The organism is Stenotrophomonas sp. ZAC14D1_NAIMI4_1, assembly GCF_003086775.1.
Taxonomy (GTDB): Bacteria; Pseudomonadota; Gammaproteobacteria; order Xanthomonadales; family Xanthomonadaceae; genus Stenotrophomonas.
This window is the reverse complement of the sequence record NZ_CP026001.1, coordinates 1-230686: the sequence shown is the minus strand read 5'-3', so window position 1 is coordinate 230686 and position 230686 is coordinate 1. Positions and strand designations below refer to the sequence as shown.

At 67.8% G+C, this 230686-nt stretch carries 198 protein-coding genes and 1 riboswitch (1 of these 199 cut by a window edge); of the genes, 73 read left to right on the top strand and 125 right to left on the bottom strand.

Annotation, left to right across the window (positions count from 1 at the left end; all coding sequences use genetic code 11):
- Positions 1-3182, bottom strand: the 5' portion of a protein-coding gene (locus C1927_RS00995; RefSeq protein ID WP_108745700.1) for a transporter substrate-binding domain-containing protein. The gene continues 433 nt to the left of window position 1, outside the view; the window shows 3182 of its 3615 coding nt (coding positions 1-3182); its start codon is at positions 3180-3182; its stop codon lies off the left edge, out of view.
- 16 nt (positions 3183-3198) lie between these two features.
- On the opposite strand from C1927_RS00995, the gene C1927_RS00990 reads away from it, so the two are divergent.
- The 5 genes from C1927_RS00990 to pnuC all read left to right on the top strand — a co-directional run bounded on the left by C1927_RS00990 (position 3199) and on the right by pnuC (position 8639).
- Positions 3199-3831: a response regulator transcription factor gene (locus C1927_RS00990; protein WP_254051523.1), complete on the top strand. Its 633-nt coding sequence runs from the start codon at positions 3199-3201 to the stop codon at positions 3829-3831.
- A 189-nt stretch (positions 3832-4020) separates the two neighbouring features.
- Complete coding sequence (locus C1927_RS00985; RefSeq protein WP_079224772.1) at positions 4021-4392, top strand: glycine zipper 2TM domain-containing protein; 372 nt, start codon at positions 4021-4023, stop codon at positions 4390-4392.
- A 140-nt stretch (positions 4393-4532) separates the two neighbouring features.
- Entirely contained in the window at positions 4533-5660 is a 1128-nt protein-coding gene (locus tag C1927_RS00980) for a phosphotransferase (protein ID WP_108747741.1), read from the top strand.
- Between the two features lie 52 nt (positions 5661-5712).
- A riboswitch (TPP riboswitch) is annotated at positions 5713-5807 on the top strand.
- A gap of 70 nt (positions 5808-5877) precedes the next feature.
- On the top strand, positions 5878-8067 hold the full coding sequence (locus C1927_RS00975) for a TonB-dependent siderophore receptor (RefSeq protein WP_108745698.1): 2190 nt from the start codon (positions 5878-5880) through the stop codon (positions 8065-8067).
- Positions 8068-8075: 8 nt separating this feature from the next.
- The gene (pnuC, locus tag C1927_RS00970) at positions 8076-8639 is read left to right on the top strand and encodes a nicotinamide riboside transporter PnuC (protein WP_108747740.1); all 564 of its coding nucleotides are present in this window, start codon (positions 8076-8078) and stop codon (positions 8637-8639) included.
- Between the two features lie 110 nt (positions 8640-8749).
- On the opposite strand, the gene C1927_RS00965 is transcribed toward pnuC, so the two are convergent.
- Both C1927_RS00965 and C1927_RS00960 read right to left on the bottom strand, forming a co-directional pair.
- Positions 8750-9724, bottom strand: coding sequence for a Dyp-type peroxidase (locus C1927_RS00965; RefSeq protein ID WP_108745697.1), 975 nt, complete (start codon positions 9722-9724; stop codon positions 8750-8752).
- Between the two features lie 141 nt (positions 9725-9865).
- On the bottom strand, positions 9866-10189 hold the full coding sequence (locus C1927_RS00960; RefSeq protein WP_159095268.1) for a hypothetical protein: 324 nt from the start codon (positions 10187-10189) through the stop codon (positions 9866-9868).
- 120 nt (positions 10190-10309) lie between these two features.
- On the opposite strand from C1927_RS00960, the gene C1927_RS00955 reads away from it, so the two are divergent.
- Complete coding sequence (locus tag C1927_RS00955) at positions 10310-11227, top strand: DUF6624 domain-containing protein (protein WP_254051522.1); 918 nt, start codon at positions 10310-10312, stop codon at positions 11225-11227.
- 2 nt (positions 11228-11229) lie between these two features.
- Here C1927_RS00955 and C1927_RS00950 read toward each other — a convergent pair whose 3' ends face one another.
- Positions 11230-11841, bottom strand: coding sequence for a TetR/AcrR family transcriptional regulator (locus C1927_RS00950; protein ID WP_079224762.1), 612 nt, complete (start codon positions 11839-11841; stop codon positions 11230-11232).
- A 125-nt stretch (positions 11842-11966) separates the two neighbouring features.
- On the opposite strand from C1927_RS00950, the gene C1927_RS00945 reads away from it, so the two are divergent.
- Entirely contained in the window at positions 11967-12998 is a 1032-nt protein-coding gene (locus tag C1927_RS00945; protein ID WP_108745694.1) for an aldehyde reductase, read from the top strand.
- Between the two features lie 99 nt (positions 12999-13097).
- Here the strand turns inward: C1927_RS00945 and C1927_RS00940 are convergent, their stop codons facing one another.
- The 4 genes from C1927_RS00940 to C1927_RS00920 form a co-directional block, all read right to left on the bottom strand.
- Positions 13098-13673 carry an Ax21 family protein gene (locus C1927_RS00940; protein WP_079224758.1) on the bottom strand — a complete coding sequence of 192 codons (576 nt, stop codon included), beginning with the start codon at positions 13671-13673 and terminating at the stop codon, positions 13098-13100.
- 1050 nt (positions 13674-14723) lie between these two features.
- Positions 14724-15512, bottom strand: coding sequence for a histidinol-phosphatase (gene hisN / locus C1927_RS00930; protein WP_108745692.1), 789 nt, complete (start codon positions 15510-15512; stop codon positions 14724-14726).
- A 10-nt stretch (positions 15513-15522) separates the two neighbouring features.
- The gene (locus C1927_RS00925; protein ID WP_108745691.1) at positions 15523-16662 is read right to left on the bottom strand and encodes an MFS transporter; all 1140 of its coding nucleotides are present in this window, start codon (positions 16660-16662) and stop codon (positions 15523-15525) included.
- 30 nt (positions 16663-16692) lie between these two features.
- Positions 16693-17469: a DeoR/GlpR family DNA-binding transcription regulator gene (locus tag C1927_RS00920; protein ID WP_108747739.1), complete on the bottom strand. Its 777-nt coding sequence runs from the start codon at positions 17467-17469 to the stop codon at positions 16693-16695.
- A 201-nt stretch (positions 17470-17670) separates the two neighbouring features.
- Between C1927_RS00920 and C1927_RS00915 the strand changes: the two genes are divergently transcribed.
- Both C1927_RS00915 and C1927_RS00910 read left to right on the top strand, forming a co-directional pair.
- Complete coding sequence (locus tag C1927_RS00915; protein WP_159095267.1) at positions 17671-18687, top strand: substrate-binding domain-containing protein; 1017 nt, start codon at positions 17671-17673, stop codon at positions 18685-18687.
- Positions 18688-18760: 73 nt separating this feature from the next.
- Positions 18761-20923 carry a glycoside hydrolase family 3 N-terminal domain-containing protein gene (locus tag C1927_RS00910; RefSeq protein ID WP_108745689.1) on the top strand — a complete coding sequence of 721 codons (2163 nt, stop codon included), beginning with the start codon at positions 18761-18763 and terminating at the stop codon, positions 20921-20923.
- Between the two features lie 45 nt (positions 20924-20968).
- On the opposite strand, the gene C1927_RS00905 is transcribed toward C1927_RS00910, so the two are convergent.
- Complete coding sequence (locus C1927_RS00905; RefSeq protein WP_108745688.1) at positions 20969-23134, bottom strand: glycoside hydrolase family 3 C-terminal domain-containing protein; 2166 nt, start codon at positions 23132-23134, stop codon at positions 20969-20971.
- A gap of 1036 nt (positions 23135-24170) precedes the next feature.
- Here C1927_RS00905 and C1927_RS00900 point away from each other — a divergent pair.
- Positions 24171-24485, top strand: a complete 315-nt coding sequence (locus tag C1927_RS00900) for a hypothetical protein (RefSeq protein ID WP_108745687.1) — start codon at positions 24171-24173, stop codon at positions 24483-24485.
- Between the two features lie 10 nt (positions 24486-24495).
- Here the strand turns inward: C1927_RS00900 and C1927_RS00895 are convergent, their stop codons facing one another.
- From C1927_RS00895 to C1927_RS00885, 3 genes are all read right to left on the bottom strand, one after another.
- On the bottom strand, positions 24496-25065 hold the full coding sequence (locus C1927_RS00895; RefSeq protein ID WP_108745686.1) for a DUF4291 domain-containing protein: 570 nt from the start codon (positions 25063-25065) through the stop codon (positions 24496-24498).
- A 57-nt stretch (positions 25066-25122) separates the two neighbouring features.
- On the bottom strand, positions 25123-26319 hold the full coding sequence (locus C1927_RS00890) for an MFS transporter (RefSeq protein WP_079224750.1): 1197 nt from the start codon (positions 26317-26319) through the stop codon (positions 25123-25125).
- 255 nt (positions 26320-26574) lie between these two features.
- A complete protein-coding gene (locus tag C1927_RS00885) occupies positions 26575-27324 on the bottom strand; it encodes a pentapeptide repeat-containing protein (protein WP_159095264.1) in 750 nt (249 codons plus the stop codon).
- A 212-nt stretch (positions 27325-27536) separates the two neighbouring features.
- On the opposite strand from C1927_RS00885, the gene C1927_RS00880 reads away from it, so the two are divergent.
- The 4 genes from C1927_RS00880 to C1927_RS00865 all read left to right on the top strand — a co-directional run bounded on the left by C1927_RS00880 (position 27537) and on the right by C1927_RS00865 (position 30128).
- Complete coding sequence (locus C1927_RS00880) at positions 27537-27893, top strand: hypothetical protein (protein ID WP_108745684.1); 357 nt, start codon at positions 27537-27539, stop codon at positions 27891-27893.
- A gap of 314 nt (positions 27894-28207) precedes the next feature.
- Entirely contained in the window at positions 28208-28474 is a 267-nt protein-coding gene (locus C1927_RS00875; protein WP_079224744.1) for a hypothetical protein, read from the top strand.
- Between the two features lie 120 nt (positions 28475-28594).
- Positions 28595-29290: a L,D-transpeptidase gene (locus tag C1927_RS00870; protein ID WP_079225457.1), complete on the top strand. Its 696-nt coding sequence runs from the start codon at positions 28595-28597 to the stop codon at positions 29288-29290.
- 208 nt (positions 29291-29498) lie between these two features.
- The gene (locus tag C1927_RS00865; RefSeq protein ID WP_079224742.1) at positions 29499-30128 is read left to right on the top strand and encodes a CPBP family intramembrane glutamic endopeptidase; all 630 of its coding nucleotides are present in this window, start codon (positions 29499-29501) and stop codon (positions 30126-30128) included.
- A 24-nt stretch (positions 30129-30152) separates the two neighbouring features.
- Here C1927_RS00865 and C1927_RS00860 read toward each other — a convergent pair whose 3' ends face one another.
- Together C1927_RS00860 and C1927_RS00855 are read right to left on the bottom strand one after the other, a co-directional pair.
- Positions 30153-31022, bottom strand: coding sequence for a methylenetetrahydrofolate reductase (locus C1927_RS00860; protein ID WP_108745683.1), 870 nt, complete (start codon positions 31020-31022; stop codon positions 30153-30155).
- Positions 31022-31933, bottom strand: a complete 912-nt coding sequence (locus tag C1927_RS00855; protein ID WP_108745682.1) for a LysR family transcriptional regulator — start codon at positions 31931-31933, stop codon at positions 31022-31024. Before C1927_RS00855 ends, C1927_RS00860 begins: the two co-directional genes overlap by 1 nt.
- A 75-nt stretch (positions 31934-32008) precedes the next feature.
- Here C1927_RS00855 and msuE point away from each other — a divergent pair, with 75 nt between their 5' ends.
- The 3 genes from msuE to C1927_RS00840 are packed head-to-tail and all read left to right on the top strand — an operon-like array spanning position 32009 to position 34669.
- A complete protein-coding gene (gene msuE, locus C1927_RS00850) occupies positions 32009-32599 on the top strand; it encodes an FMN reductase (RefSeq protein WP_079224737.1) in 591 nt (196 codons plus the stop codon).
- 18 nt (positions 32600-32617) lie between these two features.
- The gene (locus C1927_RS00845; protein ID WP_079224735.1) at positions 32618-33595 is read left to right on the top strand and encodes a DUF1852 domain-containing protein; all 978 of its coding nucleotides are present in this window, start codon (positions 32618-32620) and stop codon (positions 33593-33595) included.
- A gap of 42 nt (positions 33596-33637) precedes the next feature.
- A complete protein-coding gene (locus C1927_RS00840; protein WP_108745681.1) occupies positions 33638-34669 on the top strand; it encodes a methionine synthase in 1032 nt (343 codons plus the stop codon).
- 59 nt (positions 34670-34728) lie between these two features.
- On the opposite strand, the gene C1927_RS00835 is transcribed toward C1927_RS00840, so the two are convergent.
- From C1927_RS00835 to C1927_RS00805, 7 genes are all read right to left on the bottom strand, one after another.
- Positions 34729-35406 carry a hypothetical protein gene (locus C1927_RS00835; protein ID WP_216821166.1) on the bottom strand — a complete coding sequence of 226 codons (678 nt, stop codon included), beginning with the start codon at positions 35404-35406 and terminating at the stop codon, positions 34729-34731.
- Positions 35378-35707 carry a hypothetical protein gene (locus C1927_RS00830; RefSeq protein WP_108745679.1) on the bottom strand — a complete coding sequence of 110 codons (330 nt, stop codon included), beginning with the start codon at positions 35705-35707 and terminating at the stop codon, positions 35378-35380. The genes C1927_RS00835 and C1927_RS00830 overlap by 29 nt, the downstream gene beginning before the upstream one ends.
- Before the next feature lie 165 nt (positions 35708-35872).
- Positions 35873-38866: a TonB-dependent receptor gene (locus C1927_RS00825; protein WP_108745678.1), complete on the bottom strand. Its 2994-nt coding sequence runs from the start codon at positions 38864-38866 to the stop codon at positions 35873-35875.
- Positions 38867-39044: 178 nt separating this feature from the next.
- Positions 39045-41618 (bottom strand): excinuclease ABC subunit UvrA, encoded by a 2574-nt coding sequence (locus tag C1927_RS00820; RefSeq protein ID WP_108745677.1) that lies wholly within the window; start codon positions 41616-41618, stop codon positions 39045-39047.
- 104 nt (positions 41619-41722) lie between these two features.
- A complete protein-coding gene (locus tag C1927_RS00815) occupies positions 41723-42091 on the bottom strand; it encodes a hypothetical protein (RefSeq protein WP_108745676.1) in 369 nt (122 codons plus the stop codon).
- A gap of 3 nt (positions 42092-42094) precedes the next feature.
- Complete coding sequence (locus C1927_RS00810) at positions 42095-42586, bottom strand: hypothetical protein (protein ID WP_254051521.1); 492 nt, start codon at positions 42584-42586, stop codon at positions 42095-42097.
- Positions 42587-42690: 104 nt separating this feature from the next.
- A complete protein-coding gene (locus C1927_RS00805) occupies positions 42691-43608 on the bottom strand; it encodes a LysR substrate-binding domain-containing protein (RefSeq protein ID WP_108745674.1) in 918 nt (305 codons plus the stop codon).
- 245 nt (positions 43609-43853) lie between these two features.
- Between C1927_RS00805 and C1927_RS00800 the strand changes: the two genes are divergently transcribed.
- Positions 43854-44489 carry a glutathione S-transferase family protein gene (locus C1927_RS00800; RefSeq protein WP_079224718.1) on the top strand — a complete coding sequence of 212 codons (636 nt, stop codon included), beginning with the start codon at positions 43854-43856 and terminating at the stop codon, positions 44487-44489.
- A 10-nt stretch (positions 44490-44499) separates the two neighbouring features.
- A complete protein-coding gene (locus C1927_RS00795; RefSeq protein ID WP_079224716.1) occupies positions 44500-45525 on the top strand; it encodes an LLM class oxidoreductase in 1026 nt (341 codons plus the stop codon).
- Positions 45526-45567: 42 nt separating this feature from the next.
- Here C1927_RS00795 and C1927_RS00790 read toward each other — a convergent pair whose 3' ends face one another.
- Positions 45568-46026: a hypothetical protein gene (locus tag C1927_RS00790; protein ID WP_152027156.1), complete on the bottom strand. Its 459-nt coding sequence runs from the start codon at positions 46024-46026 to the stop codon at positions 45568-45570.
- 128 nt (positions 46027-46154) lie between these two features.
- Here C1927_RS00790 and C1927_RS21570 point away from each other — a divergent pair, with 128 nt between their 5' ends.
- Complete coding sequence (locus C1927_RS21570) at positions 46155-46604, top strand: hypothetical protein (RefSeq protein ID WP_216821165.1); 450 nt, start codon at positions 46155-46157, stop codon at positions 46602-46604.
- Between the two features lie 80 nt (positions 46605-46684).
- Here C1927_RS21570 and C1927_RS00780 read toward each other — a convergent pair whose 3' ends face one another.
- On the bottom strand, positions 46685-47404 hold the full coding sequence (locus C1927_RS00780; protein ID WP_108745673.1) for a GNAT family N-acetyltransferase: 720 nt from the start codon (positions 47402-47404) through the stop codon (positions 46685-46687).
- Between the two features lie 294 nt (positions 47405-47698).
- On the opposite strand from C1927_RS00780, the gene C1927_RS00775 reads away from it, so the two are divergent.
- Genes C1927_RS00775 through C1927_RS00765 form a run of 3 tightly spaced genes read left to right on the top strand, consistent with a single transcriptional unit; the run spans position 47699 to position 49187 of the window.
- Entirely contained in the window at positions 47699-48361 is a 663-nt protein-coding gene (locus C1927_RS00775; protein ID WP_159095263.1) for a hypothetical protein, read from the top strand.
- A gap of 20 nt (positions 48362-48381) precedes the next feature.
- A complete protein-coding gene (locus tag C1927_RS00770) occupies positions 48382-48882 on the top strand; it encodes a hypothetical protein (RefSeq protein ID WP_108745671.1) in 501 nt (166 codons plus the stop codon).
- A gap of 26 nt (positions 48883-48908) precedes the next feature.
- On the top strand, positions 48909-49187 hold the full coding sequence (locus tag C1927_RS00765; protein ID WP_108745670.1) for a hypothetical protein: 279 nt from the start codon (positions 48909-48911) through the stop codon (positions 49185-49187).
- A gap of 43 nt (positions 49188-49230) precedes the next feature.
- Here the strand turns inward: C1927_RS00765 and C1927_RS00760 are convergent, their stop codons facing one another.
- The 6 genes from C1927_RS00760 to C1927_RS00735 form a co-directional block, all read right to left on the bottom strand.
- Complete coding sequence (locus C1927_RS00760; protein ID WP_108745669.1) at positions 49231-49905, bottom strand: Ivy family c-type lysozyme inhibitor; 675 nt, start codon at positions 49903-49905, stop codon at positions 49231-49233.
- A 109-nt stretch (positions 49906-50014) separates the two neighbouring features.
- Positions 50015-51040 (bottom strand): NAD(P)H-dependent glycerol-3-phosphate dehydrogenase, encoded by a 1026-nt coding sequence (locus C1927_RS00755; protein WP_079224703.1) that lies wholly within the window; start codon positions 51038-51040, stop codon positions 50015-50017.
- Between the two features lie 20 nt (positions 51041-51060).
- Positions 51061-51579, bottom strand: a complete 519-nt coding sequence (gene secB, locus C1927_RS00750) for a protein-export chaperone SecB (protein WP_079224701.1) — start codon at positions 51577-51579, stop codon at positions 51061-51063.
- Between the two features lie 99 nt (positions 51580-51678).
- Positions 51679-52116 (bottom strand): rhodanese-like domain-containing protein, encoded by a 438-nt coding sequence (locus C1927_RS00745; RefSeq protein ID WP_079224699.1) that lies wholly within the window; start codon positions 52114-52116, stop codon positions 51679-51681.
- Positions 52117-52173: 57 nt separating this feature from the next.
- Positions 52174-52605, bottom strand: a complete 432-nt coding sequence (locus tag C1927_RS00740; RefSeq protein WP_079224697.1) for a hypothetical protein — start codon at positions 52603-52605, stop codon at positions 52174-52176.
- A 32-nt stretch (positions 52606-52637) separates the two neighbouring features.
- On the bottom strand, positions 52638-53105 hold the full coding sequence (locus tag C1927_RS00735) for a YiiD C-terminal domain-containing protein (RefSeq protein WP_079224696.1): 468 nt from the start codon (positions 53103-53105) through the stop codon (positions 52638-52640).
- Positions 53106-53139: 34 nt separating this feature from the next.
- Here C1927_RS00735 and C1927_RS00730 point away from each other — a divergent pair, with 34 nt between their 5' ends.
- The 3 genes from C1927_RS00730 (at position 53140) to C1927_RS00720 (ending at position 56312) form a co-directional block, all read left to right on the top strand.
- Positions 53140-53928 carry a uroporphyrinogen-III synthase gene (locus tag C1927_RS00730; protein WP_108745668.1) on the top strand — a complete coding sequence of 263 codons (789 nt, stop codon included), beginning with the start codon at positions 53140-53142 and terminating at the stop codon, positions 53926-53928.
- Between the two features lie 104 nt (positions 53929-54032).
- The gene (locus C1927_RS00725; RefSeq protein ID WP_108745667.1) at positions 54033-55010 is read left to right on the top strand and encodes a uroporphyrinogen-III C-methyltransferase; all 978 of its coding nucleotides are present in this window, start codon (positions 54033-54035) and stop codon (positions 55008-55010) included.
- A gap of 6 nt (positions 55011-55016) precedes the next feature.
- Positions 55017-56312 carry a heme biosynthesis HemY N-terminal domain-containing protein gene (locus tag C1927_RS00720; protein WP_108745666.1) on the top strand — a complete coding sequence of 432 codons (1296 nt, stop codon included), beginning with the start codon at positions 55017-55019 and terminating at the stop codon, positions 56310-56312.
- An 89-nt stretch (positions 56313-56401) separates the two neighbouring features.
- Here the strand turns inward: C1927_RS00720 and C1927_RS00715 are convergent, their stop codons facing one another.
- Positions 56402-57697, bottom strand: a complete 1296-nt coding sequence (locus C1927_RS00715; RefSeq protein WP_108745665.1) for an acetyl-CoA C-acetyltransferase — start codon at positions 57695-57697, stop codon at positions 56402-56404.
- Positions 57698-57790: 93 nt separating this feature from the next.
- Between C1927_RS00715 and C1927_RS00710 the strand changes: the two genes are divergently transcribed.
- Positions 57791-58678 (top strand): hypothetical protein, encoded by an 888-nt coding sequence (locus C1927_RS00710; protein WP_108745664.1) that lies wholly within the window; start codon positions 57791-57793, stop codon positions 58676-58678.
- Between the two features lie 115 nt (positions 58679-58793).
- On the opposite strand, the gene C1927_RS00705 is transcribed toward C1927_RS00710, so the two are convergent.
- The 11 genes from C1927_RS00705 to glnA all read right to left on the bottom strand — a co-directional run bounded on the left by C1927_RS00705 (position 58794) and on the right by glnA (position 71010).
- Positions 58794-59426 (bottom strand): superoxide dismutase family protein, encoded by a 633-nt coding sequence (locus tag C1927_RS00705; protein ID WP_108745663.1) that lies wholly within the window; start codon positions 59424-59426, stop codon positions 58794-58796.
- 31 nt (positions 59427-59457) lie between these two features.
- A complete protein-coding gene (locus C1927_RS00700; protein WP_079224683.1) occupies positions 59458-60027 on the bottom strand; it encodes a superoxide dismutase family protein in 570 nt (189 codons plus the stop codon).
- A 93-nt stretch (positions 60028-60120) separates the two neighbouring features.
- Positions 60121-61569, bottom strand: a complete 1449-nt coding sequence (gene ntrC, locus C1927_RS00695; RefSeq protein WP_079224681.1) for a nitrogen regulation protein NR(I) — start codon at positions 61567-61569, stop codon at positions 60121-60123.
- Positions 61562-62623 (bottom strand): ATP-binding protein, encoded by a 1062-nt coding sequence (locus C1927_RS00690; protein WP_079224679.1) that lies wholly within the window; start codon positions 62621-62623, stop codon positions 61562-61564. The genes ntrC and C1927_RS00690 overlap by 8 nt, the downstream gene beginning before the upstream one ends.
- Positions 62624-62699: 76 nt before the next feature.
- The gene (locus C1927_RS00685; protein ID WP_108745662.1) at positions 62700-64745 is read right to left on the bottom strand and encodes a TonB-dependent receptor; all 2046 of its coding nucleotides are present in this window, start codon (positions 64743-64745) and stop codon (positions 62700-62702) included.
- A 174-nt stretch (positions 64746-64919) separates the two neighbouring features.
- The gene (locus C1927_RS00680; RefSeq protein ID WP_108745661.1) at positions 64920-65213 is read right to left on the bottom strand and encodes a hypothetical protein; all 294 of its coding nucleotides are present in this window, start codon (positions 65211-65213) and stop codon (positions 64920-64922) included.
- Between the two features lie 108 nt (positions 65214-65321).
- Positions 65322-66479, bottom strand: a complete 1158-nt coding sequence (locus C1927_RS00675) for an MltA domain-containing protein (RefSeq protein ID WP_108745660.1) — start codon at positions 66477-66479, stop codon at positions 65322-65324.
- 79 nt (positions 66480-66558) lie between these two features.
- Complete coding sequence (locus C1927_RS00670) at positions 66559-67305, bottom strand: N-acetylmuramoyl-L-alanine amidase (RefSeq protein WP_079224672.1); 747 nt, start codon at positions 67303-67305, stop codon at positions 66559-66561.
- Positions 67306-67494: 189 nt separating this feature from the next.
- A complete protein-coding gene (gene amt / locus C1927_RS00665; protein ID WP_108745659.1) occupies positions 67495-68922 on the bottom strand; it encodes an ammonium transporter in 1428 nt (475 codons plus the stop codon).
- 21 nt (positions 68923-68943) lie between these two features.
- Positions 68944-69282: a P-II family nitrogen regulator gene (locus C1927_RS00660; protein ID WP_004134334.1), complete on the bottom strand. Its 339-nt coding sequence runs from the start codon at positions 69280-69282 to the stop codon at positions 68944-68946.
- Positions 69283-69600: 318 nt separating this feature from the next.
- Positions 69601-71010 carry a type I glutamate--ammonia ligase gene (gene glnA / locus C1927_RS00655; RefSeq protein WP_079224668.1) on the bottom strand — a complete coding sequence of 470 codons (1410 nt, stop codon included), beginning with the start codon at positions 71008-71010 and terminating at the stop codon, positions 69601-69603.
- A gap of 223 nt (positions 71011-71233) precedes the next feature.
- On the opposite strand from glnA, the gene C1927_RS00650 reads away from it, so the two are divergent.
- Both C1927_RS00650 and C1927_RS00645 read left to right on the top strand, forming a co-directional pair.
- Positions 71234-72028, top strand: coding sequence for an undecaprenyl-diphosphate phosphatase (locus tag C1927_RS00650; RefSeq protein WP_108745658.1), 795 nt, complete (start codon positions 71234-71236; stop codon positions 72026-72028).
- Positions 72029-72102: 74 nt separating this feature from the next.
- Positions 72103-72930 (top strand): META and DUF4377 domain-containing protein, encoded by an 828-nt coding sequence (locus C1927_RS00645; protein ID WP_108745657.1) that lies wholly within the window; start codon positions 72103-72105, stop codon positions 72928-72930.
- Between the two features lie 563 nt (positions 72931-73493).
- Here the strand turns inward: C1927_RS00645 and C1927_RS00640 are convergent.
- The 12 genes from C1927_RS00640 to C1927_RS00585 form a co-directional block, all read right to left on the bottom strand.
- Positions 73494-74102, bottom strand: a complete 609-nt coding sequence (locus C1927_RS00640; RefSeq protein ID WP_108745656.1) for a YbhB/YbcL family Raf kinase inhibitor-like protein — start codon at positions 74100-74102, stop codon at positions 73494-73496.
- Between the two features lie 11 nt (positions 74103-74113).
- Positions 74114-76186: a tetratricopeptide repeat protein gene (locus C1927_RS00635; RefSeq protein WP_108745655.1), complete on the bottom strand. Its 2073-nt coding sequence runs from the start codon at positions 76184-76186 to the stop codon at positions 74114-74116.
- A gap of 56 nt (positions 76187-76242) precedes the next feature.
- Positions 76243-77277: an alpha/beta fold hydrolase gene (locus tag C1927_RS00630; RefSeq protein ID WP_108745654.1), complete on the bottom strand. Its 1035-nt coding sequence runs from the start codon at positions 77275-77277 to the stop codon at positions 76243-76245.
- A 7-nt stretch (positions 77278-77284) separates the two neighbouring features.
- Entirely contained in the window at positions 77285-78076 is a 792-nt protein-coding gene (locus tag C1927_RS00625) for a lysophospholipid acyltransferase family protein (RefSeq protein ID WP_079224657.1), read from the bottom strand.
- A gap of 141 nt (positions 78077-78217) precedes the next feature.
- Positions 78218-79051: an MBL fold metallo-hydrolase gene (locus tag C1927_RS00620; RefSeq protein WP_108745653.1), complete on the bottom strand. Its 834-nt coding sequence runs from the start codon at positions 79049-79051 to the stop codon at positions 78218-78220.
- Positions 79038-80060 carry an NAD-dependent epimerase/dehydratase family protein gene (locus tag C1927_RS00615; RefSeq protein WP_108745652.1) on the bottom strand — a complete coding sequence of 341 codons (1023 nt, stop codon included), beginning with the start codon at positions 80058-80060 and terminating at the stop codon, positions 79038-79040. The genes C1927_RS00620 and C1927_RS00615 overlap by 14 nt, the downstream gene beginning before the upstream one ends.
- Positions 80060-81079, bottom strand: a complete 1020-nt coding sequence (locus tag C1927_RS00610) for a 3-oxoacyl-[acyl-carrier-protein] synthase III C-terminal domain-containing protein (RefSeq protein ID WP_108745651.1) — start codon at positions 81077-81079, stop codon at positions 80060-80062. Before C1927_RS00610 ends, C1927_RS00615 begins: the two co-directional genes overlap by 1 nt.
- Before the next feature lie 5 nt (positions 81080-81084).
- Positions 81085-81519 (bottom strand): hotdog fold thioesterase, encoded by a 435-nt coding sequence (locus C1927_RS00605; RefSeq protein ID WP_108745650.1) that lies wholly within the window; start codon positions 81517-81519, stop codon positions 81085-81087.
- Between the two features lie 10 nt (positions 81520-81529).
- Positions 81530-83617, bottom strand: coding sequence for a phospholipase D family protein (locus tag C1927_RS00600; RefSeq protein ID WP_108745649.1), 2088 nt, complete (start codon positions 83615-83617; stop codon positions 81530-81532).
- A complete protein-coding gene (locus tag C1927_RS00595; RefSeq protein WP_079224645.1) occupies positions 83614-84243 on the bottom strand; it encodes a YceI family protein in 630 nt (209 codons plus the stop codon). The genes C1927_RS00600 and C1927_RS00595 overlap by 4 nt, the downstream gene beginning before the upstream one ends.
- Positions 84244-84247: 4 nt before the next feature.
- Complete coding sequence (locus C1927_RS00590; protein WP_079224644.1) at positions 84248-84724, bottom strand: histidine phosphatase family protein; 477 nt, start codon at positions 84722-84724, stop codon at positions 84248-84250.
- Positions 84725-84773: 49 nt separating this feature from the next.
- Positions 84774-85403: a ParA family protein gene (locus C1927_RS00585; RefSeq protein WP_108745648.1), complete on the bottom strand. Its 630-nt coding sequence runs from the start codon at positions 85401-85403 to the stop codon at positions 84774-84776.
- Between the two features lie 123 nt (positions 85404-85526).
- Here C1927_RS00585 and C1927_RS00580 point away from each other — a divergent pair, with 123 nt between their 5' ends.
- Positions 85527-87011 carry an AAA family ATPase gene (locus tag C1927_RS00580; protein ID WP_079224640.1) on the top strand — a complete coding sequence of 495 codons (1485 nt, stop codon included), beginning with the start codon at positions 85527-85529 and terminating at the stop codon, positions 87009-87011.
- Between the two features lie 517 nt (positions 87012-87528).
- Here the strand turns inward: C1927_RS00580 and C1927_RS00570 are convergent.
- Together C1927_RS00570 and C1927_RS00565 are read right to left on the bottom strand one after the other, a co-directional pair.
- Entirely contained in the window at positions 87529-88434 is a 906-nt protein-coding gene (locus C1927_RS00570; protein WP_079225455.1) for an AEC family transporter, read from the bottom strand.
- An 85-nt stretch (positions 88435-88519) separates the two neighbouring features.
- The gene (locus C1927_RS00565; RefSeq protein ID WP_108745647.1) at positions 88520-89155 is read right to left on the bottom strand and encodes a hypothetical protein; all 636 of its coding nucleotides are present in this window, start codon (positions 89153-89155) and stop codon (positions 88520-88522) included.
- A 168-nt stretch (positions 89156-89323) separates the two neighbouring features.
- Here C1927_RS00565 and C1927_RS00560 point away from each other — a divergent pair, with 168 nt between their 5' ends.
- A complete protein-coding gene (locus tag C1927_RS00560) occupies positions 89324-93010 on the top strand; it encodes an indolepyruvate ferredoxin oxidoreductase family protein (protein ID WP_079224636.1) in 3687 nt (1228 codons plus the stop codon).
- A 36-nt stretch (positions 93011-93046) separates the two neighbouring features.
- Here the strand turns inward: C1927_RS00560 and C1927_RS00555 are convergent, their stop codons facing one another.
- A complete protein-coding gene (locus tag C1927_RS00555) occupies positions 93047-93661 on the bottom strand; it encodes a DUF938 domain-containing protein (protein ID WP_108745646.1) in 615 nt (204 codons plus the stop codon).
- Positions 93662-94671: 1010 nt separating this feature from the next.
- Here C1927_RS00555 and C1927_RS00550 point away from each other — a divergent pair.
- The 9 genes from C1927_RS00550 to C1927_RS00510 are packed head-to-tail and all read left to right on the top strand — an operon-like array spanning position 94672 to position 107018.
- Positions 94672-96303, top strand: a complete 1632-nt coding sequence (locus C1927_RS00550; protein ID WP_174208660.1) for a TldD/PmbA family protein — start codon at positions 94672-94674, stop codon at positions 96301-96303.
- Positions 96304-96334: 31 nt separating this feature from the next.
- Complete coding sequence (locus C1927_RS00545; RefSeq protein ID WP_079224631.1) at positions 96335-97969, top strand: TldD/PmbA family protein; 1635 nt, start codon at positions 96335-96337, stop codon at positions 97967-97969.
- A gap of 21 nt (positions 97970-97990) precedes the next feature.
- Positions 97991-99325, top strand: a complete 1335-nt coding sequence (locus C1927_RS00540; RefSeq protein WP_108745645.1) for a TldD/PmbA family protein — start codon at positions 97991-97993, stop codon at positions 99323-99325.
- Positions 99325-100032, top strand: a complete 708-nt coding sequence (locus C1927_RS00535) for a DUF4159 domain-containing protein (protein WP_108745644.1) — start codon at positions 99325-99327, stop codon at positions 100030-100032. Before C1927_RS00540 ends, C1927_RS00535 begins: the two co-directional genes overlap by 1 nt.
- Before the next feature lie 16 nt (positions 100033-100048).
- The gene (locus C1927_RS00530) at positions 100049-101032 is read left to right on the top strand and encodes a MoxR family ATPase (protein WP_108745643.1); all 984 of its coding nucleotides are present in this window, start codon (positions 100049-100051) and stop codon (positions 101030-101032) included.
- A gap of 7 nt (positions 101033-101039) precedes the next feature.
- A complete protein-coding gene (locus C1927_RS00525; protein ID WP_108745642.1) occupies positions 101040-101936 on the top strand; it encodes a DUF58 domain-containing protein in 897 nt (298 codons plus the stop codon).
- Positions 101933-103051: a BatA domain-containing protein gene (locus C1927_RS00520; protein ID WP_108745641.1), complete on the top strand. Its 1119-nt coding sequence runs from the start codon at positions 101933-101935 to the stop codon at positions 103049-103051. The genes C1927_RS00525 and C1927_RS00520 overlap by 4 nt, the downstream gene beginning before the upstream one ends.
- Positions 103048-105213, top strand: a complete 2166-nt coding sequence (locus tag C1927_RS00515) for a hypothetical protein (RefSeq protein WP_108745640.1) — start codon at positions 103048-103050, stop codon at positions 105211-105213. The genes C1927_RS00520 and C1927_RS00515 overlap by 4 nt, the downstream gene beginning before the upstream one ends.
- Positions 105210-107018: a hypothetical protein gene (locus C1927_RS00510; protein WP_108745639.1), complete on the top strand. Its 1809-nt coding sequence runs from the start codon at positions 105210-105212 to the stop codon at positions 107016-107018. The genes C1927_RS00515 and C1927_RS00510 overlap by 4 nt, the downstream gene beginning before the upstream one ends.
- A gap of 51 nt (positions 107019-107069) precedes the next feature.
- Here C1927_RS00510 and C1927_RS00505 read toward each other — a convergent pair whose 3' ends face one another.
- Together C1927_RS00505 and C1927_RS00500 are read right to left on the bottom strand one after the other, a co-directional pair.
- Positions 107070-107744: a hypothetical protein gene (locus C1927_RS00505; RefSeq protein ID WP_108745638.1), complete on the bottom strand. Its 675-nt coding sequence runs from the start codon at positions 107742-107744 to the stop codon at positions 107070-107072.
- A gap of 37 nt (positions 107745-107781) precedes the next feature.
- On the bottom strand, positions 107782-108264 hold the full coding sequence (locus C1927_RS00500) for a hypothetical protein (protein ID WP_108745637.1): 483 nt from the start codon (positions 108262-108264) through the stop codon (positions 107782-107784).
- Between the two features lie 197 nt (positions 108265-108461).
- On the opposite strand from C1927_RS00500, the gene C1927_RS00495 reads away from it, so the two are divergent.
- From C1927_RS00495 to C1927_RS00485, 3 genes are all read left to right on the top strand, one after another.
- Positions 108462-110951, top strand: coding sequence for a DEAD/DEAH box helicase (locus C1927_RS00495; protein WP_108745636.1), 2490 nt, complete (start codon positions 108462-108464; stop codon positions 110949-110951).
- Entirely contained in the window at positions 110948-111976 is a 1029-nt protein-coding gene (locus C1927_RS00490) for a ribonuclease H-like domain-containing protein (RefSeq protein ID WP_108745635.1), read from the top strand. Before C1927_RS00495 ends, C1927_RS00490 begins: the two co-directional genes overlap by 4 nt.
- 84 nt (positions 111977-112060) lie before the next feature.
- Positions 112061-112384 (top strand): I78 family peptidase inhibitor, encoded by a 324-nt coding sequence (locus C1927_RS00485; RefSeq protein WP_079224609.1) that lies wholly within the window; start codon positions 112061-112063, stop codon positions 112382-112384.
- Between the two features lie 103 nt (positions 112385-112487).
- Here the strand turns inward: C1927_RS00485 and C1927_RS00480 are convergent, their stop codons facing one another.
- Both C1927_RS00480 and C1927_RS00475 read right to left on the bottom strand, forming a co-directional pair.
- Positions 112488-114431 carry a M56 family metallopeptidase gene (locus C1927_RS00480; RefSeq protein ID WP_108745634.1) on the bottom strand — a complete coding sequence of 648 codons (1944 nt, stop codon included), beginning with the start codon at positions 114429-114431 and terminating at the stop codon, positions 112488-112490.
- A 3-nt stretch (positions 114432-114434) separates the two neighbouring features.
- Positions 114435-114821 carry a BlaI/MecI/CopY family transcriptional regulator gene (locus C1927_RS00475; RefSeq protein WP_079224605.1) on the bottom strand — a complete coding sequence of 129 codons (387 nt, stop codon included), beginning with the start codon at positions 114819-114821 and terminating at the stop codon, positions 114435-114437.
- Positions 114822-115013: 192 nt separating this feature from the next.
- Here C1927_RS00475 and C1927_RS00470 point away from each other — a divergent pair, with 192 nt between their 5' ends.
- Positions 115014-116081, top strand: coding sequence for a serine hydrolase domain-containing protein (locus C1927_RS00470; protein ID WP_108747737.1), 1068 nt, complete (start codon positions 115014-115016; stop codon positions 116079-116081).
- Here the strand turns inward: C1927_RS00470 and C1927_RS00465 are convergent.
- Positions 116054-116467 (bottom strand): hypothetical protein, encoded by a 414-nt coding sequence (locus tag C1927_RS00465; RefSeq protein ID WP_108745633.1) that lies wholly within the window; start codon positions 116465-116467, stop codon positions 116054-116056. The two genes, C1927_RS00470 and C1927_RS00465, sit on opposite strands and share 28 nt — an antisense overlap.
- 68 nt (positions 116468-116535) lie before the next feature.
- Positions 116536-117642, bottom strand: coding sequence for an SDR family oxidoreductase (locus C1927_RS00460; protein WP_108745632.1), 1107 nt, complete (start codon positions 117640-117642; stop codon positions 116536-116538).
- A gap of 196 nt (positions 117643-117838) precedes the next feature.
- Here C1927_RS00460 and C1927_RS00455 point away from each other — a divergent pair, with 196 nt between their 5' ends.
- On the top strand, positions 117839-118183 hold the full coding sequence (locus C1927_RS00455; RefSeq protein ID WP_079224598.1) for a hypothetical protein: 345 nt from the start codon (positions 117839-117841) through the stop codon (positions 118181-118183).
- A 33-nt stretch (positions 118184-118216) separates the two neighbouring features.
- Here the strand turns inward: C1927_RS00455 and C1927_RS00450 are convergent, their stop codons facing one another.
- Positions 118217-119269: a DNA topoisomerase IB gene (locus C1927_RS00450; protein ID WP_108745631.1), complete on the bottom strand. Its 1053-nt coding sequence runs from the start codon at positions 119267-119269 to the stop codon at positions 118217-118219.
- Positions 119270-119385: 116 nt separating this feature from the next.
- On the opposite strand from C1927_RS00450, the gene C1927_RS00445 reads away from it, so the two are divergent.
- From C1927_RS00445 to C1927_RS00435, 3 genes are all read left to right on the top strand, one after another.
- The gene (locus C1927_RS00445; protein ID WP_079225454.1) at positions 119386-119775 is read left to right on the top strand and encodes an I78 family peptidase inhibitor; all 390 of its coding nucleotides are present in this window, start codon (positions 119386-119388) and stop codon (positions 119773-119775) included.
- A gap of 173 nt (positions 119776-119948) precedes the next feature.
- Positions 119949-124403, top strand: a complete 4455-nt coding sequence (gene gltB, locus C1927_RS00440) for a glutamate synthase large subunit (RefSeq protein ID WP_108745630.1) — start codon at positions 119949-119951, stop codon at positions 124401-124403.
- A 61-nt stretch (positions 124404-124464) separates the two neighbouring features.
- Positions 124465-125910 carry an FAD-dependent oxidoreductase gene (locus C1927_RS00435; protein WP_079224592.1) on the top strand — a complete coding sequence of 482 codons (1446 nt, stop codon included), beginning with the start codon at positions 124465-124467 and terminating at the stop codon, positions 125908-125910.
- Here the strand turns inward: C1927_RS00435 and C1927_RS00430 are convergent.
- Positions 125896-127302, bottom strand: a complete 1407-nt coding sequence (locus C1927_RS00430) for an ATP-binding protein (protein WP_343125696.1) — start codon at positions 127300-127302, stop codon at positions 125896-125898. The two genes, C1927_RS00435 and C1927_RS00430, sit on opposite strands and share 15 nt — an antisense overlap.
- A 163-nt stretch (positions 127303-127465) precedes the next feature.
- Here C1927_RS00430 and C1927_RS00425 point away from each other — a divergent pair, with 163 nt between their 5' ends.
- Positions 127466-128338 (top strand): methylglyoxal synthase, encoded by an 873-nt coding sequence (locus C1927_RS00425; RefSeq protein WP_108747736.1) that lies wholly within the window; start codon positions 127466-127468, stop codon positions 128336-128338.
- A 136-nt stretch (positions 128339-128474) separates the two neighbouring features.
- Here the strand turns inward: C1927_RS00425 and C1927_RS00420 are convergent, their stop codons facing one another.
- From C1927_RS00420 to ttcA, 3 genes are read right to left on the bottom strand one after another with little or no spacing between them, the layout of a single operon-like run.
- On the bottom strand, positions 128475-129254 hold the full coding sequence (locus tag C1927_RS00420; protein ID WP_108745628.1) for a SprT family zinc-dependent metalloprotease: 780 nt from the start codon (positions 129252-129254) through the stop codon (positions 128475-128477).
- A gap of 59 nt (positions 129255-129313) precedes the next feature.
- Positions 129314-130219, bottom strand: coding sequence for a recombination-associated protein RdgC (locus tag C1927_RS00415; protein WP_005411825.1), 906 nt, complete (start codon positions 130217-130219; stop codon positions 129314-129316).
- 36 nt (positions 130220-130255) lie between these two features.
- Positions 130256-131185, bottom strand: coding sequence for a tRNA 2-thiocytidine(32) synthetase TtcA (ttcA, locus tag C1927_RS00410; protein ID WP_108745627.1), 930 nt, complete (start codon positions 131183-131185; stop codon positions 130256-130258).
- An 83-nt stretch (positions 131186-131268) separates the two neighbouring features.
- Here ttcA and C1927_RS00405 point away from each other — a divergent pair, with 83 nt between their 5' ends.
- Positions 131269-131472 carry a YdcH family protein gene (locus C1927_RS00405; RefSeq protein WP_079224582.1) on the top strand — a complete coding sequence of 68 codons (204 nt, stop codon included), beginning with the start codon at positions 131269-131271 and terminating at the stop codon, positions 131470-131472.
- 24 nt (positions 131473-131496) lie between these two features.
- Here C1927_RS00405 and C1927_RS00400 read toward each other — a convergent pair whose 3' ends face one another.
- The 6 genes from C1927_RS00400 to C1927_RS00375 form a co-directional block, all read right to left on the bottom strand.
- A complete protein-coding gene (locus C1927_RS00400; RefSeq protein WP_108745626.1) occupies positions 131497-131859 on the bottom strand; it encodes a hypothetical protein in 363 nt (120 codons plus the stop codon).
- A complete protein-coding gene (gene plsB, locus C1927_RS00395) occupies positions 131856-134492 on the bottom strand; it encodes a glycerol-3-phosphate 1-O-acyltransferase PlsB (protein ID WP_079224579.1) in 2637 nt (878 codons plus the stop codon). Before plsB ends, C1927_RS00400 begins: the two co-directional genes overlap by 4 nt.
- A complete protein-coding gene (locus C1927_RS00390; protein ID WP_108745625.1) occupies positions 134492-135445 on the bottom strand; it encodes a hypothetical protein in 954 nt (317 codons plus the stop codon). The genes plsB and C1927_RS00390 overlap by 1 nt, the downstream gene beginning before the upstream one ends.
- A gap of 260 nt (positions 135446-135705) precedes the next feature.
- Positions 135706-136530, bottom strand: a complete 825-nt coding sequence (locus tag C1927_RS00385) for a serine protease (protein ID WP_108745624.1) — start codon at positions 136528-136530, stop codon at positions 135706-135708.
- Positions 136531-136749: 219 nt separating this feature from the next.
- Positions 136750-137475 (bottom strand): orotidine-5'-phosphate decarboxylase, encoded by a 726-nt coding sequence (gene pyrF / locus C1927_RS00380; protein WP_108745623.1) that lies wholly within the window; start codon positions 137473-137475, stop codon positions 136750-136752.
- A complete protein-coding gene (locus tag C1927_RS00375) occupies positions 137472-138395 on the bottom strand; it encodes a 5'-nucleotidase, lipoprotein e(P4) family (protein ID WP_079224572.1) in 924 nt (307 codons plus the stop codon). The genes pyrF and C1927_RS00375 overlap by 4 nt, the downstream gene beginning before the upstream one ends.
- A gap of 102 nt (positions 138396-138497) precedes the next feature.
- Between C1927_RS00375 and C1927_RS00370 the strand changes: the two genes are divergently transcribed.
- On the top strand, positions 138498-139154 hold the full coding sequence (locus tag C1927_RS00370) for a DUF480 domain-containing protein (RefSeq protein WP_108745622.1): 657 nt from the start codon (positions 138498-138500) through the stop codon (positions 139152-139154).
- 71 nt (positions 139155-139225) lie between these two features.
- On the opposite strand, the gene C1927_RS00365 is transcribed toward C1927_RS00370, so the two are convergent.
- Positions 139226-139750: a GNAT family N-acetyltransferase gene (locus C1927_RS00365; protein ID WP_079224568.1), complete on the bottom strand. Its 525-nt coding sequence runs from the start codon at positions 139748-139750 to the stop codon at positions 139226-139228.
- Between the two features lie 261 nt (positions 139751-140011).
- Entirely contained in the window at positions 140012-141988 is a 1977-nt protein-coding gene (locus C1927_RS00360) for a UvrD-helicase domain-containing protein (RefSeq protein WP_108745621.1), read from the bottom strand.
- A 101-nt stretch (positions 141989-142089) separates the two neighbouring features.
- On the opposite strand from C1927_RS00360, the gene C1927_RS00355 reads away from it, so the two are divergent.
- Together C1927_RS00355 and C1927_RS00350 are read left to right on the top strand one after the other, a co-directional pair.
- Positions 142090-142710, top strand: a complete 621-nt coding sequence (locus C1927_RS00355) for a thymidine kinase (protein ID WP_108745620.1) — start codon at positions 142090-142092, stop codon at positions 142708-142710.
- Positions 142711-142793: 83 nt separating this feature from the next.
- Positions 142794-143525 carry a sel1 repeat family protein gene (locus C1927_RS00350; protein WP_108745619.1) on the top strand — a complete coding sequence of 244 codons (732 nt, stop codon included), beginning with the start codon at positions 142794-142796 and terminating at the stop codon, positions 143523-143525.
- 47 nt (positions 143526-143572) lie between these two features.
- On the opposite strand, the gene C1927_RS00345 is transcribed toward C1927_RS00350, so the two are convergent.
- The 6 genes from C1927_RS00345 to C1927_RS00320 form a co-directional block, all read right to left on the bottom strand.
- Positions 143573-145177: a glucan biosynthesis protein D gene (locus tag C1927_RS00345; RefSeq protein ID WP_079224561.1), complete on the bottom strand. Its 1605-nt coding sequence runs from the start codon at positions 145175-145177 to the stop codon at positions 143573-143575.
- A 48-nt stretch (positions 145178-145225) separates the two neighbouring features.
- Positions 145226-147691 carry a serine/threonine-protein kinase gene (locus C1927_RS00340; RefSeq protein ID WP_108745618.1) on the bottom strand — a complete coding sequence of 822 codons (2466 nt, stop codon included), beginning with the start codon at positions 147689-147691 and terminating at the stop codon, positions 145226-145228.
- A 16-nt stretch (positions 147692-147707) separates the two neighbouring features.
- Entirely contained in the window at positions 147708-148274 is a 567-nt protein-coding gene (locus C1927_RS00335) for an ECF-type sigma factor (protein WP_079224557.1), read from the bottom strand.
- Positions 148275-148341: 67 nt separating this feature from the next.
- Complete coding sequence (gene mutM, locus C1927_RS00330; protein ID WP_108745617.1) at positions 148342-149154, bottom strand: bifunctional DNA-formamidopyrimidine glycosylase/DNA-(apurinic or apyrimidinic site) lyase; 813 nt, start codon at positions 149152-149154, stop codon at positions 148342-148344.
- 125 nt (positions 149155-149279) lie between these two features.
- Entirely contained in the window at positions 149280-149609 is a 330-nt protein-coding gene (locus C1927_RS00325) for an EF-hand domain-containing protein (RefSeq protein ID WP_108745616.1), read from the bottom strand.
- Entirely contained in the window at positions 149606-150808 is a 1203-nt protein-coding gene (locus C1927_RS00320; RefSeq protein ID WP_108745615.1) for a fatty acid desaturase, read from the bottom strand. The genes C1927_RS00325 and C1927_RS00320 overlap by 4 nt, the downstream gene beginning before the upstream one ends.
- Positions 150809-150960: 152 nt before the next feature.
- Between C1927_RS00320 and C1927_RS00315 the strand changes: the two genes are divergently transcribed.
- Positions 150961-151782 (top strand): ATP-binding cassette domain-containing protein, encoded by an 822-nt coding sequence (locus C1927_RS00315; RefSeq protein ID WP_174208711.1) that lies wholly within the window; start codon positions 150961-150963, stop codon positions 151780-151782.
- Positions 151783-151950: 168 nt separating this feature from the next.
- Here C1927_RS00315 and C1927_RS00310 read toward each other — a convergent pair whose 3' ends face one another.
- Together C1927_RS00310 and C1927_RS00305 are read right to left on the bottom strand one after the other, a co-directional pair.
- Positions 151951-153153 carry a DUF4785 domain-containing protein gene (locus tag C1927_RS00310; RefSeq protein WP_108747735.1) on the bottom strand — a complete coding sequence of 401 codons (1203 nt, stop codon included), beginning with the start codon at positions 153151-153153 and terminating at the stop codon, positions 151951-151953.
- A gap of 11 nt (positions 153154-153164) precedes the next feature.
- On the bottom strand, positions 153165-154043 hold the full coding sequence (locus C1927_RS00305) for a hypothetical protein (protein WP_108745614.1): 879 nt from the start codon (positions 154041-154043) through the stop codon (positions 153165-153167).
- A gap of 243 nt (positions 154044-154286) precedes the next feature.
- On the opposite strand from C1927_RS00305, the gene C1927_RS00300 reads away from it, so the two are divergent.
- Positions 154287-155126, top strand: a complete 840-nt coding sequence (locus C1927_RS00300) for a phosphatase PAP2 family protein (RefSeq protein ID WP_079225447.1) — start codon at positions 154287-154289, stop codon at positions 155124-155126.
- Between the two features lie 102 nt (positions 155127-155228).
- Here C1927_RS00300 and C1927_RS00295 read toward each other — a convergent pair whose 3' ends face one another.
- Positions 155229-157496 carry a TonB-dependent receptor gene (locus C1927_RS00295; RefSeq protein WP_079224549.1) on the bottom strand — a complete coding sequence of 756 codons (2268 nt, stop codon included), beginning with the start codon at positions 157494-157496 and terminating at the stop codon, positions 155229-155231.
- Positions 157497-157656: 160 nt separating this feature from the next.
- Here C1927_RS00295 and C1927_RS00290 point away from each other — a divergent pair, with 160 nt between their 5' ends.
- Positions 157657-158703 (top strand): TIGR00266 family protein, encoded by a 1047-nt coding sequence (locus tag C1927_RS00290; RefSeq protein ID WP_079224547.1) that lies wholly within the window; start codon positions 157657-157659, stop codon positions 158701-158703.
- Positions 158704-158848: 145 nt separating this feature from the next.
- Positions 158849-159841 (top strand): patatin-like phospholipase family protein, encoded by a 993-nt coding sequence (locus C1927_RS00285; RefSeq protein ID WP_079224545.1) that lies wholly within the window; start codon positions 158849-158851, stop codon positions 159839-159841.
- 41 nt (positions 159842-159882) lie between these two features.
- On the opposite strand, the gene C1927_RS00280 is transcribed toward C1927_RS00285, so the two are convergent.
- Positions 159883-161880, bottom strand: coding sequence for a hypothetical protein (locus C1927_RS00280; protein ID WP_079224544.1), 1998 nt, complete (start codon positions 161878-161880; stop codon positions 159883-159885).
- Positions 161881-161967: 87 nt separating this feature from the next.
- Positions 161968-162450, bottom strand: a complete 483-nt coding sequence (locus C1927_RS00275; RefSeq protein WP_079224542.1) for an Lrp/AsnC family transcriptional regulator — start codon at positions 162448-162450, stop codon at positions 161968-161970.
- Between the two features lie 125 nt (positions 162451-162575).
- On the opposite strand from C1927_RS00275, the gene phhA reads away from it, so the two are divergent.
- Positions 162576-163469: a phenylalanine 4-monooxygenase gene (gene phhA, locus C1927_RS00270; protein ID WP_108745613.1), complete on the top strand. Its 894-nt coding sequence runs from the start codon at positions 162576-162578 to the stop codon at positions 163467-163469.
- Positions 163470-163478: 9 nt separating this feature from the next.
- Here the strand turns inward: phhA and C1927_RS00265 are convergent, their stop codons facing one another.
- Entirely contained in the window at positions 163479-164579 is a 1101-nt protein-coding gene (locus C1927_RS00265) for a Fic/DOC family N-terminal domain-containing protein (protein WP_159095262.1), read from the bottom strand.
- Positions 164580-164726: 147 nt separating this feature from the next.
- On the opposite strand from C1927_RS00265, the gene C1927_RS00260 reads away from it, so the two are divergent.
- Positions 164727-165395 (top strand): DUF4375 domain-containing protein, encoded by a 669-nt coding sequence (locus tag C1927_RS00260; protein ID WP_108745611.1) that lies wholly within the window; start codon positions 164727-164729, stop codon positions 165393-165395.
- Between the two features lie 46 nt (positions 165396-165441).
- Here the strand turns inward: C1927_RS00260 and C1927_RS00255 are convergent, their stop codons facing one another.
- The 10 genes from C1927_RS00255 to C1927_RS00210 all read right to left on the bottom strand — a co-directional run bounded on the left by C1927_RS00255 (position 165442) and on the right by C1927_RS00210 (position 176070).
- Entirely contained in the window at positions 165442-166539 is a 1098-nt protein-coding gene (locus C1927_RS00255) for a GDSL-type esterase/lipase family protein (RefSeq protein WP_108745610.1), read from the bottom strand.
- 103 nt (positions 166540-166642) lie between these two features.
- Positions 166643-167398, bottom strand: coding sequence for a 2-dehydro-3-deoxy-D-gluconate 5-dehydrogenase KduD (gene kduD, locus C1927_RS00250; RefSeq protein WP_108745609.1), 756 nt, complete (start codon positions 167396-167398; stop codon positions 166643-166645).
- A gap of 81 nt (positions 167399-167479) precedes the next feature.
- Entirely contained in the window at positions 167480-168328 is an 849-nt protein-coding gene (kduI, locus tag C1927_RS00245; RefSeq protein ID WP_108745608.1) for a 5-dehydro-4-deoxy-D-glucuronate isomerase, read from the bottom strand.
- Between the two features lie 169 nt (positions 168329-168497).
- Positions 168498-169556 (bottom strand): LacI family DNA-binding transcriptional regulator, encoded by a 1059-nt coding sequence (locus tag C1927_RS00240; protein ID WP_079224534.1) that lies wholly within the window; start codon positions 169554-169556, stop codon positions 168498-168500.
- A 38-nt stretch (positions 169557-169594) separates the two neighbouring features.
- A complete protein-coding gene (locus C1927_RS00235) occupies positions 169595-171187 on the bottom strand; it encodes a family 43 glycosylhydrolase (protein WP_108745607.1) in 1593 nt (530 codons plus the stop codon).
- Positions 171188-171227: 40 nt separating this feature from the next.
- Positions 171228-172376 (bottom strand): pectate lyase, encoded by a 1149-nt coding sequence (pelA, locus tag C1927_RS00230; protein WP_254051518.1) that lies wholly within the window; start codon positions 172374-172376, stop codon positions 171228-171230.
- Entirely contained in the window at positions 172373-173656 is a 1284-nt protein-coding gene (locus C1927_RS00225; RefSeq protein ID WP_079224528.1) for a TRAP transporter large permease, read from the bottom strand. Before C1927_RS00225 ends, pelA begins: the two co-directional genes overlap by 4 nt.
- 3 nt (positions 173657-173659) lie before the next feature.
- A complete protein-coding gene (locus tag C1927_RS00220; RefSeq protein WP_079224526.1) occupies positions 173660-174190 on the bottom strand; it encodes a TRAP transporter small permease in 531 nt (176 codons plus the stop codon).
- A gap of 10 nt (positions 174191-174200) precedes the next feature.
- Positions 174201-175202 carry a TRAP transporter substrate-binding protein gene (locus C1927_RS00215; RefSeq protein ID WP_108745605.1) on the bottom strand — a complete coding sequence of 334 codons (1002 nt, stop codon included), beginning with the start codon at positions 175200-175202 and terminating at the stop codon, positions 174201-174203.
- Between the two features lie 40 nt (positions 175203-175242).
- Complete coding sequence (locus C1927_RS00210; protein WP_079224522.1) at positions 175243-176070, bottom strand: 2-keto-4-pentenoate hydratase; 828 nt, start codon at positions 176068-176070, stop codon at positions 175243-175245.
- A gap of 156 nt (positions 176071-176226) precedes the next feature.
- On the opposite strand from C1927_RS00210, the gene C1927_RS00205 reads away from it, so the two are divergent.
- The 4 genes from C1927_RS00205 to C1927_RS00190 all read left to right on the top strand — a co-directional run bounded on the left by C1927_RS00205 (position 176227) and on the right by C1927_RS00190 (position 180455).
- Positions 176227-177267 (top strand): alpha/beta hydrolase, encoded by a 1041-nt coding sequence (locus C1927_RS00205; RefSeq protein ID WP_108745604.1) that lies wholly within the window; start codon positions 176227-176229, stop codon positions 177265-177267.
- Positions 177264-178889, top strand: coding sequence for a carboxylesterase family protein (locus C1927_RS00200; RefSeq protein ID WP_108745603.1), 1626 nt, complete (start codon positions 177264-177266; stop codon positions 178887-178889). Before C1927_RS00205 ends, C1927_RS00200 begins: the two co-directional genes overlap by 4 nt.
- 1 nt (position 178890) lies before the next feature.
- Entirely contained in the window at positions 178891-179748 is an 858-nt protein-coding gene (locus C1927_RS00195; RefSeq protein ID WP_108745602.1) for a rhamnogalacturonan acetylesterase, read from the top strand.
- A 119-nt stretch (positions 179749-179867) separates the two neighbouring features.
- Positions 179868-180455: a cysteine dioxygenase family protein gene (locus C1927_RS00190; protein WP_108745601.1), complete on the top strand. Its 588-nt coding sequence runs from the start codon at positions 179868-179870 to the stop codon at positions 180453-180455.
- Positions 180456-180546: 91 nt separating this feature from the next.
- Here the strand turns inward: C1927_RS00190 and C1927_RS00185 are convergent, their stop codons facing one another.
- The 3 genes from C1927_RS00185 to C1927_RS00175 all read right to left on the bottom strand — a co-directional run bounded on the left by C1927_RS00185 (position 180547) and on the right by C1927_RS00175 (position 190632).
- Positions 180547-184374: a LamG-like jellyroll fold domain-containing protein gene (locus C1927_RS00185; RefSeq protein WP_108745600.1), complete on the bottom strand. Its 3828-nt coding sequence runs from the start codon at positions 184372-184374 to the stop codon at positions 180547-180549.
- A gap of 75 nt (positions 184375-184449) precedes the next feature.
- A complete protein-coding gene (locus C1927_RS00180; RefSeq protein ID WP_108745599.1) occupies positions 184450-187626 on the bottom strand; it encodes a TonB-dependent receptor in 3177 nt (1058 codons plus the stop codon).
- 225 nt (positions 187627-187851) lie between these two features.
- A complete protein-coding gene (locus C1927_RS00175; RefSeq protein WP_079224511.1) occupies positions 187852-190632 on the bottom strand; it encodes a TonB-dependent receptor in 2781 nt (926 codons plus the stop codon).
- Positions 190633-190917: 285 nt separating this feature from the next.
- On the opposite strand from C1927_RS00175, the gene C1927_RS00170 reads away from it, so the two are divergent.
- The 4 genes from C1927_RS00170 (at position 190918) to C1927_RS00155 (ending at position 196272) form a co-directional block, all read left to right on the top strand.
- A complete protein-coding gene (locus C1927_RS00170; protein WP_079224509.1) occupies positions 190918-191937 on the top strand; it encodes a sugar kinase in 1020 nt (339 codons plus the stop codon).
- Positions 191924-192562, top strand: a complete 639-nt coding sequence (gene eda / locus C1927_RS00165; protein ID WP_079224507.1) for a bifunctional 4-hydroxy-2-oxoglutarate aldolase/2-dehydro-3-deoxy-phosphogluconate aldolase — start codon at positions 191924-191926, stop codon at positions 192560-192562. The genes C1927_RS00170 and eda overlap by 14 nt, the downstream gene beginning before the upstream one ends.
- A gap of 508 nt (positions 192563-193070) precedes the next feature.
- Positions 193071-193466 (top strand): hypothetical protein, encoded by a 396-nt coding sequence (locus C1927_RS00160; protein WP_108747734.1) that lies wholly within the window; start codon positions 193071-193073, stop codon positions 193464-193466.
- A 169-nt stretch (positions 193467-193635) separates the two neighbouring features.
- Positions 193636-196272 carry a TonB-dependent receptor gene (locus C1927_RS00155; protein WP_216821164.1) on the top strand — a complete coding sequence of 879 codons (2637 nt, stop codon included), beginning with the start codon at positions 193636-193638 and terminating at the stop codon, positions 196270-196272.
- A gap of 202 nt (positions 196273-196474) precedes the next feature.
- On the opposite strand, the gene ligD is transcribed toward C1927_RS00155, so the two are convergent.
- The 3 genes from ligD to C1927_RS00140 all read right to left on the bottom strand — a co-directional run bounded on the left by ligD (position 196475) and on the right by C1927_RS00140 (position 200368).
- Complete coding sequence (gene ligD, locus C1927_RS00150) at positions 196475-198937, bottom strand: DNA ligase D (RefSeq protein ID WP_108745598.1); 2463 nt, start codon at positions 198935-198937, stop codon at positions 196475-196477.
- Positions 198938-198940: 3 nt separating this feature from the next.
- Entirely contained in the window at positions 198941-199870 is a 930-nt protein-coding gene (locus C1927_RS00145; RefSeq protein WP_079225442.1) for a Ku protein, read from the bottom strand.
- Between the two features lie 99 nt (positions 199871-199969).
- A complete protein-coding gene (locus C1927_RS00140) occupies positions 199970-200368 on the bottom strand; it encodes a hypothetical protein (RefSeq protein ID WP_108745597.1) in 399 nt (132 codons plus the stop codon).
- 148 nt (positions 200369-200516) lie between these two features.
- Between C1927_RS00140 and C1927_RS00135 the strand changes: the two genes are divergently transcribed.
- Positions 200517-200840: a hypothetical protein gene (locus tag C1927_RS00135; protein WP_108745596.1), complete on the top strand. Its 324-nt coding sequence runs from the start codon at positions 200517-200519 to the stop codon at positions 200838-200840.
- A gap of 46 nt (positions 200841-200886) precedes the next feature.
- Here the strand turns inward: C1927_RS00135 and C1927_RS00130 are convergent, their stop codons facing one another.
- From C1927_RS00130 to C1927_RS00115, 4 genes are all read right to left on the bottom strand, one after another.
- Positions 200887-202293: an ATP-binding protein gene (locus C1927_RS00130; protein ID WP_108745595.1), complete on the bottom strand. Its 1407-nt coding sequence runs from the start codon at positions 202291-202293 to the stop codon at positions 200887-200889.
- Entirely contained in the window at positions 202286-203023 is a 738-nt protein-coding gene (locus C1927_RS00125) for a response regulator (RefSeq protein WP_108745594.1), read from the bottom strand. The genes C1927_RS00130 and C1927_RS00125 overlap by 8 nt, the downstream gene beginning before the upstream one ends.
- 62 nt (positions 203024-203085) lie before the next feature.
- Entirely contained in the window at positions 203086-205401 is a 2316-nt protein-coding gene (locus C1927_RS00120; protein WP_216821163.1) for a TonB-dependent siderophore receptor, read from the bottom strand.
- A gap of 123 nt (positions 205402-205524) precedes the next feature.
- The gene (locus C1927_RS00115) at positions 205525-207645 is read right to left on the bottom strand and encodes a TonB-dependent receptor (RefSeq protein WP_108745593.1); all 2121 of its coding nucleotides are present in this window, start codon (positions 207643-207645) and stop codon (positions 205525-205527) included.
- Positions 207646-207813: 168 nt separating this feature from the next.
- On the opposite strand from C1927_RS00115, the gene C1927_RS00110 reads away from it, so the two are divergent.
- From C1927_RS00110 to C1927_RS00100, 3 genes are all read left to right on the top strand, one after another.
- Positions 207814-209016: an amino acid aminotransferase gene (locus tag C1927_RS00110; protein ID WP_079224493.1), complete on the top strand. Its 1203-nt coding sequence runs from the start codon at positions 207814-207816 to the stop codon at positions 209014-209016.
- A gap of 339 nt (positions 209017-209355) precedes the next feature.
- On the top strand, positions 209356-210372 hold the full coding sequence (locus C1927_RS00105; RefSeq protein WP_079224491.1) for a class 1 fructose-bisphosphatase: 1017 nt from the start codon (positions 209356-209358) through the stop codon (positions 210370-210372).
- A gap of 108 nt (positions 210373-210480) precedes the next feature.
- The gene (locus C1927_RS00100; protein ID WP_079224489.1) at positions 210481-211188 is read left to right on the top strand and encodes a 2OG-Fe(II) oxygenase; all 708 of its coding nucleotides are present in this window, start codon (positions 210481-210483) and stop codon (positions 211186-211188) included.
- 62 nt (positions 211189-211250) lie between these two features.
- Here C1927_RS00100 and C1927_RS00095 read toward each other — a convergent pair whose 3' ends face one another.
- Positions 211251-211613, bottom strand: coding sequence for a hypothetical protein (locus C1927_RS00095; protein WP_159095261.1), 363 nt, complete (start codon positions 211611-211613; stop codon positions 211251-211253).
- Positions 211614-211714: 101 nt separating this feature from the next.
- Between C1927_RS00095 and C1927_RS21565 the strand changes: the two genes are divergently transcribed.
- Positions 211715-212224 carry a hypothetical protein gene (locus C1927_RS21565; protein WP_216821162.1) on the top strand — a complete coding sequence of 170 codons (510 nt, stop codon included), beginning with the start codon at positions 211715-211717 and terminating at the stop codon, positions 212222-212224.
- Between the two features lie 33 nt (positions 212225-212257).
- Positions 212258-212581 carry a hypothetical protein gene (locus C1927_RS21275; RefSeq protein ID WP_152027152.1) on the top strand — a complete coding sequence of 108 codons (324 nt, stop codon included), beginning with the start codon at positions 212258-212260 and terminating at the stop codon, positions 212579-212581.
- Positions 212582-212986: 405 nt separating this feature from the next.
- On the opposite strand, the gene C1927_RS21270 is transcribed toward C1927_RS21275, so the two are convergent.
- From C1927_RS21270 to dnaA, 17 genes are all read right to left on the bottom strand, one after another.
- The gene (locus tag C1927_RS21270; protein WP_152027151.1) at positions 212987-213190 is read right to left on the bottom strand and encodes a hypothetical protein; all 204 of its coding nucleotides are present in this window, start codon (positions 213188-213190) and stop codon (positions 212987-212989) included.
- Positions 213191-213230: 40 nt separating this feature from the next.
- Complete coding sequence (locus C1927_RS00080; RefSeq protein WP_152027150.1) at positions 213231-213593, bottom strand: hypothetical protein; 363 nt, start codon at positions 213591-213593, stop codon at positions 213231-213233.
- 160 nt (positions 213594-213753) lie between these two features.
- On the bottom strand, positions 213754-214866 hold the full coding sequence (locus C1927_RS00075; protein WP_079224471.1) for a PA0069 family radical SAM protein: 1113 nt from the start codon (positions 214864-214866) through the stop codon (positions 213754-213756).
- A gap of 247 nt (positions 214867-215113) precedes the next feature.
- Entirely contained in the window at positions 215114-215857 is a 744-nt protein-coding gene (locus C1927_RS00070; protein ID WP_079224469.1) for a pyridoxine 5'-phosphate synthase, read from the bottom strand.
- A 9-nt stretch (positions 215858-215866) separates the two neighbouring features.
- The gene (locus C1927_RS00065; protein ID WP_108745590.1) at positions 215867-216127 is read right to left on the bottom strand and encodes a hypothetical protein; all 261 of its coding nucleotides are present in this window, start codon (positions 216125-216127) and stop codon (positions 215867-215869) included.
- A gap of 41 nt (positions 216128-216168) precedes the next feature.
- Complete coding sequence (gene cls, locus C1927_RS00060; RefSeq protein WP_108745589.1) at positions 216169-217629, bottom strand: cardiolipin synthase; 1461 nt, start codon at positions 217627-217629, stop codon at positions 216169-216171.
- A 121-nt stretch (positions 217630-217750) separates the two neighbouring features.
- Positions 217751-218164 carry a biopolymer transporter ExbD gene (locus C1927_RS00055; protein WP_079224464.1) on the bottom strand — a complete coding sequence of 138 codons (414 nt, stop codon included), beginning with the start codon at positions 218162-218164 and terminating at the stop codon, positions 217751-217753.
- A 3-nt stretch (positions 218165-218167) separates the two neighbouring features.
- Entirely contained in the window at positions 218168-218593 is a 426-nt protein-coding gene (locus tag C1927_RS00050) for a biopolymer transporter ExbD (RefSeq protein ID WP_079224462.1), read from the bottom strand.
- 59 nt (positions 218594-218652) lie between these two features.
- Positions 218653-219414, bottom strand: a complete 762-nt coding sequence (exbB, locus tag C1927_RS00045; protein ID WP_079224460.1) for a TonB-system energizer ExbB — start codon at positions 219412-219414, stop codon at positions 218653-218655.
- A 92-nt stretch (positions 219415-219506) separates the two neighbouring features.
- Positions 219507-220064, bottom strand: a complete 558-nt coding sequence (locus C1927_RS00040) for an energy transducer TonB (protein ID WP_174208710.1) — start codon at positions 220062-220064, stop codon at positions 219507-219509.
- Between the two features lie 254 nt (positions 220065-220318).
- Positions 220319-221506 carry a tetratricopeptide repeat protein gene (locus C1927_RS00035; protein WP_079224456.1) on the bottom strand — a complete coding sequence of 396 codons (1188 nt, stop codon included), beginning with the start codon at positions 221504-221506 and terminating at the stop codon, positions 220319-220321.
- A 131-nt stretch (positions 221507-221637) separates the two neighbouring features.
- Positions 221638-222444 carry a M48 family metallopeptidase gene (locus tag C1927_RS00030; RefSeq protein WP_079224454.1) on the bottom strand — a complete coding sequence of 269 codons (807 nt, stop codon included), beginning with the start codon at positions 222442-222444 and terminating at the stop codon, positions 221638-221640.
- A gap of 69 nt (positions 222445-222513) precedes the next feature.
- Entirely contained in the window at positions 222514-223359 is an 846-nt protein-coding gene (locus tag C1927_RS00025) for a CPBP family intramembrane glutamic endopeptidase (RefSeq protein ID WP_079224453.1), read from the bottom strand.
- 65 nt (positions 223360-223424) lie between these two features.
- Positions 223425-225884 carry a DNA topoisomerase (ATP-hydrolyzing) subunit B gene (gyrB, locus tag C1927_RS00020; protein WP_108745588.1) on the bottom strand — a complete coding sequence of 820 codons (2460 nt, stop codon included), beginning with the start codon at positions 225882-225884 and terminating at the stop codon, positions 223425-223427.
- Positions 225885-225995: 111 nt separating this feature from the next.
- Positions 225996-227090 (bottom strand): DNA replication/repair protein RecF, encoded by a 1095-nt coding sequence (gene recF, locus C1927_RS00015; RefSeq protein ID WP_079224449.1) that lies wholly within the window; start codon positions 227088-227090, stop codon positions 225996-225998.
- An 888-nt stretch (positions 227091-227978) separates the two neighbouring features.
- Positions 227979-229079, bottom strand: coding sequence for a DNA polymerase III subunit beta (dnaN, locus tag C1927_RS00010; protein ID WP_005411731.1), 1101 nt, complete (start codon positions 229077-229079; stop codon positions 227979-227981).
- Positions 229080-229354: 275 nt separating this feature from the next.
- A complete protein-coding gene (gene dnaA / locus C1927_RS00005) occupies positions 229355-230686 on the bottom strand; it encodes a chromosomal replication initiator protein DnaA (protein ID WP_079224448.1) in 1332 nt (443 codons plus the stop codon).

Below are 230686 nucleotides of genomic sequence, written 5' to 3'. Positions count from 1 at the left end.
CGCAGCGTGGCCAGCGACAGCGGCTTGGCCAGCACGTCGTCCATGCCGGACTCACGGCAGCGCCGTGCATCATCGCTGACCACGCTGGCGGTCAATGCCAGGATCGGCAGGCGCGGCTGGCCGTTGCGGCTTTCGCGCTCGCGCAGCAGGCGGGCGAAGGCAAAGCCATCCAGCACCGGCATGCGGCAATCGGTGATGACCAGGTCGAAGGGCTCGGCCGACAGGCGGTCCAGCGCCTGCTGGCCGTCGTCCACCAGCGCATGCGGTACGCCCAGCTGCTGCAGGCGCCAGGCCATCATCGCCTGGTTGGTGGGGTGGTCCTCCACCACCAGCACGCGCGCCTCGCGCAGCGCCTGTGGCAGCAGCGCGGTCTGTTCCTGTTCGGACAGCAGCGCCTGCACGTCATCGGCACGCGCCTCCACCAGCGACAGCAGCACGTCCACCCGCGTGCCCTGGCCCAGCACGCTCTGCAGGGAAATGTCGCCGCCCATCTTCTGCACCAGCCGGTGGCAGATGCTCAGGCCAAGGCCGGTACCGCCGTGTTCGCGCTGGATGTGCGCGCCGGCCTGGGCAAACGGCGCGAACAGATGCGGGATCTGCTCCTCGGCGATGCCGATGCCGGTGTCCGACACGCTCAGCCGCAGCGGCTGGCCGCCCTCTGCGGTGGTGGCCCCGAGGACATCCACCTGCAGGCGCACGCTGCCCTGCGCGGTGAACTTGATGGCGTTGCTGAGCAGGTTGAAGATGATCTGGCGCAGGCGCACGCCATCGACCTCGTGCGCCTGTGCCAGCCGCGGATCGATCTCCACCTGCAGGTCCAGGCCGCGCGCGGTGGCCTGCGCCGACAGCAGGCTGCACACGCTTTCCAGCAGCGGCCGCAGCGGCGTCGGTACCGGCGCCAGCGGCAGCGCATCGGCCTCCATGCGCGAGTAGTCGAGGATGTCATCGAGGATCTGCCGCAGCATCTGCGCCGAATCCTCGATCACCCCGATGATGCGCTTCTGTTCCTGGTCCAGCGGCGAATGCGAGAGCACTTCCAGCATGCCCAGCACGCCGCTCATCGGTGTGCGGATCTCGTGGCTCATGGTGGCCAGGAAGCGCGACTTGGCTTCCACCGCCTGTTCCGCCTCGCGGGTGGCCGCGGCCAGCGCATCGGCCTGCGCGCGTGCCTCGCTCACATCCACCCAGTAGCCGCTCCAGGTCACCGCGCCGGCCTCGGCCGAATAGGGGTGGGCTTCGGTGCGCACCCAGCAGGGTGGCAGGCCAACGGGCTGCACGCGGAATTCCAGCGCGAGCGGGGCGAAGTTGCGCTTGGCGACCTCGATCGTGCGCATCAGGTGCTCGCGGTCCGCTTCATCGATGCAGGCCAGCAACGCGCCGGCATCGGCCATCGCCATGTCGCCGGTGATGCCGAACAGGGGCTGCATGTCGCCCGCGATGAACGGAAAACTGAGCCGGCCCTGGGCGTCATGGCGGGCCTGGTAGACCACCGCCGGCAGGTTGTCACTCACCTCCGCCAGGCGCTGCTCGACGTCACGGCGGACGGCCACTTCACGGCGCAGGCGCACGTAGCCGATCGCATGCACCAGTGCACCGGTCAGCAGCACCAGCAGGATGGGCAGGCTCCAGCCCATGCCACCATGCAGTGCGAAGCCGTGCCGGGCATCGGTGGCAAGCAGCTGATCGCGCAGCGCCTGCTTCTCGCCCTCCTCCATCTGCAACAGCAGGCGGTCGAAGACCGTGGCCAGGGCGGCATGGTCGCGATCCACCGCCAGCGCCATCTGGTCGTTGAAGCCGGCCGGCGCCGCAATCTGCAGGTGCCCGCTGAAGCGGCTGCGCAGCAGGTGATCGACCAGCGAAAGATTGCCGACATAGACGTCAGCATCGCCGGCCTCCAGGCGCTGCAGGGCCTGTTCGGTGCTGCGCGCAGCGATGATCCTGGCATCGGGGGCTTCCTGCAGCACCCGCGCCCGCAGCCTGTCCGGGTCGGACAACAGCACGCGCTTGCCGCGCAGATCCCCCAGGCCCAGCACCGGCGGCCCGTTGATGGCTGACACGATCACATTGGGAACCGTGAGATAGGGCTGGCTGAAGATCCAGTCCGGCCCCAGGTAATGCGAGTCGTTGGGAATGCCCATCACCGCATTGAGCTCGCCGCGACGGGCCTTCTCGCGGGCGTCGTACCAATCGTGGCTGTCCTCGATGTCCAGCGTGGCACCCGCCGCCTCAAGGCGCTGCAGGAACTGGCCTGCCAGCCCGCCCGGCTTCCGGTACCGGTCGGCGAACGACAGCGGCGGCGCATTGGGCGGGTAGGCGATCTTCACCCGCTGCTGGAGGACCAGCTTCTCGGCCTGGCTAAGGGCCAGCTGCGCCGACGCGGACCATTGCGGCGTGGGCAGCCAGTGCCGTGCAAAGGCATCGCGCTGCGCCTGGCTGGTACCGGCCAGGGCCACATCCAGTGCGTCGGCCAAGGGCTGCTTCACCGCGGGGACGGCGAAGTGCAGCCGCTCCGGCGGCAGATCGCTGGGGCGCAGCAGCACCACGCCCTGCAGCGACGAGCGCGCAATCAACGCCGTCGCGACGTAGGCATTGCCGATGAAGACATCGGCCTTGTCGTCTTTGACCATCTGGAGGGCCGCAGATGTATCGTCCGCGACGATCTGCCGCGCCCGCGGGTACCGGGCGCGGATCTGCGGCCCGGTGAGGAAATCGCGCTCGATCACCACGCGCAGATCGTCCAGGTCGGGGTTGCTCGACGAACGCAGATCCCCCGCGCGGCCTACCAGCGCCAAGGGTGCTTCGGCATAGGCGGCGGTCGAGACCAGGCAGTTCGCGCGGTCGGCGTTGAGGGCGACGTTCATCACCACGTCGATTTCGCCGCGACAGGCCGCGTCCAGCACGGCACTCCAGTCCGGGTACTGGCGCGCTTCAACCTTCACGCCTAGTTGACGTGCGAAAAGCGACAGATAATCTGGGCCCAGTCCTACCTGTTGACCGTCCTTGAGTGATTCGAACGGGGGCCAGCCACTGTCATACTGGCCGACGACGATGACCGGATGTGCGGCAAGGTAGGCGCGATCCTGCGGACTGAGCAGCAATGCCCCGGGTGCCGCCTGCGCCAGCGCGCACAGGCCCAGCAGCCCCAGCAGGAAGGCCCATCCACGTACTGCCCGGTTCCGCATCTGTGATGTTCTCCCCTTGCGCATCATCATCGCAGACGACCACCCGGTAGTACGCATCGGCACCCGTGCCGTGATCGAATCCAGCGGCGTGGGCCGGGTCGTCGGCGAAGCGGAAAGCGTGCAGGCCCTGATGGCCGTGCTGGCCAGCCAGCCCTGCGACATGCTGGTGACCGACTACTCGATGCCCGGCAGCGCGCAGGCCGATGGCTTCGCGATGATCGGCATGATCCGCCGGCGCTACCCCGACCTGCCGGTGCTGATGCTGAGCGTGTCCAACAACCTGGCCATCCTGCGCATGGTGCTGGACAGCGGCGTGCTCGGCCTGGTCGACAAGGGCTCGTCGATGGACGAACTGCCGCAGGCCATCCAGACGGTGTATCGCGGCCAGCCCTACATCAGCCGCAGCCTGCGCGAGCGGGTGGAGGAAGCGGGCAGCTGGCGCATGCGCGAGGGCGATGGCAAGCCGCTGTCGCCACGTGAAGTGGAAGTGCTGCGCCTGCTGGGCACCGGGATGACGGTGAAGGAAATTTCCGTGCAGCTGCACAAGAGCGTCAGCACCATCAGCCGGCAGAAGGGCGATGCGATGCTCAAGCTGGGGCTGAAGGGCGACGCCGAGCTGTTCGACTACCTGCGTGACGGCAAAATCTGAATCCTTCCCCTCTGGCGATTGAACTTTCAGGCAGGCTTCATGCCGTTTGACGCTAGATGAATGCGCACGCCGCACGGTGTCCACGCGCAATGTTCCGACAATGTTGGAAGCCCAGCGTGGACATCACGGCAGCCGGGGCGCCCCCGCCCTCCCTGCCCACCGTGGCATGCCCAGACAGGAGAACCGAACATGATCAGTACGTCCGCAATCAGCTTCCGTGGCCTGGCGATGGCGCTTGCCCTGCTGGCCGGCGTGGCCGTGGTCAGCGATGCCAGCGCGATGTCGAGGAAGGACAAGCGCACCGTGGTCGGTGCGGTGGTGGGCGGCGTGGCCGGCCATCTGATCTCCAACGGCGACCCGACCGCGACCGTCGGCGGCGCCGTGGCCGGTGGTGCGATCGGTAACCTGACCACCAAGGACCACCACGACCGCCGCTACGACCGTCGCTATGACAACCGTCGTTACGACCGCGGCTACAACCGTGGTTACAGCCGCGGCTACCACGACCGTGGCCATGACCGCCGCCATTACCACGACCGTGGCCGTCATCGCGGCTGGTAAGCGCAGCATTCCCTGGTGATCCAGGCAACGGGCAGGTCGCTGACCTGCCCGTTTTCGTTCCCGCCCGCCGGTTGCGTCCGCCGCGCCCATGGCGTTGAATGCGCAGCCTTGGTGATTCCTTTCCGGGCAGCGGCTGCGGCATGACTTCTTCCCCCCATCGCGTGCAGGGCCTCAACAACGACGAGGTCGCTGCCGACTGGCCGGCGATCAGCGCCGACGAAGTCGCGTGGCTGCGCACGCGGTACCCGGCGCTGGCAGCGGACAGCACGCTGCACTGGCACAGCCCGCGCCCGCTGTCGGCAGCGGCGATCATCGAAGGCGCAATGGGCCGGGTATTCATCAAGCGCCACCACCACAGCGTGCGCAGCGCCGCCTGCCTGCAGGAAGAACACCATTTCATCGCCCACCTGGCCGCACACGGCGTGCCGGTGGTGCAGGTCCTGGCCGCCGCCGACGGTGCCACGGCGGTCGAACACGGGTCGTGGACCTATGAACTGCATGCGGCCGGTGCCGGCGCGGACCTGTACCGCGACGCGGTGTCGTGGTCGCTGCTGACCGACAGCGCGCAGGCGCGGCAGGCCGGGCGCATGCTGGCACGCCTGCACCAGGCGTCGGCCAGCTACGCGGCGCCGCAGCGCAGCACCCACATCCTGGTGGCGCGCGATGACCTGATCCGCGCCGATGACCCCATTGCCGCGCTGCAGGCCGACCTGCCAAACCGGCCTGGGCTGGCCCGCTACCTGGCGTGCATTCCCTGGCAGGCGCAGCTGCGCGCCGACGTGCTGCCCTGGCATGCGGGCCTGGCGGCGCGCCTGCGTGATGAGCCACGGCTGTGGGCCCACAACGACTGGCACGTCTCCAACCTGCTGTGGGATGCCGACGGCGCGGTGGCCACCGTGCTGGATTTCGGCCTGGCCTCGCCCACCAGCGCGCTGTTCGACCTGGCTACGGCCATCGAGCGCAATGCGGTGGCCTGGCTGGAACTGGAGCGTGGTGCCGACGCCGTGCGCATCGACATCGCCCTGGCCCTGCTGCAGGGCTACCGCGAGGTGCTGCCGCTGTCGGCCGCGCGCGTGCAGCTGCTGGCCGACCTGCTGCCGATGGTCCATTTCGACTTCGCACTGTCCGAAGTGGAGTATTTCGAAGGCATCACCGGCTCCACCGCCAATGCCGACGTGGCGTGGCAGCCGTTCATGCTGGGGCATCCGGCATGGTTCCATAGCGAGGCAGGGCAAGGGCTGCTGCAGGCACTGCGCGCGGCGGCGTGAGGGCATCGGGGGCCCCTGGCTCGCAAATCGCCGGCATTTGTAGTGAAATGGTCACCTGAAGCGGGGGTGCCTGGATTGCCAGGCTGAGAGAGTCCCTTGGAACCTGATCCGGTTTGCACCGGCGTAGGGAGCTTTGAGCAGCAGTCGCACCCCCGGTCCGGGCAGGTGCGTCCGTGCGCCGTCGCTTCGTCTCCCTTGCTGTCAGAAGACGAACCGAATGAACCGCTGCCTGCGCCCCACCCTGCTCGCCCTTGCCCTCTGCGCCGCCCTGCCGCTGCACGCCAGCGCAGCCGAGGCGTCGCCCGACGTGGCCGCCCCCGGCGCCGAACGCACGCCGACCGAACTGGCCGCCGTGCGCGTGCAGGCCGGCAAACCCGCCGGCGATACCTCGCGCGCCAATGCCTTCGGTGGCGGCAGCTGGCAGGACACGCCGGCCTCGGTGAACGTGCTGGACCGCGACTATCTCGACCGCCGCCAGGTGCGCTCGCTGTCCGAGCTGGCCAGCAACGATGCGTCGCTGGGCGATGCCTACGCGCCGGTCGGCTACTACCAGAACATCGCCATCCGCGGCTTCGCCCTGGATGCCGCCACCGGCTACCGCTTCAACGGCCTGGCCATCGCCGGCGAACAGCGCCTGGCGCTGGAGAACGTGCAGGAAGTGCAGATCCTCAAGGGTGAAGCGGGCCTCGCCGCCGGCGTGATGGCTCCGGGCGGCATCATCAACTACGTGGGCAAGCGCCCGGCCGAAGTGCGCACCGTCACGCTGGGCACCGATTCGGAAGGCTCGCGCTATGTCGCCGCCGATATCGGCCATTGGATCACGCCGCGTTTTGGCGTGCGCCTCAATGCCGCCTGGGATGCCAGCAATTCCTACGTCGAGCACGCCGATGGCAACCGCAATTTCTACTCGCTGGCGGCGGACTGGCTGATCGGCGAACGCGGCAAGCTGGAAGTGGATGCCAACTACCAGACCAGCACGCAGCGCTCGGTGTCCGGCTACCAGCTGCTGGGCGCCAGCGAACTGCCGCGCGGCGTCGACCGCAAGCACCTGCTGGGCTACCAGCCGTGGCAGCGGCCGGTGGATATCGCCAGCACCAACATCACCGCGCTGCACACCTACGATTTCAACGAGCGCTGGCAGTCGCGCGTGTCGGTGGGCTACAGCCGCTCGGTCATCGATGACAACGTGGCCTTCGCTTATGGCTGCTACTACACCGCGCAGTGCGCCGATGGCAGCACGCCGGGCAATTACTTCGCGCCCAATGGCGACTACGACATCTACGACTACCGCAGCCCGGACGACACCCGCCGCAACCAGCAGGCGCGCGCCGAACTGCGCGGCCGCTTCGATACCGACAGCATCAGCAACGAACTGACCATCGGCGCCGACCATTTCCGCCGCACCGTCGACCGCCGCCCCAGCGTCAACGAGTACGTGGGCAGCGCCAACATCCACGATGCACAGGTGCCGGTCTACGCGCCCTCGCCGCTGCAGCCCGGCCCGTCCGCGCGCCGCCTCGACAGCCGCCAGACGTCCGTGTTCGCGCTGGACCGCATCAGCCTCGGCGATGACTGGCAGTGGCTGGCCGGTGGTCGCTTCGTGCGCCTGGACGAGCGTGCCTATGACAAGCGCGGCACCCCGCAGCGGCAGAGCCGCCTGTCGCGCTTCCTGCCGCAGACCGCGCTGGTGTGGAAGGCCAACGACCAGCTCAACGTCTACGGCAGCTATGTGCGCGGCATCTCGCTGGGCCAGGAGGCCCCGTTCTGGACCTCCAATGCCGATGAATTCCTGCCGTCGGTGCAGTCGCGGCAGCTGGAAGTGGGCGTGAAGTACGTGCCGGCCGACACACTGACCGTGGGCGCGGCACTGTTCCGCATCTCCCAGCCGTACCAGTTCGCCCAGCCGGACGACAGCGAGGCCGGTTACACCTTCGTGCAGCAGGGCACGCAGACCCACACCGGCCTGGAGCTGACCGCCAACGGCCAGCTGACCGATGCCCTGCAGATCGTGGCCAGTGCCAGCGTGCTGCAGGCGCGTGCGCGCGATACCGGCACGCCGGCCTATGAAGGCCACCAGCTGGTGAACGTGCCCAAGGTGCGCGCCAGCGTGCACCTGGCCTATGCGCTGCCCTTCGTGCAGGGCCTGGACGTGACCGGCGGCTGGCGCTATGCCTCCTCCAACGTCGCCCGCGCCGATGGTGGCGTGCGCGCGCCGGACTACTCGGTGTTCGACGCCGGCCTGCGCTTCCAGCACCGCCTGCACGAACGTGCGGTGACCTGGAACCTGTCGGTGGACAACGTCTTCAACCGCTTCTACTGGCGCGATACCGGCAGCAGCGGTGGTGATTACTACCTGTTCCCCGGCGCACCGCGGCAGGCCCGCCTGTCGGTGACGTTCGCACTGTGAGCGGCGTCCTGCTCGAGTGGACCGCAGCGCTGTGCAGCGTGCTCGGCGTCTGGCTGATGGCCCGGCGCCGGCTGGTGGCGTGGCCGGTGGGCCTGCTGTCGGTGGCGCTGTATGGCCTGGTGTTCGCCGAGGCCAAGCTGTACTCGGACACGCTGCTGCAGGTCGCCTTCGGTGGCTTCCTGGTCTATGGCTGGATCAACTGGCGCCAGCATGCCGCCGACGAGGGCAGCATCCGCATCGTGCCGCTGGCGCGCGGCAAGGCGCTGCGCGACCTGGCCCTCGGCCTGTGCGGTGGCATCGCCCTGGGCACCGCCATGCACACCTTCACCGATGCGGCGCTGCCGTGGCTGGATGCGATGCTGACCGCGCTCAGCCTGGTCGGCCAGTGGTGGCAGGCGCGCCGCCATGTGGCGTGCTGGTGGGTGTGGATCGCGGTGGACGTGGTCTATGTGGGCGCGTACCTGTTCAAGTCGTTGCACGTGACCGCGGCGCTGTACGTGTTCTTCCTGGGCCTGGCCGCGTTCGGCCTGCGCGCGTGGAGCGCTGCGGCGCGCGAGCAGGAGCTTCGGTAGCCGCCAACCTGGGTTGGCGTGCTTCTGCCAACCAAGGTTGGCATCTACCGGGCGGCCATCCACGCATGGCGTGGCTCTACTGGACATGGCCTTCACGCGTGGCGTGAGGGTCAGTCGCCCAGGTCGGCCAGCACCTTGCGCGAGGGTGCGAAGAAGGTGACACCGGTGGTGGCGGTGGAGAAATCGAGGATGCGGTCGTGCAGCGGCGCGGGGTTGCCGATGAACATGCGCTCGAGCATCTGCTCGATCACCCACAGGCGGCGCGTGTAACCGATGAAGTAGGTGCCGTACTCGCCGCGGCCCGGGTTGGCGAAGGGCATGTTGTCGCGCAGGATCTCGTGTTCGCCGTCGGCATCCTCGATGGTGCAGAGCGTCTTGTGCGATTTCTGCGCGTCGGCCGGGGCATCGTCCAGTTCGATGTTGTCGTGCTTGGTGCGGCCGATGATGGCCTCCTGCGCCTCGGTCTTCTGGGCGCGCCAGGCATCGAGGTTGTGCAGGTACTTCTGCACCACCACGTAACTGCCGCCGGCGTGCTCGGGATCTTCGTCGCCGACGATCGTGGCTTCGGGCAGCGACAGCCCTTCCGGGTTGGCCGTGCCATCGACGAAGTCCAGCAGGTCACGGCCATCGAAGTAGCGGAAGCCGGCCACGTCATCGACCGTTTCCACGGCATCACCGAACGCCATCAGCAGGTTGCGCTCGAAGGCCACGATCAGGTCCATCGTGCGCGCACGCACGTGGTACAGCAGGTCACCCGGGGTGGACACGGCGGTATGCGTGGCGCCCTTGATCTCGCGGAACGGCTTCAGCTCGCGCGGCGGCGCGGTGCCCACCAACGGCTCCCACACGCGGTGGCCGATGGCCACGTTGCAGGTGAAGGTGCGCTCGATATCGCGGATGGCGGTGTTCTTGATCAGGTCATCGCTGCTGCCCAGCACCTCGCGCACCCTGGCGATGGAACCGGCATCGTCCTTCACCTTCAGCACCAGGAACGCGGCCGAGTGGGTCAACGGCGCGGTGATCTGCTGCGGCTCGTTGTCGAGGGTGTGGTTGAGGGCGGTGATCGGTGCGGGCTGGGAATTCACGGTACATCCTGCTGGCGTGGGGCGGGCGCATCGCGCGCGGCGAAGTGCGGGCGATTCTAGCGGAACACCCCTGCCAGCGACGGAGCGGTTCTCAGTTCGCCACTGCATGGATGCGGCCTCGCGCGCGCAGGTGCCGCGCGACTATCCGCGGGTGATCTCGAACCGGTCCGGCCCCTGCCACGCGATACGCAGGAAAGCGCCTGCCAACAAGCCGCGCTCGCGCAGCCAGGCAAAGACTTCGGCCGGGCACCATTCGCGGCCGTCCGAAAAGGCGATGCCGCAGTCACGCAGTGCGATGAACAGCCGTGCCTTCTCGTCATCGTCGCCAACCCCGCGCTGCAGCGTCCCGCCCTGCCCACGGAAGCCCAGTGCCAGCAGCGCGGCGCGCGGGGTTTCATCCAGCAGGCTGACCTGCACGGCGTTGCCATCGGCGCGTTGCACATAAGCGGATACAGGCGGTTCCATGTGGGCGTCTCCCGGGCTCCGCGCCAGTATGCCGCCCGCCACTAGGCGCGAACACTGGCACACTGCAGGCTCCGGCGGCATGGCCTTGCCCGTGCAACGCCCTTCATGGAGGAAGACCCGATGGCATCCATCCACGCATTCCGCCTGGCACCGGCACTGCTTGCACTGCTGGCTGCGGCCGGCAGCGCCCACGCGGCCGAAGCCGGTTCGTTCTTCGAGGCTCTGCAGCGCTATCAGGACGACGACGTGAAAGGCTGCGCCGATACGCTCGGCGCGATGTACCACAAGGGCGAACGCTTCCCGGACGGCGGCGAATTGTTGCTGGTCGAATGCACTGCCGCCGCCGGCGACCACGCCGCAGCGATGGCCTACGTCGTCGCGCTGCTGGGCCAGGACCGTCTGCCCCTCGACGACCTGCTGCACAAGGATCGCCCCGGCCTGAATGCCCTGCGTGCCGAACCGGCGTGGCCACAGATGCTGGCGCGTGCCGAAGCGATGCAGAAGCAGCGTGCCGCACAGATGGACGAACCGTTGCGCAAGGAACTGCTCGACCGCGAAGCGCGTGACCAGGCCGCGCAGCATGCGGCAATTGCGGCTGGCGGCGGCGAGGCCTTCAAGAGCACCCTGCCCGTGGCCAAGGCCAATGCGGAGTGGCTGAAGACCGTGATCGCCGAGAAGGGCTGGCCAACCCGTTCAAAGGTCGGCCGCGATGGCGCCAAGGCAGCCTGGCTGCTGGTGCAGCACGCCGACCAGGACCCTGGATTCCAGGCCCAGGTGCTGCCATTGATCGAACACGCCGCCAAGGCAGATGAGGCCGACCGTGCCGACGTGGCCCTGCTCACCGACCGCGTGCTGGTGGCGCAGGGCAAGCCGCAGCGCTACGGCAGCCAGTTCGTGCAGGGCGACGACGGCGCGATGCAGTTGCGCCCTACCGAGGACATGCCCGGCCTGGACGCGCGGCGCAGCGCCATGGGCCTGCCGTCACTGGCCGAGTACAAGGCCATCCTCGCCGAAAGTTACGGCAAGCCGGTGAACTGATCCTACGGCCCGGATGCGGGCCGCTGGATCAGGCGCTCGAACACCGTGCCCAGCAGCTCGGCCAGCTCGTCCTCGTCGGCATGGGCGAGGGCCGGCAACGCGATCATCTGCCGCATCACCTGGAAGCCGGAAATCATCGCCAGGATGAGCGCGGCGCGCTCGGCCCGCTGCGTGCCCTGCAGCGAGGCGGCCACCGTCTTCAGGTGGTGCGCGGCGATCTTGTCGCGGCCGATCTCCGCTGCCAGCGGGCTCGATGCGGAATGGAAAGTGATCAGGAAGCCATCCATGGGCGTGGCGTCGGCGCGGGTCATCTTCACCAGCGCGCGCGCCAGCGCCTTGCCCGGTTCCGGCTGGTCCATGATGCCGCCGGCAATCAGGCTGCCCTGGGTCATGGTGTCCTCCACCACCTCCGCGAACAGCTGCTCCTTTGAGCCGAAGTAGCGGTTGACCATCATCGCCGTCACCCCGGCCCCGGCGGCGATTTCACGCACGCCGGCGCCGTCATAGCCGGACTGGGCGAAGGCGCGGCGGGCGGACGCCAGGATCGCCTCACGGGTGGCTTCGGCATCACGTTGGCGGGGCTTGCTGGCAGACGGTGCGGCGGGCGTGTTCATGCGTTAAGTATACAGTTGTAGACAATGGCGGGCAACGCATGTATACAGCTGTAGACATAGCCGCCCTGCCGCCGGATCCGCGCCGGGGTGGTCCGCCAATCCCCCCACGTATCTGGAGAGTTCCCATGAAAACGACCGTCCTGGTGACCGGTGGTACCGGCTTCATCGCCCAGCACTGCATCCTGGCCCTGCTCGCGGCCGGCTATGACGTCCGCACCACGGTGCGCTCACTGTCGCGCGAGGCGGAGGTGCGCCAGCAGCTGAAGGTCGGCGGCGCCGAGCCGGGCGATCGCCTCTGCTTCGTGGTGGCCGACCTCGGCCGCGACGAGGGCTGGGCCGAAGCCGTTGCGGGTTGCAGCCATGTGATGCATGGCGCCTCGCCCACGCCCACCGGCGAACAGACCCGCGAGGAGCAATGGGTGCGCCCGGCCGTGGACGGCAACCTGCGCGTGCTGCGTGCCGCGCGCGATGCCGGCATGCAGCGGGTGGTGCTGACCTCGGCCTTCGGTGCCATCTGCGCCGGCCACGGCGACATCGGCCGGCCCTTCAATGAAACCGACTGGAGCGATCTGTCCGGCGATGTCTGGCTGTACCAGAAGTCCAAGACCCTGTCCGAGCGCGCTGCGTGGGACTTCATTGCACGTGAGGGCAATGGCCTGCAGCTGTCGGTGGTCAATCCCACCGCCGTGCTCGGCCCGGTGCTGGGCGGCGACTACTCACATTCCATCCGCCTGGTGCGCAACCTGCTGCAGGGCCAGAAGGGGTCGCCGAAGATCAACTGCGGCTTCGTCGATGTCCGCGACGTAGCCGACCTGCACCTGCGCGCAATGACCCACCCGGCCGCCAATGGCGAGCGCTTCATCGCCATCGCCGGCGACAGCCTGTGGCTGGGTGAAGTCGCGCAGGTCCTGAAGCAGCGCCTGGGCGCGGCCGCCGACAAGGTCAGCACGCGGGTCATCCCCAACTGGGTGGTACGCCTGGGTGCGCTGAAGGACCCGGCGCTGCGTGGTTCGGTGCCGCTGCTGGGCCGCACGATGAACGCCACCAGCGAAAAGGCGCAGCGCCTGCTGGGCTGGGCACCGCGTTCGCGCGAGGACGCCATCGTGGCCACCGCCGAGAGCCTGCTGCGGCTGGGCCTGGTGGAAGCCCAACCGTAATCCACAAAAAAAGAAGCCCGGCGCAAGGCCGGGCTTCGGTGGCGTGTGGGAGAGAGAGAGAGCACACGCCGGTAACACGCTTTTACTGCATTGCTGTTCTTACCAGGTGAAGCGCGGGCCCACGAACCACTCGCGGTCGCCGGCCTTGGCCAGCTTCACTTCGCCACTCAGGCCCCAGTTCGGGGTGAACTTGGCGGTGGCGCCGACGCGGCCGTAGAACTCGCCTTCCGGGTTGATGCCGTGCTTCTTGCTGTAATCCTCGTAGCCGGCCAGCGCGTAGCCTTCCAGGTTCGGGGTAAAGGCAGTGCGCAGGCCCACTTCGGTGGAGTAGCCGTTGAAGTCCAGGCCGTGCTTCATGTCGAACTTCTGGTACGCAACACGAGCCACCAGGTCGGTGTTCGGTGCGATGCCGTAGTTGTAGCCGGCGCCGATGCGCCACTGGTCGACGTCGTTCTTGAAGGTGTCGGTTTCCTGCTTGCTGTAATCAGCGAAGACCGAGAAGTTCGGGTGCACGGCAACCGAGCCCTTGACGCCCCAGCCATCGGCGTCGCCGCCCTTGGCATCGGTGTTCACGTAACCGCCTTCAACGTAGTTGTACGACAGGCCATCGGCAGCCGATGCAGCGAACGGCAGGGCAGCCAGCAGACCCAGGGCAAGCAGCGAATTCTTGTTCATCGGGACACACCTTTAATTATTTTTGGTTTCGCCGGCCGCCTCCCCGGGAGAGGGAGAGAGAAGAGGCGGTCGACAGGTGTGAATTATCCGTTTGCTGATGAAATCGACCCTGAATATTGAACTGACCAGTACATGAATGAAGTTGCTGTTCAGGGAACTCTGTCTAGGCCGTGTAGCCATGTCCCCAGAGTTCCTGCCGATTGCCCAAACTATGGGAACAATCATCTACACAAACTATCGGGACAAATGCGAGCTGGATTGGAGTCGCTGCTCACTCCTCCACCGCTTGCCTGACTTGGCAGGCTGACTAGCGAGGCCTAATGGTAACGCGCCGTGCGCACGACATCGCTGATCGGCTGACCGAGTCACCAGAGCTATCTGAAAAGTGGGTCCCTCAACAGGGTTAAGCTCGATCCATAACGTCAAACTGAGGATGCCAGCAATGCAGCTACGCTGCCCGCAGATTGCATCTATAGCGCCCGCAGAAGCCCTCCGGTTGCACCTCAAACACATCATTTGAAGTGCACATTTCTGCCCGCCCAAGAGCTAAGCTTGAGCTGATGATATTGCGGAATCGGCCGAAGTGGAGGCCTTTTCTACTTGAGCGCTACCTCTTGATCAGGATGCCGCGATGGACCCCTTCGATCGAGCGCAATGACTACTCGATCGCTGCGCTCAGGCAGGGCGACGTTTGCAATGTATTCCGCACTTGGCTGCTCGTCGAGCACATGCAGAGAGGCTTGGTTTTGCTCATCCGACGAGGAGCACTGAACAAGCTCTCTCAGTGAGGACTCTGCGGTAGCAGCCTTCCGCTGGAGCGCATTTGCTGCATAGCGCAGGCCTAGAGCGTTTGATGCCGAGTACACGGCTAGAACCGGACGTGGACGGACGAGCAGGATGCGCGCTTTTGCGCGATATGCCAGGGCGTTGGCCACCTCACTCCGGAGCAAGTCCCAATACTTGGCGGGATCGTCTACACAGATGAGCAGGTTCCTAAATAGACTGGTCACAGGAAGATACCCAGCTGTGCGTTGGACTGCTTGGCATCGCTCATCGCAGGATCTCCAGCGCGTGCTCGTGCAGCACGGCGCTACCGGAGATCAGGACAGGCCCGCCGATCTCGGGGCGCCCGCCATCAAGGCGAGTGACAACCCCACCGGCCTTCTCAATGATGGGAATCAGCGCCACGATGTCGTAAGGCTGCAGAGAGGGCTCAAGGGCGAGATCGATATGGCCGGCTGCGACCATGACCATGGCGTAGCACTCTCCACCATAGCGGGTCATTCGAACCTGGTCCTTCAAGCGGGCGAAGCCCTCTGCGAGAGCGCCTTGGTATCCCTGCGGGCTGGTCGTATGCAGGATTGCCTCGGACAGATCGACACGACGAGTGTGCATACGTTCCACGGATGAACCACGCTGATGCCAGGCGCCATCCGCGTCAGCCCAAAAGCGCTCACCCGTGAATGGCTGACTCATCATGCCGCGCGTGGCCACGCCTTTGTGCGTCAGACCGATGAGCGTTCCCCATACCGGGATCCCACAGATGAAGGGCTTGGTACCGTCGACCGGATCGAGCACCCAGCAGAAGTCACCGTCGCCCTCAGAACCGAACTCTTCGCCCAGGATTGCATGCTCAGGGAAACGCTCTCTGATGAGCGCGCGCATGGCAACTTCAGCTTGGCGATCGGCATCAGTAACCGGGTCGAACTTGTCGCCTTCCTTGTACTTGGCATCTACATCAATCGGCGTGCGGAAACGGGACAGCGTCTGCGCGTCAGCGAGATCGGCAAGCTGATGAAGAAACGAGATGTCGATCGCTCCACTGATATTGCTGCTCATGGAGGCTTCCTCAGACCTTGAGCCAACGGGTGGAGAGAGCCACGCCGACCAGCAGGATCGCCACACCCATGAAGGCGCCCACCAGACCGATGCCGTGTGCAGCGAACCCGATCAGCGCAGGGCCGGCGAGTACACCGGAGTAGCCAAGTGTGGTCACGGCCGTGATGGCAATGCTCTCGGGCATGCGCTTCTGATTGCCGGCCAAGGAAAAGACTGCCGGCACGATGTTTGCGCAGCCCAGGCCCAACAGCACGTAGCCGGCCAGAGAGGCCTGCCACGGCGTTACCCAAGTCAGAACCAGGAAGCCAACGCTTGCGAGCAGCGCACCCACCACGATGGACCGAATACGGCCCAGCCGTTCGACCACCGAGTCACCGAACAGGCGAGTTACCGTCATGGTCAAGGCGAAGGTGACATAGCCAAGGCCGGCCATGGCCGGCTTTACTTCGCGGACATCAGCCAAGAAGACTGCGCTCCAGTCCAGCATCGAGCCTTCGGCCAAGAACACCACGAACGCGAGAATGCCCAGGAACAGAACAATACCCTTGGGCCAGGCCAGAAGAGGGCCATCCTGATGCAGAGCTTCGCCACGCCAGTGCTTGAGGGATACGACGGCGATCAGCGCCATGGCGACAATGCCTGCCAGTGCCGCGGTTACCGGCCCAACGTGCGAGGACAGCAATGCAGTCATTGCTGCAGCGCCAATGAAGCCACCGATGCTGAAGAACGCATGGAAGCCCGACATCATCGCCCGGTCAGCCTCCCGCTCCACGACCACGGCCTGCATGTTCATCGTGCAGTCCATCGCGCCAACGCCCGCGCCGAAGACGAACAATGCGCCGCCCAGAAGCCACGCATTGGATGCTATGGCCAGCAACGGCAGGCTGATACAGATGATGGCGGTCGTAGCGATCATCACGTTGCGACAGCCAAACCTGGCGGCCAGTGCGCCGGAAGCCGGCATGGCCAGAAGCGAGCCTGCACCCAAGCAAAGCAGAATCAGGCCAAGAACGCCGTCATCGACTCCGGTTCGGTTCTTGGCGAACGGAACGAGCACGGCCCAGATGGCCGTGGCAAATCCCGGAATGAAGAATGCAGCGCGGGTGGCGTACTGCTGCGCGCGGGCGCTGGATGTAATGGATGTGGACATTCGGGCAACCGTCTAGGGAGTGTCGAAGTGTTAATGGGGCAGCTGATGAACGCGGATGCCAGCGTTGGCGAACGCCTGCAGATGGCCCGCAGACGTACCGGCGTTGATCACCAGGTCATCGACATCCGATAGCTCCGCGACGTGATAGCTACCTTCGGTGCCGAGCTTCTCCGGAGATGCCGCGACGATGACGCGCGAGCTGCTTGCAACCACTTGGCGCTTCAGGGCAGCCTCTTCAGCATTGGTGGCCCATACGCCAGTCAGCGAGTCCAAGGCGCAGGCACCTGGAACGCAGACATCCATGCGCAGACGCTGCAATTGCGCCAGAGCTTCGGCGCCGAGGATGCCGCCCGTCTCCGGGAAGAAGAGGCCGCCGATCAGCTGGACCTGGATGCCGCTGCGCTGGCTGGCAGCAATGGCAATCTGGGGAGAGTTGGTGATGATCCTCAGGTCGCTGTGCTCCGGCAGGATCTGAGCAACAGCCAGGTTGGTGGTTCCCGCATCGAGAAAAACGGTTTGCCCCGGCTGCAACAGAGCACAAACGCCAAACGCCAGGCCCGCCTTGTTCGCCGAGCCTTGCTGTGCGCGCTCATCGAAGCTCGGCACATCCACGCCGGACCGGACGGCTCCGCCATAGACGCGCTTACACAGCCCTTGGCTGGCCAGCTCTCGCAGGTCACGGCGAATCGAGTCCTCTGAAACCCCAAAGCGAACAGCCAGGTCGCCAGAGGAGACTCGACCGTGCTCGCGGAGAAGCTCCAAGACCACTTGAGCGCGCTCTGCGGGGAATCGGTTGTCATCGGACACGGCGAAGTACCTCGGATCAGAGTACGACAATCATGCATTATCAGGCGCAATCGTGCATGAACGTGCATTCGCAGAAGTGATGGGCCCAAGTATGTAACCGATTACATTCAGGGCGAATTGGCGTACATTTGGCCGCATTTAGCGCTAAAGCTCATCCGCCCAAGGCCCAAGATGCCGGTTCGCCCTAGCAGTAGAGTCCGCATGCCAGTGACGCTCCAGACCGTGGCTGAGCGGGTCGGCGTGTCCACGATGACCGTGTCCAATGTCATCAACGGACGCGGGAAGGTCAGTGCGGAAACCCGTGCACGGGTCAAAGAAGCCATCAGGCTCACCGGCTACGTGCCAAACGTTGCGGCTCGGCGCTTGGCCGGCGCCGCAGGCACTCGGCTCGGACTTCTCTATCCGGACGTGCGCTCTCCCTTTCTGACGGATGTGCTGCTCACCGCACTGGCCAGTGCCAATGCGGTGGGGGCCCAGTTGGTCGTCAGAGAAGGTCGCTTACCCAACGCCGACCATGCCGAGCAACTGGTCATGGAGGCAATCGAAGCCGGTGCCGAGGGGCTGCTGCTCGTCCCTCCGTATGCGGAGTTGCTGTCAGGGTCGGAGTACTTCCAGCGGCTTGGAATTCCGGCCGCCGCCATTGCGGGTGCTGAGCCCTTGGCGGGCATGCAGACCGTACGGATCGACAATCGGTTGGCCGCCGATCAGCTCACTAGCCACCTGATCCAATCAGGCCACCGGCAGATCGCCTTCATCGCCGGCCCCATGGATCATGGGGACAGCCATGAGCGCCTTCTTGGCTTCCAGGATGCTATGGCCAGGCACGGTCTGGTGGTGGAACGAGCCTTCATTCGCAATGGGCGCTTCTCTTTCCAGTCCGGATGCGAGGCAACTGAGGCACTACTGGCTCTGCAGGCGCAGCCAACCGCTGTGCTGGCGAGCAACGATGACATGGCGCTGGGGGTGCTGTGGGTCGCACAACGAGCGGGGCTTCGCGTTCCTGAAGATCTCTCCGTAGCCGCATTCGACGATACAGCCGCTTCCCGCAGGGCTTGGCCCCCACTTACCGTCGCGGCCCAGCCTATGGCGAAGATGGCAGATGCTGCTGTGGCCTCGATTGTGAGTTGCCTGGTTGGAAAGGGTGACTTGCCAGAGGGGGAGATGGTGCTTCCCCACGAACTTCTCATCCGCACCTCATCTGGCCCACCCCGACCCTGACTATCGTCAGGGTGGAGGTTTAGCGCTACACCCGCTCTCATTGCCCGAATGTAATCGTTTACACGAGGATGCAATGAGTAATCGGATTGACGCGCTAATGGCGCAGATGACGTTGGAAGAGAAGGTCGGACAGCTCAACGTCACCGCTGACATGGTTCGCCCGTTCGCACCGGACATCAACCCTGTAGCCAACGAGCAGAACGCGGACCAAGTCCTGCAGCAGATTCGCCAAGGCAAGGTTGGCTCCCTGTTCAATGGCAAAGGCAAGGAAGGCGCTGTCGAGCTGCAGCGTGTGGCGTTGGAAGAAAGTCGCCTCGGTATCCCGGTGATCCTGGCTGCCGACGTCATTCATGGCATGAGCACGGTGTTTCCGATTCCGTTGGGCGAGACCGCCAGCTTTGAACCTGACCTCGCGCGTCGCACTGCACGTGCCACCGCCATCGAAGCGACTGCGGCAGCCATCCACTGGACCTATGCGCCGGCGATCGACGTCACTCGCGATCAGCGCTGGAGCCGTGGCGCCGAAGGTACGGGCGAAGACACCCTGATGGCTTGCCGATTTGGCGCTGCCCGAGTGGAGGGTTTCCAGGGGCCCGACCTGACAGCTGAGAACGCCATGCTGGCAACGGCGAAGCACTATGTTGCTTATGGCGCCAGCCTGGCCGGCTTGGACTACAACACCGTCGATATTGCACCGCAGACACTGCGCGACGTCCATTTGCCTCCGTTCAAGGCGGCAGTGGATGCCGGCGTGGCCAGCCTGATGAGCTCGTTCAACGACATCAACGGCGTTCCGGCCAGCGCTAACAAGCCGCTGCTGGTCGACGTCCTCCGCGGGGAATGGAAGTTCAATGGGATAACCATCTCTGACTACACCTCTGAGATGGAGCTGGTGGCGCACGGCTACGCGGAGGACATGAAGGATGCCGTCCTGAAGGCCTTCATGGCCGGTCTGGATCTGAGCCTGCAGAGTGGCTTGTATCTCGAGCACCTCCCCGACCTGGTCAGGGAGGGCGCCGTTCCAATGTGGCGCCTGGACCAGGCAGTCCGCCGGATGCTGGAGCTCAAGGAGCGAATTGGCCTGCTGGACGACCCCTATCGCTCGCTTCGCATGGACGACATCTCTGCTGAGCAGGTTGCAGAGCATGAAGCCTTGGCCCGCGAATCGGCCAAGCGTTCGATTGTCATGCTGAAGAATGAAGGCGACGTTCTGCCCCTGAAGAAGTCCGGTCAGCGCATCGCCGTCATCGGCCCATTTGGTCGGGATCGTGAAAACATCGAAGGCTGCTGGACGCTGTTCGGTGACGCCAATCGCTACGTCTCCCTTGAGGATGGCCTGCGTGATGCGGTGGACAATGCAGACAACCTGCAGTTCGTTGATGGCTGCGGTCTTGAAGAGGATCTTGCAGGTGGCATTGAGGCCGCGATTGAGGCGGCCAAGGCAGCGGACGTCGTTATCTTGGCTCTGGGCGAACCGCAGCGTTACTCGGGCGAGGCCCAGTCCCGCATCGAGATCACCCTGCCCGTCGCACAGCAGAAGCTCGCTGATGCAATCAGCGCGGTTGGCAAGCCCGTTGTTGCACTGATTCGCAATGGTCGTGCCTTGGCGCTCCATGGCGGAGTCCGCAACGCCGACGCTCTGCTTATCACCTGGTTCCTGGGTTCGCAGACGGGCCATGCGACTGCCGATGTCCTGTTCGGCGACTACAGCCCGTCGGGTCGTCTGCCCATCTCCTTCCCCCAGGAGTCCGGACAGCAGCCGTACTACTACAACCATCCGCGGACAGGACGCCCGGAACTCCCTGACATGAAGGAGTTCAAGACACGCTGGCGCGAGATCACTCACGAAGCGCTCTATCCCTTCGGTCACGGCCTGACCTACGGCAAGGTCCGCTACGCCGAAACGGAGGTCAGTTCCAGCGTTCTGGAACACGGTAGTTCGATTCGGGTCAGTGCCAACGTAAGCAACGAAGGTGAGCGGCTGATCGAGGAAGTCGTGCAGCTGTACATCCATGATCGCGTGGCCAGCCGAGTGCGCCCTGTTCGCGAGCTCAAAGGCTTTGACAAGATCGCCATCAAACCTGGTGAGACCGTTGAAGTGGCCTTCCTGATCAATGAATCGATGCTCGAGTTCACCGATGTTGATGGGGTCCGCCGCGCTGAGCCTGGCGCATTCGATGTATGGATTGCGCCGTCCTGCACGACCGGGACACCGGCTCGATTCGTGTTGTCCTAACCGAATGAAAGAGGGGCGCAACTGCGCCCCTCTCCATTTGCATCATCAGTCCAGAGTGGACTGCTTCAAAACAACCTTGGCCTTCTGAGTAACAGCCGTTGCCGAGTCTGCAAGCTCAACGGTGTACTCGCCTGCGGGGACGATCCACTTCCTGGTTGCCACGTCGTAGTCGGCGAGGGTCAGCGGTTCGGCCTTCACCGTTACAGTAGATGCCTCACCGGCGGCGAGCTTTACCTTGGACCAGCCTGCCAGGCGAACCGGCGTCGCGTGACCATTCGGCATCCGCACGTAGATCTGCGGCACTGCTGCACCCTCACGCTTACCGGTATTCCGCACGCGGAACGTCGCCGTTACCTGGGCGCCATCAGACGACACCTTCAGGGCGTCATAGGCGAAGGTCGTGTAACTCAAGCCGTAGCCAAAGGGATACAGCGGCTTCATGCCCTTAACCTCGAACCACTTGTAGCCCACGTTGGCGCCCTCGATGCGGTAGTCGAAGACGTCGTCTGAGGGCACTGCCGGCTTGAAGCCGAGGCCCGGAACATTCGGGCGAGGCAACTGGTCCAGACCCGTTGGCCAGGTGATCGGCAGGCGGCCGGAAGGAGAGACCTCACCGGTGATCAGACGCGCGATACCCACACCGCCGCCAATGCCCGGGTACCAGGCCTGAAGCACTGCACCCACGTCGTTCAACCAGGGCATCCGGACCGCGGAGTTGGTTTCAAGCACCACCACGGTCTTGGCGTTGGCCTTCGCTACGGCCGTGATCAACTGGTCCTGCCCATCGGGCAGATCCATGTCCGGCAAATCCACTGACTCCGCCGCCCACTGGGTTGCAAAGACGATGGCCACATCGGCCTTAGCTGCCATGTCTGCAGCCTTCTTCGGATCGGTGCCGTCTACGTACTCGATCTGTGCCTGGGGCATTGCCTGCTTCAAGCCAGCCAATGGGGCTGAGGCCAGATAGACAACCGGACCCGGCCAAGACGTCGGGGTCAGGCCAGGCACCGCGTTGCCACCGAACATCGTGAAATCGATGCGCGAAGATCCGCCGCCGGACAGAACGCCCTTGTCGGCGTACCCACCAATCACGACTACGCGCTTGGGCTTCTGCAGCGGAAGCAATGCGCGGTCGTTTTTCAGCAGAACCGCACCTTCCTCAATGATGCGCTGTGCTGTGGCAATGCCTGCAGGACCATCAATAGCCTGGCGCTGCGGAGGATGATCCAAAGCTCCCACCGCGATGAAGCTGCGCAGGATGCGCTTGACCATGTCATCCAGCTGGGACATCGGTACACGCCCGGCCTTCAGATCAGCACGCAGCGGCTTGTCGAAGAAGACATCGGGATCGAACACTTCACCTGCTGACTGCTGGTCCAGGCCAGCCATGGCCGCTTTGGCGGAACTGTGCCCACCACCCCAGTCGGTCATGACATAGCCGGGATATGACCACTCCTTCTTCAGAACGTCGCCCAACAGGTACTCGTGCTCGCAGCCGTACGTACCATTGGTCTTCTGGTAAGAGCACATGACAGAGCCGGGCTGGCCAGTCTGGATCGCGATCTTGAATGCAAGCAGATCCGACTCGTGCAGTTCCTTCTCACCCAGCAGGGCGTCATGGAAGTTGCGACGGGTCTCCATGTCATTCAGGGCAAAGTGCTTGAGGGTGGAAATGACCTTCTCGCTCTGCACGCCCTTGATGACGTTGCCAGCCATGATGCCGGCCAGCAGCGGATCTTCACCGGCGTACTCAAAGTTGCGGCCGTTACGCGGGTCCCGATGCAGATTCGCGCCGCCTCCCAGCAGCACGTTGAAGCCTTGCTGCCAAGCCTCGCGGCCCATGGTGGCACCGTTGGCGAATGCCAGTTCCGGGTTCCAGGTCGACGCGTTGGCAGGGCCTGAGGGCATGGCCGTCGCGAAATCACCCTTACGAATGCCACCTGGGTTGGTCACGCCCATGCCGGCGTCAACGAGCTGCTGTGCAGGGATCCCCAGTCGCTTGATGGGAGCGATGTACCCAGCTGACCCCAGTGCTCCCTTCGGCTGCTTGAGCTTCTCGCTGTCCATACCGAAGTAGCTGTGGACCATCTGGATCTTCTCGTCCAGGGTCATCCGCGAGACCAGCTCATGTGCCCGGCTGTCAGCCGAGGCACCATCAGTCGTCGCTGGCTCTGCCGCAACAGCCAGCGGCAGTCCCAGAGCAATAGCCATCGAGAGTCCCAGCACGCGCTTGCTCAGCGAACGGGACGCTCCAATCTGAAATCTCTTCAAAACCACTCCCTCACCTTGGTTGTCCGCCCAACCCTCGCAAATGGCGGATGGTTGAGTCCGACTGTGATATGAGCGATTTAGGGCTAAAGCTCCAGTCGCTTGCTCGATGGGATCCAGAGATGAAATCCCGGTCATCTCATTGCATGAGCCTTGGACCGATGACCGCTTCTGGCCGAAAGCGGACGTCGATTGCGAGTAGCGCATTACGTCTGGGGGCGAATCATCTTGATCCGGACGCATCCAGCTGGTCTAGGGCCCCTCAATGGCGATTGTTGGCTATTGCAGTAGCACCAGGCGAGCCCTTAACACGTTCGTGCGCGGAGCTGTAACAGATAGATTTGACCGTAACCGGCACGTGTTACGGCTAAATATCGATGTTGCGGTCGCTTGTATGAGCGACCTCGACGCCGCTGCTCGATACCTCCAAGAACTACTGCCCTACTGGTCGGTGAGCTCGAACACTGGCCCGGTCCCACTGCGCGCACCCTGCCCCACTTCATAGCCAGCCTGTTCGACCTGGCCGAGATTGATCTGCTGGGCCCCGAGTGCTGCTGGCCAACGTCCCGACGGAGGCGGAGCCGATGCCACCTTCTCGGCTGATTGGGCAGGTAGCAGACTCTAACGGGAAACCCTTCGCAGTTGGACAAGCTTGAAGGGAGTCGTGTGCGCGATCTCCTTGGGTGCCAGTCGTTCTCCTTGACCAATGCAACCAAAGGTTCTCTGCCCTCGCGCAACCATAGGTGCAGCAAAAGTGAAAACCTATGGTTGCGCAGCTACGACGCCATGCCCCCATGCCCTCGGGAAAAGCACCGGTCGCGCTGCTAGCATCCACTGCTGGTCCGTCTCCCGCCCGGTTCGATCCATGACAGAAGCTGATATCCACTCCCCTTCCTCGCGGGAACAGGCACTTCGCAACATCCTCCCGGAGGATGCGAAGCAGCATCAGCCACTTCTGCAGGAGATCTTTCGCCGGGAGATGGAGTACAGGAAAAGCGAAGGCGACCAGGCGTACTTCGAGAACCTCTACTGGTGCGCCTATCTGCTGTTCCATGTTGCGGACCTGCGCGACGTCGAGTCGATGTGGGTCGCCAAGCATCTGAACATGGATACCGGCTGCGGCTTCGATGTCGAGAACATGGTGGGTGCCGGTGCCGGGCAGACCATCGAGTACCTGCGACAGCAAGGCGCCGACGAAGCCGCTGACTACATCGAAGAGTGCCTGCCCGAGGATTCACAGGCGGAGATCGAGCAGTGGTCGCGTGATCGCCGCCGTTACTTCTACGAAGGCTGAGCGGCTGCGCCTAACCCCAGGGATAGGCCCGCTCGCGAGGCAGCGCAGACTGCGCTTCCTCCATCCTTCCCGCCTCCACCAGCGCATGGATGGCGTGTGCCTGCGCCGTCACATCGGTGATGCCTTGAATCCATTCATCGACATAGGCACGCACCGCCTCCCTGCCGAGACCTATCTGGATCGCGCGGTGGGGCAACGGCCGCAGCAGCAGATCGCGTTCGGGATCCCATTGGATGCGCACCGGGGAGCGAGCCTTGAGCTGCTCCCACGCCGCCGCATCCATCCCGGGCTCGGCACGGCTGTCGCAGCCATGGCTCAGCGCCCACTCGAAGCCTTCGCGACGGATGTCGATTGCCAGGATCCGCTTCTGGCCTTCCTCTTTCCCGCCCCATCCGGCGCGATACATCATCCAGAGGAAGGACGGCTTTATCCACGTCATCCGCTCCATCTTGAACGGCGGAGAGACAAAGGTCTGCCGCTCCAGCGCGCTGTCGGCGATGGCATCGGAGTAGGCCTGGTACACGCGGATCACGCGGTCATCGTAGTGCGCGCGGATCTGCCGCGCCGGCATCCCATCCATTGATTCACCTTCCCTGGCAGCGGGTGGCCAGACGCCACGCCGCTGCATCATGCACGATCAACGCGCGTCAAAGCGCTCCGCACTGGCCGGGGTTGCCCGTGCCGCCAGCACCAGCGCCGCGGCCGTCACGCAGGCCATCGCCACCCACGCCACGCTGAGGTCGCCCACGGTGTCGCGGATCGAACCGGCCACGAAGGGCAGCACGCCGCCGACCAGATAGCCCACGCCCTGCACGAACGACACCAGAATGCCCGCCTTGGCCGGCTGGCTGCAGTGGTCCATCACCAGGATCAGGGTCATCGGGAACAGGCCGCCGATCGACAGGCCGAGCAGGCACATCATCAGCCACGGCGCATACATCGGCGCCACGCCGATCAGCACGTAGGTCAGTGCGGTGGCCGCCAGGAACAGCGCCAGCAGCACGCGGCGGTCGCGGAAGCGCGGCGCCAGCCAGGAGACGAGGAAGCCACCGGCCACCTCGGACAGGCTCAACGCCGCCAGCATGAAGCCGGCCTCGTTCGCGCGCACGCCCGCTTCCATCATGTACGGCGCGATCCACGCCAGGCACAGCGTGTAGCAGCTGCTGGACACGCAGAACAGGGCGACCAGCAACCAGGTGCGTCCATGCTGCCAGGGCCGGAAGGCGGCGGGCTTGCCGGCGGTGGCAGACGCGCTGGCGGCCGGTGCGTCGGCATGCCCGCTGTTGGGCAGCCACAGCGCGATGCCGGCGATGGCCAGCACCGCCCAGAACGCCATCGTGCCCTGCCAGTCCAGCCAGTGCAGCAGGGCCGACGCGCTGGCGGCCGCCAACGCCGCGCCGCCCATGATCATGCTCACGTACAGGCCCATCAGCAGGTCGACGCGGTGCGGGAAGCGGGTCTTGATGTAGCCGGGAATGAGCGACTGCACGATGCCGATGCCCAGGCCTGCGGCCACGCTGGAGCCCATCAGCCACAGCGGTTCATGCGAGGCCAGCTTGGCCAGTGCCGAAGCCGCAGTGAGCGCCAGGCCAATGGCCACGCCGCGCCGATAACCCAGCCGATAGACCAGGCCACCGGCCATGGCGATCAGGCCCATGGCCATCATCGGCAGGCTGGTGAGCCAGCCGATCTGTTCGAAACTCATGCCGTTGCTGGCACGGATGGAATCGGTGAGCAGGCTGACCACGGCCAGCACCGGGCGCAGGTTGAGGCCGACCAGCAGAAGGGCCAGCACCGGGATCAACCCGGGACGCGAAGTTGCAGGTGATTTCATGTATTACGGCCGCAGGCATGCGGCCGGCCTTCCTTATTCGATCAGTACGGGGGCCCGGGTGGCAGGCGGCGCCTGGCCGGGCAAGGTTTCGCTGTGAATGGCCGCAGATGCGTCCCCTTTCGAGGAAGGAGGATGCGCAGGCGCACGATCAGCATCGGGCGGGCGGCCATTGGCGCGCATGATAGCAAACGTGGGCCGTGGCCCTGGAACGCCCGCGTGCCAACGGCCCGGGCAGCGATGTCCAGGACGTGATGCCTAGGATTGGCCCGCCGGCCGCTGCGCAAGCCGGTCCCACGCCTCGATCACCGGATCTTCCGCTGCCGGTGGCCTCTCCACGCTTACCTGCCGGCCACTGTCATCCTCGAAGCGGATGCCCCCGTTCTCGTAGCAGGCGGCCAGCTGCTCCTCGCTGGGCCGGCACCCGACGAACACCGCCTTGTGCAGGTCGCACCCCTTGAAGCTGGCGCCATCGAAAGTGCAGCGCACGAAGCGCGCTCGCGAGAAATCCGTGCCTGACAGGTTGGCATCGCGGAAATCGCAATCAGTGAACGTGGCCGTTGAACCACACTTGCGCAGCTTTGCCTGCACGAAGCTGCATCCATCGAACGCACCGCCGAGTGTGACCTGGATGAACTCGCACAGATTGAAGCAGCAACGGATGAGCGTTTCCGAAACGTTCCCCAGCGCTGCACCGGTGAAATCGCAGTCCTGCATGACGGCGTAGGTCAGGAAGGTCGCCCCGCCGCCCTCCTGGGCATGGGAAAGATCAACGGACTGCAGGTTCTGGTAGTGCGGAACCGGATAAGGAAACCCGCGATAGTCCAGCCGGCCATCGGCCGTTGTGCCGAACGGCGACGGTTCCCAGTGGCGGTTGCTGATGGTCTTGTCGCGCCAGTCATGCTTGCGCCGTGGATGGGACAGGTTCGGCACGAGGTCCGGGGTCCAGCGCGCGCGCAACGCAGCAATGTCCTTCTTCGGCAGGGGCTTGAGGCGCTGGACAGCCATGCATCCATCCATGAGGCAGGGGGCGGACAGTCTAGCAGGCGAGTGGAAGCGGGCCGGCTGCTGTACCGCCGCCAGCCTCCACGCTACGCTGCGCCTTCTGTCGGGACGGCCGCTGCCTGAGGATTTCCCTGGCGACTACCGGCTTGAAGCCACTGTCGCCTGCCCCGTCGCACCGCCACCCCGCTGATCGGTCACACCACCTGGGAGCAGGCATGCCGCACATCCTCGCCTTTGCCGGTGTGCTGCTGCTCTGGGCAGCACTCGCTTCACCGTTTGCGCTTGCGCTCCATATCGCGCTTCGCGCCCTGCGTCGCAGGGGCATCCGCTCGGCCGCTGTCGTCGTGCTGCTCGCCTTCGTGTTCGCCCTGCTGGCAGCGCCGGTGCCTACGCCGATCATCACCGTGTTGCTGCCGCATGGATTCGTGCTGTTCGACGCCTCGTACTACGATCGCATCCTGCACGGACCGGCACTGTTCCGGCAGCTGTCAACGTGGATTGCGTGGTCGCTGCCGATGACATTCCTGATCGCACTGGCAGTGTGCTGGCGATACGTTCGACGCGTTGATTGATGCAGCAACATCACGTGCAGTTGATCAGGCTATCAGCGGCCTCTGCTCGCCACAAATGCACAACGGCTGTGCAGCACGCACGTGGCGATGCACCTGCGCCATGCGATCGCATCGCGCAGCGAACACTCCACTCATTCAGGCGTCATCGGCGTTAGCACATGTGCATCGCAGACAGCTGAATTCGCGGCAAATCGAACATGACTGCGCGCTCTTCACAGTGTCTGCACGTCCGCGAACTGCAGCTGAAAAGGCATTCATGGAACTAACAAAAAGCCCGCTATATTCCAGACTCCCCAGACGAAGGAGGGAATGCAATGACCCTTTCCACGCAGCACCTGAAGATCGCTCGTCCCCTCGGCGTGGCAATCCTTGCCCTCAGCCTCGGCGCGTGCGCCAGCTACAAAGAAGACTTCGCGAAGGTCAACACGCGCCTCGACGCGCTTGACGTGAAGGTCCAGGGCGCGGCGCAGAGCGCCGAGTCCGCCAACCAGTCCGCCCAGCAGGCCAACCAGCGCCTGGACCAGATCGAAGGTCGCGTGCAGCAGCTCGAATCCGCTCCCCGCCGCACCCCGCGCGGCTAAGCTGAACCGGGAACCAGTGGTCTCCCCCGGCCACTGGTTCCCTTGAATCACCGTATTCATCCGAGGAACCGCGCCATCCGTACGTACACATCCCCCGCAATCCGCACCGCCTGCGTCGCGCTGACCCTTGCGCTGGCACTGGCCGGTACCGGCGTGGCCAGCGCCAAGGGCGCCAAGGATGCCGCTACGCAACCCACGGCCGCCGTCGATGAGCTGCCGGAAGGACAGGAGGTGTCCGAGACGGTGATCGAACTCGCCGGCTGGGTGGTCGCCAGCAAGGACAGCCAGGGCTATCCGTTCGCGATCATGGACAAGGCCGCCGCACAGGTGCTGGTCTTTGGCAGCGACGGCAAGCTGCGCGGCGCTGCACCCGCACTGTTTGGTTCGGCCAAGGGCGATCACTCCGCCCCGAACGTGGCCAAGGTCGCGCTGAGCGCGATTCCCGGCCACGACCGCACGACCCCTGCAGGCCGCTTCATTGGTGGCTACGGCCCGTCCGACGACGCCGGCCGCGTGCTGTGGGTGGACTACGATTCCGCCGTCTCGATGCACCCGCTGCCGCCGGGCACCCCGAAGGAAAAGCGCGCCGAGCGGCTGGCAACGCCGACGCCGGACGACAACCGCGTGACCCATGGCTGCATCAATGTCAGCCCCGGTTTCTATGAGCAGGTGGTGCAGTCGACGTTCGATAAGGGCGGCGTGTTCTACGTGCTGCCGGACAAGGATTCGATCGAGAAGACGTTCCCTGCGTTTGCGCAGAGCCGTGGTGCGGAGAAGGGCGCTGAAATGACCCAAGCCCAGCACGCAGGCAAGTAGGTTCGCGGACAGGGCAAGCGATGAAACGCTTGCTCTTGATGTATCGGTGGTCGATCTGGCGGGAAGCGGCTCAAGCAGCCATTTCTGGATTTCCCGGGGTGGTTTTCGTGTTGCTCGTTTATCACCGTGCAGCCGCCAAGCGTCCAGCTTAGGCAGGCACGGTGAGCGTTGGCACATCATGGGTCAACGTCTTCAACGAGAAATCGGCATGACCTTCCTCCAAGCCTTGTCATGGAGACCCGCAGATAAGCCTGAGAACAGGGTTTTCGCCGCGGGGATGGCGACCCTTGCAGTGGGCCTGGGCCATTTCGTCCTCGAGGCGCTCGACGTATTCGGCTCAAAAGCACTGACGGAATTGGCTGCTTTTCTCGTGTGCTTATGGATGTTCCCGAACGAGCCAAGGGCACGCTGGACCGCAAGGACGTCAGCACTTGTCGTGCTGCTTGGCCTGCTCGGTGGCGCGCTATGGATTGCTTTTATCGGGTACCCCAGCCGCAATACTTCGCAGTTCCTGACCTGGGATCAGATCCCACTCGCTTACTACCTGCTGGGCGTGTTTACGAGCTGTGTTGCGGCTCCGCTGTTCGAAGAGAAAGTGGTACGACACCTCCTTCTCACCGGCGCTGCGCACTACCTTGGCAGGATCGTTGCGTCGGTTGCTGTCAGCCTTCTCTTCGCATGGGTCCACCCCGATGCGAGGATTTTGGCCTTCCTGTTCTCAATCATCATCTGCGCGTGCATCTACACATTTTCGCTGGACACGTGGCAACGGGCGGTTGTGCACGGTCTGATCAACCTGAGCATCATCCAGTGGACAGTGATCTATCCCAACCTGTAGCTGATGAGCGAGGCGGTCCAAAGGTCAACGCCGCCCAGCACCCACGCGCAGGCGGTACTGCGCCACCCAGTCCAGCGACGGCGCGATGCCACCGAACGGGAACAGGTGCGGGCTGACCTGCCCATGCGCTTCGGTCAGGCCTCCCACCAGGCGATCCACGAACACATCCGGCCCGGCGGTACCCAGCAACCGGCCGATCGAGATGCCATACCGCGCCAGCATCGATGCGCTGGCACCCACGCCGCACATCGCCGCATAGCGCAGAAAGCGGCTGACGCTGGCCGGCCCGGGCACACCCACCAGCACCGGGTGGCCGATGCCACGGGCGCGCAGTGCATCCAGCCAGGCCAGCACGATGTCGGCATCGAAGGCGAACTGGGTGATGATCTTCGGCGCCATGCCACGCGCCTGGATGGCATGGCACTTGCGCTCCAGCACCTGCCAGCGCTCGTCAGCGCCCATCACCGGATGGCCTTCCGGGTGCCCGCCGACGGCAACCACCTTGATGCCTGCGCGTTCCAGCAGGCCGGTGTCGATGAGGGACGCGCTGTCGGCAAACGGGCCGGCGGGCGTGGCCAGATCACCGGCAACCAGCAGGCACTGCTCGACACCGGCCTCGCCCACCGCGCGCGCGATGAACCGCTCGAGCGCTGCCAGCGACCCGATGCGGCGTGCCGACAGGTGCGGCATCGGCTGCAGCCCCAGCTCGCGCACGCGGCGCGCGGCAGCAATCCGCGCGTCGTCGTCCTCGCTGGCCAGGTAAGGAATGGAAATGGTCGTGCCGGGTGCGATGCGGGCCGCTTCGGCGTGCAACGCGGGCATGGCCTTTGCACTCACCTCCAGCGAACAGGCATCGATGAAGGCGCGAGCGGCGTGCGTGGGTGCCGCAGGCATCACGTGGCCCCGCGCAGCGTGCCGGCGATCGAGCTGCCCCGCGCCAGTTCAACGAAGGCCTGCAGGTAGTCGATGCCGGTGTCCGCCTCGCGCGCACCCAGGTAGATCTGCTTGGGGATGCCTTTGGCACCCAGGCGCACCGGCACCACGTCCATGCGCGCCGCGTACTCCTCCACCAGCCAGCGCGGCATGGCGGCCACGCCGCGGCCGCTGGCGACCATCTGCATCATGATGTCGGTGGTTTCGATGGCCTTGTGGCGGCGCGGGGTGACCCCGGCCGGCAGCAGGAACTGGTTGTAGATGTCCAGGCGTTCGAACGGCACCGGGTAGCTGATCAGCACTTCCTGGGTCAGCTGCCGTGGCTTCACGTACTCCACCTTGGCCAGCGCGTGGTCCTTGGCCACCACCAGCACCTGCTCGTAATCGAACACGGGAACGAACTTCAGGCCCGGCTTCAACAGCGGGTCGGGGGTTACCAGCAGGTCGATCTCGTAGCCGAACAGGGCACCGATGCCACCGAACTGGAACTTCTGCTTCACGTCCACATCCACGTCCGGCCACGATGCCAGGTACGGCGAGACGATCTTCAGCAGCCACTGGTAGCAGGGGTGGCATTCCATGCCGATGCGCAGTGAACCGCGTTCGCCCTGTGCGAACTGGCCCAGCCGTTCCTCGGCCAGGTCCAGCTGCGGCAGCACCCGGTTGGCCACCGCCAGCAGGTACTGGCCGGCCTGGGTCAGGCGCAGGCTGCGGCCCTCGCGCAGCCAGACATCGGTGCCCAGCTGCTGCTCCAGCTTCTTCATGCTGTGGCTCAGCGCCGACTGGGTCAGGTTCAGCACGCCGGCGGCGGCGGTCAGCGAGCCCTGCAGTTCGACCTGCTGGACGATGCTCAGGTGGATTCGTTCCAGCATGTCGATGAATCCCACTCATGGATGTGTGAAGTAAAACCATTTTACGTCATGGGAAGGGCTGACTAGCATCGGGACATGCTTTCTCCCCACCGCCCCCTCCGTATCGTCGCCGTCTCCGGTGGCCTGCAGCGCCCCTCGCGCGCCGCCACCCTGTGCGAGCACCTGCTGGACCTGATCGGCGAGCACGTGCCCAGCGAACCGCACCTGGTCGAACTGGGTGATTTGGCCCCGCAGCTGGCCGGTGCCCTGTGGCGCTCGCAGCTTCCCGCCGCCGCCGAGCAGGCCCTGGCCACGGTCGAGCAGGCCGACGTGCTGGTGGTCGCCACGCCGGTCTATCGCGGTTCGTACACCGGCCTGTTCAAGCACTTCTTCGATTTCATCCACCAGGACGCGCTGGTCGACACCCCCACCCTGCTGGCCGCCACCGGCGGCAGCGAGCGCCACGCGCTGATGATCGACCACCAGCTGCGGCCGCTCTTCAGCTTCTTCCAGGCACGCACCCTGCCGCTGGGCGTCTACGCCACCGACAAGGATTTCGCCGACGGCCGCGTGCACGACGAGGCCCTGCTGCAGCGGGCGCACCTGGCCGTGCAGCGGGCCCTGCCCCTGCTGGCGCTGTCCCACCGCCCAGCGCCCGTGCCCGCCGAAACCGCTGACGCCCTCTAAGCAACCGGAACGCCGCCCATGACCACCGACGCCTTCACCTTCCGCATCACCCGCATCCCCTTCAACGAGGATTACCAGCCGGCCGACGGCACGCGCATCACCACCAACTTCGCCAACCTGGCCCGCGGCGCCTCGCGGCAGGAAAACCTGCGCAACACGATCGGCATGATCAACAACCGCTTCAACGATCTGGCGCACTGGGACAACCCCAGCGCGGATCGCTACGCGGTCGAGCTGGACATCATCTCGGTGGAGATGCACGTCGATGGCGATGAAGGCAGCGATCCGTTCCCGCTGATCGAAGTGCTGCGCCCGACCATCGTCGACACGCACACCGGCACGCGCATCGACGGCATCGTCGGCAACAATTTCTCGTCCTACGTGCGCGACTACGATTTCAGCGTCGTGCTGCCGGCCAGCAACGAGGGCAAGGCGACGTTCGGCATCCCCGAAGGCTTCGGCGATCTGCACGGCAAGCTGTTCAAGCACTTCCTGGAGTCCGACGCCTACCGCGCCAACTTCAGCAAGGCACCGGTGATCTGCATCAGCGTGTCCAGCAGCAAGACCTACCACCGCACCGAGAACCACCATCCCATCCTGGGCGTGGAGTACCGCCAGGGCGAGTTCTCGCCCACCGACCAGTACTTCGACAAGATGGGCCTGCAGGTGCGCTACTTCATGCCGCCGGGCAGCGTCGCGCCGCTGGCGTTCTATTTCCAGGGCGACCTGCTGGGCGATTACTCGAACCTGGAACTGATCGGCACCATCAGCACCATGGAAGCGTTCCAGAAGATCTACCGCCCGGAGATCTACAACGCCAATTCGGTGGCCGGCAAGGTCTACCAGCCCAGCCTGAAGCACCAGGACTATTCGTCCACCCGCATCGTCTACGACCGCGAAGAGCGCAGCCAGCTGGCGGTCAAGCAGGGCAGGTTCACCGAAGAGCACTTCATCAAGCCCTACCGCGCCGTGCTCGAGCAGTGGGCTGCCCGCTGATCCATCGCATCTCCCTCCCCCAGGACAAAGACCCCATACACGATGAAGAAACTACTGCCCACCTCCACCGCCGGCAGCCTGCCCAAGCCCTCCTGGCTCGCCGAGCCCGAAAAGCTCTGGTCGCCCTGGAAGCTGCAGGATGAAGCACTGACCGAAGGCAAGCACGACGCGCTGCGCCTGTCCCTGCAGGAACAGCAGCACGCCGGCATCGACATCGTCAGCGACGGCGAGCAGACACGGCAGCATTTCGTCACCACCTTCATCGAACACCTCGACGGCGTCGACTTCGACAAGCGCGAGACCGTGCGCATCCGCAACCGCTACGACGCCAGCGTGCCGACCGTGGTCGGTGCGGTCAGCCGTCCGAAATCCGTATTCGTCGAGGATGCAAAGTTCCTGCGGCGGCAGACCGCACAGCCGATCAAGTGGGCGCTGCCCGGCCCGATGACCATGATCGACACGCTGTACGACGCGCACTACAAGAGCCGCGAAAAGCTGGCCTGTGAATTCGCGAAGATCCTCAACGAGGAAGCGAAGGAGCTGGAAGCCGCAGGCGTGGACATCATCCAGTTCGACGAACCCGCCTTCAACGTGTTCTTCGACGAGGTGAACGACTGGGGCGTGGCGACCCTGGAGCGCGCGATCGAAGGGCTGAAGTGCGAAACCGCCGTGCACATCTGCTACGGCTATGGCATCAAGGCCAACACCGACTGGAAGCAGACGCTGGGCTCGGAGTGGCGCCAGTACGAAGAGTCCTTCCCCAAGCTGCAGCAGTCCAGCATCGACCTCATCTCGCTGGAATGCCACAACTCGCACGTGCCCATCGACCTGATCGAGCTGGTGCGCGGCAAGAAGGTGATGGTGGGTGCCATCGACGTGGCGTCCAGCACGGTGGAAACACCGGAAGAAGTGGCCAACACCCTGCGCAAGGCGCTGCAGTTCGTCGATGCCGACAAGCTCTACCCCTGCACCAACTGCGGCATGGCGCCGCTGTCGCGTGAGGTGGCGCGCGGCAAGCTGCGGGCGCTCAGTGCCGGCGCACAGATCGTGCGCGAGGAGCTGGCCGGGCGGTGATGCATCGCTTCCAACCACGGTAGCGCCGGGCCACGCCCGGCGGCTGCATCACCGCTGGGCTACTCGACAACCTGCCACTGCGTGCCATTTCGCTGCAGCCTCGCCACCCACGTGTTCCCACTTCGATCACAGTAGGTCGGCACCACAAGCGCCAGTGCCATCCCCTGTGAGGCCTGCACGGCCGCCCTGCTGATCCTCACCAGCATCGGCCCCCTCGGCCCGTCACAGGCATGGGGCGTGCCCAGCGGCGGCAGGAGTGTGGGGTCGCTCACATAGATGATGCCCGGCAATGCCGGGTCTGCGTTCACTGCTGAGCGCTGCACCAGCCGCTGCAGCAGTTCCCGCAGGGGTGGCGGCAGTGATGCATCCCCGGTATCGACCAGGGACCTCATCGGTAGCGCAGATCGCACCTCGTACGCCGTCCATGGCCCGGCGCCGCTGAGCGGGCGAAGCGTTGCCGTATTCCGGTCAAAGTGGATGACCGGCGCAGGACAGGCCACTGACGGTGCACAGGGCACCACCATGGCAAGCTCCCGGATCAGCAGCGCCCTCACGATGGCCTGCTGGTCGAGGTCATCCGCAGCGACGAATTCGCGCTCCTGGGCACGTCGGGACTGCAGGTCCTGCCAGCTGTCCCGGGCGAACGGATACGCGACCACGCCGGCCAGAAGGATGGCGCCTGCAATGCTCAGGCGGAGTACGGTCGATTTACGGATGCTGGGCATCGGCGACGTCATTCGCAGCGTCCACCGCCCGATCCAGTGCACTCCGCAGCGCCGCTCCCAGTTTGGGGGCCTGCTCACAGGCTGCGACGATCTGCTCGAGCAGGACAGCCAGCTTTCCCTCGCCAGGGCAGGAATACGCACCCCAGACGCGGTGCTGGATCTCATTCACCCATTTCAGGCCGTTGAGCTGCGTTGCCGGGGAGAGGTCTGGGTCCGACCAGAGACTTCGGCCTGCCACGGTCAGCTCAAGCCACAACCGGGTACAGAATCGTTTCGCCTGGGCTTCATTGAAGCGGATGACTCTCTCGCGCACCGGGGTTCCTTCCACTCGAAGATGGGCAGATGGCTGCGTTCACCACGCACCAGGATCGTGCCTGCCGTTCTTCGGATACTGCCATGCCCGCACAGGGCCTGCACCGGGTCTCTTGCTTCCCGTGCGGGCAGGGGATCCTTCCCCTACCCGCTCCGCATTTCTCCCTCAGTAGTCGTAGCTCACGCTCACCCGCAGCGAGCGCGGCGCCTGCCGCACCGTCGCCGCCCCGTACAGCGGGTCGGGCTGCCCTGGGTCCAGCTCGGAGTACGGCGATTTCCACAGCGCCACCTGGCTGTTGAACACGTTGAACACATCCAGGTTGAAGCCCAGCCGGCCATCGGCCGCGGCCGGGCGGTAGGACACGCCCAGGTCCAGCTGCTTCAGCCACGGCAGCCGTCCCTGGCTGCCCGGAGGCGCCGGCTGGCCGTTGTAGAAGTGGTAGGCGATGCCATAGCCGGAAGGATCTTCGAAATCCGGGCCATAGGAACCCAGCGCGCTGAACGGCGCACCCGAAATCACCCGCACGTTGGCCGAGAGCAGCCATTCCGGCGTCAGCTGGTAGTAGCCATGCAGCTTGAACTGGTGGGTGTGGTCATTGCTCTGCGGTCCGTTGGTGTGCTCCATCAGCTGGGCATAATCCCAGGCCTGCGTGGTCGACACCGCGGTCTGGCCGATGCCCGACAGCAGCTGGCCTTCGGTGGTGCCGTAGCTGCGCGACCAGGTGTAGTCGGCGCGGCCATACCAGCGGCCATCGAACGGGTGTTCCAGCGACAGGTTCACCGCGTAGTAGTTGCGCTTGAACTTCGGGAAGCCCATCTCGGCATTGGTCAGCGGCACGCTCACGTAATTGCCGCTGGTGTCGACCAGGTTGAAGGTGTTGGCACGGCCCGGGTTGATCAGCCAGCAGCTGACCGGATTGCTGTCCTTGGTGACGTTGTAGCCAAGGCTGCTGGCCTTGCCGAGTACCGCATCGATATCGCAGTAGTCGTCCACGCCACTGCGCAGCACGCGGTACGTCGCCTTCGCGCCGTACACCCAGTCCTGCCCCAGTGCCTTGGTGAAGCCGAGGATGAACTCATCCTGGAAGGAGGGCTTGATGCCGGAGGTGGCCACCGTCTTCGCGTCCGGCAGCAGACCGTAGTTGTTGTTGGACGACACCGCATCGGAGAACGCGGTGAGGTCGGTCGGGTAGCCGTTGCTGTCGATGCCGCCGTAGGTGTAGTAGGTGGACGTCGCCAGCGTTGCACCGGCTGCGTTGAACGCAGGGTTCAGCGGCAGTGCGAGGTAGTAGCGGCCCACGTTGCCGAACACCTTGAAGCGGCCGTCGCCGCCGACATCCCAGCTGAAGCCCAGCCGCGGCGCCCACTGCCCGCTGGTCTGCTTGATGTACGCATCGCCGTCGCGGTTGTAGTTGGTGAACTGGTCCAGGCGCAGGCCAAGGTTCAGCAGCAGGCGGTCACTCACCTGCCAGTTGTCCTCGATGTACTGTGCCCGCTGCGAAGCACGAACCGAGGCCAGCGCACTGTAGATGTACTGGCGCACGTAGTAGCCGTCTGCACCATTGCGGATGCCACCGGTGGCCGGCACGCCCAGGCCGGTGTTGATCGGCACGTTCGGGTTGGACTGGCCATAGATCCAGTAGTAGCCATCGGCCGAGGCCACCGAGCCACGGTTGAGCGCGCGTGCGTTCTGGTTGTCGATGCCCACCGTGATGCTGTGGTCGCCCAGGACATAGTTCGCATCCAGGCGCAGGTTGTTGCTGCGGTTGCCACGCGCAGGATCGACCAGCAGCGAGGTGGTCTGCGCGTTGGTGATCGGCGTGCCACCATTGAGTGCCGGATTCTGCAGGTTGGCGCTGTTGATGTAGGTCAGGCTGCCATCGTAGGCCGGGTTGCCGATGTAATCATCGGTCTTCATCTCGCCGTACTGCGCACTCACCGTCAGCCGGTCGGTCAGGTAGCCGGTGTACTTGGCCGTCCACAGGTCGCCGCCGGTCTTGGTGGTGTCTTCCTTGCCGCGCTGCGCGCCACGGGTGAGCGTGTCGTAGTCGTAGGCGAAGATGTCGCCACGGAAGACATTGCGGCTGGACGCACCGGTCAGTTCCAGCAGGTGATTGTCGGTGATGTTCCAGTCCAGCTTGGCGTACCAGCGTGGACGGTTGTACTCATACTTCGAGTAGGCATTGGTCGCCTCGACGTTCTTGACGTCGGTGCCTTCGCGGCGTTCCAGCTCGTAGGAGCCGAAGAAGAACAGCTTGTCTTCGATCAGCGGGCCGCCGGCGTAGATGCTCTGGGTGGTCACCCACTCGCGGTCCTTGCTCTCCGGCGAGTACAGCGCGCCGTCGCCCGGGTAGCGCACATCATCCTTGTCCGAGCGCGTGGACGCCGGCTCCCAGGTGAACTGGCCGCCGAAGTGCCAGTCGTTCGTGCCGCGCTTGCCCACGGCATTGATGACACCGCCATCGGAACGGCCGTACTTGGCGCTGTAGCCGCCGGTGTAGATTTCCTGCTGGTCGATGCTGCCATAGGGCAGCGTCAGGCCGCCCAGGCCGCGCAGCGGATCGGTGCTGTTGAAGCCGTTGATGTAGTACGCGTTCTCGGCCGCCGACGAACCGCCGAAGCTGACCAGCTGCGCGCCGGTCGGGCCGGCGTAGCTGCCGTTGCCACCGTTGCCGACCACGCCCGGCGCAAGCTGGGCGATGGCCTCGGCCGAGCGGCCCAGCGGCAGGCGCTGCAGCTGCTCGGCGGTGATCACCGTGCGCGAATCCACGCTGCTGACGTCGATTGCGGCGGCCGCGCGGTCGGCGCTGACCTGCACGCCATCCAGGCGGGTCACCTCGCCGAACGACACTTCAGTGCTGGTGCCCACCGTCAGCGCAACGCCCTCGCGGGTCTGCAGCACCTTGCCGTCGGCATCGCGCGCCTCCACGGAATAGCGGCCCAGCGGCAGCTGGCCGATGGTGTAGCGGCCGCGCGCATCCACCGTCACCTCACGGGTGAGGCCGGTATCGCTGCGGACGAAGATGCGCTGCGCGGAGGGAGGGGCCAGGCCGGCGATCGCGCCGGTGGTGGACTGCGCATGAAGTGCGGGGGACGCGGTGGCAAGCAACACCGCCAACGCCAGCAATCGCGGGCGCAGTGAGGAACGAGCTGTCGTCATCGTGGGGCGTACGGGTAGTGGGGGAAGCGCTGCCTGCGCGCCACGACGGGCGCGCCAGACACTGCACATTCATTAACCCCGCTCGCGCCCCAATGCTGAAATGCCCAGTGGTTATGTACTGTTGGCCGATGGCCATACCGCTGTGGAGATGTGCGCCGTCCAGCGCGCGGACCTCGCCTCAGCCGCTTCGCTTCAGCGCGCTCGCAAGGAAGGGTGCCGTCCTGCTGCCCTCGGCCCGAGCGACCTGGTGCGGCGTGCCTTTCGCCACGATGGTGCCGCCCGCCCCGCCCGCACCCGGGCCGACGTCGATCACCCAGTCCGCCTGCGCGACCGCGCGCATGTCGTGCTCGATCATCACCACCGTGTTTCCCGCATCCACCAGGCGCTGCAGCTGGACCATCAGCCGGTCCGCGTCCGATGCGTGCAGGCCCGTGGTGGGCTCATCCAGCACGTACAGGCTGCGGCCACGCTGGCTGCGCTGCAGTTCGGTGGCCAGCTTGATGCGTTGTGCCTCGCCACCCGAGAGCTCGGTGGCGGGCTGGCCCAGCCGCAGGTAGCCCAGGCCGATGTCCCGCAGCAGGTGCAGCGGGCGCGCAATGGCCTCTTCCTCGCTGAAGAACGCATGCGCCTCGTCCACCGTCATCTGCAGCACCTCGGCGATGTTGCGGTCCTTCCACAGCACCTTCAGCGTGGCCTCGTTGTAGCGCGCCCCATGGCAGGTAGGGCACGGCGCATAGACGCTGGGCATGAACAGCAGTTCGACGCTGACAAAGCCCTCGCCTTCGCAGGTTGCGCAGCGGCCCTTGGCCACGTTGAACGAGAAGCGACCGGCGTCGAACCGGCGTCGGCGCGCGGTGGGCGTCGCGGCGAACAGCTTGCGCACGTGGTCGAACAGCCCGGTGTAGGTCGCCAGGTTGGATCGCGGCGTACGGCCGATGGGCTTCTGGTCCACCTGCACGACGCGTTGCAGGGCATCCACATCACCGGCCAGCCGGCCGCGTGTTGCCTCGATCACCGTGGGGCCATCGGTCGGCGGCGCATCTGCAGTGTCTTCCGCAGGCTCGTGGCCCAGGTGCAGCAGCACCAGCTCAGGCAAGGCCTGCGCCATCAGGCTCGACTTGCCCGAACCGGAGATCCCGGTCACTGCGGTCAGCACGCCCAGCGGCACCTGCGCGTCCACGCCCTTCAGGTTGTGCCGGTGGATGTCCTTCAGCTCCAGCCAGCTCGAGGCACTGCGCTGCCGGCTGGCAGGCGCCGCCACCCGATCGAACAGATACAGCGCCGTCCGGGAATCCTCGACCTGGCGCAGTCCATCCGGCTCACCGCTGTAGAGGACGCGCCCGCCGTGCTCACCCGCCTCCGGCCCCACATCCACCAGCCATTGCGCGCGGCGCATCAGCTCCAGATCGTGTTCGACCACGAACACCGAGTTGCCACCGTCACGCAGCCGCTCCAGCGCGTCGTACAGTGCCTGGCTGTCGGCCGGGTGCAGGCCCGCCGATGGCTCATCGAGCACGTACAGCACACCAAACAGCAGCGAGCTCAACTGCGTGGCCAGCCGCAGGCGCTGCAGTTCGCCGGCCGACAGCGTCGGCGTCGCGCGATCCAGTGACAGGTAGCACAGGCCCAGGCCACGCAGCTGGCGCACGCGCGCCATCACCCCGCCCGCGAGGCGCTGCGCCGCAAGCTGTTTCTCTTCCGACAGCGCTGCCTTCCGGCCCGCGCGGGCACGCGTGCCGTAGCCGCTGAAATCACCTTCGGCAACCGGCTGCAGCAGCTCCGCCAGTTGGTCCAGTGGCAGGCGCATGAACTCGCCGATGTCCACGCCCGCGAAGGTGACCGAGAGTGCCTCGGGTTTCAGCCGCTTGCCCTCGCAGGCCGGGCACAGCCTGCCCTCCATGTAGCGGGACACGCGCTTGCGCATCAGTGCGCTCTGGGTATTGGCAAACGTGTGCAGCACGTAGCGGCGCGCGCCGGTGTAGGTGCCCATGTAGCTGGGCTCCTGCTTGCGCTTGAGCGCGGCACGGGTCTCTGCGGGGGTGAAGCCCGCATAGACCGGCACGCTCGGCGCCTCCTCGGTGAACAGGATCCAGTCGCGGGCTTTCTTCGGCAGCGTCTTCCACGGCACGTCGATGTCGTAGCCCAGCGTGACCAGGATGTCGCGCAGGTTCTGGCCGTGCCAGGCCGGTGGCCAGGAGGCGATGGCGCGCTCACGGATGCTGAGGGAAGGATCGGGCACCATCAGCGCCTCGGTCACCTCATACACATGGCCAAGGCCGTGGCAGGTGCTGCAGGCGCCCTGCGGCGTATTGGGTGAAAAGTCCTCGGCGTACAGCATGGGCTGGTTGGCCGGGTAGGACCCGGCGCGCGAATACATCATGCGTACCAGGCTGGACAGCGTGGTCACGCTGCCCACCGATGAGCGCGCATTGCTGGCACCACGCTGCTGCTGCAGTGCTACCGCCGGCGGCAGCCCGTCGATGGCATCCACGTCGGGCACGCCCGCCTGGTCGATCAGGCGCCGCGCGTAAGGCGCGACGGACTCGAAGTAGCGTCGCTGCGCTTCCGCATACACGGTTCCGAAGGCCAGCGATGACTTGCCGGAGCCGGAGACGCCGGAGAACACCACCAGCGCGTTTCGCGGAATGGAGACATCAATGTTCTTGAGATTGTGCTCGCGCGCACCGCGAACGTCGACGCAGCCACTGGCGGTGGCAGCGCATGACGATTCGCCAAAGGGAGTGTTGGACATCTTCGCGACCTGCGGGCAGTGAGTGGCACGCATCAACGCGTGCCCGATGATGCATTCTCGCCGCTGCGGGGTGAATGTGGGTGAGCGCGCGCCCGGTGCGTGGATCACCGCTTGAAAATGGACAACAGATCCTTGTCTTCATGCGGCGCTTCCCACGTGGAGAGCCAGCAGAAGCCCACCCCGCTGCGCACGGCAGCGAGCTGGAACGCTGCAAGTTCCTGCTTGGTCACCGGGTACGCGATGGGGTCAAAGTGCAGCAGCGCCCACGGCTTGAGAAGTGAGAATCCGGACTTCATCTCCGAAAACGCTGCCTTGAGATGACGTCGGATGGCGGAGAAGTCTCTCGGCGCACCCGCACGACTACCCAGTGCATGGCACTGCCGGCGAATGGTTCTGCCTTCACCCACAACGCGAACCAGGAAGTGGTCCTGGTGTACTTGAACGTAGATCAGCCGACGGCGAAAAATGCCCATGCCCTACCTGGCGTCCATGCCAGGCCGGACCTGCCTGGCGCACTCTGCTGCAACAGGTGCAAGCGAAGCGCCCTTCACCGCGGCGAGCGCTTTGAGCGTCTCCCGCTCATACGCTTCGGCAACGCCCGGTTCCGGCTCGATGAAAGGCGATGTGCAGATGTCATCGATCTTGAAGCCCTGCTGGATCAAAGCCAACACGTTCTCCGGCGCTTTCGGCAGCGCGCGCGCCACCGCGTAGGTGAGGGACAGCGAGGCGCCGGCATCCGAGTATGGCCTGAGCGCAGCCGCAACCTTGAGCCACGAAGGATCACCTGACTCGATGCCGGACATGACCTGGTCGAATTGCCGCGGATGGTCCCAGAGATCCCACAGCACCTTGCGCCCGCCTTCGCTGGCGATGCGCTTGAGCAGCACCGGTGCCGAAGGGCCTCCAGCAGCGGCAGCCACCGGCGCCACCGGCGCCACAAGCGCCAGAGCGAGCAGCATCAGGGACATTCTTCTCATGGCATTCGGCTACCTGGTATCCGGCCCTTGGCGCCGGCGATGCGATTGGCGGGCTTCCCCTTGATGCAGCGTGATCTTAGGGTGGCCCGGCCCGGCTAACAAGCTGGCGCATGACCGGTGCCAGCCGTCCGCAGTTCGCCGCGCATCCAGTCCATGAACGCCGTTACCCCTTCCACCCGCTCCGCAGGCACGTCCTCGCGGGTCACCGCGTAGTAGGCAAACGCCTGCGGCCACGGCGCCTGTACGACCACCTGCAGGCGCCCGTCCGCCAGCTCATCCACCGCGTGGATGTCACGCACCAGGGCAACGCCCTGGCCTGCCACAGCGGCGCGTACCAGCAGCAGGTCATCGTCGAAGGCAGGGCCGCGTTCCAGCTGGTCGTCGGCCGCCAGGCCCAGTGCCTGGAACCACAGCCGCCAGTCACTGCGCTCGCTGTCCTGCAGCAGGGGCAGGCGCAGGCAGTCCTGCGGCGTGGTGGCGGGTGCCACCGTCGCCAGCAACGCAGGGCTGGCCACCGGCAGCAGCACCGGTGCCAGCAGGTGCTCGCTCTGCAGCCCGGGGTAGACGCCCAGCCCATGCCGGATGGCGACGTCCACGCCATCGGCACGCAGATCCATCAGCCGCGGGCTGGCATCCAGCCGTACATCGATGGAAGGATGGGCGGCACTGAAACCGGCCAAGCGCGGCGCCAGCCACTGCGCGGCAAAACTGGGCGCCGCGCTGATGCGCAGCGTCGTGCGTGCGCGGCTGCTTTCCAGCACCTGCAGGCTGCTGCTGATCTGGTCGAAGGCCTGCAGCAGCTGTGGATGCACGCGCGCGCCTGCGGCGCTCAACACCACGCCATGGCGCGTGCGATCGAACAAGGAGACCCCCAGTCGATCCTGCAGTTGCTTGAGCTGCAGGCTCACCGCCCCCGGGGTTACGCCCATGGCTTTGGCGGCCGCGGTCAAGCTGCCATGCCTGCCGGTTTCCACGAAGGCCCGCAAGGCCAGCAAGGGCAGGACTGCGCCCACGAACGTTCTCCTCGATCTGGCCATGCATGGGCCACGCGCCGGCAGCATAGCGAGCGCAGCGCGTGTTGTCGTGGCATGCCCGCAGTGTTCAGCGCAGCTCACTTCCACGCGCAGTACAACTCGTTTCCACTGCCTGCGCATGCTTCCTAGACTGTTGGTCCGGTTGCTGCAGCACCGTCCCCACGCGTCACCTGACCAACGGTGGCGCACCTGCATCGTGCCTGCGCCCATCACCGGAAACCCACGTGTCCGCACCTTCCCTGCATCTGTACACCGACAGCTCGCCGAACGGCTTCAAGGCCAGCATCGCGCTTGAAGAACTTGGCCTGCCCTACCAGGTGAGCCATGTCCGCATCGACCAGGGCGAGCATCGCAGCCCCGGGTTCCTTGCCCTCAACCCGCACGGCCGCATCCCGGTCCTGGTGGACCACGCACGCGGCCAGGTGGTGTTCGAGTCGGCAGCCATCCTGCTGTACCTGGCCGAGCACGGGCAGGGACTGCTGCCGCGTGCGCCCACCGCACGCTGGGATGCCATCACCTGGCTGATGTTCCATGCCGCCAGCGTCGGGCCCATCCTGGGCCAGCGCGTGCACTTCGAGCACTTCGCCGAAGAGCGCTACCTGCCCGCCGTGCAGCGCTACCAGCGACTTTGCGAGGATGCGTTCAGCGTGCTGGACGCTCGCCTTGCCGACCACGCCTATCTTGCCGGCGCGGAGTACTCGATCGCCGATATCGCCCACTTCGCCTGGCTGCACATCGCCGAGCTCATCGACATCGACTTCCGTCGCCATCGCAACCTGTGGCGCTGGTACCAGCAGGTAGGCGAGCGGCCGGCCGTGCAACGCGGCGTGCGCATTCCCGAACCTGCAACCGGCCCCTGAAGGACACGCCATGACATCGACGATCTCTACCACGGGCGCATCTGCGCCTGCGTTCACCAACCACGCTGGCTACCAGCGCATGTTCCGCGCGGGTGAACTGACCCTGGGCATGTTCCTGCCGCTGCGCTTCTACGAAGGCGACATGCGCGCCCTGGAAGGGCAAGGCCGCCTGGTCGAGGCCATCGACCGCCACGGCTTCGCTGCCGTGTGGGTGCGCGATGTGCCCCTGTTCGATCCGATGTTCGGCGATGCCGGCCAGGTCTTCGATCCCTTCACCTATCTGGCGTGGCTCGCCGCGCGTACTCAGCGGGTGGCACTGGCCACCGGCAGCGTCGTGCTGCCGCTACGCAACCCCGTTGACCTGGCCAAAGCGGCGGCATCGCTGGACGTGCTGTCGGGCGGGCGGCTGGTGCTGGGCACGGCGTCAGGCGACCGCGCGGTGGAGTTCCCCGCGTACGGCATCGAGCACGCCACCCGTGGTGAGCGCTTTGCCGAGGCGTTGCCGGCGATGCGCCGATGGTGGCAACCCGCCGACGGCAGCCGCGCCGGCCATGCGTGGACGGACCAGGGCCTGCAGCTGCTGCCCCCGCCCACCGCGCGCATTCCCCTGATCGTAACCGGCGGCGCCCGCCAGCCATTGCCATGGATTGCCGAGCACGCCGATGGATGGCTGACTTACCCGGATAGCACGCATGACGCGCACGGGCCCGCACGGCTGGCGGCGAAGATCCGGGCGTGGCGATCGCTGATTCCCGACGGCGGCTTCCGGCCGCACATCACCAACGAATGGTTGGATCTGGTGGACGACGCCGACCACCCGCGTGTTCCCCTTCAGGGCGGCCACACGTTGCGTACCGGCCGGAAGGGCTTGATTGCCCTGCTGGACGCCTGGCGTGCGGCAGGCGTGAATCACGCCGCGCTCGGCATCCAGTACTCACGCCGGCCTGCCGCCGAGGTCATCCAGGAGATTGCCGAAGAGGTGCTGCCCCTGTTTCCGGCGTTTGCCGGAATGCCGGGTCAGTCGCCGGACTGGTAGAACGCGGCTCGGGACCGTCCTGATCCTGGGGGTGTCATGGCGTCAGCTGTCATGTTGAACGTCCACCGCCGCCCCATCCTGGAAGTAGACAGTGAACAACGCATAGCGACCGCTGAGTGTCTCGAACTGGAGCATCCATGGACGGGTTGGGTTGCCATCCAACGGGACCTCGATGCCAGACAACTGGAACTTTTCGCGCAGGGACGTCGTCAGCGGCCCATGGATTTCCTCGTACGCAGGTGCAAGGACGCTGGCAGCCTTCTGAAACGCCGCCTCCACGTCGCGTGTCGTGTCCTGCAGGAACCCGATCTGGGCCTCCGAGGGCAGCTGCGAACCGGAGGTTCTGAAGTACACGGCGACTGTCCGGTCTCCAACGGGAACGGACTCCGCCTCCCATGTCTCCTCGCCACGAATCCTGGTGAGTTCCATGGGGCCAAAGAGTGGATGTTCCGCTGTTGCGACAACGGGACCTTCCCAGATTCGCTTCAGCCAATCGAGCATGACATCCGACTCCCTGTCAGACGGACCCACGGGCCCCGGTTGCACGGATTATCCACGAACCACAGTGCGGGGGCTTTGCCCATGGCGACCTGTTTCGCTATAACCGGAGTTTTCCAAGGTCATGTCCCATGACGCTGAAGGATCTTCTCGCCTCTGCTGTCTATCGCGACTACGTGCTCGCACTGGACGCGCATCTCGAGCACCAGCGCTTCGACCACGACGCTGCCGTGGAGCCGTTGATCGTAGCCCTGCATGAAGGCTGGCTGGAGCACGCCGGTACCACGCCCATCGCATTGCGTGAGCTGATCACAACCGAACGCCTCCAGACGTTCAACTACATCGCGCAGAAGCTCGTTGCCTTCTCTGAAGCAGATGGCGGTGCGGACAATATCGTCAATGAAGCGGCCAACCTGCATATGCCCATCGGCCACCTGGTCGAATACCTGGTCCTGCGTGACGAATCGTCTGACATCACCGCCTACCTGAGGAAGATTCGAATGCCCAGTGCACGTGCTTACGCGGCGCGCGTTTCGAAAATGTTCCGCGCGGCCAGCATTGACCTGCCCGGGCCTGGTTGAAGCCGGGCAGTTCGCTCGCGCCTGCAGTGCGCCGTTCCCGCGACGAACGGACAGTTGGCCGCGCTGTGATCGCGGCAGCCCTATGGCGAGCGGGCGACTTCCCACATCCCATACGCCGTCAGCCCGAGGGACTCTGCAAGGCCATTCGAAGCCACGTTGTCGAACTGGCAGCGGTACTGCGCTTCATGTCCGCGCTCGCTGGCGTAATCAATCATCGCGCGCACCAGCGACCGTGCCAGGCCCTTGCCGCGCGCGCTCGGCATGGTCAGCACGCCCATATCGGCGATTGCCACGCCGCCCCAGGGGTAGAGGCTGGAGACCGCCAGCAACTCCGATTCGACGAACGCGCCAAAGGTCGCCCAGTGCCCCAGTTCCACGGACGCATCGTCCTGGTCGTCTGCCGGCACCTGTGCCATGAAGCCATCAAACAGCGCTGCATCGTCAGGCCTCAGCACGCGCACCTCGGGCGACGTGTCGGCTTGCGTCGTGGATGCGCCCGCAGTTTCCGCGTAGTAGATGACATCGGGCGCGTGCATCTCGACGCCGGCAGCACCGAGGGCCTCGCGCAGACCTTGCAATGAGACCGGCAGACTGTCCGGCGCGATTCCCAGGGCCGAAGCAATGGAGGGAGACAGTGCCGCACGCGTGCTGCCATGCGGATTCACCATCACCATTGCGCGGCGCTCGACGGTGAGATGCGGGTTGATCACCAGACTGAAGTCGCCTGCAGTCGGCACACGGATGCCGGCATCGAACAGCCCATCCCAATGGGAGACAACGGCAGGGCTCCACTGGCACATCGTTGCGCTCCTTCTTTGCGGTCGTCCGAAACGCTGGAATCAAGCTGCGCCGCAAAGCGACATCGGCTTGAATGAGATGCCGACAGTTGGGCGCAGCATTCGCCGAGTATGCCGGACTCCAGACGGAGCGGTGCGCTGCACAGCGGGCAGACCTCACAGTGGAAGCCGGTCTTGCCGTGGCCGCGAGCCTGACATGCTAGATTCAACAACACAGCCAAAGCATTTGCGACGAAGCTCACAAATCCCTGGTCGCCTGCGGCGGGAAAATGGAATTTCGCAAGGAGAGACTGCGCCATGAGGCACCCTGTTCGCCGCACCATGATGCGCACTGCGTGCGCTGCGATGTTGCCGCTCGTACTGGCCGCGTGCGGTACCCGCGATGACGCGGCATCCATCACCGCTGATCTGCGCGCCCAGATGGACGGCTCGAAGGTATGCGCGGTGCTGGTGGCACCCGAGTGGCCGATCGAGCAAAGCGCGGAACATCTCGCCAGCCCCGGCATTGAGGCCCTGATCGCCGCCGACCTCATTCGACGCGAACCGGTGGTGAACCGTGCCAACGTGACGCCGCAAGCGCGCATTTCCATTACCGAAACGGGCAAGCCCTATCTGCAGCTGGAAGCGATCGGTCCTGGCAGCCCGCCGTCGCCCTACCTCTGTTTTGGCCGGAAGCAGATCACCAGCATCAGCCGCGGCGAAGACGGCGTGGTGCGCTACCGCTATCGCATCGTGGATCCTCCCGCGTGGGCCCTGCGCAGTGACATGCGCGCGGTGTTTCCCTTCCTTGCCCGGCTGATCGACCACGAACAGCACGCCGAGCTTGGCGCGGTCAAGGAAGATGGCCGATGGCAGGTGCCCGGCGGCCCCATGCAGACCAATCTTGCCGAGCTGGGCAACATCGGCTTCCTTCCCTGCCCTTACCCCAACGCTTCGCCCGATGAAGACCCCTGCCGCTGAATGTCGAAAGGAGATCTGACATGAAACCTGCCCTCCTCAGCGCACTGTTCGCGCTGGCCTTTACCTCTACGGTCGCCAGCCAGGAAATGCCGGATGCGGGCTGGGCGAAGGACCCCGCGAGCGGATGCAGCTTCAAGGCGCCCCGCTCCCTGCCCTCGGGGCCGACCTATTGGATCGGCGACTGTACCGGCGGCAAAGCGACCGGCCTGGGCGTATTGCGCCGTCGCGATGGAACGGTCGCGGGCGAGGCGTTCTACGGCGAACTGAAAAACGGGGTGCCGGTCATCGGCGTGATCGATACCCGCCGGGACGATCAGGGCGGCTTTGTGCTGGGCCGCTGGAAAGACGGCGATCTGGTATCCAACGATGACAACCCCTGGCAGGATCGCGCCGATGCCTTCACCACCGCTGCCAGCACCGCTCGCGCAGCGAGTGCGGTGTTCAGATCGCAGAAGAACGAAGTATCAGCCCGCTTCTACGCGCAGCAGGCTGAAATGCTTGCTGAGCAGCTTGACGGTTGAGCGACATATACGTGGAAAACGCGACGATGGAATGGACATTCGATCAGGCCCCGAACGTAGCGTGCATCACCTGCCAGGCCGTGCTGGACGGCAGTCCCGTCCTGGTCGTGACGCACTATGCCGATGATCACTCCTGGGCGTTCCTCGATGGCACCGAAGCCGATCCATCCCAGGCGCGCGTCGTTTCCATGCAAAGGGTCGTGCACCAGCATCCTGAACTTTCCGGGATCTCGGACCTGCTGCCGGGCATGACCGCCATGCGGCCTGCGCCCGGCATGGCGTGGCGCACGGAACCGCACGACTGAACCACCCGCGATGCGCCGGGCGTGACCCGGCGCCACCGCTGCGTCACTCGCAGAGCGCGCTGTCTTCCGTCAACGCAGCATCGTCCAGCGGCCGCCGCTGCTCGATCAGCTCACGCTGTGCGGCAGTGGGCTCGCCCAGCCACCACACGCGGCAGCGCGCGGTCAGGCGGCCGACCATCTTCGACTGCCCGGGCGAATACAGCATCGCCAGCGCGGTCCCTGGGCAATCGTGGGCCTGGCAGGCGGTGTAGAACCACCACGGCTCACCCTGCAGCGTCTCCAGCTCACCGGGGCCGCTGGGGCCGCTCAGCAGGCGTTCGCGCAGCGAGGGAATCTCCTTGTTGCTGGCCTCGGCGGCGGCAGTGTTCTGCATCAGCGCGTTGAATGCGGCCAGCACCTTCGGGTCCTTGCGCCCGCAGTCATCCACGGTGTTGCCGCCCACCAGGGTGAAGAACTGGGTGGCCAGCGGATTGTCCTTGCAGGTGAGTTCCGCGCCGGGGCTTTCCTGTTCCGGCTCACCCTCGTTGTCCCACACCGACGGGTCGACGCCGTCTTCAACGGAGGGTTCGGGTTCGACCGCCGTGGCGGTGGCGGCGGCTGCATCGGTTGCGGCTTCAGCGGCGGGCGTGGGCTCGCCACCGGCCTGCGGTGCCGGCGCCTGCGAACACGCGGCGAGCAGCGCGATCATCCATGAGAGGCTAATGTTGCGGGATTGCATTCCCTGTCCTTGGGTGTGTGGGCTGCGACGGAGGGATTCTACGCGGTGCCGGCATTCCGCCGGGTTGAACCCGTAAAAAAACCCCGGCGCGTGGCCGGGGCTTTTCGATTCACTTGAACAGCGTGTCCGGGTATTCCGGCTTCTGTTCCCGCGCCAGCAGGGCGCGCAGGCCTTCTGCAGGCGTCTGTTCGCCGTGCAGCACGGCACGCACGCGGTCGGAGATCGGCAGGTCGATGCCATGGCGGCGCGCCTGTCGCATCACTTCGTCGGCGGTCTGTACCGATTCCACCACCTGGCCGATTTCGCGCACGGCATCCTGCAGCGTCTGCCCGCGGCCCAGGGCCAGGCCCAGGCGACGGTTACGCGACAGGTCGCCGGTGCAGGTCAGCACCAGGTCGCCCAGGCCAGCCAGGCCCATCAGGGTTTCCGGCTTGGCACCGATCGCCGCGGCAAGCCGCAGCATCTCGTTCAGGCCACGGGTGATGAGGCCGGCGCGGGCATTCAGGCCCAGCTGCATGCCATCGGCCACGCCGGTGGCCACGGCCAGCACGTTCTTCATCGCGCCGCCCAGCTCGGCACCGACCATGTCATCGCCCGTGTAGGCGCGGAACGCCGGGCCATGCATGGCTTCGGCCACGGTCTGCGCGAACTCCGGCACGTCGCCGTGCACGGTGATGGCGGTGGGCAGGCCCAGGGTCACTTCCTTGGCGAACGAGGGCCCGGTGACCACGGCCAGCGGCACGTCGTCACCCAGGATCTCGCGCGCCACTTCATGCAGGAAGCGGCCCGAACCGGGTTCAAAGCCCTTGGTGGCCCAGGCCACGCCGGCACCGGCCGGACGCAGCGGTGCCAGCGCACGCACGGTTTCGTTGAACGCGTGCGACGGCGTCACCACCAGCACCCAGGCGGCATCCTGCAGGGCGGCCGCCATGTCGGTGGTCGCACGCAGGCTGTCCGGCAACGGGATGCCCGGCAGGTAACGCGGGTTCTCGTGGCGCTGGTCGATGGCTTCGACCACGGCGGCATCGCGCCCCCACAGCACGGTCGGATGACCGTGCCGGGCAAGCAGGGTGGCCAGCGCGGTTCCCCAGGAACCAGCGCCCAGCACGGCGATCTTGTCAGCGGTAGTGCTCATCCGTGACGTCGCGGCGGTGATCAGGCGTTGCCGACCGGCTCGGAGTCAGCCAGCGACGGTGCGTCGCCCTGCTCCTGGCGCTGGCGCAGGGTTTCTGCGTACAGGCCTTCGAAGTTGATCGGCTGCAGGAAGAACGGCGGGAAGCCGCCGGCCTGGATCAGGTCGCTGACCAGCTGGCGCACGTACGGGAACAGGATGTTCGGGCACTGGGTGCCGAGCAGCACGTCGATCGACTGCGGGTCCAGGCCGACCAGGCCGAACACGCCGGCCTGCTTCACTTCGGCCACGTAGGCGGTGCGCTCACCGGCCTGGCAGGTCAGGGTGACGGCCAGCACGACTTCGAAGGCGTTCTCGCCCAGGCGCTGCACCTGCTGGTTCAGGTTGAGCTGCAGTTCCGGCTGGACCTGGTCATTGAAGATGGTCGGAGCATTCGGCGATTCGAAGGAAACGTCCTTGACGTAGATCTTCTCGACGGTGAACGCGGGGCCGGTGGCGGCATCGACCGGCGCAACGGCGCCGTTGGTGGTCTCTTCGGACATTTCCAGTAACTCCAATGAATGCGATTAAAACGATGGTCGAACTACAGCGATGGGGGCGGCGGCGGGCCCATACAAGGCCAGTTCCGCCATCCCCTGCAATCAGTTGCGGCCCTTGACCAGCGGCAATTCGGCCTGCTGCCAGGCGGGAATGCCGCCTTCCAGCACGAAGACCTTTTCAAAGCCGGCCTTCTTCAGCGCCTTGGCGGCGGTTTCCGAAGCGTTGCCGCTGCGGCACACCAGGACCACCGGGCTCTGCTTGGCGTTGGCCACCAGCTTGTGCTCGGCGCCGAAGGCGCTGGCCTGGGCGTTGCGGCTGCCGGCGATGTGGCCCTTTTCGAAGTCACCGCTGGGCGACAGATCAACCACGACCGCGCCACCGGCATTCATCAGGTGGGTCAGCTCGGCCGGCTTGATGCCCTTGTAGCCCCGGAACAGGCGGCGGATTTCGGTGACGATGAGGGCCACGGTCAGGCCGACCAGGGCCGCGGACAGCATCGGGTTTCGGCCAGCGAAGGCCAGCAACTCTTCGTAATTCACTCAGGTCACGGGTCGATTAAGCGGGCGCCGATTGTCGCACAAGCCACAGCGGGCCGGTCACTGCCCCTGCCACAGGTCCGGCAGGCCGGCGGCCTGCCACCAGCGCTTGGCGTCCGGATCCCAGCGCCAGCGCTCGACCACCACCACGGTGCGCTCGGCCTGGGTGTTCTGGTTGATCACCCCGATTTCGACCCGGCGCTCGACCTGGCCGCCGTCCAGCGAGGCGCTGCTGCGCTCGCGGTAGGAGGACACGCGCAGCTGGGCGTAGCGGTTGAGCTCGAACTCGGTGGGCGGCTTTTCCTTGCGCAGCTCCGGGTCCAGGTAGGCAATGGCATCGTCCATGCTGCCCCAGCGGATGGTTGCGCCGTAGGCGATCTGGGTCTCTTCCAGCAGCTTGCGCTGCTTGCGGGTGAGGTCGTCGGCAGCGGCACTGGCCACGGCGCTGACCAGCAGCAGGGAGCACAACAGGATCTGGATCAGGCGGCGCATCGGTGGTTTCCCCAGGACGTCAGCCTGCCATCCTACCCTTTGGCGAAGGCAACGAAGCGACCGCTCAGCTCGGCGGCAGAGCGGCCATCGGCCCCCGGCTGGCGGGCGACGATGCTGATGCGGGCCTTGCCGCGCTGGCGGAAGGTGGCCAGGAAGGTGTCCCAGCTGCTGGCTTCGGCGGTTTCGGCGTGGGCGTGCAGGTCTTCGTAGACCGGCGCCAGGTAGCGCAGGTTGCTGTCGGCCACGTAGACCTCGGCGTCGTGCCCGGCCAGGCGCAGGCGCAGGCTGACCAGCGCCCAGCCGGACAGGGTGAGCACCGAGGCCAGGCTGCCACCAAAGGCGTTGCCCTTGTCGTTGACGTTGGCCACCAGCGGCGCGGTGATGCGCAGCACGCCGTCGGCATAGCCGTCCAGGCGGATCTGCATCGCACGGACCGCCGGCATGCAGTCAAGCACGTCCTGCAGGGCGGCCAGCGAGGAGGTCAGGGCATCAGCGGACATCGAGCAGCAACCACGACAACGAAGGGCCCGCATAATGACGTCAATGGCCGACCATACGATACCCACTGGCTGGACCCTGATCTCGCTGCGTCCGCAGGGGCAGCATGCCGGGCTGAGGCGGGCTGCGGCCAAGCTGGGCGGGGCGACCGTGGCGTTGTCGCCGTGGCGGCTGCAGCGGTTGCAGGGCCCGGCGGTCGAACAGCGGCTGAACCGCGCACTGGCCTGCGCACGGGTGGTATTCACCAGTCCGGCGGCGGTCGAAGCCGCTGCGGCGCTGCAGCACCTGCCTGCGGCCCAGCACAGCCCGTGGCTGACCGTGGGCGAAGGCACCGCGCGCGCCCTGCACGCACAGGGCATCAGCGAAGTGCACGCACCGCAGCGGATGGACAGCGAAGGCCTGCTGGGCCTGCCGGTGCTGGCCGAGGTGCGCGGCATGGACATCGGCCTGGTGACCGCACCGGGCGGCCGTGGCCTGATTGCCGCGCAGCTGGAGGCGGCCGGCGCGCGGATCCTTCGCGCCGATGTCTACCAGCGCCTGCCGCTGGCGGTACCGCGGCGAACACTGGCACGGCTGGCGCACTCGGCCACGCCGTGGCTGCTGGCCGTCAGCAGCGGCGAGGCGCTGCAGCGCTTCTGGCAGCAGTTGTCCCCCGGTTGGCAGCAGCGCCTGCGCACCGAGGCCATCGTGCTGGCCGCCAGCGCGCGCCTGGCCGAGCAGGCGCAGGCGCTGGGACTGGCCCGCGTGGTGCGCAGCGAAGGGCCCACCATGGCCCAGATGGCGGCGGCCGCACACGCCGCGCTCACTGCCCCGGCAGCGACCTGAACAGGCACCCGGCGCACGCTTGCCGGGGTCATCGCCAACAGTGATGCTGTGTGCAACGCTGCCTGCCGGTTCCCCGCCGGCGACGCCGCCGACAAGGAAGCCCGATGAACGACACCCCGCCACCTGCCCCCTCCCGCCGCACCCTGCGCTGGCTGCTGCCGCTTGCCGGGCTGGTGGTGCTGGGCGCCGGTGGCTATGCCGGCTGGCACTACTGGCAGCAACAGCAGAGTGACCGGGCAGCGCAGGCGCAGACCACGGCCGTGCAGCTGACCGGGCTGCAGGCCACCGTCGAGGCACTGCGCCGCGACCAGCGCGCGACCAGCCAGCGGCTGCAGGATGCGGCGGCCACCAACCGCGTGCTGCGCGATGAAATGCTGGGCCTGTCCCAGCGCAGCGCACTGCTGGAAGAGAACCTGGGCCGGCTGGCCGAGAGCGCCAACCAGGGCCGCCAGGCCGTGCAGCGCGACGAGGCCGAGCTGCTGCTGACCCAGGCCGCGCAACGGCTGGCCTTTGCCGATGATGTGGAAGGCGCGCGCCGCCTGTATGCGCAGGCCGCCACCGCGCTGGCCGACCTGCCCGACAACGAAGGCCTGAACCTGCGCCAGGCGCTGGTGCAGGAACGCGACGCGCTGGATGCGCTGGGCCGTGGCCCGCGCGTGCAGGCGCTGCACCGGCTGGATGCGGTCGCACAGGCGCTGCAGGGGCTGCCCTCCGAACTGCCGCCCTCGCCGGCCGAGGCGGCTGCCAAGCCGTGGTGGCAATCCGCGCTGGCGCCCTTCGTGGATATCACCCCCAGCCGCTTGAACGGCCCGCTGACCCAGGCCGAGCGCGCCGCTGCCGATGACGCGCTGCAGTTGGAACTGACCCTGGCCCGTGCGGCCATCGAGCGTGGCGACCGCAGCGGCCGTGATGCCGCGCTGAACCGCGTGGCCCACTGGGCGCAGCGCCGCTGGCCGGATTCACCGGGCCTGCGCGCGCAACATGCTGAACTTCAGGCCTTGCGCAAGGCCCCGCTGCAGGCCGAAAGCAGCGTGCTTGGCAGCACCCTGCAACAACTGCGCTCCCAGACCGACCGGAGGTAACGCCCGATGAAACCCCTGCAATCCCTGGTCGTACTGCTGCTGGCCGTGGCCATCGGCGTGGTGGCCGCGCAATGGCTTGGCACCGATGACCTGAACCGCTACGGCGAAGTGACCCTGCGCTACGGCGGCTACGACTACCACAGCAACCTGCCCAAGGTGGCCCTGCTGTCGGTGATCGGCGTGCTGGTGCTGTGGCTGCTGTGGAGCCTGGTGGCGGCACCGTTCCGCGCCTGGGGCCGCTACCGCCGCAAGCAGGGCCGCGTGCGCCTGATCGACGGCCTGCAGGCTTACGAACACGGCCAGTGGCAGCGTGCGGAAAAGCTGCTGGATGGCGCGGCTGCCGACCCGGAAGTGAGCGCGGTGGCGCTGGCCAATGCGGTGCGCAGCGCGCAGTCGCGTGCCGATGCCGCATCCGGCGAGGCGCTGCTGCAGCGCCTGGGTGAGAGCGATGCCACGCTGCATGCACTGCTGCGCGCCGAACAGCTGTTGGCCCGCGACCTGCCGGTGGATGCGATCAACGTGCTGGACGTGGCGGCGATCCAGCCGCTGCCGCCGCGTGGCCTGTGGCTGCGCACCGAAGCGCTGGCGCAGGCCGGGCGCGCGCACGAGGCCTACGGCCAGCTGGGCGCGCTGCGGCAGAGCAAGGTGCTGCCGACCGACGCCAGCAGCGAACTGGAAGCCCGCTTGGCCGCGCAGGCCCTGCTGGAGGCCGGCGATGTGAACGCGCTGGCCGCGCAGTGGGAAGCCACGCCGAAGGCGCTGCGGCCGACCCCGGACGTGGTGGCGGCCTATGCCACCCGCGCGGTGGCGCTGGATTGGGATGAGCCGGCGCTGCTGGCGCTGGAACAGGCGCTGGACCATCGCTGGGACGACGAACTGGTGGCGCTGTATGGCCGCCTGCCTGCCGAGCGGCTGGCCACCCGCCAGTCCAACCTGGCGCGCTGGCGCAACGTGCATGACGATTCAGCCGCGCTGCGCCTGGCGCAGGGCCGCATCGCCCTGGCCCAGCAGCAATGGGATGCAGCGGATGCGTTCCTGCACGAAGCCATTGCCGCCGGTGCCGGTGCGCCGGCGTGGGAGGCCCTGGGTGAAGCGTTTGCCCAGCGTGGCGAACACGCGCTGGCCGCGCAGTGCCTGGCCAATGCGCTGCGCCTGCAGCGTGGCGAGGACAGCGTGGCGCTGGTGCACGGCACCGACGCACCGCTGCGCGCCACGGTGGAAGAGCAGCCGCTCACGGTGCAGCCGCCGGTGTACGACGCCAACGAGGTCCGCGACGAGTTCGGCAACCCGCGGGTGCCGTGACCATGGCTGAGGTGTGCCGACCAACGGTCGGCACCCACCAACAAAGAACGCCGCCCGATGGGCGGCGTTTTTTTGTTCAATGGATGCAATCAGCGTTCGACGATCGCCACCACGCCCATGCCGCCGGCGGTGCAGATCGACACCAGCGCGCGGCCACCGCCGCGTTCTGCCAGCTGCTTGGCCGCCGTGGCGATCACGCGTGCGCCGGTGGCGGCGAACGGGTGGCCGGTGGCCAGCGACGAACCCAGCAGGTTGATCTTGTCCGGGTCGATGCGGCCCATCGGTGCATCCAGGCCCAGGCGGTTGCGGCAGTAATCCTCGCTCTCCCATGCACGCAGGGTGCACAGCACCTGCGCGGCGAAGGCCTCGTGGATCTCGTAGATGTCGAAGTCCTGCAGGGTCAGGCCGTTGCGCTTGAGCATCTCCGGCACGGCCACGGTCGGCGCCATCAGCAGGCCTTCGCCATGCACAAAATCCACCGCCGAAACGTGGGCATCGCGCAGGTAGGCCTGCGGTTCGTGGCCGTGCGCGCGGGCCCATTCCTCGCTGGCCAGCAGCACCGCCGCGGCACCATCGGTGAGCGGGGTGGAATTGGCGGCGGTGAGGGTGCCACGGCCGGAGACCTTGTCGAAGGCCGGCTTCAGCGTGGCCAGCTTTTCCAGCGAGGTGTCCGCGCGCAGGATGTTGTCACGCTCGACGCCACGGAACGGGGCGATCAGGTCGTTGAAGAAGCCGCGCTCGTAGGCGGCGGCCAGCTTCTTGTGCGAGGACACCGCCCATTCGTCCTGCGAATCGCGCGAGATGTTCCATTCCTTGGCCATGTCCTCGCAATGGTCGCCCATGCTCTTGCCGGTGCGCGGCTCGGCCACGCCGGGGAACTCGGGCTTGAGTTCGGAGAGCTTGAAACCGGAGGTCAGCGCGCGGATTTTGTCGCCGGTGCTCTTGGCACGGTTGGCGGCCAGCAGGCGCGCGCGCAGCTTCTTGCCGTAGACGATCGGCACGTCGGACGTGGTGTCCGAACCACCACCGATGCCCGATTCGATCTGCCCCAGGGCGATCTTGTTGGCCACGGTGATGATGCTGTCCAGCGAGGTGCCGCAGGCGCGCTGCAGGGTGATGCCGGGGGTCAACGGCGACAGGCCGGAGGACAGCGTGGCTTCACGGCCCAGGTTCCAGTCGCTGGAATGCTTGATGACCGCACCCATCGCCACTTCACCCAGCTGCTGGCCGTGCAGGCCGAAGCGTTCGACCAGCGCGCCCAGTGTCCGCACCGACATGCCGAGGTTGCCGACATCCGAATACGCGGTGTTCTGGCGGCAGAACGGAATGCGGACGCCACCGAGGATGGCGACGGGACGAGCGTTGGGCATGGAGATACCTGGCATGGATGAGGGTGTCTGCAACATGGCCTGCACGGCAGAGCAGGCATAATGGAGCCAAGTGTAGCTGCCGCCCTGTGATGGGCCAACCGTGGAACCATGAGCAAACCCGACCCCGCGATGAATGCCCTTGGCGTGCTGGCCCTGGAACTGGCCAACGGCGAAATCCCCCGCCAGGCGGTGCTCAGCGCCGACCAGGCCGGTGAACTGGCCGACCGTATCGGCCGTGACCTGGCCAAGCTGGTGCCGCAGGTGGCCGAGCTGGACCTGGTGTTCGCCGCCGCCCATTTCGACCCCGCTGAAATCCTGCGCCCGGGCTGGCCGATCCACCGCCGCCTGGAAGAACTGCAGATGCGTGCCCCGGGCCGCAGCCAGGGCCCGCGCCTGCTGGCCTTCGGTGCTGGCGCCGATGGTGAAGTGCCGCTGCCGTTCCAGGCCGATGCGACGCTGGTGGGCGGTGGCCTGCGCGTGGTGCCCTTCCTGCTGACCGGCAGCGACGTGGCGACCACCGCTGCGGTGGCCGATGCGCTGGAAGACGTGCTGCTGGCCAACGGCATGGCCCATGCTGATACGGCGTTGATGGCACAGAACAGCTTCGGTGCCCGCATCGAGCACGCGCGCTACTTCACCGTGAACGACCTGGCCGCGATGATGTCGATGCAGTACGACAACCAGGGCCTGGCCGCGCTGTGGCCGCTGATCGAGACCGCGATCATGGCCCCGGGCCAGGACGAGTGGCTGGAGAACGCACCCGAGCCGCTGCTGCGCTATACGCAGGGCGAGGCACGCATGGCGCTGTTCGATCCGGCCGGCTGGTGCGCGTACTACAACCACAGCAAGAACGATTGCGACCGCCTGCAGGGCATCTACGAACAGTTCCTGATGCGCCAGCGGCAGATGGCCGCGGTGCTGGAAGCGCACGGCGTGCCGGTGCTGTTCGTGCACTGCGAGGCCGGGCAGGACGCGCGCGAGCTGCTGGCGCGCTGATGGCGGATACGTGCCGCCGGGCATGGCCCGGCGCTACCCGCGCAATACGGTAGCGCCGGGCCATGCCCGGCGGACCCAGGAAAAACGCCGGCTCGCGCCGGCGTTTTTCATTTCCTTACGGGGCCTTCTGGATGACCGCGCAGGCCAGGCGCGCGCCGGCGTTGCCGGTCGGCTGGGTCTTGTAGTCGTCCGCGTCGGCGTGGACGATCAGGCCGCGGCCGATGATGTCGAAGTCATCACCCTTGCCGATGTTGACGTTGCTCGAGACCGGGCCGTCGATGGTGGCCACGCCCTTGTCGTCGGCCTTGATGTTGGGCATGTCGCCGCCGTGGTGCGGGTCGGCCGACACATTGCCGTGGTCCTGCTTGCCCGGGTTGAAGTGGCCGCCGGCGCTCATGCCGTCCGGCGCGCTGCAGTCGCCCTTCTCGTGGATGTGGAAGCCGTGCTCGCTGCCCGGCTTCAGGCCGCTGATCTGGCCGGTCACATGCACCTTGCCGTCGACCACCTTGAAGGTGACGCTGCCCTTGGTCTCGTTGCCCTGGGTCGGTGCCAGTTCGGCCGTGGCCGTGGCATCGGTGGCCGGTGCAGCTTCGGTAGCCGGTGCAGCCGCCGGATCAGCCGGTGCTGCCGAGCCTTCGGCCGGGGTGGTGGCCGGGGCTTCGGCTTCCGGGGCGGCCGGCTGCTGGTTGCAGGCCGCCAGGCCCAGGGCGGCGATGGCCGCGAACAGCGAGGTATGGATCAGACGCATGGAACTCTCCTTGGAATGAAGCCCGTGGCGATCAGCGGGTAACCCGGATCACACCGCAGGCGATGCGGACGCCGGCATTGCCGGCGGGCTGGCTGCGATAGTCATCGGCGTTGGCATGCACGACCAGTGCACGTCCGGCGATATCGGTGGCGGCGCCTCCCCCAAGGGTAACGCCCTTCAGGTGCACATCGATATTCGCGCGGCCCTGGGCATCGGCCTGCAGGTTGTCGATGTCGCCCAGGTGGTGCTTGCCGCTGCCGGCGCGGCCGTGCGCGCTGCCAGCGGGATTGAAGTGGTTGCCGGCGCTGCTGGCATCCACCGCGCTGCAGTCACCGCGTTCGTGGATGTGGAAGCCGGCCTGCTGCATCGGCTGCAGGCCACCGACCAGGCCGGTCAGGTGCACGCCACCGCTTTCGGTTTTCAGCACCAGGCGGCCACTGACGATGCTGGCCGAGGCTGGCGCCAGGTTGGCTTCGGCCAGCTGGGCCACGGGCGTGGTGACCACCGGCGGCGGCGTGGGCTGCGACTTCTGCGGCGCACTGCCACAGGCAGACAGCAGCACGGCGGCGGACAGCGGCAGGATGGCAGGTGACAGGCGCATCAGGAACTCCTTGCAGGGAACACTACGGACGGCATCGTCCATGGCGGATCAACAGTTCGGCAAGCGGGCGCGAGGACCGTGTGCACGGGCCGTTCAATGGCTCCCGCGGCGGCGGCCCGCGCCCAGCTTGCGGGTGAGCGTATTGCGGCCCAGGCCGAGCCGCGCGGCGGCTTCGGCGCGGCGGCCATGGGTAATCTGCAGCGCTGCCTCCAGCAGGGCGTGGTCCACCCGCTCGCGCACCTGCGCGTGCAGGCCTTCAGCGCCCTCGGCCAGCTGCCGACGCGCCCATTCGGACAGCAGCGCTTCCCACTGCCCCGGGTCGGCGCCTGCGGCACTGCCACGGCGGCTGCGTGTGCGGTTCAGCGCGGTATCGACGTCGGCCACGCCGATGGTGTCGGCGGCGGCGAGTGCCGCCATGCGCCAGCAGACGTTCTCCAGTTCGCGCACGTTGCCCGGCCAGTCGTGCTCGCGCAGCGCCTGCAGGGCGGCAGCAGTGAGCCGCTTGGGCGGCGTGTCAAGCTTGTGCGCGGCGGCCGCCAGGAAGGTGGTGGCCAGCTGCGCGATGTCCTCGCGGCGCTCGCGCAGCGGCGGCAGCTGCAGGCGCACCACGTCCAGGCGGTGCAGCAGGTCGGCGCGGAACCTGCCCTGCGCGACCAACCCTTCCAGGTCCTGGTGGGTGGCAGCGACCACGCGCACATCCACATGGATCAGCTCGCGGCCACCAACGCGGAAGAATTCGCCCTGGGCCAGCACGCGCAGCAGGCGGGTCTGCAGCGGCAGCGGCATGTCGCCGATTTCATCGAGGAACAGCGTGCCGCCGTTGGCCTGCTCGAAGCGGCCGATGTGGCGGCGCTGCGCACCGGTGAAGGCGCCGGCCTCGTGGCCGAACAGTTCGCTTTCCAGCAGTTCGGCCGGAATGGCGGCGGTGTTGAGCGCAACGAATGGCCCCTGTGCGCGCGGCGATTCGCGGTGCAGGGCGTTGGCCACCAGCTCCTTGCCGGTGCCGGTTTCGCCAGTGATGAGCACGGCCAGCGGCGCCTGCGCCAAACGACCGATGGCACGGAACAGCGCGCGCATCGGCGGCGTATCGCCTACCAGCTGCGGTGGCTGGTCGCTGGGCGCATCGGCCACCGGCGTGGGCGCGGCCAGTGCCGGTGCCACGGCAGGCAGCACGCGCTGGGCCAGCGCGACGGCATCATCCAGATCGAAGGGCTTGGACAGGAATTCGTGGGCGCCGCCGCGGAACGCGCCGGCCGTGCTGGCCACATCGGTGTAGGCCGACATCACCACCACCGGCAACTGCGGCAGCGCGGCCTTCAGCTTGTCCAGCAGCACCAGGCCATCGTCGCCGGGCATGCGCACGTCGGTGAACAGGAGCGCTGGCGCCGGGCCTTCGTTGAGGGCCTTCAGCGCAGGGGCGGCGCTGTCGAAATCGACGACCTGGTAGCCCGCCTCGCGCAGCGCGGTGCACAGCACGAAGCGCACGGCGCGGTCATCGTCGACCACCCAGATGCGCTGCGCGGAAGGGGACGAGTCAGACATCGCGCAGGGCCTCCTCGGCCGGGGCGGCGCCGCTGCCGATCGGCAGAAGCAGGGTGAATACGGTATGGCCCGGGCGCGAGCGGTAGGTGAGCGTGCCACGGTGTTCGCGCGCCACCTGCTGGGCCAGCGCCAGGCCCAGGCCGGTCCCTTCGGCGCGGCCACTGACCAGCGGCAGGAACAGGTGCTCGGCCAGTTCTTCCGGCACACCACGCCCGTCATCGGCAATTTCCAGGCGCAGCGCCAGGGTGTGCAGCTGTTCGGCAATGCGCACGCCATGTTCAACGCGGGTGCGCAGGGTGATGACCCCGGCGCCGGCCTGGATGGCGTTGCGCACCAGGTTCCACACCGCCTGGGTGAGGCGGTCGGCATCGCCATGGAACTCGGGAATGCTGGGGTCGTAGTCGCGCTGCAGGCGCACGGCCCAGCCGGCCTCGTTTTCGGCCAGGCGCAGCACGCGTTCCAGCGCGGCATGGATGTTCAGCGGTGCGTGCGGCGCGGCCGGTGCCGGCGACAGCAGCTGGTCGAGCAGGCCGTTGAGGCGCTCGATCTCCGAGCCGATCAGGTCGATCAGTTCGCGCTCGCTGGCATCGCGCTGCGCGGCACGGCGCGCCAGCAGCTGGGCGGCGCCCTTCAGCCCGGCCAGCGGGTTGCGCAGTTCGTGGGCCAGGCCCTTCAGCGCGGCACTGAGCGCGCTGGGCAGCGCCTGGGTCGGGTCAAGGCCCGGGAATTCGTCGACCGGGTGGGCTTCCAGCAGCCAGCCGCCATCATCGCGGCGGCTCATCCAGCCTTCGGCGAAGCGTGCGCCCTCGCCGGGCAGGGCCAGCGCCAGGCGGTTCAACCGCAGGCTGTCGCGCTCGTCGCGGGCGAGGAAATGGGCCAGGGCCTCGCCCTGCACTTCCAGCGCGGCCAGCGGCTGGCCGATCAGGCGGCGGACGCTGACGCCCAGCCAGCGGGCGAAGGCGGGATTGCAGCCGACGATGCGGCCATCGGCCCCGGCCCAGGCCAGCGGCGTGCCGAGGGCATCAAGGGATGGCGGGGGTGCGGGGTCGGACATTGCACCAATGTAGTGCAAAACGGGGGTCCGGGGTCGGATCCCTTTCCGCGAGGAAAGGGCTCTGACCCCACGGCAGTTACAGCTTCATGTTCAGGCCGACGAACACGCTGCGGCCCGGGGCGGGCGAGAACATCGGGCGGGCGCTGTCCCAGAAGAAGCTGTCGTACCAGGCGTAGGCGTACTCGCGGCCGGTGACGTTCTTCAGCTGCAGGTCCACGCTCCAGCGCGGGTTGATCTGGTACGCGGCGCTGAGGTCGAGCACGGCGAAGCCACCGAACTTGCCGGCCTCGTTGCGCTCTTCCAGGTAGTAATCGCCCTGCGCGCGTGCCTGCAGGCCCAGCCGCAGTGCATCACTGGCCTGGTAGTCCACGCCCAGGTTGCTGATGTGGCGCGGGGTGGCGGCCACTTCGCGGCCCTGCAGGGAAACGCTGGCATCGCGATCGTCGCGGGTGATCTTCGCTTCCTGGTAGGCGTGTGAGAGCCATACGGTCCAGTCAGCACCCAGCTGCGCGCTGATCTGCGCGTCCACGCCCCGCCGCCGGGTCTTGCCCAGGGTGACCGTGGTGCCGGTGGCCGGCATGTTGGATACCTCGTTTTCGGCATCCTGCTGCCACACCGCCAGCCGCGCCTGGGCGCCCTGGAACGGCTGGAATTTCAGGCCCAGCTCCATGCCGGTGTTGGTGGACGGCTGCATCGGTGCCTGCCCCGGGGTGAGGTAGGCCGGTGCGGTGGAGCCGGTCAGCACCTGGAACGTGCGGCCCCAGTTGGCATAGACGTGGGTGTGCTCGCCCAGGCTGTGGATGACGCTCAGCTTGGGCTGGCCGATGCTGCCGTAGTCCTGCAGGCGGCCGCTGACGCCGTTCATGAGGTGGGTGCGCCCGCTGAACCGGTCCACGCGGTAGGCGGGCACGATCTTCCAGGCATCGGCGGGCTGGTAGATGGCCTGCACGTAGGCGCCCCAGTTGTCGAAGCTGTGGCGGTCGTTGTTCTGCACGCGCGCCGGGGCCTGGCTGAAATCAGTGGGTTCGGCGTAGGCGTAGCGCTCGCGGATGTAGCCGTTGTCCTGCTGTTCGTAGTTCAGGCCACCTTCCACGGTCAGCGCGGGGCTGGCCTGCCAGGTGAGCGTGCTGAGCAGGCCGGTCTGCCGCTCATCCCACACGCGGCGCTGGCGCGGCAAGTTGCCGGTGGGCAGATCGCTGAAGGTCACCCGGCGATCGTCTTCATAGCGGTTGTAGTACAGCCGCGTGCCGAAGGTGAGCGCGTCGGACAGCTTCAGGTCCAGGTGCGCGGCGATCTGGCGCATGTCGCGGTCATCACCATCGTGGCCGTTGCGCAGGTCGCTGCCACGGCGATGCGCGTGCAGTTCGTCAGCGGTCATGAAACCGGGTTCGTCGGCTTCGTGGTGGTACGCGCGCGCGGTCAGGCCCACGCGCAGGCCGTCGTCCAGCGAGCCGTAGAACCATTTGCCGCCCAGCGAGTACTTCTTCGAGGTGTCGTGGTCGCGGTAGCCATCGCTGGCCTGGGTGCCGACGAAGTAGTTCTGGGCGAAGCCATCCGCTTCACGGCCCACTGCCAGCTGCGCGTCGCGGGTGTTGTAGCTGCCGTAGGCCAGCCGCGCATCGGTGTAGTTGCCGCCCTGGCGCGTGCCGAAGTTCACGTTGCCACCGATGTTGTGCAGGCCGTAGCGCGGGTCGTTGGTCCCGCGCACCACTTCGATGTAGCTGATTTCCAGCGGGAACAGCATGTCGATGAAGCGCTGGTTGCCGCTGTTGACGTTGCTGGGGATGCCGTCGATGAGGGTCTTGATGGCGTTGAGGTAGCCCTCGCCGTTGAAGGCGCGGAAGCTGACCTTGCCCGATTCGGCACCCTGCCGCGTTTCGGTGAGCTGGATGCCGGGCATCTGCCCCAGCAGCTCCCAGCTGTGCGAGACATTGCGGTCTTCGATCTGGTCCGCGCCCAGCACGTCCACCGAGGTCAGGACCTGGTGGGCGCTCAACTGGCCTTCGCCATGCTGGTGCACCTGCACCTTGCCGAGGGTGAGCGCGGCATCGGCGGACTGTGCGAAGGCTTCAGGGGCGAACGAGGCGGTCGCGAGGGCGGCCACCAGCGTGGAGGTTTTCATGGGGGATGGAAGGGCGCGGATGAAATGTAATCATATAACATTTCATGCACGAGATCCGTAGAGTCGAGCTTGCTCGACTGCCGTTGTCAGGAGCAGTCGAGCAAGCTCGACTCTACGAGGGCGGTGAAGCAGTCGAGCAAGCTCGACGCTACAAAAGCGGGGTGGAGCGGCGGCTTACACCGGGTAGCCGGTGGCTTCCCTGGCCTTCTTCCAGGCGCTTTCAAACTCGCGCGCGGAGATTTCGTCGTCCTCGTCGAAATCCAGGAACGACACCGGCTGGTCGGCCAGCAGGAAACGGTCATCGCTCTGGCCGTGCTCGTCGGCCCAGACCAGCTTGGTGCCGTAGATTTCCACCTGGCGCACGATCTTCTCGCCGCGGGCTTCCATCAGCACGTTGCCCTTGCCCAGGCCCGATTCGGCCCAGTGCTTGTAGTACTTCTTGGCGGTGTTGTTCTTGATGTTCTTCATTGCAGGGGTCCTGGCCGCAGCGGCGGCCGGAGAGTTCGGAATGGCGCCATTATCAGGCATCCGGGGTCAGAGCCCTTTCCTCTGGAAAGGGATCCGACCCCTGCCGGTTCAGTTCGGCAGGGGGGTGCCCTTCGGCCACAGCATCCAGAGATTGCCCTTCTGCTTCATGTCACCGGCCAGCTTGCCGGCGGCATCGCCACTGCCCCAGTACAGGTCGGCGCGCACTTCGCCAGCGATGGCACCGCCGGTGTCCTGCGCGGCCACCGGGCGCACCACCGGGCTGCCGTCCGGGCGCGTGGTGGACAGCCACAGCAGGCTGCCCAGCGGCACCACGCTGCGGTCCACGGCCACGCTGTAGCCGGCAGTGAGCGGCACGTTCAGCGAACCACGCGGGCCTTCCGGGCTGTCGGCGCTGCGCACGAAGAACACGTAGCTGGGATTGCTGCGCAGCAGCTCCGGCACGCGCGCGGGGTGCGCCTTCGCCCAGGCGCGGATCGCGTCCATGGTGACGTCTTCCTTCTTCAGCTCGCCCTGGTCCACCAGCCAGCGGCCGATGGCGCGGTAGGGGTGGCCGTTCTGCTCGGCGTAGGCCAGCCGCACCTGGGTGCCATCGGCCAGGCGCACGCGCCCCGAGCCCTGGATCTGCAGCAGCTGCAGGTCCATCGGGTCGGTCAGCCAGGCCAGCACGGGCGCTTTGGAACCCTTGCTGGCGATGGTGCCGGCGTCGTCATACGGCTTGAGCACCTTGCCGTCGAGGCGGCCGCGCAGGCGCTTGCCCTTCAACTCGGGGTAGAGGCTGTCCAGCTGCACCACCACCAGGTCTTCGGGCGTGCCGTATACCGGCACCGTCGCGCTGGCGGTGCGGGTCAGGCTGCCGGGATAGATGGGTTCGTAGTAGCCGGTGATCAGGCCATCAGCCTGATGGCCACCCGCGCGCAGTGCGTACACCTCGAGGTCGCGCTGCAGGAACTGGCGGATCGCCACCGGGTCCTGGTCGGGCACCGTGGCGGCGGTCGCACAGGGCCCGGCCCAGACCGCATCGTTCTTCAGCCGCGTGCAGCTGCTGCGCCAGGCGCTGAAGCCGGCCAGCAGGTCGGTATCGGAAACCGCCGGCAGCGCCTTCCAGTCCACCTTGGCGTAGGTGGCAGCAGCGGGTTTGGCCGTGGCCTTTGCATCGGGGCGGGTGCCGGTGGTGGCGCAGCCGGCCAGCAGGGCAACGGCCAGGAGGGTGAGGAGCGCGCGCGGCGACGACAGAACAGTGATCATCGTCGCAATGTAGTGGGGCCGATGGTGGCGGGGCAACCTTTGGCAGCGCAGGGCATGGCCCGGCGCTACCGTCAGATGGCTACGGCGTCTGCAGCAGCAACGAATGCAGGATGCGTGCGTCTTCGGCGTCCAGTGTCTTCGGCAGGTCGTCGCTGCCGCGGAAGCGGCGATGGAACGCCGCGACGGCCGCCTCGCGATCCTCCAGCGGGTAGCCGAAGCGGGCCATCGCGTTCCAGGCGTCGAAACCTTCCGGTGCGGGGCCATCGCTGGCGCGCGGCCACACGCCGAAACCGGCCTGCGCCAATTGCTGCCACGGGAAGAAGCGGCTGGGATCGGCCTTGCGCGTCGGCGCCAGATCGGCGTGGCCGATCACCTGCCGCGGCGGGATGTTCAGGCGCTCGGTGAGGTCACGCAGCAGCAGGATCAGCGAGGCGATCTGCGCGGGCGGGAACGGCGTGCTGCCGTTGTTGTCCAGCTCGATGCCGATGGAGGCCGAGTTGAGATCGGTGATGGTGCCCCAGCGGCCGGCGCCGGCATGCCAGGCGCGGCGCTCGTCGCTGACCAGCTGGTAGCGATGGCCATCGGCACCGATGAGGTAGTGCGCGCTGACCCGGCCGCCGCTGTTGGCGGTGCGCAGCGTGTGCAGGCTCTGCTGCACCGAATCCTGTTCGGTGTGGTGGATGACGATGACCACCGGATCGCGTGCGTTCTGGTTCGGCGACGGGACCCAGGTGGCCAGCGGATTGCGCGGCTCCTGCGGGGTGGAAGCACAGGCAGCCAGCAGCAGGCAGGCCGAGAGCATCAGGGACGTGCGGATCGGGTGCATGTGCCCGATTGTGCGCGATCAGGCGCGAGGATGCATGCCGCGGTACCGACGGCTGCAGTAGAGCCACGCCATGCGTGGCTGGAGGGCTGCAGTGCCGACCAACGGTCGGCACCCACCGGAACATAGGGCTGAGGGAAGTGCCGACCAACGGTCGGCACCTACCAGGGCAGAAATCTGCCCGCTGCTGGCTCAGGCCTCGTAGGCCGATTCGCCGTGCGAGGTGACATCCAGGCCGGTACGCTCGGCCTCTTCGGTCACGCGCAGGCCGACCACCACCTTCACCAGCAGCAGGATGGCCGCCGTCACCACCGCCGACCACACCACGGTGAGGCCGACGCTGACCACCTGCACCCACACCTGGTGGCCGATATCCAGATCGGCCTTGGTGCCGCCCAGCGACTGCGCGCTGAACACACCGGTGAGGATGGCACCGACGATGCCGCCGACGCCGTGCACGCCGAACACGTCGGCGGTGTCGTCCACCTTCAGCAGGCGCTTCAGGCCGGTCACGCCCCACACGCAGACCACACCGGCGACGAAGCCAATGATGATGGCGCCCAGCGGGCCCACGGTGCCGCAGGCCGGGGTGATGCCGACCAGGCCGGCCACCGCACCCGAGGCGGCACCCAGTGCCGACGGCTTGCCCTTGGTGATCGCTTCGGTGAGGGTCCAGCCCAGCACCGCTGCGGCAGTGGCCAGCACGGTGTTGAGGAAGGCCAGCGAGGCAACGGTGTCGGCCGCTGCGGCCGAGCCGGCGTTGAAGCCGAACCAGCCCACCCACAGCAGCATCGCGCCGATGTAGGTGAACGGCACGTTGTGCGGCTTCAGCGCGGTCTGGCCATAGCCCAGGCGCTTGCCCAGGAACCAGGCACCGACCAGGCCGGCCACGCCCGCGTTGATGTGCACCACGGTGCCACCGGCGAAATCGATCGCGCCCATCTCACCCAGGTAGCCGCCACCCCAGACGATGTGCGCCATCGGGATGTAGCTGAGGGTGAACCACAGCGCCGAGAACAGCAGCACCGCGCGGAACTTGATGCGTTCGGCGAAGGCGCCGACGATCAGCGCGGTGGTGATGCCGGCGAAGGTCGACTGGAACGCGACGAACAGGTAATCCGGCAGGCCCTTGATGGGCGTGTTGCCGACCGAATCGGGGGTGAAGCCCTTCAGGAAGGCGAACTCGGTGAACGAGCCGAAGAACGGATTGCCGGCACTGAACACCGCGCTGTAGCCGTAGGACACCCACAGCAGCAGCACCAGCGAGAACACCACCAGGATCTGGCTGAGCACCGACAGCACGTTCTTCGAACGCACCAGGCCGCCGTAGAACAGGGCCAGGCCGGGCACCACCATCAGCAGCACCAGCAGGGTGGAGGTGAGCATCCAGGCCACGTCGCCATGGTCGAAGGCAGGGGCGGCGGCTTCAGCGGTGGCGGGCGCGGCGGCAACCGGGGCCTGCAGCGGCTCGACCGCAACGGTTTCGCTGGGCAGCGGTGAAACCTCGGCCTGGGCGTGGGCAGTGCCTGGCCAGGCACCGGCGGCGAGCGCGCTGAGCAGCATCAACAGGCACACGAGATGGAACCGGGCTTGCCACCCGGTGAGAAGGCGCATCTTCATTGGGGGAGTCTCCGGAAGGGGTTACAGCGCGTCGGCACCGATTTCGCCGGTGCGGATGCGGATGACCTGCTCGACGGCAGTGACGAAGATCTTGCCGTCGCCGATCTTGCCGGTGCCTGCAGACGACTGGATCGCTTCGATCACCGCGTCGGCACGCTCGTCGGTGACCACGGTTTCGATCTTGATCTTGGGCAGGAAATCGACGACGTACTCGGCGCCGCGATACAGCTCGGTGTGGCCCTTCTGGCGACCGAAACCTTTCACTTCGGTCACGGTGATGCCCGACACGCCAGCGTCGGAGAGGGCCTCGCGGACCTCGTCGAGCTTGAACGGCCGGATGATGGCGGAGATCAGTTTCATGCGCATGTCCCGATGGTGGATGGGGCCACCGCGCAGCGGCGCGATGGCATCAGGCAACCACGGGCCATCGTGGTGATGGCCATGGCTGTTGCACCGGACACGCAATGGGCCGGGACGGCCGTGCCTCTCTCCTTGCACGACCGACGCGGGAGGGAGGGCGGCCCATGTCGCGTATCCGGTCTCTCTTGCCCCTGTTGCAGCGGACCAACGGTCCGCTCTACCACGACGGGCCTGGGCCCGCCATGCGGCTCCCCAGCCGCGACGAACGGAGGCGATGGCGGCGGGTGGGAGGGAGGTCCCACCGCCATCGCCGCCCGATCAGTTGGCGTAGTACAGCTGGTATTCCAGCGGGTGGGTGGCCGCGCGGAACTTGGTCACTTCCTGCATCTTCAGCGCGATATAGCCGTCGATGAAGTCATCGCTCATCACGCCGCCGGCCTTGAGGAACTCGCGGTCCTTGTCCAGCGCTTCCAGGGCCTGGTCCAGCGAGGAGCAGACCTGCGGGATCAGCTTCTCTTCTTCCGGCGGCAGGTCGTACAGGTCCTTGTCGCTCGGTGCGCCCGGGTCGATCTGGTTCTTGATGCCGTCCAGGCCGGCCATCATCAGCGCGGTGAAGGTCAGGTAGCCCGACTGGATCGGATCGGGGAAGCGCATTTCGATGCGGCGCGCCTTCGGGTTGGACACCCACGGAATGCGGCACGAGGCCGAACGGTTGCGGGCCGAGTAGGCCAGCATCACCGGGGCTTCGAAGCCCGGCACCAGGCGCTTGTAGCTGTTGGTGCCCGAGTTGGCGAAGGCGTTGATGGCCTTGGCGTGCTTGAAGATGCCGCCGATGTACCACAGCGCCATCTGGCTCAGGCCGCCGTAGCCGTCACCGGAGAACAGGTTGGTGCCGCCCTTGGACAGCGACTGGTGCACGTGCATGCCGCTGCCGTTGTCGCCGACGATCGGCTTGGGCATGAAGGTGACGGTCTTGCCGTTGCGGTGCGCCACGTTCTTGATGACGTACTTCATGCGCAGCAGTTCGTCGGCCTTCTGCACCAGGGTGCTGAACTTGGTGCCGATCTCGCACTGGCCGGCAGTGGCCACTTCGTGGTGCTGCACTTCCACTTCGATGCCGACCTGTTCCAGCGTCTTGCACATTTCAGCGCGCAGGTCGTGCAGGGTGTCGGTCGGCGGAACGGGGAAGTAACCGCCCTTCACGCCCGGACGGTAGCCGCTGTTGGCGCCGTCGTACTTGGCGCCGCTGTTCCAGGCCGCTTCTTCCGAATCGACCTTGAAGAAGGTGTTGCCCATTTCATTGGCGAAACGGACCGAATCGAAGATGAAGAATTCCGGCTCCGGGCCGAAGAACGCGGTTTCGGCGATGCCGGAGGACTTCAGGTAGGCCTCGGCGCGCTTGGCGATGCCGCGCGGGCAGCGGCCGTACGGCTGCATGGTGGCCGGGTCGAGGATGTCGCAGCTGATCACGATGGTCGGATCGGCGTAGAACGGATCGACATAGGCGCTGGCCGGGTCCGGCAGCAGGACCATGTCCGATTCGTTGATGCCCTTCCAGCCGGCGATGGAGCTGCCGTCGAACATCTTGCCTTCTTCGAACAGCGACGGTTCGATGATGCTGACCGGGAAGGTGACGTGCTGTTCGACGCCACGCATATCCACGAAACGCAGATCGACGAACTCGATCTGGTTGTCCTTGATCAGCTTCTCAACGGTTTCCACGGACATCGGTACGACCTCGGATGGGGATGAATGCCTACTGAGGTGGAGCAATGACCGTGCCAACTTTTTCGAATCTGCAAGTTGTTGATTTCAAACAGCACGCCCCGGCGTGGTGCGGGCCGGCGCGCACCAAAGAAGTGCATGCATGCCCCCGCGCACCCGTTTGGTGCGGCGGGGATCGTCTATCCTCTCGACCTTCTTCCTTCCGCTGACGGCGCCCATTCCACCCATGTCCGATCTGCTCTCCGCCCTGTTGCTGGGCATCCTCGAAGGCCTCACCGAATTCCTGCCGATCTCCAGCACCGGCCACCTGCTGATCGCCCAGCACTGGCTGGGCGCGCGTTCGGACTTCTTCAACATCATCATCCAGGCCGGCGCGATCCTGGCCGTGGTGCTGGTGTTCCGCCAGCGCCTGCTGCAGCTGGCCACCGGCTTCGGCCAGCGCGAGAACCGCGAATACGTGTTCAAGCTGGGCGCTGCCTTCCTGGTGACCGCCGTGGTCGGCCTGGTGGTGCGCAAGGCCGGCTGGTCGCTGCCGGAGACCGTGGGCCCGGTGGCCTGGGCGCTGATCATCGGCGGCGTCTGGATGCTGCTGGTGGAGGCCTATACCGCCCGCCTGCCCGACCGTGACCAGGTGACCTGGACCGTGGCGATCGGCGTGGGCCTGGCGCAGGTGGTGGCCGGCGTGTTCCCGGGTACCTCGCGTTCGGCCTCGGCGATCTTCCTGGCCATGCTGCTGGGCCTGAGCCGCCGCGCGGCGGCCGCCGAGTTCGTGTTCCTGCTGGGTATTCCCACCATGTTCGCCGCCAGTGCCTACACCTTCCTGGAACTGGCCAAGGAAGGAAACCTGGCCAGCGAGAACTGGACCGACGTCGGGGTGGCCTTCGTTGCCGCCGCCATCACCGGCTTCGTCGTAGTGAAGTGGCTGATGGGCTACATCAAGTCGCACAAATTCACCGCGTTCGCCATCTACCGCATCGCCCTGGGCGCTGCACTGCTGCTCTGGTTGCCTGCCGGTAGCTGAACAGCGCCGGCGCCGGGCAACCCCATCGCCGGCGCCGGTCCGTTTTCCCTGGTTCCTCAAGGAGACTCATCACCATGAACCGCAAGCTCACCCTGCTCCTCCTCCCGCTGGCCCTGCTGGCCGCGTGCAGCCAGACCCCGGCCCCCGCCGGCCCCGGCGGCGACGACGTGGCCCCGGCCGCGACCAAGGCGGCGGACCAGCAGACGCTGGCGCACCTGGATCAGCAGCGCCTGCAGAGCCAGCACTGGTTGCTGAAGCAGGCCACCGCGGCCGACGGCAAGCGCATCGATGCGCTGTTTGCCCGCGATGACAAGCCGGTCACCCTGGACTTCGCCGACGGCCGCCTGTCGGTGAGCAACACCTGCAACCGCCTGGGCGGTGGCTACACGCTGGAGAACGGCACGCTGAAGGTGGGCGCGATGGCATCGACCATGATGGCCTGCACCGACAAGGCGCTGATGGCACTGGACGAAGCGGTCTCCAGCCGCCTGCAGGGCGAGTTGAAGACCGCGCAGGACGCCGACGGCACGCTGACCCTGACCACCGCCAAGGGCGACGTGCTGGTGTTCGCGCCGGAACCCACCGCCGAAACCCGCTTCGGCGGCCCGGGCGAAACCGTGTTCCTGGAAGTGGCCGCGAAGACCGAGAAGTGCTCGCACCCGCTGATTCCGGATTACCAGTGCCTGCAGGTGCGTGAAGTGAAGTTCGACGACAAGGGCCTGAAGCAGGGTGAGCCCGGCAAGTTCGAGAACTTCTACGGCACCATCGAGGGCTATACCCACGAAGACGGCGTGCGCAACGTGGTGCGCGTGAAGCGCTTCGCGGTGAAGAACCCGCCGGCCGACGCTCCCTCGCAGGCCTACGTGCTGGACATGGTGGTCGAGTCGGCCACCGAGCGCTGAGGCCGACCAACGCCTGGTAGAGCCGACTGCCAGTCGGCTTGCTTCTGGAGGGCGGCCGCAGGGCCGCCCTTCTTCGTAACGGTGCTTTTGTAGAGTCGAGCCATGCTCGACTGTGTTGTGGAAGGCAAGAGCAGCCGAGCATGGCTCGGCTCTACAGAAAGCAGAAAGGCGCAGCCGGCCAGCGGCCGGCTCTACCCACCACCGAGGGATCGTGCCGACCAACGGTCGGCACCTACCAGAGCGGTAGATCCACGCCATGCGTGGATGGATGCCGACGGGTGGCCGGGCACCGAGTGGTAGAGCCGACTGTTAGTCGGCTGGCTTTTGAAGTGCGGAACGCAGCCGAGCATGGCTCGGCTCTACAGAATGCAGAAAGGCGCAGCCGGCCAGCGGCCGGCTCTACCCACCACCGAGGGATCGTGCCGACCAACGGTCGGCACCTACCAGAGCGGTAGATCCACGCCATGCGTGGATGGATGCCGACGGGTGGCCGGCTCTACCACCCGACGCGGTTGCGTAGCGCCCGGAAAGGCAACGCCGGCCAGCGGCCGGCGTTGCCTGGGTTACAGCGCGGGGTTCAGCGTGTAGGTGCCGTGCAGCGTGGCTTCGGCCAGCACGTGGCCGTGCATGGCGCGGTAGGCATCGGCTGCGGTGAAGCGCTGCGCCAGGTCGAGCGTCGCCACGTCCAGCGCGAACACGCGGAAGAAGTAGCGGTGCACGCGCTCATCGTTGAACGGCGGGTACGGGCCGTCGTAGCCCAGGTAATCGCCGGCCATGTCCGGGTTGCCGGCAAACCAGCCGGTGAAGTCGTTCACGCCCTGGCGGCTGCCCGCCGGGCCGGCCGGTGCCGGCTTGCCCTTGGCAACGAAGCCATCGCTGCAGCTGCCCGCGGCGATCTCCTGCACCGAGGCCGGGATATCGGCCATCACCCAGTGCACGAAATCGCAGCGCGGCTGGTCGCGCGGCACGGTCATGTCGGTGCGGCCGACCGTGTCCGGCACGGTCGGCACGTCCGGGTCGACGCACACCAGCAGGAACGAGCGCGTGCCCTCGGGCACGCCACTCCACGCCAGGTGCGGGTTGCGGTCCGGCGCGAAGCCGTCGGCATCACCGGCTGCGAACTCGCGGTCGATCGGGGCTCCGGGGGTGATGCTGTTGCTGTTCAACTGCATGCAATGGCTCCTTACGCTTCGGGATAGCCCAGTCGCACCGCGACCGGGGTCAGCAGATCGAACGCGGCACTCATGACGTCGCTGTAGTGGCGCCAGTGACCGGCCGGGAAACGCGGCGGACCGATGCGCTCGGCCGGCGGGATCGAGGTGTTGAACAGCTCCTGCAGCATGCCCGCAACCACGCGCGGGTCATCGCCCACGTCGTCCATGCGCATCAGCAGGTGCGGGTACAGGTCCTGTTCGTGCAGGGTGGCCACCTGGGCCATCGAACGGGCCAGCCACTCCGCCACTTCGGCCACGTTGTTGACCGCGAACGGGGCCGGCGCGCCGTAGGCGATCCAGTCCAGCAGCATGTCGCGCGGGTCGCGCAGCACCACCAGCAGGCGGCCCTGCGGCAGGTGCGGGCGCAGCGACCACAGCAGGGCGTTGTCCCACCACAGCAGCCAGTCGATGACGGTGTCGTTCTGCAGGCCGCGCTTGCGCAGCGTGTCACGCCAGCCGCTCACCAGGCCGTCCGGGCTGAGGTCGCCCGAGGCCAGCTTCTGCAGGGTGAAGTAGTTCTGAAAGGCATCGTCCGGCGGGGTATGGCCGAAGCGGTCGCTGCGCATCACCGGGCTGGCCCCGGTGAGGGTGACCGCCACGCGTTCCACGCCCGAGCCCGGTGCGCCCCACAGGAAGATCGGCGCGGACGCAGCGCTTTCTGCGTCGACCTCGCCAAGGTCGGGCCAGCTCGGCGGTGCCTTGGCCTGCGGCGGCAGCGGCAGGCGCTGCGCGCTCTGTTCGGCCTGCAGTTCCAGCCAGGTGCGCAGCGCGTCACGCGGCTGGCCGGCCTGGTCCAGGAGTTCGCCCAGCCAGGTGCGCAGCTCGATGCGGCGGCCTTCAGGCGCAGTGTCGATCAGGCCCTGCACGTGGGCGACGGCTGCCGCCGGATCACGCGCCAGCAGCGCGGCGACCAGGCGGGTTTCACCACTGATGCGGCCCGGCTCCACGGCGATGATGCGACGGGCGATCGCCTCCACGGCGTCGCCTTCGCCGGCCGCTTCATGCAGGCGCAGGCGCGCTTCCAGGGCGGGCACGAACTCGGGCATGGCCTCGATCCAGCGGTCAGCCACGGCCACCGCGCCCGGGCTGCCGAAGCCCTCCGGTGCCAGCCGCGCCAGCCACAGGTGCGGCAGCTGGGTGTGCTCGGCCAGTACGGCGTCCAGTTCGGTGCGGGCTTCTTCTTCGCGGCCCAGGCGCTGCCAGCAGGCCAGCAGCAGCTCGACCGTGCGACGGTCGTCCGGGTTGGCCTTCAGCATCGGCCGCAGCTGCTCCAGTGCCTGCATCGGCTGGTCGGCCTGCAGCGCGATCTCCGCGCCCAACCGCTGCAGCGCCGGCGTATCCAGGCCCGGCACCTGCAGCGCCTGCTGCAGCTGCTGGTGGGCGGCCTCGACATTGCCCTGGCGCAACGCCAGCTGCACCACCTGGCCATGCAGGCTGGTCATCTTCGGGTTGATCTCGATCACGCGGCGGAAGGCCTGCTCGGCGAAGGCCAGCATGTCCTTGGCCTGGTAGGCCGAGCCCAGTGCATACAGCACGCGCGGGTCGTTGGGCATCTGCCGGGCGGCTTCGGACAGCAGCTGCACGGCACGGTCGGCGTCGTCGCGGTACAGGGCCACCATGCCCTGCAGCGCCAGCACTTCCGGATGTTCCGGCTCCAGCCTGGCGGCCATCGTGGCCTGCCGCGCGGCGGTATCGATGTCGTTGCGGCCGATCGCCAGATGCGCCTGCATCAGGTAGGCCTCGAAGGCGTTCGGGTTGAGTTCGGTGGTGCGCAGCAGTGCTTCGTCGGCGCCTTCGTAGCGATGCTGGGCCAGCAGCAGGCCGGCCTGCTGCAGGTGCAGCTGTGCATCGTCCGGGGCCAGCTGCAGTGCCTGCTGCAGGGCGTCCATTGCGGCTTCGGGCTGGTCCTGCTGCTGCAGCGCAAGCGCCAGCCAGCGGTGGGCCTGGGCCTGGCCGGGTTCGTCGTGCACCCACGCCTGTGCCAGCTGCACGGCCTGTGCGGCATCGTTCTGGCGCAGGGCCTGGAGGATCTGGTCTTGCATGGCAGTCCGCTTCAATGGCAAACCCGCATTGTAGCGGGCTGCGCGCCGACGCCGGTTCAGCCCGCCAGCACCCGTTGCAGGCGCTGGGCCACCCAGCGTTCGGAGAAGCCGTCGCCGCGCCAGTTTTCCAGGAACCCGCAGTGGCCGCCCCAGCAGGCGGTTTCCAGCCGCGCCTGCTGCGGCAGCTGCCAGTTGCTGAAGGTGGAATAGGGAATGACCGGATCATCCTGGGCCATCAGGATGTCGGCCGGCACCTGCAGGGTGGACAGGCGATCGCCCGCGATCGAGTAGCCATCGAAGTACGCCTGCAGCGAGCCGAAATCGGTATGCCGTTCCACCAGCCACGCGGTCAGCGCGCGGATGTCCAGCTTCAGCACGCGGTCGTCGCAGTCGCTCAGTTCGGGGAACAGGTCGCGCTTGCGGCGCAGCGAGCCAGCCCACTTGCGGCGGAAGTACCAGTCGTACATCGCCGGGCCGCTCTCGATGCTGTCCATGGTCAGCGCCGGGTCCAGCACCGGGCACACCGAGGCCACCCGCTGCAGCGGCACGCCGGCTGCCGGCGCGCGCAGGGCCAGGCGCAGCACGAAGTTGCCGCCTAGCGAATAGCCCGCCGCCACCAGCGGCAGGTCCGGCCAGCGCCGGGCGACGTCACCGGCCGCCTGCACCACTTCATCGATGCGGTTGGAGTGGAAGATGCCGGGGTTGAGGTGGTGGGTGTTGCCGTGGTCGCGGAAGTTCAGCCGCACCACGTCGAAGCCCTGGTCGATCATGCGCGCGGCCGCCATGCGCATGTAGCTGGATTCGGCGCTGCCTTCCCAGCCATGCAGCAGCAGGGCCATGCCCTTCGGCTCGCGGCCTTCGATGTGGCTGTGCCAGCCCTGCAGGCGCACGCCGTCGCCGCCATCGAGGATCAGTTCTTCACTGACCGCACCGGTGGCGGCCAGCAGCAGCAGGCCGCGCTGGAGGCGCATGCGGCTGGAGCTGAGCATGGACTGCAGGTGCGGATTGCGCAGCCAGCGCGGCGGCTGGTAGTCAGCCGCATGCAGCGTCGGCGTGCCGGCGTCCAGCAGGGGTGGCGGGATCAGTGCCACCGCACGCTCACTCCCCGCTCATCGCCGCCACGATGCGCGCGCGCGAGGTTTCCGCGATGCGTCGACGGCCTTCCAGGTCCTGGGCACCGATCGGTGCCAGGAAGTGCACTTCCGCACGTCGCGCCGGCTCACCGAGCAGGCGCAGGAAATTGGCGAAGAAACTCTCGCCCGGCCCGAAGGCCACGATGGTCTGGGCATCGCCACCGGTGCCGTAGACCAGGGCCACGGGCTGCACCGGCACGCCGGTTTCAACCGCGGCCTGGAAGATGCGCGCATGGAACGGGCCCACTTCGTGGCCGCCACGGGTACGCCCTTCCGGGAACACGCCCACCGCCTTGCCGTCGCGCAGGCGGTCGGCCATCACCTGCATCACCCCACCGAGCGATTCGGTGTTGCCACGCTGGTGGAAGATGGTCTGCCCGCGCGCGGCCAGCCAGCCCACCACCGGCCAGCTGGCGATCTCGCGCTTGGCGACGAAGCCCATCATGCGCTGGCTGTGCAGGATGGAGATATCCACCCAGCTGACGTGGTTGGCGACGAACAGCACCGCGCCCGGCAGCGGCGTGCCGATCTGCGCCAGGCGGAAGCCGAAGATCCACATCAGGCCGCCCTGCCACCAGTTGACGACCTTGGCACCGAAGGTGGCGTCGCCCACGCGCAGTTCGCCCCACGGCGGAAGCATGCCGATCAGGATCAACGGCAGGAACACGAGGATGTGGACCAACAGCAGCGGTACGCGGTACAGGTAACGGCACACACGCGCCACGCCGCCACGGGGGGCCGGAGTGGGGGAAGTCATCCGCGCACGATACCGGAGGGCTGCAGCGGCTGCCAGCCGATTCTGGCCATAAGTCCTATTGACCGCGGCCATGGGCGGGAACACGGTGTCCTGTTGGCGGGGCTGGCGGGTCGCGAAGCGCAGCCGAGCGTGGGCTCGGCTCTACCTGTTGGCCGGGGGCCGCCACAGGCCGCAATGGGCCGGCACCAGCTGCAGGTCGCTGACCTGGCGCTGGGTGTGCTGCAGCCGCTGCAGGGTCTGCCGGTAAGTGGCGGTGTGGCCCAGCAGGGCGGTCACCAGGCGCGGTGGTGGTACGCCATCGGTGATGGCAGCGCTGGACCAGGCCGCGTCGGCCACCAGGAACACGGGGCGGCCATCGGCACCTTCGAACAGCAGGCCATGCTGGCCCACCGCGTGGCCGGGCAGCGGCACCGCCAGCAGGCTGCGGTCACCCAGCACGTCGCGTCCGCGGCCAAAAACATCGAAGGGGCGCGGCAGGTCCACCTCCGGCAGGCTTTCCAACCAGCCCATGCGTGGCGCCGCATCGCGGGTCAGCGCCGGCAGCAGGCCCACGCTGAGCGCGCGCAGGCGCCCGCGCGCGGCCTGGTCCTGCCATGCCGCGCGCGAACACAGCAGCGGCACCCCGGGGAAATCGAGCACGCCACCGACATGGTCACCATGCAGGTGCGAGAGCACCACCAGGCCGATGTCGGCCGCGGCGATGCCGCGCTGCTGCAGCTGCGCGTGCACGCTCTGGCCCGGGCCCAGGTGCACCGGCGTGACCCAGCGGTAGAGGCGCTCCGGGAAGCGCGCGGTCGCCTGCAGGAACGCGTCCGAGTAGCCCGTATCGAACAGGATCGGCCCGCGCTGCGGGTGGTGCAGCAGGGCCACCAGCGCGGGGAATTCGCAGCGGTGCCAGCTGGCGCCCTGGCGGACGGCGCGCTGCGGGTGCATGCAGTGGCCAGCCTCGATCAGTTCCCACTCAAGCCGTGCCATCGGTGCCCCCGTGCTGGTTGCAGGCGTGCAGCTTCCAATGCGTGGCGAAGGCCTGCAGGGCCGCCTGCACGCCGGTGCGCGGGTCGTAGCCGAGGTCACGCCGCGCCGCGCTGATGTCCAAGGTCTGCGAATAGCCCAGCACGCCCACGCCATAGCGGGTCAGGCGCGGCTCGGGGCGCCCGGGCCGCAGGCGGGCCACGGTCTCGGCCATCCCCGCCGCTGCCAGTGCCAGCGTGCGCGGCACCGTGCGCAGGCGCACCTGCAGGTCCATCGCCTCGAACAGGCCATTGACCAGCGCATGCACGTGCAGCGGCGTGCCGGCACTGATGTTGTAGGCGCGCCCGCTGCAGCGCGCATCGGCCTGCAGCGCCAGGCCCACCGCCTGCACTGCATCGTCGATGGGGGTGACGTCGATCAGCGCGCGGCCGCCGTGGATCAGCGGGAAACGGCCGCTGGCGGCCACCGCCAGCAGGCGCGGCAGGATCGCGCGGTCGCCCGGCCCGAACACCGCGCGCGGGCGCAGCACCACGGTGTGCAGCCCCTGGCGTGCGGCAGCGGCCACGGCCACTTCCGATTCCCATTTGCTGCGGGCGTAGTCGGTGATCCAGCGGCGTGGCGGCTGGAAGCGTTCATCCACGCCGTACTGGTCGGCAAAGCGGAAGTAGATGCTGGGCGAGCCCAGGTGGACCAGGCGGGCGACGCCGGCCGCCTGTGCGGCCTGCAGCAGGCGGGTGGTGGCCAGCACGTTCGCCCGCTGGAAAGCGGCCGCCGTGCCCCAGGGTTGCGACATTGCGGCGCAGTGCACGACCGCATCGCAGCCCTGCAGCAGCGGCGCCAGCGCATCGTGGGCGAGGTCGGCACTGGCGGTCTGGATACCGTGCGCGGCCAGCGCCTGCAGCCGGCGCGCATCGCGCCCGCTGCCACGCACCTGCCAACCCTGCGCCGCCAGCGCGAGCGCGACATGCTGGCCGATGAAGCCACTGGCGCCGGTGACCAGGACCGTGCGCATCAGTAGCGCAGTACCGCGCCGCCCAGCGCCAGGCCGGCGCCGGTGCCGATCAGCAGGGCCTGGCCGCCGCGCGGCAGGCAACCGTCGATGAGCGCCTGGTGCAGGGCCATCGGCAACGACGCTGCCAGCTGGTTGCCGTGCTCGCGCAGGATGCGCACCAGCCGCTGCGGCGGCAGGCCCAGCACGCGCTGCAGGTGGTCCAGGGCCTGGCCGCTGGCCTGGTGCGGCACGATCACATCGCACGCGTCCAGCGCGGTGCCGGCGCTGTCCAGCAGGTCCTGCAGGAAGCCGGGCAGGCGCCGCGCGGCTTCGCGGTACAGCGCCTTGCCCTGCATCTGGAAATGGTGGGCCGCGCGGTAGGCATCGACATCATCGAACAGGCGCATGCCGGTGCCACAGGTCGGCACCTGGCACAGTCCGGCGCCGTCGCCATAGGTGCGCAGGCGGGTCGCCAGCAGCGCCGAGGCCGCGCCGTCGGCGGCGCGTTCAACCAGCATCGCCACCGCGCCATCGCCGAACAGCGGTGCGGTCAGCAGATCGTCCGGGTCGAGGCCGGCACTGGGAACATCGCTGCAGACGATCAGCACGCGGCGGTAGCGGCCCAGCGCCAGCAGACTGCCGGCCATTTCCAGCGCCACCACGAAGCCCAGGCAGGTGGCGTTGACGTCGAAGGACGGGATGCCGCTGTCGCCCAGGCCGAGGGCGCGCTGCACCAGCACGGCCTGGCAGGGAATGGCCTGCTCCATCACCCCGCAGGCGGAGACGATGCAGTCGATATCGGTGGCAGCCAGCGCGGCCTGCTGCAGGGCCTGCCGTGCCGCCTGCGCGCCCATCCACGAGGCGCGCTCATCGGCTGCCGCATGGCGGCGGCTGGCCACGCCACTGTGCCGCTCGACCCAGCCGGCCGACTTGTTCCAGCGCCGGTCGAACTGCTCCGATGGCACGCGCTGGCGTGGCAGGTAGGCGCCGCTGGCGATGATCCGCAGCGGCAATGCAGCAGGGGCAGCCGGGCCGGGCATCGGCCTCAGCCGTGGCCTGCGGCCACCACCGCCAGGGTCAGCCGCGAGATGCACACCAGCCGGCCCTGTTCGTCTTCAATGCGGATTTCCCACAGCTGGGTGCTGCGGCCCACGTGCACTGCACGCGCGGTGCCGGTAACGGCGCCGCTGCGCACGGCGCGCACGTGGTTGGCGTTGATCTCCAGGCCCACGCAGACCTGCTTACCGGTATCCACGCAGAGATTGCCGGCGCTGCTGCCCAGGGTCTCGGCCAGCACCACCGAGGCGCCGCCGTGCAGGATGCCGTACGGCTGGCGGGTGCGCTCGTCGACCGGCATGGTGGCCTGCAGCCAGTCATCGCCGGCGGCGGTGAAGGTGATGCCCAGGGTATCGATGGCCGTGCCACGGCTGAGCGTGTTGAGCTGGTCGATGGAGACGGCTTCGCGGAACACCTGGGTCATGCGGGTACCTTCAGAGAATGGGGACGAGGCCGGCGCCGAATGCCGTCAGCATGCGCACCAGCAGCCACTTCGGGCCGACGTTCACTTCGGGGAAATCACCGACGGGCACGTAGCAGCGATGGAAATCCGGACTCTGCCGCGGCAGCGGCTGCGGGCAGTCCACGCCGGGCTGGAACTCGTAATCGGTGGCGTAGCGCCACGGCCAGAAATCGAGGATGGGCAGCGCCTCGGAGGCCTTGCCCACGCTGTAGTTCAGCCCGGACAACACCGGCGGCTTGGCGCGCGGCGCCACCGTCCAGGAGTTCTGCGGGTGGGTATCGCGCAGGATGCTCTGCGCCAGCTGTTCGGCGAACACCGGGTCATCGATGATCACCGCGCCTTCGGTGTTGTAGTTCTCGCTGCGCGGATCGAAGTTGTGCGTGCCGACCACGCCGATGCGGCGATCGACCACCAGCGACTTGGCGTGCAGGCCCATGCGCGCGCCCTTGCGGGTGACCGGCAGCGGCTTGTTGACGGCCTTGCTGCCCAGGAACGACGGTCGCGTCTCGGTACGCAGCAGGCGCGTTTCCACTTCGCTGCCGGCGGCACGGCGGCGCGCGCGGCTGTTTTCGTAGGCGCTGCCCAGCCGCGGGTGCTCCACGGCCGGGCGCGTGTCCTGCGCGTCCACGTCATCGCCTGCGGCGGCCAGCGGGGCCTGTGCCGCGTCATCGCCGCCCCCGGCGTTGCTGCCGGCCGCACTGCCGCCGATCAGCGGGTTGCGCACGCCCTGGCCGGCCGTGGCGCTGCCACCGCTGCCCAGCGGATCGGGCAGCAGGTTGCGGTAGTCCACCGGCGCATCCAGCGGGAACGGCTTGTATTCGAAGATGTTGAAGCCCAGTTCGCGCATGTTGCGCCGCTTGTACTTGTACGACAGCGCATACACGATCGGGTTGTCGGTGGCCGCCAGGCTGTTGCTGGACACCACCACGCGCGGCGGCTCGGGCCGCTTGCGCAGCTCGCGGAACAGCTTCTGCGCCGGCTTGGACAGCACCAGGTACGGCGTCTGCAGGATCACTTCCTTCTGCGCGCCGGAAATGAGTGCATCCAACTGCGGTTCGGTGACGTGCTGGCCGGCCAGCGGTGCATCCGTGCGCTCGCGGCGGTGCTTGCGTGGCAGGTCGGCCACGTAGCGCACCGAGTGCACCGGCAGCGCGGTATCGACGAACGAACGGGTGACGAAATCGCTGTCGTTGGCCTCCTCGCTGACCCGCTCCACCCGCTCGGGGCGGCGGAACTGCGCCGGTGGCATGGCCGGCACGCCCTGCTTGAGCAGCGTACGGCCGACATCGTTGAGGCGCTCGGCAGGCACGCTGCGCGGCGCACGCCAGAACGCATCGAAGTTGGCGGCCATCGCGCGCGCTTCCGGGCCGGCGATCAGCACGTCGCGGTCGCGGAAGTTGTACTCGCGGTCCCAGTCGTAGTAATCGTCCTGGTAATTGCGGCCACCGACCACGCCGATCGCGTCGTCGATGACCAGCAGCTTGTTGTGCATGCGCTGGTTGAAGCGGCGGAAGCAGCACAGCACGCTGCCGGCATAGTCGAAGTAGTTCAGCCGGGCCTTGCCGAAGGTGGGGTTGTAGACCCGCAGTTCGAAGTTCTGGTGGGCGCCGGACAGCGCCCCCAGGATCTCCAGGTCGGAAATCGCCGAGAGCTGGTCGATCAGCACCCGCACCTTCACCCCGCGGCGCGACGCGGCCAGCAGTTCGTCGATGACCAGCCGGGCGCTGTCGTCCTTGTCGAAGATGTAGGTCTGCAGGTCGATGCTGCGGGTGGCACTGCGCAGCAGGTTCAGGCGGGCGACCAGGGCGCCCTCGCCTTCATCGAGCAGGGTGGCGTAATGCAGCGGCTGCGCCTCGGTCGATTCGCTGAATGCGCGGCCGGCCAGGGCCCGCAGCGGCGAATCCTGCGCGCAGCGGTCGGCGCGCTGGCAGTCGACCTGGGCCGAACGGGCCTGCACCGCGATCGCCTGGGCACGGTCGCGCTCGGCGTGCGACAGCGACGCGCAGCCGCTGCCCAGCAACACGGTTGCCAGCGCCAGTACACGCAGCAGGAGGTTCACGGTTTCGGCGCCTCGCTCAGGCGGGCTCGTAGTACGAAGGTCACTCGGTCACTCAAGGCAAGCTGCCAGCTGTCCATGCCGTACCGGCCTCGTTGCACGGTACCGCGGCTGACGACGTCGCAATCATAGCCGGGTCGGGAACATTCCGCTTTCTCCACCCGCAGGGTCTCCGGGTGGCTGACCCCGCGCAGGGTGAGCCGGCCCTGGATGTCGCCGCCGTCACCGATGGTGTCCGGCCAGTAGGGCAGCGAGTCGAACTCCACCGACGGGTAACGCCCGGCATCGAAGAACTCCGGCCCGCGCATCCAGCCGGTGTAGCGCTCCTTGCCCGGGATCTCCACCGAACGGGTGAACATCTTCAGGTGCACCTGGTGGCGGCCATCGGACAGCACTTCGACGCGCCCGTCGAAATGCGGGAACAGCCCTTCGATGCGCTGGCCGAAGCGGGTGCGCACCTCGAAGCCGATCCGTGAACGCTGCAGGTCCAGGTGCAGCACGCGCGCCGACGTGGCCGACGCCAGTGCTTCCACCGGCGGCAGCGGCGTGGGCGGTGGCGGGGCAGCCCAGGCCGGGCTGCAGGCCAGCAGCACCGGCAGCAGGCAGCGGCCGGGCCGTGCCAGGATCATCGACTCACGGCCACCAGAAGGCATTCAGGCTGGCCACGCCCGGCTCGATCGCCGCCTCGCGCGGGAACCCGAGCACGGCCACGGCGGCCGGCGGCATGCCCCGGTAATCGCTGCTGGTGCCTTCGGTCATCAGCGCCACCAGCCGTTCCAGGCCGGGGTTGTGGCCTACGATCAGCACCCGGTCGAGGTCACGGCGCTCATCCACGAGCGCGGCCAGGGTGCCGGGGGTGGCTTCGTAGATGCGGTCTTCGAGGCGCTTTTCCACGTAGCCGATGGTCGCCAGCACCGCTTCCAGGGTCTCGCGGGTGCGCCGCGACGGCGAGCAGAGCACGCAGTCCGGCAGCAGGTTGTTTTCCTTCATCCACTTGCCGGCAGCCTCGGCTTCGGCAAGACCCACCGGCGACAACGGCCGATCAAGGTCGGCCTGGCCGGGGGTGGCCGGTTCGGCATGGGCATGGCGCAGCAGGATCAGTTCACGCATCGCGAGGTTCCATGAAAGTGAGGGTGCAGTAAAACGGGTGACGTACGCGTCACAGCTTCAACCAGGCCAGCAGCGGCTCCCAGTCGGCCTGGTGCTCCCGCACCTGGGCCGAGCGGTAATCGAACAGGCTGCGGCCGAGGCCGGTCATCACCACGTAGCTCTGACTGTCGCGCAGCTGGGCAACCACCGGGTAGGGCCACTCGCCCAGCATCTGCAGCGCCTGCTGCGAGGTCTGGGTCCACGGCTTGGTGCGGTTGAGGACCAGGCCCACCGGCAGCTTGCGGCTGTGCACGCGCGGGTTCTGCGCCAGGCTGTTGAGGAAGCCGACGATGGCTTCGATGTCCAGCGCCGAGGGCAGCACCGGTACCACCACGGCGTCGGCGGCATCGAGGAAATGGGGGATATCGTCGGCCAGCGCGCCGGCGGGTGCATCGATGATGACGGTATCGGTGCCGTCGGGCAGCTTCTGCGCCCACTGCTTCTTTCGATAGACGTCGATGGGCAGGACGGCGCTGTCCAGCCCGGCCCGGCGCTGCGCCCAGCGGGTGCTGGAGCCCTGCGGGTCGGCATCGGCGATCACCGTGGCCTTGCCCTGCAATGCCGCGTAAGCGGCCAGGTGGGTGGCGACGGTGGTCTTGCCCACCCCGCCCTTGGAACCGGCCACCAGGATCGTCTTCATGCCAGCCTCGCTTCCGGGTACGTGCCCCGAGCGTACACCGCCGATGGTGACGGAAGGTAGAGACGGCCTGAATCAATCTGCCACGGCTTTGCTATCGTGGCGCCCCCGAAGGATCGAACCGGCATGAGCGAACTGCAGGACCTGAGCGCGTTGATCCGCGCCAATACCCCCCTGATCGTGATCGAGACCCAGGACGAAGCTCGCATCGTCGAACTGTTCCGGCAGACGCTCATGCACGTCTGGCGCGCCCTGCACCGCTGGTCGATCACCGAGGGCCTGCGCCGCATCGACCTGGAACGCGAGGACGACGCGATCGGCCCGCCCGATGCCAGCGCTGCCCTGCAGATGATCCGCCAGGCCGAACAGCGCGGCATCTACCTGCTGCTCGATTTCCACCCCTACCTCGGCTACGCCAGCCACCAGCGTGCGCTGCGCGACCTGATCCAGCGCCGCCACAGCCAGCCGCACGTACTGGTGCTGATCGGCGCCAAGGTCGAGCTGCCGGCCGAACTGGAAGCGCTGGCGGTGCGGTTCAACCCGCGCCTGCCCGATGCCAACGCCCTGCTGAAGATGCTGCGCGAGGAGGCCGACGCCTATGCCCGCGAGCATGGCGGCCGGCGCGTGGAAGTGGACAGCGAAGCGGTCAAGAAGATCCTGAAGAACCTGCAGGGCCTGAGCCTGGTCGATGCCCGCCGCATCGCCCGCCAGCTGATCTACGCCGATGGCGCGCTGCGCGACGACGACCTGCCGCAGCTGGCGCGGCTGAAGTTCGAGCTGCTCAACCGCAGTGGCCACCTGTTCTTCGAACATGACAGCGCGCGCTTCGGCGACGTGGCCGGCGCCAACCGGCTCAAGCGCTGGATCAACCAGCGCCGGGTGGCCTTCATCGCCGGCTCGGCCCCGGCCGGGCTGGACCCGCCGCGCGGCATGCTGCTGCTGGGCGTGCAGGGCTGCGGCAAGTCGATGCTGGCCAAGGCCACCGCGGCCGGCTTCGGCGTGCCGCTGCTGCGCCTGGACGTGGGCGCGCTGTACAACAAGTACCACGGCGAGACCGAAGCCAACCTGCGCCAGGCGCTGGCCTCGGCCGAGCAGCTGGCCCCGTGCGTGCTGTGGATGGACGAGATCGAGAAGGGCCTGGCCAGTGGTGGCGACGATGGCGGCGTGTCGCGCCGCGTGCTGGGCCACCTGCTGACCTGGATGGCCGAGCGCAAGGCGCCGGTGTTCATCGTGGCCACCGCCAACCAGGTGCACGAGCTGCCGGCCGAGCTGCTGCGCAAGGGTCGTTTCGACGAGATCTTCTTCGTCGACCTGCCGCCGCCGGACGTACGGGTGGAGCTGCTGCGGCTTCACCTGGGCCGGCGCCAGCTCAACGCGGATGATTTCGCCCTGCCGGCGCTGGCCGCGGCGGCGAACGGGTTTTCCGGCGCGGAGATCGAGCAGGCGATCGTGGCGGGGCTGTATTCGGCGCATGCCGAGGGGCGGCCGTTGGATACCGAGCTGCTGATGACCGAGATCCGCGCGACGCGGCCGTTGTCGGTGTTGATGGCCGAGCAGGTGGCGGCATTGCGCGAGTGGGCGTCGGGGCGGACGGTTTCTGCGGACGACTGAGGGTTTTCGGCCAACGGCGGAGCCCCTCGTAGCTGTTGGTTGGGTAAAGTCGACTGTTAGTCGACTGGCGCTGCGAGTGGGCCGGGCGGGTAGGCCGCGCGGGGGACGCCGTGAATCCGTCCATGGAGGCTTGTGAGCGCCATCCATGGCGCTCGCACCCCCGCGCAACCTACCCGCCCGACCCCTGACAGTTTCCGTGTGCGGTCAGCCACGGAGAAGAAAAGAAGAGCAGGAGCAGAAGCCGGTCGCTTCGCTCCGTGCCGACCAACGGTCGGCACCCACCAGAGCAGAACCTGGATCGGCACCCACCCACAGCCGCGGGAAACTGTCGAAGGCGGGGTGGGTCCGGTGGCAGGGGTGTGAGCCGCATGGATGCGGCGACCAAGCCCCCATGGACGGGTTTACGGCGTCCCCTGCCACCGGACCCACCCCGCCATCCCACGGATAGCCAGCCTTTGACGTTGACGTTGACGTTGATCTGCAGCGGGTGCAGGGCTGCAAGCCCTGCCAATAACCATCACCCCAGTACCCACATCCACGCCGGCAGCGTCACCAGCGACAGCACGATCCCATACCCCACCAGCGCCGCCGCCAGCCGTGGCGCCAGCCGGTGCGAGATCGCCAGTGCGGCAGCGGTGATCATCGTCGGCATCGCCGATTCCAGGACGTTGGCCTTCAACATCAGGCCCTGCATGCCCAGCGCCCACGACAGCGGCAACGCCAGCGCCGGCAGCACCAGCAGCTTCAACAGCAGGCCCACTGCCAGCGGCCGCAGCTCCTCGCGGCGCAGGCGCAGCTGGATCGACAGCCCCACCGCCAGCATCACCAGCGGCAGCATCGCATCGGCCAGCTGCTTCAGGGCGGTGCCGATCCACGACGGTGGCTGCGCCGGCATCAGCACCAGGGCGAACAGCAACGCCCACAGCGGCGGGAAGCGGCCAATGCGGGCCAGCACCTGCAGGGCGGTCGGCGGGCGGTCGCCGCTGTAGCGCGCCAGCACCAGCAGGCCAAAGGTCGACAACAGCAGGAAGGTGCCGAACTGGTCGTAGACCACGGCATAGGGCAGCGCCGCATCGCCCAGCAGCGCACGCACCATCGGGTAGCCGATGAAACTGGAGTTGGCCAGGGCCACGCAGATCAGCAGCACCGCGTGCACGTCACGGGCGAAGCCGAACACGCGGGTCGCCAGGCTGACCAGCGCCCAGGTGGCCAGCATCAGCAGCCACGGCGTGGCCATCAGCCCCAGCAGGCTGGCATCCAGCTGCAGGCGCGGCACGTAGGTCAGCACCGCCGCGGGCAGGCAGACGTACAGCACCACTTTGTTCAGCGTCTCGGCGGCGTTGTCCGGCAAGGCGCGCAGGCGGGCGAACAGCATGCCCAGCCCGAGCATGGCCAGGATCAGGGCGAAGGCATCGAAGGCCATGGGCATCTCCCCCTCAGGCAGATGCCTGCGACCTTTTCGATTGTGCGATGCAGCACCGCAGGCGGCAAGCGCCTGCGGTCGTGGCTCACGGCCAGGCCGGCGGCGCCGCGACCCAAGCCTGCTGCACTTCAGCCAGGCTGGCCCGCTCATCATCGCGCCAGCCCGGCAGCAGCTGCGCATAGCGGCTGCTGTCGCTCCACTGGCCAGGCTCGGTGCGCACGGCGGCGGCATACCACTTCACCGCCTCCTGCTGCTGGCCGGCCCGCCACAACGCCAGCGCGTAGGTCGGCGGGATCCAGGCCGCGTTGCTGCGCAGGTTGTTGGCCACCGATTGCCACTGTTCCAGCGCAGCCAGTGCCTGGCCCTGGCGCAGCAGGTCCCAGCCGTAGTTCCAGCGCACGCTGCGGCCCAGGCTGCTCTGCACGGAGGCTTCGGCCAGCGCCTCTCGGTAGAGCTGCTCGCCCAGTTCCGCACGGCCCTGCGCGATGGCCACCGAGGCCAGCTGCACCGAGGCCTCCAGCGTCTTGCGCCCACGCTCGCGCTGCTTCAGCAGCTGCGCGACCAGGTCGTCGCCGCTGCCGGCCACCACGATGATCGGCGCGGCGGCAGCATCATTGTCGAAATAGAACTCCTGCGGTACCGGCAACGCCGGTGCGGCCCACGCGCACGCCGCGCCCGAGACCAGCAGCACGCCGGCCACGAACTTTCCTGCAACTGACATCAAAAATCCCCCAGGTTGAAACACCAACCTCCCCTCTCACCCCGATCCTAACCCCAGCACGGCCACCGATGCGAGTGCCGGGCCTTCCGGGCCCCACTGTTACAATCCGCGCCTTTCCCGCCGCGTGCCCGCACGCGGCCGGTGCCAGCCGATCCTACCGGGCCAGCCATGACCAGTACCGCGCAACTCACTTCGCCCTCCTCCGCCGACCTGATCGACCGTGATTACACGCTCGACCACAAATACACCCGCAACGAGGGGCGGATCTACCTGAGTGGCGTGCAGGCGCTGGTGCGGTTGCCGCTGATGCAGCGCCTGCGCGATGCGCACGAGGGCATCGACAGCGCCGGCTTCGTCAGTGGCTACCGCGGCAGCCCGCTGGGTGGCTTCGACCTGGAGCTGTGGCGCGCGCGCCAGCACCTGGAAGCGGCCAAGGTGAAGTTCACCCCGGGCCTCAACGAGGACCTGGGTGCCACCATGGTGTGGGGCACGCAGCAGACCAACCTGTTCCCCGGCGCCAACGTGCAGGGCGTGTTCGGCATGTGGTACGGCAAGGGCCCCGGCGTGGACCGCTGTGGCGACGTGTTCAAGCATGCCAATGCCGCCGGCACGTCGCGATACGGCGGCGTGCTGGCGCTGGCTGCCGATGACCATGCCTGCCGCAGCTCGACCCTGCCGCATGGCAGCGAGGACGAATTCGTCAGCGCGATGATGCCGGTGCTGAACCCGGCCGGCGTGCAGGACATCCTCGACATGGGCCTGCTCGGCTGGGCGATGAGCCGTTACACCGGCCGCTGGGTTGGCTTCAAGACCATCGCCGAGACGGTGGAATCGTCGGCCTCGGTCGAGGTCGATCCGCTGGCCCGCCGCATCGTGCTGCCCGAAGACTTCGACATGCCCAGCGGCGGCCTCAACATCCGCTGGCCGGACCCGCCGCTGGACCAGGAAATGCGCCTGCACCGCTATGCGGTGAAGGCCGCGCAGGCCTTTGCCCGCGCCAACGGCATCGACAAGGTGGTGATGGACGCGCCGCGTGCGCGGCTGGGCATCGTCACCACCGGCAAGAGCTACTTGGACGTGCTGCAGGCGCTGGAATACCTGGGCCTGGACGAAGCGGCCTGCGCCGACATCGGCATCCGCGTGTACAAGGTCGGCATGACCTGGCCGCTGGAGCCGGAGGGCATCGCCCGCTTCGCCCAGGGCCTGGAAGACATCATCGTGGTGGAGGAGAAGCGCGCCTTCATCGAGCGCCAGATGAAGGAACAGTTCTTCAACTGGCCGGTGAGCTGGGGCCAGCGCCCCTCCATCGTCGGCAAGTACGACGAGAGCGGCGAGTGGATCCTGCCGTCCACCGGCGAACTGACCCCGGCCACCATCGCCGGCGTGATCGGCCGCCGCATCCAGAAGTTCTTCAACAACGAATCGATCGAACAGCGCCTGCAGTGGATGCAGGAAAAGGAAGCCGAGCTTGCGTTGCCGCGCGCCAGTTTCCCGCGCGTGCCGCACTACTGCTCGGGCTGCCCGCACAACACCTCCACCCAGGTGCCGGAAGGTTCGCGTGCGCTGGCCGGCATCGGTTGCCATTACATGGTGACCTGGATGGACCGCAGCACCGACACCTTCACCCATATGGGCGGCGAAGGCGTGACCTGGGCCGGGCAGGCGCCGTTCACCGACACCCCGCACGTGTTCCAGAACCTGGGCGACGGCACCTACTTCCACAGCGGCTCGCTGGCGATCCGCCAGGCGGTCGCCGCCGGCGTCAACATCACCTACAAGATCCTCTACAACGATGCGGTGGCGATGACCGGCGGCCAGCCGGTGGACGGCCCGCTGAGCGTGCCGGACATCGCCAGGCAGATGCGCGCCGAGGGCATCCACACCATCGTGGTGCTGTCGGACAACATCGGCAAGTGGACCGGCCAGCGCGAGCATTTCCCCAGCGACGTCGAGTTCCACGACCGCAGCGAACTGGATGCCGTGCAGAAGCGCCTGCGTGAAGTGAAGGGTGTTTCGATCCTGATCTACGAACAGACCTGCGCCACCGAGAAGCGCCGCCGCCGCAAGCGCGGCAAGCTGGAAGACCCGCAGAAGCGCGTGCTGATCAATTCGCTGGTCTGCGAAGGCTGCGGCGACTGCGGCAAGAAGAGCTTCTGCGTGTCGGTGCTGCCGAAGGAAACCGAGTTCGGGCGCAAGCGCGAGATCGACCAGTCCAACTGCAACAAGGACTATTCCTGCGTGAATGGTTTCTGCCCGAGCTTCGTCACCGTGCACGGTGGCCAGCCGCGCAAGGGCAGCAAGCGCGATGCCTCCACGCTGCTGGACAACCTGCCGGCGCCGACCATCCGCGGCACGCTGGAACAGCCCTGGAACATCCTGATCACCGGCGTCGGCGGTACCGGCGTGGTGACCATCGGCGCGCTGCTGGGCATGGCCGGCCACCTGGAAGGCAAGGGCGCGACCGTGCTCGACCAGACCGGCCTGGCACAGAAGGGCGGCGCGGTGACCACGCATATCCGCATCGCGCGCCGCCCGGACGACATCCACGCCGTGCGCATCGCCGCCGGTGAGGCCGACCTGGTGCTGGGCTGCGACATGGTGGTGGTGAACGATTACTGGGCGCTGTCGAAGGTGCGCGCCGGCCGTTCGCAGGTGGTGCTCAACACCTATGAAGCGATGCCGGGCACCTTCACCACCCGCCCCGACATGCAGTTCCCGGCCGCCGACATCGTGGCCGGCGTGCGCGTGGCGCTGGGCGGCCAGGAACCGCTGCAGCTGGATGCCACCCAGCTGGCCACCGCACTGCTGGGCGATGCCATCGCCGCCAACCTGTTCATCCTCGGCTACGCGTGGCAGCAGGGCCTGGTGCCGCTGTCGTTCGACTCGCTGATGCGGGCCATCGAACTGAACGGCGCGGCCGTGGCGATGAACCAGCAGGCGTTCGCCTGGGGCCGCCTGGCTGTGGTCGACCCGCAGGCCGTGCAGCAGGCCGCCGGCCTGGTGCGCAACCGCCACACCGATACCGAATCCACCCCGGGCCCGCTGCACCCGCTGCCGCCGGGCGAATGGGAAGGCAACGAATGGGGCGCCACCGCCGCACCGCGCAACACCGCCGACGAACGCGAACTGCGCGGCCTGCCCTCGCACGGCGGCGACGTGGCGTTCCTGCCGCTGGACGACGCGCGGCTGTCGCGTTCGCTGGATGAAATGATCGAGCGCCGCAGCGCGTTCCTGGTCGAGTACCAGGATGCCGCCTATGCCAACCGCTACCGCAGCCTGGTCGAGCGCGTGCGCGCCGCCGAGGCCGAGCGCATCGGCGGTTCCACGGCGCTGACCGAGACCGTGGCCCGCTACCTGTTCAAGCTGATGGCCTACAAGGACGAGTACGAAGTGGCCCGCCTGTACACCAGCGGCGACTTCCAGCGCCGCCTGCAGCAGCAGTTCGAGGGCGATTACCAGCTGCGCTTCCACCTGGCGCCGCCGCTGTTCGCGAAGAAGGATGAGCAGGGCCGGTTGCTGAAGAAGGAATACGGCCCGTGGATGTTCAAGGCCTTCGGCCTGCTGGCGAAGCTGAAGTTCCTGCGTGGCGGCCGCCTGGATGTGTTCGGCCGCACAGAAGAACGGCGCATGGAGCGCCAGCTGATCGCCGACTACGAAGCCACTGTGCAGCAGCTGCTGGAGGGCCTGGAAGACGGCCGCCTGGCACTGGCGGTGGAAATCGCCAGCGTGCCCGAGCATATCCGCGGCTTCGGCCACGTCAAGGAAGCGCACTACGCGCAGGCCAAGGCACGCGAAGCTGCGCTGCTGGCGCAGTGGCGCAACCCGAAGGCGCTGCACATCGTGCAGGTGGCTTGAAGGTAATGCCGGCCAGCGGCCGGCATTACCGGTGGTTCAGCCCAGCCGCCACAGCAGCAGGCGGTTGTTGGCCGGCATCGCCACGTCGCGCAGGCGGGTGAAGCCGTTGTCCTCGGCCAGCGCCTGCACCGCTTCGCTGTCGCGGATGCCGCTGCGCGGGTCGCGCGCCTTCAGCCAGGCATCGAACTGCGCGTTGCTGTCGCTAGTGTAGGTGCCGCCGTAGTTGAAGGGCCCGTAGACCGCCAGCAGCGCACCATGGCGCAGCAGCGGCGGCAGCGCGGCGAACAATGCCTGCACGTGCTGCCAGCCCATGATGTGCAGGGTATTGGCACTGAACGCCGCATCGAACGTGCTGCCTGCGGGCAGCGCCAGGCCCGCTGCGGGCGGCAGTTCCACCTGCAGCGGCACCGGCGGCAGCAGATTGAGCAGCGCGGCCTCGGCGCGCCAGGCTTCGATACCGGGCAGATGATCCGGGTGGTCGCTGGGCTGCCAGCGCAGCCACGGCCAGCGCTCGGCGAAGAAGGCCGCGTGCTGGCCGGTGCCACTGCCGATCTCCAGCACCCGATGCCGGTCGCCCATCCACGGGTCGAGCGCCGCCGCGATGGGTTCGCGGTTGCGTTCGCAGGCTTCTGAATACGGCTTGCTCGACATCGGGGAACGTCCAGGCGGGGTCGGCCCATTGTGCACGAGGGGGGTGTTCTGGGCAGGGCTTGCAGCCCTGCACCTGCTTCAAGCCAGGGCAACGTCAACGTCAACGTCAACGTCAAAAGCGGGCTTTCCGTGGGTTGGCGGGGTGGGTCCGGTTGAGGGGGACGCCGTAAATACGTCCATGTAGGCTCGGTCGCGCCATCCATGGCGCTCACGCCCCCTCAACCGGACCCACCCCGCCTTCGACAGACTTCCGCGATCTGCCGGAACAGTGTTCTGCTTTGGTGGGTGCCGACCAACGGTCGGCTCCCACCAACAGCCGCGAGTTCCAGTAGATCCACGCCATGCGTGGATGAATTCATTCGATATCCGACAGATGTGCCGACCAACGGTCGGCACCCACCAACGGCCGCGCGTTCCAGTAGGTCCACGCCATGCGTGGATGAATTCATTCGATATCCGACAGATGTGCCGACCAACGGTCGGCACCTACCAACAGCCGCGCGTTCCAGTAGATCCACGCCATGCGTGGATGAATTCATTCGATATCTGACAGATGTGCCGACCAACGGTCGACACCCACCAACAGCCGCGTTCCAGTAGATCCACGCCATGCGGGGATGAATTCATTCGATATCTGACAGATGTGCCGACCAACGGTCGGCACCCACCAAAAGCAGCTGGCACCAACAGCAGCGGCCAACTGTCAGAGGTGGGGTGGTGTGGGTGGGCAGGACCGTTGGCGCCATGGATGGCGCCATCGAGCCCCCATGGACGGGTTTACGGCGTGTCCTGCCCACCCACACCGCCCCGCCATCCCACGGAATGCCGCTCTTGCTTTGGCCGTTGCCGTTGCATTGAGCAGGTGCAGGGCTGCAAGCCCTGCCGAAACCCTCCCCTACCATGACTGCAGTCACTTGCCCGATTGCCCCGCGCTGGCGAAAGTCGAGCAGTTGACGTGATCGGAGCGGTCCTTTGCCCTCCGCACGGTTGTAAGAAGAGAGAGAGACGCTGTGCAACGACGTGAGTTCCTGGCTTATTCCGGTCTGGGCCTGGCGGGCCTGGTGCTGCCGCATTCGCGGCTGATCGCGGCCGAGCAGCTGCTTGCGCCCGTGGATACCGCGCAGCGCCGGCGGCTGGCCGAGGTCGCCCTCGCGGCCGCACGCACTGCCAAGGCCAGCTACTGCGACGTGCGCATCGGCCGCTACCTCAACCAGTCGGTCATCACCCGCGAACACCAGGTCGGCAACGTGACCAACCGCGAGTCGTCCGGCGTGGGCGTGCGGGTCATCGTCAACGGCGCCTGGGGCTTCGCCGCCACCCACCAGCAGACCGAGGCGGGCGTGCGCGGCGCGGTCGAGCAGGCCACGGCCATCGCCCGCGCCAATGCCGGCATCCAGACCCGGCCGGTGCAGCTGGCACCGACGCCGCCGGTCGGCGAGGTGCGCTGGCAGACACCGGTACGCAAAAATGCCATGGAAGTGCCGATCCAGGACAAGATCGAACTGCTGCTGGCGCTCAACAGCGCCGCGCTCGATGCCGGCGCCGACTTCATCAATTCCACCCTGTTCCTGGTCAACGAACAGAAGTACTTCGCCTCCAGCGACGGCTCCTTCATCGACCAGGACATCCACCGCATCTGGCTGCCGTTCACCGCCACCGCCATCGACAAGGCCAGCGGCAAGTTCCGCACCCGTGCCGGGCTGTCCTCGCCGATGGGCATGGGCTATGAGTTCCTCGACGGCGATGCGCGCGGCAAGGTGCAGCTGCCCGGCGGCATCACCGCCTACCGCGATTCCTATGATCCGGTGGAGGACGCCATCGCCGCCGCCCGCCATGCGCGCGAGAAGCTGAAGGCGCCCTCGGTGAAGCCCGGCAAGTACGACCTGGTGCTGGACCCGTCCAACCTGTTCCTGACCATCCACGAGAACGTCGGCCACCCGCTGGAGCTGGACCGCGTGCTCGGCTACGAAGCCAACTACGCCGGCACCAGCTTCGCCACGCTGGACAAGCGCGATGCCGGCTTCCGCTGGGGCAGCGACCTCGTCACTTTCTTCGCCGACAAGACCCAGCCGGGCAGCCTTGGTGCGGTCGGCTACGACGATGAAGGGGTGAAGACCCAGCGCTGGGACCTGGTGCGCGATGGCGTGCTGGTCGATTACCAGGCTACCCGCGATGAGGCCCACATCCTTGGCCGCGACGCCTCGCATGGCTGCAGCTATGCCGATTCCTGGTCCAGCGTGCAGTTCCAGCGCATGGCCAATGTCTCGCTGGCGCCGGGCAAGGCGCCGCTGAGCGTGGACGACATGATCAAGGACGTGGAGAACGGCATCTGGATCCACGGCCGCGGCTCCTATTCCATCGACCAGCAGCGCTACAACGCGCAGTTCGGCGGCCAGCTGTACTACCAGATCAAGGACGGGAAGATCGCCGGCATGGTCGAGGACGCGGCCTACCAGATCCGCACGCCGGAGTTCTGGAACGCCTGTACCGCGATCTGCGACCAGCGTGATTTCCGCCTCGGCGGTTCCTTCTTCGACGGCAAGGGCCAGCCCGCGCAGGTATCGGCGGTCTCGCACGGGTCGTCCACCACCCGCTTCAACGGCATCAACATCATCAACACCGCGCGCAGTCTCGGCGCCTGAGTCGTCCCATCCTTCGACGTGGAGAGCTGCCTTGCAGAGACGTGACTTCCTCGCCCTGACCGGGCTTACCGCGGGCGGCCTGATCGTGCCGTCGTTCTTCGGCAAGGCCATCGCCGCCGAGCAGCTGCAGTCCAGCCTCGACCTGGGGCTGAAGAAGCGCCTGGCCGATGCGGCGCTGCAGGCGGCACGCAGCGCCGGCGCCACCTACTGCGATGTGCGCATCGGCCGCTACCTGCGGCAGTTCGTCATCACCCGCGAGGACAAGGTGCAGAACGTGGTGAACACGGAGTCGACCGGCGTCGGCATCCGCGTGATCGTCAACGGCGCCTGGGGCTTCGCCGCCACCAATGCGCTGGGCACCGCCGACGTGGCCCGTGCCGCGCAGCAGGCCGCTGCGATTGCCAAGGCCAACGCCGGCGTGCAGACCGCGCCGGTGCAGCTGGCCAAGGCACCGGGCGTGGGCGAAGTGAGCTGGCGCACGCCGATCCGCAAGAACGCCATGGACGTGCCGATCAAGGAAAAGGTCGACCTGCTGCTGGACGTCAACGCCGCCGCGATGGGCGCCGGTGCCAGCTTCGTCAATTCGATGCTGTTCCTGGTCAACGAGCAGAAGTACTTCGCCTCCACCGATGGCTCCTACATCGACCAGGACGTGCACCGCATCTGGGCGCCGATGACGGTTACCGCGATCGACAAGGCCAGCGGCAAGTTCCGCACCCGCGAAGGGCTGTCCGCGCCGATGGGCCTGGGCTATGAGTACCTGGACGGCGCCGCCGCCGGCAAGGTGCTCACCCCCAATGGCGTGGTGAACTACGGCTCGTCCTACGACATGAAGGAAGATGCCATCGCTGCGGCGAAGCAGGCACAGGAGAAGCTGAAGGCACCGTCGGTGAAGCCGGGCAAGTACGACCTGGTCCTCGATCCGTCGCACACCTGGCTGACCATCCACGAATCGATCGGCCACCCGCTGGAACTGGACCGCGTGCTCGGCTACGAAGCCAACTACGCCGGCACCAGCTTCGCCACGCTGGACAAGCGCGAACAGCACTTCCAGTACGGCAGCGAGCACGTCAACATCTTCGCCGACAAGACCCAGCCGGGCAGCCTCGGCGCGGTCGCGTACGACGATGAAGGCGTCAAGTGCAAGCGCTGGGACCTGATCAGCAACGGCAAGCTGGTGGATTACCAGACCATCCGCGACCAGGCCCACATCCTCGGCAAGACCGAGTCCGATGGCTGCTGCTACGCCGATTCCTGGTCCAGCGTGCAGTTCCAGCGCATGGCCAACGTATCGATGGCGCCGGGCAAGACCCCGCTCAGCGTTCCGGACATGATCAAGGACGTCGAGAACGGCATCTACATCATCGGCGACGGTTCGTTCTCCATCGACCAGCAGCGCTACAACGCGCAGTTCGGTGGCCAGCTGTTCTACGAGATCAAGAACGGCCAGATCACCCGCATGCTGGAGGACGTGGCCTACCAGATCCGCACGCCGGAGTTCTGGAACGCCTGCACCGCCGTGGCCGACGAACGCGACTACCGCCTGGGCGGTTCGTTCTTCGACGGCAAGGGCCAGCCGGGCCAGGTCTCGGCGGTCTCGCACGGTTCGTCCACCGCGCGCTTCAACGGCATCAACGTCATCAACACCGCACGCAGCCTCGGCTGACCGGTCAGGAGCCCTTACACCATGAGTATCTTCACCGAAGCCCAGGCCAAGGCCATCCTCGACAAGGTCATCGCCCTGTCCAAGGCCGATGAGTGCACCGCCGTGCTGGCCGGTTCCATCAGCGGCAACATCCGTTTCGCGCTGAACAACGTCTCCACCAGCGGCATCGTCGACAACACCGAGCTGGCCGTCACCGTGGCCTTCGGCAAGCGCGTGGGCACCGCCTCGATCAACGAGTTCGACGATGCCGCGCTGGAACGCGTGGTGCGCCGTGCCGAAGACCTGGCCCGCCTGGCCCCGGAGAACCCGGAGTTCATGCCGGCCATCGGCAAGCAGAGCTACCGTCCCAGCCCGACCTTCAGCGAATCCACCGCCGCGATTGATCCGGCGTTCCGCGCCAAGGTCGCCGCCGATTCCATCGCGCCGTGCCGGGGCAACGGCCTGATCGCTGCCGGTTTCCTCGAAGATGGCCAGGGATTCCAGGCCACCGCCAACAGCAACGGCAACTTCGCCTACCAGCGCACCACCAGCTTCGACTACACGTGCACCGTGCGTACCGAAGATGGCCGCGGCTCGGGCTGGGTCGGCCGCAACCTGAAGGATGCGGCGGACTTCAAGGCCGACCAGGACATCCGCATCGCCATGCGCAAGGCCACCGAATCGGCTGAAGCCAAGGCGCTGGAACCGGGCAAGTACACGGTGATCCTGGAGCCGGCGGCGGCTGCGGGCCTGATCAGCTTCATGATGAACTTCTTCAGCGCGCGCTCGGCCGATGAAGGCCGCAGCTTCCTGTCGAAGAAGGGGGGCGGCAACAAGCTGGGCGAGCAGGTCTACGACCCGCGCGTGAGCATGTATGCCGACCCGTGGCATGCCGAGGCACCGGTGCTGCCGTGGGATGGCGAAGGCATGCCGCGCGAGCGCATGGCCATCATCGAGAACGGAAAGATCGCCAACCTGGACTACTCGCGCTTCTGGGCGCAGAAGCAGGGCAAGACCGCCAAGGCCACGCCGGGCAACCTGCTGATGAGCGGCGGCGACAAGAGCACGGCCGACCTGGTGCGCGGCACCCAGAAGGGCATCCTGGTCACCCGCACCTGGTACATCCGCATGGTCGACCCGCAGACCGTGCTGCTGACCGGCCTCACCCGCGATGGCACCTTCTACATCGAGAACGGCCAGATCAAGCACCCGGTGAAGAACTTCCGCTTCAACGAATCGCCGGTGATCATGCTCAACAACATCGAGGAACTGGGCCGGCCGGTGCGCGTGGCCGGTGATGAATCCAGCTTCGTGATGATGATCCCGCCGATGAAGCTGCGCGATTTCACCTTCACCTCGCTGTCCGACGCGGTCTGATGGATCGCCGGGCCTGCCTGCGCTGGCTGGCCGCTGCCGCTTCGGCGGCGGCGCTGCCCGCCTTCGCGCAGGCAGGCCCGCGCAGTTCGCGCTACGACTTCTGGTTCACCCGCCTGCAGTACGACTCCGGCGATTGGGACGTGGATGCGCGCATGCCGTCCAACCTGATCACCTCGCTGATCGACTACACCTCGCTGCGCGTGGACCCGCAGGAACACGTGGTGGCACTGGCCGATCCGCGCATGCTGGAAGCGCCATTCTGCTACCTGGCCGGGCACACGCTGGTGGAGTTCAACGCCGCCGAGCGGCAGAACTTCGTGCGTTACGTGCGCAATGGCGGCTTCGTCTTCGTCGACGACTGCAACCACGATATCGATGGCCTGTTCGCCACCTCGTTCGAGGCGCAGATGGGCCGCCTGTTCGGGCCGAAGGCATTGCAGAAGCTGCCCAACAGCCACGCGCTGTACCGCAGCTTCTTCCGCTTTCCCGATGGCCCGCCCGCCACCGGCTTCGAGCTCAACGGCTGGGGCGACGACCTGGTGCATGACTACCTGAAAGGCATCGAGGTCGATGGCCGCCTGGGCCTGCTCTACAGCAACAAGGACTACGGCTGCGAGTGGGACTACGACTGGCGCAACAAGCGTTTCCTTGCCGAAGACAACACCCGCTTCGGCGTCAACATCGTGATGTACGCGCTGAACAACTGACAGGACCTGCACGACCATGACCACCCCCGACCTCGATTCCCTGTTGCCGCGGCTGGATGAGCTGCGCGCGGCGCTCGCGCGTGCGGTGGTCGGCCAGCACACGGTGGTCGAGCAGCTGCTGATCGGCCTGCTGGCCGGCGGCCACTGCCTGCTGGAAGGTGCGCCTGGCCTCGGCAAGACCCTGCTGGTGCGCTCGCTCGGGCAGGCGCTGGAGCTGCAGTTCCGGCGCGTGCAGTTCACTCCCGACCTGATGCCCAGCGACATCCTTGGCACCGAGCTGCTGGAGGAAGACCACGGCACCGGCCATCGCCATTTCCGTTTCCAGCAGGGCCCGATCTTCACGAACCTGCTGCTGGCTGACGAACTCAACCGCACCCCGCCCAAGACCCAGGCGGCGCTGCTGGAAGCGATGCAGGAACGCACGGTCAGCCATGCAGGCACCACGCGCGAGCTGCCCGCGCCGTTCTTCGTGCTGGCCACGCAGAACCCGATCGAACAGGCCGGTACCTACCCGCTGCCGGAAGCGCAGCTGGACCGTTTCCTGCTGCACGTGCTGGTGGATTACCCGAGCGAAGACGAAGAGCGCCGCATCATCGAGCAGACCACGGGCGGCGCCACCGAGGCGGTGCCGAAGGTGATGGATGCCGACGCGGTGATCGCGCTGCAGGCCGCCGCGCGCCAGGTGCATGTCAGCCCCGACGTGCTGGCCTGGATCACCCGACTGGTGCGCGCCAGCCGTCCCGGCGACGGCGCACCGGCCGCCATCAACCAATGGGTGAAGTGGGGCGCTGGCCCGCGCGCCGGGCAGTCGCTGGTGCTCGCGGCGAAGGCACGCGCATTGCTGCAGGGCCGCTTCGCCGCCACCCGCGAGGACGTGCAGGCACTGGCTGCACCGGTGATGCGCCATCGCCTGCTGCTGTCCTTCGCCGCCGAAGCCGAACAGAAGCGGGCCGACGACGTGGTCGCCGCCCTGCTGCAGGCCGTGCCGTTCCCGGGTTGAAGCACACGTGAGCACCGGCACGCCGCTGACCCTGCCACCGGAACTGCGCGCGCGCCTGCGCACGCTGCGGCTGCGGCCGCGCCTGGCCAGTGGCGCACGCGGCATCGGCCAGCACGCCAGCCGCAGCCGCGGTGCCGGCCTGGAGTTCGCGCAGTACCGCGCTTACGAGCCGGGTGACGAACTGCGCCAGATCGACTGGAAGCTGTACGCCCGCTCGGACCGCTTCTTCGTGCGCGAGTCCGAACGCGAGAGCCCGATCACCGTCTGGCTGCTGCTGGACGCCACCGCCTCGGCCGGCCAGGCCGACCGCGCGGCGCCGCAGCGCACCCGCCTGGACCACATGCGCGGGCTCGCCGCCTGCGTGGTCGAACTGGCCCTGCAGCAGGGTGATCGCTTCGGCCTGCTGGCGGTCAACGGCGATGGCCTGCAACTGGTACCGGCCGGCAACGGCGCACGCCAGCGTGATCGTGTGCACCTGCAGCTGCATGCCCTGCAGGCGCGCGGTGGCTGGCCGGCAGCCGACCGCCTGCGCCCGCTGTGGGAACGCGTTCGCCCCGGCGATCTGCTGCTGGCCATCGGTGATGGCTTTGATGAGGCCAGCATCGTGCTGCTGGAACAGCTGGCCAGCGCACGCCGCGAGGTGATGCTGCTGCAGGTGCTGGGCGCCGACGAGCGTGATTTCCCGTTCGATGCCGGCCACCGCTTCCGCGATCCGGAAACCGGCGAGGAACTGCTGGGCGATGGCGCCGCGATCCGCGCCGACTACCTGCAACGCTTCGCTGCCGCACACAGCGCCCTGCAGTCGCGCCTGCAGGCCAGCGGCATCGCCAGCGCCACCGGTTGGCTCGACCAGCCGTTGGACCAGCCACTGCAGGTGGTGTTCGGCCGCGGAGGCGGCGCATGACCCTGCTGTTCCCGCTGGGCCTGGCCGCGCTGGCCGCATGGCTGCTGCCACTGCTGATCCACCTGGCCCGGCGCCATCCGTATACGCCGCTGGATTTCGCCGCACTGCGCTGGCTGCGCGCGCAGATCCGCCCGCGCCAGCGCATCCGTTTCGATGATTGGCCGCTGCTGCTGGTACGCCTGCTGTTGCTGGCTGCACTGGCGCTGCTGCTGGCGCGCCCGGCGCTGACCGGCAGCGCACCGCCCCCCGGCGCGTGGACGGTGGTGGCGCCCGGCCTGGATGCCCGCGCACTGCGCGGCAGCAGCGAAGCAGCCCACTGGCATTGGCTGGCGCCCGGCTTCCCGTCCGTCGACCAGCCGGCGCCCGGCGTGGATGCGCCGCTGGCCAGCCTGCTGCGCGAGCTGGACGCGCAGCTGCCCACCGGCACCGCACTGACCGCGCATGTGCCCGACCCGCTGCCGGGACTGGATGGTGCGCGGCTGCAGCTGTCGCGACCCGTGCACTGGCAGCCGCACCCTGCGGCCCCCGCCAACACACAGGCCACAGTGGCGCCGCCACGCCTGCGCGTGCATGCCGAAACACCGGCCAGCGCGCGGCAATGGATAAGCGCCCTGCAACGTGCGTGGAGCACCCAGCCTGAACCCGCCGAGCTGCCTGCCGATGCGCTGCCCGCACGCGGCGAGATTGCGGTGTGGAGCGGTACCGGTGCATTGCCGCCTGCCTGGCAGGCCTGGCTGCGCGACGGCGGCAGCGTCCTCACCGCGGCCGCACCTGCGCAGGGCGCCAGCGTGCGCCTGCGCACCGCCGGGGGCGAGCCGCTGCTGTGGCAGCAGCGCGTCGGCCAGGGCCGCCTGCTGTCGCTGCCCGGCGAGTGGGACGCCGCCCACAACGCCGCGCTGCGTGATGCCCGTTTGCCGCAGTCGCTGTTGATGGCCCTGCAACCGCCGCCGCCCGCGCGCGTGGCCGATGCGCAGGACCAGGCACCGCAGCAGGCAGTCCTGCCCGCCAGCACTGCCGCACCGCGTGAACCCACGCCTTGGCTGCTGCTGGCCATCGTGCTGCTGTTCGCGCTGGAACGCGGAATGGCCAGCCGCCGCGCGCGGAGGCCGGCATGACGTCGCTGCAACGCACCTGGCAACGCGCACGACGCCGCCGCGCCAGCATCACCCTGCTGCTCGGGCTGCCGTGGGCGCTGGCCGCCACCGCGCTGGCCCTGCGGCTGGCCGGCTTCGATGCCGCCTGCGTGGTCGCCACGCTGGCGCTGCTTGCCTGCGCGGGCGTGGCGGTGGCGCGGGCGCGGCAGATGGACCCGCGCTGGCTGCAGCGCCAGCTCGACGGCAGCGGCCGCAGCGAGGACAGCGCCGACCTGCTGTTCGTCAATGTCGCCCGCCTCAACCCGTTGCAGCAGCGCCAGCGCGCGCATGTGCTGGCCACGCTGGAACGCACGATGCCGGACCTGCGCCCGCGCTGGCCGCGCGCCGCACTGGCGCTGTGCTGGGCCGGCGGTCTGGCCATCGCCCTGCTCGCACTGGGCTGGCCGCGCAGCACGGGCATGCCAGCAGGCGGCAGTGCCATGGCAACGGCTCCCGCTGCGCCCGCCGGCCCGCTGCAGCTGCAATCAACCCGCCTGCAGATCGATGCACCGGCCTACACCGGGCAGGCCACCCGCACCCAGAACGCGCTGGACGCCAAGGTGGCCGCGGACAGCCGGTTGTCGTGGTCACTGCGGTTCGACCGTGCGCCCAGCAGCGCCTGGCTGCAGTTCCACGATGGTCGCCGGCTGCCGCTGCGCGAGCACGATGGGCAATGGCAGGCGCAGGACGTGGCACGCACGCCGGTGCTGTACCGCGTGGTGAGCGAGCCTGCGCTGGCCAGCACCCGCCTGTACCGGCTGGATGTGGTGGCCGACCGCGCGCCCAGCGTGCGCGTGCTGGAGCCGGCCGCCAGCCTGGTGCTGGGCACGCCCGGGCAGCGGCAATGGACGCTGCGCTTCGAAGCCAGCGATGACTACGGCGTGGCCGCGCAGGCAAAACTGTCGATCACCACCACCCAGGGCAGCGGCGAGAACATCACCTTCGTCCAGCGCAGCGTCACGCTCACCGGCAGCGGTGAAGCCACCACGCGACGCTTCGCCCACACGCTCGACCTGGCCGCGCTGGGCGCGCAGCCCGGCAACGATGTGATCGCCCAGCTGGAAGTGCGCGACAACCACGCCCCCAGCGCGCAGACCGGGCGCAGCAGCAGCGTGATCCTGCGCCTGCCGACCACCGAAGTCGCGCTCGGTGCCGAGCTGGAAGGCCGTATCAAGAAGACCCTGCCGGCGTATTTCCGCAGCCAGCGGCAGATCATCATCGACGCCGAAGCGCTGATCCGCCAACGCCGCAGCCTGGCCGCCGATGACTTCATCAAGCGCAGCGATGCGATCGGCGTCGACCAGCGCATCCTGCGCCTGCGCTACGGCCAGTTCCTGGGCGAAGAAAGCGAGGGCGCGCCAAAGCCGCCGCCGACCAGCGACCTGCCCACCAGCGATACGCCCGCAGCCGATTCGCACGATCACGACGACGAACATCAGCACGCGCAGGACGATGGCCATGATGCGCATGGCCACGACCACGGCGGCACCGCCGGCAATGCCGGCACGCCGCCGGTGTTCGGCAGTGCCACCGACGTGCTGTCCGAGTACGGCCACACCCACGACCACGCCGAGGCCGCCACCCTGCTCGACCCGCAGACCCGCGCCAGGCTGAAGGCCGCGCTGGACCAGATGTGGTCGGCCGAAGGCGAGCTGCGCCAGGGCCGGCCCGAGCAGGCGCTTCCGTTCGCCTACAAGGCGCTGGGGTTCATCAAGCAGGTGCAGCAGGCCGAGCGCATCTACCTGGCCCGCGTCGGCCCCGAACTGCCGCCCATCGACGAGGGCCGCCGCCTCGGCGGCGACCGCACGGGACTGGCCAGCCGCGAGCTGCCGCTGGCCGCACGCACAGCGCCGGACCCGGCCATCGTCGAGGCCTGGCAGCGGCTGGGCGACGGTGACGGCACGCCCGACCTGGACGCTTTGGCGACTTGGCAGCAGCGCAACGCCGCCTTCCTGCCCGACGCCCTCGATCTGGCCGCCGCCATCGAACAGCTGCGCATCGAACCGGACTGCAGCGACTGCCGCCAGCGCCTGCGCGCGCAGCTGTGGCGCGCCCTGCAGCGGCCGCTGCCGCAGGTGATGCGGCGCACGGCCACCGATGCGATGGGCCAGCGCTACCTCGATGCGCTGGAGGTACAACCATGAACGCCCCCGCATTGAACCTGTGGCTGGCCGTGGCCCTGGCGGCGATCGTCGTCATCGCCAGCGTGCTGCAGCTGCGCGCGCCCACTGCACATCGCGGCCGCCGCGCGGTTCGGCTGGGCGTGCAGGCCATCGCTGCGGCGCTGCTGTATTTCTGCCTGCAGCCACCCAGCCAGCAGCAGCCTGCGGGCGGCCTGGTCGTGCTCACTGCCGACGCCGCCGCTGCCGGCGCATTGCCGGCCAGTGATGGCCCCCTGCTGCTGTTGCCGGAGGCGGCGGATGTGCCGGGCGGCCAGCGCGTACCTGATCTGGCGACGGCGCTGCGCCAGCACCCGGCCTCCACGCTGACCCTGGTCGGCGCCGGCCTGGCCGCGCGTGACCGCGACACCGTGCTGCCGGCGCACGTGCAGTGGCAGGCGCCGCCTGCGCCGCGCGGCTGGATTGCGCTGCAGCCGCCGGCCGACGCAGCGCCCGGTGCGCGCTTCGAGGTGCATGCCCAGGCGCACGGCATCAGCGCTGGCCGCGCCGAACTGTTGGACCCGGCCGATACCGTGGTTGATCGCGCGGACCTGGCGGCCGATGGCCGCGTGCAGCTCAGTGGCATCGCCCGCGCGCCGGGCCGCAGCGTGTTCCATCTGCGCCTGCTCGACGCGCAGTCGCACGTGCTGGACAGCGTGCCGGTGCCGCAGCAGACGCTGGCGGCGGCACCGCTGCGCCTGCTGGTGCGTGCCAGCGCGCCCGGGCCGGAACTGAAATACCTGCGCCGCTGGGCCACCGATGCCGGCCTGCGCGTGCAGGTGCAGGCCGACACCGGCGCGGGCCTCAGCGTGGGCGATGGCGCGGTGCCGCTGGATGCGGCCGCGCTGGCGCGCAGCGATCTGCTGCTGCTGGATGAGCGCAGCCTGGCAAATTTGAGCGCGGGCCAGCTGGCCGCGGTGCGCCAGGCACTGCGCGATGGCCTTGGTGTGCTGGTGCGCAGCGCCGGTGCACCCTCGGCCAGCGCGCGCCGCCGCCTGCGCGATCTCGGCCTGCCGGTGCAGGGCGATGGCAGCAGCCACGCGGCCGATCTGCCCGGCGATGGTGAGAGCACGATGCTTGCCGCACGGCGTGGCCCGCTGGGCTCGACCACCCTGCCCAGCGCCGACGGCGAAGCGGCCGACCGCAGCTCGCACAGCGCCGCCCTGCCCACGCTGGAGGTGCTGGCACTGCAACCCACCGATGGCAGCGCGCTGCTGCATGACCGCGCAGGCAAGGCACTCGGTGGCTGGCGCAGCGTCGGCAAGGGCCGCATCGGCCTGCTGCCGATCACCGACAGTTGGCGCTGGGTGCTGGCCGGTCGCGATGATCGCCACGGCGAACTGTGGAGCGGTGTGGTCGCCACGCTGGCACGCGCGCAGGCCAGCGCGGATGCACTGTGGTCAGCGCAGGCGATTGCCTGGGCAGGAGAGCGGCAGGCCCTGTGCGGCGTGCAGGCGCCGCTGCAGGCGTTCGATGCGAAGGGCGCGGACGTGCCGCTGGTGGTTGATGGCGCGACGGCGTCGCTGCGCTGCGCCGGCTGGTGGCCGCGCGCCGCAGGTTGGCAACGCCTGCAGCATGGCGAGGCGACCGTCTGGCGCTATGTGTTCGACGCGAATGAGGCAGCGGTGCTGCATCGCCAGGCGATGATCGATGCAACCACGCAGGCACTGGCAACGGCCACGCCTGCGGGTGCTGCGGCGATGCATCCGGTGCCCGGCCCGCGCTGGCCGTGGTGGCTGGCGTTCGTGCTGTGCGTGTCGCTGCTGTGGTGGCTGGAACGGCGGCGCTGAGCCCCACCCATGAAGCATCCACGCATGGCGTGGATCTACTGACCCCATCCCTCACCGCGCCCCGGTGCGCCGGTACACGCCGTCGAACCGCACGTTCATGCCACCGCATTCGCTGTTGTCGGACACCACCAGCACGTCGCCCAGCACCTGGGCGTGCACCGTGCAGCTGTCCTCGACGAAATCCACCTGGCTGCCACGCGGCGTCGCCTGCGCTTCCACCTGGCCCATGTTCGGGCCATACGGCCTCTGTTCCGGCGTGGGGTTGGCCGAGGGCCAGTAGGCATCACCTTCGACATGAAGCTGGCCGCCACGCACCGAGATGCGCAGGCCGTTGTCGCCATCCTTCCAGTCACCGGCCCAGTCCTGCAGCGACGGCGTTGCCACCGGCAACGGCTGCAGCTTGCTGCGCTCGACCCAACCGGCACTGCCACCCACCTTGTTGGGGAAAAACGCGCAGCGGTACGCGCCCAGGTCACGTCCGGTCACCACGGTGTCGCCGCTCACCACGTAGCTGCGCTGGCGGCAGGCGGGTTCGCCCTTGGCCGGGCAGCCGTCCATGTCACCGAGCAGGTACAAACGCTGCGTGCCCACCACCCTGGCCAGCGCGAAACCAGACTGCGCGGATGGGAACAGGCCATTGCGGCAGGAGCCACCGTCGGCCAGATCGCTGGCCGCCGCAGCCAGCGGGCTCAGCATGGCAAGCAGGAGAAGGGAGCGCAGCAGCATCCAGGCAGCCTCGGAAGGAAAGGCGGCAGGATAGCGCCTACTTCCCGGCCGGGGGATCGCAGCCTTCCTGCTGCTCGCAGAACTGCTGTGCACGGCGCTGCTGCTCGGCGGTCAGTTCCGGCGGCGGCCGGGCGATGGCCGCCTGGATCTGGTCCGGGCCACCGGTCAGCTTGTTCAGGCCTTTGCCAGCGGCAGTCAGGCCTTTCACCACGCCCATCATGATGTAGCCACCGCCCATGCTCACCTGTTCGGGCGACGGCGGCTCGCTCCAGTCGCGGCTGAAGCGGTTGTCACCGAACTTCACCGGGTTCTTGAAGCGGTACAGATCCAGCGGCTCGTCATCTTCGGGCTTGATCGCGCGCACTTCGCCGAGGGTGGTGACATCGCCCTGCGGCGGCGCAGGCAACGGCGCTTGCGCAGCGGGCTCGACCACCGGCGTGGCCTGCTGCGCCTGCGCGGTGGCGGCCAGCATCATGCCGGCCAGAAGTGCTCCCTGCAGTTCCCGTCGTGCCACAGCCATCGCCCTGCCTGTTGCGTGCAATCCTCGAGGATACGCATCACGGCTTCAGATTTCGTTGCCTGCGCTGCCGGCATTCAGCCAGCGGTGTCGTGCCGCCGCACTGAATGATTCACTGCATCCCGGCACGCGGTCTCACACCCTGAGACCCATCTGTGGTGCCATGTGACCCCTCGCAAACCGTCCCGGCTTCACCTTCCATGGCCTACGAACTCGCCAAGCGCACCGCCGACGCCGAGCAGAAGCTCGCCACCCGCGACGGCCTGCCCGCCCGCGATGGCGCCCTGCTCAGTGCGCGCCTGCAGCGCCGCTACCACGACCGCATCACCGGCAGCTTCGCCATTCCCGGCCGCGAGGGCCGCTATGCGCCGCTGCCCGGTTCGGTGCCGCCCGCCCTGGCTGCAGCGCTGAAGGCGCGCGGCATCGAGCAGCTCTACAGCCACCAGGCGGAAGCGTGGGAGGCCAGCCAGCGCGGCGAGCACGTGGCCATCGTCACCCCCACCGCCAGCGGCAAGTCGCTGTGCTACACCCTGCCGGTGGTCAGCGCGGCCATGCAGGACAAGGCCAAGGCGCTGTACCTGTTCCCGACCAAGGCGCTGGCCCAGGACCAGGTGGCCGAGCTGCTGGAGCTCAACCGCGCAGGCGACCTCGGCGTGAAGGCCTTCACCTTCGATGGCGACACGCCGGGCGATGCGCGCCAGGCCATCCGCCTGCACGGCGACATCGTGGTCTCCAACCCGGACATGCTGCACCAGGCCATCCTGCCCCACCACACCAAGTGGGCGCAGTTCTTCGAGAACCTGCGCTACATCGTCATCGACGAAGTACACACCTACCGCGGCGTGTTCGGCAGCCACGTCACCAACGTGCTGCGCCGGCTCAAGCGCATCTGCGCGTTCTACGGCGTGCAACCGCAGTTCATCCTGTGCTCGGCCACCATCGGCAACCCGCGGGCGCATGCCGAAGCACTGATCGAGGCGCCGGTCACTGCCATCACCGAATCCGGCGCGCCCAGCGGGCCCAAGCAGGTGCTGCTGTGGAACCCGCCGGTGATCAACCCGGACCTGGGCCTGCGTGCCTCGGCGCGATCGCAGAGCAACCGCATCGCCCGCATCGCGATCAAATCCGGGCTGAAGACGCTGGTGTTCGCGCAGACCCGGCTGATGGTGGAAGTGCTGACCAAGTACCTGAAGGACATCTTCGACCACGACCCGCGCAAGCCGCCGCGCATCCGCGCCTACCGCGGTGGCTACCTGCCCACCGAACGCCGCGAGACCGAGCGTGCGATGCGCGCGGGCAACATCGACGGCATCGTCAGCACCTCGGCGCTGGAACTGGGCGTGGATATCGGCAGCCTGGACGTGGTGATCCTCAACGGCTACCCCGGCAGCGTGGCCGCCACCTGGCAGCGTTTCGGCCGCGCCGGCCGCCGCCAGCAACCGGCGCTGGGGGTGATGGTGGCCAGCTCGCAACCGCTGGACCAGTACGTGGTGCGGCATCCGGATTTCTTCGCCGAGGCCTCGCCCGAACACGCGCGCATCGCGCCGGACCAGCCGCTGATCCTGTTCGACCACATCCGCTGCGCGGCCTTCGAACTGCCGTTCCGGGTGGGTGATGGCTTCGGCCCGATCGATCCGGAAGTGTTCCTGGAAGCGCTGGCCGAAACCGAGGTCATCCATCGCGAAGGCGAGCGCTGGGAATGGATCGCCGACAGCTATCCGGCCAACGCGGTCAGCCTGCGCGCGGTGGCCGATGGCAACTTCGTGGTGGTCGACCGCAGCGACGGCCGCCAGCAGATCATCGCCGAGGTCGACTATTCCGCCGCCGCGCTCACCTTGTACGAGGGCGCGATCCACATGGTGCAGTCCACCCCATACCAGGTGGAAACGCTGGACTGGGAAGGCCGCAAGGCCTACGTCACGCGCACCCATGTGGACTACTACACCGACAGCATCGACTTCACCAAGCTCAAGGTGCTGGACCGCTTCGACGGTGGCGTGGCCGGCCGTGGCGATTCGCACCATGGCGAAGTCCACGTCGTGCGCCGCGTGGCCGGCTACAAGAAGATCCGCTACTACACGCACGAGAACATCGGCTACGGCCCGGTGAACCTGCCCGACCAGGAACTGCACACCACTGCAGTGTGGTGGCAGCTGCCGCAGGCATTGCTGCTGCGCGCGTTCGCCAGCAAGCAGGATGCGCTGGATGGCTTCCTCGGTGCCGCCTACGCACTGCACATCGTCGCCACCGTGGCGGTGATGGCCGATGCGCGCGACCTGCAGAAGTCGGTCGGCAACGGCGACGGTTCCTGGTTCGCGATCGCCGACCAGACCGGTCGCGGCCAGCTGCGCGGCGGCGAGGGTGATCCGGGCATCGTCGAGCTGCTGCAGGAGTTCGTGCCGACGGTGTACCTGTACGACAACTTCCCCGGCGGCGTCGGCCTCAGCGAACCCTTGTGGCAGCGCCAGGCCGAGCTGGTGCAGCGCGCGCGCGAACTGGTGCAGCGCTGCGACTGCAAGGCCGGCTGCCCGGCCTGCGTCGGCCCGGTGCTGGCCGCGCAGGAAGAAGATGAAACCTCGCCGCGTGCGCTGGCGCTGCGCGTGCTGGACCTGTTCGATGCCGATGCCTGCCAGCACGTACCCGACGTGGTGGTGACCACGCGCGACCCGATGGAGCTGCTGGCACCGTGAGCCTGAGCCTGGACAAGCTGCGCCTGCTGCGAAAGCAGGCCGGCGACCCGAAGGCGAGCGCCCCGGCCGCGCCCGAGCCGCCGCCCACGGCATCTGCTCCGGTAGCTGCCAACGACGCGCGGCAGCCCGCCGCCGAGCGCTCGGTGTTTGCGTGGGTCGAGCAGGAGATCCGCCACAAGCCGACCGGCACGGCGGCACCTGCGGCGGCAGCCGCACCGGCACCGCTGCGGCGGCCGGAGGTGGGCGGCCTGCATCGCTTGCTGGGCCTGCGCGCGCGCGGTAGCGCCGCCCCGGTGCGCGCCAGCGCGCAGGACCGGCAGCTGCCCGGCGAAGAAATCGCACCGGGCCTGTTCCTGATCGAATCGCTGCAGCCGCAGGCGATTCCCCCGCAGCCACTGTCACTGGATTTCGCGCGCCGCGAGGGCGAGCACGTGGCCGCGCGCGACCTGCTGTTCTTCGATACCGAAACCACCGGCCTGGCCGGTGGCACCGGCACCCGCGCCTTCATGATCGGCGCGGCCGACTGGCATGCCTGCCCGCAGCGCGGCGAGGGCCTGCGCATCCGCCAGCTGCTGATGTCCACCATGGCGGCTGAAGACGCGATGCTGGCCACCTTCGCCAGCTGGCTGCAGCCATCCACCGTGTTCTGCAGCTACAACGGCCGCAGCTACGATGCGCCGCTGCTGAAGGCACGTTACCGGCTGGCCCGGCAGCGCGATCCGATCACCGCGCTGGACCACGTCGACCTGCTCTATCCCACCCGCCGCCGTTATCGCGGCAGCTGGGAGAACTGCAAGCTGTCCACCATCGAGCGCCAACTGCTGCGCGTGGTGCGCGAGGATGACCTGCCCGGTTCGGAAGCACCCGCGGCGTGGCTGCGCTACCTGCGCGGCGGCGATGCAGTGAACCTGCGCCGCGTGGCCGACCACAACCACCAGGACGTGGTGACCCTGGCCCTGCTGCTGCAGCGGCTGATCCGCGAGGAACAGCGCGAGCGCGAGACGCTGGCGCTGGTGCAGCCCTGAGCGCGCGCGGGTTCAGGCGGCGTTGACACCACTGACACGCGCAGCGGCGACACTGCCCGCTGTCCCTTCACCGGAGCCGTGCCCATGCGCCGTACAACCCTGTTGCTGCTGGCCAGCATCCTGCCGCTCGCGGCCTGCAGCCATGCCGGTGCCAACAGCACCGCCGACACCGGCACCCTGCCGGCCAAGGGCGCCGAAGGCCCGCACGAATGCCGTCCGGAGGCACTGGAGGCCTTCACCGGCAAGACGGCCGACGAGGCCACGATCAAGAAGCTGGTGGCCGACAGCGGTGCGCGCAACGCACGCGTGGTGAAGCCGGGCATGGCGGTGACGATGGATTTCCGCCAGGACCGGGTCACCGTGCGCGTGGACGAGCAGAACCGGATCGAGCGCGCCAGCTGCGGTTGATGGGGTAGCGCCGGGCCATGCCCGGCGGGCTCCATCAGCATACGCGCCGCATTCGCATACGCGCCGCTGCGCTCGCCGGGCATGGCCCGGCGCTACCGCTCCGTCAGAGCTGCTGGGCCTTGCCGCTGGCCATCGCGCGGGCGATCACCTGCTTCGCCTGTGCCGACGCCTGCGCCTGCAGCTGGGCCTGGCGTTCACCCAGCTCGGCCTGCTGGCTGCCCAGCGCGGCCTGGCGCAGGCCCAGCTGGGCCTGCTGGTTGGCCAGTTCGCTGATGTCGTGGCTGTGTGCGTCCTGCACCGCCTGCACTTCACGCATCGCAAGACGCGCCTCGGCTGCGGCCTGGCGGGCAATCGCGGCGTCATCCACCGAACCGCTCGCGGCCCTCGCGGCCTCCGCGGCGGCCTGGCGGTTGATGTCGCTCTCGCGCACCGCCCTGCTTGCCGCCTGGGTCGCCACACGGCTGATTTCCCGGGCATGCACGGCCTGCTTGCGGCCCAGCTCACCCTGCTGGCGCCCCAATACCCCCTGCTCGCGACCGAGTTGGCCCTGCTGGCGGCCCAGTTCGGCCGATTGCGCATAGACGCGCTGCAGCGGCTGGATCAGGGCCGGATCACGCACGGCATAACGCTTGTTGCCTTCGCGGAACCACAGCACCGGGCCATCGCGGCCGACATCACGGCGGGCCTGCTGGATGTCATCGATCGTCGCACTGGCATAGCTGCGGCCGTGGTCGATCAGCACGTGGCCACGTTCCAGATCGTTGCCCAGGTGCAGTTCGCCCACCGTGGTGTAGCTGTCGTCATCCTCGGCAGGCGGTGCCGGAGGCGCGGGCGGTGCAGACGGCGCAGACGGCGCAGACGGCGCGGCGGGGACGGACGGCGCGGCCGGCGGTGCCGGCGGCTTGGGCATCACCAGGTGGACCCCGTTGGCCGGCACAGCGGGCGCGGCCGGCGGTGCGGGCGGTGCAGGGACCACCTTCGGCGGTGCCGGCGGCGCAGGCGGAGCCGGGGCAGCCACCAGGCGCATCGGCGCCACGCCCACCGCAACCACCAGGGCGGTAAGGCCAATGGCGAGGATGCGCGGGCAGGCACGGCGCGGCTGCAGGCTCATCAGGCGGCGCTTCAGGCTGGTGGTGCTCGGCGCGGCACTGGCCACGCCCAGGTGCGGCTGCGGTGCCACGCCCAGCTGCAGCAGCAGGCGGCCATAGGCATGGCGGCTGGCACCGTGCTGGCCGACCACCGCCGCATCCACCGCTTCTTCGCGGGCCTGGGCGTATTCGCGCACGGCCAAGCGCAGCAGCGGATGGAAGAAGAACAGGTGCTGGGCCAGTGCGGGCAGCAGGCCCCACTGCAGGTCACGGCGCTGCATGTGCTGCAGCTCGTGGGTCAGCGCCAGATCCAGCGCATCGCCCTGCAGGGCATTGGCACCGGCCGGCAGCAACAGCACCGGGCGCAGCGGACCGACCAGCTGCGGCGCGTCCACCTGCCCGCTCATCCACAGGCGCGGTGCGCGGCGCAGGCCATGGGCATCGGCAGCCAGTTGCAGCGCCTGCACCAGGGCCGCGTCTTCGCAGGGATGCGAGGCCGCCAGCAGCGCGCGGCACTGGCGCCACTCACCGAAGGTGCGCCACGCCATCACCAGTACGCCGGACAGCCACAGCGCGGCCAGCGCCATCGCCCACCAGGCCATCGGCGATACGCCGCTGCCGATCGACGCGGCGATGTCAGGGGCCTGGTTGATCGGCGCGGTGGCCAGCAGGTTCGCCGAGAGTTCCGGCGCCATCGGATGGATCGCATCGGCGGCCAGATCGGTGGCGCTCATTGCCATGGCCTGCGGCGCCGGCAGCCAGGCCAGCTGCAGCGGCTGGCTCCAGAACAGGCCCAGCACCGCCTGCAGCGACACCAGCCACCACAGGCGGCAGCGGGTGCTGGCCGACAGCGAGGGCAAGGCGCGGCAGACGACGTACACCAGGGCCACCAGCAGCACGGTCTGCAGGCTGGTCCAGCCCAGGCGTTCCAGCAGGGAAATCAGCATCGTGGTGTCCATGGCTCAGCCCTCGTGGCGACGCGATTGGAGTTGGGCGACCAGCGCTTCCAGTTCCGCCAGTTCGTTGTCACTGACTTCCTGGCGTTGCGACAGGTAGGCCACGAACGGCGACACCGAGCCCTGCAGGGTGTTGTCGACGAACTGGGCCACGGCGCCCTGCAGCACGCTGTCCGGACCACGGGTGGCCTGGTACCGGTAGACGCCCTCCTGCTGCTCGCGCTGAAGATACCCCTTGGCGCGCAGCCGCTCCATCATCGTCAGCACGGTGGAACGGGCCAGCCCGCGGGCCTCGCCGTAGCCACTGGCGACCTCGCCGACGCTGGCCGGCGCATGTTCATCGATGTACTGCAGCAGGGCCAGCTCCTGGTCCCCGATGGTCTTGCCACGCATGACACCGCTCCCTTGACTACACGTGTCGTCACTGTCTGCGTGACGACAGTTGTAGTCAACCCCCCGGAAGTCATGGGCCGACGAACGGTAGGGGTGGGTGATGGGCTTAAACCTTCTCCCCGCCCCACGCATCCGATTTCCGACAACCCGTCTGGAATCCCCATGTTCCGCCCAACGCTGCCCGTCCTGCTCCTGCTCCTCGCCGCCCTGCCAGTGGCAGCCGCTTCGCCCGGCCCTGATGCCGCCAACGAACAGGCACGCCGCCTGATCCGCCAGACCATGCAGGACGCTCGCATCCCCGGCCTGCAGGTGGCGGTGGTCAAGGACGGCCAGGTGGTGCTGTCCGAAGCCTTCGGCCTGGCCAACGTCGAGAACGGCGTCGCAGCGACGCGCAGCACGCGCTTCCCGCTGAACTCGGCCACCAAGGCCTTCACCGGCGTGGCGGCCGCGCAGCTGGCGCAGCAGGGCAGGCTGGATCTGGATGCGCCGCTGGCGCGCTATCTCGATGCGCTGCCGCCGGCCTGGCAGAGCGTGCGCGTGCGCCAGCTGCTGGCGCACACCTCGGGCCTGCCGGACATCCTCGATGAGCGCGGGCTACTGGGCGGTGGTACCGAGGCGCAGGCGTGGCAGGCCGTGACCGCACGGCCGATGGATGCCGCACCCGGCCAGCGCTTCGCCTACAACCAGACCAACTACCTGCTGCTGGCGCGGATCATCGCGCGGCAATCGGGCATGCCCTACGAGCGCTTCCTCGCCAGCAGCCAGTTCGGCACGGTCGGCATGGACCGCACCACCTTCGGTGACAGCTACGACCTGGTGCCCGATGCAGCAACGATGTACAGCCTGGCGCCGCGCGCAACGGAAGCGGCCGACACGCCGCCACGCCTTTCGCACTGGTTCTACGACATGCCGCCCAGCCTGTGGGCGGGCGGCGGCATCCTCACCACCGCCGATGACACTGCACGCTGGCTGGCCGCGCTGGCCAGTGGCCGCCTGCTGGGCGATCCCGCGCGCACACGCATGTGGACCGCCGAGCCCCTCGCCGATGGCCGGGCTGGCCCGTGGGCCGCCGGCTGGCCGGTGCTGCAGGCCGCGCCGGATCGTCAGGTCGCCGGCATCGGTGGTGCTCGCTCGGCCTTCATCGTCTACCCCGACCGCGGCGTGGCGGTGGTGGTGCTGACCAACCTGGTCGGCGCCAACCCGCAGCGTTTCATTCCGCGCATCGCCGATCTTTATTCGCCTGCTGCAACAGCGCCCTGAACACCTGCAAGCACGCGCGCCCGGTCGGCCACCCCGGCCACATGCAACACCAGTGTGTGCGGCAGCGCCAGCGTAGGGTGCTGGGCAATGGCGCAGAACGCGAACACCTCCGCCAGGGTGTCGCGGTCATGCCAGGTGGTCATCACGAAGTCGGCGCCCTCGCCCTCCAGCGATGCCATGTCCACCGCATCATCCCAACCGCTGCACTCGGTGCCCCAGGCCATCATGTAGCGGCAACCGCTGCGAACCAGCCAGTCGCTCACCCGCGCCTGCCAGTCCGCTTCCACGGTGGCTTCGACAGCCACAATGGCGCGGTAAGGGGAGCAGGCCCGTTCGGGCGGTATCGCGCCCGGCGGCAGCCACAGGTATTCAACGGTGCCGTCCATGCCCACCCCATCCTCTGTTCGCGTGCGCCGAGGATAGCTGCCGGCCAGCGGCCGGCACTACCGTCGGCTCAACCCCGCGGCCCGCCCATCACTGGCAGGATCGCGCCGCTGATATAGCTGGCGCACGCGGGCGAGGCCAGGAACACATAGGCCGGTGACAGTTCCTCCGGCTGTGCGGGGCGGCCCATGTCGCTGTCCTTGCCGAACTCGGCCACGTCCTCGGCCTGCTTGTCGGCCGGGTTCAGCGGTGTCCACACCGGCCCCGGGGCCACGCAGTTCACCCGGATGCCACGCGGCAGCAGCTGGCTGGCCAGCGCCTTGGTGAAAGCATGGATGGCGCCCTTGGTGGCCGAATAGTCGATGAGGGCTTTGCTGCCGAACAGGCCGGTTTCCGAGCCGGTGTTGATGATGCTGGCGCCCTCGCCCAGATGCGGTAGTACCGCCCGCGCCATCTGGATGTAGCCGCCGATGTTGGTCTGCAGCGTCTCCTGCAGATGCGCGTCTTCCAGGTCTTCCAGGCGCTCGCAATGCAGCTGGAAGGCCGCGTTGTTGACCAGAATGTCGATGCCGCCGAAAGCCTTGGCCACCTGCTTCACCGCCTTGTTGCAGAAGCGTGGATCGCGCACGTCGCCGGCAATCACCACGCAGCGCCCGCCTTCGCGTTCCACATGCTGGCGGGTGATGTCCGCATCCTCCGCTTCATCCAGATGCAGCACGGCGACATCGGCGCCTTCGCGGGCGAACAGCACGGCCACGGCGCGGCCGATGCCGGAATCACCGCCGGTGATGATCGCGCGCATGCCCTGCAGCTTGCCGCTGCCGACGTAATCCGGGGCAAGGAAGCGCGGCGCCAGTTCCAGTGCATGCTCATGCCCGGGCTTGGCCAAGTGCTGGGTCGGCATGGTTTCCGGCTGCCTGCGCGCACCCGCCTGGGTGGCCGTTTTCTTCGTCGCCTTCTTGGTGGCGCGTGCGTCCTTGGCCTTCTCCTGGTCCTGCAGGCGCCGTTGCCGCGAGGCCACCCGGGCCGCGCGCGGATCGCTGGACGCGGCCTTGCGGGTGGCGGTCTTCACCACGCGCGGGCGGTCGGTTTCGGCGACGGTCTTTGCCCTGGTGCTGCCTTTGCGCACCTTGGGCGATGCCTTGCGGCGGGCGGGGGTCTTCTTGGTGGTGGCCATGCAGGTCTCCTCGGGAGGGGGATGGGGTTGCCGGCCAGCGGCCGGCACTACCGGGGGCGGCGTGCGCCGCTCGTGCAGTGTCCCCGCCCGCGCTGTCGGTGGCGGTGAGCGCACCGTGTCCACCGCGTGCATGGCATTCATTCCGCCACCACGCGTGTCGTCGCACTCTTCAGGCCAAGACACGAGGAATGCCCAGATGAAACATGCGATTGCCACCGCCGCCGTCTGCTTTGCCCTTGCCGCCTGCAGCAGCAGTCCGGTTGCCCAGATCCAGCCGATCGATGGCGTGATTTCCGGCCAGTGCCACACCAACATGGTGCGCGGCGCGGTCGGCCTGGCCGCTTCGGCGATGACCGTCGAGCGGGCGCGCGTGGACAGCGACAGCCTGCACGTGCAGGTCACCCGCGGCAGCCGCGAGCGCAGCGGCAATACCGCCAGTGGCAGCGCTGACCCTGCCGCAGGCGCGGCCGTCGAGGGCGGTGATCGCCTGACCATCGAAACCGGCCGCACCAACAACATCACTGCCATCTATTGCGGGTAAGCGCCGTCGCGCAAACGCGACGCTGCGCAGCGCTCAGGCGCTGCGCTTGGCCAGCCGCCGCGCCCGGCGCAGCACCTTCAGCGTGGCCTGCTCCCATTGCCGCGGGCCGCGCAGGCCCGCCAGCGAAGCGAGCTCGCCGCGTTCCCAGCCGGCAAACACGCAGGGGTCGATGTAGGCCTTGCGGCAGACCGCCGGCGTGTTGCCCAGCCGCGCGGCCACCTGGCACACCACCTCGCGCTGCGCCTTGGCCAGCGCGCGCTGGCTGGACGGCTCCGGCAGCTCGGTGGCGGCGAAGGTCTGCACCGCCGCCAGGGTGCCGCCCCAGGTACGGAAGTCCTTGGCGGTGAAATCCTCGCCCATCACCTCGCGCAGGTAGTCATTGACCGCACCGGAATCGACCGGCTGGATGACACCCTCGTCATCGCGATACTGGAACAGCGCCTGCCCGGGCAGCTGCTGCACGCCGCGCACCAGCGTGCCCAGCCTGCGGTCGCCCACGGTCACCTCGTGCAGCTGCCCGGATTTGCCGCGGAAGCGCATGCGCACGCGGCCACCGCGCAACAGGTCCAGGTGGCGGTTGCGCAGCGTGGTCAGGCCAAAGGATTTGTTTTCCTTGGCATAGGTTTCATTGCCCACCCGCACCAGGGTGTCGGCCAGCAGCGCGACCACCACCGCCAGCACCTTCTCGCGGGGGAAACCGCGTGGCTTGAGATCGCGGCTGAGCCTGCGCCGCAGGGCCGGCAATGCTTCGCCGAAGGCGATGGTGCGGTCGAACTTGCCTGAGTCGCGCACCGCCGCCCAGTCGGCGTGGTAGCGGTACTGCTTGCGCCCACGCGCATCGCGGCCGGTGGCCTGCAGGTGGCCGTTGGCATGGGCGCAGATCCACACGGCGGTGTAGGCCGGCGGGATGGCCAGCGCGCGGATGCGCTGCAGGGTTGCGGCATCGCGCACGGCATGGCCATCGGCATCGCGGTAGGCAAAACCCTTGCCTGCGCGGCGCCGGCTGATGCCGGGCTGGGTGTCATCGACATAGCGCAGGCCCGCCGCGCGCGCGGCCTGTCGTTCGGGGGTGGGGGCAGGAGGCATGCCGCCAGTGTGGCGATCGGCCCGGCGTGGCCACGTCAATAACGCAAGACAAACACGTGAGGGGCCTCGGGCGGCTATGCTCGGGTCTTCACAGTCCCTTCCGTTCCGGAGTCATGATGCCGTTCCAGATTCGCGCCCGTTCGCTCTCCGCCCTGCTGCTGCCGGCCGTGCTGGCGTTGTCCGCCTGCCAGGCGCCCGCGCTGGATGAGCAGGATTCGGCCACCGCCCATGCCCAGCAGGCCGCCGAAGCCGCCAAGGCCCCGGCCGACGAAGCCGGCAAGGCCACCGAAGCACCGCCGGCCGGCAACTGCGATGCCAGCCAGGTGCAGAGCCTGGTCGGCCAGGCCTACACCGACGCGCTGGGCAAGCAGGCCCAGGAAGATGCCGCCGCCAGCCAGGTGCGCGTGCTCAAGCCCAGCGACGTGGCCACGATGGAGTTCCTGGGCGATCGCCTGAACATCGAAGTGGACGAAAAGGGCCTGGTCAGCGGCGCCCGCTGCGGTTGAGTGAAAGCCAACGCCGGCAAGGGTTTGCCGGCGTTTTGGTTGCACGCGCAACCGTGTATTGCGGCGTTGCAACAACTGTGATCTAGTCGAGGCATCCGGTGGCCTCATGATGCGCTCCAGGGATTGGGCGGGCACGAGTGTCCCTGCTCATTTCATTACGCATCGAGGTAGAGATGGCCCCCCGCAACCGCCAAGGGCTTTACGACCCGCGCTCCGAGCGCGATGCCTGTGGATTCGGCATGGTCGCGCAGCTTGACGACCAGCCTTCGCGTCTACTGGTCGACACCGCCATCGCCGCGCTTTCGCGCATGACCCACCGTGGTGGCGTCGCCGCCGACGGCCTCACCGGCGATGGCTGCGGCCTGCTGCTGCGCCGCCCCGATGCCTTCCTGAAACTGCTGGCCAGCGAAGCCGGCATCACCGTGGGTGCGCGCTTCGCCGCCGGCCTGGTGTTCCTCCCGCACGATGCCGACGCCGCCCAGGCCTGCCGCACACAGCTGCAGGCGCAGGTGGAAACCGTGGGCTGCAAGGTCGCCGGCTGGCGCGAGGTGCCCACCGATGACAGCGTCTGCGGCCAGCTGGCCCGCGACACGCTGCCGCGCATCGAACAGGTATTCGTCGACGCCGGTGTCGGCCAGGATGACGGCGGCTTCGCGCTGGCGCTGTTCCTGGCCCGCCGCCGCAGCGAACAGCAGCTGCGCGAACATGCCGATTACTACGTCACCACCCTCAGCCCCAATGCGATCAGCTACAAGGGCATGGTGCTGCCGGACAAGCTGAGCCGCTTCTTCCCGGACCTGCAGCGCCGCGAACTGGCCTCCAGCGCCATCGTGTTCCACCAGCGCTTTTCCACCAACACGCTGCCGCGCTGGCCGCTGGCGCACCCGTTCCGCATGCTCGCCCACAACGGCGAGATCAACACCATCGAAGGCAACCGGCGCTGGGCGCAGGCGCGCAGCAAGGTGTGGAAGACCCCCCGCTTCGACATCGCCGAGTTCGATCCGGTCATCTCCATGCACGGCTCGGATTCGCAGAGCCTGGACAACATGCTGGAGCTGATGGTGTCCGGTGGCATGGAACTGATCCAGGCGCTGCGCATCCTGGTGCCGCCGGCGACCCAGTCGCTGGAGTTCAAGGATCCCGACCTGGCCGCGTTCTACGAGTTCCATGGCCTCAACAGTGAGCCGTGGGACGGCCCGGCCGGCATCGTCGCCTGCGACAGCCGCTATGCGGTGTGTACGCTGGACCGCAACGGCCTGCGCCCGGCGCGCTGGATGCTGACCGCCGACCGCCACTTCCTGGTCGCCTCCGAGGCGGGCGTGTGGGAAGTGCCGACCGAGCGCGTGGTGCGCAAGGGCAAGCTCGGCCCGGGCGAGATGATCGCCATCGACCTCAAGCGCGGCGACCTGCTCGATTCGGAAGCCATCGACCGCATCAACCGCGGCCGCGCGCCGTACAAGCAGTGGCTGCAGCAGGGCGTCACCTACCTGCAGACTGAACTGATCGATCCCTCGCTGGTGGAGGAACCGTTCGACGAGGGCACCCTGCGCAGCTACCACAAGCTGTACCAGCTCAGCAGCGAGGAAGTGGAACAGGTGCTGCGGCCGCTGGCCGAGACCGAGCAGGAAGCCACCGGCTCGATGGGCGATGACACGCCGATGGCCGTGCTCAGCCAGCGCAGCCGCCCGCTGTACGACTACTTCCGCCAGGCCTTCGCGCAGGTCACCAACCCGCCGATCGACCCGCTGCGCGAAGACTGCGCGATGTCCCTGTCCACCCAGCTCGGCAAGGAGACCAACATCTTCCACGCCGGCCCGGAGACGGTGAACCACGTCATCCTCAACTCGCCGGTGCTGAGCCAGCGCAAGCTGCGCCAGCTGCTGAAGATGGACCAGTACGTGCAGGCCAACCGCCTGCTCGACCTGTCCTACAGCGAGGACGAAGGCCTGCGCGCCGGCATCGAGCGCATCTGCGCCGAGGCCGAACAGGCCGCCCGCGAGGGCATGGTGATGCTGCTGCTGTCCGACCGCTACCCGGTGGCCGGGCGGCCGATGGTGCACGCCCTGCTGGCGACCAGCGCCATCCACCACCACCTTTCGCACCTGGGCCTGCGCTGCGACGTCAACCTGATCGTCGAGACCGGCACCGCGCGCGACCCGCACCACATGGCCTGCCTGCTCGGCTTCGGTGCCACGGCGGTGTATCCGTACCTGGCCTACCAGACCCTGTTCGACCTGGGCCGCCGCGGCATCCTCAAGCTCAGCAAGGGCGGCGAGCAGTCGCAGATCGGCCGCCGCTACCGCAAGGGCGTCTACAAGGGCCTGTCGAAGATCATCTCGAAGATGGGCATCTGTACCGTGGCCAGCTACCGCGGCGCGCAGCTGTTCGAGATCATCGGCCTGGAACCGGAGGTGGTCGACCTGTGCTTCCCCGATACCGCTTCGCGCATCGGTGGCGCCGGTTTCGCGCGCCTGGATGCCGATGCGCGCGAGCTGTGCGCGCAGGCCTGGGATGCGCAGCAGGGCGTGGATGTCGGCGGCCTGCTGAAGTACGTGCACGGCGGCGAGTACCACATGTACAACCCGGACGTGGTGACCACCCTGCAGCGCGCGGCGCGCAGCGGTGACCCGCGTGCGTGGCAGCAGTACTGCGATGCCGTGCATGCGCGGCCGCCGTCGGCGCTGCGTGACCTGCTGGAACTGGTGCCGGCGGGCACGCCGGTACCGCTGGACGAGGTGGCCCCGGCCAGCGAACTGTTCCCGCGCTTCGACACCGCCGCCATCAGCCTCGGCGCGCTGTCGCCGGAAGCGCATGAAGCGCTGGCCATCGCCATGAACCGCCTCGGCGGCCGCAGCAATTCCGGCGAAGGCGGCGAAGACCCCGCGCGCTATGGCACGCAGCGCCGCAGCAAGATCAAGCAGGTGGCTTCGGGCCGTTTCGGTGTCACCGCCGAATACCTGGTCAACGCCGAAGTGCTGCAGATCAAGGTCGCGCAGGGCGCCAAGCCCGGCGAAGGCGGCCAGCTGCCCGGGCACAAGGTCAACGAGCTGATCGCTCGCCTGCGCTATGCCAAGCCGGGCATCGGCCTGATCTCGCCGCCGCCGCACCACGACATCTACTCCATCGAAGACCTCGCGCAGCTGATCTACGACCTCAAGCAGGTCAACCCGACCGCGCTGGTGTCGGTGAAGCTGGTCAGCCATGCCGGCGTCGGCACGATTGCCGCCGGCGTGGTCAAGGCCGGTGCGGACCTGATCACCATTTCCGGCCATGACGGCGGCACCGGTGCTTCGCCGGTCAGCTCCATCCGCTATGCCGGCGTGCCGTGGGAACTGGGCGTGGCCGAAGCGCACCAGGCGCTGCTGGCCAACGACCTGCGCGGGCGCACCCTGCTGCAGACCGACGGCGGCCTGAAGACCGGCCTGGACGTGGTCAAGGCCGCGCTGCTGGGCGCGGACAGCTTCGGCTTCGGCACCGCGCCGATGATCGTGCTGGGCTGCAAGTACCTGCGCATCTGCCACCTCAACAACTGCGCCACCGGCGTGGCCACCCAGGATGACCGCCTGCGCGAGAACCACTTCACCGGCCAGCCCGAGCGCGTGGAGAACTTCTTCCGCCTGCTGGCCGAGGAAGTGCGCGGCTGGCTGTCCTACCTGGGCGCGCGTTCGCTGGAGGAGATCGTCGGCCGCACCGACCTGCTGCGGCAGATCGAGGCGGCGCCGCGCGATGGCGTGCGCGTGGACCTGTCGCGCCTGCTGGCCGATGCCCGTTACGAAGGCAGCCACTGCGCCGCGCAGCGCCTGTACGAATCGCCGGACAGCCTGGCCACGCAGATGGATGGCCTGCTGGCCGCGGCCATCGAGCACAAGCAGGGCGGCGAACACCGCTTCCTGATCCACAACACCGACCGCAGCATCGGCACCCGCCTGGCCGGTGCCGTGGCCCGCGCGCATGGCAACCAGGGCATGGCCGAAGCACCGCTGGAACTGCGCTTCCGCGGCAGCGCCGGGCAGAGTTTCGGCGCCTTCAACGTCGGCGGCCTGCACCTGGAAGTGGAAGGCGAAGCCAACGACTACGTCGGCAAGGGCATGGCCGGGGGCCGCCTGGTGGTGCGCCCGCCGCGTGGCGCGCGCTTCGAGGCCCGCAGCACCGCCATCATCGGCAACACCTGCCTGTACGGCGCCACCGGTGGCGAGCTGTTTGCCGCCGGCCGCGCGGGCGAGCGCTTCGCGGTGCGCAATTCCGGCGCGCTGGCGGTGGTGGAAGGTGCCGGTGACCACTGCTGCGAGTACATGACCGACGGCGTAGTGCTGGTGCTGGGCAAGGTCGGCCTGAACTTCGGCGCCGGCTTCACCGGTGGCCTGGCCTACGTGCTGGACGTGGATCGCGATTTCGTCGACCGCTACAACCACGAGCTGATCGACATCCACCGGGTGTCGGCCGAGGGCTTCGAGAACTACCGCCAGCACCTGCACCGCCTGATCGGCCGCCACCGCGAGCTGACCGGCAGCATCTGGGCGCAGCAGATCATGGACGAGTTCCGCGATTACATCGGCAAGTTCTGGCTGGTCAAACCCAAGGCCGCCAGCATCGAGTCGCTGACTGAAACCCTGCGACGCGCCGCGTGATTCCGCCCGGTAGTGCCGGCCACTGGCCGGCAACGTTCCCCTTCGCATTCCAGAGCCAGCCATGAGCCGCAAGCACGCTTTCCAGTTCCTCGACCTGCCCCGGACCATGCCGCAGCGCATCCCGGTCGAACTGCGCACCTCCGGCGACTGGGGTGAGCTGTACGGCAAGTTCGGCAAGGAAGACGCCCAGTACCAGGCCGGCCGCTGCCTGGATTGCGGCAACCCGTACTGCAGCTGGAAGTGCCCCGTGCACAACGCCATCCCGCAGTGGCTGCAGCTGGTGCAGGAAAACCGCATCCACGAAGCGGCCACGCTGTGCCACAGCACCAACCCGCTGCCGGAAGTGTGCGGCCGCGTCTGCCCGCAGGACCGCCTGTGCGAAGGCAGCTGCACGCTGGAGGAATTCGGCGCGGTGACCATCGGTGCGGTGGAGAAGTACATCGTCGATACCGCCCTGGCCAGCGGCTGGCGCCCGGACCTGGGCGCGGTGCAGCCCACCGGCCAGAGCGTGGCGGTAATCGGCGCCGGCCCGGCCGGCCTGGCCTGTGCCGACCGCCTGGCGCGTGCCGGCATCACCGCCGTGGTCTATGACCGCTACGAACAGATCGGCGGCCTGCTGCAGTTCGGCATCCCCAGCTTCAAGCTGGACAAGGACGTGATCCACCGCCGCCGCGAGGTGCTGGAGGGCATGGGCGTGCAGTTCCGCCTGGGCGTGGAGATCGGCCGCGATGTCAGCGTGCAGCAGCTGCTGGACAGCCACGATGCGGTGTTCGTCGGCACCGGCGCCTACCGCTACACCGATGGCGGGCTGGACGGGCAGGACCTGAAGGGCGTGCTGCCGGCCCTGCCGTTCCTGGTGCAGAACAGCCGCATCGTCAGCGGCGATGATCCGAAGGGCCGGCCGATTGCCGGCTGGGAAGACACCATCGCCCTGCCCGATCTCAACGGCAAGCGCGTGGTGGTGCTCGGCGGCGGCGACACCGGCATGGACTGCGTGCGCAGCGCCGTGCGCCTGGGCGCGGCCAAGGTGACCTGCGCCTACCGCCGCGACGAGGCCAACATGCCCGGCAGCGCGCGCGAGGTGGCCAACGCGCGCGAGGAGGGCGTGCGTTTCCTGTTCAACCGCCAGCCGCTGTCGATCGAAGCCGGTGCCGATGACGAAGTGATCGGGGTGACCGTGGTCGAGACCCGCCTGGGCGAACCCGATGCCAACGGCCGCCAGAACGCGGTGCCGATCGAAGGCAGCGAATCGCTGCTGGAAGCGGACGTGGTGATCATTGCGTTCGGCTTCTCGCCGACGCTGCCGGCGTGGCTGACCGAACACGGCGTGGAAGGCCAGTCCAACGGCCGCATCGTGGCCGGTGGCAAGGACCGGCTGCCGTACCAGACCGCCCACCCGCGCCTGTTCGCCGGTGGCGACGCGGTGCGCGGCGCGGATCTGGTGGTGACTGCCGTCGCCGAGGGCCGCGACGCCGCGGCCAGCATCGTGCGTCTACTGGCGCACTGATCCGGCCGTCGCCGCCGCCTGTGCGGCCCGTGGCGCCGACGCTGGAGGGGCGTCGCACGCGGGCAGGTACAGGTCGAGGCTGACAGTGGTGCCCCCGCCGGGAATGCTGTGCAGCTGCAGTTCGCCGCCCAGTGCGGCGGCCAGCTCGCGGCAGATGGCCAGGCCCAGGCCGCTGCCACCGAAGCGGCGCGGGGTGGACGCTTCGGCCTGGGTGTAGGGCGCAAACACCGCCTGCTGCCGCGCCGGGCTGATGCCCACGCCGGTGTCGGCCACCTGCACGCGCAGGTGCTGGCCGGCGGCGGCCTGGCGCAGCACCTGCAGGCGCAGCTCCACCCCGCCGTGCGCGGTGAACTTGAGCGCATTGCCGGCCAGGTTGAACAGGATCTGCTGCAGGCGCAGGCCATCGACCCTCGAGCGGGCCTGCAGCGCCGGATCCAGCACGCAGCGCAGCTGCAGGCCCTTGCCTGCGGCCAGCGGTGCCAGCAGGCGCTGCACGCCCCGCAGCAGCGCGGCCAGGTCGGTCGGCACGGCCTGCGGAGGCCGGCCGCCCAGCGGCTGCCGCGCGCTGTCCAGCACCTCGTCGAGGATCTGCCGGAGCATCACGGCGGCCTCCTCGAGGCTGGCCAGCAGGTGGCGCTGCCGCGGGTCCAGCCGTGTACCGGCCAGGCCATCGAGCATGCCCACCAGGGTGTTCATCGGCGCGCCGATCTCCTGGCGCATGGCCGCCAGGAAGTGGGCCTTGGCCACGACCGCCTGCTCGGCCTCGCAGCGGGCCTCGTCCAGGGCACTCGCATGCCGCTGTGCTTCGGTCACGTCCATCCAGTAGCCACGCCATTCGACCGCGTGGCTGTCGCCGTCGCCACGGGGCAGCGGTCGCCCGTGCGAGCGCACCCAGCGCCAGCCCATCCGCCCCTGGCTGCGGAAGGTGACGTCGATCGGCCCGCGCACCCGTGCCGCGGCCTCGACATGGGCCATCACCGATGCGCGGTCGTCCGGGTGCACGGCCGCCAGCAGGCGTGCGTGCTCGAAGCGTGCGCTGTCCACGTCGATGCCGAACAGGGCGTGCACGTCACCCGAAAGGTAGGGCACGCTGTAATCGCCACTGCCGCTGCGCCGCACCCGATAGACCACCGCCGGCAGGCCAGCGCTGAGTATCTGCAGGCGCTGCTGCAGTGCGTGGCGGCGCTGCACTTCGCGACGCAGCCGCCAGCGTCCGAGGGCATGCAGCAGGCCCAGCCCGAGCAGGGCCAGCAACGCGGCGGCCAACCCGCGCGACCACGGCTGTGGCTGGCTGGCGGCGACCGGCAGGGCCACCAGCAGGACCAGCAGCACGCCGCCACAACGCCAGCGGCGGTGCGCAGTGGCGGCATCAGGACAACCAGCGACACTCACGATGAACTCCTCACGCCGCAGGCCGGACACGCGGCCGCACGACGCGGCAGCCACCTGCCACGCTAGCGGCACGGCGCGCAGCAACAATGAGGAAAATTGCAAAACGCTCCAGTAGTACTGATAGCGACATACACTGCCGCCTCTACCACTGAGGGAGCCCGCGATGCGCATCGGCCTGGCCGCCAACCGCCTGCACCACCATGACGCGCGCGCTGCGCTGTTCCGCTGGCTGCGTGCCAGCGAGCCGGGCCTGCGCGAGCTGGGCGTGTCCCTGCATGCGGTCGGGCGCACCCACGACGCCATCGAGCGCAACGGCTTCCTGGCCGGTTATGCAGGCCTGCAGCGCTATCCCTACGGGCGCCAGGGTGGCCTGATGAAGCTGGTGGCCGAAGTGGTCGGCATGGGCCCGGAGCGGACCCTCGATGGCGCGATCTACTTCATCGATCCGGTCGATCCTTCGTCGGTGTTTCCCGAAGCGACCGCGCTCAAGCGGCAGTGCGTGATCCACGGCAAGCCGTTCATTTCGACGGTAGCCACCGCGCGCGACTGGATCGAGAACGAACGCATCCACGCCGGGCTGGCGGCCGATACCGGCGCCGATGACCTGCACGCGTTCGAGGGGCAGACCCTGGCGCTGATCGCCCACGATGCGATGAAGCCGGCGATGCTGGCCTTCGCCGACGAGCACTTCGATGTGCTGGCGCGCTTCGGCGAGCGCGTGGCGACCGGCACCACCGGCCAGCGCCTGAACGAACTGGCCTGGAGCCGGGGTTGGCCCAGCGATACACCGTGGGTGACGCGCTACCAGAGCGGCCCGATGGGCGGTGATGCGCAGATTGCCGACCGGGTGCTGGAGGGGCGTTGCCAGCGCGCGATCTTCTTCGAGGATCCGCACGTGGCGCGCCAGCACGAGGCTGACATCCAGCTGCTGGAGCGGGCGGTGACGACGGTGACCGACCAGGCGGTGTGCATCACGGCGCCGCGGGTGGCGGCATGCTGGGCGACGGCGGCGGCGCTGCGCGCGGCCCGGTCATGATTGCGGCCAACGGCAGGTAGAGTCGACTGTTAGTCGACTGGCGTCGTGGCTTGGCCGGGCGGGGTGCGCTGCGCACGCTTCTGTAGAGCCGAGCCCATGCTCGGCTGCCGTTGAATGCAGCCGAGCATGGGCGCAGTTACAGCAGTTGCCGGAGCATGGCCTTCAGGCGTCGGCCTTCCAGCTGGAAGTAATCGCGCTGTTCGCGCCAGGCGGGGAAACGTTGTTCCACTTCGTACCAGAACGCGGGCGAGTGGTTGGGCTGGATCAGGTGGCAGAGTTCGTGCACCAGCACGTATTCGAAGGCGTCCGGGCGGCCCAGCACCAGGGCCAGGTCCAGCGCCATGCTGCCGTCCGGGGCCAGCGAGCCCCATTGCGAGGACATCACCTTCAGCCGCACGCGGCTGGGTGCGCGTGGCAGGCCGGGCAGGTACTTCGGCAGCCAGCGGCCGACGTCGGCGCGGGTCTGCGCCTCGTAGAACTCGCGCAGCAGGCGGCGCAGGGTGGCATCGCCGGCCCGGGTCGGCCATTGCACGCAGGCGCCGTTGCCGTCGATCTCCAGCCGCGCGAAGCGGCCTTCCTGCCAGCGCACCGGCAGCAGTTCACCGCGCAGCGGCAGCATGCCGTCCTCGCCAGGTTGCAGCGGCGCCGGCAGGCCGTTGTCCTGGTAGACGCGCAGCTGCTGCGCCAGCCAGTCGCGGTGCTGTTCGAGGAAACGCTCGCCCATCACCAGGCTCGCCCGCGGCGGCAGGGTCAGGCGCGCACCGCGCTCGTCCACGCTCAGCTTGATGCGGCGCGCGCGCGGATCGCGCACGCGCAGTACCTCGATCTCGGCATCATCCAGGCGCAGGCGAACGGTGTCGCGCTGCACGGTGGCGGGCGGGGTCGGGCCGATCAGGCGGCGCAGCAGGCGGCTCATGTGCCCAGCATAGCGCTGCGCGGGGCCGCTGGATGACCGGCGGCCCGCGCAGTGCCTGTTCAGTCAGCCTTGCTGAGCTTGAAGGCTTCTTCCAGCAACAGGAACAGGCGACGGATCTCGGCGCTCTGCAGGGCGAAGCGGGCGTCGAACTCGGCGCGGCGGCCGTCTTCGTCGGCATGCTCCAGCTGGTCCAGGGCACCGTCGAGGAACTTCAGCTTGCGCACGATCAGGTCGTCGCCGATGACGAAGGACAGGTTGTCCTCGAAGATCAGGGCCAGCTTGGTCACCTGCTTGCCGGCATCCAGGTGCTTGTCGATCTCGTCGCAGCGCAGTTCCTGGTGCTGGCACTTGACCACCGCGCCGCCTTCCACCGGGTCCTTCATCTCGCACTCTTCGCCCAGGCTCAGGCCGGTCGGCAGCGGCTCGCCGGCGATCCAGCCGGTCAGGATCGAGCGCGGCGCGACTTCGGCGTTCAGCGGCATGGCCGGGAAGCTGCCGAGCAGGCCACGGATGTCGGACATGAAGTACTCGCCGGTCTTGCGGCTGGAGGTGTCCACCGCGACGTAGCCGTGCTGCAGGTCGATGAAGGCATCGTTGCGCGAGGACTTCACGAAGGCGCGCGGCAGCAGTTCATGCAGCAGGTCATCCTTCATGCGCTTGCGCTCGCGGCCACCGGGGCGGCGGCCTTCCTTCTCCTCGATCTCCTCCAGCTTGCGCTCGAGCAGGTCGTTGACCACCGCCGCCGGCAGGATCTTGTCCTCGCCACCCACGGTCAGCCACAGGTGTTCGGCGATGCGGTGCGACAGCAGTTCCTTCTCCTCGCGGCCGAAGGGCGAGATGAAGCCGCGCGAATTCATTTCCAGCGCACCGACCGGCTTGAGCAGGGCGTGCGGCAGCAGGGTGTCCACTTCGGAGAAATCGGTGGTGGTCGGGAAACGGAAGAACGTCAGGTTGCGAAAGAACATGGAATTCCGGATGGCGAAGAGGAAGGGCGTCCCACCTTAAGCGGCGGGCGTCTCGGGAACTGCGTCGGCATCGGCCGGAAAACCGGCCAGCCAGGCATGGGCATCGGACACGGGTGCAGCGTCGCGACGGCCCAGCGCCATGAAGTCGAACAGGCTGGCATCGGCCAGCTGCGAGGGGTGGATCTGGCCCATGGCCCGGGCGATCTGGTCGATGCGGCCGGGATGGTCCTTTTCCCACTGCTGGAGCATCAGCCCGACCTGGCGGCGTTGCAGGTTTTCCTGGCTGCCACACAGGTTGCACGGGATGATCGGGAAATCACGGGCCCGGGCGTACGCGACGATGTCGTGCTCGCGTACGTAGGCCAGTGGGCGGATGACCACGTGGCGGCCGTCGTCGCTGCGCAGTTTCGGCGGCATGCCCGACAGCTTGGCGTGGTGGAACAGGTTCATGAAGAAGGTGGCCACCATGTCGTCGCGGTGGTGGCCCAGCGCGATCCGGGTGAAGCCGTGCTTCTCGGCGTGGTTGTACAGCGCACCGCGGCGCAGGCGCGAGCACAGCGAACACATCGTGCGGCCTTCCGGGATGACCCGGCTGACCACCGAATAGGTGTCCTGCTCGATGATCTGGTACGGCACGCCCAGGCTGGCCAGGTACTGCGGCAGCACGTGTTCGGGGAAACCGGGCTGCTTCTGGTCCAGGTTCACCGCCACCAGCTCGAACGGCACCGGCGCCTTCTTCTGCAGCTGCAGCAGCAGGTCCAGCAGGGTGTAGCTGTCCTTGCCGCCGGACAGGCAGACCATGACCTTGTCACCGGCCTCGATCATGCCGAAGTCGGCAATGGCCTGGCCGACCTGGCGGCGCAGGCGCTTTGCCAGCCGGTGCTCCGCGCCCACGTCCCGGCGCGGTGCGACAGTCGCACGCGGCAGGGGATCGGGCAGGGAAATCACGGCGCTCATGGGCTCCATTCTACCGGCTTGGGGCCGGCGCCGGCCGCGGCGCGGGGCCGCCCTCTCCCGATGGTCATCGGCGCTGTGTATGCTCGGAGGCTGTGGATACCTACAGCCCCGCCGAGATCGTCGAACGCCTCGTCGCCCTGCGCGCCGAACACCGCGTGCTGGATGAACAGATCACCCGGATGGCCGCCAATGGCGAGGACGAGCTGGAGTCGAAACGGCTGAAGCGGCGCAAGCTGCAGTTGAAGGACTGCATCGCCAAGCTGGAAAGCCTGCAGATTCCCGACGAGCCGGCGTAGGCCCCATCCACGCATGGCGTGGATCTACCCGTTCGCTACCACGTCGGCGTTCCACGCCGGTTCGCCGTCGACGCTCAGCGCGCAGCGGCGCACGGGCCCGTCCACGCGGCAGTGCAGGCGCAGCGGGTGGCCGTACCAGTCGCCCTGCAGGCCCGCGCCGGCGGCCGCGTCTTCATCGCCGGCAATGCGCTCGGCACCGGCCAGCCACAGGGTGTAGCGCGGCACAGCGCCGTCGCCGGCGTCCACGCACAGGCGCACCGGTGCATCGGCCAACCGCCCCGGCAGGGTGTCCTCCACGCAGGCCGGCGCCGCCTGGGCAGTGCCGGTGGCGAGCAGCAGGGCCGGCAGCAGCCACGCGGGGCTGATCCACCGGCCGGCGCGGTTCATGGCTGCGGCGTCGGTTCTTCCGGGCGCGCCGCTTCCGGGCTGACGCGCTCGATGGTGTGGCGCAGTTCGCGGCCGAGGATGAACTTGGCATCCTTGGCCCAGCTGTCCAGGCGGTCGTCGAACAGCAGCTTGCTGTTCTCGTCCGGCCACACCAGGCGCAGCTCGCGCAGCTTCTGGATGAAGCCACGGAACAGCGACTTGTCGAAGAACTCCGGCGCGGCCGGCGCGTACAGCAGGCTCAGGCGCTGCGCGGCCTGCTGGCACAGGCTTTCCAGCTCGGCGGTGCCCAGCGTGCCCGGGCCGTTCTTCACCAGCACCGAAATGGCGATGTAGTAACGCTCGAACGCCTGCTGCAGCGAATGGCCGATGGCACGCAGGCGGAACACCTCGTCGGTCTGCCCGGTGTTGCGGGTCAGCATGCCGCCGTCATCGTCGTTGACCTGCTGCAGCAGGCCCTCGCGGATGAACACGTCGATGGTCTGCTCGATGCGCTGGGCGAACTCGTCCTCGTTCCACGGCAGGAACAGCTCGGCCTGCAGGAACGGGTACACGGTGCGGCCCAGGCGGACCAGGCCGGTGCGGCTCATGCGGCGGTTGTTCTGGAAGCAGCAGGCCACCCACGACGAGGCGGTGAACAGGTGCACCACGTTGTTGCGGAAGTAGCTGAGCAGCACCGCGGTATCGCCGCTGACGCTGAGCACGTCGCCCAGCGGGTGCTTGATGCGGGTGAGGACGTTGATTTCCTCGGCGTGGGCGATGATGCGCTCCGGCGAGTGCGGGGTCACCGTCACCCGGCCCGAATACGGCATCTCTTCCAGCAGCGTCTTGCACAGCTCGATCTGCGCGATCAGGTCGGCCTCGCCCATCGCGTGCTTGGGCGTGGACAGCAGCGCCAGCGCCAGCAGGTTGATCGGGTTGACGTCGGCGGCACCGTTGATGCGCACCTGGATGCGGTCGGCCAGGGTGTCCACGGTGGTCGACAGCCACGACGGCTTCTCGTCCTCCGGCACCGCCTCGCCGTTCCACTCCGGCGCCTTCTCGGCCAGCACGTCGTTCAGCGCGATCGGTTCGCCGAAGTTCACCACCACCTGGCCGTAGTTCTGCTTGAGCACCTTGGGGATGCCCCACAGCAGCGACCAGATCGACTCCTTCTCCTTCGGCCGCCCGGACAGCTCGTCCAGGTAGCTGCCGCCTTCCATCAGCTTCTCGTAGCCGATGTAGATGGGCTGGAACAGCACCGGCTTGCGCGGCTGGCGCAGGAACGCGCGCAGGGTCATCGAGATCATGCCGCCCTTGGGCTGCAGCAGGCGCCCGGTGCGCGAGCGGCCACCCTCGACGAAGTACTCGATGGAATAGCCGCCGGCCACCAGCTGCGCGACGTATTCGCTGAGCACGGCCGAGTACAGCGCGTTGCCGCGGATCGAGCGGCGGATGAAGAACGCACCGCCCTTGCGCAGCAGGGTGCCGACCACCGGCAGGTTCAGGTTGATGCCGGCCACGATGTGCGGCGGCACGATGCCACGGTCGTACAGCAGGTAGGACAGCAGCAGGTAGTCCATGTGGCTGCGGTGGCTGGGCACGTACACCACTTCGTGGCCCGGCGCGGCGGCCTTGAACTTGTCCAGGTGGTGCACCAGCACGCCGGCGTAGATGCGGTTCCACACGTGGCTGAGCATGAAGCTGGCCGAACGCACCACCGGGCTGGAGTAGTCCGCGGCGATTTCCCAGGCGTAGGCGTGCGCCTTCTTCCAGGCATCGGCCGGCTTGGAGTTGTCGCGCTTGGCCTGGGCGGCAATCGCCTCGCGCACCGGTTCGGCGGCCAGCACCTGGTCCACCAGCAGGCGGCGGGTGGACAGGTCGGGGCCGATGACCGACTCGCGGATGCGGCGGAAATGGGTACGCAGCACGCGCTGCAGCTTGCGCACGGTGCGCTCGGGCTCCAGGCCCTCGTCCACGGTGCTGCGCAGCGAGATCGGCGGGGCGAAGCGCACGATGGTGCTGCGCCCGTTCAGCAGCAGGCCCAGCAGGCGGCGGAAGCGGCCGACCAGCGCCCAGTTTTCCGAGAACAGCACGGCGAACCAGCCGCTCTGCTTGTCCGGCGCGCGGCCGACGAAGATCGACACCGGCACCAGGTGCACGTCCAGGTCATCGCGCACGCGGTGCGCCTGCAGGACCTTGGCCAACGAATCGGAGTGGGTCTTGGCGCCGCGCTGCTCGGGGATGAGCGAGTTGCTGGAACTGCGCCGCGACAGGGCCAGGTAGGCGCGCTTGCGGCCGGTCGGGTCGCCGGCCAGCGGCACCAGCGGCGAGGGCAGGCCGGCCTGGCGGCAGGCCTTGTCCAGGATCAGCGCGTTGGACAGGCCGTAGTCTTCCAGCACGTAGACCACCGGGCGGCCATCGTTGTACTGGCCCGGGTCTTCCGGCTCGATCTTCAGGGCCAGCCACGGCTCGACCAGGCGGCCCAGCAGGCGCGCCCAAAGGGGGCGCCGGCCAGCGGGACGGGCGTGCGCGGGCGGCGGCACCGGGTTGGGGCCGGTGCCGGTCGAGGGAGACGCCGCGGCCGGATCGGCGGGCGTCTGCTGGGGTTCTTCGCCGGGGAACGGCAGCGGGTTCTGTTTCGACATCGGCGCCATTATGGCTTAGGCGGCGTGGTTGCCGCTTCCCCGCTGGCGGCGGGGGCCTGCGCAGGCGCCGGCGCGGCCGCCGCGCGGGCCGCATCGGCCTTGCGCAGCAGGGCATCGGTATCGGCCAGGGTGCGGGTCAGGTACCAGTGGCCTTCACGCCGGCTCAGCGGCAGCTGCAGCTGCAGGGTGCGCCCGGCCAGCTCGTACTCCATGCGCACCAGGGCGTTGTCGCCTTCCACCGAAAGCAGCTCCCCGCGCAGGCTGCGCAGGGCGTCGTCCACGCCCAGCCCGTAGCTGGCCAGGACCGCCTTGACCGTGTGCAGGAACGGCGCCAGCTGCTGCAGGCTGCCTTCCATGCCGGCTGCACGCAGGCCGTCTTCATCGTCGAAGCCCACCTTGGCGGCGGCCTCGACCAGCGCGGCGATGCTGCTGCGGGCGCGGGCCCGGTCGCTGATCGGCGCGCCCTGCGCCCAGCCGGCCAGGGTTTCCACCAGGGCGATGTAGTGCGTCTGCTGGCTGGGGGTGTAGCCCTTCTGGTGGCGCAGGTACTGCACGCCGAAGTTGCCCATCGACTGCGCCGCCTGGCGCACCGCGCTGGCCTGGCCGGCCAGCTGGCGGTCGAAACTGCGCTGCAGCTGGGTGGCGGCCTGCGGCTCGCGCAGCGCGGCCAGCATCGGCAGCATCTGGTCGCCCAGAGGCAGCTCGCCCAGCGGCCACTGGCTGTGGCCGTCGGCCCAGGCCTGCTGCAGGCGCTGGTACTGGCCCGGCGGCACCGACAGGCGCGCGTACCCGACCAGATCATCCTCGACCAGGCGCTGGGCCATGGCCTGCACCGCCGCCACCGGCTCGGCCGCCGGCTTGGCCGGGTCGCTGCCGGATTGGCGGCACGCGGCCATCGCCAGAAGCACCATGGCTGCCAGCCCCCATCCACGCGCAGACCTTCGTCGCACTGCCACGCTCATGCAATCGGACTCCCCGTACCGGCCCGCATCTTGCGGCCTGCAAGGTGACAGCGGCAAGCCGTGCGATCACGGTTTGCGTTCTGCGGCGATAAAAAAAGAGCCCGGATCACGGGGATCGCAGGCTCTTCAAACCGGCGCGGGGCCGGTGGACAGTTGTGGCACATCTCCGGCCCAGGGGCCGGATGGCGGCGATGCTACGCCGCCGCCGAAGTTAAGGCAATACGTCATGTAACATGACTTAAATAATTGATTTTATTGAATCAATCCTTCTGCCAGACCGATTCAATGAAATCTACGGCATGTTTTTCGGCGATTCGGGCATAAACGCCGGGGTAACCGGCCTGGGCACAGCCCTCGCCCCAGCTGACGACGCCGAACTGCGTCCAGCCCTCGCGCAGCTTGAGCATCAGCGGGCCGCCGGAATCACCCTGGCAGCTGTCCATGCCTTCGCGCCCGGCGCAGATGACCTTCCCACGCTGCAGTTCGCCGGCATAGGCCTGCTGGCACTCGGCAAACGGCACGAACGGTACCTGCACCGTCTGCAGCTGGGTGGGATAGACCCGGCCATCGCCGATGTCGGTGTCGCCCCAGCCAATGACGGTGAAGTCGCGGCCGGGCTTGAGGTAGCTGGCATCCGGGCGCAGGCGCAGGGTCACCGGCTGGGCATCGGCCAGCGGCGCATCAAGCTGGATGAGGGCCACGTCGTGCTCCAGCGAGTTGCCGCTGTTGAAGGCCGGATGCACATGGATGGCCTTGACGTTGGAGGCGCGCGGCGCGGCGTCGGTGGACAGCGCGGTGACGTTGCCGGCCACCGCGATTCCGGCGGGCGCCTCACCCTGCATGCAGTGCGCGGCGGTCAGCACCCACGACGGCGAAATGAGGGTGCCGCCGCAGAAGTGGCGGTCATGGTCGGTGTCACCGTCGAAAACGCCCTGGATGCTGACCATGAACGGGTACTGCCCCGGCTGGGCGTCCTCGCCGCCGATGATGCGCGGCGTTTCGCGGGGCTCGGGTGCGGCGAAGGCGGGCGCCGCGCTGACAGCCAGCAACAGGCCGGCAAGAGCTGCAGAGGTGCTGCGATACATATCCGTGTACTCCCTCTCTGATGGTTGGAACCCGCGCAGCCGTGGGCGGCGCCGGTGCATCGATTGGGAGGGAGCGGGGTTCGGATCCAGTGCGACCGTGCGCACGGTTTTTCGCTGCGGGGTCGACAGCGACAGCGCTGGGCCCACAAATGCGAACGCCATCCCGCACGGGGCGGGATGGCGTTCGGTATTGCGGTGTGACCGGCAGCGCCGGCAGGCTCAGCGTGCAGCCAGAGCCGACGCGATTTCCTGCTGGATCGCCCGCGCGGCCGCCTGCGGATCGGCCGCCAGGCGGATCGGGCGGCCGACCACGATGGCATCGGCGCCATCGGCAAAGGCCTGGGCCACGCCGACGGTGCGCTTCTGGTCATCGCCGACCGGGCCACCCGGACGGATGCCCGGGCAGACGATCGAGAACCCGGCGCCGGTGGCGGCGCGGATCGGGCCGGCTTCCTGGCCCGACGCAATCACGCCGTCGATGCCGGCGGCCTGGGCGGCCAGCGCGCGCTCGACCACCACGTCCACCGGCTCGCGGTCGATGCCCATCTGCGCCAGGTCCGGGCGCCCCATCGAGGTCAGCACGGTCACCGCCAGCAGGCGCATGTCGCTGCTGTTGGCGGCCGCGCAGGCCTCCATCATCGCCGGGTGCCAGCCGTGGATGGTGGCGTAGCTGACCGGCCACTGCGACAGGCGCTTGATCACCGCCGCGGCGGTGGCCGGGATGTCGAAGAACTTCAGGTCGACGAACACACGTTTATCGCGGCGCGCCAGCTCTTCCAGCACCTGGAAATACTCGCCGGAGGCGAGCAGTTCCATGCCGATCTTGTAGAACGCCACGCTGTCGCCCAGGCGATCGACCCACTCCAGCGCCTGCACGCGGTCAGGCACGTCCAGGGCGAAGATCAGCCGTTCGTCATCGCGCAGCGGCAGCGGTGCGCGGCTCACGGTGCGTAGTCCAGCGCCGCACGCTTGGCGTCGTGGCGGGCCTGGCGCGACTGGGTGTAGTCGTTGTTGAACTGGGCCGGCTCGAAACCGCCGTAGGTCGGGTTCGGCAGCATCCACCAGCGCTCGCCGAACCAGTCGTGGTACTGCTGCAGCAGCGCGTCGCGGCCTTCGTTGGTGTTGGCGGTCACTTCCACGAAGTCACCCATCTGGTCGCCGAACTGCATCAGCACGCGGTACTGCTGGCCGGCCAGGCGGCGGCGGCAGTTCTTCTCGCTGCCGTTCTGCTCGCAGTCCTTGACCACGGTGCCCAGGCCCAGGAACACGCTGTCATCGGCCACCGGCAGGCCCTGCTCGCGCAGGTTGGCCAGGGTCGCGTCCTTCAGGTGCACGGCGCGGTTGGAGATGTACAGCAGGGTCACGCCCTTGGCGTTGGCGGCCTTGGCGAAATCAACCACGCCGGGGATGGCCTTGGCCTTCTTCTCGGCCACCCACTGGTCCCAGGTCAGCTCGTCGTATTCCTTGCCGTCGCGCACCAGGCGCGCCTGGTAGGGCGAGTTGTCCAGCACGGTTTCATCCACGTCCAGCACCACGGCCGGCTTCAGGCCCTTGGCCGCGTTGCCGCGTTCTTCCGGCACCAGCGCATCCCAGTGGGCTTCCTTCAGCGCGGCGTCCAGGTGGTCGGCGGCGGCGCGGTAGGTCTGTTCGGTGATCGCCTTGTACTCCTGCGCACGCTGCATCCACAGCACGGCATTGAGGTTGTCATTGGCGGTCGCATCAAGCGCACCGTCAGCCTTGGCGGCCGCGGCCGGGGCATCGGGGGCGGGGGTCTCGGCGGCAGGCGCATCCACGCGCTTGCAGGCAGACAGGCCGATCGCCGCAGTGGCGAGCAGGGTCAGGGACAGGGAAACGGGACGACGCATCAGGATTCACCGGCAATCAGATATACCCGGCCATTTTACCGGCAAAGATGACCGTGGCACGGCTATGCTTCGGGGTTGACCCGTTGCCTTGCGGAGGCCGCCATGACCGATCCCGTCCAGACCCCCGACGTCCCCCTGCTCGACGCCGTCCAGGCCCGCCTGCTGGGCTGCCTGGTGGAGAAGGAGGCAACCACCCCGGACACCTACCCGCTGACGGTCAACGCCGCGCAGTCGGCGGCCAACCAGAAGACCGCCCGCGAGCCGGTGATGAACGTCGATGCCGGCAGCGTGCAGCACGCCCTGCGCCAGCTGGAGACACTGGGCCTGGCGCGCCAGCACTTCTCCTCGCGCGCCGACCGCTACGAGCACCGCCTGCAGGCCGCGCTGGACCTGACCCGGCAGCAGACCGTGCTGCTGGCGATGCTGCTGCTGCGCGGGCCGCAGACCCTGGGCGAACTGGTCACGCGCAGCGAGCGCCTGTACCGCTTCGCCGACGTGGACGAAGCCCGCCACGCCATCGAGCGCCTGCAGCAGCGCGCCCTGCTGGTGGTGCTGCCACGCGCCAGCGGCCAGCGCGAGGACCGCTACATGCACCTGCTGTGCGGTGAAGTGGACGGTGCAGCCCTGGCAGCGAAGTACGCCAGCAGCGGCGGTGGCAGCAGCGAAGCGGCCGACCCCGGCCTGGCCGAGCGCGTGGCCCAGCTGGAAGCAGCGGTGGCCGAACTGCAGGCGCAGCTGGCGGAACTGCGCGGCGGTTGAGGGGGGGGGTGCCGACCGTTGGTCGGCACTGCAATTGAATCGTGCCGACCAACGGTCGGCACCCACCACAATCAAACCTCGGCCGCGCCTGGCGTGGCGTACAGCCGGCTGGGGCTGTCCACGCCCGGCAGCTGGATCACCCCGCGTTCCTGCATGCCCAGCCCCAGCAGGATCCGCCCGGAGGCCACGTTGTCCAGGTCGGTGATGCCGTACAGGTCTTCGATGCCCAGCTCGGCACGCGCGTGCGCCACGACCGCCCGCGCCGCCTCGCTGGCGTAGCCCTGCCCCGCGAATTCCGACAGCACCGCATAGCCGATGTCCGGCCCCGGCAGGCCATCACGCCGCACCAGGCCGGCATTGCCCAGCCACGCGCCGTCGGCCAGGCGCTCGATCGCGTACATGCCGAACCCGTTCAACGCATAGCTGTGCAGCACCCGCAGCGCGATGTACTCCCGCGCCTGTTCCTCGCTGTGCACGTTGCGGTCGCCGATGAAGCGCACAAAGCCCGGATCATTGAGCAGCGCCAGCATCGGCAGCGCATCCCGATCCGGCTCGACGCGGCGCAGCCGCAGGCGTTCGCTTTCGATGGGATGCATGCACAGGCCTCCAGCCGAAACCCCGATTCTGCCTCAACGCCCGGCGGTTGTTTTTGATTTTCTCTGCATTGCCGTGGCAGGACGCGCCCGGAATCTGTCAGAGGCCGGTCGGGGTGGGTTCGCGGGGGTATCCGCGCCATGGATGGCGCGGCTAAGCCCCCAGGGACGGGTTCACGGCGTCCCCCGCGAACCCACCCCGACCGGCCACACCGCGCAACCAACGCGCGCTCCACCACGGAGGGGCGGCGCCGTTGGAGCGCCTTAGTCGAACAGCGCCTCGATCGCCGCCAACCCCGCCGTCGCGCGCTCCTTCTTCCGCGCCGCATCCGCCACCGGGTCCGCGCCATCGCGCTGGATCTCCTCGGCCGGAATCTCCTCGAAGAACCGGCTCGGCTTCAACCGCACGTGCTCGCCGAACTTGCGCGTCAGCTTGCTGTAGCTCATCCACAGCTGGATCTTGGCGCGGGTGATGCCCACGTACAGCAGGCGCCGCTCTTCCTGCAGGTTGCCTTCGTCCAGGCTGATCTGGTGCGGCAGCACGCCGTCCTCGCAGCCAACGATGAAGACATACGGGAATTCCAGGCCCTTGGACGCATGCATGGTCATCATGCGCACCTGGTTGCCGCCCTCGTCCTTGTCGCTGCGCGAGAGCAGCGCCAGCTGGCCGGCAAGGTCGGCGGCGGTCGCGCCGCGCGGGCCGCCCTCGAACCACTGCGCCAGTTCCTCGATGTTGTTGGCACGGCGCTGGTAGCTGGCCTCTTCCTTGGCCTGCTGGCGCAGCTCGCTCAGCAGCCCCGACTCCTTGGCCACCTTGCGGATCATGTCGCCGGAGGTGATCTGCCGGGTCTGCGCGCGCAGGTCGCGCAGGATGTCGGTGAAGCGCGCCAGGCTGTTGGCCGCACGCGGCGGCAGCTGCTGCAGTGCGCCGATCGACTCGGCGGCATGCGCCATCGGGATGTCTTTTTCCTGCGCCAGCTCGGCCAGCTTGGCCAGCGTGCCGGCGCCGACATCGCGCTTGGGCGACTGCACCGCACGCATGAACGCGGTGTCGTCGTCCGGGTTCACCAGCAGCCGCAGCCAGGCCAGCGTGTCCTTCACTTCCTGGCGTTCCAGGAACATGGTGCCGCCGGTCAGGTGGTAGGGGATGCGCAGCAGCTGCATCGCCTTTTCCAGCGGCCGCGACTGGAAGTTGCCGCGGAACAGGATGCAGAAATCACTCCACGGCACCTTGTGCGCCTGCGCCACGTAGGCGATCTCGGCGGCCACCTTCTCCGCTTCGTGTTCGCTGTTGCGGCATTCCCACACGCGGATGCGCTCGCCATCGGCCTGGTCGCTCCACAGCTTCTTCAGGTGTTCGTGCGGGTTGTTGGCAATGAGCGCGTTGGCCGCGCGCAGCACGCGGTTGGAGCAGCGGTAGTTCTGCTCCAGCTTGATGATTTCCAGCGCCGGATAATCGCGCCCCATCTGCTGCAGGTTTTCCGGGTTGGCACCGCGCCAGGCGTAGATCGACTGGTCGTCGTCGCCCACGCAGGTGAAGTTGCCCTTCTCGCCGGCCAGCTGCTTGAGCATGCGGTACTGCGCGTCGTTGGTGTCCTGGCATTCGTCCACCAGCAGGTAGCCGATGCGTTCGCGCCAGGCCACGGCGATGTCCGGGTTCTCTTCCAGCACCTGCACCGGCAGGCGGATCAGGTCATCGAAGTCCACCGCATTGAACGCAGTCAGGCGCAGCTGGTAGCGCTCGTAGACGCTGGCCGCTTCCTTCTCGCGGTTGCTGCGCGCGGCGGCCATCGCCTGCTCGGGCGACAGGCCGGCATTCTTCGCGCGCGACACCAGGTTCTTCATGTCCTCGATGTCGTCGGGCTTGGCGCCGGACATCAGATCCTTGATCTGCGCGGCGGCATCGTCGGCATCGAAGATCGAGAAGCCACGCTTCAGGCCCACCGCCGCGTGTTCGATCTGCAGGAACTTCAGGCCCAGGGCGTGGAAGGTGCAGATGGTCACCTCATCGGCGTCCTGCTCGCGCAGGCGCTTGGCCACGCGCTCGCGCATTTCCTTGGCCGACTTGTTGGTGAAGGTGATCGCCGCGATGCGGCGCGCGGGGTAACGCCCGCAGCCGATCAGGTGGGCGATCTTCTCGACGATCACGCGCGTCTTGCCGCTGCCGGCACCGGCGAGCACCAGCAACGGGCCTTCGATGTGCAGGACGGCGGCGGCTTGGGGAGGATTGAGACCGTGCATTGGAGGGGGATTGTAGCGGTCCCGGGTGACGGCCACAGCCGTCGGCCGGTGGGGATGCTGAACGGCTTCGGCGCGCCGGGGCAGCGGCGTACAATCGGCCGATGGCCAAGCTCTATTTCTACTATTCGGCGATGAACGCCGGCAAGACCACCACCCTGCTGCAGAGCGCGCACAACTACCGCGAGCGCGGCATGCGGGTGGCGATCCTGACCCCGCGCCTGGACGACCGCGCCGGTGCCGGCGTGGTCGCCTCGCGCATCGGCCTGCGCGCCGAGGGCATGGCCTTCGACCGCGACAGCGACCTGCAGCGCTGGGTGGCCCGGGACCTGGACGACAACGGCCCGATGGGCTGCGTGCTGGTGGACGAGGCACAGTTCCTGACCCGCGCGCAGGTCTGGCAGCTGAGCGAGGTGGTCGACCAGCTGCGCATCCCGGTGCTGTGCTACGGCCTGCGCACCGATTTCCGCGGCGAGCTGTTCGAGGGCAGCCAGTACCTGCTGGCCTGGGCCGACGAGATGCAGGAGATCAAGACGATCTGCCACAGCGGCAAGAAGGCGACGATGACCGTGCGCGTGGACGAGCACGGCCACGCCGTGCAGGACGGCCCGCAGGTCGAGATCGGTGGCAACGAACGCTATGTGTCGGTGAGCCGGGCGGAATTCAAGAAAATCACCCGCGGTGAAGGCCGGATCGACCCGGCGCAGGCGCCCCTGCCGCTGTAGGCGGGCGTGACGTCCGGCCGTTTACAAGGCCGCGGTGACCGCCCTAGGCTGGGCCAACGTCACCGTTGATCGGGAAGTCCGTCATGCGCTCCGTCCTGTTGCTGCTTCCATTGATGTTCCTGCCGGGGCTTGCCACGGCGGCCGGCCAGGCGGCTTCGCCGCAGGACGATGCGGCGCTGCTCGGTGCCGGCTTCCTGGATGGCCATCCGGACATGAAGTTCCGCCAGTGGGGAATGAATGCCCTGCAGCAGGGTGATGCCGAGGCGGCGATGGACAATTTCCGCAAGGCTGCCCGCTATGCGGACAAGCCGGCACAGGGCCTGCTCGGCGAGATGTACTGGTACGGCGTCAAGCGTGCCGCCGACCCGGTCATGGCCTACGCCTGGATGGATGTCGCCTCCGAGCGCGGCTACCCGCTGATGCTTGAACTGCGTGACAAATTCTGGGCCGCATTGCCGCTGGAAAAGCAGGCAGAGGCACGGGCGCAGGCGCTGCGGCTGCGCGATGAGTACGGTGATGCGGCGGCCCGGCCGCGCCTGGCCGCCGAACTGCAGCGCGGCAAGCGGGCGATGACCGGCAGCCGCACCGGCTCGCTGTCCAACAACGTGGACATCGTCTACATGGACGGGGGCGTGAGCCGCACCATCAAGGCCGATCGCCTGTATGACCCCACCTATTGGGATCCCGACCGCTACCAGCGCTGGCAGGACGAAAACTGGATGAAGATCCGGCGCGGCACGGTTGATGTCGGCGTGCCCACCGTCGCACCTGCACCACCGCCGGTACCTGCACCGGCAGACACCGGCGGCAAGTAACACCGCCGGCATGGCGTGCAGGGCGGCGCCCTGCACGCCAACGCGCTTCAGTACAGCGTGCGCTCCGGTGCGCCCGCCGGCGGCGGGGTGTACTGGTACAGCCAGGTTTCGGTGAGCGGCTTGCCGCCACTGCGCAGGTACAGGCGGATGTCGATCTGCTCGGTACTGCCCTCCGGCGGCACCAGGTCGAACATCGCGCGGTAGCCGTTGATCTCGCGCAGCGGCCGCGCCGACACGATCTCCACCCGGCCGCGGCTGGCTTCCACCACCGCCTCCACTTCGCCCTTGTCGATCAGCCTGGCCAGCTCGCCGCCTTCGAAGTCCACCGCAAAGCGCCAGCTGAAGTACTCGCGCTTCTTGCCCACCACGCCGCCCAGGCCGGTGTGGGTGGCCACGCAGTGCGCCAGCGGCGTGCGTGCCGGCGGCTCGGCGCCCCAGAACAGGCGGTAGCCGACCAGCAGCTCCTGGCCCGGCTGCGGCTTTTCCTTCGGGTTCCAGAACGCCACGATGTTGTCGAAGGTTTCGTCCACGGTGGGGATCTCCACCAGCTGCACCGAACCATCGCCCCACTCGCCCTTCGGTTCCACCCACAGGCACGGGCGCTTCTCGTAGAACACGCCGTCATCCTGGTAATGGTCGAAGTTGCGGTCGCGCTGCAGCAGGCCGAAGCCGCGCGGGTTGTGGTCGACGAACATGTTGAAGCGCAGGTTGCGCGGGTTCACCAGCGGTCGCCAGATCCATTCGCCGGCACCGGTCCACATCGACAGGCCATCGGTGTCGTGGATTTCCGGGCGCCAGTCCCACCCCATGCGGCGGTCGTTCTCGCCCACCTGGTACATGCTGGTGCACGGGGCGATGCCCAGGCGCTCGATCGCCTTGCGCGGGTACAGCGCACTGTCGATATCCATCAGCAGCACGTCGCCGTTGGTGATGGCGAAGCGGTAGGCACCGGCCACGCTGGGCGAATCGAGCAGGCCGTAGACCACGATCGTGTCCGAGTCGGCCGCCGGCTGTTCCAGGTAGTAGGCGATGAAATCGGGGAATTCCTCCGGCTTGCCCATGCCGGTATCGATGGCCAGCGCACGCGCGGACTGGCCGTACTGGCCTTCCTTGCCGACGGCGCGGAAATAGCTGGCGCCGAGGAAGGCGGCGAAATCGCGGTCGGTGTCCTTGCGGGTGTTCAGGCGGAACCCGGCAAAGCCCAGGTCGGCCGGCAGCTCGCCGTTCTTCAGGCCGCTCTTGCCGTAGTTGAACGCCGCACCGTCATAGGCCAGTTCCTGCGCCTTGCCGTCGACCACGTCGAACATCCGCACCGGCGAATGGAAATACAGGCCCAGGTGGAAGAACTTCGCCTGGAACTTGCCGGGCTGGTCGGCCCACAGCGCATGGTCCTGGCGGTAGCCGATGGATTGGTACTGGTCCCAGTCGAGGGCTTCCAGCGGCTTGGGCAGCACCCGCTTGTGGCTCTGGTACGGCGCCTGCGCCAGTGCGCGGGCCTGGCCCTTCAGGGTGGCGAAGTCGAACGGCTGCGGCTGGCCGAGCCGGCGCAGGCCGAGCTGGCCACTCTTCCCGGCCGCGCAGGCCGGCAGGGTCGGCAGGCCAAAGGCGGCCAGGGCCAGGGAGGCATTGCGGAGGAAGTCGCGTCGTTGCATGCAGGCGCGGAAGCAAGGGAAAGGTCGGCCATCATAGGCAGACAAACGTTAACGGGCAGCGGAGGGCTGTACGGCTGGTTCAGGCTGTGCCAGCGCGGCCAGCCGCGCGTCCAGCTCACGCAGTGCCGGGGCGTGCGCCCCGCGCTGGGCCAGCAGCAGCTGGCGCGCTTCGGCCAGCGCAGCGCGCGCGGGGCCCGGCTGCCCGGCCTGCTGCAGCGCGCTTGCCTGTGCCAGCAACGCCTGCGGCAGCAGGGCGGTGTGGTCGGGCTGGCGCCAGATCGCCACCGCCCGCGCGTAGTGCCTGGCGGCCAGAGCGGCATCCCCCCGATCGCTGGCCCATTGCCCCAGTGCGAACTCGCCCTGGCCCACCTCGCGGTGGGCCGGGCCCAACGCGGCCAGCAACTGCGCCTGGACCTGCTGCAGCTCCTGCCCTGCCTGCTCGCCCTGCCCGCGCTGCAGGGCCAGCATCGCGCGGGCGCGGCGTACCACCAGCGCCTCGGGATGGCGCGGGCCCCAGGCGTCCTGTGCTGCCTGCCAGGCCAGGTCCAGTTCGCTGGCAGCGGCCTCGGTCCTGCCTTGCCGCGCCAGCACTTCGCCCCGCTGGCGGTGCAGGCCGATCACCTGCGGGCTGCGGCCATCGCTCGGCTGGTCCAGCAGGCCCAACGCCTGCTGGTAACCGGCCAGCGCCGCAGGCAGGTCGCCGGCGCTGGCATCCAGCCCGGCCAGGTCGGCCAGCGATTCGGCGCGGCCAAAGCGCTGGCCGATGCCCTCGTGGCGCAGGGCGAGGGCCTGTTCGAATGACGCGCGCGCCGCCTCCGCATTGCCCAGCTGCGCCTGGCAGCGACCCAGCTGGCTGTGGAACTCGGCCACCGTCGCCGGCAGTGCGTCGGCTTCGCTGGCGGCCAATGGCTGCAGCGGTTGCAGGTGCGCCAGGCAATCGCGGTCGCGGCCCAGCATGCGCAGCGCGCGACCCCGCTGGGTCACCGCTTCCAGCTGCAGGGCGGGCGGCACGTCGTCCACCTGCTGCAGCAGCCGGCGTTGCTGGTCCAGGGTCTGCAGGGCCAGCTGGTAGTCGCCCAGGCCGATCCGCAGGCGGCCGATCACGCCTTCCAGTTCGGCCAGCGCCAGGGGCTGGTCGGCCAGCTCGGCCTCACCGCGCTGCTGCCCGGTGGCCAGCAGCTGCGGCACGTCGAAATGGCCATGGCGCTCACTGGCCGCCTTGTCGAACAGGCTGACGGTGAAATCCTGCATCGCCTGCGCGCGGGCCATTTCCGCCTGTGCCTGGCGCGCCTGCCACAGCGCGATGGAGGTGGTCCCGAGCAGGGCCAGCACCGCCAGCAAGGCCAGCGCCACGCCCCAGCGGTGGCGGCCGATGTACTTGTTCACCCGGTAGCCCACGCCGGGCGGCCGGGCCTGGATCGGCCGGCCCTGCAGGTAGCGTTGCAGGTCGCCGGCCAGCGCCTCGGCCGAGGCGTAGCGCTGTGCGGGATCTTTCTGCAGCGCTTTTTCCAGCAGTACGTCGAGGTCGCCGCGCAGCTGCCGGGCCTGCCGCTGCAGCGCGCGCCGGGCGGCACCCGGCTGGTCGGCCAGGCGCTGCAGCAGCGCCGAGGCGCGCGGGACCTGCACGTCCAGGATCGACCGTTCCCATTCGGCATCGCTGTGCCGGCGCAGGCGGTAGGGCTTGTGCCCGGTCACCACCTCGAACAGCACCACGCCCAGCGAGTAGACATCGGTGAGGGTGGTCACCGCCTCGCCGCGCACCTGTTCCGGCGCGGCGTAGTGCAGGGTGAACGCGCGCACCTCGGTGGGCGGGTGGGTGGCGTCGGCATCGTCGTGGTCGAGCAGCGCGGCAATGCCGAAATCGAGCAGCTTCACCGTGCCATCGGCGCGCACCAGGATGTTGGAGGGCTTCAGGTCGCGGTGCACCACCAGGTTGGCATGGGCATGGCTGACCACCGCGCAGACCTGCAGCATCAGCTGCAGGCGGGTTTCCAGCGGGGGCTGCAGGCGCCGGCAGTAATCGCTGATCGGTTCGCCTTCCACGTAGTCCAGCGCCAGGTAGGGCTGGCCGTGCTGGTCCACGCCGGCATCCAGCAGCTGGGCCAGGTGCGGATGCTGCAGGCGGGCCAGGATCTGCCGCTCGCGGCCGAAGCGCTGCCGCAGCCCGGGGTCGGCCACGCCGCTGCGCAGCAGTTTCAGTGCCACCTGGCGCTGGTACAGGCCGTCGCAGCGCTCGGCCAGCCAGACTTCGCCCATGCCGCCTTCGCCCAGTGGACCCAGCAGGCGGTAAGGGCCTACCTGGCTGCCGGCGCGCCCCGGTGGCGGTGCGGTCCACAGCGGCTGGGCCATGAACTCCTGGCTGTCGGCCTCCTGCAGCAGCAGGTGTTCCAGGTCGCGGCCCAGGGTCGGGTCATGCTCGGCCAGGCGCTGCAGGCGCAGCTTCCGCGCCTCCGGGGCCAGCTCCAGCAGCTGGTCCAGCCAGGACGACAGTTGCTGCCAGCGCGCGGCATCCATGGTCGGCCTGCGCGCCTCAGTCGCCGCGCATCGCCGCCAGCAGGAACAACCGCGCCTTCTGCCAGTCGCGGCGGATGCTGCGCTCCGAGCGCTGGCTGAGTTCGGCGATCTCCTGTTCGGACAGGCCCGCGAAATAGCGCAGCTCGACCACCCGCGCCAGGTGCACATCGACCGCCTGCAGCCGCTCCAGGGCGACATCCAGCGCCAGCAGGTCTTCGTCCAGGCGCACGCCGCTGCTGCTGTTCTCGGGGATCTCGGCCACCCGCTTCAGGTCGCCGCCGCGCTTGCGCGCCAGCCGGTTGCGCGCGTAGTCGACCACCACGCTGCGCATGGCCGAGGCGGCATAGGCGAAGAAGTGCGCGCGATCCTCGAAGCGTGCCGCGCCGCGGCTGCCCAGCAGTTTCAGGTAGGACTCGTGGACCAGCGAGGTGGCGTCCAGGGTGCGCCCCTGCTGGCCGGCCAGCTGGCGCCGGGCCATGCCGTGCAGTTCCTGGTAAAGCGTGGTCAGCACGCGGTCCAGCGCCGTGCGGTCGCCACCGCGCGCGGCATCCAGCCAGACAGTGATATCCGGTCCTTCGTCCATCGCAACCTCCCCCGCAGCGGATGCTGTGCGGACTATAACGCCGCCCGCGTCCGCTGCATGAAGAGATTCAGCGCTGGCAGCGGCTGCACCACACGCTGGCGCGCTGGCCGATCATCGCGTGCTTGAGCGGGCGCCCGCACTGCGGGCACGGCAGGCCGTCGCGGCCATAGACCAGCAACTCCTGCTCGAAGTAGCCCGGGGCGCCATCGGGGCTGATGAAGTCGCGCAGGGTGGTGCCGCCGCGGGTGATGGCATAGCCGAGGGTGTCCTTCACTTCGCGGGCGAGCCGACGATAGCGTTCACGCGAGACCTTGCCGGCTTCACGCAGCGGGCTGATGCCAGCCTTGAACAGGCTTTCGGCGGCGTAGATGTTGCCCACCCCGACCACCACCGCCTGGTCCATCAGGAAGGTCTTCACTGGCGCGCTGCGGCCGCGGCTGCGTTCGAACAGGTAGTCGCCGTCGAAGGCGTCGTCCAGCGGCTCCGGGCCCAGCCCCTGCAGCAGCGGGTGGACCTCACCGGCCGGCTGCCAGAGCAGGCTGCCGAAGCGCCGCGGGTCGTTGAAGCGCAGCAGGCGGCCATTGTCCAGGCTGATATCCACATGGTCGTGCGCGCGCAGCGGGGTATCGCCCGGCAGCACGCGCAGGCTGCCGGACATGCCCAGGTGCAGCACGGCGCTGCCGACGGCGGTATCCAGCAGCAGATACTTTGCGCGCCGGCGCACCGCCTCGATGCGCTGCCCCGGCAGCAGATCGGCCACCTCCGGCGGAATCGGCCAGCGCAGGTCGGCGCGGCGCAGGATCACCCCGTGGACGCGGCGGCCTTCCAGGTGCGGCGCCAGGCCGCGGCGGGTGGTTTCTACTTCGGGCAGTTCAGGCATGGGCTGATTCTACGCCCGCACGACACGCGATCCGTCACCAACCGGTAGCGCCGGGCCGTGCCCGGCGGCAGGCGTCCCGTCCACGCCCCTGCGCTCGCCGCGCATGGCCCGGCGCTACCGCAACGTCAGCGCGGCGGTGCCGACAGTTCGCGTGCGTCCAGGTACCCATCGCCATTGGCGTCCTGCTTGTGGAAGCGCTGCACGATCACCTGGCGCTGCTGCTCGCGGGTGATCGGCCTGCCCTTGCCACCGGGCAGTTCATCGGCGGTCAGCACACCGTCGCCGTTGCGGTCCATGTGGTCGAAGGCATACAGCATCCACTGCACGTATTCGGTTTCGCTGACCTTGCCATCGCCGTCGCTGTCCATGCGCTGCAGGTAGGTGGCGGTGTCACTGACCTGCGCTGCCGCGGCCAGCGGCAGCAGGCACAGCAGCGGAACCAGCAGCTGCCTCATGCGCCCACCAGGGTGTAGCCCTTCAACCGCGCGGCGTACGCCTGCAGCGCAGCGATGCCGCTTTCCTCGGCCTCGTGGCACCACGCCTGCAGGTGGCGCAGGCGCTCGGCGGCATCGTGGCCACGGGCTTCCAGCAGCGCGGCAAGGCGCGCGCGGTATTCCACCAGGGTGCGGATGCGCGGGCGCTGCGCAACCCACGCGCTGAGCTGGGCGCGGTTGTCGGGCTGCAGCCAGCGGCCATCGTTGACCAGGCCAAGGCGCAGGCGGCGCGGCAACAGGCGGCGCAGCTTCGCCCCGGCCTGCGTGGCTTCCTCGCGCAGGGCCGGCATGAACACGTTGCGCTGGTAATCGGTCATCGCCTGGAAGCGGTGCGAGAGCAGCGCCTTCAGGGTCTCGGCATCGGGCACGGCAATGTTCGGGCGCACGTCCATGGCCGGTGCAACGCGCAGCACCTTGGCCAGGCGCAGCGCCTGCAGCACGCGGATCGCGCTCCAGCCGATGTCGAACTCCCAGCGCCGCATGGCAAAGCGCGCCGAGCTGGGGAAGGCATGGTGGTTGTTGTGCAGTTCCTCGCCACCAATCCAGAACGCCCACGGCGTGAGGTTGGTGGACGTGTCGGCCGACTCGTAGTTGCGGTAGCCCCACCAGTGGCCCAGGCCGTTGACCACGCCTGCGGCCCAGAACGGGATCCACGCCATCTGGATCGCCCACAGGGCCACGCCGGGCAGGCCGAACAGCACGCTGTTGATGGCCAGCAGCAGCACCGGGCCGAGGGTGGCGCGCGGGGTGTAAAGGTGGCGCTCGATGGCATCGTCCGGGGTGCCACGGCCGTACTGTTCGATATCCGCACGCATGCCGCGGGCCTCGCGGTAGAGCTCCACGCCGTGCCAGAACACCTTGCCGATGCCACGGGTGACCGGGCTGTGCGGGTCGTCCTCGGTTTCCACCTTGGCGTGGTGCTTGCGGTGGATGGCCACCCACTCACGGGTGATCATCGAGGTGGTCAGCCACAGCCAGAAGCGGAACACATGCGCGACGGCCGGATGGAAATCGACTCCGCGATGCGCCTGGCTGCGGTGCAGGTACAGCGTGACCGAGAAGATGGTGAGCTGGGTGAATACCAGCAGCACCGCCAGCATGGCCCAGCCACCCAGGCCGAGCACGCCACCGGTAAGCAGGGAGATCAGGGCATCGGGCATGGCGGCACTCCAGATCGACGCGGGATGGCAGACATGATGGGCGCTTAAGTTGCAAACTGCACCCTCGCGACGGTCGTCGTGCACCGTCATAAAGTGCCACCGTTCACAGTTGGGGACCTGAGTTGTCGAGCCTTGATCCGCGCACCCGCGCCATTACCACTGCCCCGTCCGCCGCGGAGTTGCCGCCGCTGATCGAACTGGACCACGCCAGCGTGGTCCGCGGCCAGGTGAAGGTCCTGCACGGGCTCAGCCTGCGCATCGCGCAGGGCCAGCACACCGCGCTGCTGGGCCCGAACGGCTGCGGCAAATCGACGTTCATCAAGCTGATCACCCGCGAGCTGTACCCGCTGGCCCAGGCCGACGGCCGGGTGGCGGTGAAGGTTCTGGGGCAGAACCGCTGGCAGGTCGATCGCCTGCGTTCGCAGCTGGGCATCGTCACCGGCGACCTCAGCAGCAACCTGTCCGACATGCCCGGGCTGACCGTGGAACAGGCGGTGCTGTCCGGCTTCTTCGCCAGCTACGTGGTGCCGGCGTTCCGCGAGGTGACGGCGGACATGCGGGCACGGGTGGGCGAGACGCTGGCGATGACCGGCGCACTGGCCCTGCGCGAGCGCGCCTATGCCGAGCTGTCGGCCGGCGAGACCCGCCGCGTGCTGATCGCCCGCGCCCTGGTCAACCGGCCGCAGGCGCTGCTGCTGGATGAGCCCTCCACCGGGCTGGACCTGGTGGCGCGGCAGCAGCTGGTGGCGACCATGCGCGTGCTGGCCCAGCAGGGCATCACCCTGGTGCTGGTGACCCACCATATCGAGGAAGTGATTCCCGAGATCGAACGCGTGGTGCTGCTGCGCGACGGCCGCGTGCTGGCCGACGGCACGCGCGATGAACTGCTGCGCGACGAACCGCTGTCGGCGGTATTCGGCGGGGCGATCAGCGTGGTGGAACAGAATGGGGTCTTGACCGCGTACGCGGGGTAATCCGGCGGGACGGCGGGACGGCGGTAGAGTCGACTGTTAGTCGACTATCGCGCGCAGCGCGGGGTTCTCGCGGTCTGTTGGGAGGCTAGTCGACTAACAGTCGACTCTACCCCGCGGTCATGTCATGCCGGTGCAGCGGGCCGGGGAATCCGACCCGCCACGCGCTCCTCAGAACCGCAGCGCCAGCGCGCGCGATTCGATCGGCGCCATCCGGCTCTGGTCCTGCAGCTGCAGGTCACGCAGCTCATACGGTGCGCCGAAGCCGGCCGGCAGCGCGGCCTGGTCGAACGGCAGCACCAGCGCGCCACGGCCAGCGCCCTCGAACCATGCGGCCGCGTGCGCCTGCGCCACCGGCTTCAACTGGCCATCGGCGCCGGTGGCGTACAGCGTGCCGCGCGCCTCGTAGCGACCCGCGGCGGCCACCTGCAGCGGCAGGCTGACCTGGCGGCTGGCCGCATCGGGCGTGGCCTGGCCGCTGAAGCGTGCGGTCGGCTGCGCCACCGCGAAGGCCACCTTGCCATCGCGCAGCACGCCATCGGCCTGGGCGAACACCTGCAGCTCCCACAGGCCCTGCACCGTGCTGGCCTCTGCCGGAATGCGCACCTGCGCACGCAGGCTGCCATCGGTGGTACGCAGCAGGCGCTGCGGCCAGCTGCGGCCGTCGGGCGCCACCAGCAGGGCTTCGCCGCCGAGGCTGCTGCGGCGCGCGGCCAGCTTCGCGGCACTGGGGCCGTCTTCCAGCAGGCGCGCCTGCAGCTGCACGCTGCCACCGGCCAGCACCTGCGCCTGGCTGGCCTGCACCTCCAGCCGCACCGGGCTGTTGGGTTCCAGCACCTGCACCACGTAGCGGCCCTGCGCCTGCGCGCTCTGCAGCCGGTACGTGCCCACCGCGCTGCTGGCGCCAGTGCGCAGCATGCTGCTGCCATCGGTCACCGCCATGCCTGCAGCCTGCAGCTGCCGCGCATCGACACTGCGCGCCACGCTGCTGCGGCCGGCCGCATCGCGCACCTGCAGTGCCTCGGCAGGCAGCGCGCGTGCACCGGTGCCCGGGCTGAGCTGGATCACGGCATCCGGTGCGGTCAGCGGCAGGTCCAGGCCGCGTTGCAGTTCGGCGGCGTCGACCTGCTGCCAGTAGCTGCGGCTGACCGCCGCGTAGGCGCCCGGTGCCCGCAGCGGCTGCGCCGGGTCCAGCGCCCAGGCGAAGGCCAGCGGCACGCGCTCGCTGTCATCGGCTGGCAGCGGCGCGGCCACCAGCGCCGCGGGCACCTGGTCACCGGCAGCGGCGGCACGCAGCGCCTGCGCGGCATGGGCCGGCACAGCGGCAAGTGCAGCCAGCATGGCCGCAGCCAGCAGGGTTGATTGGATCTTCATGGTCATCTCCCTCACTGGGTCAGGTCGTTGCGCAGGATCGTGCCCAGGCCGAAGCACTCGCGGCGGCTCTGGTTGTGGCTCAGCGGCTCGGCGCCCTGGGTACGCGCCTTGTCGGTGAACCACAGCGTGCCGGCCGCCTTCTGGCTGCTGCACTCCAGGAAGCCGTCCGAACAGGACGACAGCCAGTTCTGGGTGAACTCCAGGCCGACGTTGGCCGCGTAGCCGCCGCAGTAGCTGTTGCTGTCCCACACGGCCGATTCGACATCGCTGCCGACCACCGCGCGGAAGGGTTTGGGCAATGCCGGGCGGCCGGCGGTGCCATACAGGTTCTGCGCGTTGTAGGTGGCCATGTGGCCGACCTGCTGCATGCGCACCGCATCGTTCTTGTAGCCCAGCAGCCAGCCCAGCGAGGTCTCGAAGGTGTTGCCGTTGAGCACCGCATCGGCCAGCGGCGTGCCCGCCGAGGACGGCGCCAGCGCGGTGACCTTGCGCACCGTGCTGATGATCTTCGGGTAGCGGCTGTCGTAGGTGGGGTTGGACAGGATCCAGCGCACCACGTTGCCGCCGTTGGAATGGGTGATGACCACCAGCTGGGTGATGCCGCGGCTGTCGATGAAGCTGGTCAGCTGGTTGGCCAGGCAGCCGGCAGCTTCCGGCTTCCACATGTACTGGGTGAAATCGCAGTTGATGACCACGTAGTTGCTGCTGTTCGGCAGGCCCTGGCGCACGGTGTCGATGATCGCCGGCTGCCAGTAGTCCTGGGTGGCATCGGTCTGGGCGCCGGTGCCGTGCACGAAGGCCACGCCGTAGACATCGGCGGCCTGCGCCGGGGTGCAGGCCAGGCCCAGCAGCAGGGCCAGGCCGGTACTTCCTGTTGCGGTGCTGCGCATCGCATCTCTCCCTCGTCAGCGGATCCCCCCGGCCCGGCTGTGGCCCGATGCTGGCGGCGAACGCGCGTGAAAGTCCGTGCGCTGCGCCCGTATTCGGGAGATTGGCGAAGATGGATGATCTTGTTGCAGGATAATGACTACCCAGAGCCACCATGCCGGGTCTGGCCGTATGACCCATGGACGCTGCGGGCGGCAGGAGGGGCTGCGATCATGGCCGCTGTGTTTCCTGTCTCGAGCCTGCCCATGTCTTTGCCTGCCCTCCCCGCCCGCCCCCTGCTCGGCCTGGCCATCGCCCTGTCGCTGGCCGGTTGCGCGTCCACCGCCACCGCACCGACCGCGGTGGAATCCAACGTCACCACCAAGGCGGTGGGCTACCTCGACAAGGCCGCCGTGCCGGCCAGCATCGCCCTGGTGCCGGCGCCGCCGGCAGCCGGTTCGGCCGGCTTCGCGCTGGATGAGCAGGTCAGCCGCGAAGCCCGCGCCCTGCGTGGCACGCCGCGCTTCAGCCAGGCGACCAGCGATGCCGAACTCGGTTTCCCGGCTGGCGCCAACCAGTTCTCCTGCGCCGCCGACATCGACGTGGACGCGGTGAAGACCCCCGCCCTGTACCGCCTGCTGGAGCGCAGCCGCATCGATGCCAGCGCGGCCACCAAGGCCGCCAAGAACCAGTACCAGCGTCCGCGCCCCTTCATGGTCAACGGCGAGCCGACCTGCACGCCCGACGATGAAGCCGGCCTGCGCAGGAACGGCTCCTATCCGTCGGGCCACACCTCCATCGGCTGGGCCTGGGCGCTGATTCTCTCGGAGATCGCGCCGGACCGCGCCGACGCCATCCAGGCGCGTGGCCGCAACTACGGCGAGAGCCGCCTGGTGTGCAACGTGCACTGGCAGAGCGACATCCTCGAAGGGCGTTTCATGGGTGCCGCTGCGGTGGCCCGCCTGCATGACAACGCGGCGTTCAACAAGGATCTGCTGGCCGCGCGCAAGGAGATCGCCGACGCTCGCAAGGCCGGCCTGCATTCCAGCCGCGACTGCGCGGCCGAGGAAGCGGTGCTGAAGGTGCGGCCGCAAAGCGCGCTGTAAGGCATCGCCGCTGCGCTCGCCGGGCATGGCCCGGCGGACCTGTAAAACAGAAGGGCCGGCATTGCGCCGGCCCTTCTTCATTGCATCACGCCATCAACCGCCTCAGAACTTCGCGGTGAACTCGACGCCGAACGTGCGCGGCTCGTTGAGGAAACCGGTCAGGTTGTTGAAGTCGATCGCGCCGACCACGCGGGTCTGGTTGGTCAGGTTGCGGCCGAACACGGCCACGTCGTACTGGCCGTAATCCCAGTTGTAGCCCACGCGCAGGCCACCTTCCAGCGAGCTGCGGCTGCGGAACTCCGGCGACTCGTACAGGAAGAAGTTGACCGCACTCTTGTACGCCCAGTCGGTGTACACGTAGACCTCGCTGGCATCGTTCACCGGGAAACCGGCACGCAGGGTCAGGTTGTGGATCCACTTCGGCGCCTGCGGCAGCGGGTTGCCGTTGACCAGCGCGTAGGTGCCACCGTTGATGACGGTGGTCGGGTCGGTGATGGTGCAGCCACCGCCACAGATCGCCACGGCCAGGTCACGGTCCTTGATCTCGGTGTCGTTGTAGCTGCTGCCCAGCGTCATCAGCACGTGGTCGGTCAGGTACGCCTCGAAGTCCAGCTCGAAGCCCTGGCCGATGGTCTTGTCGGCGTTGAGCAGGGTGGCGGTGTTGTTGCTGCCACCCACGGCGATCAGCTGCTGGCCATCGACGTTGTAGCGGAACACGTTGAAGCCCAGGCGTGCGCGACGGTCGAACAGGTCGGCCTTGATGCCGGCTTCGTACGAGATCACCTTCTCCGAATCGGCCTGGGTGACGCCGCCGAAGGCCAGGCGGCCCTGGATCGACGGTGCACGGAAGCCCTTGGCCACGCGCGCATAGGCGTTGATGTTGTCGGTGATCTGGTAGACGCCGCTCAGGTCCCAGCTGACGTCGTCGACATCGCTGTTGGCCAGGTACGGGCCGCTGACCGGCGTGCCGCCCGGCACGGCCTGCAGCACGCTGGCGGTGAAGTCCTTCTTGTCCTGGGTGTAACGCACGCCAGCACGCAGCTTGAAGCGGTCGGTCACGTCCAGGTCGCCCGAGGCGAACGCGGCCCAGGCCTTGTTGCGCTGGCTCTGCACGGCGTGGCCGGTCTGCGGGTTGCCCGGGGTCAGCGAGTCGTAGTTGAAGCTGTCGATGGTGACGTCTTCATCGAAGTAGAAGACGCCGGCCTGCCAGTCGAAGCGGCCCCACTCGTTGGATTCGACGCGGAATTCCTGCGTCCACTGGCGGTGGTGCGGCAGGCCGTCGGCCGATTCGGACGGGAACGGAATCAGGCCCGGGCCGGAGTTGCCGGCACCCAGGAACGCCGCGCCGTAGCCACCGTCGACGTCGCCGTGGTTCAGCGATTCGGCGGTTTCATAGCCGGTGATCGAGTGCAGGGTGACGCGGCCCAGGTCCCACTTGAGGCGTGCGCTGCCGCCCCAGGTTTCCAGGTTGGAGAAGTTCAGGCCATCGGTGGAGACCTTGTCGCGGTCGAAGTTCTCGACCAGCGCGTTGCTGCCCTTCTGGATGATGTTGGCGCGGAACAGGCGGGCGGTGCCGTTGAGCTTGCGCTTGTGCAGGTTGAACAGTGCTTCGACGTCGTCACCTTCGTACAGGAACTGCACGCGGCCAGCGGCCTCGTCATAGCCCTCGAAGCCCGAGCTGGGCGCGGTGGTGATGGTGTTGTCGACGTAGTTCTCGCGGCGCTGGTACAGCGCCGACACGCGCGCCGACCAGCGGCTGGTCAGCGGGCCGCCGTAGGCACCCTGCACGTTCCAGGTGTCATACGTGCCGTAGGACATCTTCACGTAGCCATCGGCGTCCTGCGACGGACGAGCCGAATCGAACTTCACCACGCCTGCCGGGGTGTTGCGGCCGAACAGCGTGCCCTGCGGGCCACGCAGCACTTCCACGCCGGCCAGGTCGAACAGCGGGAAGCCCTTCAGCAGCGGGCTTTCCTGCACCACGTCGTCATACACCAGCGAGACCGGCTGCGAGGCATTGAGATCGAAGTCGGTGTTGCCCAGGCCGCGGATGTAGAAGCGCGGGAAGGCACGACCGTAGGACGATTCGATGTTCAGGCTGGGCACGCGCGCGGACAGGAAGCGGATGTCATCGCCGGCGGAGCCGAGCACATCGAGCTTCTCGCCCTGGATCGCGGTGATCGCGACCGGCACGTCCTTGGCGTTCTCGACGCGGCGCTGTGCGGTGACCTGCAGGGCGTCGAGGGCAACCGGATCCTTGGCAGCGGGGGTTTCCTGGGCGGCTGCTACCAGCGGCAGCAGGGCGGAAAGAGCGGCAACGAGGGGACGCGCGACCGGAAATCGGCCACGGGAAGTGCGGGTCGGAGACATGGCGGTAGGCTGTGTTTGGAGGGGTGGTAAAACGGCGCTACCAGATAATTGTTGCAATACAGCACCTGCGCCGCAAATGCCGATCGTTCATGGCCCCTGCCCGCAGCGCCCCCGGCAGGCCGCTAGACTCGCGCTTTCCCCTTGCAACAGAGCTGCTGCGATGACCCAGTGGTACTTCCACGCCGCCGGCCAGGCCGAGCGTATCGGCCCGCTCGACGAGCACGCTGCACGCCAATTTGCGCAGGCCAACCCGCGGGCACTGGCCTGGTGCCAGGGCATGAGCGGGTGGACAGCCGTGTCCGAACTGGCCGTATTGCACGCGGGCCCGGCAGCGCCTGCTACCGCCGCACCGCCGGTACTGCCCGCCGCCACGCCCGCCGCCACGCAGGCAGCCAGCAGCAGCGGCGGCCACGGCGATCCCATCGATTTCCGCATCGTCGGCCATGAAATGCAGTTCGTGGAGATCGGCCTGGACCCGGGCGAAAGCGCGATCGCCGAAGCGGGCGCGCTGATGTTCAAGGAATCGACGGTGCAGATGGACACCGTGTTCGGCGACGGCTCGCAGGCCAGCAGCGGCTTCATGGACAAGGTGATGGCTGCGGGCCGCCGCGTGGTGACCGGCGAAAGCCTGTTCGCCACCGTCTACACCCAGACCGGCACGGGCCGCGGCAAGGTCGCCTTCGCCGCGCCCTACCCCGGCACGGTGCTGCCGATGAAGCTGGACCAGCACGGCGGGCGCCTGATCTGCCAGAAGGACAGCTTCCTGGCCGGCGCGCGCGGCGTACGCATCGGCGTGCAGTTCCAGCGCAAGATCATGACCGGCCTGTTCGGTGGCGAGGGCTTCGTCATGCAGAAGCTGGAAGGCGACGGCTGGGTCTTCATCCATGCCGGTGGCTGCGTGATCGAGCGCGAGCTGGCCGCCGGTGAACGCCTGGACGTGGATACCGGCTGCGTGGTGGCCTACCACGCGTCGGTGGAGATGGACGTGCGCCGGGTCAGCGGCATCAAGAGCATGCTGTTCGGCGGCGAGGGCGTGTTCCTGGCCACGCTGACCGGGCCAGGCAAGGTCTGGCTGCAGTCGCTGCCGTTCTCGCGGCTGGCCGGGCGCATGTGGATGGCCGCGCCGCAGGGCGGCGGGCAGAGCCGCGGCGAAGGCTCGATCCTGGGCGGGCTGGGCCGCGCACTGGGCGGCGACAACCGCTTCTGATCCTGCACGGTAGCGCCGGGCCATGCCCGGCGAGCACAGCGGCAGCTGAACCATCCGCCGGGCACGGCCCGGCGCTACCCACGGATTTTGCACCTTCGGTATGCTGGCGCCCTTTCCTGAATCCGGCGCCCTGAGCGCATTGCCGATGAGCCTGTTCCGCCCCCGCGTGCTGCTGTCCGTCGCCCTGCTCGGCCTGTTGGCCGGTTGTGGTGGCGAGGAGGTCCGCCCCACTCCGCCGCCGCAGCCGATCCTGGTACCGCAGGCCAAGCCGGTGAAGATCGGCATCGCCCTCGGTGGCGGTGCAGCCAAGGGCTTTGCCCACATCGGCGTGATCAAGATGCTGGAAGCCAACGGCTTCGAACCGGTAGTGGTGTCGGGCACCAGCGCCGGCAGCGTGGTCGGCGCGCTGTATGCCAGCGGCATGGACGCGTTCCAGATGCAGAGCAAGGCCGTGGCGCTGGATGAAGCCAGCATCCGCGACGTGCGCCTGTTCTCCGGCGGCCTGGTGCAGGGCCAGAAGCTGCAGGACTACGTCAACGAGCAGGTGGCCAACCGGCCGGCCGAAAAGCTGAAGAAGCCGTTCGCCGCCGTCGCCACCCAGCTGGAAACCGGCGAGCGCGCGATCTTCGTGCGCGGCAACGTCGGCCAGGCCGTGCGCGCGTCCAGCAGCATCCCCGGCGTGTTCGAGCCGGTGAAGATCGGTGGCCGCAACTACATCGACGGCGGCGTGGTCAGCCCGGTGCCGGTGGATGCCGCGCGCCAGCTCGGTGCCGAGTTCGTCATCGCCGTGGATATCTCCAGCAAGGCCAGCGGCAAGGCACCGACCGGCATGCTGGGCATCGTCAACCAGTCGATCTCGATCATGGGCCAGCGCCTGGGCGAGCAGGAACTGGCACGCGCCGACATCGTCATCCGGCCGAAGGTGCTGGACATCGGTGCCGCCGATTTCAGCCAGCGTGGCACTGCCATCCTCGAAGGCGAGAAGGCCGCGATGGCGGCGATGCCGCAGATCCGCGCGAAGATCCAGCAGCTGCAGAAGGCGCGCGCGGCGGCATTGGCACCGGCTGCACCGGTCGTGCCGAAGTGCGATGAGCCCTCGCGCCTGGGCAGGATGATGGGCCGCAAGGAAAAGTGCTGAGTGTCCTGCCGCGTCGCTGCTGAGCGGCGCGGCATCCCGCGCTAGCGCACCGGCCGGTAACCGCTGGCCTGCTGCCGTTCGCGCCGGCGTGCCTGGCGCGCCTGTTCCTGCAGCGCCGCGGTGTGCTGCAGCTGTTCCATGCCATCGGCGGGCACGTGCAGCTGGCGGCGCGCACGGGTCAGCGCCAGGTAGACCGCGCGCACCGGGTTGTGCCAGATGCGCCCGCCCTGCCCTGCGCTGAAACAGCCGGGCGACAGCGAGACGACGTCGAACTGCAGGTTCTTCGCGTGCTCGGCCAGGCACAGCACCACGCGTGCATCGGCGGGCGTGTCCTGGTCATCCAGCGCCTGCAGCAGTGACTGCACCCGGTCGGCCGAAGCGAACAGGTCCGCCCATGCGCCCTGCCCGTCGCCGGCCTGCGTGGCCAGGAAACGCTCCTGCATCTGGTTCGACCCGCTATCGCGGCGGCGCCAGGCATCCAGCGGCCCCTGCAACGCGCTGCGCAGCGCGCGCAGCGAGGCCGGGTGCAGGTAGGGCCGCAGCCCCTGCGCCTGCAGCTGTGCGGCGTCCAGGGCCAGATCGGCGGCATTGCCATGGATGCGCAGGCCCGTGCGTGGCACCTGCGACCAATCGCGGTAATGCAGCACACCCGTGGCGCGGTCAGCGGCACCCACAAACGGACCGCTGTCCGGGCCCAGGCCATCCAGCGCCAGCGCCTGGTTGACCAGGCCATCGACCTGGTTGCCCTGGCGCACCGACTGGTGCATTTCCAGCACCTTCGATGCGGCCCAGCGCGGCACCGTGCCGGACAGGCACTGGTGCGGGTCGCCCAGGCTGACCACACCGGGGGCGTGACCGGCCAGCAGCTGCTTCCACGACGGGCTCAGGTCATGCGCCTCGTCCACCAGCAGCATGCCCATGTCCTGCGGCGGGGTGACGCCGCGCAGCGCCAGCCACTTGCCGATGTGCGCCGGGCTCAGGCTGAGCAGGGCGCCACGCTGCAGTTCGGCATCGAACATGCTGCGCCAGACGTGCTCGGCCGCCGCCAGGTAGGGCGCCACGTCGAGCATGGCGGCCGGCACCGAGCGGTCGAAATGCTGGAATGCCATGCGCGGTGCGGACGACGCGCACCAGCGGTTGATGGCCTCGAAGGCGGTCAGCAGCACCTGTTCCGGGCTGCGCCCAGCGATGCCCTGCAGGCCGATGCGGCCGGCGATCTCGCGCGGGGTGCGGGTGCTGCGCCGGTAGCTGGCGACGAAGCCGCCGGTCTGGCCGTTGCGCGCAGCGTGCTGGGCCACGCGGTTGGCGAATTCGATCTGGGTCAGCAGGCGCACGGCCGTGCTGGCCGGCACGCGGGCGCGGAACGCTTCGACCTGGCCGCGCGACGGCGCAATGTAGGTATAGCGGCCCGGCCGCGCATCCATCAGCGCCAGCACCAGGTGGCCCTTGCCGGTACCGGCGTAGCCATCGAGGTCGATCAGTTCATCGGGATTGGCCGCGATGGCACGCAGCACGCGGGCCTGCTCGGACGTGTACAGGCCATGGTGTTCGACCGCGCGCGAATCGCTGGCAACGGTTTCGTCCTGGTCGTCGTCCTCATCGTCGCTGGCGAACGCGGCCGGGAAGCGGATCTCATGTTCGGCCAGGGTTTCCTGGCAGGCCTGCTGCAGGGCCAGGCCCGGGTACTCGCTGGGCGACTGCGCGATGAAGTCCTGCAGGATCTCCGCCGGTGCCAGCAGCACGCCATGGGCGGCCAGCGCGGCCAGCCAGGCGTCCAGCTCCGGCTGGCCACCGCCACCCGTACCGGTCAACTGCGCGGCGGCGGTTTCGCTGGTGGCGAACAGCGCGCAGGCCTCGTGCAGCAGGCGCTCGATTTCAGCGGGTGTGTGCAGGCGCGCGCGGCACAGCTGCGCGGCCATCAGCCCGGCCTGTTCCAGCGCGCTCTGCGGCGGCGTGCCATGGGCGATGTAGCGCGCCAGCGACTTGCGCTGCAGCGGCAGGAAGGTGGTGGTAAGCACCGGGTGCTGGAGTTCGGACATGCCTGGAACCGGAAAGGAACGCTGCGCCGCGCGCAGGGCGGTGATGCTCGGCTACCCGCCCGGCGCCGTCAAATCGCCGCAGCCGGTTTACTCCAGCTGCGACAGCGGCAGCGCCTGGAAGCCCTTCACCGTGCGCAGCACGAAGCTGGAATTGGCATCGGCCACGCCGCCGGCGTTGAGCAGCCTGTCCAGCAGGAAGCGCGAGAAGTGCTCCAGGTCGCGCACGTAGACGTGCAGCAGATAGTCCATGTCGCCGGTCAGGGCGTGGCAGGCCACCACTTCATCCCAGCCCTGCACGCTGTCCACGAAGTGGCCGATGGCCGCCTGGTCGTGCTTTTCCAGTTGCACGCGGACGAAGGCCTGCAGGCCCAGGCGCAGCTGGCGCGGTTCCAGGCGCGCGCCGTAGCCGACGATCACTCCTTCGCTTTCCAGCCGCTGCAGGCGCCGCAGGCAGGCCGACGGCGACAGGTTCACCCGCGTCGCCAACTCCGCGTTGGTGGCGCGACCATCACGCTGGATCTCGGCCAACAGGCGTATATCCGTGCGATCGAACTGGACTTCTCCGGCCATTGCTGCCCCGCAACACGGTGAGTACGCAAGGATATTGCGCCACGAGGCCCATTACGCGCAACTTTTGCAACCCTGTTGCGCGCGCCCTGCCCTAGCATCACAGGTATCCCTTCAAGGAGTGCCCCATGGACCTCGCCCAGCCCCGCCGCGTCGAACACCAGCAGACCGACAAGGGCTACGTGCCGGTGTACACCACCGCGCTCGTCGAGCAGCCGTGGGACACCTATACCGCCGACGACCACGCCACCTGGAGCACGCTGTACCAGCGCCAGCGCGAGCTGCTGGTGGGCCGCGCCTGCCAGGAATTCCTCGACGCGCAGGACGAGATGGGCATGAACGCGCACATGATCCCGCGCTTCGACCAGCTCAACGAAGTGCTGGGCGCGGCCACCGGCTGGACCCTGGTGGGCGTGGAAGGCCTGCTGCCGGAACTGGATTTCTTCGACCATCTGGCCAACCGCCGTTTCCCGGTGACCTGGTGGATCCGCCGCCCGGACCAGATCGACTACATCGCCGAACCGGACCTGTTCCACGACCTGTTCGGCCACGTGCCGCTGCTGATGAACCCGGTGTTCGCCGACTTCATGGAGGCCTACGGCCGCGGCGGCGTCAAAGCCCACGCGATCGGCCCGGATGCGCTGCAGAACCTCACGCGCCTGTACTGGTACACGGTGGAATTCGGCCTGATCGACACGCCCGACGGCCTGCGCATCTACGGTGCCGGCATCGTGTCATCGAAGGGCGAATCGCTGTACTCGCTGGAATCGGCCGCGCCCAACCGCATCGGCTTCGACCTGCAGCGGATCATGCGCACGAAGTACCGCATCGACACCTTCCAGAAGACCTACTTCGTCATCGACAGCTTCGAGCAGCTGATGCAGGCGACCTCGCCGGACTTCACCCCGATCTACGCCGCACTGGCCGACCAGTCGCACCTGCCCGCCGGTGACGTGCAGGCCGATGACCGCGTGTTCCAGGCGGGTACGGGTGAGGGGTGGGCGGACGGCGGGGACGTGTGAGGCGAGGGCTCAGCGCAGGCGATCAGGAAGTGCCGTTGGCAATTGATTGAGTCGTTGCAGGACCGCGTGCGCGTGATAGGTGCGCCCCCAGCGACGATCACTGCCGGGGACGAGGATGCCTTCTGCCTCAAGCGCGTAGATCCCTGTCAGGGCTGAGCGATCAGACACCCCCAACAAGGCAGCCACCTGGCCTGCCGTCACCACCGGGTGGCCGATCAGCAACGGCGGAAGCCTGCGCGCCACCGAGTCGCGACGATAGCCTTGGAGTTCAATCTCCCACGCTGCGGTGAGCCGGGACATGTCATCGGCGATGGAAATCGCGTCGTGCGCAGACTCGACCACGGCCTGGCACAGCATATCCATCCATGGCCCCCACTCACCGCGAATCTGCACCTGGTTGAGCGCGTCGTAGTAGGCGCTTTTGTTGCGCAACAAGGCGCCTGACAGATAGAGCGGCGGGTGGCCTTCGGCGGCGAGGATCAACGGCAGCAGCAGCCTTCCCGTACGTCCATTGCCGTCCTTGTAGGGATGGATGGTTTCAAACTGGGCGTGGGAAATCGCGAGCTGCGCGATGATGTTGAGTTCGAACTGCTCTTCCTCGGCGGGCTCGTACTTCAACATGGCACGCTCGAGTTCACGCATCGCCGCGTCGATGCGGTCGGGCGGCGAAGGAACGAAACGGGCATCCTCGGGTCGTCCCCCCAGCGGACCGATGGTGGCCTGCTCCTGGCGGTACCGTCCCTTGGGAAAATCGTCCGGGGCATCCTGCATCAACACCGCGTGGAGCTGATTGACAAGGGCGAGATCGAGCGCCTCGCGACCGCTGGCACGCACGGCATCAAGGCCCTCTTGCAGTGCCTGCACGTAGCGCTCGGTCACCACGACATCGGCAGGCAGACCATCCAGGCCGAGCGTGGCCTCAAACACCAGCAGTTCGTCCAGGTTGGTCTGGGTCCCCTCGATCTGGGAGCTCTGGACGGCTTCGCGTCGCGCGAGCGTCCGGGTCACCATGTCAGGGGCTGGCCATTGCCGCATCGCCTGATCCAGACGGTCCAGCGATGCATTTGCAGCGATGAGGCGCTGCCGCGAGCCCGTATGCCCTTCAGGCAACCGACGAGGCGTCGGAAATCTCCGCTGGGATCACTCCTATCCTTCAAAAGCCCCCCATGCTTTTGAAGTTTATGCAACTAAACTTCAAAAGCGTTGGGGTGTTTTGAAGTTTCCGGGTACGCCGACGGCGCCGGTATCCTGCACAGCATGACTGATGTATTTGCTTCGCTGCGCGTAACCGACGTCGCCTTCAACGACGACTTCATCCTGCTGACCCTGGCCGATGGCCGCCGCACCCGCCAGCCACTGCGCTGGGCGCCCGCGCTGTTCGAAGCCACGGCCCAACAGCGCGCGCACTGGGTTGCCACCGCCGATGGCCTGGGTGTGAACTGGCCCGCACTGCTGCCGCCGCGCGAGCAGGGCGTGGTCGATATCCCCAACCAGGTGTGGGATGACCGCTACGAGGCCGCGCTGGCGCGCCTGAAGGCAGCCGCATGGGCGCTGGATGCGCTGTCCGACGAAGACCAGCAGCTGGTGGCGCTGTGGCGCATGGAAGCGGACATCAACAACGGCGGCTTCATGCAGTTCCTGTGCAACTGGGGTGACCCGACCTGCCAGCTGGCGCTGCGTGCGCTGCAGGCGATGGGCGCGGTGCAGACCCACGCGATCCTGGCCGGCATGCGCGGCCTGCTGGACCGGCTGGAGGAGGACCCGGCAATCACGCAGCTGCACGACCTGTACGGCGCGATGACCGAGGAGGAGCAGGCCGCCCTGCACGCCTTCGACGAAGCCTATTTCGAGCGGCCGGAGGACCTGGCGCGGCTGGGGCTGAAGCACTTCGGGCCGGAGCCGGTAGAGTCGAGCTTGCTCGACTGACGCGTTGCCAGGATAAGGAGCAGTCGAGCAAGCTCGACTCTACGGTTCACCGCGGGTACGCCAGCAGCACCACCAGATCCTCCTCACCCACCTGCTGCAGCGCGTGCGTGCTGCCCGTGCGCGTCAGCAGCGCGTGGCCCGCGCGCACGTCGTGCTGCTCTCCATCCAGCACGTAGCTGCCCTGCCCGCTCACGATGTAGTAGATCTCGTCCTTGTGCTGCGGGTGCAGGCCGATGCCGGCGCCCTTGTGCAGCACGCGCTTGCGCAGCACGAACGGAAGGTCCGTCGCGTCGGCGAAGAACGGGTACGCGGTGGTCGGCCCGGCGCCGCCATGCGGGCCCGGTTGCGCGCGTGCAACCGTGTCTTCATGCAGCACCTGCGAGGGCCGCTGCGCATCGGCGCCCTGCCCTGCGCCCATCACGTCGCAGTCGATATCACGCACCAGCGCCGGTTGCAGCGCTGGCAGCAGCGGCACGGCCTCGCGCAGCACCAGGCAGGCCACTGCATTGGCACCGGCCACGCTGAAATGCGTGCCGTCGGCCTTGCCCTGCGCAGGCACGAACAGGAAGTACGGGCGCGCGCCCTGTTCGCCCAGCGCACGGATCCAGCGCGTGCTGCGGTCATTGAGCTCGATCAGCGCGACGTGTTCGCGCGCAGCCAGCTGCTGCATCGCCACCGTGTAGCGCGCGTGCGTATCCAGCAGTGATCCGAAGTCGTACAGCAGCCGCGCCACCGGCGTGACCAGCACCGGCGTGGCGCCCTTGTCGCGCGCCACCTGCACATAACGCATCAGCAGGCGCGGGTAGTCAGTCTCCGGATCGGTATAGCGCGTGCGGTCTTCGAACTTCGCATCGTTGTGGCCGAACTGGATCAGCAGCACATCGCCGCGGCGCAGCTCGCTGGCGATCGCCTCCAGGCGCCCTTCGTCGATGAAGCTGCGCGTGCTGCGCCCGCCTTTGGCGTGGTTGTGTACTTCGAAGCGCGCCGGGTCCAGGTAGCTCTGCAGCGCCTGGCCCCAGCCCGCCTGTGGCGCACGGTCGGGCCCATACTCGGCCGCGGTGGAGTCGCCAGCGATGAACAGCCGCACCGGCGCCGCCTGCGCGGTGGTGCACGACAGCAGCAACAGCAGCAACAGGTAGCGCATGGCGGAGCCCCGGTAGTGCCGGCCGCTGGCCGGCAACCTCATGAACGGAGAAAGCATCGCCTCGATGCCGGCCAGCGGCCGGCACTACCCAGGCCAGTGCGCGTCAGCGCGCCAACCAGCCACCATCGACCGGCAGCACGGCACCGTTGATGTAATCCGACGCCGACGACGCCAGGAACACCGCCGCACCGGCCAGGTCTTCCGGGTTGCCCCAGCGGCCGGCCGGAATGCGCTCGAGAATGGCCTTGTTGCGGTCTGCATCGGCACGCAGGGCGGCCGTGTTGTCGGTGGCCATGTAGCCCGGCGCGATGGCGTTGATGTTCACGCCCTTGCCTGCCCATTCGTTGGCCAGCAGGCGGGTGATGCCGGCGATGCCGCTCTTGCTGGCGGTGTACGAGGGCACGCGGACGCCGCCCTGGAACGACAGCATCGAGGCGATGTTGATGATCTTGCCGTGGCCCTGTTCGATGAAGTGGCGGCCGGCGGCCTGCGAGATGAAGAACGCAGACTTGATGTTGACGTTCATCACGTCGTCCCAGTCCTGCTCGCTGAAGTCCACCGCATCGGCGCGGCGGATCAGGCCGGCGTTGTTGACCAGGATGTCCAGCCCGCCCAGGCCTTCGATGGTTTCGCGCACCACGCGCGCCACCGGCTCGATGCTGATCAGGTTGGCTTCGATGGCCAGGCAGCGGCGGCCCAGCGCGGTGATCTTTTCGATGGTTTCGGTGGGCGGGGCGATGCCGGCCACGGCGACGTCGGCGCCAGCGGCGGCCAGTGCCACGGCGATGCCCTGGCCCAGGCCGGTATTGCCACCGGTTACCAGAGCGACCTTGCCTTCCAGGCTGAAGGGATTAGCCATTGCGTATGCGTTCCTTGGTAGAGGCGAGCGGGGGGTGCGGCGACGGCCGCCGGCGCGCGGTGCGCGGCGGCCGGGCAGGGCTTACTTGAGCTGGCAGATGTCCAGCACGTGCATGTCTGTGTAATCCAGGTTCTCGCCACCCATCGCCCAGATGAAGGCGTAGTTGCTGGTGCCGGCGCCCATGTGGATCGACCACGGCGGCGACACCACCGCTTCGTTGTTCTGCATGACGATGTGGCGCTGCGCGTCCGGTTCGCCCATGAAGTGGTAGACGCGGTCGTTGGCGCCCAGGTCGAAGTAGAAATAGACCTCGCTGCGGCGGTCGTGCAGGTGCGGCGGCATGGTGTTCCAGACGCTGCCCGGCTTCAGCACGGTCAGGCCCAGCAGCAGCTGCGAGGACTGGCAGGTGGCCGGCACGATGTACTGGTAGATGGTGCGCTCGTTGCTGGTTTCCAGCGCGCCGCGATCCAGCGCCACTGCATCCTTGATCGACAGCTGCTTGGTTTCGAAGCGCGCATGGGCCGGGGTCGAGGCCAGGTAGAACTGCGCCGGGTTGGCAGCGTCCTGCGAGGCGAACACGACGTCCTTGCTGCCCATCGCCACGTACAGGCCGTCCTTCGGCCCCAGCGTGTAGACGGTGCCGTCGACGGTGACCGTACCGGTGCCGCTGCCGACGTTGATCACGCCCAGCTCGCGGCGCTCCAGGAACGGATGACCGGCGGCCGAGGCCGGTTCGGTCTGTGCCGGCAGGGCCAGCGGGGCATCGACCGGAGCGGCGCCGCCGAGCACGAAGCGCTCGTAGTGGGTGTACTTCAGGGTCACCTGGCCGGCATTGAACAGGCCGTCGAGCAGGTACAGCTCGCGAAGCTGGTTGTTGCTGGCGCCCTTGATGGCATCGGGATGGGTGGCGTAGTGGGTCTTGCAGTACATGGCTTCTCCAGAGCAGGGGGCGGGCCGAAGGGTTCGGCCCCGGCGCGGTTCGTGGTCGATTCTAGCGGCGGTTGGTAACCGGTGTCATTTTGCGTCGCACGATAGCGGGGCTGGAGAGTCACGACCAACGGTCGTGACCCACCGACCTACCGGATTGAGGCCGAAGGCCTCAATCCTCTGGCGGCTGGCAGGAGTCGCGCACGATCAGGTGCGGGCGCACGCTGGCGATCTGCAGCGCGGCCTGGCTGTCGGGCTGGATCAGCATCGCTGCGGCGGTGCGGCCGGTGTCGCGGGTGTGGCGGCGCACCGAGGTCAGCGACGGCCACAGGCGCGAGGCCAGCGGGCTGTCGTCGTAGCCGACGATGGACAGCTGGCGCGGGATGTTGATGCCCGCACGCAGCGCTACCTTGTAGATGCCGGCGGCCATTTCATCGTTGCCGGTGAAGATGGCGGTCGGCCGCCGCTTGCCCAGCAGCAGCTTCTCGGCGGCGGCCACGCCCGATTCGAAGGTGTAGCCGGCCTCGATGATGCGGTCCTTGGGCAGCTCGATGCCACGCTGGGACAGCGCGTCGATGAAGCCGGCCGTGCGCTCGTGCGCGGAACGGTAGGCGCTGGGGCCGGTCACCAGGGCGATGTCGCGGTGGCCGAGCGAGAGCAGGTAATCGGCCGCTTCGGCCGCACCGTCGCGATCGTGGGTGACCACCATCTGCGAGCTGTCATCCAGCGGCAGCGCCGCCACGCGGGTGAAGCGGCAGCCGATCTCGTCCAGCATGTCGGCCAGCGCCTGGTCTTCGGAGGCACGCGGCACCAGGATCACCCCGTGCAGCTTCTGCTGCTGCACGAAGCGGCGCACGCCGTCGATGTAGCCCGGGCTGCGGCTGTCGCAGGGGTGCACCACCAGTTCGAAGCTGGAGCCGCGCAGCGCGTCCAGCGCGCCGTACTGCATGTCCACGATGTACTGGGCGGTCGGGTTGTCGTAGACCATGCCGATCAGGAAGGAGCGGCGGAAGGCCAGGCCACGGGCCAGCGGGTCAGGCGTGTAGCCGACCTCGCGCATCAGCGCCTCGACCTTGTCGCGCGTGTCCTTGCGCACCAGGGGCGAGTTGTTGATGATCCTTGAAACCGTTTTCTTCGATACTCCCGACAGTCGCGCGATGTCGTTGATCGTGGCGGCCTTGCCCTTCGCCAATGCCGGCGTGGCGGCATCGTTCTTGTTGCGCACTGACATGTAGTGAACCCGGTAAGTCTGGGGATTCCAGCGCGCGCTCAGTCCAGCGCGCGATAGCGGAAGCTGCGGAAGGTTACCGCACCGTCGCCGGCCGCATACAGGGCCGGTTTCAGTGCCAGGAACTTGCCAGCCACATTGTGATGGTAACCGGACACTTCCATCTGAACCGGGTACTTCTCCCAGCGCTGGCCATCGGTGCTGGAGTGGATCGTCACGATGTGGCGGTTGTTGGTCACCCGCAGCCACAGCTTGCCGCCCTTCGTGCTGGCCGCCAAGCGGGTCGGGCGCTCCTCGCCGTAGCGGTGCATGATGAACTTCTCGCCGTTGCTGCCCACGCCCACGTACAGCCGGTCGCTGTAGAACAGCAGGGCGCCGCCCACCGCGCCCGGGGCGATGTCCATCTCCACCTCGAACTGGTAGGCCTTGTCGCCGGCGATGGCGGTCAGCGGCGAGCTGTCGCGCGGGGTCTGGCCCTTGCCCTGCAGCACCAGGCCCTGGCCGCTGAAGCCCAGCCGCCGGTATTCATCCTGGGCCGGGTTGAAGAACGACCACTGCGGGCCGAGCGTCTTGCCGCGGAAGTCATCGGACAGGGCCATGCCGTGCGCGCCCACCGATTCACCGGACGGCTTGCGCAGCGGCTGGCCGAGGTCGCCGCCCTTGGCCACGAACCAGCCATCGGCGGTCCATTCGATCGGTTCCAGCAGGGCCTGCCGGCCCAGGGTCCAGTACCCGTTCTCGTAGCCGTGGTACATCATCCACCAGCGCCCGTCGGTGCCTTCGATCACCGTGGCATGGCCGCGCGACCACCACGGCTCTGCGGCCGACTGCGTGCGCATGATCGGGTTGTTGGGCGCGTTCACCCACGGCCCATGGATCGAGCGCGAGCGCGCGGTGATCACCATGTGCCCGGTCGGCGGGCCGGCGGTGCCGCCCACGGCGGTGGTCATGTAGTACCAGCCATCGCGGAAGTGGATCTTCGGGCCTTCCTGCGCGTAGGCCTCCACGTCCCAGCTCTGCGGGTACTTCCAGCCGTCGTAGACGTGCTTCGGCGTACCGACGACGCTCAGGCCGTCGTCGGCCAGCTGCACGTAGTCGCCGCCGCTGAGGAACAGGTAGCGCTTGCCGTCCTCGCCCACGGCGTGGCCGGGGTCGATGTAGCCGCCCAGGCCGATGTCGATCGGCTCGCTCCACGGCCCCTTGATGCTGTCGGCCCAGACCACGAAGTTGCTGCGGTGTTCACCGGTGCGCGCCGGAAAATAGATGTAGTAGCGGCCTTCGTGCTTGACGATGTCCGGCGCCCAGATCGCGCCCACGTTCTTCGTGATCGCATGGCCCAGCGGCTGCCAGTTCACCAGGTCGCGCGAATGCCAGATCGGCAGGCCCGGGTAGGCGTCGAACGAAGAGAGGGTGAGGTAGTAGTCCTGGCCGTCCTTCAGCACAGACGGATCGGGCCGGTCACCGGCGAACACCGGGTTGAGGTAGGTGCCGTCGCCCAGGTCGGCCTGGCGCTGGTTCTCGATGCCACGTTTCCACGACGTGGCCGGTGCCTGCGCCGTGACCTGGGCAAGGGCGGGTACGGCCAGCAGCAGGGTGGCGGCAAGCAGGGACTTCAGAGCGGTGCGCGACAGCATCGGGTTCCTCCGTGGTGCGGGTGCGGTGGCAGGTGCAGCGTCAGGGGGCAGGGCGGCCGAGGCGCGCGCGCCAGGCCGGCGCATCGCGGTCGAGCAGGGCCTGCGGCCAGGTGCCATACCAGTGGTAGCCGGTGCGGCGCTCGCGGCCGACCTGCTCGTAGGTCTGCAGGCGTTCGCCCTGGCGGTTGGCCAGCACGACGCTGTTGTCGGCCAGGTCATGGAAGCGGCCCCACAGCAGCGGCGCGGCCGGGTCGGCCAGCAGGCGGCGATCGACCGTGCTGCGGTGGTGGGCGAACTGTTCGGCGGGTGCGTCGAAGGTCTGCAGCCGCAGACCATGCAGCGCGTTGGCCTGGAACCACGCCAGCGCGCCTTCGATGGCCTGCACCGTCTGCGGCGACGGATCAGGAATGGACATCAGGTAACGCACCACGCCCACGCTTTCGTCGGTCACCAGCGCGGCCAGTTCAAACTTCCGCCCGGGTGCCGGCTGCAGCGTGGTGGCATCGTACTGGCCGGCCCAGAGCGTCGGCTGGCCGTGCTGGCGCACCTGCAGGCGCAGCAGGCAGGCATCGCCGCGCTGCACCGCCGTGGCCACCCGCGCGCGGCGCGCGGCATCGACGAAGGCGAAGCGCGGTGCGTCCTGCACCTGGCGCAACGTGGTCAGCACGCCGCTGGTGACATCGTCGGCGAAGGTGATGCGGTCGTGGTAGTCGGTGCGTGCCGGCACCGAATGCGGCCAGCCGCCACAGCGCTCGATCTGCTGGTCGAGGATGAAATCCAGCCCACGCAGTGCGGCGTCGCGGTAGCGGGTGTCGCCGCTGCGGGCGAAGGCTTCGGCCAGGTAGTCCACCTGGGTGTAGGTGGTGCGGTTGTCGAAGCTGCCGCCGGGCTCATCCTGCGCTACGAGGGCGGCCGCGCGCGCGGCGGCGTCCAGCACCCGCAGCGGGTCCTGGTTCACCGGCCAGCCGCCGGAGCGGCGCTGCAGCAACAGCAGGTTGTCGGCGATCTGCCGGTACTGCTGTGGCTGCAGCCGTGCGTAACCCTCGGCATGGCCGCTGCGCCAGTGGTTCACGCCGTCGTTGAAGCTGCCCACCGGAATGGCAGGTGCTGCTGCCGGCGGCGCAGCGTGGGCCGCAGTGGCGGCCATGCCCACGCCCAGCAACAGCGGCAACGCGCGACGCCGCATCATGCGCGCAGCGCGGCCGGCAGCCACAGCGAGAGCTGCGGGAAGAAGGTGACGATCAGCAGCACCGCCAGCGCGGCGAACCAGAACGGCCAGATCGTGCGCATGCTCTGGCCCACGGTGATCTTGCCGATGGAGGTACCGATGAACAGCACCGAGCCCACCGGCGGCGTCACCAGGCCGAGACCGCCGGTCAGCACCAGCACCAGGCCGAAGTGGATCGGATCGATGCCGTAGGCCTTGGCCACCGGCAGGAAGATCGGCGTGCAGATCAGGATCATCGGTGCCAGGTCCATGAAGGTGCCCAGCAGCAGCAGCATCACCACGATCATCAGCAGCACCATGAACTGGCTGTGCGCGAACGACTGCAGGAAGTCCACTGCGGCGGTCGGCACCTGCAGGTAGGCCAGCAGCCAGCCGAACACGGCGGCGGTGGCGATGACGAACAGGATGACGCCGGTGCTGCGCGCGGCATGGATGACGGTGTCGAAGAACTCACGCCAGCGCAGCTGCCGGTACAGCACGGTGGTCACCAGCAGGGCGTAGACCACGGCGATGGCCGCACTCTCGACCGCAGTGAAGATGCCCGCACGGATGCCGACGAAGATCAGCGCGACCAGGCCCAGGCCGGGCAGGGCAGAGACGATGCGCAGCAGCACCGCGCGCCACCCCGGGAACACTTCCACGCCGTAGCCGCGGCGGCGTGCCACGGCATAGCCGGTCAGCATCAGGGCGACGGTCATCAGCAGTGCCGGCACGATGCCTGCGGCGAACAGATCGGCGATGGACAGGCCACCGCCGGCGGCGGCAGAGAACAGGATCAGGTTGTGCGAGGGCGGCACCAGCAGCGCCACCAGCGCGGCGGTGATGCTGACGTTCACCGCGAAATCGCGGTCATAGCCGCGCTTGACCATCTGCGGGATCATCGTGCCGCCGACCGCTGAGACGTCGGCGATGGCCGAGCCGGACACGCCGCCGAAGAACAGCGAGGACAGGATCGAGACCTGGCCCAGGCCGCCGCGCATGCGGCCGACCAGCGAGGACGCCAGTGCGATCAGGCGCTCGGAGATGCCGCCGCGCATCATGATCTCGCCGGCGAAGATGAACAGTGGAATGGCGATCAGCGAGGCCGAGCCGGTGCCGGCCGAGATCTGCTGCACCAGCACGATGCTGGGAATGTCCAGGTAGAGCAGGGTGGCCAGCGCGGCGGCGGCCAGCGCGTAGGCCACCGGCACGCCGAGCAGCAGCAGCACGGCGAATACGGCGAACAGGATGGTGATGCCCATGGGTCAACGATCTCCTTCAGCGTCGTCGCTGCCGGCGTCGCGGGCCTGCAGCGCTTTCCACGCACGGTTGAGTGCGAACAGCACCATCAGCGCACCACCCACGGCCAACGGCAGGTAGTTGATGCTCTGCGGCAGCTGGGCGCCGGCGGTCTTGATGTCCAGCCCGTCCAGCAGCAGGTCGGCCGACCAGAAGGCGATGAAGCCCCCCAGCACGGCCACCACCAGCTGCACCAGCACATCCACCGCGCGGCGCAGGCCGGGGCCCATGTAGGCGTGCAGCAGGAAGAAGCCGAAATGGCGGTTGGTGTGCACGCCGCAGGCCGCACCCAGGCTCATCGCCGTGGCCAGCAGCAACAGCGTGACCGGCTCGGTCCAGCTGGGCGAATCGTTGATGACGTAGCGGGCGAACACCTGCCAGCCCTGCACCACCACCAGCCCGAGGAGGGCGGCGACGGCACAGTAGATGGCGATGTCGGCGATGCGGTCCAGCAGGCGCTGTCCAGGCCCGGCAACGGGCGGCAAGGTCTCGGTCATGGCAGGGTCCTCAGGCAGCGCGGATGCGGTCGACCAGCGCGGCGATGTCCGGCTGCTGCAGGTACTGCTGCAGCAGCGGCTGGGCGGCGGCGCGGAAGGCGGGCATGTCCACTTCGTTGGCTTTCACCCCGAAGTCGAGCACCGCGCGGCGCGCAATGCTTTCCGATGCATCCCACTGCTCGCGCATCACGCCCACCGAAGCACGCGCGGTATGCAGCAGCAGCTGGCGGTCATCCGGCGAGAGGCGTTCGAAGCTGGCGCGCGACATCAGCAGCACGTCCGGCGCGTAGGAGTGATCGCTCTGCGACCAGTAATGCGCGGCCTCGAAATGACGGCTCGAGTGGAAGCTGCGCATGTTGTTCTCGGCACCGTCGATCATGTGCGTTTCCATGCCCGAGAACGTATCGCCCAGCGACATCGGCGTGGGGTTGGCACCGAGCAGGCGCATCAGCTGGATGAAGATGTCCGAGGAGGCCACGCGCAGCTTCAGGCCATGCAGGTCCTTCGGCGAAACGATCGGATGCTTGGTGTTGTAGAAGCAGCGCGCGCCGGAATCGTAGATCGCCAGGCCCACCAGGTCGCGGCTCTCGAAGCCGCGCAGCACGGCCTCGGCCACGCCGTCGTCCAGTGCCGCACGCTGGTGCGCGACCGACTTGAACACGTAGGGCAGGCACAGCGCCTGGGTCAGCGGGAAGGCGTTGTTCAGCGCACCGGCGTAGACGCGGGTGATGTCGATGGCACCGAAACGGGCCATGTCGATCGCTTCCGACTCGCGGCCCAGCTGGCCCGAGTGGTACTGCCGCAGGCGCAGCCGGCCCTGGGTTTCGCGTTCCAGCGTTTCGCCGATCCACTTCACCGCAGTGACGGTGGGGTAGTCGGCCACGTGCACATCGGTGGCGGTCAGCAGGGTGCCGCCGTCCACGCTGGCGCCCGGCCCGCGGCCACAGGCTGCGAGCATCGGCGTGGCCAGGGCAGCAGCGCCACCGGCCAGGAAGTTACGTCGTGTGATCATCTGCGCCCTCCCGCGCGTGTTCACCAGAGCAGGCCAGCGGTTATCCCGCTGGCACGGCCCGGCAGGCAATGTCGCCGAAGCCGGCGAAACGCACCAGCGCGGTCTGCCCGGCGGTGATGTCATGGATGCCGGTCGCGTTGCCGGTGGCGATCAGGTCGCCCTTGCGCAGCGGCCGGCCACGCAGGGCCGAGCGGGACAGCGCGAAGGCGTACGCAGCACGCAGGCCACCGGGCAGGCGCGTGGCGCCGCCGGTGCCGACCACTTCGCCTTCGATCAGCGTCTCGGCGCGCAGCGAGGTTTCATCGCGTGCGGTCCAGTCGGCGATCTCCGGCCCCAGCACCAGGCCGTTGTTGTTGCCGAAGTCGGACACCACCACGCGCGGGCCGAGTTCGTTGATGGTGGCCAGCGGGCTGCTGGCCACTTCCACGCCGATGTACAGGCGTGCGGGCAGGGCCTCGGCCTGTTCGGGCGACCAGTGCAGTTGTCCGGCCGGAGCGTCCTCCAACAGTTCCAGCACGTACTCCGCTTCGACCGCGGCAAAGCCGCCGACGAACACCGTGATGTCCGTTGTTCCACCGGTAGCATTTTTCAGCTGACGGGAAAAAATGGGGCCCAGCAGGCGGTCATCCGCGGACACGTCGCGGCGCTCGGCGGCGATGTAACCCACCTTCCAGCCGACCACGCGGTCATCCCAGGCGGCGATGGCCAGGTCCTGCACCTGGTAGGCACCTACCAGGGTGTCCGGGATGGTGCCCGGGAATGCGGCCAGCGACTGCCCGGCGCGGCGGGCGGTGGTGAAGGCCTGGGCGATCGCGGCCGCATCGTCCGGCGGCGGCGTCTGCCCATGTGTGCCGTGTTCGTTGCTCAAGAACGGTCTCCCTGTGTTTGTTGCACTGCCCATCGACAGCGTCTGCAGGAGGTGTATATGGTAAACCGGTGTCATCGTGCAAGCCGCAGCGCATCACGTGCTGCCACCGGATGCACCAGGCACCCTGTCCCTGTCCTGCCGGAGCCGTTGCCTGCCATGCGTCTGCGTCCTGTCGTGCTGTTGTTCTGCGGGCTGTTGCTGGCCCTGCCGCTGACCACCTCCGCCGCGCCGCCGCGCGACAACGAACGCCCCGGCCAGGAGCTGGCCGGCGAACGGATCGCGCTGTGGCCCGCCGGGCAGGTGCCGGGTGAGCAGGGACCGGCGCGGCCGGCACGGGTGGTCGAGCGCAGCCGTGATCCGGCGCAGCCGGACCGCTATGTCGACCAGATCGATGCGCCCTACCTGCTGGTGCATGCGCCGGCGCGGCCGAACGGGCGCGCACTGCTGGTCATTCCCGGCGGCGGTTACCAGCGCGTGGTGATCGACAAGGAAGACAGCGCCCTGGTGCCGGAGTGGGTGGACCGCGCCGGCTACACCCTGTTCGTGCTGCGCTACCGCCTGCCGCAGGCCGGCCGTGACCGCCAGGCCGCGCTGGCCGATGCGCAGCGCGCGCTGCGCGTGGTGCGCGGGCAGGCCGCACAGCGTGGGCTGGATGCCGGCAGCGTGTCGGTGATGGGTTTTTCCGCCGGCGGCCACGTCGCCGCGCGGCTGGCCACCGCCTTCGATGCCCCGGTCTACCCGGCGCGCGATGCGATCGATCGGTTGAGCGCACGGCCGGCGCGGGCGGTGCTGGTCTATCCGGTCATCGACATGGGCGCGCATGCGCACAGTGGCTCGCGCGGGCGGCTGCTGGGCGAACACCCGGATGCGGCGCTGGCGGCGCAGTACTCGATGCAGCAGCAGGTGCGTGCAGACATGCCGCCGACCCTGCTGGTGCATGCCAACGACGATCGCGTGGTGAGCGTGCGCAACAGCGTGCTGATGGCCGCGGCACTGGCCGACGCCGGCGTTGAACACGAACTGCACCTGTTCGCCCACGGCGGGCATGGATTCGGCATGCGCGTGCCGCCGGGCTCCACCCTGGCGGCGTGGCCGATGCTGGCGGAAGCGTGGTTGGCGGCTGCGGGCATGGGGTCGGATGGGGGGTCAGAGCCCCTCTCCGGTGGCGAGGGGATCCGACCCCGGGGGAGCCGATGAACACCGCGCCGAACGATCTGCAGCGCCGCCGTTTCCTGCGCGACAGCGCGCGCTGGGCCTTGGCCACGGCCACCGTGGCGGCACTGCCGGCGGCGCTGGCAGCACCCGGCCCGCGCGACGACACCCAGGTGCTGGCGCGGGTGCGCGGCGGGCGCGTGCGCGGCCAGCGCGAACAGGGCGTGCTGGTGTTCCGCGGCCTGCGCTACGGCGCGGACACGGCCGCCTACCGCTTCCAGCCGCCGCGCCGCGAGGCCGCCTGGCGCGGCATCGCCGACGCGCTGGAATTCGGCGCTGCGGCACCGCAGGGCGGCAGTGAAGGCCCCGGCAGCGAGGACTGCCTGTTCCTCAACGTGTGGACACCGACGCTGGATGCGAGCGCGCGGCGGCCGGTGCTGGTCTACATCCACGGCGGCGGCTTCAACAACGGCTCCGGCAGCGATCCGCTGTACGACGGCAGCGCGCTGTGCCGCCGTGGCGACGTGGTGGTGGTCACCCTCAACCACCGCCTCAATACCTTCGGCTACCTGTACCTGGGCGCGCTGGGCGACCCGCGCTACGCGGCATCCGGCAATGTCGGCCAGCTGGATCTGGTGCAGGCGCTGCAGTGGGTGCGCGAGCACGCTGCGGCGTTCGGTGGCGACCCGGGCAACATCACCGTGTTCGGCCAGTCCGGCGGCGGCGCCAAGATCGCCACGCTGATGGCGATGCCGGCCGCGCGCGGCCTGTTCCAGCGGGCGTGGACGATGAGCGGGCAGCAGGTCACCGCCGCTGGCCCGCGCGCAGCCGCACAGCGTGCGGCGGTGGCGATGGACGCAGTACGCGCGCCGGATCTGGCCGCGCTGCTGCGCCTGCCCGCGGCCGATCTGCTGGCCGCGACGCGTGCCCGTGATCCCTCGCGGGTGGAGGACAGCGCCCTGTACTTCGGGCCGGTGCTGGATGAGGTGGTGCTGCCGGTGCATCCGTTCTGGCCGCAGGCACCGGCGCAGTCGGCGGCCATCCCGATGGTGATCGGCAACACCCGCGATGAAACCCGTGCCTTCCTCGGCAACGACCCGGGCAACTTCGCGCTGGACTGGACCACACTGCCGGCGCAGCTGGAGAAGCAGCAGTTCGTCGATCTGCTGCCGTCGGTGGTGATCGAGCACTACCGCCGCCTGTACCCGCACTACACGGCGTCGGAGGTGTTCTTCGCGGCCACCACCGCCGGGCGCTCCTGGCGTGGCGCAGTGGAGGAACTGGAAGCGCGTGCCCGCCAGCCGGCCACGGCGGCGCCCACCTGGGCCTACCAGCTCGACTGGCCCTCGCCGGTGCAGGAAGGGCGCCTGCGTGCCTTCCACACCCTCGACATTCCGCTGGTGTTCGACAACGCCGGCCTGCCCACGGCGCGCACCGGCGGCGGCGCGGATGCACGTGCGCTGGCCGCGACCATGAGCGATGCACTGGTCGCCTTCGCCCGCCACGGCAATCCCAACCACGCCGGGCTGGCGGACTGGGCGCCGTACACCCTGCCGCAGCGGCGCACGATGCTGTTCGACGTGCGCAGCCGCGGCGCCGATGACCCGCGCGGTGGCGAGCGCGAGCTCTACCAGCGCGTCCCCTTCCTGCAACGAGGAACCGCCTGAGATGCGCCTGCTGCCTGTTCTGCTGGCCCTGGCCGTGGCCGGCGCGGCGCACGCCGCCGCCGACCCGTCGATCAGCGACCGCCCGACGCCCACGCCGATCCGCGCCAGCAAGATCGTGCTGGTGGGCGATTCCACCACCGCCGTGCAGGGCGGCTGGGGCCCGCGCTTCTGCGCCGACCACGTGACCTCGTTTGCCGCCTGCCTGAACCTGGCACGCGGTGGCCGCAGCACGTACAACTACCGCGCCGAGGGCTCCTGGGCCCTGGTCGAGGCGGAGATGCGGACGCCGGGCTACGCCGCCACCTGGGTGCTGATCCAGTTCGGCCATAACGACCAGCCGGGCAAGCCGGGGCGCTCGACCGACCTGCAGCAGGAGTTCCCCGACAACCTGCGCCGCTACGTGCAGCAGGTCCGCGCGGCCGGCGCGACACCGGTGCTGCTGACCCCGCTGACGCGCCGCCAGTTCGTCGATGGCGTGCTGGTGGACGATCTGGCGCCCTGGGCCGACAGCGTGCGTGCGGTGGCGCGCGAACTGCAGGTGCCGTTGGTGGATCTGCATGCGCGCAGCCGCGCCCTGGTGCAGGCACTCGGGCCGGTGCCGGCGATGCGGCTTGCGCAGGCACCGGCGAGCCAGGCACAGGTGGCCAGCGCACTGGGCGGCACCACGGTGGGCGCCAGCCCCGGCCTGGCCGGCGCGCCGGCGGCGGTGCAGAACGCGGCACTGGAGCCGATGGGACAGGCCAAGCAGGCCTTCGATTACACCCATCTGGGCGACGAGGGCGCGCAGGTGTTCGCCACCCTGGTGGCAACGGAACTGGCCCGCGAGGTGCCGGAGTTGCGCGCACTGCTGTTGCCTTGATGCAGCCAACGTCGGGATACGTCGGCCAATTACGTCTAATGCTGTCGTAATTGGCCATCCGGCCGCCGGCCGCACGGCTGAAAACATTCTGTTAACCCGGCTCGCCTAGACTGGCTGGCATGGGAGCAGCATTCACACCATTGCCGTTCACGGGCCGGGATCGCCTGCTGGCGGCCATCGACGGCGCGGTCTGCCTGGCCGACCCACCGTTGATCACCCACGCGCTGCAGAAGGTGCTGCGCGAGGCCATCATCGATCCGCTCATCGAACTGCCCGCCTGCGTACGCCGCCCGGTGGACGGCCATTACGCGCGCCGCGAACTGCACCGCAGCCCGACGTTGGGCTACAGCGTCATCGCCATGTGCTGGGGGCCGGGGCAGGGCACGCCGCTGCACGACCACGATGCGATGTGGTGCGTGGAAGGCGTCTGGCAGGGCGAACTGATCGTCACCCCTCATGCGCTGCTGGAACGGCAGGGCGATCGCCACCGCTTCGCCGCGCAGGAGGCGCTGTACGGCTACCGCGGCAGCGCCGGCAGCCTGATTCCGCCGCACGAGTACCACACGCTGCGCAACGCCAGCGATACCGACGTGGCGGTGTCGGTGCATGTGTACCAGGGCGTGATGGAACGCAGCGCGGTGTTCGACCCGCTCGACGATGGCTGGTACCAGCGCCGGGTGAAGATGATGGAGACCGACGCGGCCTGACCGCGTACCGCCGGGCATGGCCCGGCGCCACCGACCTCCATCGCCCTCAATCACGGTAGCGCCGGGCCATGCCCGGCGGCTCCGACTCCCATCAACGCGGCACGTCGGCCACGTTGTTCAACCGGGTCACTTCCTCGCCGCCATCGGCCAGCGCCACGCGCACGCGCAGGCCGCTGCGGTCACCGGCGGGCAACGGCAGCGACACCACCACCGTCTTCGGCTGCAGGTCGGCCGGTGCGGCCATCGCCGGCACCTCGGTGCGCGCGATCTCGCGGCCACGTGCGTCCTCCAGCACGGCCACGCCCACGCCGCTGCCGGCATGGCCCAGGCTGTGCACGGTCACGTGTACCTGGCGCCCGTCCACGCGCACATCGCCGCGACCGATGCCCAGGTCCGCGCGCATTTCCACCGGCGTACCGGCGGTGATCCGCTCGAACTCGAACACCTCGGTGCGACCGGGGCGGAACTGCATCGGCACCGAGACACTGGTCTCCAGCTGCACGCTGCGTTCGGTGGCGGTGCCGTCGATGCGCCCATCGCCATCGGCGTCCACGCCGCTGCGCACGCGCCAGGTGCCGCTGGCCACGTTCCAGCCGGTCATGTCGGCGGCGATGGTGCGCGTGCCCAGGTTGTGGCTGGTCACGGTGAAGCGTTCGCGTGACGGCGCGTGCACCAGCAGGGCCACCTGTTCGGCGGCGCCGTCGCGGTCGAAGCGCCAGCTGACCGTGTGGCCGGGCCAGCTCTGGTTGCGCTTCAGCGCGATGCCACCCAGGCGCGCGCGCTGCAGGAACTCGCTGGGCGCTTCCACCCGGTCGGACCACCAGTGGCCCTCGGTGTTCATGTAGGCGCGCTGCACCTTGGCCTGCAGGCCGTCGGCGTGCAGCGCGTCGATGTACTTCGTATCACCGCTGGCCTGCCAGGCCATCAGGCTGGCGAAACCGGTCTTTCCAGCATCGGCCTCGGCGGTCAGCGTCGGGTACCAGTCCTGCTGCCTGCCCAGCACGTCCACGTAGTTCTCGCCCAGGTTGGCCAGCGCGCCCGGCCCGCCACGCGCCACGCGGTAGTCCAGCGCCTGCAGGTACTTCGCATCGCCGGTCCAGCGCCACGCCGCCCAGAAGGTGTGCATCGTGTCGCCGCCGCCGGAGCCGTTGTTCAGCTCGCCGCCACGGGTGGCACCGGTGGCCCAGTTGATCTCGTTGGGCAGGGTGAAGCGCCCCTTCCCGTCAGTGCCCGCGTGAGCCAGGTAGCCATCGGCCAGGCCGATCACCAGCTTGCGGCCGGTCGCATCGGCGTTGTACTGGCCCAGCAGGAACGCCGGGTGCAGCACCGGGAACGAATAGGGCTTCTGCCACTGCCAGTTCGGTTCGCGGTAGACCTTGTTGCCACCAAACCAGTTGCTGGAGAACAGCAGGTTGCCCTGCGGGTTGCGCAGGATGATGCGCTCGTCGAACGCTTTCACCGTTTCCATCAGGCGCTCCAGCGTCAACGGGTCGCCCCAGTTGAGGTAGAGCATGGCGCTGTTGGTGTTGATGCCTTCCTCGTAGGAATGCAGCTCGTCGGTCTCGATCGTGCTCAGGCCGTTGCTGAACATGCCATTGCGGTACACCGCATCGGACAGCGCGGTCAGCGAGGCATTCAGCCGGTCCGGCTGCACGCCCATCAGGGCCAGCCCCGGCCACTGCTGGGTCAGGTCGGAATCATCGGAAATGCCGCCGCCGAAATCGCCATAGGCCACCTGGCGCTGGTCGATCCACCAGTCGACGAACTGCCGCACCTGGGCCAGGTCCTGCACCTGGTTGAACGCCCACGCCGGTACGCCCTTGGGCACGGCCGGTGCGGTGTAGGGCGGGCGGCCCTGGCTGTTGTAGCTGATGTAGTTCCAGTACAGGCGGCCGAGTTCGTGGTCCGGGTCCACCCGCAGCAGGTCGCTCAGGTCCGCGTAGACGCGTGCATACAGGCGCTGGCGCTTGGATGTGGTGTGCTCCTCCACCAGGAAGCCCCAGTTGTCGCGCACCTGGTTGAAGCGGTCGGCGACGTGCTCCTTCAGCGCGTCCGCGCGCGGCTTGAACACCAGGCGGATCTGCGCACCATCCAGCGCAGCGGCATCGAAGCCCGGCGCCGCCGAGGCGATGCTCAGCCACAGGCTGTCCGGGGTGAGAATGCGGTCACGCAGGTCCAGCCACAGCGTGCGTGCCTGCCCCGGCTGCACCGACACCGAGACATCGATCATGTCGCGCGCCGGCCAGATCGGGTCCTTGATGCGGATGTTCAGCGGGATCAGGCCTTCGTGGGTAGCGGGCAGGTCCAGCGCGGGAATATCGATGGCCACGCCATCCAGGCCGTCATGCATGTTTTCCCAGCTGTAGGCCCAGCTGCGGATCAATGGCTGGTTTGCTGGCGCATCGCCCACGCCGGAGGGAATCAGCACGTGCACGATCGGCCGCGGCTGCGCCGGCAGGGTGTCGGGGCTGCGGCGGCGCGAACCGGCGCCCTTGGGCAGGGCCATCACCGTGCTGCGCTCGGCCACCGGGTAGCGGCCATCGATGTAATGCCGCAGCGCCTCCAGGTTGGTGTAGTCGGGCAGCGCCTGGCTGTCGATCACGTAGGCCTGCTTCACCGTGCCTTCCGGTTCGGCGCCTTCGCTCACGTTGTAGGCCCAGATTTCCTGGATCGGCGTTTCCTGTTCGACGTTGCTGAAACGCAGCACGCCGCCCTGCTGCGCGGGAATGTCCTGCACGCTGCGCACCACGCCGCGCGGGCGCGTGGCCAGCACCTGCGTGGCATGGGCAGCGTCGGGGCCGTGGGCCAGGGTGCCGAAGGCCGCACCACGGATCTCCATGCGGTTCACCGTCTCGCCGGCCGGCAGGGTCAGGTCCAGGTGCTGCCCGCTTTCCACGTAGGTGTTCCAGTCCGGCAGCTGGAAATAGTCGTTGCGACCGGGCAGGCGCGAGCGGTTGTAGACGCCCGGCCAGGTGGTTTCGGCGATGCCATCGGTGGCCTTCCACATCCATGCCTTCAGGTCACGGGTGTCGGCAAACTCGATCTTGCGGATGCGCGTGCCGGCCGATGCCAGGGCCGGCGGTGCCGCACCTTCCCAGCCGAAGCGATGGCGCCAGGCACGCTCGTCGGTGGCCGCTGCCACCGCGCTGGCCGGCGCCTTGCCGCCCGCCAGCGCCTGCACGGCAGGGCCATCGAGCATGCGGTCGTAGACGCGGATGTGCTGGAAATCGCTGCCGCGCAGGAAGTTGTAACGGCTCTGCACCTGGTAGGGCGCCATCACCCGCCCGGCCAGCCCGAGCTGGTCCAGCGCCGCGTCGTAGTCACCGGTGGCCTGTGCACGCGCTACTTCGCGGCCATCGACGAACAGGCGCACGCCCTGGTCCTCGTCCCAGGCAAAGGCCAGGTGCAGCCACTGCTCCGGCCGCGGCGGCGTATCCATGCGGAACGACACGCGGCTGCGCGCGAGATTGGCATCGGTGACGAATGCATCGAAGCCGTGGCCGTTCCAGTCGATGCGCAGCCATGCCATGTCCCAGCTGCTGTGGTCGGCATAGCCGACGCGGAAGATCACGAACGGTGCTTCGCCCACCGCGTAGCGCGGGCGCCAGTCGAAGGCGAGGGTGCCACGTTGGGCCTGGATGTTGCCGGGCGCATCCCACGCCAGCACGCCATCGTCTTCCCACTGGATGGCCTTGCCGCGTGCACCGTCATCGACCACCGCCGCCTTGTCGCGGAAGTTCGGCACCGCTTCGCCCTGCGCCGTCACGGCGGTCAGCCCCTGGTTGGCGTCGACGTGGAACAGCAGCGTCGGCGACGGTGCGGCCAGCGCGGGCAGCGCGGTGGCCAGCGACAGCGCGGCCACCAGCAGGCGGCGGCGCGGGCGGCACAGCAAGGTGGGGGCAGAAGCGGTACGGTGCATGGAACCTTCCTTTCAGCAGCATTCGACGGTGCAGCGGCATGGCGGCGGTGCGGTACGGCGGGACAGGGGGCGTGCTCAGAACTTGTAGCGCAGCCCCAGGTAGTACTGGCGCCCGGTGTGGGTGTAGCGGTCGGGCAGTGACAGGGCCGAATCGACGAAGCGCTCGTCGGCGCTGTCCAGCAGGTTGATCGCCTCGAAGCTGACGGTCAGCTGCTTGTTGAACTTCCAGGACATGTTGAAATCCACGTTTTCCACGCTGTACTTTCCGGTGACATCGGCGGTGGCGTACTGGTTGCCGTCCAGGTCCCAGACGTTCTCCTGGGTCAGGATCTGGTTGATGTAGGCATCGCGGTAGCTGGTGGACACGCGCGCGCTGAAGCGGCCGTCGTCGTAGTACACGGTGGCGTTGTACGAGTTGGGCGACAGGTTCAGCAGGTCGTTCTCGGTGTAGGTGGTGACGATGGTGTCGCCACTGCCGGAGCTGAAGAGATATTTGATCTTCGAATCGACGTGGGTGTAGTTCAGCTGCACGCCGAAGTTCTTCCAGAAGCCGGGCAGGAAGCTGAAGGGCTGCTGGTAGGTCAGCTCATAGCCCTTCAACGGGCCGCCCGGAGTGTTGAAGTAGCTCTGCACGTTGAACAGCGTGTTCGGGCTGAAGCCGGCCGGCAGCAGGTCCAGCGAGTAACCCATGTCACCCCAGGTAGTCAGCAGTCGGGTGCGCTGCACGTAGGTTTCGATGTCCTTGTAGAACACCGCCGCCGACAGCAGGGCGCCTTCCTGGAAGTACCACTCCGCGCTCAGGTCGTAGTTGGTGGAGCGGAACGGATCCAGCTTCGGGTTGCCCAGGTTGATCGAGTAGTAACGGTCCTCGTCGAGGAAGCTGGTCGGGCCGCCGCTGACGCTGGGCGACAGGTTGGACAGGGTCGGCCGGGCCATGGTCTTGGCCGCACCGAGGCGCAGCACCACGCTGTCGGTCAGGTCCCAGGCCAGGTTCAGCGAGGGCAGCCAGTCGTCATAGCGGTGGCCGACGGTGGTGGCCACCAGCAGGCGCTCGCCGGCATCGGCGGTGGCGCTGGCCACGCCCAGGAACGGTTCACATGCCGCCGACAGGTCGCTGCTGCTTGCCGCCTGGCACGGTGCATAGCCGCTGGCATCGATCTCGGTGCGCACGTAGCGCAGGCCGAGGTTGCCGCGGAACGGGCGGTCCCAGAGTTCGGTGTTGAAGTCCAGCTGCAGGTAGCTGGCGTAGCTCTTCTCGGTCACGTCGAAGTTGTTGTTCGATGCACCGAAGTGGCCGACGCCAGCCAGGCGGTAGTCGCCGCCGAGGGTGCCGGTGTTGCAGTTGCAGTAGATGTCCAGCAGCTCGGCGATGCGGTTGAAGTCGGGGATCAGCCAGCTGCCCGGCGTGCTGCCATCCAGGCCCTTGCCGAAACCATCGAGGCTGGTGGACAGGTCGCCCACGCCGATGCCATCGGGCAGCGCCTGGGACATGCGGCCATAGCTGATGTTGCGGTACTCCTGCGTGCGCATGCCGTAGTCCTTGTAGGCCAGGCCGCCGCGCAGGGTGAAGGTGGGCGACACGTTGAAGGTCAGGTCGACCTTGGCGGTGTCGAAGCTGTTGTCGACGTACTGCGGGTTCAGGCGCACTTCGCTGATGTTGCCGCCGCGCGCGGTGCCGTTGGCGTTCACCGGCGCGGTGCCGTAGCCCAGCCATTGCCACGATGCCGCATCACCCAGGGCGAAGGGGAAGGTCATCGAAGGCATGCTGGCGCCGTTGCGCATGTCCAGCACGAAGCCATCCAGGTTGCTGTTGTCGAAGCTGACCATGGAGAACACCGGCCGCTCGAAACTGGACGAGGAGTGGCCGACCAGTGCGTCCAGGCGCACCGCATCGTTGAAGCGGTGCTCGAAGTTCAGGCTGGCCTGCTTGAACTCGGTGCTTTCCTCGATGGCGGTCGATTCGGTGCGGAAGTCGACGTTGTCGAACACGCCGTAGACCAGGCGGTTCTGTGCATCCACCTGCGCCTCGCGCACCACGATCTGGGTCTTGCCGCCGTACTGCGCGGTGCGATGCAGGTTGGCACCGATCGAGTCCTCGCGCTGGTCCTTGTCCAACTTCGAGTACATCAGGTCGAGGTTGAGCAGGCTGTCGGGGCTGAAGCGGAACTGAAGCGCGCCGGTGACGCCCAGCCGTTCGATCTCATGCTCGGTGCGGATGTAGCGCGGGTAGCGCGGGATCCACGCATTGGTGGCGGTTTCGTAGGCGGCGATGTTCTCTGCCGTTGCGTCGGGGCGGTCGATGCCGGTGCCGCAGTGGGTGGCGTCGATGCCGTAGCTGCCCCAGCCGTTGCTCCGCGCCTGGTTGGCGGCGCTGCCGACGCCCTGCGCGGTTTCATTGGCGGCCGGATTGCGCGGTGTCTGCGGGTCATAGCCGGCCGGGCTGCAGAAGCCGTAGGTGCCGTTGTTGGCGGCCGTGGCCTGGTTGGAGTTGCGGTAGTTGCCGTGCTCCCAGCGCACCGGGTTGTAGCCTTCCTCGAAGATCGTGCGCTTGCTCCACGCCGCCGACACCAGCGCACCGAAGCGGCCGTCGGCCCAGGTATTGCTCAGCAGCGCCGATACGCGCGGGTCCTTCGAGCGCGACAGTTCGTTGTAGCCGTACTGGCCATTGAGCGAGGCCTGGAAGCCATTGAAATCGAACGGCCGCGACGCGCGCAGGTCGACGGTGGCGCCGAGCGAACCTTCGTCCATCTGCGCCGACTGGGTCTTGTTGACCTTGACCCGGCTGAACAGTTCGGAGGCGAAGGTGTTGAAGTCGAAGCCACGGCTGCGGTTGACGCCAGTGCTGCCGCTGCCGGCGGTGGACAGCGCTTCCAGGCCGTTGATGCGCACGCGGGTGAAATCCGAACCGAGGCCGCGCACGGAAATCTGCTGGCCTTCGCCGCCTTCGCGGTCGATGGAAACACCGGCGATGCGCTGCATCGACTCGGCCAGGTTCAGGTCGGGAAACTTGCCGATGTCCTCGGCGTAGATCGCATCGACCTGCTCCACGCTGTAGCGCTTTTCGTCCAGCGATTGCTGCAGGCTTTCGCGGTAGGTCGCCTTGACCTCCACCTTGTCCAGGTCGACCGCATCGGCGGCGGCCGCTTCCGGCGTCTGTTGTGCATGCGCGGCGTGGCTCAGCGCCAGTCCGATCGACAGGGCAAGCACGGTGAGCGGCGCGCGGCCGCAGTGAAGCGCGAGCGACGAATCCATCTGTAATCCCCTCCCAGGGTGTCCTCAAGCGTTGCGAAGGCGTTCTAGCGTGCGTACCGGCCTCCTCCGGTACGACGCAGGTGCAACGACTTGCTGACACCGCGGGTCACGCGTGAACGTAACAAAGCGCATGGCGCGCGGCATCTTGCGCCGCAGCAGCTGCAGCGGCGTTTCTTCGTTGCACTCGAAGTGCGGCGGCGTGCTGGCACGCCGCCGCGTCGGCGGTCAGAACTTGTAGCGCACGCCCAGCAGGAACTGGCGGCCGGTTTCGGTGTACTGCAGCGGCAGCTGGCCGGTGGTGGGCGAGTACACCCACTCATCCGAGGCTTCGTTGGTCAGGTTGATGCCTTCCAGGCTCAGTTCCAGCTGGTCGCTGATGCGGTAGCGGATGGATGCATCGAGGACGGTGGTGCCGGTCATGCCGTGGTAACCGTCCAGGTTGAAGCCGGTTTCCTGGCCGGGTGCCTGGGTGAGGTAGTCGCTGCGGTTGGTGGCCGAAACGCGGCCCGACCAGGCATCGCCTTCGTAGAACAGCGTCGCGTTCCACGCGTTCTTCGAGGTGCCGGTCAGCTGGTTCTTCATCACCGCCGCGCCGGCACCGTTGACGTACTGGATGCTGGTGTCGACCCAGGTGTAGTTCAGCTGCACGCCCAGGTTGGACCACTTGCCGGGCAGGAAGGTGAAGGGCTGGGTGTAGTTGGCTTCCACGCCATACAGTTCGCCGCCGGGGGTATTGAGCGGGATGCTGAAGGTGAAGTCATCGTTGACCGAAGCGCCGGTGCCGTCGAGCAGGCTGGCCGGCAGGCCGCTGCTGGAATACGGGCGCACTTCGCGGGTGGTCTGCACGAACGAGTCGATGTCCTTGTAGAACAGGCCGATGCCGGCCATCGCACCTTCGGCGAAGTACCACTCGAAGCTCATGTCCACGTTGGTGGCGCGGAACGGATCGAGGTTGGGGTTGCCACCGGCCACGGTGCGCGCGCCGCCGGCCACGGCCACGGTCACGCCCGGGGTCAGGTTGCCCAGGCCCGGGCGGCTCATCACCTTGGCCGCACCCAGGCGGATCAGGAAGTCCGGCGTGATCTCGGCCACCAGGTTGAACGAGGGCAGGGTGTCGTTGTACTTGCGGTTGGTGGTGGCATCCACCAGCACGCCGCCGACCGTGGCCGCGCCGCTGGAGGTCTGCTCGGTCTGCACGTAGCGCACACCGAAGTTGCCCGACAGCGGGATGGCACCGAGGTCGGTGGAGAACTCGCCCATCAGCCAGACGCCGCGGTCCTTCTCTTCCACGCTGCGGCTGTTGTTCGCGCGCGGTGCGACGGCGAAGGTGCCGCTGTTGCTGTAGATGTCCAGCAGGTCGGCGATGGCACCCAGGTTGGGCACCACCCAGTTCGACGGCGAGCCGTTGATGCCCTTCAGGCCAGCCTGGCTGGTGAGGTCGGCCGGCACGATGCGGCTGCCGTTGGCGATCACCGGCACTGCGCCTTCGCTGGTGCGGCGCAGCTCCAGCGTGCTGAAGGTGTAGTCCTTGGCCAGCACGCCGCCCTTCAGGCGGAAGCCGGGGCTGAGGTTCCAGTTGAAGTTGACTTCGGCGGTGTCGAAGTCGTTGTCCACATACTGCGGGCGCAGGCGGATCTCGGCCAGTTCCCAGCCATTGGGATTGGTGGGGTCGATGCCGTAGTTGATGATCGGCGCCCGGCTGTTGCCACGGTAGTCGTAGCTGTAGCCGTCCACGTCGTACTTGTCCATGATGATGGTGGTCTGCACCGGGTTCTCGTGCGCCGAGCGCGAGATGCCGACCTTGCCGGTCATCTGGAAATCATCGGTGAAGCGATGATCGAAGTTCAGGCTGACCTGCTTGAACTCGGTGTTCCATTCGTCGTGGCGGTTCTCGGTGCGCAGGTCGACGTTGTCGAACTCGCCGTACAGCAGCGCGTTGTTGCGGATCTCACCGTTGCGCACGATGGTTTCCGGCTTGCCGTCGCGGTCGGGGCGGCGGTTGGCGCCGGTGGCCGAGTCGCGGTTGCGGCTGAAGGAGATCGCTTCGATGTAGTGCTCGTCGCGCGTGGCGTCGATCTTCGAGTACAGCGTGTCGAGCGAGATCTCGGTGCGGTCGGAGGGCTTCCACTGCAGCGAGCCGGTCACGCCCAGGCGCTTCTGCTGGTGTTCCATCTGCACGTAGCGCGGGAAGCGCGGGTGGTAGACATCGGCACTGCGCGCGGCGGTGAAGGGCGAGGCCGCGCTGAAGCCACCGTTGCTGGGGCCGTTGGCCCAGCGGCCGGTGTTGGAACCTTCCTCCAGCGCCTGGCGCTCGGAGTAGGCCACCGACAGCAGCGCGCCGAAGGTTCCATCGGCGAAGGTGTTGGAGATCAACGCGGCCAGGCGCGGGTCGGCCTTCTCGGCCATCTGGTTGTAGCTGGCCTGGCCACTGGCCACGAAGGTGAAGCCGTCGTAGTCGAACGGGCGCGCGGTACGCAGGTCGACCGTTGCGCCCAGCGAGCCTTCCTCGACGTCGGCCGAGGCGGTCTTGCGCACCACCATCTGCGAGAACAGGTCCGAAGCGAACACGTTGAAGTCGAAGCCGCGGCCGCGGTTGGTGCCGCCGCTCTGGTCGCCGGCGCCGACGGTGGTCAGCGCTTCCATGCCGTTGATGCGCACGCGGGTGAAATCCGGGCCCAGGCCGCGCACCGAGATGTTGCGGCCTTCACCGGCCTCGCGGGTGATGACCACGCCCGGGATGCGCTGCAGCGACTCGGCCAGGTTCAGGTCCGGGAACTTGCCGACATCCTCGGCCACGATGGCATCGACCACCCCGGCCTCGCCACGCTTGATGTCCAGCGCCTTCTCGACGCTGGCGCGGTAGCCGGTGACGTTGACCGTATCCAGGTTGGTGGCGCTGGGCGCCTCGCTCTGCTGCTGGGCGGCGGCACCCGCCGAAAGGGCCAGGCTGACCGCCATGGCCAGCAAGGTAACCGGTGTCTTTTTTGCGTGGTTCCGAGAATGCATGCCTTTCCCCTCTCCCAAAGGTCTGGTCTCGCGAGTGTTTCAGCGGAATGACACCGCTGGTCAGAGCCGACGGTAGCAGCACGTTCCCTCTGCGGCATCTTGCACCGCAACAGACCTGTAATGTCTCCAAGACGCTTGCGGGACAATGCTTCCGACAGTTTGATAGGCTGTGTGCACGGCCGGTCGGTTTCGCGATGACACCGATGGTCAACCGCCACGCGGCTGCGTGGCGCGATTCCACGCCGCCCAGCAGTACCCGCTGGCGGCCAGCGTAAGGGAGCGGAAATGGGTCGTGTCGTATGTTTCGGGGAATTGCTGCTGCGCCTGGGGGCGCCCGGTCACGAACTGCTGATGCAGTCGCCGCAGCTGCAGGTGCACGTGGGCGGCGCCGAAGCGAACGTGGGTGTCTCGCTGTCCCGCTTTGGACATGAGGTGGCCATGGTCAGCACCGTGGCCGGCAACGCGCTGGGCGCCCACGTGCTGGGTGAACTGCGCCGGCACGGGGTCGACACGCGCAGCGTGCGGCAGGACCCGGACGGGCGCATGGGCCTGTACTTCCTCACCACCGGCGCGGTGCAGCGTGCCAGCGAAGTGGTCTATGACCGCGCCGACTCGGCCTTCGCGCGCAGCACCGCCGCCGACTACGACTGGCCGGTGCTGCTGCAGGGCGCGCAGTGGCTGCACCTGTCCGGGGTCAGCCCGGCGCTCGGCCCGGACGTGGCCCAGGCCACCCTGGCGGCGGCGCGTGCGGCGCGCGAGCTGGGCGTGCGCGTGTCCTTCGATGGCAACTTCCGGCCCAAGCTGTGGCAGCGCTGGGGCGGCGATGCGCAGGCGATCCTGCACGCGCTGTTCGCCCAGGCCGACATCGTCTTCGCTGATTACCGCGATATCGAAGTGATCCTCGGCCAGCGCTTCGAGCAGGCCGATGTGGTGGCCAAGGTCGAAGCCGCCGCCGCCGCCGCGTTCGCGGCATTCCCGCAGCTGCAGTGGATGGCCTGCACCCAGCGCCAGGCCCTCAGCGTGGACCACCACGCCCTGGGCGCGCTGCTGCTGGGCCGCGACGGTACCCGCGCGCAGGCACCGGTGCGCCAGCTGCAGGGCATCGTCGACCGCATCGGCGGTGGTGATGCATTCGCCGCAGGCATCCTGCATGGCATCCTGTCCGGCTTCGATGCCGACGCCACCGTGCGTTTCGGCCTGGCCGCCGGTGGTCTGAAGCACTCCATCCCCGGCGATTTCAACCCCGTCAGCGAAGCTGACGTACTGGCCCTGGTGGGCGAGGAGCGATTCGATGTCCGGCGCTGATCCGCGCGTACGTGCGGTACTGAAACTTGCACCGGTGATCCCGGTGTTCACCCCTGATGACATCGACGATGCGGTGCAGGTGGCCCAGGCGCTGTTCCGTGGCGGCCTGCCGGTGATCGAGGTGACGCTGCGCACGCCGCGTGCGCTGGACGCGATCAAGGCAATGGTCGAGGCCGTGCCCGACGCCGTGGTGGGCGCAGGCACGGTGCTGACGCCGGCGCAGATGGAGGCCGCCAAGGCAGCCGGTGCGCGCTTCGCGGTGTCGCCCGGTGCGACGCCGACGCTGTACGCCGCCGCGCGCGACGCCGATCTGCCGTACCTGCCCGGCGTGGCTACCGGTTCGGAACTGATCCTCGGCCTGGAACACGGCCTGGACACGTTCAAGTTCTTCCCGGCGGTGCAGTCCGGCGGTGCGCCGCTGCTGTCGGCGTGGCACGGCCCGTTCGCCGATGTGCGCTTCTGCCCGACCGGTGGCATCAGCGCGCAGACCGCGCCGCAGTTCCTGCACCTGCCCAACGTGCTGTGCGTGGGCGGTTCGTGGCTGACCACCGCGGCCCTGATGCAGTCGCGCGATTGGGACAGCATCGAGCGCCTGGCGCGCGAAGCAGCGGTGCTGGCCGGCTGACCGGCCCTTCCCGTTGCCCCTGCTCTGGTAGATGTCGAGCTTGCTCGACAGCTGTTCGCGAAGATCAAGAACGGTCGAGCAAGCTCGACCACTACCAGAGGCGAGCAGCGAAGCGCCCGGCACGCACCACACGATCCATTGATCAGGATCAAGGCAGCGCCAACGCCGCCCCTGCATGCTCTCCCTCAAGCGGAGGGCATCGCCTTCCGCGAGTTCGGCACGCCGCGGGCATCGACGCCCGGTGCCATGTCCGGGGGCGGGCATGGCGCTGGAATCTTCGATACCCGAGGCCTCTGCCACACAGCCATTGCCATGCGGCATGGCTGGCGGACCGGACCCGCCGCAGTTCCCCGGCCATGACGGGCGTGGGGCACTTCGTGGCCGTGGGAGGCGGGTCGGGCACGCCAACATTGCGAATCCGCCTGCGCGTGGCCGCCGCTCCGTTTCCCTCTCCCACGGATGCGGCGGCCATGCCGCTCCTGTGCACGCTGCGCCGTACAATGCGCACATGCCCGAGATGCTCAAGACCGTTTTCCTGTCCGTCGTCGCCCTGATCGGCGCGCTGCTCGCGCTGGCCCTGGTCAGCAGTGCCGGCGGCTGGCTGCCGTCATTGTTCGGCCTGCACCCCGGCAGCGAAGCGCAGCTGGGCTGGGACCTGGCCTTCACCGTGCTCGGCGGCATCGCCGGCATCGCCTTCGCCACCTACTACGCGCCGTGCTGGCCGCGTGCGCATGGCACGTCCATCTGGACGCTGCTGGTGGTCGGCAGCGGCTACGGGTTGTGGGTGATGGGCGGTGACTTTCCGCGCTGGTTCGCCATCTCCCTGCTGGTGTCGCTGCCGGTGCAGCTGCTCGGTGGCTGGTGGTTCGGTCGTCGTCCGTCCCGCAGCGCAACACAGGCTTAACAATTCCCCCCTAGGCTCGGTGCCCGCCGAAGGTCGGCAACGCGGCGCAGGGGCCTGCACCCACGGATAAAGGGGCAGGCGCGGCGTAAGACACCACAGGGAACCGGGAAATCATCCGATGCGTTACCAGAACCGGGAGGCCGCCGCTGCGGCCCCCCATGCGAAGCTTTTGTCCCGCGCCGTGCATGCGGTGCTGATCGGCGGCCTCGCCGTGCTGCCCATCGATGCAATGGCTGAAGAAGCCGCCGATGGCGATACCCGCGAACAGCTGCAGCAGCTGGACACCGTCACGGTCTCTGGCAGCTATGCCAAAAGCCTGGAACGCGCCGTCGACCTCAAGCGCGCCAACATCGGCTTCTCCGATTCGATCGTCGCCACCGACGTGGCCGACTTCCCCGAGCAGAACCTGGCCGAAGCGCTGCAGCGCATGCCGGGCGTGACCATCGAGCGCAACAAGGGCCTGGGCAGCAAGGTCAGCGTGCGCGGCCTGCCCAGCGAGTTCACCCTGGTGTCCATCAACAACCTCGCCACCGCCTCGGGCAGTGGTGGGCGCGACGTGCAGTTCGACATCTTCGCCGCCGACGTCGTGCAGACCGTGACCGTGCAGAAGTCGCCGACCGCAGCCGACGAGGAAGGTGGCATCGCCGGTTCGGTCTACATCGAGACGGCCAAGCCGTTCGACTTCCCCGAGCCCAAGTTCAGTGCCTCGGCCGAAGCCTCGCACAACTCGATCAACGGCAAGATCGATCCGAAGATCTCCTTCCTCGCCAGCGACACCTGGGGCGACTGGGGCGGCCTGGTGTCGTTCTCCAAGGCCAAGCGCACCAACCGCACCGATTCCAATTCGGGCATCAACTTCCGCCCGATGGGCCGCTTCCTGGAAGCGTCGGGCACGCGTGGTTCGCAGGCCGCCGCCGTGCTGGCACGTGATGCCGGCATCGTCGTACAGGACCGCATGGACAAGGACGAGACCAGCCGCATCATCTTCCAGGACAAGGTCGGCGACCGCGTCTATCTCAACGAGCAGGACCAGTGGGGCGCCACCGCTTCGCTGCAGTTCAAGCCCAGCGATACCTTCTCGCTCAGCTTCGATGCGATGTTCGGCGGTTATGACACGCACGAGGACGAGTACGATGCCGCGGCCTACTCGGCATCCAGCCGCAGCACCCTGGACCGCATCTACGACTACGACAACACCACGCTGGGCGACTACGGCATCACCGTGCTGAAGGACGTGGCCTACACCGCCACCCAGCACGAGATCCTCAGCAAGGAACGCAACGCCAACACCGACTACCGCCAGTTCAGCAGCAAGCTGGACTGGAAGGTCGGCGGCTGGGACATCGATGCGCTGGTCGGCTATTCCGGTGCGCGCAAGGATTCGGACTACGCCAACCTCAAGCACGTGGCCTACGCACCGTCGCGCACGCGATGGACCAGCAACGGCGGCGAGACCGTGTCCAGCACCACCGGTGGTTTCGACATGTACAACGCTGCGGACAAGTACCTGTTCGAAGCGTACGAAACCGAGCTGGAGAAGGTGAAGGATGACAAGTACGCCGCGCAGCTCGACCTGCGCCGGCAGATGAACCTGGCCTTCTTCCCGGCGTTGAGCGGCGTGCAGTTCGGTGCGCGCTACACCGACAAGACCAAGGAACGCGAGTTCGGCAGCGGCAAGATCCAGGGCCCGACCGCCGGCAGCGCCGCGTGGGTGAACACCCGCACGCTGGCCGACAGCAACCCGGTGTGGATCAGCCAGCTGGCCCCGGGTGGCGCCTATCGCCCGAGCGACCTGGACTGGCAGCAGATCTCCAATGCCTACGCGCGTGCCACGTTCCGCTACCCGGGCTATGAAACCCCGATCGATCCGGGCCAGTACTACGAAGTGAAGGAAAAGACCCTGGCGCTGTATGCCATGGCCGACTTCTACTTCGATATCGGCAGCGTGCCGGTGTACGCCAACCTGGGCGTGCGCTCGATCGACACCGACGTCGATTCGGCCGGCTTCCACCCGGTGCAGAACGCCGACGGCAGCAACGGCTACACGCCGTCGCCGATTTCCAGCAGCGGCGACTACAGCAAGATCCTGCCCAGCTTCAACATGACCGCCGAGATCGCCGACGGCCTGGTGCTGCGCGGTGCCGCCTCGGAAACGCTGATGCGTCCGTCGCTGACCGACATCGCCTACCGCCGCACCGTCAGCTGGAGCAGCTTCCGCTTCATGGACGGCAACCCGGCGCTGAAGCCGACCACCGCCAAGCAGTGGGAAGTGGGCCTGGAAAAGTACCTGCAGAACGGTGGCCTGCTGGCCGCGTCGTACTTCTCCAAGAAGATCGACGGCGTGGTGCGGCAGTCGCTGACCGGCATCGTGCCGAACGTCGAGAAGCTCAACGCCAACGGTTCGCTGGACGGCTACTACGACTTCGAGGTCTACCAGCCGGTCAACGCCGATGGTTCCTACAAGGTGACCGGCGTCGAGCTGGTCGCGCAGCTGCCGCTGTCGATGCTGCACCCGGTACTGGAAGGCTGGGGCATCAATGCCAACTACACCCAGCTGGACAACTCGCTGACCGGTGCCTCGGACCTCGATATTCCGACGCCGCCGGAAGGCCTGGCCGAGAAGGCGTACAACTTCACCCTTTACTACGAGAACGACCGCTTCAGCGCGCGCGCCTCGTACAACTACAAGGACAAGTACGTCGAGTACATCCACCTGAACATGTATCCGGTCTACCGCGATGCCTATGGCCAGCTGGATGCCTCGATCGGCTTCCGCCTCAATGACACCTGGAAGCTGAACCTGTAAGCGATCAACCTGCTGGACGAGAAGACCAGCGGTTACACGATCGACAAGGCGTTCCCGACCCAGTACGAGTTCTCCGGACGCCGCGTCACCTTCGGCATCCGCGCGGACTTCTGATCCACGCAGCATTGATCTGGTAGCGCCGGGCCGTGCCCGGCGACACGCAACGTATCCGCGCTGCGCGCTCGCCGGGCGTGGCCCGGCGCTACCGATTACCGGTCGGCAACACCTGCTTCACGCGTTCGATGCCCTGCCACGGATTCCCCTTCAGGCGCTTCGCGCGGGCCAGCGCCTTCTGCATCGGGAACGCATCGGCGGCGCTCACCTTTGCCAGTTCCTCCCAGCGCAACGGCACCGCCACGCCTGCCGCCTCACGCGCGCGCAGCGACCACGAACACACGCTGGTGGCACCGCGGGTGTTGCGCAGCCAGTCGATGAAGATCACGCCCTCGCGCTTGGCCTTGCTCATGGTTGCCACGTAGCGATCGGGCTGCTCCAGCGCCATCGCCTGCGCAAATGCTTCGCAGAAGGCCTTGGCCTGTTCCCAGCCGGCCTTCGGCTGCAGCGGCACCACCACGTGCACGCCCTTGCCGCCGGACAGCCGCACGAAGCTCTGCAGGCCGGCCTGCAGCAAGCGGTCGCGCACCTCGCGCGCTCCCGTTTTCACCTGCGCCCAGCTCACGCCGTCACCGGGATCGAGGTCGAACACCAGCCGGTCCGGATGCTCGGGATCCTCGACCGTCGCGCCCCACGGGTGCAGCTCCAGCGTGTTCATCTGTACCAGCTGCAGCAGCCCGCGCGCATCATCGATGTACACGTAATCCTCGCGACCGCTCTTCTGCTGCAACGGCACCGCATGCACGCCATCGCCCAGGCCGGGGCCATGGTGTTTCTGGAAGAAGCAGGCCTTGCCGACGCCGTCGGGACAGCGCAGCAGCGACAGCGGGCGGCCGGCGATCTCCGGCAGGATCCAGCGCGCCATCTGCTGGTAGTAGGCGGCCACATCGCCCTTGCTGAGCTTCTGCTTCGGGTACACCACCCGTTCGGGATGGCTGATGGCCACCGCCGCATCATCGCGCTCCACCGCGGGTGCCACGTCCAGGTCCTCCCTGCGTTTGTCGCTGCGCAGGCGCTTGAAGCTGGCCTGGCGCAGCAGTCCTTCCTTGCCCCAGCCACGGAACGCGATTTCGGCCACCACCACCGGCTTGACCCAGCGCACGCTGGCCGCGCGGAAGGGAACATGCGCGGGCAGCTCCAGTACCGGCGTCTTCACCGCCAAGGGGGCCAGCACGCTGCTCAGCGCTTTCAGCCCCGCATCGTCGAAGCCGGTGCCGACCCGGCCGACGTAGCGCAGGCCACCCGCATCGGGCGTGGCCAGCAGCAGCGAACCGAAGCCGACCCGGCTGCCCTTGGGCGCCGTGTGGCCGATGATGATGAACTCGTCGCTGTCCTCGTGCTTCACCTTCACCCAGCTGCGCGCACGGGTGTTCACGTAGGGCGCATCGACCTGCTTGCTGACGATGCCTTCGAAGCCGGCATCGCCACTGGCGGCAAACACCGCCGGGCCGTGGTCGACCACATGGTCGCTGAAGGCCAGCGTGCCCGGCGCCGGGCCGATCAGGGCCTTCAGCAGCGCCTTGCGTTCCCGCAGCGGTGCGCGGCTGATGTCCACGCCGGCCACACCGGGCAGGTCGAACACGATGTAGCGCAGCGGCTGTTTCGAGCTGCCATCGATGACACGCTGCAGGGCGGCGAAATCGCTGCGTCCCTGTGCGTCGAGGACCACCAGTTCGCCATCCAGCCGTGCATCGTGCACGGGCAGCGCGCGCACGGCCTGGGCGACTTCGGGAAAATCACCGGTCCAGTCCAGGCCATTGCGCGAGCGCAGCTTCACCTCGCCGTCGTGCAGGTCGGCCAGCAGGCGGTAGCCATCCCACTTGATCTCGTGCAGCCAGTGTTCGCCGTCCGGCGCGGTGTCGCGGTGATCGGTCAGCTGCGGCTTGAAGCCACGCGGGTAGGGATGGTCGCGTGCATCGGCCAGCTTCAGCGCGCGTGCATGCCAGCGCGCCTCTGCCTTGCGTGGAGTCGCGCGCGCGGCCTTCTTCGCCCGCTTTGCTGCAGCCCGGGGTGCAGCCATGGCGTTCTCCAGAAGATCATCGGCCTCGGCATCACGCGCGTCGGCATCGTCACGCTTGATCAGCAGCCACTGCACCTGGCGCCCTTTCATGGCCGTACGCACCAGCTTCCAACCGCCACCCAAGCGCTGCCCGTGCAGCACGAAGTCGATCTTGCCGGCGGCCAGCGCCTGCAGCGGGTCGCCTTCGCAGGCCCAGCTGCCGTGGTCGAATACCTGCACATGGCCGGCGCCATAGTGGCCTTCGGGAATATCCCCTTCGAAGCCGGCGTAGGACAGCGGGTGGTCCTCGACTTCCACCGCCAGGCGCTTCTCGCCCACCCGCAGCGATGGGCCCTTGGGCACCGCCCAGCTCTTCAGCACGCCGTCCATTTCCAGGCGGAAATCGTAGTGCCGCGCGCTGGCGTGGTGCAGCTGGATGACGAACTGCGGCCGCCGCTTTGGATTGCCCGCAGCCGGGCCATCATCCGGCTCCGGCGTCTGCCCGCTGCCACCGCCCAGGCGGCGCTTGCGGCGGTACTGGTGCAGCGACATGGCTCAGCCTGCCTTGCGGCGCGGTGCGGCCTTCTTCGTCGCCTTGGCTGTCTTGCTGGCGGTCTTCTTCGCGGCTTTCTTCGCAGCCTTTTTCGCCGGTGCCTTGCGCGTCGCGGTCTTCTTCGCCGGCGTGCGCGTGTTGGCATCCAGGCTCTTCTGCAGCAGCGCCATGAAGTCCACCACGTTGGTGCTGGCGTCCTCGTGCGGCGCCGGCTCCTCTTCCACCTGGGTGGTGCCGCCCTTGGTCTTGATGCGCTTGTTCAGCACCTGCTGCAGGCGTTCGCGGAATTCATCGTGGTACTGCGACGGGTCCCAGTCGGCGGCCATCGATTCGATCAGCTGCCCGGCCATCGCCGTTTCCTTGGCAGTGATGCGGTAGTCGGACAGGCTGCCGGTGGGCAGCTTGTAGTCTTCCGGATCAACCAGTTCCTGCGGGTAACGCAGGATCATCAGCACCAGCGCGTGGCCCTGCGGCATCACCGCGCACAGGTATTCGCGGGTACGCACCACCACCCGCGCGATGCCGGCCTTGCCGGTACCGCGCAGGGTTTCGCGCAGCAGCACGTAGCCCTTCTCGGCCTTCTTGCCGGGCAGCAGCAGGTAGGGCTTTTCGTAGTAGCGCGGATCGATCTGGGTGGCATCGACGAAGGTTTCCACCTCCACCGTTTCATGGCTTTCCGGCGCGGCCGAGCGGATATCGCCTTCTTCCAGCACGACGTAGCTGCCCTTGTCGTACTCGTAGGCTTTGACGATGTCCTTCCACGGCACTTCCTCGCCGGTATCGGCGTTGACCCGCTCGAAGCGGATCGGCTTGCGGTCGCGCGAATCGAGCATGCGGAACTGCAGGTCGACCTTGCGTTCGCCGGACATCAGCGACACCGGCACGTTCAGCAGGCCGAAGGAGAGGGTACCGGTCCAGATCGGGCGGGCCATGGCGCGCACCTGCATTGCGGCGGGGCGGCCAGCTTCGGACGCCCACCGTGAAACGGCTGTGTCGGCCCCGTGCAGGCCGGGTGGCGCGGGGCGGCCGGGTCACTGCAGCAGGGGCCGCACCGCCGCCGCCGGAATATGGTCCAGCGCGCGCCAGGCGTCCTCCACCACCGGGCGTGCCTGCGACCAGCCCAGACGCGACTGCCCGCGCATCTGCTCCCAGTGCGCGGCCAGTTCCTCGCCGGTATCGGCGTCGCCACCGCGCGGCCAGTCCGCGGCGTGGGTGGTGAGGGCGAAGGCATACACCGGGCACAGGTCGCGCCAGTTGCGGTGGCCGTTGGCGCGGCGCCGCTCATAGTCGTTGAGCATGTACTGCAGGTAATCCTGCGCCACCGCCTGCGGATCTTCATGGCGGCGCGCGCGGCGGAGGGGCGTGCGTGCGCCGAGCGGATCCAGCAGGGCGTTGAACACGGACGGGGCGGGGCGTTCAAGACGGGCCATGGCCGGCTCCTGCAGCAGGGCGGGTGGGCAGGAATACCGGCGGTGCCGTTATCCAGCCGTGACAGAGATGTTCATGACGCGGGGTTCGCGGCGGCTTTACCTCTGCCGCGCTGTAGTGGAGTCCCCCGCCCACCGCCAGGTAATCGCCATGTCCAACCGTGACCCGCTGCGCCAGACCCACGCCCCCGTGCCGGGCGAATCCCGTGCCAAGCACGATCTGGCCGATGCCGAGGACCGGGGCGCCGGCATGCAGGTGCCGCATGAAGACGCGCTGCCGGCCGTCCATCACCCTGAACAGGCCGCGCAGGACCGCAAGGACTGCGGCGACCGCCACCGCGGCGGCCAGGAAAGCCCGCTCAAGCGCCGCGAGCGCAAGCAGCACGCCAGCGACAACCAGGACCAGGCGCTGGAAGAAACCTTCCCGGCCAGCGATCCGACCTCGCCGTTCGTGCCGGCCAAGGCACCAGATTGAGCGACGGTAGTGCCGGCCGCTGGCCGGCATCACGCCCGGCCCGGCGCTACCCCTCGCGCGTGCCCGGGCACTGCGGCAGGGTGATCCGCACGCACAGCCCGCGTCCGCCCGGCCCGTCCTCCAGCGCAAGCTGGCCGCCATGCGCCTGCACCACCGCCACGGCGATGCTCAGGCCCAGCCCGGTGCCACCATGGCGCGCGCTGCGGGAAGCCTCCAGGCGCTGGAAGGGCTGCAGCATCCGCTCCCGTTGTGCGGCCGGTATGCCCGGGCCCTGGTCGGCGATGCTGATGTGGATGGCCTCGGCATCGCCCCAGGCCTCGACCTGCGCGCCGCCGCCATAGCGCCCGGCGTTGTCCAGCAGGTTGGCCAGCGCGCGCTTCAGGCTGCGCGGGAAGCCGGGGTAGGCCACGCCCACCCGGCCCTGCAGCTGCACGGCATGGCCGGCCTCGCGTGCATCCTCCACCACGGTGCGCAACAGGGCATCGATGTCGATCGGCTCGCGGTCGCCGCGCAGCTGGGTGGCACTGCTGTAATCAAGAATGGAATCCACCAGCTCCTGCATGTCGTCCAGGTCGGCACGCCAGCGGGTGCGTGCGGCCTCGTCGGCCAGCAGTTCGGTCCGCAGGCGCAGGCGGGTCAGTGGCGAGCGCAGGTCGTGCGAGACCGCTGCCAGCAGCTCCTCGCGGCCCTGCGCGGCCTGCTGCAGCTGCTGCTGCATCTGGTTGAAGGCGTGGGCGGCCTGACGCACCTCGCGCGGGCCCTCCAGCGGCAACGGCGGTGCATGCAGGTTGCGGCCCAGGGCCTGTGCGGCAGCGCCCAGCCGGGTCAGCGGCCGGGTCAGCCAGCGCACCACCAGCAGGGCCAGCAGCACGATCAGCAGGGTGCGCAGGCCGTAGATGCGCAGCAGGTAGTCGCCCAGCGCATGGGCCGGCTCCAGCTGCAGGCCGGCCTGGCCTTCGCGCACGTCGAACTGCAGCCAGTTGCCCTGGGCACTGCGCACGCGCAGCTGGAACTGGCCGGCGACGTGGCGCGCCGACAGCACCTTGTCATCCTCCCGGCCCTGCGCGTCGTACAGCCGCAGGCGCTGCAGGTGCAGCTCGCGCGGCATGCCCAGCTCGCCCTGCAGCGAAGCGCGCAGCAGCTGTTCCACCGCGCGGTCGCGCGGGCGCAGCGAAACATGGCCGCTGTCTTCCACCGCGCGCACCGTCAGGTCGGCCGTGGACAGCACGGCGGGGTCGGCGCCGGCCAGCGGCGAGGCCGGCGCCTCCAGCAGGCGCAGCGTCTGCGCGACATGCGCGGCAGCCAGCCGCGCGGGGATCTCGGCCACCCGCTCATAGCGGGCGTCGTGCCAGACGGTGCCGGTCAGCAGCTGCGCCAGCAGCATGCCGGCCACCAGCACCAGCACCAGCCGCCCGTACAGCGTGCGCGGCCAGCCCAGGCGTGCCTCAGCCATCGGCCTGCACCGGGCCGGCCAGGCAGTAGCCCCGGTTGCGCACGGTGCGGATCAGCAGCGGCGCGCGGCTGTCATGTTCCAGCATCTGCCGCAGCCGGCTGATGCACATGTCGATGCTGCGGTCGCTGGGCATGCGGTCGCGGCCGTACACCTGCTCCACCAGGAAATCGCGCTCGAGCACTTCGTCGGGATGCCGCAGGAACAGCTGCAGTGCGCTGAAGTCGGTCTCGCCCAGCAGGTGGCGGCGGCCATCGTCGGCCTGCAGCAGGTGGGTGCGCGGGTCCAGGGTCCAGCCGGAGAAGCGCAGGCGCGCCACGTCCGCCGTGGGGGCCGGGGCCGCCTGCACGGGCGCCTGCCGCCGCAGTACCGCGCGCAGCCGCAGCAGCAGCTCGCGCGGGTCGAACGGCTTGGCCATGTAGTCATCGGCGCCTTGTTCGAGGCCGAGGATACGGTCGGCCGGGCGGCCACGCGCGGTCAGCATGATCACCGGCAGCGCGGTCTGCTCGCGAAGTTGCTGGCACAGGGCCAGCCCATCCTCGCCGGGCAGCATCAGGTCCAGCACCACCGCGTCGAAGGCCCCGGCAGCCAACGCCGCGCGCATGCCGTCACCATCGCCGGCGACGACGGTCTGCAGTCCCTGCTGGCCGAGGTATTGGGCGAGCAGGGCGCCGATCTCCGGATCATCATCGACGACCAGGATGCGGGCGGACGGGGGTGGGGACTCGGGCATGGACGCATCTTCCCAGATGCAGCACCGGCCTGCAGGGCTGCAGGCAGGTGCCGCGGCGGCGCTTAGAAACGCGCGCGGATGCTGAAGGTGGTGGTGCGCGGCTCGCCGAAGATCAGCCCGTCGTAGAAGCCGTACTGGGTGTAGTACAGCTTGTCGGTCAGGTTGTTCACGTTCACCGCCAGCTGCACGGTGTCGGTCAGGGCGTAGCGCGCCATCAGGTTGACCAGGGTGTAGCCGCCCATCGGCAGGTTGCTGGCGTCGTACTTGCCACCGCCCAGCGGGCGCCCCGGGTTGGTCGACATCACCGTGCCGCTCTGCATCGACAGGCCACCGCCCACGGTCAGCTTCGACAGCGCACCGGGCAGGGACCAGGAGGTGTTCAGGCGCAGCAGGTGGCGCGGGTCCTGCTGGTAGGACAGGCCATCGACCTGCAGCCAGGTGTAGCCGGCATACACGTTCCAGCCCTGCGCCAGGCGCCCGGAGACTTCCAGGTCGGCGCCCTTGGACACCACGCCGTCCACCGCGCGGTAGATGTTGAAGCCGGTCACCGGATGCACTTCGCCGGTGCTCTCGGCCACGTTGTTCTGCTCGTTGCGGAACACGGCCAGGGCAGCATTCAACGCACCGTCGGCCCATTCACCCTTGATGCCGGCTTCGTAGCTCTTGCCGGTCACCGGGTCGAGCAGGGTGTCGTTGGCATCGCGCACGTTGCCCTGCGGGCTGAACACATCGGTGTAGCTCACGTAGGCCGAGTAGTTCGCCGCGAAGTCCCACACCAGGCCCGCGTACGGGGTGACCACCTGCTGGTCGCCCGTGGCAGCACCGCGGGTGCGCACGTCGGCCTTGGTGTAGACCTGGTTGTAGGTCTTGTAGTTGCTCACGCGGGTGCCCAGCACCAGCGACAGCGGCTCGGCCAGGCTGAAGCGGCCGGCCAGGTAGCCGCCCACGTTCTGGGTGATGGTCTTGGTGCGGGCCGGGGTGCGGAAGGTTTCGTACGGCGCGTAGCTGCCGTCCCAGGTGCGCCAGTCATCGATCGGCAGGCCGACCGCGCGGTACTGGCAGCCACTCCACGGGGCCACGCCGCCGATGGTGCAGTTGCCCAGTGCGGCGCTGAAGGCGTAATCGGTGATCTCGCTGCGGTAGCCGTTGAAGCCGGCCATCAGCTGGTGCTCGCGGCCGAACAGCTGCAGCGGGCCGCTCACGCTGATGTCCAGGTTGTCGCGGCGGGTTTCCGATTCGTTGTGGATCGCGTTGAGGAACGCGCCGCTGCCATCGGGGTTCCAGAAGCCGGCAAAGCCCTTGCCCGGGGCCGCGTTGTTGACCTTGGCCACGCCGTAGTTGGTGTAGCTCTCGCCGCTGTCATGGGCGAAGGCCACGCGCAGCTTCCAGTCCGCGCCCAGGCCCTGTTCCACGCTGCCGAACACCGAGGTGTTGTCACGCTTGGCTACGCTCCAGTCGGCGGCCGGGTTGGTGCTGCGCGGCAGGTTGGTGCGGGTGCCGTCGGCCCACCAGATCGGCACGTTGCTGCCCCACGAGCCACCGCCGTTGCGGGTGCGCTCGTACTGCACGCCCAGGTTCACCACGGTGGCGTCGCCCAGGTCGGCCTCGAAGCTGGCCAGGCCGCCCAGGCGCTGCAGGTCCTCGCGCTGGCGGAAGCTGTCCGAATCCTCGGCACTGACCACGAAGCGGCTGCGCACGCGGCCATCGGCGGTCAGCGGCACGTTGACGTCGCCCATCAGGCGGCGCTTGTCATGGCTGCCCAGGGTCAGCGAGGCGGCCCCGCCGAACTCGCGGGTCGGGCGCTTGCGCTCCAGGTAGATGGTGGCCGACGGGTCGCCGGTGCCACCGAGCAGGCCGTTGGCGCCGCGCACCACCTGCACGTGGTCGTACAGGTCCATGTTCAGGCCCGCGCCGCCGCCGCTGAAGCTGCTGGCGCCGTTGATCAGCATGCCGTCGACCTTGAAGTTGCCGACGTCGAAGCCGCGCGCACGGAAGGTGGTGCGGCCGGCGTTGTCCAGCGAATAGGTGGTGATGCCGGTGGTGCTGGTCAGCACATCGTTGATGGATTCGATCTGCAGGTCATCCATCTGCTGCCGGGTGACCGTGGTCACCGACTGCGGGGTCTGGCGCAGGCTCAGGTCCAGGCCGATGGCAGCCTTGCTGATCGGCAGCGTGTAGCTGTCCGCCTGCGACTGGCGACGCGCGGTCACTTCCAGGCCATCCAGGGTAGTCGGATTGGCATCGGCGGGGGCTTCGGCATGGGCCGCCAGCGGCAGCGCCAGGACGACGGCCAGGGCGAGAGCGCGTCGGCCGAAGGCAGGCGGGCACGGCAGGGCAGCGCGCGGCAGGCCCGCGCGGGTGAGGGCATCGGCAGTCACAGGGGGGAGTCCTTATCGGAGATACAAATGGGATCGATTCCCATTTGCGTCATGATACCGACGCGCTCCGCGTTACCGGTTCGTGAAGATGTAAGCGTATGTAACGCAGCGCGTCCGAATGGGTCAGCGCCACGACCACTGCAGGCCGACGCTGGCGCGCCGGTCCGGACCCGGTTCGTAGAAGCGGCCGTTGCCATCGTTGACGATCACCGAGCCGATGTAGGCCTGGTCCAGCAGGTTGTCCAGCCGCGCGAACGCGCGCAGGTCGCCACCGGGCAGGGTCCACTGGCGGCCGGCTTCCAGGTTCAGCACCGTGTAGCCCGGCGCACGCTCGGTGGCCAGGTCATTCACCACCGTGTCGCTGCTGGCATTGGCTTCCAGCGCCCACTGCCAGTCGCCGGGCGACCACTGCAGGCGGGCGAAGGCCTGCTGCCGCGGCACACCGGGCAGCCGGCTGCCGGCCGCCACCACCGTGTCGGGCACGCGGCAGCCGCTGCCGCCGCAGGTCAGGTACGGCGAGCGCACCTGCGCCTGCAGCCAGGTCCAGGCCAGCTGCAGTTCCCACTGCTCGGCCAGGGGCTGGTGGTACTGCAGCTCCACACCCTGGCGGCGGGTGCGGCCGATGTTGCGGTAGGTGCTGCGGCCATTGGTATTGCTGGCAACGGCCAGCTCATCGTCGGTAACGGCGCGGAACACGCTGACATCGAGCTGGGTTCCGCTCTGCGCATGCCACTTGCTGCCGACCTCGATGTTGCGGCTGCGCGCGGCCGACAGATCCAGCGCCAGGCCGGCCTGGCCGTCGCTGCGGTAGCCCAGTTCATTGAAGGTGGGGGTCTCGAAACCACGCCCGACGGCCGCATGCAGGCGCCACTGCGGGGTGGCCTCGAAGCTGACCCCGGCCACCGGCGTGGTCGCCTGGTAGCGCCGGCGGCCACTGTCGTCCGGGTTGCTGCCGGTGATGTAGCGGTCATCCGATTCGAAGCGCACGGTGCTGTGCCGCACTCCGGCCAGCAGCGACCAGCGCGGGCTCCACTGCCACCACGCCTGGGCGAACTGGTCGACGTTCTGCACGATGTCGATCTGGTCGCGGCGCTGTCGGCCGCGCACGCCCAGGGTGCTGCCGACGAAGTTCTCGTAGCCGGTGCGGTGCTGGCGCTGGCGGTCGGCGCTGATGCCCGCAACCACGTCCAGCGGGCGCCCGGCAAAGTCGCCGTTCCAACCCCAGCGCGCGTCCATGCCGCCATAGCCGCCGTCCAGGTCGATCACCCCGCCGGCGTGCAGCGGGTTGGCCTGCGCGGTGGGCGGGATCGGCAGGAACTGGGTCACCGCGCGCTGCCCGGCGTAGCCCATCAACTGCCAGCGCTGGGCGCCGCTTTCGCGCGTCCAGCGCAGGCCGGCCTGCTGCTGGCGCACCGATTTGCGCGTGTTGTACTGCTCGGCCACGGCCGTGGCCTGGCGCGGGTTGGCCGCCACCTGCGCGCGGGTCAGGCCCAGCGGGTCCTGTGCGTCGGGCGCATCAAGTGCGTTGAGCAGCAGCTCCAGGCGACCGCCGCCCACTTCAGCGCCGAGCCGTGCGTTGAGCGATTCGCGCCGCGCCCGGCTGTGGTCGCGCCAGCCGTCGGTGCGGAAGTGGTTGGCGGCGATGTTGTAGTCCACCACCGGGCCGGCACCGCGCAGCTGCGCCCCGACGCTGAGGGTGTTGTCGGCCCCGGCGTTCACCCGCAGCCGCCACGGGTCGCCGGCCTTGCCCTGCGCGCTCCATACCTGCAGCACGCCGCCGGAGGAGTTGCCGTACAGGGCGGAGAACGGCCCGCGCAGCACCTCGATGCGCTCGGCGCCGAGCAGGCTCGCATGCGAAAGCTGGCCCTGGCCGTCGGGCATGGTGGCCGGCACGCCATCGATCAGCACCCGCACGCCACGCACGCCGAAGGTGGAGCGCGCGCCGAAGCCGCGGATCGACAGCTGGGTGTCCTGCGCATAGTTCTGCCGGTCACGGGCCAGCACCCCCGGCACCCCGGCCAGCGCCTCGGATACCTGCACGCCGGGCCCGCTGCGGTCGTCGCCCACCCACACCGTGTCCTGGCTGGCCGGCAGTGCGAACGGATCGATGCCCTGCACGCGCGCGGCCTGCACTTCCACGGTCGGCAGCTGCTGCGGGGCGGGGGCGGCGGTCTGCGCCAGTGCCGGCAGCGGCAGCAGGGCGATCAGCAGGGGCAGGCGGTGGGGCGCCAGGGACTCGTTCATCGTTCAGCTATACGCACGGCGGGGAAACAACACGGCATGGTACGGGCTGCAGCGTGACGATGGCCGCCGCGCCGGTGGCACGCTTTGTTACGATGGCAGGGCTGCGGCCGACGGCCGCCGCTTCACGACCCGCGCTTCTTCTCCCCCTCAAATAGAACGAGTACCGCCGTGTCCTTCTTTGCAAACGTGGAACTGGTCCCGGGCGACCCGATCCTGGGCCTGACCGAGGCGTACAACGCCGACAGCCGCCCGACCAAGGTCAACCTGGGTGTGGGCATCTACTACGACGAGAGCGGCCGCATTCCGCTGCTTCGCGCCGTCAAGCAGATCGAGCAGCAGCTCGCCACCGAAGCCAAACCGCGTGGCTACCTGCCGATCGACGGCCTGCCTGCCTATACGCAGGCGACCCGTGAGCTGGTGTTCGGCAAGGACTCGCCGCTGCTGGCCGCCGGCCGCGTCACCACCGCACAGACCGTCGGTGGCAGCGGTGCGCTGCGCGTCGGCGCCGACGTGCTGAAGAAGCTGCTGCCGCACGCCACCATCGCCATCAGCAACCCGAGCTGGGAAAACCACCGCGCCGTGTTCGGTGCCGCTGGTTTCGACGTGGTCGAGTACACCTACTTCGACCCCGCCACCCATGGCGTGGATTTCGACGGCATGCTGGCCGATCTGCAGAAGCTGCAGGCCGGCACCGTGGTGCTGCTGCACGCCTGCTGCCACAACCCCACCGGCGCCGACCTCACCGTCAGCCAGTGGAAGCAGGTGGCCGAAGTCCTGAAGGACAAGCAGCTGTTCCCCTTCATCGACATGGCGTACCAGGGCTTCGACAAGGGCATCGAGCAGGATGGCGCCGCCGTGCGCATCATCGCCGAAGCCGGCATCGACAGCTTCATCGTCGCCAACTCGTACTCCAAGTCGTTCTCGCTGTATGGCGAACGCGTGGGTGCACTGTCGATGGTTGCCCCGACCGCCGCCGATGCGAAGGCCGTGCAGTCGCAGGTCAAGCGCGTGATCCGCACGATCTACTCCAGCCCGTCCACCCACGGTGCCGCGCTGGTGGCCGGCGTGCTGACCAACCCGGACCTGCGCGCGATGTGGGAGCAGGAACTGACCGAGATGCGCGAGCGCATCCACGCCCTGCGCCAGGGCCTGGTCGAAAAGCTCGCCGCCGCCGGTGCCCCGCAGTTCGCCTTCATCAACGAACAGGCGGGCATGTTCTCCTACTCCGGCCTGAGCCGTGAGCAGGTCGACCGCCTGCGCGACGAGTTCGGCATCTACGCCGTCGGCACCGGCCGCATCTGCGTGGCCGCGCTGAACCAGAACAACCTGGAATACGTCGCCAAAGCCGTGGCCACCGTCGCCAAGGGCTGAAGCAACGCCGCAAGGTACTGAAACAAAGGCGCCGAAAGGCGCCTTTGTTTTTGCTTCCGCCTCTGCCTTTGCCACCCCCACCGCGCTCGCGGCGAACCCTGAAGCGCGCGGGAGGGACAGGCTGCGCGGGACCGCAGGCGCCATGGAGGGCGCCTACGAGCCCCCATGGATGGGTTCACGGCGTGTCCCGCGCAGCCTGTCCCTCCCGCGCGCCTCGAACAAAAGAACGCGCCGCACAGCGCAACGCCCCTGTAAACGATTTCGCCTCAAACCAATCACGCACGCGCCGCGCACAGCAGCGACAATAGGCGTTTTCCCGCTGCCGAGACCTGCCCGCTCATGTCCCGTACTTCGTTGACCCGCTTCCTGATCCAGGAACAGCACGCCGGCCGCATCAACGCCGACCTGCGCCAGCTGATCGCCGTGGTCGCCCGCGCCTGCACCAGCATCTCCATCGCCGTCAGCAAGGGCGCCCTCGGCGGCGTACTCGGCGAAGCCGGCACCGGCAACGTGCAGGGCGAAGCACAGAAGAAGCTGGACGTCATCAGCAACGAGATCCTGCTGGAAGCCAACGCCTGGGGCGGCCACCTCGCCGCCTGCGCATCGGAAGAGATGGACCACAGCCAGCCGGTGCCGGACATCTACCCGCGCGGTGATTTCCTGCTGCTGTTCGATCCCCTCGATGGCAGCTCCAACATCGACGTCAACGTCTCCGTCGGCACCATCTTCTCAGTGCTGCGCTGCCCGACCAACGTCGAACTGCCGGGCGATGAAGCGTTCCTGCAGCCGGGCAGCAGGCAGATTGCCGCCGGCTACTGCATCTACGGGCCCAGCACCCAGCTGGTGCTCAGCGTCGGCCACGGCACCCACGCCTTCACCCTGGACCGCGAGACCGGCGAGTTCGTGCTGACCACCGAGAACATGCAGATTCCGGCGGCCACCCAGGAGTTCGCCATCAACATGTCCAACCAGCGCCACTGGGAAGCCCCGATGCAGGGCTACGTGCAGGACCTGCTGGCCGGCAAGGAAGGCGCGCGCGGCAAGAACTTCAACATGCGCTGGATCGCCAGCATGGTCGCCGACGTGCATCGCATCCTCACCCGCGGCGGCATCTTCATCTACCCGTGGGACAAGAAGGAACCGGACAAGGCCGGCAAGCTGCGCCTGATGTACGAAGCCAACCCGATGGGCCTGCTGGTCGAGCAGGCCGGCGGTGCCGCGTCGACCGGTCGCGAGCGCATCCTCGACATGCAGCCCAACCACCTGCACCAGCGCGTGCCGGTGTTCCTCGGCTCGCGCGAGGAAGTGGCCGAAGCGGTGCGTTATCACCAGGAGCATGACGCGAAGACCGTTTGAAGGCGGCCATCCCTACAGCGGTCATGGCAGTACGATGACATGACCGCGGGGTGACAGCAGCGGCGGCAAACGGCACCATCAAGCCCTTGCCGCCGAAGGATTGCACGCATGCACGAGCCGGGCCCGGTCGATTTCATCGAAGTCATCCACAACGCCGTCCCCAGTGACGTCTGCGCCGCCATCGTCGCCCGCATGCGCGGCAGCCAGGGCCTGAAACCCGGTGCGGTAGGCAGTGGCGTATTCCCCGAGCTCAAGCACAGCAAGGATCTGCGCATCAGCGGGCTGGATGCCTGGCGCGACGTGGACAACGCGCTGCAACAGGCGGTTTTCGCCGGGCTGCAGACTTATCTACGTCGTTATCCACAGGCACTGATCGCACCATTGATGTTGCAGATCCAGGACAGCAACGGCCAGCCGCGCCGACTGTCAGCTGAGGATTTCCCCGACATGGCACCGGAGCAGCTGGCCGAGCTCGCCCGCACCTGCCTGCGCCCCGGCGCCATCAACCTGCAGTGGTACGCGGCGGGCGAGGGCGGTTACCCGTACTGGCACTGCGAGCTGTACCCGAAGGATGCGCAGGCGGAGACGCTGCACCGGCACGTGTTGTGGACGCTGTACCTCAACGACGACTTCGAAGAGGGCGAGACCGAGTTCCTGTTCCAGGGCCGCAAGATCGCACCGCGCACCGGCAGCCTGCTGATTGCGCCGACCGCGTTCACGCACACCCATCGCGGCAACCGGCCGCAGGGCGGCGACAAGTTCATCGCCACCAGCTGGATCCTGTTCCAGAGCGCGCAGAAGTTGTTTGGAGGGTAACGCCCTTTGTAGAGTCGAGCCATGCTCGACTGCTTTTCGCTTTCAGTCGAGCAAGCGCGACGCTACGAGACCTGCTTCCGCCCATACCGCTTCGGTCGCTCGTGGACGACAGGCAGCGTGGCGTTTCGCGAATGGAGATACATCCCCGGCATCCAGGTCAGAACGCCCTGCGCGATCAGCGCCGCAATGCCCCAGGACCATTGCGCTGTCAGGATGCTGGCAACGAGGATCAGTCCCAGAAGCGCCATAGCCATCAGTGACAGTACATGCCAGATGGCATGCGCTACGTAGCCAAGCTCCGACACCACTTCCGATTCACAGCTGCTGCAGCGGGTGCGTGTCTTCCTTTCAATTGCCTGGTAGATCGGAAACCTCTGCCCAGCTGCCCTGCAGGCCGGGCAGGAGAAGGTGAACGGCAATCTCATTTCTACGTCCCGGCTCCAAACACCAGTGAAAGGCCGGCATCAGACCAGCGGCAACGAACACCAGCGCCGGCAGACGTCTCGGGTGCCTCGCGGATTGTGGCGTGGAAGCGAAGCATTCGACTCTATTCTCCTGGTGCCACTTGTTGCGCTCCTTCTCTGTATACAAGCTGCAGCAGAAGCACGAGGACTTCAAACACCAGGTAGGTCGCGCCAAGCGCTGCCAGGTAACTCCATCCGCTTGCTACACCAGGACCACAGTACGCTCCAGTAAGGCACCCGAAGAGCTGCCGAAGGATCTGAGCTTCGACCAGCAATGCAGCAGCCGCGACAGCGAACTTCGCGACTACGGATGCTGCCTTCCTGAGCGTGTTCCCCTGAACGCTGCGGAGATCCCGCAGGATTCTCATGACACGTACCGGAAGGATACCAACGGCACCTGCGCCGATGAGTCCAAGAAGATAGATCAAAGCGGTGGGCATCACGTGGCCCATATGCTTCCCTTGAGCGCGATTCCAGTGGTCCAGTCAAGCGGATGTCCAGATGTCCTTGATGCAAGGTCGAAGCAGCGAAAACAGCGGAAGGTATCAGCCTGGCTTCAACTACCTTCTTGAGGGATGCGCCTCTACAAAGGGAGAGTCATCGGCATGCGTCCTCCCCTCCCACGCACCGAGTTCGGCGATGTTCGCGCTTCTGGCCTTGATTGCACGATGGATGCTGACAGGAACGTTGCAGTCTCCGGGCCAGTCCAAAGGGCTTGCGAGCGTGAACGTCGCCCGCAACGAAACCTCAAGACGGTGACGCTCGACTGCGTCAACGGTGACCTCACCCGTGGCGGCCGTGCTGTAGCAGCCACTCTTGCCTGCAAAATCGCTTGCTCCGTTGCTGAAGAACGCGCGAACTCCCTGCTCTCCGATAGTGAAGACCTGTCCGACACGCGGGGATTCGGGAAGTACTACCGTCAGCTTTGAGAAACTCGAACGGTCGGCATTCCAGGTACGCTTGAAGTCCCTCACAGCGACGACGGTTTGTTCACCATCGGAGATTCTGTGGCACGAGAAGGGCAAGCTTCTCGTATCAACGTCTAGGCACGTGTCTTCAATCGATGACGCATGGCTGACGAAGAACGCAGATCGATCTGCTGCGGCGGCTGCCGTCGGAAGCCAAGCCAGCATCGCCAACGTAATGGATCGCGCGTGCAATCTACTGAGTACGATCACACCCGCCTTCTTGTAGATCTGCGCATGGGGCCCTCATTGCATCGCCCTCCGCGTGAGTTATTTGGGGGGTGACGTGTTCGTAGTGTCGATCTTGCTCGACGGCTCTTTGTCGCGCGCTCAGTCGAGCAAGCTCGACTCTACAATCGAGGCGCAGCATCAGGTTTCCGGCTTTCTCCAAAGTCTGATCAGGACCTTGTACATCACCCAGGCGATCCAGCCACAGGCCAGGCCGATGCCGGCGACAATGATTTCTTCGTCGCCGAACGGCGATCCATTCAATCCTTGATAGACAACGAAGCCGATTGCCCGCAAGGAAAACAGTGCAAACAGCACGATAGGTGCCCAGAGAATTATCTTCATCGTTGTCTCAGAGGATAGGTAGAGTCGAGCTTGCTCGACTCTACAGGGCCAGCGCTACGCCCACGGCGATCAGCACGATCACCAGAACGGGTACTACGTAGCGCAGCAGCACGCGGTTGAGGCGCTCGGCCGCTCGATCGTCGTCCTGCACGCGCTGCAGCAGCGTCTGCCGATCCAGGTAGCAGCGGTCGGTCGCCACGACCTCGACCAGGCCGTCGTCGATCATGTCGTACAGCACCTCTTCCAGCTCCACATCGAATGCGGCCAACGGAATCGAGGTCGCCTGCGAAAACGCCTGCCGCTGCTCGAAGTACTCCAGCACCTGGCGATGCTGCGCCTGCATCCAAGGATGGGTGTTGGCAGCGGAGGCGGTGATCGCCGCGGCAAGTACACCATCGTTCACGGACATCTCCTGTCCGGCCCTTCATGGGCCTCGCCCCGATTCTTGGCCGAAGCGGGGCGCAATGTCCACCCAGTCGCGGCGAGCGCGCTCGACTGCCTCCGCCCCGTAGAGTCGAGCTTGCTCGACTGCCTTCAACATCCGTCGAGCAAGCTCGACTCTTCTAGAACAACGACCCCTGCGGCGATTCCTTCCGCGGCGGCAACGGCTTCAGGAACCGGCTGCAATCCAGCTTCGGCCAATGGCTGTTCTGCGCGTTGAACCCGAGACGCTTTCGCGCCAGCTTGAACCGGTTGTTCAACAGATCCGCATACACGCCCTGGCCGCGCATGCGCGTGCCGAACTGGCTGTCGTAGTCCTTGCCGCCACGCAGCTGCTGGATGGTGCTCATCACGTGCGCGGCGCGATCAGGGTGGTGCGTGTCCAGCCAGTCGCGGAACAGCGGCGCTACCTCCAGCGGCAGGCGCAGCAGCACGTAACCGGCGGTGCCGGCGCCGGCATCATGCGCGGCTTCCAGCACGGCCTCCAGCTCGCTGTCGTTGATCCACGGAATGACCGGCGCCACCATCACGCCCACCGGAATGCCTGCCTCGTGCAGGCGCTTCATCGCGCGCAGCCGGGCGTGCGGCGCCGACGCGCGCGGTTCCAGCTTCGCCGACAGGTGCGGGTCCAGCGAGGTCACCGAGAAGTGCACGCTGACCAGGTTCTCTGCCGCCAGCGGTGCCAGCAGATCGATATCGCGCTCCACCAGCGCGTTCTTGGTGATCAGCGAGAACGGATGCTTCGTCTCCAGCATCACTTCGATCAGCTGGCGGGTGAGTTTCAGCTTGCGCTCGATCGGCTGGTAGGCATCGGTGTTGATGCCCAGTGCAATCGGCTGTGGCACATAGCCGGGCTTCGACAGTTCCTTGCGCAGCAACTGCGGTGCGTTGGTCTTGGCGAACAGCTTGGTCTCGAAGTCCAGGCCCGGCGACAGATTCAGATAGGCGTGCGAGGGCCGTGCAAAGCAGTATGAGCAGCCATGCTCGCAGCCGCGGTAGGGATTCACCGACTGGCTGAAACCCACGTCCGGGGAGGTGTTGCGGCTGATGATGCTGCGCGCAGTCTCGGCGCGCACTTCCGTGCGCAGGCGCGGGGCGAGGAACTCGTCGCTTTCGTCGATGGCCCAGCCGTCATCGACCGCTTCGCTCACCGTGCTTTCGAAGCGCCCCGCCAGGTGGGACGTGGAACCCCGGCCCTTGATGGCGGCCTGGGCGTTGCGAGGGTGGGATTGCATGGCGCCCTCCGGCCGTTTCAGAGACGTTAGTATTATTGCTAACCACAGGCGGCGCAAGCGGCCAGGATTCACGTAGCCGTAGGCGTGGCGGGGGATGTGAGCGCTGGTTGACCCCAGGCTTATCCACAGGTTCCACGGGATCACGCAGGCGCCATCGCCGCAGCAGGCCGACAGGATGGGCTACGGGGGTCTCAGCAGCTGAGATGGGGAACGACCGGTAGCGCCGGGGCATGCCCGGCGCCGGCGATTACAGCAGGGCGAGGTAGCCGCGCACGGTGGTATCGAGCCCGTCGTACAGGGCCTCGCCGATCAGCGCGTGGCCGATCGACACCTCCAGCACCTCCGGCACCGCGGCCAGGAAGTCGCGCAGGTTGTCCTGCGAAAGATCGTGGCCGGCATTCACGCCCAGCCCGACCGCCTGTGCGCGCCGTGCGGCGGTGGCGAACAGCTCCAGCATCGCAGTGGCATCGCCGGCCGCATGCGCTTCGGCATAGGGACCGGTGTACAGCTCGATGCGGTCGGCACCCACGGCAGCGGCCTGTTCCAGCAGCGGGTTGCCGGCATCCACGAACAGGCTGACGCGGCAGCCCATCGCCTTCAGCTCGGCCACCAGCGGACGCAGGCGCTCGCCATCGCGCTCGAAGTCGAAGCCATGGTCCGAGGTGATCTGGCCGTCGCCATCGGGCACCAGGGTGGCCTGTGCGGGGCGGGTCTGCGCGCACAGCGGCAGCAGGCCCGGATAACCTTCGCGCGGGGGGGCGAACGGATTGCCTTCAATGTTGAACTCGACACCACGGGCGCGGGTCAGCGTCGAAAGCGACAGCACGTCCTCTGCAGTGATGTGGCGACGGTCCGGCCGCGGGTGCACGGTGATGCCGTGGGCGCCCGCGTCCAGGCACGCCTGGGCGGCACGCACGACATCGGGTTCGGCACCGCCACGCGAGTTGCGCAGGACGGCGATCTTGTTGACGTTGACGCTGAGCTGGGTCATGGAACGGGACTACGGGGCAGAAGGGGGTGGGGAAGTGCCGTCATGGGCCTGCGCCCGGGCCTGCTCGCGCAGGCGCCGCAGCTCCTCGGCATCGATCAGAGTGGACGGGTCGCGCTGCAGGTCGCCGAAGCGGGCCACGTAGCGGCCGCGCACCCACGCCAGCAGAAGGCCGAGGGCGGCCAGCAGGGCCAGCGACATCAGGCCCATGTTCGGGGTTTTCAGCGCGAAGGCGAAGCAGCCCAGCGCCAGCAGCAGGTACAACCAGTACATGTTCCATCCTCCCCAGGCATCGGCCGCAGTGTAGCGCTGCCTTACAGCAGCGGCGAGGCCAGGCGGGCGAAGGCCTCCGGCAGGCGGTGCAGCCACAGCGAGCGCCCAGCCTCATTGTGCACCCGCGTGGCGCTGTCGAACTCGGCCTGCAGCAGGGTGGCCAGCTCCGCCACGCGGTCCTGGTCGCTGATCATCATCGACAGCTCGAAGTTCAGGCGGAAGCTGCGGTGGTCGAAGTTGGCGCTGCCGACAATGCAGACATCGTCGTCGGCGATGAACGCCTTGGTGTGCAGCATGCGCGGGCCGTACTCGTAGATCTTCACCCCCGCGTGCAGCAGTTCGTCGAAGTAGGAACGCGCGGCCTGGGTCACGAACCAGGAATCGCTCATCTTCGGCACCAGCAGGCGCACGTCCAGGCCGCCCAGCGCCGCCGAGGTCAACGCCATGCGCGCCGCCTCGCCGGGCACGAAGTAGGGCGTCACCAGCCAGACCCGTTCATTGGCTTCCTGGATGGCCGCCACGTGCAGGCGGTGGATGGTTTCCCAGCCCGAATCCGGGCCGGACACCAGCACCTGCGCATCAATGTCGCCGTCGCCGCGCAGCGGCATGTCGGCCGGCCACAGGCGTGCGATGTCGAAGCGCGAAGGCTCCTGGCCGCTGGCGTAGAGCCAGTCCTCGGCGAACACCAGTTGCAGGCTGCGCACCACGTGGCCACGGATGCGCATGTGCAGGTCGCGGTAGGCGTTCGGGTTGCGGCTCTCGTCTTCCTCGTCGGTGATGTTGATGCCGCCGGTGAAGGCCAGCTGGCCATCGATGATCACCAGCTTGCGGTGCGTGCGCAGGTTCAACCATGGGCGCTTGAAGGGTTTCAGCAGCTGCCGCGGATGGAACCAGACCGCTTCGCCACCGGCCTCCAGCAGGGGCTGCAGGAAGCGCGCCGGCAACGCCGAGGAACCCACCGCATCAAGCAGCAGGCGCACCTGCACGCCGGCGCGGGCGCGCTCGACCAGGGCATCGCGCAGGGCGGTGCCGGCGTGGTCCGGGTTGAAGATGTAGTACTCCAGGTGCACGTGATCGCGCGCCCCGGCGATGGCCTCGATGAGGGCCGCATAGGTCGCCGCGCCATCCACCAGCCAGGTCACTTCGGTGGCACTGCTCGGCGCCAGGCCGGTGGTGGCCTGGGCGACCTTGGCCAGCTCGGTGCAGCCGGCATCGGGCGGGCAGACATCGCTGTAGTGCTCCATGCCCGAACGCGCGCGGCCACGGCGCAGGCGCTGCCGCTTCACTTTCTGCGGGCCCAGCAGGTAGTAGATGAAAAGGCCGAGGTAGGGCAGCAGCGCCAGCGACAGGATCCAGCTGAGCGTGGCCACCGGCTCGCGCTTCTGCAGCATGATCCAGCCGGTCAGCGCGAGCAGGTAAAGCAGATAGGCCACCGCCAGGATCGTTCCCAGGTGGGCAATGCCATCGAGCCAGAGGCGCAGCGAATCGAAGAGGGCGAGCATGCGCCGATCATAGCGGGCGCGGGCGTGGTGATGGGGTCACGTCGCCGGGCACAAAAAAGACGCCCCTGTTTCCAGGGGCGTCTGCAGTCGCGTCATGACTGTTGTGCTGCGGTATTGCGTATTACTGCTGCACGAAGCCGATCTTCTTCATCTGAGCATTCTTCGCGGCGGCCAGAACCTTGGCCATCACGTCGTACTCGGAATCCGGGCTCGCGTCGATGCGCAGTTCGGGCTGGTTGGTCGGGTCACGCTGGACCTCCTGTTCCATCCGCTGCTGCAGATCGTGCGTACCGATCGGGCTGTTGTTCCACGAGACCTGGTTGCTAGCGTCGATCTTGAGTTCGATCGGCGGCGGCGGTTCGACCAGCTGCGGCGGTGGGTTGAGCACGCGCTGCGGCAGGTCCACGGCGATCGGGTACGTCATGATCGGCGCGGTCACGATGAAGATGATCAGCAGAACCAGCATCACGTCCACGAGGGGCGTGACGTTGATGTCGGCCATGGGGCCCTTGCCACCACCACTACTGAATGCCATGGCTTATTGCCCCTTCTCTTTGGTCGCGACGAAGCCGACGTCCAGCATGCCCTGCTCCTGCGCGACCTTGGTCAGGTCGTTGATGACGCGCATCTTGGTGGTGCGGTCACCACGCAGGTTCAGCGGCGGCTGCGGGGTCTGCTGGGCGGCGGTCGCCAAGCGCGACTCGAGAGTCTGCTTGTTGATTTCTTCGTCGTTCCAGTAGATCGAGCCATCTTCCTTGACTGCCAGGGTGATGGGACCCTTGCGATCGTTGGTGTCGTCCGGCTTCTGGACCAGGTTGGCCTCCGGCAGATCCACCTTGACCTTGTGGGACATCAGGGGCGCCGTGATGATGAAGATGATCAGCAGCACCAGCATCACGTCCACGAGGGGCGTCACGTTGATGTCGGCCATGGGGCCGCCGCTGTTACCACTACTGAAAGCCATAACGGGCTCCGTCTAGATCTTGGTGACTACGTCGTTCGTCGCAGGGTGGCGCGCCGCAATCAGCGGACGCGCGAACCGGTGGCGAAGAAGTCGTGCAGGTCGTGCGCGAAGGTATCGAACTTGCTGATGGTCGCGCTGTTGACCTTGCTGAAGAAGTTGAAGGCGAACACGGCCGGGATTGCGACGAACAGACCGATGGCGGTCATGATCAGCGCTTCACCCACCGGGCCTGCAACGGCGTCGATCGAAGCGGAGCCGGTGGCACCGATCTTGATCAGCGCGCCGTAGATGCCCCACACGGTACCCAGCAGACCGACGAACGGAGCGGTTGCACCGACGGTGGCCAGCAGGGTCATGCCCGACTGCAGCTTGTTGCTTTCGCGGGTCACGGCCTGACGCAGGGCGCGGTCGACGAACTCCGAACGGCTCAGGTTCTCACCCAGACCGCCGGTGGCGCCGCCTTCAGCGCGCTGGTGGTGGGCAGCAGCCTGGGCAGCGTCCAGGGCGATCTTGGAGAACGGCTCGGAAGCCGGCTGTTCTTCCATTGCACGGATGGCGTCCTGCGCGTTCGGGGTGTCCCAGAACAGGCTGACGACGCGATCGGCAGCGCTCTTCAGGCGGACCGAACGGAAGATGTTGATGACGGTCCAGTACCAGGACATGGCCGACATGACGATCAGGGTCAGCAGCACCACCCAGGAGACAGCGAAGTCACCCGGCTGGGTGGTCATCTCGTGGATCAGGTGCTCGAAGCCCATCTGCGACAGGGCGTTGGACGGATTGCCCCCGGCAGCAGCGGCGATGAAAAGTTCCTGCAGCATGACGCTTACCTTTGTTGTGTGTGGTGATAAAGGGTGTAGCTAAGCTAAACAATCGAACCGGAGGAGGGGTGGCCGGCGGCCACCCGCTCGCATCAGTTCAGTGCAAAGTTGACCGGGACGCGGACGCGGCCAGCAGCCTTCTTACCGCCAGATTCAGCGGCGTTGAAACGCCACTTGCGGGCAGCTTCCATCGCAGCACGGTCCAGGTCGCGGTTACGGCTGGACTTTTCCACCGTGACATTGGTGACGTTGCCCTGGGCATCGACATCAATGATCAGGATCACTTCACCCTGGATACCAGCGCGGAAAGCGGCCGGCGGGTAGCGCGGCGGATTCATGGCCTTCGACGAGATGTCCACGCTGGCCTCGATCGAGGTGGCGGGGGCAGGCGGCGCAGGCGGCGACGGCGGGGTGACGATGTCGTTCGGGCGCGGCTCCGGCACGTCGACGACCGGCGCCTGCGGCGGCGGCGGGACGGGCGACGGCTTCGGCGGCGACAGGTTCTTCACCGGCGGCGGCGGCGTTTCAGTCGGCGGCGGCGGCGGCGGCGGCGGCGGCGGAGGCGGCGGCGCGTCGACGATGGTCACCATGACGTTGCGCTCCTTCTCAGCCACGGCCTTGGGGGCCACAGCGGGGATCAGGAGCATCATGAAGGCGGCCAGATGCAGGGCGATTACAAACGCGATGCCGACGATGCGAGGCCAGCTCAGCCCCTTGTCATCGGGTTGTTCGTACCGGTGAACGACTAGTTGTTCCGTCATGCGCCAAGAGCTCAATAGTGGGGCCGGAATCCCGGGGGCGGGATCCCTGATCAGCGGTGCATGACACCGCAGGAACCTCCAAGCTTATACCAATCCTGAGCGCCTGCGCATCAACTGTGCAGGCGTTCAGGCGTTATTCCTACTTACTTCAGGTTGATGATTTTTTTGGCATCAGCCTGGTTCTTCACGCCCTTCGCCAGCGCTTGCTGGGCGGCCTGCTTGGCCTCCGGGACGCGACCTTCGGCATGCAGGACGCGTGCCAGGTTCAGGTAGGTCTCACCGTCCTTGGACAGCGGGGCAGCCTTCTGCCACGCATCGATCGCCTGCGGCACCTGGTCGGAATAGTAGTAGGACTGGGCCAGCGCCAGGTAAACCTGGTAGTCCGGCTTCAGGATGCCCTTCTGCATTCCTTCGTTGATGACCGCGATGACGTCCTTTTCCTTGTTCTCGGTGTTGGCATAGATCGAGTACAGCTGCTTGTACTCGCGCTCTTCGGTGAGCTGGCCGCTGCTGCGCAGCTTGTCCATCACCGCGGCTGCCTTGGGCATCTGGTCGGCCTGCATGTACATGTTGGCCAGGTTCAGCTGCGCCTTCTTGTCGTTCGGGTTCTTGGCCGCCAGTGCTTCAGCGGTCTTCAGCGCCTCGCCGGTCTGGCCCGCTTCGGACAGCGCGGCCATCAGCAGCTGGTTCCAGTTGTCCTTCGGCTCGGGCGAGGCGGCGATCGCCTGCTGCAGCACCGGGATCGCTTCCTGGTAGCGCTCCAGCTGATACAGGGCCTGGCCCTTGGCGATCAGTTCTTCCGGCTTGGTCGACTTGCTCTCGGCGAAGTACTTGTCCAGCGTGACCAGGCCTTCGGCGGTCTGGTCTTCCTGCAGCTGCAGCTGGCCCAGCATCAGCATCGCCTGGAAGTGGCCGTTGTTGTCCAGGCCGTTGAGCTCCAGCGCCTGCTTCAGGTAGCGGATGGCGCCGGCGGTGTCGTCGGTCTGGTAGGCAGCCTGCGAAGCCAGCTGCGCAGCCAGCGACTTGTCGTAGTTGTTCGACGCGCTGTTGCCCAGGATCTCGCCTGCAACCTGCAGGGTCTCCGGGAACTTCTGGTCGTTGTAGTTGTCAATGAGCTTCTGCAGCTTGCTGCTCATCTTCGAGGACGCCTTTTCCTTCGGCTCCTCACGGGTGGCGTTCGGGAACAGGACTTCGGCCTTGGCCTGCTTGCCACCGCGGTTGCCACGCTCGGACGACCGCGAGGACTGCGCGAAGGCATCGGTGACCACGGCGCCGGTCAGGGCGGTCGCGATGAGGACGGAAAGCACAGCTTTATGGTTGCGGAAAATCATCGTTCACCTCGATCGAACCGCCGTCAGCGGCAAAGTCGGACTGTCAGAAAAATCTGAGCCGCCAAACGTATCAGAAACAGATGGCGTGAGAAATCGTTTTATGTGCTGCAGTACAGCATTGATCTGCGCACTTACCCACACTTTGGCCTGCGTCCGGCGGCCTGGGCCTGCTGGTAGGCGGGCAGAAGGGAGGGGGCGTCACGTTGCAGTTCGCGGATCCGGTTGGCCGGGTCGGGGTGCGTGGACAGCCATTGCGGGCTGCGTCCGCCACTGGCCGCCATCATGTTCTGCCACAGATCGACCGCCTGCTCGGGGTTGAACCCGGCGTCGGCCATGAGCCGCTGACCGATCACATCGGCCTCTGATTCCTGGGTGCGCGAACCGGGCAGCAGGAAGGCGGTCTGCGCGCCCATGCCCCCCAGCTGGTTCACGGTGCTGGCCGCGCCTTCGCCGTAGGCCGCGCCAGCCAGCGCGCCCAGCACGGACAAACCGGTCTGCGCGCCCATCTGCCGGGTGATGCGCTCTTCGTGGTGGCGGGCGATGACGTGGCCGATCTCGTGGCCGATGACGGCCGCCAGCTGGTCCTGGTTCTTGGCCACGGTGAAGATGCCGGTGTTCACCCCAACCTTGCCACCGGGCAGGGCGAAGGCGTTGGGTTCCTTGTCGACGAACACCGCCGTCTCCCACCGTACGCCACGGTATTGTGGGGGCAGCTGCGCAACCAGCGCATTGACCACGCACTGGACGTAACCGTTCTGGCGGCCGTCGGTGCTGATCTTTTCCTTCTGCTTGGTTTCAGCGAACGCCTGGGCGCCCAGCTGGTCGAGCTGGGCCTGCGACACACCGCCGACCATCTGCCGTCGGCCGGTCGGTGAGGTGGTGGTCGCGCACGCACTCACCAGGGTGGTAATGAGCAGGGCGAGCAGCAGTGATTTCATGGAATCCCCCGTGTTCATGCAGGCAGTGTGGACTGGGCCCGCTTAATTTTTCGTCAAGCGGCCACGGCCTTACATTGACCCGAAGAACACCAGCGCGGCCAGCGCCACGGCGTTGTTCAGCCCGTGCGCGATGATCGCCGCCCACAGCGTGCCGGTGCGCCGGTACAACCAGCAGAATGCGGCGCCCATGCCACCGTAGACCAGCCACAGCTGGGCGATCTCGGCCGGGCCGTTGGCGCTGGTGCCGGGAATCTCGTGGATGAGGGCGAAGGCCAAGCTGCTCAGCAGCATGCCCAGCCAGGGCCGGCCGGCCTGCCACAGGCGCCCGAACAGCACGCGGCGGAACAGCAGTTCCTCGTAGGCGGGCGCAAGCACCACCGCGAACAGCACCAGGAACAACGGGAAACGCTCGATGGCGTGCTGCATCAGCGCCAGGTTGGTCGGCACCGGTTCCACGCCGAGCTGCTTGGCCAGGAAGGCGATGCCGTTGCTGCCGATCACGATCAGCGTGGCCACCAGCAGGGTCCAGCCCCAGGTGGAAGGGCGCCGCAGCGCCTGCATCGACGCCTGCCGTTCGGCCGCGTTGGCCGGCCGGCGCCAGAAGTACAGCAGCAGCGCGGCACCGCCGGTGGAGACCAGGGCCATCAGCACCTGTGCGAGCGCGCCGGGCGTGCCCAGGGCTTCGGTCACGCTGGCCGGATCGATTCCAGCGCCATTGTTCTTCGCGCTGGCGTAGCCGACCTGGATGCCGCGATACAGGCCCCACGCCAGGCCGCTGACCAGGCTGAGGATGAACAGCGTGGCGGCGCCGATGCCCAGGTCGATGAAGAACCCTGCCACGGGCGAACCGCGACGCGGCGCAGCAGTCGCTGGCGGAACAGGCGGCGGAGCGGAAACCGGGACGGAAGCGGACATCGATTACCTGCAGTCAGGGGGCGAAAGCCGGCGCGCATCCCCGCGCCGGCCACGGTCGAAGCGTGTCAGATATCCAGGTTGGCGACCTTCAACGCGTTGTCTTCGATGAAGTCACGACGCGGTTCGACGACATCGCCCATCAGGGTGCTGAAGATCTGGTCGGCTGCGACAGCGTCCTCGATCCGCACCTGCAGCAGGCGACGGGTATCGGGATTGACCGTGGTATCCCACAGCTGTTCCGGGTTCATTTCACCCAGGCCCTTGAAGCGCTGGATCTGGCGGCCGCGCTTTGCTTCGTCCAGCAGCCAGCTCTGCGCCTTGGCGAAGCTGTCCACTTCGACCGACTTGGCGCCGCGGCCGATGGTGGCGCCTTCGCGCACCAGGCCGTGCAGCAGGCTGGCGGCCTGGTAGATGGCGCGCAGTTCGCCGCCTTCGAAGGCAGCCAGCGGCAGCACCTGCACGTGCTCCTCGCCCATGTGGCGGCGGGTCACCAGCACGGCGGCCGGACGCTCGTCGTTCGGTTCCTGCAGTTCCAGGCTGAAGCGCGCACTGCCCAGGCTGCCCTGGTTGAGGCGCTTGGCCAGTGCATCCAGGCCCTGGCCTTCGCCGGCATTGTGCAGGCTGGCCAGATCCATCGGCACGAAATCGACCAGCGCTTCGAGCAGGTTGCGGTCGTAGCGGTGCGCGTTGCGTTCGATCGCATCGCGTGCGCCGGCAAAGGTCAGCAGCAGCTTTTCCAGTGCGGCACCTTCGATGCCGGGTTCGCCTGCGGCCGGCACCAGCACCGCGTTCTCGACGGCGTTGCTGGCCAGGTAACTATCCAGCGCCGGGTCGTCCTTCAGGTACAGCTCCTGCTTGCCCTGCTTGATCTTGTACAGCGGCGGCAGGCCGATGTAGACGTAGCCGCGCTCGATCAGCTCCGGCATCTGACGGTAGAAGAACGTCAGCAGCAGGGTGCGGATGTGGGCGCCGTCGACGTCGGCGTCGGTCATGATGATGATCTTGTGGTAACGCAGCTTGTCCGGGTTGTACTCGTCTCGGCCGATGCCGGTACCCAGCGCAGTGATCAGCGTACCGACCTGGTCCGAGGCCAGCATGCGGTCGAAGCGGGCACGTTCCACGTTGAGGATCTTGCCGCGCAGCGGCAGCACCGCCTGGTTCTTGCGGTTACGGCCCTGCTTGGCCGAACCACCTGCCGAGTCACCCTCGACGATGAACAGTTCGGACAGCGCCGGATCCTTTTCCTGGCAGTCGGCCAGCTTGCCCGGCAGGCCGGCGATATCCAGCGCGCCCTTGCGGCGGGTCAGGTCGCGGGCCTTGCGGGCCGCTTCACGTGCACGCGCCGCGTCGACGATCTTGCCGGCGATGGCCTTGGCTTCGTTCGGGTTTTCCTGCAGGAACTCTTCCAGGCGTGCACCGAAGGCGTTTTCCACCGCCGGGCGCACGTCGGAGCTGACCAGCTTTTCCTTGGTCTGGCTGGAGAAGCTCGGGTCCGGCACCTTCACCGACAGCACCGCGATCATGCCTTCGCGCATGTCATCGCCGGTCAGGTTGATCTTGGCCTGCTTGGCGATGCCGTTCTGCTCGATGTAGTTGTTGAGCACGCGGGTCAGGGCGCCGCGGAAACCGGCCAGGTGGGTACCGCCATCCTTCTGCGGGATGTTGTTGGTGAAGCAGTACATCGTCTCCTGGTAGGAGTCGGTCCACTGCAGCGCCACGTCCACCACGATGTTGTTGTGTTCGCCGGTGACCGAGATGACGTTCGGGTGCAGCGGGGTCTTCAGCTGTGCCAGGTGCTCCACGAAGCTGCGGATGCCGCCTTCGTAGTGGAAGTCGTCGCGACGGCCGTCGCCACGCTCATCGGCCAGCACGATCTTGACGCCGGAGTTGAGGAACGACAGTTCGCGCAGGCGGCGGGCCAGGATGTCGTAGTGGAATTCCACGTTGTCATGGAAGGCCACGGTCGACGGCCAGAAGCGCACGGTGGTACCGCGCTTGGTGGTGTCTTCCAGCTTGGCCAGCGCAGTCACGGCCGCGCCGTTGCTGAATTCCTGCTGGTAGTGGGAGCCGTTCTGGAACACGTCCACCAGCAGCTTCTGCGACAGCGCGTTGACCACGCTGACGCCCACGCCGTGCAGGCCGCCGGACACCTTGTAGCTGTTGTCGTCGAACTTGCCGCCTGCGTGCAGCACGGTCATCACGACTTCGGCCGCCGAAACCTCGCGGCCCAGCTTGGCGCTCATCTGTTCGTGCTTGCCGGTCGGGATACCGCGGCCGTTGTCGGACACCGAGACCGAACCGTCAGCGTGGATCGTCACCGCGACATGGTCGGCGTGGCCGGCGAGGGCTTCGTCGATCGAGTTGTCGACGACCTCGAACACCATGTGGTGCAGACCGGTGCCGTCATGGACGTCACCGATGTACATGCCAGGACGCTTGCGGACAGCCTCGAGCCCTTCCAGGGCGGTGATGCTGTTGGCGTCGTAGTTGCCGTTGTTTGCCGGGGTGTTCTGTTCGTCGGTCATTGCGCTTGCCGTAGGCTCCGCAGATCGGTCACCGCACGAAGCGATGCGCCGGGTAAGAAGGGGTGCAACCTGAATTATACCAGCCGGGCCTTGCCAGCCCTGATGTAGCCACTATGGCACAGCCACGATCCGTGCATGTTCCACGTGGAACCGGGTGATGTCTGCGATATCCACCAGCGCCGCCGGGGTCTCCGTGGCGGTAACGAAGATCTGCGCCGGACCGGCCAGCAACCGTTCCAGCACACGAGCCTGGTGGGTGCGGTCCAGTTCCGATGCCAGATCGTCCAGCGCGATGACCGGCCATTGCCCGCGCTGCTCGGCGTAGTCCTCGGCCTGGGCCAGAAGGCAGGCGAGGGCGGTGAGCTTGGCCTGGCCGCGCGAAAGCGCATCCCGGCCGGGGATGCTGTGGAAATCCACGCTCCAGTCCGCCCGATGCGGGCCCACCGAGGTGTAGCCCGCCTGGCGGTCGCGCTCACGGGCCAGCAGCAGGGCATCGGCCAGCGGAAGTTCGTGCCGGCGCCAGCCCGGACTGAGGTCCAGGCCCTGGATGCCCAGTTGCGGTGCCAGCGCGGACGCCAGGGCGATCGCCCGCTCCTGCAGGCGCTCCAGGTAATGCTGGCGACGGCTTGTCAGCGGTTCACCCGCCTCCGCCAGCTCGTGGTCCCACGTATCCAGCATGCGCGACGGTCCGCCCTGTTTCAGGAGGGCATTGCGCTGCTTGAGTGCGCGGGAGTACCGGCGCCACAGCGAGAGGAAGTCTGGTTCCACGTGGAACAGGCCCCAATCGAGGAAGCGACGGCGCGGTTCGCCACCACCGCTGACCAGCGCATGGCTGCCAGGCTCGAAGGTCACCACGGCCAGGGCCGCGCAGAGGTTGCCGAGCTGGGCAACGTCCTCACCGTCCAACCGCCCCTTCCAGTCCTGCCCACTATGGCGAAGACCTGCCTTTCGGCGGTGCGGCGGATGATCGGCGCGCTGTTCGTCCCATTCCACGAAGATTTCCAGCGCGTCCTGGCCCTGGCGGACCAGGCCATCGCGAACGCGCCCGCGGAAGCTGCGCCCATACGCCATCAGGTGCAGGGCCTCGAGCACGCTGGTCTTTCCCGCACCGTTATCGCCCGTCAGCAGGTTCAAGCCCGGCTGGGGTGACAGTTCCACGGCACTGAAGCGGCGCAGTTGGTTCAAGGCGAGGCGGCGGATCAGCATGGGACGCGGGGGACCATCCGCACGAGGCGGTAGCAGGGCAGGGAATCCATCAGCTTACTGCATCGGTCAAGACCGCCGCTGAGGGCAAGGCTGGGCGGGCGGGGCCGTCCGCGGCCGACATCACCGGGCCGTTCCACGTGGAGAATCCCGGCGCAGGCCCGTGCGAGGGCGGCGCCAGAGGCCGTGAATTTCTTGAAATCTGCAGCATCGGGCACGGTCCTGGCCCCCAGAAATCAGCGAATTTTCAGCGGTTCGCGACTTGCTGCTGTGCTGTCATGCCTGGGCATCGATGGCGCCCGCCGTGAATTGCTTGAAATCTACAGGGCAGGGCACTGCAGCGTTCCACAGATTTCAAGGAATTCAGACCGTGCGTTCCACGCTATCCACAGCGGGTCTGTATGACTTATACACAAGGTATGGGCAATCTGTGGATAAAAAAGCCACTTTCAGCCGCTTGGAAAACTATCCACAGCTTCCCCCCCAGCCCCAAGGGCCCATATACAGGGGGTTTCAGGTGCATAAATCTTATTTAAATCAAACAGATAACCATGTTTTCCACGAAATCTGGCCCTACCATCACCACCATGCTTTAGATTTATACCCAGATTTAAAAGCTAGGGCAGCGCCCATCGGGCAGAAATCCGGGCTGTGGACAGTAGCGTCAGCAGAAGGCGGATCGGCTTGCGGAAACCATCCCTGGTATCAGTTGAACCCGGGCGAGGGCAGGTATCGCAACTCGCACTGATCGACCTCGCCCCAAAGAGAACCGGTAGATCGAAGCGCGAAGTGCCGCAGAAAACCGGATCCGCATCAATGCTCCACGTGGAACCAAAAAAAAACGCCCGGAGCAACCGGGCGTTTTCCTGTTTCACGTGGAACAGCGCATTGTCAGAGACGCAGCGGCATCACCACGTGGCGCGACTTCTCGCTGCTGGATTCACGCACCAGCGCCGACGAGTTGGAATCACGCAGCTGGATGATGACTTCCTCGTCGCGCAGGGCGGACAGGGCATCCAGCAGGTAGTTCACGTTGAAGCCGATGGCCAGATCGCTGACGGTGGTGTCGGCTTCGATCTCTTCCTGGGCCTCTTCCTGCTCCGGGTTGTGCGCGCTGATCTTCAGGTTGCCCGGCGAGACTTCCACGCGGATACCGCGGTACTTCTCGTTCGACAAGATCGCGGCACGCTGCAGCGAAGCACGCAGAGCTTCACGGTCAACCTTCACTTCGCGATCGGCACCGATCGGGATCACGGCTTCGTAATCCGGGAAGCGGCCATCGATCAGCTTCGAGGTGAAGGTGACATCGTCGCGCTTGACGCGGACATGGCTGCGGCCGACTTCCAGCTCGATCTCGCGATCGCCGCTTTCCAGCAGGCGCTGCAGTTCGGTCACGCCCTTGCGCGGCACGATGATCTGGCGCTTGGAACCGCTGGGCTTGGCCAGGTCGGTTTCACACAGGGCCAGGCGGTGGCCGTCGGTGGCCACGGTACGCAGGGCATCACCGCGCAGGTCGAACAGCAGACCGTTGAGGTAGTAGCGCACGTCCTGCTGGGCCATCGCGAACGCGGTTCGTTCGATCAGTTCCTTCAGGGTCGCTTCGCCGATCGCCACGCGTTCGGTGGCTTCCACTTCGTCAACCGACGGGAAGTCGTTGGACGGCAGGGTTGCCAGGGTGAAACGGCTGCGGCCGGCCTGCACGGTGATCTTGTCACCGGTCTGCGAGACGGTGATCCGGCTGCCGTCAGGCAGGGCGCGGATGATCTCGAACAGCTTGCGGGCGGGAATGGTGGTTTCGCCGTCCTGGGCATCTTCAACCGCGATCCGCGACACCATCTCCACTTCCAGGTCGGTACCGGTCAGCGACAGCTGGCCGTTCTGCACCTGGACCAGGAAATTGGCCAGAACCGGAAGGGTCTGGCGGCGTTCGACCACGTTGACGACCTGTGCCAACGGCTTGAGAAAGGCTTCGCGCTGCAGTGTGAAACGCATGTGGTTCCGTGCCCCTATGCTTTAAAAAATGTGGAATAAATCAAAAGCTTGGTGGTGCTGGTAGAGACAGAATCGCTGGAAAACAACGCTAAGTCTTTGTAATAAAAGGAGTTTCTAGCCTCGAAACCCTCTGCATTACCGCCCCCCAGGGGGTGGGGAAAGCTGTGGATAAATTCGATGCGATTTCAGACGCCATTCTTATCCACAACTCATCCCGCGCTTGCTACCGGATTCTGCACCGTTTTGTGCGATGACGCCTCATCAGCGTCCGTGCATCATTCGCTCAGCTTCCGGATCAGCTTGTCCCAGTCCTCGCGGAGCTTGCCGTCGGTCTCCATCAGGGTGCGGATCTGGCGGCAGGCGTGCAGCACCGTGGTGTGATCGCGACCGGCAAACGCGTCGCCGATCTCCGGCAGGCTGTGCTCGGTCAGTTCCTTGGTCAGGGCCATGGCGACCTGGCGCGGGCGGGCCAGCGAACGGGTCCGGCGCTTGGACAGCAGATCCTTGATCTGCAGGCCATAGTAGTCGGCAACGGTTTTCTGGATGTTGGGAATGCTGATCGCCTGCTGCTGGGCGCGCAGCAGGTCGCGCAGGGTTTCCTGGGCGAATTCGGTGGTGATCGCGCGGCCGGTGAAATTGGCGCGGGCGGTCAGGGTATTGAGCGCGCCTTCGAGGTCGCGCACGTTGGAGCGCATCTTCTTGGCGATCAGGAACGCAACATCATCGGGAATCTCGGCACCGCGTTCGCGGGCCTTGGCCAGCACGATCGCGGCGCGGGTCTCGAAGTCCGGCGGTTCGATCGCGACCGACAGGCCCCAGGCAAGCCGCGACTTCAGGCGCGCTTCCAGGCCTTCGACTTCGCGCGGGTACCGGTCGCAGGTCAGGATGATCTGCTGCTTGCCGTCGAACAGCGCGTTGAAGGTGTGGAAGAACTCTTCCTGGGTGCGGTCCTTGCCGGCGAAGAACTGGATGTCATCGATCAGCAGCGCGTCCACCTGCTGGAACTGGCGCTTGAACTGATCCATGGTCTTTTCCTGCAGGGCCCGGATCATCGCGCTGAAGAACTGTTCCGAACGCAGGTACAGCACCTTCGCACCGGGGTTGGCCTGGCGCATGGCATTGCCGGCGGCGAACATCAGGTGGGTCTTGCCCAGGCCGGTGCCCCCGTACAGCAGCAGCGGGTTGTGCGCGCGGTCGCCCGGCTTCTGCGCCGCCTGGAAGGCAGCGGCCAGGCCGAGCTGGTTGCTGCGGCCTTCGACGAAGTTGGCGAAGGTGTAGTGGTTGTCCAGGTTGCCGGCGAACGGCACCTGCGGTTCGGCCACCACCGCCGTCGACGCGCTCGAAACCGGCGCGTTCTGCGCCTCCGAGGGCCGCGGGCGCGAGCCGATTTCAAGGAAAACGTCGCTGAAACCCGCGAAGTGCGTCAGCAGCTCGCGGATCCGGGCCAGGTACAGCTCGCGCACCTGGTCGACGATGAAGGCGTTCGGGGCATACAGCACCAGGCTGTCCGCGCGCAGATCGGCCTGCAGCGGCTTCAACCAGGTGTGAACATCTTCCGGCGGGAACTCCGCTTCGAGGCGTTCGAGACTTCGGGACCAGGCATCCAT

Coding starts and splice junctions, on each gene's coding strand:
- C1927_RS00660 (WP_004134334.1), bottom strand. CDS start 69,282: ATGAAACTGATCTCCGCCATCATCCGGCCGTTCAAGCTCGACGAGGTC.
- C1927_RS00705 (WP_108745663.1), bottom strand. CDS start 59,426: ATGCGTCTGATCCATACCTCGCTGTTCGCGGCCATCGCCGCCCTGGGC.
- C1927_RS00615 (WP_108745652.1), bottom strand. CDS start 80,060: ATGCGCACGGTCCTGGTCACCGGCGCCAGTGGCTTCATCGGCCAGCAT.
- C1927_RS00280 (WP_079224544.1), bottom strand. CDS start 161,880: ATGTCCGAACTCCAGCACCCGGTGCTTACCACCACCTTCCTGCCGCTG.
- kduI (WP_108745608.1), bottom strand. CDS start 168,328: ATGTACTGCAAGACCCACTACGCCACCCATCCCGATGCCATCAAGGGC.
- C1927_RS00455 (WP_079224598.1), top strand. CDS start 117,839: ATGAAACATGCGATTGCCACCGCCGCCGTCTGCTTTGCCCTTGCCGCC.
- C1927_RS00335 (WP_079224557.1), bottom strand. CDS start 148,274: ATGGACGAAGGACCGGATATCACTGTCTGGCTGGATGCCGCGCGCGGT.
- C1927_RS00690 (WP_079224679.1), bottom strand. CDS start 62,623: ATGTCCGACCCCGCACCCCCGCCATCCCTTGATGCCCTCGGCACGCCG.
- C1927_RS00910 (WP_108745689.1), top strand. CDS start 18,761: ATGAGTAATCGGATTGACGCGCTAATGGCGCAGATGACGTTGGAAGAG.
- C1927_RS00305 (WP_108745614.1), bottom strand. CDS start 154,043: ATGCGCAGCACCGCAACAGGAAGTACCGGCCTGGCCCTGCTGCTGGGC.
- C1927_RS00890 (WP_079224750.1), bottom strand. CDS start 26,319: ATGAAATCACCTGCAACTTCGCGTCCCGGGTTGATCCCGGTGCTGGCC.
- C1927_RS00055 (WP_079224464.1), bottom strand. CDS start 218,164: ATGGCATTCAGTAGTGGTGGTGGCAAGGGCCCCATGGCCGACATCAAC.
- C1927_RS00670 (WP_079224672.1), bottom strand. CDS start 67,305: ATGCACCCGATCCGCACGTCCCTGATGCTCTCGGCCTGCCTGCTGCTG.
- C1927_RS00815 (WP_108745676.1), bottom strand. CDS start 42,091: ATGGGCATTTTTCGCCGTCGGCTGATCTACGTTCAAGTACACCAGGAC.
- C1927_RS00460 (WP_108745632.1), bottom strand. CDS start 117,642: ATGGCCACCACCAAGAAGACCCCCGCCCGCCGCAAGGCATCGCCCAAG.
- C1927_RS00450 (WP_108745631.1), bottom strand. CDS start 119,269: ATGCCTCCTGCCCCCACCCCCGAACGACAGGCCGCGCGCGCGGCGGGC.
- C1927_RS00735 (WP_079224696.1), bottom strand. CDS start 53,105: ATGTCCGCTGATGCCCTGACCTCCTCGCTGGCCGCCCTGCAGGACGTG.
- C1927_RS00195 (WP_108745602.1), top strand. CDS start 178,891: ATGCGCCTGCTGCCTGTTCTGCTGGCCCTGGCCGTGGCCGGCGCGGCG.
- secB (WP_079224701.1), bottom strand. CDS start 51,579: ATGTCCGAAGAGACCACCAACGGCGCCGTTGCGCCGGTCGATGCCGCC.
- C1927_RS00065 (WP_108745590.1), bottom strand. CDS start 216,127: ATGTACTGGTTGTACCTGCTGCTGGCGCTGGGCTGCTTCGCCTTCGCG.
- C1927_RS00390 (WP_108745625.1), bottom strand. CDS start 135,445: ATGAGCGTGGCAGTGCGACGAAGGTCTGCGCGTGGATGGGGGCTGGCA.
- C1927_RS00955 (WP_254051522.1), top strand. CDS start 10,310: ATGGCATCCATCCACGCATTCCGCCTGGCACCGGCACTGCTTGCACTG.
- C1927_RS00640 (WP_108745656.1), bottom strand. CDS start 74,102: ATGCAGTTGAACAGCAACAGCATCACCCCCGGAGCCCCGATCGACCGC.
- C1927_RS00370 (WP_108745622.1), top strand. CDS start 138,498: ATGACCGATCCCGTCCAGACCCCCGACGTCCCCCTGCTCGACGCCGTC.
- C1927_RS00880 (WP_108745684.1), top strand. CDS start 27,537: ATGCCGCACATCCTCGCCTTTGCCGGTGTGCTGCTGCTCTGGGCAGCA.
- C1927_RS00095 (WP_159095261.1), bottom strand. CDS start 211,613: ATGAGATTGCCGTTCACCTTCTCCTGCCCGGCCTGCAGGGCAGCTGGG.
- C1927_RS00070 (WP_079224469.1), bottom strand. CDS start 215,857: ATGACCCAGCTCAGCGTCAACGTCAACAAGATCGCCGTCCTGCGCAAC.
- C1927_RS00855 (WP_108745682.1), bottom strand. CDS start 31,933: ATGCTGGAACGAATCCACCTGAGCATCGTCCAGCAGGTCGAACTGCAG.
- C1927_RS00220 (WP_079224526.1), bottom strand. CDS start 174,190: ATGACCGAGACCTTGCCGCCCGTTGCCGGGCCTGGACAGCGCCTGCTG.
- C1927_RS00895 (WP_108745686.1), bottom strand. CDS start 25,065: ATGGATGGGATGCCGGCGCGGCAGATCCGCGCGCACTACGATGACCGC.
- C1927_RS00495 (WP_108745636.1), top strand. CDS start 108,462: ATGGCCTACGAACTCGCCAAGCGCACCGCCGACGCCGAGCAGAAGCTC.
- exbB (WP_079224460.1), bottom strand. CDS start 219,414: ATGCTGCAGGAACTTTTCATCGCCGCTGCTGCCGGGGGCAATCCGTCC.
- C1927_RS00835 (WP_216821166.1), bottom strand. CDS start 35,406: ATGACGTCGCCGATGCCCAGCATCCGTAAATCGACCGTACTCCGCCTG.
- C1927_RS00125 (WP_108745594.1), bottom strand. CDS start 203,023: ATGCCCGAGTCCCCACCCCCGTCCGCCCGCATCCTGGTCGTCGATGAT.
- C1927_RS00025 (WP_079224453.1), bottom strand. CDS start 223,359: ATGTCCGCTTCCGTCCCGGTTTCCGCTCCGCCGCCTGTTCCGCCAGCG.
- C1927_RS00635 (WP_108745655.1), bottom strand. CDS start 76,186: ATGCAAGACCAGATCCTCCAGGCCCTGCGCCAGAACGATGCCGCACAG.
- C1927_RS00115 (WP_108745593.1), bottom strand. CDS start 207,645: ATGAACGAGTCCCTGGCGCCCCACCGCCTGCCCCTGCTGATCGCCCTG.
- C1927_RS00710 (WP_108745664.1), top strand. CDS start 57,791: ATGAGCAAACCCGACCCCGCGATGAATGCCCTTGGCGTGCTGGCCCTG.
- C1927_RS00160 (WP_108747734.1), top strand. CDS start 193,071: ATGCCCGAGATGCTCAAGACCGTTTTCCTGTCCGTCGTCGCCCTGATC.
- C1927_RS00400 (WP_108745626.1), bottom strand. CDS start 131,859: ATGAACCGCGCCGGCCGGTGGATCAGCCCCGCGTGGCTGCTGCCGGCC.
- C1927_RS00360 (WP_108745621.1), bottom strand. CDS start 141,988: ATGCACGGTCTCAATCCTCCCCAAGCCGCCGCCGTCCTGCACATCGAA.
- C1927_RS00050 (WP_079224462.1), bottom strand. CDS start 218,593: ATGGCTTTCAGTAGTGGTAACAGCGGCGGCCCCATGGCCGACATCAAC.
- msuE (WP_079224737.1), top strand. CDS start 32,009: ATGCTTTCTCCCCACCGCCCCCTCCGTATCGTCGCCGTCTCCGGTGGC.
- C1927_RS00325 (WP_108745616.1), bottom strand. CDS start 149,609: ATGAGGCAGCTGCTGGTTCCGCTGCTGTGCCTGCTGCCGCTGGCCGCG.
- C1927_RS00775 (WP_159095263.1), top strand. CDS start 47,699: ATGAGGCACCCTGTTCGCCGCACCATGATGCGCACTGCGTGCGCTGCG.
- C1927_RS00985 (WP_079224772.1), top strand. CDS start 4,021: ATGATCAGTACGTCCGCAATCAGCTTCCGTGGCCTGGCGATGGCGCTT.
- C1927_RS00205 (WP_108745604.1), top strand. CDS start 176,227: ATGCGTCTGCGTCCTGTCGTGCTGTTGTTCTGCGGGCTGTTGCTGGCC.
- C1927_RS00510 (WP_108745639.1), top strand. CDS start 105,210: ATGAACGCCCCCGCATTGAACCTGTGGCTGGCCGTGGCCCTGGCGGCG.
- C1927_RS00820 (WP_108745677.1), bottom strand. CDS start 41,618: ATGTCCAACACTCCCTTTGGCGAATCGTCATGCGCTGCCACCGCCAGT.
- C1927_RS00300 (WP_079225447.1), top strand. CDS start 154,287: ATGTCTTTGCCTGCCCTCCCCGCCCGCCCCCTGCTCGGCCTGGCCATC.
- C1927_RS00720 (WP_108745666.1), top strand. CDS start 55,017: ATGAAACCCCTGCAATCCCTGGTCGTACTGCTGCTGGCCGTGGCCATC.
- C1927_RS00140 (WP_108745597.1), bottom strand. CDS start 200,368: ATGGCCCGTCTTGAACGCCCCGCCCCGTCCGTGTTCAACGCCCTGCTG.
- C1927_RS00365 (WP_079224568.1), bottom strand. CDS start 139,750: ATGCATCCCATCGAAAGCGAACGCCTGCGGCTGCGCCGCGTCGAGCCG.
- C1927_RS00560 (WP_079224636.1), top strand. CDS start 89,324: ATGACCAGTACCGCGCAACTCACTTCGCCCTCCTCCGCCGACCTGATC.
- C1927_RS00860 (WP_108745683.1), bottom strand. CDS start 31,022: ATGCCTGCGGCACCCACGCACGCCGCTCGCGCCTTCATCGATGCCTGT.
- C1927_RS00605 (WP_108745650.1), bottom strand. CDS start 81,519: ATGACCCAGGTGTTCCGCGAAGCCGTCTCCATCGACCAGCTCAACACG.
- C1927_RS00810 (WP_254051521.1), bottom strand. CDS start 42,586: ATGTCCCTGATGCTGCTCGCTCTGGCGCTTGTGGCGCCGGTGGCGCCG.
- C1927_RS00130 (WP_108745595.1), bottom strand. CDS start 202,293: ATGGCTGAGGCACGCCTGGGCTGGCCGCGCACGCTGTACGGGCGGCTG.
- C1927_RS00530 (WP_108745643.1), top strand. CDS start 100,049: ATGACCACCCCCGACCTCGATTCCCTGTTGCCGCGGCTGGATGAGCTG.
- C1927_RS00385 (WP_108745624.1), bottom strand. CDS start 136,530: ATGTATCGCAGCACCTCTGCAGCTCTTGCCGGCCTGTTGCTGGCTGTC.
- ntrC (WP_079224681.1), bottom strand. CDS start 61,569: ATGTCTGACTCGTCCCCTTCCGCGCAGCGCATCTGGGTGGTCGACGAT.
- C1927_RS00685 (WP_108745662.1), bottom strand. CDS start 64,745: ATGAAAACCTCCACGCTGGTGGCCGCCCTCGCGACCGCCTCGTTCGCC.
- C1927_RS00580 (WP_079224640.1), top strand. CDS start 85,527: ATGAGCGAACTGCAGGACCTGAGCGCGTTGATCCGCGCCAATACCCCC.
- C1927_RS00295 (WP_079224549.1), bottom strand. CDS start 157,496: ATGTCTCCGACCCGCACTTCCCGTGGCCGATTTCCGGTCGCGCGTCCC.
- phhA (WP_108745613.1), top strand. CDS start 162,576: ATGGACCTCGCCCAGCCCCGCCGCGTCGAACACCAGCAGACCGACAAG.
- C1927_RS00200 (WP_108745603.1), top strand. CDS start 177,264: ATGAACACCGCGCCGAACGATCTGCAGCGCCGCCGTTTCCTGCGCGAC.
- C1927_RS00900 (WP_108745687.1), top strand. CDS start 24,171: ATGGAGTACAGGAAAAGCGAAGGCGACCAGGCGTACTTCGAGAACCTC.
- C1927_RS00565 (WP_108745647.1), bottom strand. CDS start 89,155: ATGTCAGTTGCAGGAAAGTTCGTGGCCGGCGTGCTGCTGGTCTCGGGC.
- C1927_RS00765 (WP_108745670.1), top strand. CDS start 48,909: ATGGAATGGACATTCGATCAGGCCCCGAACGTAGCGTGCATCACCTGC.
- eda (WP_079224507.1), top strand. CDS start 191,924: ATGTCCGGCGCTGATCCGCGCGTACGTGCGGTACTGAAACTTGCACCG.
- dnaA (WP_079224448.1), bottom strand. CDS start 230,686: ATGGATGCCTGGTCCCGAAGTCTCGAACGCCTCGAAGCGGAGTTCCCG.
- C1927_RS00185 (WP_108745600.1), bottom strand. CDS start 184,374: ATGCACCGTACCGCTTCTGCCCCCACCTTGCTGTGCCGCCCGCGCCGC.
- C1927_RS00035 (WP_079224456.1), bottom strand. CDS start 221,506: ATGATTTTCCGCAACCATAAAGCTGTGCTTTCCGTCCTCATCGCGACC.
- C1927_RS00445 (WP_079225454.1), top strand. CDS start 119,386: ATGCCGTTCCAGATTCGCGCCCGTTCGCTCTCCGCCCTGCTGCTGCCG.
- C1927_RS00135 (WP_108745596.1), top strand. CDS start 200,517: ATGTCCAACCGTGACCCGCTGCGCCAGACCCACGCCCCCGTGCCGGGC.
- gltB (WP_108745630.1), top strand. CDS start 119,949: ATGGCCCCCCGCAACCGCCAAGGGCTTTACGACCCGCGCTCCGAGCGC.
- hisN (WP_108745692.1), bottom strand. CDS start 15,512: ATGAGCAGCAATATCAGTGGAGCGATCGACATCTCGTTTCTTCATCAG.
- C1927_RS00285 (WP_079224545.1), top strand. CDS start 158,849: ATGAGCCTGTTCCGCCCCCGCGTGCTGCTGTCCGTCGCCCTGCTCGGC.
- C1927_RS00780 (WP_108745673.1), bottom strand. CDS start 47,404: ATGTGCCAGTGGAGCCCTGCCGTTGTCTCCCATTGGGATGGGCTGTTC.
- C1927_RS00235 (WP_108745607.1), bottom strand. CDS start 171,187: ATGCTGTCGCGCACCGCTCTGAAGTCCCTGCTTGCCGCCACCCTGCTG.
- C1927_RS00790 (WP_152027156.1), bottom strand. CDS start 46,026: ATGCTCGATTGGCTGAAGCGAATCTGGGAAGGTCCCGTTGTCGCAACA.
- C1927_RS00260 (WP_108745611.1), top strand. CDS start 164,727: ATGACTGATGTATTTGCTTCGCTGCGCGTAACCGACGTCGCCTTCAAC.
- C1927_RS00760 (WP_108745669.1), bottom strand. CDS start 49,905: ATGCAATCCCGCAACATTAGCCTCTCATGGATGATCGCGCTGCTCGCC.
- C1927_RS00905 (WP_108745688.1), bottom strand. CDS start 23,134: ATGGCTATTGCTCTGGGACTGCCGCTGGCTGTTGCGGCAGAGCCAGCG.
- C1927_RS00290 (WP_079224547.1), top strand. CDS start 157,657: ATGACCCAGTGGTACTTCCACGCCGCCGGCCAGGCCGAGCGTATCGGC.
- C1927_RS00645 (WP_108745657.1), top strand. CDS start 72,103: ATGAACCGCAAGCTCACCCTGCTCCTCCTCCCGCTGGCCCTGCTGGCC.
- C1927_RS00570 (WP_079225455.1), bottom strand. CDS start 88,434: ATGGCCTTCGATGCCTTCGCCCTGATCCTGGCCATGCTCGGGCTGGGC.
- C1927_RS00355 (WP_108745620.1), top strand. CDS start 142,090: ATGGCCAAGCTCTATTTCTACTATTCGGCGATGAACGCCGGCAAGACC.
- C1927_RS00180 (WP_108745599.1), bottom strand. CDS start 187,626: ATGGATTCGTCGCTCGCGCTTCACTGCGGCCGCGCGCCGCTCACCGTG.
- C1927_RS00960 (WP_159095268.1), bottom strand. CDS start 10,189: ATGGAACCGCCTGTATCCGCTTATGTGCAACGCGCCGATGGCAACGCC.
- C1927_RS00650 (WP_108745658.1), top strand. CDS start 71,234: ATGTCCGATCTGCTCTCCGCCCTGTTGCTGGGCATCCTCGAAGGCCTC.
- recF (WP_079224449.1), bottom strand. CDS start 227,090: ATGCTGATCCGCCGCCTCGCCTTGAACCAACTGCGCCGCTTCAGTGCC.
- C1927_RS00620 (WP_108745653.1), bottom strand. CDS start 79,051: ATGGCACGGCTTGAGTGGGAACTGATCGAGGCTGGCCACTGCATGCAC.
- C1927_RS00675 (WP_108745660.1), bottom strand. CDS start 66,479: ATGATCACTGTTCTGTCGTCGCCGCGCGCGCTCCTCACCCTCCTGGCC.
- C1927_RS00225 (WP_079224528.1), bottom strand. CDS start 173,656: ATGGGCATCACCATCCTGTTCGCCGTATTCGCCGTGCTGCTGCTGCTC.
- C1927_RS00175 (WP_079224511.1), bottom strand. CDS start 190,632: ATGCATTCTCGGAACCACGCAAAAAAGACACCGGTTACCTTGCTGGCC.
- C1927_RS00215 (WP_108745605.1), bottom strand. CDS start 175,202: ATGATCACACGACGTAACTTCCTGGCCGGTGGCGCTGCTGCCCTGGCC.
- C1927_RS00310 (WP_108747735.1), bottom strand. CDS start 153,153: ATGAAGATCCAATCAACCCTGCTGGCTGCGGCCATGCTGGCTGCACTT.
- C1927_RS00240 (WP_079224534.1), bottom strand. CDS start 169,556: ATGTCAGTGCGCAACAAGAACGATGCCGCCACGCCGGCATTGGCGAAG.
- C1927_RS00500 (WP_108745637.1), bottom strand. CDS start 108,264: ATGGCTGTGGCACGACGGGAACTGCAGGGAGCACTTCTGGCCGGCATG.
- C1927_RS00875 (WP_079224744.1), top strand. CDS start 28,208: ATGACCCTTTCCACGCAGCACCTGAAGATCGCTCGTCCCCTCGGCGTG.
- C1927_RS00520 (WP_108745641.1), top strand. CDS start 101,933: ATGACCCTGCTGTTCCCGCTGGGCCTGGCCGCGCTGGCCGCATGGCTG.
- C1927_RS00435 (WP_079224592.1), top strand. CDS start 124,465: ATGAGCCGCAAGCACGCTTTCCAGTTCCTCGACCTGCCCCGGACCATG.
- C1927_RS00715 (WP_108745665.1), bottom strand. CDS start 57,697: ATGCCAGGTATCTCCATGCCCAACGCTCGTCCCGTCGCCATCCTCGGT.
- C1927_RS00105 (WP_079224491.1), top strand. CDS start 209,356: ATGTCCCGTACTTCGTTGACCCGCTTCCTGATCCAGGAACAGCACGCC.
- C1927_RS00505 (WP_108745638.1), bottom strand. CDS start 107,744: ATGCTGCTGCGCTCCCTTCTCCTGCTTGCCATGCTGAGCCCGCTGGCT.
- C1927_RS00475 (WP_079224605.1), bottom strand. CDS start 114,821: ATGCGTGGCAAGACCATCGGGGACCAGGAGCTGGCCCTGCTGCAGTAC.
- C1927_RS00795 (WP_079224716.1), top strand. CDS start 44,500: ATGACATCGACGATCTCTACCACGGGCGCATCTGCGCCTGCGTTCACC.
- C1927_RS00040 (WP_174208710.1), bottom strand. CDS start 220,064: ATGATGCTCCTGATCCCCGCTGTGGCCCCCAAGGCCGTGGCTGAGAAG.
- ligD (WP_108745598.1), bottom strand. CDS start 198,937: ATGTCGCTGCACCAGTACCGCCGCAAGCGCCGCCTGGGCGGTGGCAGC.
- C1927_RS21275 (WP_152027152.1), top strand. CDS start 212,258: ATGCGTCCTCCCCTCCCACGCACCGAGTTCGGCGATGTTCGCGCTTCT.
- C1927_RS00515 (WP_108745640.1), top strand. CDS start 103,048: ATGACGTCGCTGCAACGCACCTGGCAACGCGCACGACGCCGCCGCGCC.
- C1927_RS00595 (WP_079224645.1), bottom strand. CDS start 84,243: ATGATCCTGGCACGGCCCGGCCGCTGCCTGCTGCCGGTGCTGCTGGCC.
- C1927_RS00945 (WP_108745694.1), top strand. CDS start 11,967: ATGAAAACGACCGTCCTGGTGACCGGTGGTACCGGCTTCATCGCCCAG.
- pelA (WP_254051518.1), bottom strand. CDS start 172,376: ATGATGCGGCGTCGCGCGTTGCCGCTGTTGCTGGGCGTGGGCATGGCC.
- gyrB (WP_108745588.1), bottom strand. CDS start 225,884: ATGACCGACGAACAGAACACCCCGGCAAACAACGGCAACTACGACGCC.
- C1927_RS00100 (WP_079224489.1), top strand. CDS start 210,481: ATGCACGAGCCGGGCCCGGTCGATTTCATCGAAGTCATCCACAACGCC.
- amt (WP_108745659.1), bottom strand. CDS start 68,922: ATGAAGATGCGCCTTCTCACCGGGTGGCAAGCCCGGTTCCATCTCGTG.
- C1927_RS00980 (WP_108747741.1), top strand. CDS start 4,533: ATGACTTCTTCCCCCCATCGCGTGCAGGGCCTCAACAACGACGAGGTC.
- kduD (WP_108745609.1), bottom strand. CDS start 167,398: ATGGCTAATCCCTTCAGCCTGGAAGGCAAGGTCGCTCTGGTAACCGGT.
- C1927_RS00940 (WP_079224758.1), bottom strand. CDS start 13,673: ATGAACAAGAATTCGCTGCTTGCCCTGGGTCTGCTGGCTGCCCTGCCG.
- C1927_RS00740 (WP_079224697.1), bottom strand. CDS start 52,605: ATGCGCCGCCTGATCCAGATCCTGTTGTGCTCCCTGCTGCTGGTCAGC.
- C1927_RS00585 (WP_108745648.1), bottom strand. CDS start 85,403: ATGAAGACGATCCTGGTGGCCGGTTCCAAGGGCGGGGTGGGCAAGACC.
- C1927_RS00840 (WP_108745681.1), top strand. CDS start 33,638: ATGAAGAAACTACTGCCCACCTCCACCGCCGGCAGCCTGCCCAAGCCC.
- C1927_RS00030 (WP_079224454.1), bottom strand. CDS start 222,444: ATGAAATCACTGCTGCTCGCCCTGCTCATTACCACCCTGGTGAGTGCG.
- C1927_RS21270 (WP_152027151.1), bottom strand. CDS start 213,190: ATGAAGATAATTCTCTGGGCACCTATCGTGCTGTTTGCACTGTTTTCC.
- C1927_RS00680 (WP_108745661.1), bottom strand. CDS start 65,213: ATGAAGAACATCAAGAACAACACCGCCAAGAAGTACTACAAGCACTGG.
- C1927_RS00540 (WP_108745645.1), top strand. CDS start 97,991: ATGAGTATCTTCACCGAAGCCCAGGCCAAGGCCATCCTCGACAAGGTC.
- C1927_RS00170 (WP_079224509.1), top strand. CDS start 190,918: ATGGGTCGTGTCGTATGTTTCGGGGAATTGCTGCTGCGCCTGGGGGCG.
- mutM (WP_108745617.1), bottom strand. CDS start 149,154: ATGCCTGAACTGCCCGAAGTAGAAACCACCCGCCGCGGCCTGGCGCCG.
- C1927_RS00625 (WP_079224657.1), bottom strand. CDS start 78,076: ATGACTTCCCCCACTCCGGCCCCCCGTGGCGGCGTGGCGCGTGTGTGC.
- C1927_RS00885 (WP_159095264.1), bottom strand. CDS start 27,324: ATGGCTGTCCAGCGCCTCAAGCCCCTGCCGAAGAAGGACATTGCTGCG.
- C1927_RS00425 (WP_108747736.1), top strand. CDS start 127,466: ATGCGCATCGGCCTGGCCGCCAACCGCCTGCACCACCATGACGCGCGC.
- C1927_RS00755 (WP_079224703.1), bottom strand. CDS start 51,040: ATGAGCACTACCGCTGACAAGATCGCCGTGCTGGGCGCTGGTTCCTGG.
- C1927_RS00845 (WP_079224735.1), top strand. CDS start 32,618: ATGACCACCGACGCCTTCACCTTCCGCATCACCCGCATCCCCTTCAAC.
- ttcA (WP_108745627.1), bottom strand. CDS start 131,185: ATGGAGCCCATGAGCGCCGTGATTTCCCTGCCCGATCCCCTGCCGCGT.
- C1927_RS21570 (WP_216821165.1), top strand. CDS start 46,155: ATGACGCTGAAGGATCTTCTCGCCTCTGCTGTCTATCGCGACTACGTG.
- C1927_RS00485 (WP_079224609.1), top strand. CDS start 112,061: ATGCGCCGTACAACCCTGTTGCTGCTGGCCAGCATCCTGCCGCTCGCG.
- C1927_RS00350 (WP_108745619.1), top strand. CDS start 142,794: ATGCGCTCCGTCCTGTTGCTGCTTCCATTGATGTTCCTGCCGGGGCTT.
- C1927_RS00700 (WP_079224683.1), bottom strand. CDS start 60,027: ATGCGCCTGTCACCTGCCATCCTGCCGCTGTCCGCCGCCGTGCTGCTG.
- C1927_RS00275 (WP_079224542.1), bottom strand. CDS start 162,450: ATGGCCGGAGAAGTCCAGTTCGATCGCACGGATATACGCCTGTTGGCC.
- C1927_RS00480 (WP_108745634.1), bottom strand. CDS start 114,431: ATGGACACCACGATGCTGATTTCCCTGCTGGAACGCCTGGGCTGGACC.
- C1927_RS00825 (WP_108745678.1), bottom strand. CDS start 38,866: ATGACGACAGCTCGTTCCTCACTGCGCCCGCGATTGCTGGCGTTGGCG.
- C1927_RS00465 (WP_108745633.1), bottom strand. CDS start 116,467: ATGGACGGCACCGTTGAATACCTGTGGCTGCCGCCGGGCGCGATACCG.
- C1927_RS00865 (WP_079224742.1), top strand. CDS start 29,499: ATGACCTTCCTCCAAGCCTTGTCATGGAGACCCGCAGATAAGCCTGAG.
- C1927_RS00535 (WP_108745644.1), top strand. CDS start 99,325: ATGGATCGCCGGGCCTGCCTGCGCTGGCTGGCCGCTGCCGCTTCGGCG.
- C1927_RS00770 (WP_108745671.1), top strand. CDS start 48,382: ATGAAACCTGCCCTCCTCAGCGCACTGTTCGCGCTGGCCTTTACCTCT.
- C1927_RS00320 (WP_108745615.1), bottom strand. CDS start 150,808: ATGCCCGATGCCCTGATCTCCCTGCTTACCGGTGGCGTGCTCGGCCTG.
- C1927_RS00145 (WP_079225442.1), bottom strand. CDS start 199,870: ATGGCCCGCCCGATCTGGACCGGTACCCTCTCCTTCGGCCTGCTGAAC.
- C1927_RS00420 (WP_108745628.1), bottom strand. CDS start 129,254: ATGAGCCGCCTGCTGCGCCGCCTGATCGGCCCGACCCCGCCCGCCACC.
- dnaN (WP_005411731.1), bottom strand. CDS start 229,079: ATGCGTTTCACACTGCAGCGCGAAGCCTTTCTCAAGCCGTTGGCACAG.
- cls (WP_108745589.1), bottom strand. CDS start 217,629: ATGCTCGCCCTCTTCGATTCGCTGCGCCTCTGGCTCGATGGCATTGCC.
- C1927_RS00345 (WP_079224561.1), bottom strand. CDS start 145,177: ATGCAACGACGCGACTTCCTCCGCAATGCCTCCCTGGCCCTGGCCGCC.
- C1927_RS00255 (WP_108745610.1), bottom strand. CDS start 166,539: ATGCGCTACCTGTTGCTGCTGTTGCTGCTGTCGTGCACCACCGCGCAG.
- C1927_RS00415 (WP_005411825.1), bottom strand. CDS start 130,219: ATGTTCTTTCGCAACCTGACGTTCTTCCGTTTCCCGACCACCACCGAT.
- C1927_RS00950 (WP_079224762.1), bottom strand. CDS start 11,841: ATGAACACGCCCGCCGCACCGTCTGCCAGCAAGCCCCGCCAACGTGAT.
- C1927_RS00610 (WP_108745651.1), bottom strand. CDS start 81,079: ATGCCCGGCCCGGCTGCCCCTGCTGCATTGCCGCTGCGGATCATCGCC.
- C1927_RS00190 (WP_108745601.1), top strand. CDS start 179,868: ATGGGAGCAGCATTCACACCATTGCCGTTCACGGGCCGGGATCGCCTG.
- C1927_RS00925 (WP_108745691.1), bottom strand. CDS start 16,662: ATGTCCACATCCATTACATCCAGCGCCCGCGCGCAGCAGTACGCCACC.
- C1927_RS00340 (WP_108745618.1), bottom strand. CDS start 147,691: ATGGATGCCGCGCGCTGGCAGCAACTGTCGTCCTGGCTGGACCAGCTG.
- C1927_RS00590 (WP_079224644.1), bottom strand. CDS start 84,724: ATGCGTGAACTGATCCTGCTGCGCCATGCCCATGCCGAACCGGCCACC.
- C1927_RS00075 (WP_079224471.1), bottom strand. CDS start 214,866: ATGCAATCCCACCCTCGCAACGCCCAGGCCGCCATCAAGGGCCGGGGT.
- C1927_RS00725 (WP_108745667.1), top strand. CDS start 54,033: ATGAACGACACCCCGCCACCTGCCCCCTCCCGCCGCACCCTGCGCTGG.
- C1927_RS00555 (WP_108745646.1), bottom strand. CDS start 93,661: ATGTCGAGCAAGCCGTATTCAGAAGCCTGCGAACGCAACCGCGAACCC.
- plsB (WP_079224579.1), bottom strand. CDS start 134,492: ATGGCGCCGATGTCGAAACAGAACCCGCTGCCGTTCCCCGGCGAAGAA.
- C1927_RS00730 (WP_108745668.1), top strand. CDS start 53,140: ATGACGTCAATGGCCGACCATACGATACCCACTGGCTGGACCCTGATC.
- C1927_RS00915 (WP_159095267.1), top strand. CDS start 17,671: ATGCCAGTGACGCTCCAGACCGTGGCTGAGCGGGTCGGCGTGTCCACG.
- C1927_RS00375 (WP_079224572.1), bottom strand. CDS start 138,395: ATGCGTCGTCCCGTTTCCCTGTCCCTGACCCTGCTCGCCACTGCGGCG.
- glnA (WP_079224668.1), bottom strand. CDS start 71,010: ATGTCCGTGGAAACCGTTGAGAAGCTGATCAAGGACAACCAGATCGAG.
- C1927_RS00975 (WP_108745698.1), top strand. CDS start 5,878: ATGAACCGCTGCCTGCGCCCCACCCTGCTCGCCCTTGCCCTCTGCGCC.